The organism is Geodermatophilus sp. SYSU D00766 (assembly GCF_054049915.1).
Map to the genome: position 1 here is coordinate 1 of NZ_JBJGYI010000002.1, position 225,465 is coordinate 225,465.

Consider the following 225,465-nt stretch of genomic DNA (forward strand, 5'->3'; position numbering starts at 1 on the left):
CCCCCCCCCCCCCCCCCCCCCCCCCCCCCCCCCCCCCCCCCCCCCCCCCGCCCGCGCCGCCCCCCCCCCCCCCCCCCCCCCCCCCCCCCCCCCCCCCCCCGCCCGGGGTCACTTCTTGCCGTGGGCGTTCCCGTTGCCGTTCCCGTTGCCGTTCCCGTTGCCGTTGCCGCCGCCGGTCGCGGCCGGCGCGGGGGCCGGGGCGGGCGCGGGCGCCGCGGCGGCCGGCTGCTCGGTCACCGGCTGGGCGGGCGCCTCGGCCGGCTGCCCGCCCTGACGGTCGGCCTTGCGCTCGTCGTTGCGGTCGTGGGCGGCCTGGCTGACCCGCTCGCCGGTGACCCAGCCGTTGCGCGCGCCCTCGCTGACCCAGTGGCCGTGGGACTCCCCGGCGGCCGGGCCCGCGGTCCACTCGTCGTAGCTGCGCTCCGGGGTCGCGACGGGCTCCTCCTCGACCGGCGCCTCCTCGACCGGCGCCTCCTCGGTCGGGACCTCGGGCACCTCGTCGGTCGGCACCTCGTCCGTGGGCACCTCCTCGGTCGGGACCTCGGGGACCTCGTCGGTCGGCACCTCGTCGGTCGGCACCTCGTCGGTCGGCGTCTCCTCGGTGGGCGCCTCCTCGGTCCCGCCGGTGGTGTCCCCCGGCTCGAGGAGGGTGCCGTCGCCGGACTCGATGACGGCGGGCTCCTCGACGGCGGCGATGGTCGTCACCGTGCCGGTGAGGGCGACGGCGACGACACCGGTGGCGGCGGCGGCCTTGGCGGCGACGCCGGCCGCGGCGATCTTGGCGGTGAGGGTGCTGAGCAGCATGCGGGGTCTCTTCCGTGAGGCCCGGGCGAGGTGCCCGGTCGTCCGCGTGGACGGTTGCGACTGGTCGGTGATCAGACCGGTCGCCAGGAGCTCGGCCAGGGCCGCGTTCGGCCGCCCGGGTGCGGTGGCGCAGGCCCGGACCGCGTCGGTGAACGCGGTCAGGTCCGGCGCGCCCGCGGGCACGGGACGGCCGATGAGGCAGGCCGCGAAGGCCTCCTCGTCGGTCCGGGCGTCGGCTGGCGTGGTCATCTCGCTCCCGTCATCGCCGGACGGGCGCGCAGGGGTGCGCGCGCTCCCGCGGTCTCACCCGGGCGGGGGGTGCCGGCCGGCTCGAGCTCGGCCCGCAGCCGGCGCAGGCCGCGCCGCTGCAGCGCCTTGACCGAGCCCACCGAGCGGTCCATCACCGCGGCCACCTGCTCCACGGTGAGGTCGGCGAGCACCCGCAGCAGCAGCACCGAGCGCTGGTCGGCGGGCAGCCCCGCGCACAGCCGGTGCACGGCCTCGGTGCCCAGCCGGGCCAGGACGTCGTCCTCCACGTCGCCGCCGGCGGTCTCGGGCAGCAGGTCCCCGGCGTCGTCGGCGAGCTGCGGTCGCCGGCTGCGCCGGCGCCAGTCGTCGACGAGCCGGCGGTGGGCGATGGTGAACACCCAGGAGCGCAGCGCGTCCTCGTCCCCGCGGAAGCCGCCCAGCCCGCGGAAGACGGCGAGGAAGGTCTCGCTGGCGAGGTCGTCGGGGTCCTGCGCGCCGTGCAGCCGCAGGTAGCCGGTGACCGCCGGGGACAGGTCCCGGTACAGCACCTCGAACCCCCACGCCGCGCCCGCCTGGGCCGCCGTGAGGACGTCGTCGAACGCCGGTCCGACCGCCATCCGCACCTCCCTGCCGTCTCCCGTGCTGGGGAGGCATCGGCAGGGACGTCGCGGAACTGGACCGCCGTCCCCCGATCGGGGTCAGGGGGCGCTGGTGCCCCGGGCGGCCTCCTGCTCGACGACCTGCGGCAGGTCGCGCAGCCGGTCGAGGCCCTGCAGCGGACGGCGCATCCGCTGGTTGCCGGCCAGCCGCTCGCGGTTGCGGTCGAGGAAGGCCCAGTAGCCGGCGGTGTAGGGGCAGGCGTCCTCGCCCAGCCGGCGGCGCGGGTCGTAGGGGCAGCGGCCGCAGTAGTCGCTCATCCGGTCGATGTAGGCGCCTCCGGCGGCGTAGGGCTTGGTGGCCAGCGCCCCGCCGTCGCCGTGCTGGCTCATGCCGACGACGTTGGCCACCATCACCCAGTCGTAGCCGTCGACGAAGGTGCGGTGGAACCAGTCGGTCATCTCCCGCGGGTCGATGCCCCGCTGCAGCGCGTAGTTGCCCAGCACCATCAGCCGCGGGATGTGGTGCACCCAGCCGTCGCGGCGCAGGTCGCCCAGCACACCGGACAGGCACGCCGCGTCGACGGCGGAGTCGTCGAGGTCGGCCATCCAGTCCGGCACCGGCTCGAGCGCCCGCAGCGCGTTGGCGTGGCGGTAGTGGCGGCCGAAGTGCCAGTAGGTGTGCCAGACGTAGTCCCGCCAGCCCACGACCTGCCGGACGAACCCCTCGAGGGAGTTCAGCGGGATCGGGTCGCCGTCGGCGGCGCGGGCGCGGGCGGTGGCCTCGGCGGCGCGCACGACCTCCAGCGGGTCGAGCAGGCCGAGGTTCATCGCCGGCGACAGCAGCGAGTGCGCCAGCCACCGCTCGTCGGCGAGCATGGCGTCCTCGTGCGGGCCGAAGGCACCCAGCCGGGCGGTCAGGAAGTCGTGCAGCCGGGTGAGCGCCTCCTCGCGGGTGGCCGGGAACAGCCGCGGGCCGTCGTCACCGACGAAGGAGACCTCGCCGTCGGCCTCCCAGCGGTCGAGGTCGGCGCGCACCTGCTCGTCGATCTCGTCCTCCGCCGGCCACCACGGCTCCGGTGCCGGTGAGCGGCCGTCCCGCGGCGGGGGCTCGCGGTTCTGCGAGTCGAGGTTCCACGTCCCGCCGAGCGGCTCGGCGCCGTCCATGAGGACGTCGAGGCGGCGGCGGGCGTCGCGGTAGAAGTCCTCCATCAGCAGCCGGCGCCGCCCCCGGCCCTCCGCCCACCGGGCGAACTCCTCCTGCGAGCTGACGAACCCGCGGGCGGCCAGCACCTGCACGCCGGGACGGGCCAGCACGTAGTCGCGGCTGCTCCACGTGGTCGGCGCGCAGACGCTCAGCGGCTCCTCGTGGCGGTCCAGCGCCTCGGCGTAGGTGGTGACCCGGTGCAGGTGCGCCTGCTCGCCCAGCTCGGCGGCCCGGTGGCGCAGCGCGGAGAGCACCAGGTGCGCCTTCTGCCGGTGGAAGCGGCGGCGGGCGAAGACGGCCTTGGACTCGACGAGCAGCACCGGCTGGTCGGGCCGGTCGAGGAAGTGCGGACCGAGCTGGTCGGCGAACAGCCAGCGCCGCGTGGTGGGCGACCGCTCGGGGAAGTCGGCGAGCGCGGGGTCGTGCTCCTCGGCGCCGTGTCCCGGGCGCTGCATCGGCTCCACCTCCCGGCGGACATGGTGGGTGGACCGTTAGGCTCGGCGCGACTCGGGCCATCGACGACACGGTGGCCGGCACGTGCTCGCTGGAGGTCGACCGCTGTGAACCGCGCCCTGCGCGCCGCCCTGACGGGTGCTCTCGTGATCAGCCCGGTCGCGCTCGGTGCGTGCAGCGCCGGGCAGGTCTCGCAGACCGGGACCCAGGACCGCGACAAGGTCGGCCCGCAGGCCCAGGTGGAGGACGTCCTCCTGCGCCAGGTGCTGCTCGCCTACCCCGACGAGGGCGTGTACGAGGAGGGTGACGACGCGACGCTGATCATGACGATCGTCAACACCTCCGACGAGGACGAGACGCTCACCCGGATCGAGGGCGAGGGCTTCTCCGGCGTGCGGCTCAGCGGCACCGGCCCGACGCCGTCGCCGTCGTCCCCCGCGGGCGACCAGCCGACCACCGCGCCGACGCCGGGCACGACCGGCGCCACCCCGGGCTCCCCCGCCACGCCCACCGGGTCCTCGGCGGCGGCGAGCTCGGACCTGTCCCTGGAGATCCCCGCCGACACCGCGCTCTACATCGGCCAGGACGGCGACGCCACCATCACCCTCGAGGACCTCAGCGAGCCGCTGACGGCCGGGCAGACCCTGAGCCTGACGCTCACCTTCGAGCAGGCCGGCGAGATCGAGGTCCAGGCGCTGGTGGGCACCCCCGACGAGGAGGTCGAGCGGGGCGAGGCCTTCGACTTCCACGAGGGCGAGGCCGGGGAGGCCGAGAACCCGGAGTCCGAGGAGGACACCCAGGCCGAATAAGGACCCCCTCCTCCCCACCCCTCGCACGCTCGCGGCGGGACCCGGGAGGGGGCCGGGAACGCGCCGTCCTCCCTGGGACTGTCGGTCCCCCCACCTACCGTGACGGGGTGCCCCCCTCCGGAGTGAAGCCCGCCCGTCCCGCCCACCGCTGCACCGAGTGCGGCTTCACGTCGGCGAAGTGGATGGGCCGCTGCCCGGAGTGCCAGGCGTGGGGCACCCTGCAGGAGGTCGGCGCCACCGCGCCGGCCCTGCGCGCGGTCGCCGCCGGCCCGGTCACCGCACCGGCCCGCCCGATCGCCCAGGTCGAGCTCACCGGCGCCCGTGCGGTGCCCACCGGCATCGCCGAGTTCGACCGGGTCCTCGGCGGCGGTCTGGTCCCCGGCGCCGTCGTCCTGGTCGCCGGTGAGCCGGGCGTGGGCAAGTCCACGCTGCTGCTCGAGGTGGCCCACCGGGTGGCCGCGTCCAACGGCCCCACGCTGGTCGTGTCCGGCGAGGAGTCCGCGGCCCAGGTGCGGCTGCGCGCCGAGCGCATCGACGCGCTGCACGAGCGGCTGTACCTGGCGGCGGAGACCGAGCTGTCGGCCGTCCTCGCCCACGTCGAGCAGGTGTCCCCCTCGCTGCTGGTCCTCGACAGCGTGCAGACCGTCCGCTCCCCCGCCGTCGACGGCACCGACGGCGGCGCCTCCCAGGTCCGCGCGGTCGCGACGGCGCTGACCGCCGTCGCCAAGTCCCGCGGGATGACGACGATCCTGGTCGGGCACGTCACCAAGGACGGCGCGATCGCCGGTCCGCGGGCCCTGGAGCACCTGGTCGACGTCGTCGTCTCCTTCGACGGCGAGCGGCACTCCACGCTGCGCCTGGTCCGGGCCACCAAGAACCGGTTCGGCCCGGCCGACGAGATCGGCTGCTTCGAGATCGGCGACGGCGGCGTGGTCGGCGTCCCCGACCCCTCACACCTGTTCGTCTCCCGCCGCACCGCGTCGGTGCCCGGCAGCTGCGTCACGGTGACGATGGAGGGCAGCCGGCCGCTGCTGGCCGAGGTGCAGGCACTGGTCGCGACCAGCGCCGGCGGCGGCTCGCCCCGCCGCGCGGTCAGCGGGCTGGACTCGCAGCGGGTCGCCATGGTGAACGCCGTCGTCGAGCGGCGCGGCGGGGTGCGGCTGGCCGACGCCGACGTCTTCGCCGCCTCGGTGGGCGGGGTGAAGATCGCCGAGCCCGCGGCCGACCTCGCGCTGGCGCTGGCGATCGCCTCGGCGTCGCGGGACACCCCGCTGCCCGAGGGCATGGTCGCGCTCGGGGAGGTCGGCCTGTCCGGCGAGATCCGGCGGGTCGGCGGCACCGCGCGGCGGCTGGCCGAGGCCGCCCGGCAGGGCTACCGGCTGGCGCTGGTCCCGCCGGACGCGGGACCGGCGCCCAAGGGCGTGCGGCTGATGGAGGTCCCCGACCTGGGCGCTGCGCTGGCGGGGCTGTTCCCGGGCTGAGTCCGGTCCTGGACCCCGCTCCCGACCGGCCCTGCCGGCTGACCCGTAGAATCGCGGCCGAACCGCGTCGACGTCAGGAGTGCCCGTGCCCCCCGCTGTGGACTCCGAGGTCGCTCTGCGCGAGCTCCTGGGCCGCATCGCCCCGGGGACGGCGCTGCGCGACGGCCTGGAGCGGATCCTGGCCGGCCGCACCGGCGCGCTGATCGTGCTGGGCTACGACCGGGTCGTGGAGTCCATCTGCACCGGCGGGTTCGCCCTCGACGTCGCCCTGTCGGCGACCCGGCTGCGCGAGCTGGCCAAGATGGACGGCGCGGTCATCCTCTCCTCCGACGGCCTGCGCATCGTGCGGGCGGGCGTGCACCTCATGCCCGACCCCACGGTCCCCACCGAGGAGTCGGGCACCCGCCACCGGACCGCCGAACGGGTGGCCGTGCAGACCGGCTTCCCGGTGATCTCGGTCAGCCAGTCGATGCACATCATCAGCGTCTATGTCGCCGGCCGGCGGTACACCCTCGAGCACCCGACGACGATCCTCGCCCGCGCCAACCAGGCGCTCGCGGCGCTGGAGCGCTACAAGCTGCGCCTCGACGAGGTGGCCAGCACGCTGTCGGCGCTGGAGATCGAGGACCTGGTCACCGTGCGCGACGCCATGAGCGTCAGCCAGCGGCTGGAGATGGTCCGCCGGATCGCCGACGAGATCGAGGGCTTCGTCGTCGAGCTCGGCACCGACGGCCGGCTGCTGGCGCTGCAGCTCGACGAGATGCTGGCCGGGGTGGAGGAGGACCGCGCGCTGCTGGTCCGCGACTACATGCCCGGCGGCGCCGCGCGCCGGCCGCGCACCATCGAGGACGTGCTCGCCGAGCTGCGCACGCTGTCGGCCACCGAACTGCTCGACCTCTCCGCGGTCGCTCGCTGCTACGGCCTGCCCACCACGCCCGACGCGCTGGACTCCCCTGTCAGCCCGCGCGGCTACCGGCTGCTGGCGCGGGTGCCCCGCCTGCCGGCCGCCATCATCGACCGGCTGGTCGAGCACTTCGGCGGGCTGCAGAAGCTGCTGGCGGCCACCATCGAGGACCTGCTGGCCGTCGAGGGGGTCGGCGAGGCACGCGCCCGCGGCATCCGCGAGGGCCTGTCGCGGCTGGCCGAGACCTCGATCCTCGACCGCTACAGCTAGACGACCTGCAGGGGGGCGTCCGGGCTGGTCTTCGTGTCCAGCCGCGCCCGCACCACGTAGCCGCCCGGCGCCACCGGCACGCGCGCCGCGGTGCAGGTCGGCTCGCTGGTCAGGCCGCTCCACGTCAGCGGGAAGACCACCTGCTCACCCGGCGCGAGCGTGCGGGTGTCGCTGCTGGTCTCGGGCTGGCAGTCGTTGCTGCCCCACAGCCGCGCGCCCGCGCCGTCGAGCAGCACCATCTCCTGCAGCTGCTTGTCCAGCACCCGGGTGCAGGGCACCGCCGCGGTGTTGGTGACGACGAGCTCGAACACCGGCGCCGATCCCGAGGGCACGGTGCCGGGGGTGCGGACCTCGAGGGCGACGACGTCGTCGCCGCACGGGGCGCCGGCCTCCTGGGCGGGCGGTGCGGGCGCCTGCGGGGCCGGTGGGGTGGTGCTCGGCGGCGGGGTCGGCGTCTGCACGCCGGCCAGCGACGGCACCACCCGGTCCAGGGCGGGGGTGCCCACCGGCGACGACGACGCCGACGAGCCGGCCGCCGCGGCGGTGTCCCCGGAGCCGGTCAGCAGCGAGACGCCGAGCCAGCTGCCCCCGCCGAGCAGGACGAGGAGGACGAGCAGCACCACGAGTCGCCGTCGCCAGTAGACGGCGGCCGGCAGGGGTCCGACCGGGTGCAGCACGAGTCGGACCGTAGTCGGCGCCGCCGCGGACCACCGCACGGGGCACGCCGTGGCCGGCGCCGGGCACACTGGACCCCCGTGAGCAGCCCGGCCGGACTCGGGGACGCCCTCGTCGACTGGTACGACACCGCCGCCCGCGACCTGCCGTGGCGGCGGCCCGGCGTGGGCCCGTGGGCGGTGCTGGTCAGCGAGGTGATGCTGCAACAGACGCCGGTGGCGCGGGTGGAGCCGGTGTGGACGGCGTGGATGGCCCGCTGGCCCGCGCCGGCCGACCTGGCCGCCGCCTCACCGGCCGAGGTCATCCGCGCCTGGGGCAAGCTCGGCTACCCGCGCCGGGCGCTGCGGCTGCGCGAGACCGCCGTCGCCCTCACCGAGCGGCACGGCGGGGCCGTCCCGGCCGACGTGGCCGCCCTGGAGGCACTGCCGGGTGTCGGCACCTACACCGCCCGGGCGGTGGCCTGCTTCGGCCACGGACAGCCCCAGCCGGTGGTGGACACCAACGTGCGGCGGGTGGTGGCGCGCCTGGTGCACGGCCGCGCCGAGGCGGGCACCGCCCGGGCCGCCGACCTCACCGACGTCGCGGCGCTGGCGCCGGCCGACCGGGAGCGGGCGTGCCGCTTCTCGGTGGCGGCGATGGAGCTCGGCGCGCTGGTCTGCGTCGCCCGCACGCCGCGCTGCGCCGTCTGCCCGGTGCGCGACCGCTGCGCCTGGCGGCTGGCCGGGTGCCCCGCCGCCGAGGGGCCGCCGCGGCGGGTGCAGCGCTTCGCCGGGACCGACCGGCAGGTGCGGGGGCGGCTGCTCGACGTGCTGCGGGCCGCGCCCGGCCCGGTACCGGCCGAGGCCCTCGACGCCGCGTGGGACGACGCCGCCCAGCGCGGGCGCTGCCTGGACTCGCTGCTGGCCGACGGGCTGGTCGAGCAGACCGGCGACGGCCTGTTCCGGCTCCCCCACTGACCGGGCCCCCTCGGGCCGCGGAATGCGGTCGTGCGACGACCCCGCGGCACGGTTCACTGGAACCCGTGCAGCTGCCCGCGGGCCTCACCGCCCGAGCTCTGACCGGCGACGACGCCCGCGCGGTGTACGAGGTGATGGCCGCGCAGGAACAGCACGACCTCGGCGTCGTCGAGATCGAGGAGGCCGACATCGTCGGGGACTGGCAGCGCCCCAGCTTCGACGTCGCGGCCGGCACGCTCGGCGTCTTCGACGGCGACCGGCTCGTCGCCTACGCGGAGGTCTCCGGCGAGGGGCGCGGGGACGCCGCCGTGCACCCGCGGTACCGCGGACGGGGCATCGGGACGGCGCTGGCCGCCTGGACCCGCCGGCGGGCCCGCGAGCGCGGCGCCTCCGTCTTCGGCATGTCCGTGCCCCAGGGCTCCCCCGCGGACGTCCTGTTGGCGAGCCTCGGCTACCACGTCCGGTGGACCTCGTGGCTGCTGGAACTCCCCGAGGACAGGCGGATCGAGGCGCAGCCGCTGCGCGAGGGGTACGCCATCCGGACGGCGGACGGCGAGGCCGACCACCGGGCCGCCTGGACCGTGGTCGAGGACGCCTTCCTCGAGTGGTCGCAGCGGGACCGCCGGTCGTTCGAGGACTTCACCGCGACGACCGTGCGCCGGCCCGGGTTCGAGCCGTGGCACCTGCGGATCGTCGTGGACCCTCAGGGCGACGTCGTCGGCGCCTGCTTCCTGGTCACCAGTGACAGCGACGGCTACGTCGACAAGCTGGCGGTGCGCCGAGACCGGCGTGGCCTCGGGCTGGCCCGAGCCCTCCTCGCGGACGCCTTCGCGAACGCCCGCCGGCACGGTGCCACGCGCTGCGAGCTGTCCACCGACTCCCGCACCGGCGCGCTCGGCCTCTACGAGCGGGTCGGGATGGTCGTGACCGGCACCTGGGTGCACCGCGCCGTGGACCTCGGACCGGTCGCCGTCCCCCGCTGACCGGGTCGCTCGCGGGTCCTGGTGGGCGTCCTCTCGCACCGCCGGGCGTCCTCCCGCACGTCCCACCGTGCGGAGGAGGCGCCACGATCAGGTCACCTGATCGTGGCGCGGCCGTCGCGCGGGCCCCGGACGCGGCGAGGGCCGCCTCCCGCGGTGCGGGAGACGGCCCTCGTCGGTCGTGCGGGGTGGGACTACTTCTTCTCCAGGGACGTGGTGCCGCCCTGGCCGTCCTCGTCGTCGCCGACGGTCAGCGCGACCGGGGGCGTGTCGGGCAGGTCGATCGGCTTGGCCTCGCCGCGGAAGGTGAACTTCGCGGTCGGGCCCTCGCCCTCGACGTCCACCACGATGATCTGACCGGCGGTCAGCTCGCCGTAGAGGATCTTCTCCGACAGCGCGTCCTCGATCTCGCGCTGGATGGTCCGGCGCAGCGGCCGGGCACCCAGCACCGGGTCGAACCCGCGGGCCGCCAGCAGCTTCTTGGCGTCCTGCGTGATCTCCAGGGACATGTCCTTGTTCGCCAGCTGGCCCTCCACGCGGGCGACCATGAGGTCCACGATCTGGATGATCTCGTCCTCGGTCAGCTGGTGGAACACGACGATGTCGTCGATGCGGTTGAGGAACTCCGGCCGGAAGTGCTGCTTGAGCTCCTCGTTGACCTTGTTCTTCATCCGCTCGTAGTTGGACTGGCTGTCGTTGCCGACCTGGAAGCCCAGCCCCACGGCCTTGGAGATGTCGCGCGTACCGAGGTTGGTCGTGAGGATCAGGATCGTGTTCTTGAAGTCCACGATCCGGCCCTGACCGTCGGTGAGCCGACCGTCCTCGAGCACCTGCAGGAGCGTGTTGAACACGTCCGCGTGCGCCTTCTCGATCTCGTCGAAGAGGACCACCGAGAACGGCTTGCGCCGCACCTTCTCGGTCAGCTGGCCGCCCTCGTCGTAACCGACGTAGCCGGGAGGGGCACCGACCAGACGCGACACGGTGAACCGGTCGTGGAACTCGCCCATGTCGATCTGGATGAGCGCGTCGTCCTCGCCGAAGAGGAACTGCGCGAGCGCCTTGGCGAGCTCGGTCTTACCGACACCCGAGGGGCCGGCGAAGATGAACGAGCCACCGGGACGACGCGGGTCCTTGAGACCTGCGCGGGTGCGCCGGATCGCCTGGCTGACGCTCTTGATGGCCTCTTCCTGGCCGATGATCCGCTTGTGGAGTTCGTCCTCCATGCGGAGCAGACGCGTGGTCTCCTCCTCGGTGAGCTTGAAGACGGGGATGCCGGTCCAGTTGGCCAGCACCTCGGCGATCTGCTCGTCGTCGACCTCGGCGACGACGTCCATGTCGCCGGCCTTCCACGCCTTCTCGCGCTCGGCCTTCTCGCCCAGCAGCTGCTTCTCGCGGTCGCGCAGCGACGCCGCCTTCTCGAAGTCCTGCGCGTCGATCGCGGACTCCTTCTCCCGGCGGATGCCGGCGATGCGCTCGTCGAACTCGCGCAGGTCCGGCGGCGCGGTCATCCGCTTGATCCGCATCCGGGCGCCGGCCTCGTCGATCAGGTCGATCGCCTTGTCGGGCAGGAAGCGGTCGGAGATGTACCGGTCGGCCAGCGTGGCGGCGGCGACGAGCGCGCCGTCGGTGATGCTGATCCGGTGGTGCGCCTCGTAGCGGTCGCGCAGGCCCTTGAGGATCTCGATCGTGTGGGTGAGCGTCGGCTCGCCCACCTGGATCGGCTGGAACCGCCGCTCGAGCGCGGCGTCCTTCTCCAGGTGCTTGCGGTACTCGTCGAGCGTGGTGGCACCGATGGTCTGCAGCTCGCCGCGGGCCAGCATCGGCTTGAGGATGCTGGCGGCGTCGATCGCGCCCTCGGCGGCACCGGCCCCGACGAGGGTGTGGATCTCGTCGATGAACAGGATGATGTCGCCGCGGGTGCGGATCTCCTTGAGGACCTTCTTCAGGCGCTCCTCGAAGTCACCGCGGTAGCGCGACCCGGCGACGAGGGCGCCGAGGTCGAGGGTGTAGAGCTGCTTGTCCTTCAGGGTCTCGGGGACCTCGCCCTTGACGATGGCCTGGGCCAGGCCCTCCACGACGGCGGTCTTGCCGACGCCGGGCTCGCCGATGAGGACGGGGTTGTTCTTGGTCCGCCGCGAGAGGACCTGCATGACCCGCTCGATCTCCTTGGCCCGCCCGATGACCGGGTCGAGCTTGGAGTCGCGCGCGGCCTGGGTCAGGTTGCGGCCGAACTGGTCGAGCACCAGCGAGGTCGACGGCGTGCCCTCGGACGGGCCACCGGCAGCGGCCGGCTCCTTGCCCTGGTAGCCGGAGAGCAGCTGGATGACCTGCTGGCGGACGCGGTTGAGGTCGGCACCCAGCTTGACCAGGACCTGCGCGGCGACGCCCTCGCCCTCGCGGATCAGGCCGAGCAGGATGTGCTCGGTGCCGATGTAGTTGTGGCCGAGCTGCAGGGCCTCGCGCAGGGACAGCTCGAGGACCTTCTTGGCCCGCGGCGTGAAGGGGATGTGGCCGGAGGGGGCCTGCTGGCCCTGGCCGATGATCTCCTCGACCTGCTGGCGGACGCCCTCGAGCGAGATGCCGAGGGACTCGAGGGCCTTGGCAGCGACGCCCTCACCCTCGTGGATCAGGCCCAGGAGGATGTGCTCGGTGCCGATGTAGTTGTGGTTGAGCATCCTGGCCTCTTCCTGCGCCAGGACGACCACCCGTCGGGCTCGGTCGGTGAACCGTTCGAACATGCGCTGCTTCTCCTCTGACCGGCTGGTCCGGCACTGCCCTCCCCGTGCCTGGGGAGGAGCACCCGACGTCCGTCGGCGCGCTGGGGCACCGGTCTTTCCACTGTAGTCACGGACCACGCCGTCCTGTCGGCCTCGACCGGCGGGCGGTGGGTGGCTGCCCGGTCCAACCGATGGTGCCCTGGCGGTGTTCCGATCGGGTTACGCCGACAGCGGACGGCGCGTCGGGACCGCAGACGCCGACGGCCCGGCCCCCCGCGGGGACCGGGCCGACGGTGACGTGCTGGAACGGCCCCCTCGCAGGGGCCCACCCCGAGCGGGGTGACGTGCTGGAACGGCCCCCTCGCAGGGGCCCACCCCGAGCGGGGTGACGTGCTGGAACGGCCCCCTCGCAGGGGCCCACCCCGAGCGGAGCGAGGGGTGGGGGGCGAGGGGGTCCTTCCTCAGTGCGCGGCCTCGTAGGCCTCGACGACGCTGGCCGGGATGCGGCCGCGGTCGCTGACGTTGTGGCCGTTCTTGCGGGCCCAGTCGCGGATGGCGCCGGCCTGCTCCCGGTCCATGCGGCCACCGCCACCGGTGGCGCGGGAACGGCCGCCGCCGGAGGCGCGGCCACCGCCGCTGCGGCTCACCTTGCGGGCGGCCTGCACGTAACGGGAGAACGTGTCACGCAGTTCCGTGGCGTTCTTCTCCGACAGGTCGATCTCGTAGTTCGTGCCGTCGAGGGAGAAGCTCACCGTCTCGTCGGCGGGGACGTCCTCGTCGAGGTCGTCGCTCAGGATCACCTGGACCTTGCGCGCCATTCTCTGTCTCACTCCTCCTCGGCCCCGTGGCCGGACGATTTGGTCGCCTCGGTCGACGACGCGGCCATTCCACCACACAGGAGCGCGAGAAGACGAATAGCACACCGCAGTTCGCCCAATACGGGGAGGAATCGTCCGATCGGGACGCGTGGTATCAGGAAATGGGGCGCACCAAGGGGAACAGGATCGTCTCCCGGATGCCGAGACCGGTGAGCGTCATCATCAGCCGGTCGATTCCCATGCCGACGCCGCCGCTGGGCGGCATCCCGTACTCGAGGGCCTCGAGGAAGTCCTCGTCGAGCACCATCGCCTCGGGGTCGCCCGCGGCGGCCAGCAGCGCCTGCTGGGTGAACCGCTCGCGCTGCACGACCGGGTCGACCAGCTCGGAGTACCCGGTCCCGCGCTCGACGCCGCCGATGTAGAGGTCCCACTTCTCGGCCAGCCCCGGCGTCGTCCGGTGCGCCCGGGTCAGCGGCGAGGTGTCGACCGGGTAGTCGACGACGAACGTCGGCGCCTGCAGCGAGTCCTGGACCAGCGCCTCGAACAGCTCCTCGACCACCTTGCCCGGCAGCCACGCGGGGTCCACGCCGACGTCGTGCCGCCCGGCGAGCGCCCGCAGGTGCTCCACCGGCGTCTCCGGGGAGACCTCCTCGCCGACGGCGTCGGAGACCAGCGAGTACAGCGGCACGTGCGGCCACTCCCCGGACAGGTCGATCTCGGTGCCGTCGTGGTGGCGGGCGACGTGGTCGCCGAACAGGGCCGCGCAGCACTCCTGCACCAGCTCCCGGGTGGTGCGCGCGACGTCGGTGTAGTCCGCCCACGCCTCGTAGAACTCCAGCATCGCGAACTCCGGGGAGTGCGAGCTGTCGGCGCCCTCGTTGCGGAAGTTGCGGTTGATCTCGAAGACCTTCTCCAGGCCGCCCACGATGCACCGCTTGAGGAACAGCTCCGGTGCGATGCGCAGGTACAGGTCGAGGTCGAAGGCGTTCATGTGGGTGCGGAACGGCCGGGCCGCGGCGCCGCCGTGCACCGTCTGCAGCATCGGGGTCTCGACCTCGAGGAAGCCCCGCCCGGTCAGGCCGGCCCGGAGCGCCGCCACCACCGCGGCCCGCTGGCGCACGGTGCGGCGGGCCTCGTCGCGGACGATGAGGTCGACGTAGCGGCGGCGCACCCGCAGCTCCTCGCTCATCGGCTTGTGCGCCACCGGCAGCGGACGCAGCGCCTTGGCCGCCATCTGCCAGGAGTCGGCGAACACCGACAGCTCGCCGCGCCGGGACGTGCCGACCTCGCCCTCGACGAAGACGTGGTCACCGAGGTCGACGTCGGCCTTCCAGGCGTCGAGCGCCTCGGCACCGACCCGGTCGCGGGAGAGCATGACCTGCAGCTCGGCGTCGCCCTCGCGCAGCGTCGCGAAGCACAGCTTGCCGGTGTTGCGGCTGAAGATGACCCGGCCGGTGACGCCCACCCGGTCCCCGGTCAGCGTGTCCGGCTCCAGGTCGGGGTGCGCGGCGCGGACGTCGGCCAGCGAGGTCGTGCGGGCCACCGTGACCGGAAAGGGGTCCGTGCCGGCCTCGCGCAGCCGGTCGAGCTTGGCGCGCCGCACGCGCAGTTGCTCGGGGAGCTCGTCGTCCAGCGGGCCGGGGGGTTCGTCGGTCACGGCGCCCGAGCCTACGGCCGTGCGCCGCGACACCCGGGCGGTCACCGGCGGCCGGCCGCCTGGGATCGCTCGAAGGCCAGCCGCAGCCCGTGGACGGTGAGGTCGGGCTCGCGGGCACCGATCGACCGGCAGCTGTCGGCCACCAGGGGCGCCAGGCCACCGGTGGCGACGACGACCGGCTCGCGGCCGAACTGTGCCACCAGCTCACCGCCGATGCGGTCGACGAGCCCGTCGACGAGGCCGGCGAAGCCGAGGACGACGCCGGACTGCAGCGCCGCGACGGTGTTCTTGCCGATCGCCTGCGGTGGGACGGTGAGCTCGACGGAGCGCAGCTGCGCCGCGCGCGAGGCCAGCGCCTCCAGGCTGACCTCCAGGCCCGGCGCGAGCGCACCGCCGAGGAACTGCCCGCCCGGGCCGACGGCGTCGACGTTGGTGGAGGTGCCGAAGTCGACGACGACGACCGGCCGGGTGCGTCCGTCCGGGGCGGTGCCGAACAGCTCGTGGGCGGCCAGCGCGGTGACGACGCGGTCGGCGCCCACCTCGCGCGGGTTGTCCACGTGCAGCGGGACGCCGGTGCGCACGCCGGGGCCGATGAGCACGACCGGCACCTCGAGGGAGTCCAGCAGCCCGCGCAGCGCCGGCAGCAGCGCCGGGACCGTGGAGCAGGCGGCGACGCCGGTGACCTCGGTGTCGCGCAGCAGGCCGCGCCACAGCATCCGCAGCTCGTCGGAGGTGGCCCGCGCGTGCGTCGTCACCCGCCAGCAGCCCACCCGCCGGGCGCCGTCGAAGGTGGCCAGCACGGTCTGGCTGTTGCCGACGTCGACGGTGAGCAGCACCGGGCTCAGCTCCGCAGGTCGAGGGCGAGGTCGAGGATCGGCGAGGAGTGCGTGAGCGCGCCGACCGACAGGAAGTCCACGCCGGTCGCGGCCACCTCGCGGGCGACGGCGAGGGTCAGCCCGCCGGTGGCCTCCAGCTCCGCGCGGCCGCCGACCAGCGCCACGACCTCGCGCAGCTGCGCGGGGGGCATGTTGTCCAGCAGCAGGAAGTCCGCGCCCTCCTCGACCGCCTCCAGCGCCTGCGCCGGGGTGTCGGCCTCCACCTGCACCGGCACCCGCGGCGCCCGCTCGCGCACCGCGGCGACGGCGGCCGCGACCGAGCCGGCGGCCGCGACGTGGTTGTCCTTCACCATCGCGACGTCGTAGAGGCCCATCCGCTTGTTCGACCCGCCGCCGCAGCGCACGGCGTACTTCTCCAGCGGGCGCAGGCCCGGCGTGGTCTTGCGGGTGTCGAGGACCACCGCCCCGGTGCCGGCCACGGCGTCGACCCAGGCGCGGGTGGCGGTGGCGATGCCGCTGGCCCGGCTGGCGATGTTGAGCGCGCTGCGCTCGGCGGCCAGCAGCGCCCGCACCGGGCCGCGCACGGTGAGCAGCACGTCGCCGCGGGCGACCCGGGCGCCGTCGGCGGCCCCGGCGGTGAGCGTCGCGCCGGGCGCCAGCCGGGTGAACACCCGGGCGGCGACCGGCAGGCCGGCGACGACGCCGTCGGCGCGGGCGACGAGGTCGGCGGTGCCGTACTGGGCGGGCGGCACGGTGGCGGCGCTGGTGACGTCGAGGGCGACGGCGAGGTCGGGCTCGCTGGGCAGCACCGCGCCGCCGGCGAGGTCCTCGGCCAGCGTGCGCTCCACGAGGTCGTCGACCCACGCCTCCGACAGCCCGGTGCCCTCCAGCGATCGCGGGTCGGCGCTCACCACGGGGTTCCCACCGGCGCGCCGACCGGGCGGCGGGTCAGCGTCAGCCGCCCGTCGCCGTCGAGGCGGACGTCGAGGTGCACCCGCCACCGCTCCTCGCTGTCGGGGTGGTCCTCGCGCCAGTGGCAGCCGCGGGTCTCCTCCCGGGCGGTGGCCGCGGCGGTCAGCGCGCTGGCGACCGTGAGCAGCCCGGTGGCCTCCCAGCTCTCGACGCCGGGCGCCGCGCCCGGCCCGTCGGTCAGCGAGGCGGCGAGCCCGGCCAGCGCGGACGTGGCCTCGGCCAGCCCGGCGCCCGAGCGCAGCGCCGCGACCCGGCCCGACATGGTGTCGGTGACCGCCCGGCGGCCGGCCGGGTCGAGCAGCCCGCCCGTCGCCGGGGCCGCCGCCACCGCCGGGGCCGAGGGCGGCAGCGCGCGGGCCAGGTCCTCCCCGATGCGGGCGGCGAACACCAGCCCCTCCAGCAGCGAGTTCGACGCCAGCCGGTTGGCCCCGTGCACCCCGGTGCAGGCCACCTCGCCGCAGGCGTAGAGGCCCGGGACGGTGGTGCGCCCGGACAGGTCGGTGGCCAGTCCGCCGGAGGCGTAGTGCGCGGCGGGGGTGACCGGCACCAGCTCGCTGACCGGGTCGACGCCGCCGGCCCGGCAGCGCGCGACGATCGTCGGGAACCGCTGCGCCACCCCGGGGATCCCGCGGGCGTCGAGCCACACGTGGTCGACGCCGTCGCGCAGCTGCACCCGGGTGATCGCCTTGGCGACGACGTCGCGCGGGGCGAGCTCGGCCAGCGAGTGCACGCCGAGCATGAACCGCTCCCCCGCGTCGTCGCGCAGCACCGCGCCCTCGCCGCGCAGCGCCTCGCTGACCAGTGGCTGCTGCCCGCGGACGCCGGGGCCCAGGTACAGCGACGTCGGGTGGAACTGCACGAACTCGAGGTCGGTGGCGACCGCGCCGGCGCGCAGGCCCAGCGCCACGCCGTCGCCGGTGGAGACCGGCGGGTTCGTGGTGGCGGCGTAGACCTGCCCCATCCCGCCGGTGGCGAGCACGACCGCGCGGGAGCGCACCGCGCCGACGCCGTCCTCGGTCCCCTCGCCGAGGACGTGCAGGGTGACCCCCGCGGCGCGGCCGGTGGCGTCGGTGAGCAGGTCGAGCACCATCGCGTGCTCGACGAGGGTGATGGCGGGGTCGGCGTGCACCGCCTCGCACAGCGCGCGCATGACCTCGGCCCCGGTGGCGTCGCCGCCGGCGTGCACGATCCGGTCGGCGGTGTGCCCGCCCTCGCGGGTCAGCAGCAGCCGGCCCTCGGCGTCGCGGTCGAAGCCGGCGCCCCACCCGATGAGCTGGTGCAGCCGGGCCGGGCCCTCGGTCACCAGGGCGCGCACGGCGGCCGGCTCGCACAGCCCGACGCCGGCCACCTCCGTGTCGCGGGCGTGCGCCTCCGGGGTGTCGGCGGGGTCGAGCACGGCGGCGATGCCGCCCTGGGCCCAGCGGGTCGAGCCGTCGTCGACCCGGACCTTGGTGACGACGGCGACCGACAGGCCGGCCGCGCGCGCGTGCAGCGCGACGCACAGCCCGGCGACACCGGAGCCGACGACGCAGACGTCGGCCGACAGCTCCCACCCGGGCGCCGGGGCGGCGAGCCGGGTGGGCAGCCCGGTGACGGTCGGCGCCGCGAGCGTGGTCACCGGACCGGCACGCCGAGGTCGCTGCGGCGCTGGTCCTGCGCGCCGGGGACGGGGGCGGACGGGTCGCCGCCGAGCTCGACGACGCGGTTGGCGCCGTCGACGTGCACGACCTTCGGGATGTACGCCTTGGCCTCGGTCTCGTCCATGACGCCGTAGCTGATCAGGATGACCAGGTCGCCCGGGTGCACCAGGTGCGCGGCGGCGCCGTTGATGCCGATCACGCCGCTGCCCCGCTCGCCGGGGATGGCGTAGGTCTCCAGCCGGGCCCCGTTGGTGACGTCGACGATCGCGACCTGCTCGCCGGGGAGCAGGTCGGCGGCGTCGAGCAGGTCCTCGTCGATCGTCACCGAGCCGACGTAGTGGAGGTCGGCCTGGGTCACCGTCGCCCGGTGGATCTTGGACTTGAGCATCGTGCGCATCATCGGGGGCCTCCCAGCAGGACGGCGGTGTTGTCGAGGAGTCGGGTGCTGCCGGCGCGGACGGCGACCAGCAGGCGGGCGGGGCCGGCCGCGGGCGCGGGGCCGAGGTCGGGGTCGGTGAGCTCGAGGTAGTCAGGCACCAGCTGCGGCGCGGTGGCGAGGACCTCCCCCGCCGCGGCGAGGACGGCGTCGGCGCCCCGGGGACCGGCGTCGGCCCCGGCGCGCAGCGCCCGGCTCACCGTGGCCGCGCGGGCCCGCTCCCCGGGCGAGAGGTAGCGGTTGCGGCTCGACAGCGCCATGCCGTCGTCCTCGCGGACGGTGGGCACGCCGACGACCTCCACCGGCAGCGCGAGCTCGCGGACCATGGCCCGGACGAGGGTGAGCTGCTGGTAGTCCTTCTCGCCGAAGAACGCGAGGTCCGGCCGGGCCAGGCCGAACAGCTTCGCGACGACGGTGAGCACGCCGGCGAAGTGCCCGGGCCGCACCGCGCCCTCGAGCACCGCGCCGCGCGGGCCGGGGTCGACGGTCACGCCGAGCGCGCCCGGCGGGTACACCTCGTCGACCGGCGGGTGGAAGACGACGTCGGCGCGCTCCTCGGTGAGCGCGTCGAGGTCGGCGTCCCAGGTGCGGGGGTAGCGGTCGAGGTCCTCGCCGGGGCCGAACTGGGTCGGGTTGACGAACACCGAGACGACCACGCTCCCGGCCCGCTCGCGGGCGGCGCGCACCAGCGCGCGGTGCCCCTCGTGCAGCGCGCCCATGGTGGGCACCAGGGCGACCGGGCCGGGCAGCCCGGCGACGACGTCGCGCAGCCGCGCCGCGGTCTCGGCGACGACCGGGCGGGTGCTCGTGGTCACCGCGAGCCCGCCGGGTCGGCGGCCTCGTAGAGCAGGTCGAGCAGCGGGGCGCCCTCGTGCCGCTTGAGCCGGCCCGCGGCCAGCGCGCGCTCGGTGGTGCGCTGCGCCATGGCGACGTAGGCGGCCACCGACGCGGGGGCCCGGTCGGTGAGCGTCTCGAGGTGGTCGGCGACGGTGCCGACGTCGCCGCGGCTGACCGGGCCGGTGAGCCCGCGGTCGCCGCGGCGCAGCCCGTTGTCCAGAGCGGCGGTGAGCAGCGGGGCCAGCACCCGGGCGGGGCTGTCGACGCCGGCGGCGCGCAGCAGGTCGGCGGCCTCGGCGACGAGGGTGACCAGGTGGTTGGCGCCGGTGACCAGCGCGGCGTGGTAGAGCCGCCGGTCGTCCTCGGCGACGAAGAACGGCTCGCCGCCCATCTCGAGCACCAGGGTCTCGGCGACCGGCCGGTGGGCGGGCCGGCTGGTGACGCCGAAGGGGGTGCCGGGCAGCCGGTCGGCGTCCTCGGGGACGCCGGTGAAGGTCATGGCCGGGTGCAGCGCGAGCGGCAGGACGCCGGCTCGCTCGGCGGGCTCGAGGGCGGACAGGCCGTGGGCGCCGGAGGTGTGGAAGGCGATCTGGCCGGCGCGCCAGGAACCGGTGCCGGCGAGGCCGGCGACCAGCCCGGTGAGGATGTCGTCGGGCACGGCCAGGACGACCAGGTCGGCCGCGGCGACGACCTCGTCGGCGGGCAGCAGCGGGACGCCGGGCAGCAGCCGGCGGGCGCGCTCGGCGGACGCGGCGGACAGGCCGGAGGCGGCGACCACGTCGTGGCCTGCGGCGGCGAGGGCGGCGCCCAGGACGGCGCCGACGCGGCCGGCACCGATGATCCCGACGCGGAGCCGGGCGGGGGCGCTGTCGGCGGGCGGGAGCCCGGCGGCGCGGGGGGTCCTGCGGGCAGCAGGCATCGCGGTCACCTCTCGTTCCAGTCCCTCGCGGGTACCGGACTCGGTGGCCGGGTCGTCGTCGTCGACGCCCCGGGGGGTGCGGGGTGGTGCTCGGGTGTACCGGCGGGGCGCCCGCTGCGACCGGGTGTGTCACGCGGACGGCTCGCTGATGGCGAGTGTGGGTCGGCCCGCCGCGAGTGGCAACGCGCCGCCCTGTGGAGTGGGTCACGCTGCCCGGGTCAGGGGCGGGCCGCGGGCGCTCCCTACCGTGGGCGGCGGCACCGGCGCCGACGCGGCCGCCGGCGGACACGAGGGGGCGGGCGTGGGCACGTTCGAGGGACGCACGGCACTGGTCACCGGCGGCAGCCGTGGCATCGGGCTGGCGATCGCGCGCAGCCTGGTCGACCGGGGTGCCCGGGTGGTGCTCACCGCCCGCAAGCCGGAGGCACTGGAGGAGGCGGTCACCGCGCTCGGCGGCCCGGAGGTCGCGGTGGGCGTGGCCGGGAACGCCGGGGACGCCGCGCACCGGACCGAGGCGGTGCGCACCGCCGTCGAACGCTTCGGCAGCCTCGACCACCTGGTCGGCAACGTCGGCATCAACCCGGTCTACGGCCCGATGGTCGACCTCGACCTCGATGCCTTCCGCAAGATCCTCGACACCAACGTCGTCGGCACGCTGGGCCTGGTGCAGGAGGCCTGGCGGGCGTGGATGGCCGAGCACGGCGGCTCGGTGCTGGTGGTGGCCTCGGTGGCGGGGCTCAAGTCCTCGCCGATGATCGGCGGCTACGGCGTGAGCAAGGCGGCGCTGGTCAACCTGGTCACCCAGCTGGCCGTCGAGCTGGGGCCGCGGGTGACGGTCAACGGGGTGGCCCCGGCGGTGGTCAAGACCCGCTTCGCCGGCGCGCTGTACGAGGGCCGCGAGGAGGAGGCCGCCCGCGCCTACCCGGTCGGCCGGCTCGGGGAGCCCGAGGACGTGGGCGAGGCCGCGGCCTACCTGCTGGGCGCCGGCTGGGTCACCGGGCAGACCCTGGTGCTCGACGGCGGCGCGCTCTCCCGGGGTCCGGCCTAGCGTCCGAGGACCCGCGCCGGCACGTCCTGGTCCGGCGCGCCGTCGTCGGGTGCGTCGTCGCGGTAGCGCCGCCGGCGGCCGCCGGGCCGCACGCCGCTCTCGGCGAGGATCTCCGCCAGCCGGGCGGCGCCCGGGTCGTCGGCCGGCCCGGCGGGCACGGCCGCGGTGCCGGCGTGACCGGCCGCCACGGTGTGCACGGCGGGGCGCTGGACGGTCGGCCGCTCGTAGGTCGCCGGCGCGGCCGGCGGGTCGGTGCGGCGGCGGGCCGGGTGGCCCCGGTCGGCCGCCGGGGGCACGGGGACGGCGGGCAGCGGGCGGGCCACCGGCGCGGGCTGCGGCTCGACCGGGACGGCGGACCAGTCGCCGGTCAGCTCGCGGGCGACGTCGGCCGACCACGCCGCGGTGGCCGGCTCCAGCGGCTCGCGGCCGGGCCCGGTGCGCACCGACTGGGCGTGCATCACCACCCGCTCGACCCGCATCTCCCCCGAGAGCGGGCCGGCGAGCCGCTCGCCCAGCTCGGCGCGCAGCCGCCCGACGTCGGCCCGCAGCGCGCCCAGCCCGGCCAGCCCGGCGTGCAGCTCCCCGTGCAGCGCGCCGGCCGCGGCCACCTCGCGGCGCAGCGCGTCGAGTGCGGACAGCCCCTCGCGCAGGCCGGTGAGCTCCGCGCGCAGGGCGTCGAGCTCCCGGCGGACGGCGGCCTCGGCGTCGCGGCGCACCTGCTCGGTGCGCTCCCGCTCGGTCTCGCGCAGGGTGTCGAGCTCGCGCCGGTGGGCCGCCCGCAGTTCGGCCGCCGTCTCGCCGGGGACGGCCGGGCCGGCGGGTCCGGGCGCGCGGTCGTCGTCGCGGGCGGGGCGGGCGGTGGCGAAGGCGGCCAGCAGGCAGGCCCAGGCGACGGCGACCACGGCGACGCGCAGCACCTGCGGGTCCTCGCTCAGGAAGACCACCGCGGTGGCGCCGACGGCGGCGGCGCAGCCGAGCGTCAGCCCGGCGACCCGCCGGGTCGACCGGGCCCCGCCGGTCCCCTCCCCCGTCGTCCGCACGGCACTCAGGGTAACGGTGAGCGAGCCCCTGGTCGCGGCACGCAGTCGTCCCGTGTGCCGCGGGCTCCCCCCGGGTGTCGAGAGCCCGCGGCCCGAGTGAGCAGGTGTGGTCCGCGACACGCACTGGCGCGCCGTGCCGGGCACCCACACCTGCTCACTCGGCAGGCCCTCCCCGGATCCGCCGGTCGTCAGCCTTGGGCGAGGGCGCCGTCGGAGCTGAAGACCAGGCCCATCGAGACCTCGCCCTGCTGGATCGCGGCCTTGGTCAGCGGGCCGCCGGCGTCGAACTCCCGGAACTCGGCGAACTGCAGGCCGTAGGTCTGCTCCAGCCCCGGCTGGCAGAACGGCCGGGTCGGGCACTCGGCCGGACCGCCCAGGACCAGCGACCCGTCGCCGCAGGCGTCGGCGAGCTCGGACAGCGTGCTGACGCCGAGCTGGTCGGCGAACTCCTGGGTCACCGCGAAGGCGTTCTGGTCGGCGGCCTCCGACGGGGTGCCGAAGGTCAGCCCGACCTGGTCGGCCAGCGGCTGCAGGGCGTCCCGGGTGGCCTGCGGGTCGCCGCTGGCGATCGGGGTCGGGTTGGGGCCGTTGACCTGGGCGTTGAGCGCCTCGGTCACGGTGGCCAGGTACTCCGGGAAGACCTGCAGGTCGGTGCCGGAGATGAGCGCGGGGAGGTAGGTGTCGCGGTTGCCGACCTCGCGCACGCTGGCGTCGAAGCCGGCGGCGTCGAGGACCCCGGCGTAGACGTTGGCGAGGATCGTCGACTCGGTGAAGTTGCCGGCGCCGACGATGATCGGCCCGCTGCCCTGCTCGAGCCCGTCGGTCACCCCGCTCTCCTCGACCCACGCGGCGGCGACGTCCTCGGCGCTCTGCCGCTCGAGGTCCACCGCGGCGTTCATGTCGATGAGCTGGTCGGTGGTCATCGCGGCCGACACCGCGTCCAGCGCCGGCAGCAGCGCCGGGTTGGCGGCGGCGGTGGCCGAGGTGATCGCCGGGACGATGTTGTCGGCGTTCTGCAGCTGCTGGTCGTCCTCGAGGACGACGAGCTGGTCGCCGGCCACCGGGGCGCAGGCGTCGCCGCCGGCGGCCGAGCCGCTGGCGGTGGAGCCGCCGGTGCCGGAGGAGCCCGACTCGCCGCAGGCGGCGGTGAGCAGGAGCCCGGCGAGGAGGAGGGGGGTGAGTGCGCGTGGCTGACGCATGTGTCCGCCTTCTGTGTCCCGTGCGGCGTGGGCCGCGACGCGTGTCTGGCGGGGGTCCCCGCGCGCACATGCAACCCCCGGCGATCCGCCCAGGGCAATCACGGAGCGGATGTGTTGTCCGGTCGTTACACGGGAGCGCTCGGCCGCGGCCCCGGGGTCACAGCGGAACGCCGCTGGCCGTCGGTTCCGGAACGCCACCGGGCGTCCTCGAGGCCCTGACGTGCAGGAACGGCAGCCGGCGGGGGCCGGGGGTGACCGCCCAGGACAGCGCCGCCAGCACCGCCTCCGTCAACAGGGCGAGCCCGGCCACGAGGATGGCCCCGGCGATCATGACGCCGTAGTCCTGCTGGCCGAAGCCGAGGTTGATCAGCCGGCCCAGCCCCCCGCCACCGACCAGCGCGGCCAGCCCCGCCGTCGCCACCACCTGGACGGCGGCGGTGCGGATCCCGGTCATCACCAGCGGCAGGGCCAGCGGCACCTCGACGCGGCGGAGCACCTGCCCGCGGCTCATGCCCATGCCGCGGGCGGCCTCGCGCAGCTCGGGGTCGACACCGCGGAACCCGACGAAGGTGTTGGTCAGGATCGGCGGGATCGCGAAGACGGCCAGGGCGATCGTCGTCGCCCGGTTGCCGAAGCCGATGGGGCTCACCGCGAACAGGGTGAGCAGCGCCAGGGTGGGCACCGCGCGGCTGACGTTGGACAGCACCACGACCAGCCCGCCGCCGCGGCGGGCGGTGCCCAGCGCCGTGCCGATCGGCAGCGCGACGACCATCGCCGCGAGCACCGCCACGGCCGAGATGACCAGGTGCTCGACGGCGAGGTCGAGGATCCCGTTGGGCCGGGTCCAGTTGTACGGGTCGTTGAGGTACAGCAGCGCCCGCTCGAAGTCGTTCACGTCCGCACCGCCCGCGTCCAGGGGGTGAGCGCCCGCTCGGCCGCGGCCAGCATGACGTCGGCCAGCAGCGCGAGCAGCACGCAGCCGACCGCCCCGGTGACGATCTCGGCGCGGTAGAAGTTCGCGGCGAACCCGCCGGTGATCAGCTGGCCCAGCCCGCCGTGGCCGACCAGGACGCCGACCGTCGTGAGCGCCACGGTGGACACCGTCGCGATCCGCAGCCCGGCCATGAACGCCGGGAGCGCGAGGGGCAGGTCCACCCGCCGGAACGTCTGCGCCGGCGACAGCCCCATCCCGCGGGCGGCCTCGCGGACGTCGGCGGGCACCCCCTGCAGGCCGGCGAGGAAGTTGCGGACCAGGATGACCAGCGAGTACGCGACCAGCCCGATGAGCACGGTGTTCGACGACAGCCCGGTGAAGGGCACCAGCAGCGCGAACATCGCCAGCGACGGGATCGTGTAGACGACGGTGGACAGCCCCAGCACCGGCGCCGACAGGTAGCGGCTGCGGCGGGCGAGCAGCGCGAGCGGCAGCGCGAGCGCCGCCCCGATGACCACCGCGAGCACGGTGAGGCGGACGTGCTCGCCGGTGTAGGCCAGGATGGTGTCCCAGTTGTCGGTCACGTAGGACGGGTCGAACCACGGGTTCGGGGCCTCGTCCACCGCGAGCAGCCCCACCACCGGGTCGCTCACCGCGTCCACCAGAGGGCGCGCACCCAGGGAGGTCACCCCGTGGACGCTACTGCCGGGACGGGTCCGCAGCGCGCTGCCGGGGACGGCACCGCACAGGAGATCCGGCTCGAGGGGGTGAGCAAGACCTACCCCGACGGCACCGTCGGCGTGGCGCAGCTGGACCTGACCTTCGCTGCCGGGGAGCTCAGCGTCCTCGTCGGCCCCTCCGGCTGCGGCAAGACCACCACCATGAAGATGATCAACCGGGTGATCGAGCCGACGACGGGTCGCATCCTGCTCGGCGGCGAGGACGTCACCCGCGTCGACGCCGACCGGCTGCGCCGCCGCATCGGCTACGTCATCCAGAACGTCGGCCTCTTCCCCCACCAGACGGTGCGGGCGAACGTGGCCACCGTGCCGCGGCTGCTCGGCTGGGACCGGCGGCGCACCCGCGAGCGGGTCGACGAGCTGCTGACCACGGTGGGCCTGGACCCCGCCGTCCACGGCGACCGCTACCCCGCCCAGCTCTCCGGCGGGCAGCGGCAGCGGGCCGGGGTGGCGCGGGCGCTGGCCGCCGACCCCGCCGTCCTGCTCATGGACGAGCCGTTCTCGGCCGTCGACCCGGTGGTGCGCGAGCGGCTGCAGACGGAGTTCCTCCGGCTGCAGGAGACGGTGCGCAAGACGATCGTGTTCGTCACCCACGACATCGAGGAGGCCGTCCGGATCGGCGACCGGATCGCGGTGATGAGCTACGGCGGGCACGTGGAGCAGTTCGCCCCGCCCGCCGAACTACTGGGCCGCCCGGCCAACGACTTCGTCGCCGACTTCGTCGGGGCCGACCGCGGGCTCAAGCGGCTGGCGGTCACCGGCATCTCGGTCGAGGACCTGGAGCGGCCGCCGGTGGTGCACGTCGCCGACGGGCTGGCCGACGCCCGGGCCTCGATGGCCGCCGTCGGCGCCCGGTGGGCGGTCGTCCTCGACGACGACGGCCGGCTGCACGGCTGGCTGTCGGCCGAGCGGGCCACCGGCGCGGGCACGGTGGGGTCGGCCGCGCGGCGGATGGAGGCCTGGGTGCCGGTCGACGCGACGCTGAAGACGGCGTTCGCCACGATGCTGCAGCACGAGGCGGGCTGGGTCGCGGTGCTCCACGGCGACGTCTTCCTCGGGGTGCTCACCCCCACCTCGCTGCACGCGGCGCTGCGCCGGTCGGTGGGGGGCACGGCGCCGGAGACCGCCGGCGCAGCGATCGCCGGGAACGGCTGAGCCGCCGACCGTCACACGACGGCGGCGAGCCCTCCCACGGCGAAGGCGGCGCCGACCAGCAGCGCCGCCTTCGGGACGCTGGCCCGCACGGTCCCGTCGCCCGCGGCGCGGCGCCGGAGCGCCTGGAGCCGGTCGCGCACCCGCTGCCCGTGCGACAGGCCGGCGGCGAGCAGCACCAGGCAGGGCAGGCAGTAGACCAGGGCGTAGCCGGCCAGCAGCCCCACCGCCGGGAGGGCCGGGACGGCGGCGGCCAGCAGCCGCTCGATCGCGACCAGGTAGGGGAAGGCGTTGGGGAGGTCGGCGGCGGTCACCAGCACCCCGGCCGGGAGGGCCGTCCAGGTCCCGAACCACGGCGGCAGCCGCACCTCGCGCCGAGGGCGGGTCCGCAGCCGGCGGACGGCGGCCACCAGCAGCAGGACCGCGGCCAGGGCCAGGGCCGCGCGGCGGATCCACACGGTCCCACCCTGCAGGGCGTCGGCCAGCGTCCCGGCACCGAGGTACAGCGCGGTCCCGGCGGCGAGGACCGTGGCGTAGGCCCCGGCCACGTAGAGCAGGGCGACCCGGCCGGGATGCGCGACCGGGGACAGCAGGATGAGGGCGACCCCGAGGATCGTCGCGGGGTTGACCGAGTCGAGGAGGGCGAGTCCCACGAGTCCCGCCAGCAGTTCACCACTCATGAGACGACGTCCATGCTGAGACTCTATCGTCTCATCTGAGACGCTGTCATATCACGACGAGAGGAGCGCCCGTGCCCACGGACGACGAGACGATCGCCCGCGCCGCGGCCCGCCTGCTGGCCGGGCGCCCGGGCGCCTCGATGGAGGAGATCGCCGCCGCCGCCGGGGTCAGCCGCGCCACCCTGTTCCGCCGGCACCCCTCCCGCGCGGCGCTGGTGGCCGACCTGTCCAGGCGTGCGGTGGAGGCGTACGCCAGGGCGGTCGACCGGGCGGAGCCGGAGTCCGGTCCGGCGCCGGAGGCGCTGCGGCGGGTGTCGACCGGGCTGGCCGCGCTCGGACCGCAGCACGGCGCGCTCGCGGTGCAGCCGCTGGCCGACCAGGTCGAGGCCGACCTGCTCGCGCGGGCGCGGGCCACCGACGACCGCATCCGCGCGCTGGTGCGGCGCGGGCAGGAGGCCGGCGACTTCCGCGTCGACCTCCCGGCCGACTGGGTCGTGATCACCGTGACCTGGCTGGTCGTCGGCGCCGCCGAGGGCCTGCGCACCGGCCGGGTGGCCGCCGCCGACCTCGATCGGCTGGTCACCGAGACGGTGCTGGCCGCCGTGTCGAGGCCCTGGTCGTCGGGGCCACGGTGATCGAGGCCCGGGTCGTCCGGCCCGGTCAGGCCCGGACGCCGTCGCCCGGCGGCTCGTCGTCGCCGTCGGGCGGGACCCGGCAGACCGACTCCAGCCACAGCGCCGCCGCGGTCAGCGCCGCGGCGCACGCGATCCCGACGACGGCGGTGACGGTGTCGCTGCCGGCGGCCGAGAGGCGGGCCACCGACGGCGCCACGTGCACCAGCACGCCGGCCCACACCCCGGTGAAGACGGCGCCCACGTAGGCGCTGGCCTGGGCGAGCACCGCCAGACGGGCGACCAGCATCGGCTCGACCGGGCGCACCAGCGGGGCGCCGGGCTCCTCGCGGCGCGGTCCGCCGCGGCGGGCGGCGCGCTGGGCGGCGAGACGGGCGCGCAGGGTGCGGGCGCCGAGCGCCTCGGCGACCGCCAGCACGGCCAGCGGGACCGGCAGCCACCAGCGCAGCGGCGGCAGCGACCCGTACGTGGCCCGCACGACCAGCCAGGAGGCCAGCGCCAGCCCGGCGGCGACCACCACGAGGTCCCGGCGGTTGACCGGCCTCACCGCAGGTGCTCCCACGGCACGACCGCGGCGACGTCCTCCGGCGGCAGCGCGGCCACCAGGTCGGCCACCGGGCCGCGGCCGGGCAGCACGGCGGCGGGGTCCAGCGACAGCCACGGCACCAGCACGAACGCGCGCTCGTGGGCGCGCGGGTGCGGCAGCGTGAGGGCCGGGTCGTCGGAGAGCACCGGGGTGCCGTCCTCGCCGGTCACCGTGACGACGTCGACGTCGAGGGTGCGCGCCCCCCAGCGGACCTCACGGGTGCGCCCGGCGGCCTGCTCGAGCTCGCGCGCACGGGCCAGCCAGCCGGCGGCGTCGCGCTCGCCGCGGACGACCACCACGGCGTTGAGGTAGGGCGGCTGCTCGACCGGGCCCCACGGCGGGGTCTCGTACAGCCGGGAGCGGGCCACCAGCCCGTCGGGCCGCAGCGCCTCGATCGCGCCGCGCAGGGCCCCGGCGCGGTCGCCGAGGTTGGCGCCCAGGGACAGGACGGCGCGGCTCACGGGCGCTCACGCCGGATGGTGACGGTGACGTCGTCGAAGGGGACGCCGAGGTCGGCCTGCGGCTTGTGCACGGTGATCTCGGCGGCCTGCACCAGCGGGTCGGCCAGGCAGACGTCGGCCAGCCGCCGGCACAGCGTCTCGAGCAGGTCGACCGGCTCGCCGGTGAGCACGGCGTGCAGCCGCTGGGCGAGCTCGGCGTAGTTCACCGTCAGCGCGAGGTCGTCGGTGGCGGCGGCCGGGGCGGTGTCGACCTCGAGGACGGCGTCGACGGAGAACGTCTGCCCGTTCTCGCGTTCGAAGCCGTAGACGCCGTGGTGGGCGTGCGCGGTCAGCCCGCGGACGGCGATCCGGTCGGGGGTGCCGCCGCCGGAGGTGGGCTGCTCAGTCACGGCGGCTCTCCTCGCGGGCGCGCTGGACGGCGGCCACGGTGGCGACGGCGTCGGCGGAGGCGGCGGCGTCGTGGACCCGCACCCCCCAGGCGCCGGCCTCGGCGGCCAGGACGGTGGTGGCGAGGGTGGCGGCGTCCCTCCCGGCCGCGGGGCGCGGCGCCCCGTCGGGGGCGGCGAGCAGCCGGCCGAGGAAGGACTTGCGGGAGCTGCCGACCAGCACCGGCAGGCCGAGGGCGACCAGCCGGGGCAGCGCGGCGAGCAGCGCCCAGTTGTGCGCGGCCTGCTTGGCGAAGCCCAGGCCGGGGTCGAGCACGAGCTGGGTGGTGTCGACCCCGGCGGCCAGCGCGGCGTCGACCCGGGCGGACAGCTCCGCGCAGACCTCGCCGACGACGTCGTCGTACTCGGCGCGGGCGTACATCTCCCGGCTGTGGCCGCGCCAGTGCATGAGCACCCACGGGACGCCGGCGTCGGCGACCAGCGCGGCCATCCCGTCGTCGGCCAGCCCGCCGCTGATGTCGTTGACCAGCACCGCCCCGGCCGCGAGTGCGGCCTCGGCGACCTCGGTGCGGGTGGTGTCGACGCTCGCCCGGACACCGGCGGCGGTCAGGTCCCGGACGACGGGGACGACGCGGCGGCGCTCCTCGGCGGCGTCGACGCGGTCGGCGCCCGGGCGGGTGGACTCACCGCCCACGTCGACGTAGTCCGCGCCGCCGGCGGCCATCGCCAGGCCGTGGGCGACCGCGGAGTCCCGGTCGGCGAAGCAGCCGCCGTCGGAGAAGGAGTCGGGCGTGACGTTGAGGACGCCCATCACCACGCACCGTCCCGGGTGCAGCAGCTGCGCCCCGGGTGCGCTCACCGGCCGGGCTTCATCGACCCAGGACGAGGCTCATCGCCTCGGCGCGGGTGGCGGGGTTGTCGCGGAAGATGCCGCGCACGGCGGAGGTGACCGTGGTCGAGCCGGGCTTGCGGATCCCGCGCATGCCCATGCACAGGTGCTCGGCCTCGACGACGACGATCACGCCGCGCGGCTTGAGGTGCTCGGCGAGGGCGTCGGCGATCTGCCGGGTCATCCGCTCCTGCACCTGCGGGCGGCGCGCGTAGACGTCGACCAGCCGGGCCAGCTTCGACAGCCCGGTCACCCGGCCGTCCTCGCCCGGGATGTAGCCGACGTGCGCGGCGCCGTGGAAGGGCACCAGGTGGTGCTCGCAGGTCGAGTACATCGGGATGTCCTTGACCAGCACCAGCTCGTCGTGGTCCTCGTCGAAGACCGTCGCGAGGATCTCGCCGGGGTCCTGCCAGATGCCGGCGAAGGTCTCCGCGTAGGCGCGCGCCACCCGGGCGGGGGTGTCGCGCAGCCCGGGCCGGTCGGGGTCCTCCCCGACCGCGATCAGCAGCTCGCGCACGGCCGCCTCGGCGCGCGCGGAGTCGATCCGCGCCGGGTCGGGGCGGACCTCGTCCTCGGGTTCCTCGGGGAGGACGCTCATGCCACGTCCGCCGGGCTCGCGCACCCGCTCACCGCTGGACGGGTGCGCCGACGTCCCCGACCGGGTTGGTGCCGCCCTTGACCAGCCCGGTGCCGTTGCCGTTGGCCCCGACCGCGGTGGCCCCGTGGCCGGCACCGTGGCCGTTGGCCGCGGCGGCCTCGGCGGGGGTGAGCACCGGCGGCTGGTCCGAGGGCGTGCGCTTGCCGAACCCGTTGTAGGGCGCGAGCGAGGGCCGCTTGGTGACCGGCGCGCAGATGCGGGCCATGTCCTCCTTGGAGAGGGTCTCCTTCTCGATCAGCTCGAGCACGAGCTGGTCAAGAACGGCCCGGTACTCCACGAGGATCTCCCACGCCTCGTCGTGCGCGGCCTCGATGAGCGCGCGGATCTCGCCGTCGATGTCGGCGGCGACGGCCTCGGAGTAGTCCGGCCGCGAGCCCATGTCCCGGCCGAGGAACGGCTCGGAGTCGGTGCTGCCGTACTTGACCGCGCCGAGCTTGGCGCTCATGCCGTACTGGGTGACCATCGCGCGGGCCATGGAGGTGGCCTTCTCGATGTCGTTGCCCGCACCGGTGGTCGGCTCGTGGAAGACCAGCTCCTCGGCCGCGCGCCCGCCGAGGGCGTAGGCGAGGGTGTCGATCATCTCCGAGCGGGTCTGGGTGTACTTGTCCTCGGTGGGCAGCACGAGGGTGTGCCCGAGGGAGCGGCCCCGCGGCAGGATGGTCACCTTGTGCACCGGGTCCAGGTTGGGCAGTGCGTGCGCCACCAGGGCGTGCCCGCCCTCGTGGTAGGCGGTGACCTTCTTCTCCTTCTCGCTCATCGCCCGCGTCTTGCGCTCGGGGCCGGCGATGACGCGGTCGATCGCCTCCTCGAGGACGGCGTCGGTGATGACGGTGGCGTTGCCGCGGGCGGTGAGCAGCGCGCCCTCGTTGAGCACGTTGGCGAGGTCGGCACCGGTGAAGCCGGGGGTGCGGCGGGCGACGGTCTCGAGGTCGACGTCGGGCGCGAGCGGCTTGCCCTTGGCGTGCACCTCGAGGATCCGCTTGCGGCCCTCCAGGTCGGGCCGGTCGACGGCGATCTGCCGGTCGAAGCGGCCCGGACGCAGCAGCGCCGGGTCGAGGATGTCGGGCCGGTTGGTGGCGGCGATCATGATGACGCCGCCCTTGACGTCGAAGCCGTCCATCTCGACGAGCATCTGGTTGAGGGTCTGCTCGCGCTCGTCGTGCCCGCCGCCCATGCCGGCGCCGCGGTGGCGGCCGACGGCGTCGATCTCGTCGACGAAGATGATCGCCGGGGCGTTGGTCTTGGCCTGCTCGAACAGGTCGCGCACCCGGCTGGCGCCGACGCCGACGAACATCTCGACGAAGTCCGACCCGGAGATCGAGAAGAACGGCACGCCGGCCTCACCGGCCACGGCGCGCGCCAGCAGCGTCTTGCCGGTGCCGGGCGGGCCGAACAGCAGCACGCCCTTGGGGATCTTGGCGCCGACCGCCTGGAACTTCACCGGGTTGGCGAGGAAGTCCTTGATCTCCTGGAGCTCCTCGATGGCCTCGTCGGCCCCGGCGACGTCGGCGAACGTCGTCTTCGGGGTGTCCTTGCTGACCACCTTGGCCTTGGACTTGCCGAAGGCCATGACGCCGCGGCCGCCGCCCTGCATGGAGTTGAACAGCCAGAACAGCAGCAGCAGGAGGATGAGGAACGGCAGGAAGCTGATCAGCACGCTGACGAAGACGCTGTCCTGCGTCACGTTCGTCGTGAACTCCACGCCGTCACCGGCGGGCTGGCCGTCCGGGCCGAGCCCGGAGACCAGGGCGAAGACGTCGTCGGAGGCGCCGATCGGGTACGAGGCGCTGATCTGGGAGTTGCCGTCGACCGGGTCCCGCAGGTCCAGGTCGAGCGTCTGCTCCTTGTCGTTGATCGTGACGGACTCGACGTTGCCGTCCTCGATCTGCTGGAGCGCGACGGAGGTCCCGACCGGCTCGTAGGCCGAGCCGCCGCTGAACACGGCGGACAGGCCGAGGGCCACCAGGACGACGAGCACGACCCAGAACCACACGGAGCGGAAGATCTTCTTGCGTTCCATACACCGATGCCGGGCGGCCGGGGCGCCGGCCTGGCCCGTCGACCCTCCTGATCGTCCGGGTGACGCTCCGCGCGACCCGGGCGGGCACCCTGGCGCTCGGTCAGGCGTCGTAGGCCTCGACGGTACACCGGGACGGCTGTGCGTCCCCTGTGTGCGAACTGCACGGACGCCGCCCGCTCACCCCTCGGGAGGAGCCGCGGGGGGCCCTCCTCCGGGGGTCAGGTCTCGTAGACCTCGGGCTTGAGGGTGCCGATGTAGGGCAGGTCGCGGTAGCGCTCGGCGTAGTCCAGGCCGTAGCCGACGACGAACTCGTTGGGGATGTCGAAGCCGACGTAGCGCACCGGCACCTCGACCTTGATCGCGTCGGGCTTGCGCAGCAGCGTGCAGACCTCCAGGGACGCCGGCCGGCGGCTGCCCAGGTTCTTCAGCAGCCACGACAGGGTCAGCCCGCTGTCGATGATGTCCTCGAGGACGAGCACGTGCCGGTCGCTGATGTCGCGGTCGAGGTCCTTGAGGATCCGCACCACGCCCGAGGAGCTGGTGGCGCTGCCGTAGGAGGAGACGGCCATGAACTCCATCTGCGTGGGCAGCCGCAGCGCCCGGGCGAAGTCGCTCATGAACAGCACCGCGCCCTTGAGGACGCCGACCAGCAGCACCTCGCGGCCGGCGTAGTCGCGCGCGACCTGCTCGGCGAGCTCACCGATCTTGGCCTGGATCTGCTCCTCGGAGAGCAGCACGTGGTCGATGTCGGGGCCGTAGCCGTGGTCGGGCCCCAGCAGCGCAGAGGCCGACGCGGTCTCGCTCATGTGCGTTGCTCCTCCGGATCGGGTGCCTGACCGGCCCTCCCGCCCGGGGAGCCGGCGGGCCGCAGCACCAGCCTGCCAGACGCCCGGAGCGCCTCCGCACCGCCGGGGAGGGTCACCGGCCCCTGGCCGCGCCAGGCCGCGACCAGCGCGTCGACGGCGGTGAGGTGCACCGCCTGCAGGTCCGGCACCCCGCCGTCGCGCAGCCAGCCGCGCAGCACCCGCCGGCGCAGCGCGGCCGGCAGCGCGGCGAGGTCGGCGGCCGGCAGGCCCGCCGGGCCGGCCAGCCGGGCCAGGTGCCCATCGGCCAGCGCGTCGAGGGCGTCGAGGTCCTCCCGCAGCAGCTCCGCGGTCCGGGCGAGGGCCGGGGCGACGCCGCCGCCGAGGACGTCCTCGAGCAGCGGCAGCACCTCGGCGCGCAGCCGGGCGCGCCGCAGGGCCGGGTCGGTGTTCCACGGGTCGTCCCAGACCGGCAGCCCGAGCGCCGCGCACGCCGCGCGGGCGGTGGCGCGGCGGACCCCCAGCAGCGGCCGCCACCACGGCGGGCGGTCGGCGACCATGCCGGCGACCGAGCGCGGGCCCGAGCCGCGGCCCAGGCCGAGCAGCACCGTCTCGGCCTGGTCGTCGAGGGTGTGGCCGAGCGCGACGCGGGCGCCGTGCGCGGCGGCCTCGCCCGACAGCGCCGCGTAGCGGGCGGTGCGGGCGGCGGCCTCCGGTCCCCCACCGGTGCCGACGTCGACGGCGACCACGCGCACCGGGTCCAGGCCGAGCCCGCGCAGCAGCTCCGCCGTCGACGCGGCGCGCTGCGCCGAGCCCGGCTGCAGGCCGTGGTCGACGGTGACCGCCCCGGCCGGCACCCCGGCGCGCGGCGCCTCGAACGCCACGGCGGCGGCCAGCGCGAGGGAGTCCGCTCCCCCGCTGACGGCCACCAGCACCGGCCGGGCGTCGGCGCGCAGCCCGGGCCGGACGGCGCTGCGGACGCGCGCGACCGCGGCCGGCGGGCCGCTCACCCGGGGCGGCTCAGGCGGTCACGGCGGGGCGGCCGTGCACCCGCTCGACCCACCGGGCGGGGTCGGTGAGTTCCTCGACCAGGGGCAGGGTCGCAGGGCCGGTCCAGACCCGGTTGAAGCCGTCCATGCCCACCAGGTCGACGACGCCCCCGACGAAGTGCCGCCCGTCGGCGTACTGCTTCATCTTCTGCTCGAGCCCGAGCAGCCGGCGCAGCGCGCGGTCCAGCGGGCCGCGGCCCTTGCGGCGCTGGGCGAACCGCTTGCGCAGCGTGCGCACCGACGGGACGACGTCGGGGCCGACCCCGTCCATGACGTACTCGGCGTGCCCCTCGACCAGGCTCATCACGGCGGTCACCCGGTCGAGCACGGCGCGCTGCGCGGGGTCGCGCACCAGCGCCATGAGGCCCTGCCCGCCGCCGTCGTCGTCCCCGCCGCGGACGGCGTCGGTGACCCCGCGCAGCAGGTCGGTGAGCCGGTCGCGCAGCGCGTCGGGGCTGAGGTCGGTGGCGTCGACGAACTCGGCGATCTGCCCCTCGAGGTGGGTGGTCAGCCACGGGAAGGCGGTGAACTGCAGCTGGTGGGTGACCTCGTGCAGGCACACCCACAGGCGGAAGTCCGCGGGGTCGACGCCCAGCTTGCGCTCGGCGTCGACGATGTTGGGCGCGACGAGCAGCAGCCGGCCCCCGGTGCCGAAGACCTCGTACTGGCCGAGCACCCGCGAGGACAGGAAGGCCAGCAGGGCGCCGGCCTGCACGCCGGTGGCGCGGGAGCCGATGGCGGTGGCCAGCGGGCCGGGGCGGCTCTCCTGCCGCTCGGCGAGCGCGGTGACCAGCGGGTCCATGAGCGCGGCCATGCCGCTGGTGTTGGCGTCGATCCAGCCGGGCCGGTCGACGACGGCCACCTCCGGCACCGGCCCGCCCTCGACGGGGTGCAGCCCGGTCAGCCCCTCCACGTGCGCGACGGCGGCCGCGGCGGCCTGGTGCAGCTCCCGGACGACGGCGGTGGCCTCCTCGCGGGTGGTCTCCGGACCCTGCCCCGACAGCCGGCGGGCGGTGCGCCCGGCGAGCTCCCAGTCGACCAGTGAGCTGCTCGTCATCGCCTCACCGTACGCGGGCGGCCCCCCGGGACGCCCCCGCGTCAGCGGCAGCCGCAGGCGGCCAGCGCGGAGGCCACGTCGTCGAGGGCGGCCTCCTCGGGCAGGCCACCGCCGACGCTGCCGTTGACGACCAGCGCGTAGGCCAGCAGCCGGCCGTCGGCGGTGACCACGGTGCCGGCCAGGCCGTGCACGCCCAGCAGCGTGCCGGTCTTGCCGCGGACGGCGCCCGGCGCGGTCGCGGGGTCGTCGTCGCCGCGGTCGGCCAGGGTGCCGTCGTACCCGGCCACCGCCAGGCCCGAGACCACGGCCGAGGTGCCCTCGACCGACCCGTCGGCGGCGCCGGCGACCAGGTCGGTGAGGACGGCCAGGGGCACCCGGTCCAGCCGGGACAGGCCGCTGCCGTCGTGCATCTCCACGCCGGAGACGTCGACGCCGGCGTCGTCCAGCGCCGCGGTGACCCCCTGCGCCGCGCCGTCGAAGGTCGCGGGCAGGTCGCGGGCGAGGGCCACGTGGCGGGCCAGCGACTCGGCCAGGAGGTTGTCCGACTGCGACAGCGCCTGCTCGACCAGGCGGGCGACCGGCGCGGAGGAGACGGTGGCCAGCGTCTGCGCGTCCGCCGGGGCCGTGCCGAGCTCGACCACCGCCCCGGGCGCGCCGAGAGCGGTGGCCAGGGCCCGGCCGGCGTCGGTGCCGGGAGCGCCGCTGCGGGGGTCCTCGCCCGGCACGACGCGGGCGCCGTCGACGGCGGTCGCGGTGACCGGCGAGGCGTAGGTCGACGGCGCGTCCTCGGGACCCCAGCCCTCGGCGGTCAGCGGGCCCTCGAACAGCGAGTTGTCGACGACGACGCGGCTGACGGCGGTGCCCGGCGGGAGGGCGGCCTGCACCTGGGCCGCGAGGTCGGCCACGGTGGCCGCGCCCGGGTAGTCGACCGACGGCGCGGTGGTCGACAGGGTCGGGTCCCCGCCGCCGACGAGCACCACCTCGCCGGGCGCGTTGCCGGCGACGACGGTGGTCTCCAGGGTGTCGTCGGCGTCGAGGGTCCTCAGCGCGGCGACGGCGGTCAGCAGCTTGGCCGTGGAGGCGGGCGTGACCGCCCGGTCGGCGCCGTCGTCGAGCAGGACCTCACCGCTGGCGACGTCGACGACCTCGGCGGACAGGCCGCCGCCGAACACGGGGGCGGCCAGCAGCGGGCGCAGCGTCGCGGCGAGGGCGGCGGGGTCGGGGACCGGCGCCTCCGACGACAGCGGGGCGAGCACCGGCGCGGGGTCGCCGACCTCGGGCAGCTGCGCGGAGGGGGCGGCGGGACCGGCGGTGGTCGTGCGCTCGTCCCCGCCCAGGGACAGCACCACGCCGGTGGCCACCGCCGCCACGAGGACCAGCGCCAGCAGGCTCACCAGGAGCCGTCGGCGCAGCCGCCGGTAGCTGGGCGTGACGGTCGAGGACCCGCTCGGCGTGATGGTGCGCTCCCCCCCGGAAGAGGCCCCCCGGACGCCCTGCGCCGGTGGACCTGGTACCGGTGCGCCACACTAGCTGCCGTGCAGTTCGACGTGACGGTAGAGATCCCCAAGGGCCAGCGGAACAAGTACGAGCTGGACCACGCCACCGGGCGCATCCGGCTCGACCGGATGCTGTTCACCTCGACCCGGTACCCGGCCGACTACGGGTACATCGAGAACACCCTCGGTCTGGACGGCGACCCCCTCGACGCCCTGGTGATCCTCGACGAGCCGACCTTCCCCGGGTGCCTGATCACCTGCCGGGCCATCGGCATGTTCCGGATGACCGACGAGGCCGGTGGCGACGACAAGGTGCTCACGGTCCCGGCGACCGACCCCCGCATGGCCCACCTCCAGGACATCACCGACGTGTCGGAGTTCGACCGCCTGGAGATCCAGCACTTCTTCGAGACCTACAAGGACCTCGAGCCGGGCAAGTCGGTCGAGGGCGCCGAGTGGGTCGGCCGCGCCATGGCCGAGGCCGAGATCGAGGCCTCGATCAAGCGGGCCCAGGAGGCCGGCGGCCACTGAGCCGCACCCGTCCGGCCCCGGGCCGGAGGGACGAGCAGGACGGACGACGACGGCGGCGCGCCCCGGCGGGTGCGCCGCCGTCGCCGTCCCGGGACCCGGTCCTCAGCGGCCGGTGTCGTGCAGCACGGCGGTCAGGAAGCCCAGCTCGCCGCGGTACCCCTCCAGCCACTGCCGCCGGTGCGTGCGGGCGGCCGCCAGCGCCTCCTCGCGCTCGCCGGGCGGAGCCTCGGTCAGCGCCCACTCGGTGACGGCGCCGGTCCAGCACCACTCGTACTCGTCCCACTCGGCGAGGGTGCTGACGTGGCCGTAGCCGGGCTCGAACCCGGCCCGGGCCACCTCGGCCAGCAGGCCGGGCAGGTCGGGCAGCTCGCCGGGCTCGGCGCCGAGGCCGGCCAGCGCCGCCTCGCTCGGGCCGGCCTCCCAGAACCCGTCCCCGAAGAGCACGCGCCCGCCGGGACGCAGGTGGCGGCGCACGGCCTCCAGCGCCCCGGCGGTGCCGCCGAAGGCGTGCGCGGCGCCGACGCACAGGACGACGTCGGCCGGCTCGCCCTCCCAGGTCGCGGCGTCGGCCTCGACGAACGCGACGCGGCCGACCAGGCCGGCCATCGCCGCCCCGTCGCGCGCGGCGTCCAGCGCGGGCGCGGAGGTGTCGACACCGACCCCCACCATCGCCGGGTGCGCGGCCAGCAGCGCCAGCAGCCACGAGCCCGGCCCGCAGCCGAGGTCGAGGGCGCGGCCGCCCCGGCCGGCCGGGGACAGCCGGCCGACCAGCCGGGTCAGGGCCTCGTCGGAGACGGGGGCGGCGACGGGGTGCCAGCGGTGCGCGACGGCGCTGAGTCGGGCTCGGTCCACGCCGGGATCAGATCAGGCCGCGGGAGCGCAGGTCACGCAGCTCGGCGAAGACCCGGCGCCGGATGGTGTCCTCGCGCCGCTCGCCGAGCCCCACGAACCGCAGCGACAGCTCGGTGTGGTGGTCGTCGCGGGGGTGGCGGCGGATCAGCTCGGCCTTGGCGGCCAGCCGGTCCCCGTCGAGGTCGACGACCACGGGGAGCACGGCGCCGACCTCGATCTCCGGCCGCTCGGCCCCGGGCTTGCCGGTGAGCAGGCAGCGCGTGCCGCCCTCGCTGAGGTCGATGGTCGTCCCGGCCAGCACCCGCTCCCCCACGGCCAGCTCGACGGGCACCGACATGGGGGCGCGGACGGCGTTGCGCCGCTGCCCCCGGGACGCCGGGCCGATGATCTTCAGCCGCCACGTCGGCGAGTCCCCTGTGACCACCTCGACGAGCTCCGCGGGCAGGGACCGCAGCTCCTCCGGTCCGCGCCAGATCAGCTCCAGGTGCTCACCGGTGTCCAGCCGCACGCGCCGCTTCTGCGCGTCCTCGCCCACGCTGACCACGAGCTCGGAGCCCGACACCCGCTCGACGAAGCTGGTCAGGACGTCGGCGCGGCTGCTGGCCTTGACGTCGAGCACCGCCTTCTCCTCGGGGTGGTCCACTCCCGGCGTCGTCATGCTCCGTCCTCCGTCTCCGGCGTTCCGGTCCTCGTCCCGCTCTGCGGTCCTGGGGACAGGCATCGGCACGGAGGGGCCGGAAGTGCAGCCGGGCGGTGCAGGAATCCGGTCTCAGCCGCCGACGTAGGCCGCCAGGTGCTCGCCGGTGACGGTGGAGCGGGCGGCGACGAGGTCGGCCGGGGTGCCCTCGAACACCACCCGGCCGCCGTCGTGGCCGGCGCCCGGACCGAGGTCGACGATCCAGTCCGCGTGCGCCATGACCGCCTGGTGGTGCTCGATGACGACGACCGACGTGCCCGAGTCGACGAGCCGGTCGAGCAGCGCGAGCAGGTTCTCCACGTCGGCCAGGTGCAGGCCGGTGGTCGGCTCGTCGAGGACGTAGACGCCGCCCTTCTCGCCCATGTGGGTGGCCAGCTTCAGCCGCTGTCGCTCCCCGCCGGACAGCGTCGTCAGCGGCTGGCCGATGGTGAGGTAGCCCAGGCCGACGTCGGCGAGCCGGCCGAGGACGGCGTGCGCGGCCGGCGTGCGCGCCTCGCCGGAGCCGAAGAACTCCTCGGCCTCGGCCACCGACATGGCCAGCACCTCGGCGATGTCCCGGCCGCCCAGCGTGTAGTCGAGCACCGCCGGCTGGAACCGCCGGCCCTCGCACGCCTCGCAGGTGGACTCGACGGTGGCCATGACACCCAGCTCGGTGTAGACGACGCCGGCGCCGTTGCAGGCCGGGCAGGCGCCCTCGGAGTTGGCGCTGAACAGCGCCGGTTTGACGCCGTTGGCCTTGGCGAAGGACTTCCGGATCGGCTCGAGCAGGCCGGTGTAGGTGGCCGGGTTGCTGCGCCGGGAGCCGCGGATGGCGCCCTGGTCGATGGTCACCACGCCCTCCCGCCCGGCGATCGAGCCGGAGACGAGCGAGCTCTTGCCCGAGCCCGCCACCCCGGTGAGGACGACGAGCACGCCGAGGGGGATGTCGACGTCGACCCCCTGCAGGTTGTTCGTGCGGGCGCCGCGCACCTGCAGCGCGCCGGTGGGGGTGCGCACCGACGGCTTGACCGACGCGCGGTCGTCGAGGTGCCGCCCGGTGAGGGTGCCGCTGGCCCGCAGCTGCTCGACGGTGCCCTGGAATACGACCTCGCCGCCGCCCGCGCCGGCCCGGGGCCCGAGGTCGACGACGTGGTCGGCGATGGCGATGGCCTCGGGCTTGTGCTCGACGACGAGCACGGTGTTGCCCTTGTCCCGCAGCTGCAGCAGCAGCCGGTTCATCCGCTCGATGTCGTGCGGGTGCAGCCCGATCGTGGGCTCGTCGAAGACGTAGGTGACGTCGGTGAGCGAGGAGCCGAGGTGGCGGATCATCTTGGTGCGCTGCGCCTCGCCGCCGGACAGGGTGCCCGCGGGCCGGTCGAGGGAGAGGTACCCCAGGCCGATGGTGGCGAAGGAGTCGAGCAGGTGCTGCAGCCCGGCCAGCAGCGGGGCGACCGAGGGCTCGTCGAGCTCGCGCACCCAGTCGGCGAGGTCGGTGATCTGCAGGGCGCAGACGTCGGCGATGCTCTTCCCCCGGATCAGCGAGGACCGCGCCTCCGCGCTCAGCCGCGTGCCGCCGCAGTCGGGGCAGGTCGTGAAGGTCACCACCCGCTCCACGAAGCGCCGGACGTGCGGCTGCATCGCCTCGACGTCCTTGGACAGCATCGACTTCTGGATCCGCGGGATCACGCCCTCGTAGGTGAGGTTGATGCCCTCGACCTTGATCTTGACCGGCTCCGCGTACAGGAGCGTGTCCAGCTCCTTCTTCGTGTAGTCGCGGATCGGCTTGTCCATGTCGAGGCCGGCGCCCTGGAAGAGGCGGCCGTACCAGCCGTCCATGCTGTAGCCGGGGATGGTCAGGGCGCCGTCGTTGAGGGACTTGGCGTCGTCGTAGAGGGCGGTGAGGTCGATGTCGTTGACCGAGCCCATGCCCTCGCACCGGGGGCACATGCCGCCCTGGTAGAGGGCCTCGCGCACCACGTTCTTCTCGACCCGGCCGCCCTTCTCGGTGCTCATGACCCCGCTGGCCTTGCGGGTCGGCACGTTGAAGGCGAACGCGGTCGGCGGGCCGATGTGCGGCTGCCCGAGCCGGCTGAAGAGGATGCGCAGCATCGCGTTGGCGTCGGTGGCCGTGCCGACGGTGGAGCGCGGGTTGGCGCCCATCCGCTCCTGGTCGACGATGATCGCCGTCGTCAGCCCCTCCAGGAGGTCGACGTCGGGCCGCGACAGCGACGGCATGAAGCCCTGCAGGAAGGCGCTGTAGGTCTCGTTGATCAGCCGCTGGGACTCCGCGGCGATCGTGCTGAACACCAGGGAGCTCTTGCCCGAGCCGGAGACGCCGGTGAAGGCCGTGAGCCGGCGCTTGGGGATGTCGACGCTGACGTCCTTGAGGTTGTTCTCGCGGGCGCCGTGCACGCGGATGAGGTCGTGCACGTCGGCCGGGTGCCCGGCGGGCTCCCGCGTGCGGGTCCCCGTGCCGTCGCTGGTGGCGGTGCTCATCGTGTCTCCGTCCGGTGGGCGCCGCCGTCGTCGGCGCCCTCGTTGTCTACCTGCTGGGGGTGACGACCGGAACGGCGCGACGCCCGTCCGGCTGACGCGGGCTCAGCCGGTCTGCTGGATGCGGACCAGGTTGCCGGCGGGGTCCCGGAAGGCGCAGTCGCGGATCCCGTAGGGCTGGTCGGTGGGCTCCTGGACGACCTCGGCGTCGCCGGCCTGCAGCCGGTCGAAGGTGCCGTCGAGGTCCTTCGTGGCCAGCAGGATCCAGCCGTAGGTGCCCTTGGCCATCATCTCGGCGACGGTGCGGCGCTCGTCGTCGGTGATGCCCGGGTCGACGGCCGGCGGGGCCAGGAGGACCGAGGTCCCCGGCTGGCCGGTGGGGCCGACGGTGATCCAGCGCATCGCGCCCCGGCCGACGTCGGTGCGCACCTCGAAGCCGAGGGTGTCGCGCCAGAAGGCCAGGGAGGCCTCCGGGTCGGTGTGCGGGAGGACGGTGGTGTGGATGGTGAGGTCCATGCCGGTCACGCTAGGGACGGCGCACCGGCCGGTGCTTCTCGATTCCTGACCGGTCGGGTGACCTGCTTGGCGACGCACGCCGGCAGGCCCTCGGTGCCCTCCGCGGCGAGGCGCCGGTAGGTGCTCGGCGGCATGCCGACCAGCTCGGTGAAGCGGGTGCTGAAGGTGCCCAGCGACGAGCAGCCGACGGCGAAGCAGGCGTCGGTGACGCTCACGTCGCCGCGGCGCAGCAGGGCCATGGCCCGCTCGATGCGCCGGGTCATCAGGTAGGAGTACGGGGACTCGCCGTAGGCCCGCCGGAAGGCGCGGCTGAGGTAGCCGGCGGAGACGTGCACGCCGCGGGCGAGGGCCTCGACGTCGAGCGGCTGGGCGTACTCCCGGTCGATCCGGTCGCGGACGCGGCGCAGCCGGGCGAGGTCGCGCAGGTGCTGCTCGGCGCTGCCGCTGGTCACGTCCCGGGATGCTGGCAGAAGGAGCCGACGATCCCCAGGGACGGGGGTGCGAGCCGCCTGTCGGAATCGAACCGACGACCTTCTCATTACGAGTGAGATGCTCTACCGACTGAGCTAAGGCGGCGGACGTGCGGTGCCCAGCGTACGGCACCGTCCTGCCGCGCCCGCGCCGGCCCGGCGGCTACGCGGGCAGGCGCAGCGCCACGGTGAGCGCCTCGACGGCGACCTGCGGCTTGACGTTCTGCTCCAGCGCCGTCCGGCAGGCGAGCACCGCGTCGATGCGCCGCAGCGCCCCCTCCGCGCCGATGCGCCGGGCCAGCTCCTCGGCGTCGGCGCGCCGGTCGGGGTGGTCCAGCGGCAGCGACTCACCGGGTGCGGCGGCGAGGACGAGGGCGTCGCGGTAGAGGCCGGCGAGGTCGACCAGCGCCCGGTCGAGGGAGTCGCGGCCGATGCGGGTGGCCCGGCTCTTCTGCCGCTTCTCCAGCTCCTTGAGCTGCCCGGCCCCGCGGCTGGCGGCGGCCACGCCCGGGCCCCGCGCGCCGACGCCCAGGCTGGCCTTGACCGCCTCGGTCTCGGCGCCGTCGAGGGCCGCGGTGGTCCGGTCGGACTCCTCCTTGGCCGCGCCGACGAGGTCGTCGGCGGCGGTCAGGCAGGCGGCCAGCGACACCAGTGACAGCGGGACGTCGAGGACGGCCTTGCGCACCAGCCGGGCGCTCTCGTCCTGCGCCAGGTGGCGTGCCCGCCCGACGTGCCCGCCGGCCGCGGCCGCGGCCCAGGCGGCCAGCGCCGGGTCGACGCCGTCGCGGCGCACCAGCACGTCGGCGACGGCGTCGGTCGGCGGCGTCCGCAGGCCCACGACGCGGCAGCGGGAGCGGATGGTGACCGGCACGTCCTCGGGGTGCAGGCTCGGCGCGCACAGCAGGAAGACCGTCCGCGGCGGCGGCTCCTCGATCATCTTGAGGACGGCGTTGGCGGCCTGCTCGGTCATGCGGTCGGCGTCCTCCACGACGACGACCTGCCAGCGCCCCTGCGACGGCGCGCGGCCGGCCACCCGCACCAGCTCGCGCGCCTCCACGACGCCGATCGACAGGCCCTCGGGGACGACGGTCTGCACGTCGGCGTGGGTGCCGGCGAGCACCGTGCGGCAGGCGTGGCAGGTGCCGTCACCGCCGTCGGGGCACTGCAGCGCCGCGGCGAAGGCCCGCGCGGCGACCGAGCGGCCCGAGCCGGGCGGGCCGGTGAACAGCCAGGCGTGGGTCATGGCGGCGGGGTCGGCGACCGCGGCCTGCAGCTCGGCGACGACGGCCGGCTGGCCGACGACCTGCGCCCAGACCCCGCCCGGCGCGGCTGAGCCTCCTGGCGACCTCGCGAGCTCGGTCATGCGACCCGCCCGGGCAGCAGGGCGGCGACCCGCTCGCGCACGGCGCCGGCGAGCTCCTCGGCGGGCCGGCCGGCGTCGAGGACCAGGTAGCGGTGCGGCTCGGCGTCGGCCAGCGCGCGGAAGGTGGCGCGGACGCGCTCGTGGAAGTCGACCGACTCGGCCTCGAGCCGGTCGGCGGCGGCGCGGCCCAGGGCCCGCGCCAGGCCCGCCTCGGGGGGCAGGTCGAGCAGCACCGTGAGGTCGGGCACCAGCCCGCCGGTGGCCCACTGCGACAGCCGGCGCACCTCCTCCAGCGCCAGCGCCCGGCCGGCGCCCTGGTAGGCCAGCGAGCTGTCGACGTAGCGGTCGGTGACCACGACCTCGCCGGCCTCCAGCGCCGGGCGGACCACCGCGTGCACGTGGTGGGCGCGGTCGGCGGCGTAGAGCAGCGCCTCGGCGCGCGGCGCGAGGTCGCCGGTGGCCGGGTCGAGGAGCAGCGCGCGGATGCGCGCGCCGGGTGGGGTCCCGCCGGGCTCGGAGGTCAGCCGCGCGGGGATCTCGTGCCGCCCCAGCCAGTCGAGGAGCAGGCGGGCCTGGGTGGACTTGCCGGCGCCCTCCCCGCCCTCGAAGGCGACGAACAGCCCGCGGCCGGGCAGGCGCGGGTGGGCGGCGATCGGGAGCTCCCGGGGGTGGCTGGCGGGGTGGGTCACGGCCGGTCCACGGTACCGGCCGGGTCCGACGCCACCGGGTTCCCGCAGCCCCTAGCGTCGCCGGCGTGGACGCCGCCTGGGACCCCGCGACCTACCTGCGCTTCGCCGGCGAGCGGGCGCGCCCGTTCGCCGACCTGCTGGCCCGCGTGGACGCGGCCGACCCGCGGGTCGTGGTCGACCTCGGCTGCGGCGAGGGTGCGCTGACCGCCTCGCTCGCGGCGCGCTGGCCCGGTGCGCGGGTGACCGGCGTCGACTCCTCCCCGGAGATGCTGGCCGCGGCGGCCGCGCACGCCGTCGACGGGCGGGTCGGCTTCACCCTCGGCGACGTCCGTGAGTGGCGGCCCGACGGGCCGGTCGACGTCGTCGTCTGCAACGCCGTCCTGCACTGGGTGCCCGGCCACGCCGGGCTGCTGGCGCGCTGGGCCGGGCACCTCGCCCCGGGCGGGCGGCTGGCGGTCCAGGTGCCCGGCAACCACCGGGCGCCGACGCACCGGCTGCTGGCCGACCTGTGCACCTCGCCGCGGTGGTCGGCGCGGCTGGCGGCCGCCGCTCCCCCGCCGGACCCGGTGCTCGACCCGGCCGGCTACCTCGACGTGCTGGTGGGTGCGGGCCTGTCCGCCGACGTCTGGGAGACCACCTACCTGCACGTGCTGCGCGGGACGGACCCGGTGCTGGGCTGGGTGCGCAGCACCGTGCTGCGGCCGGTGCTGGCCCTGCTCGACGACGATGCCGCCGCCGAGCTGACCGCCGCCTACGCCGCGGCGCTGCGGGAGGCCTACCCGGCGCGGCCCGACGGGACCACCGTGCTGCCGTTCCGGCGGGTGTTCGCGGTGGGCTCCCGGCCGCTCAGCGGGGGGTGAGCCGGTAGGCGTCGGTGCGGTAGGGCAGCTCCAGGACGTCGCGTCCGGCGGTGTCGGGATGACTCGCGAGCAGGCCGCGCAGGCCGCCGAGGAAGGCCGCCCGGGCCCGCGGGGTCATGGTGGCCACGTAACTGCGGGTGCCGATGCCGCCGACGACCTGCTCGGGGGGAACCCGCTGGACGACGCGGAACGGCGCGTGGGTGACGTCGGCCGGCAGCGCCCGGGCGAACCGGTCGACGACGCCCTGGTCGGCCTCGTGGCCGCGGGCCTCGGCGGCCAGCGCGGCGCCGAGCGCGGCGACCCACGGCACCCGCTCGTCGCGGACGTTCCACACGAGGCCGACCACGCCCCCGGGCCGCAGCACGCGGCGCAGCTCGGCGGCCGCCGGCTCCGGGTCGAACCAGTGCGCGGCCTGGCCGGCGACCACGGCGTCGACGCTGCGGTCGGGCAGCGGGACCGCCTCCGCGCCGCCGACGTGCACCGGCACGCCGGGGTGGCGGGCGTGCAGCTGGTCGAGCATCTGCGGTGCGGGGTCGACCGCGACCACCTCGTGCCCGGCGGCGAGCAGGACGCCGGTGAGCAGGCCGGTGCCGGCGCCCAGGTCGAGCACCCGCCGCGGCCGCCCGCCCAGGAGGAAGGCGACGGCGGCGGGCGGGTAGCCGGGTCGCAGGGCGGCGTAGTCGGCCGCGACTGACCCGAACGACGTCCGCCGCTGCTGCCAGTCGGCGGGGTCGAGCGGGTCGGTCACGGCCGCGGGTCAGCTCGCGGGGACGGCGTCGGTCGCCTTCGTCGCGGCCGTCTTCTTCGCGGTCGTCTTCTTGGCGGTGGTCTTCTTCGCCGTCGTCTTCTTGGCCGCCGTCTTGGCCGGTGCCTTCTTCGCCGCCTTCTTCTTCGTGGCGGCCGGCCGGCTGCGGCGGTCGGCGAGCAGCTCGGCGGCGCGGTCGAGGGAGATGGTCTCGACGTCGTCGCCCTTGCGCAGGCTGGCGTTGGTCTCGCCGTCGGTCACGTACGGGCCGAAGCGGCCCTCGCGGACGGTGATCTGGCCCTGGGTCACCGGGTCGGCGCCGAGCTCCTTGAGCGGCGCGGCCGCGGCCCGCCGTCCCCGCTGCTTGGGCTGGGCGAAGACCGCCAGCGCCTCGTCGAGGGTGACGGTGAACAGCCGCTGCTCGTTCTCCAGCGAGCGGGAGTCGCTGCCCTTCTTCAGGTAGGGCCCGTAGCGGCCGTTGAGGGCCTGGATCTCCTCGCCGTCGGGCGCGGTGCCCACGGTGCGCGGCAGCGTGAGCAGCTGCAGCGCGTCCTCGAGGGTCACCGTCTCCGGGGCCATCGAGGAGAACAGGCTCGCCGTCCGGGGGCTGTCCTTGCTGCCCTCGGGGACCACGGTGGTGACGTAGGGGCCGTAGCGGCCGGCCTTGACCACCACCGGGGAGCCGCTCGCGGGGTCGGTGCCCAGCTGCCGGTCACCGGAGGGCGCGGCGAGCAGCTCGGCGACCTTGCCGCTGGTGAGCTCGTCGGGCGCGAGGTCCTCGGGGAGGCTGACCCGCGGCCCGTCCTCGCCGCCGGCCTGCAGGTAGGGGCCGTAGCGGCCCACCCGGACGACGACCGGCTCGCCCTCCGGGCCGGTCGCCCGCAGCGGGATGGAGTTGACGCCGCGGGCGTCGATCTCCTCCAGCTGCTGGCCGATGACCTGCTTGAGGCCGCCGGACGCGGCGATGCCGCCGGCGTGCCGGCCCTCGCCGCCGAAGTAGAACTCGGTCAGCCAGTCGACCCGGCCCAGCTCCCCCGCGGCGATCTCGTCGAGCTCGTTCTCCAGCGACGCGGTGAAGTCGTAGTCGACGAGCTGACCGAAGTGCTGCTCGAGCAGGTTGACCACCGCGAAGGCGGTGAAGGTGGGCACCAGCGCGGCGCCCTTCTTCCACACGTACCCGCGGTCCTGGATGGTCTGCATGATCGACGCGTAGGTCGAGGGGCGGCCGATGCCGAGCTCCTCGAGCCGGGCGACCAGGCTCGGCTCGGTGTAGCGCGACGGCGGCGTCGTGGTGTGGCCCTTGGGCTCCAGCGAGCGGGTGTCGAGCTGCTGGCCGCGCTCGACGCGGGGCAGGCGCCGCTCGGCGTCGTCGCTGCCGGGCTCGTCGTCGCCGGCGCCGGCGCCCTCGTCGCGGGACTCGACGTAGGCGCGCAGGAAGCCGGGGAAGGTGATCGTGCGCCCCGACGCGGTGAACTCCACCCGCTCGTCGGTGGTGCTGCGCCCGGCCAGCCGGATGCTGACCGTCTGGCCGACCGCGTCGGCCATCTGCGAGGCGACCGTGCGCTGCCAGATCAGCTCGTAGAGGCGGAACTCGTCACGGGCGAGCTGCCCGGCCAGCTGGCCGGGGGTGCGGAAGGAGTCACCGGCGGGCCGGATCGCCTCGTGCGCCTCCTGCGCGCCCTTGGCCTTCTTGCTGTAGCGGCGGGCCTCGGCGGGGACGTAGGCGTCGCCGTAGAGCTCGCGGGCCTGGGTGCGGGCGGCGTTGATCGCCTCGGTGGAGAGGTTGGTCGAGTCGGTCCGCATGTAGGTGATGTGGCCGTTCTCGTACAGCCGCTGGGCCACCCGCATGACCTGCGCGGAGGACCAGCCGAGCTTGCGGCCGGCCTCCATCTGCAGCGTGGAGGTGGTGAACGGCGCGTAGGGACGACGCCGGTAGGGCTTCTCGTCGACCCGGCTGACGCCGACCTGCCGGCCCTCGAGGCGGGCGGCCAGCCCGCGGGCGCCGGCCTCGTCGAGGTGCACGACGTCGCCGGTGACCCGGCCGGTGGCGGGGTCGAAGTCGCGGCCGGTGGCCACGCGGCTGTCGTCGACGCTGACCAGGCGGGCGCGCAGCGTCGTCGGCTCGCCGGCGTCGGCACCGGACCTGCCGGGGACGGCGAAGACGCCGTCGAGGGACCAGTAGTCGGCGGCGGTGAACGCCATCCGCTCCCGTTCCCGCTCGACGACGATGCGGGTGGCCACCGACTGCACGCGGCCGGCCGAGAGCCGTGGCAGGACCTTCTTCCACAGCACGGGGCTGACCTCGTAGCCGTAGAGGCGGTCGAGGATGCGGCGGGTCTCCTGCGCGTCGACCAGGGCGGTGTCGAGCTCGCGGGGGTTGGCCACGGCGCGGGCGATGGCCTCCGGGGTGATCTCGTGGAAGACCATGCGGCGGACCGGGACCCGCGGCTTGAGGGTGTCGACCAGGTGCCAGGCGATGGCCTCGCCCTCGCGGTCCTCGTCGGTGGCGAGGTAGACCTCGCTGGCGTCCTTGACCAGCTGCTTGAGCCGGCTGACCTGCTGCTTGCGGTCGGGGCTGATGACGTAGAGCGGCTCGAAGGCGTTGTCGACGTCGACGCCGAGGCGGGCCCAGGGAGCGCCCTTGTGCTCGGCCGGGACGTCGGCGGCGTTGCGGGGCAGGTCGCGGATGTGCCCGACGCTGGCCTCGACGACGTAGCCGTTGCCGAGATAGCCGGCGATCTTCCCGGCCTTGGTTGGTGACTCCACGATGACCAGCGGGCGACCGCCCCCGGTGGCGGCGGTCCGGCGGCGGGCGGGCGTGCTGGTGCCGCCGGCCGTGCGGCCGGCGCTCTCGCCGTTCTTCGCGGTCTTCGTGGGCACGGTGCTCCTGTCGGTGGTGCTCGCTGGGCGGCGGTGCGGGTGCGGTGTCGGCACCCGGCGCGCCCCTCGGCGGGCCACGGTAGGCCACGACCGCGGAACGCGACCGGCTGGCGACCCCGGGTGGGCGCGCCGTCACCGCGTCCAACGGTGCAGCACCGCGGCTGTTCCCGGGCCTCATCCGGTGGGTCGGTCCGGCTCGCGGGCGCCGGCGACCACCTCCCCGACGGCGGCCAGGGTCGGCCGGTCGCGCTCGAGGTACCAGCCGTGCCAGGTGTCCGGGTCGGTCGGCAGCGGGGTCGCGCCGAAGTCCGGGTTGTCGGTCTCCGTGCCGTGCACGTCCACCAGCCAGGTGACCGGGTCGAGCGGCGCGGAGGCCTCGTGGACCTCCGCCACCTCCAGGTCCGACGCCGGGCCGTCCATCCCGGGGCTCCCGAGGAGGACCAGGGCATCGGCGGCCAGCTCGCCCCGCTCCTCCACGGCGCGGTCGACCACGACGGTCCCGTAGCTGTGGGCCACGACCGTCACCCGCGGCGGGGTGCCGCTGCTCCCCGGGTCCCCGGCGCGCGCCGCGGCCAGGCCCGCGAGGTCGCCCGCGAGGGCGCCGCCACCGGCGGCAGCCCGTCCCTCGAACCAGGCGCGGGGGGAGGCGACGGTGCCGGGAGGGCGGTAGCCGAGCCAGGCGACCGTGGCCACGGCGGCGGCCGGCGCCGCGGCCCGGGCGGCGTCGGCCACGGCCTGCGCGTCGTCGCCCATGTCGCCGAGGTCGTCGACGTCGTTGCCGACACCGGGGACGAGGAACGCGACGTCGTCGGCGGTGTCGAGGTCGCCGTAGGCGAGGGCCACCAGGTGGTCGTCGGCGTCGAAGGACCACAACTGCACCGTGCGCCCGGCCGCCTCCTCGGCCGCGATCTCGTCAGAGACAGCCCGCGCCGTCGCGTACCCCTCGGCGGACGGGTCGGCAAGCGCGCGGTGGAGCAGGACGCGGTTGGCCTGGTCCCGCGCCCAGGCGGGGAGCCCGTCGAGGCTCCCGACCAGCGCCGGATCGGCCGTGGTCACCGCGTCGCGGGTGGGCGACGACAGGCCGGCCCACCAGGCCGCCACCGCCTCCGGCGAGGTCCCGGCCACCGGCAGGCAGGACCGGATCCAGGCGCCGTCGACCTGGGCGACCGCCGGGAGGTCGGGGAATCCGGCGGGACGGGCGGCGCCGAGCCCGCCGAGGAGGGCGAGAGGGCCGGAGGAGTCCGCGGCGGCGGCCGCGGCCCGGGCAGCGGCGTGCAACGCCTCGGCGGCGGTCGCGGCGACCCGTTCCGCGGCGGCCGCCTGCTCGGCGAGCCGGTCGTGGTGGGCGGCGAGGACGTCCGGCGAGGCGCCGGCGGGCACCGCGACCGGTGCGGGTGCGACGACGCCGCCCGCCTCGTCCAGCACCACCCCGGACGCGGCGGCCGCGGTCAGCGCCTGGGCCGCCGTCTCCTGGGCGGCGCGCGCCTGGCGGGCCGCCTCGTGCAGCGGGGACAGGGAGGCGGACAGGGCACCGGTGACCTCCGTCGCCACGGCCGAGACCTGGTCGAGCGCGGTCGCGGCGGCCGTCCCCGCCTGCCCCGACCAGTACTCGGCACCGGCGAGGGCGCGCGCCACCGCCTCCACCCGGGCGCGCCACGGGGGCAGCCGCTCGGTCACCGCCTCGAGCGTGTACACCGCGCCGTCGAGCAGCGGGGTGTCCCAGCCGGCGACGGCGGTCAGGCCGGGCGCGCTCACGCGGCCGCCTCCTCTGCGATCGCCGCCCGGGCGGCCAGCAGCCGGTCGGAGACGGCGGCGTCGGCGAGGCGGTAGCTGCGGACCGCGGCCAGCAGCGTCCGCGCGGCGGCGTCGGCGCCCTCGACGAGGTCGGCCACCAGCGCCGCCCACGCCCGGCCGGTCCCGCCGGCGTGCTCGGAGACCTCCCCCGGCGCGGCCGCCGCGAGAGACACCGCGGTGGAGGCGCACAGGTCGGCGTCGGCCGACAGCTCGGTGGCGAGCGCGGCCAGCTCCTCACCCAGCGCCTGGACGGCGTCGAGCTGGATGGCGATCGGTACGGACACGGCCCCTCCTGGCGTCGGTGCCGGCCCGGGGTCGGGACGGCGCCGCGGACGCTAGGGCCGCACCGGGACCGACCTGCGGGAGCCGTCCACAGCCGGGTCGGCCGTCCACAGGGCGCGCCGCGAGCCCCCACCCGGTCGGTGTCCGGGCGGAGGCTCGCGGCGTGGGGTCAGGGAGCGGTGGTCGTCGGTGCGGTCGTCGGAGCGGTCGTGCCCGCCCGGGGCGTGACGGCCTGGGCCGGCGTCGGGCGCCCGGCGCCGGGGAGCGACCCGGAGGGCCCGTCGTCGGTGCCGCCGACGACGACCGAGCGCCGCTTGGACACCACCACGGCGCCGATGACGACCAGCGCCGCCACGCCCGCGATGAGCAGCCGCACGGCGGTGTTGGCGTCCTCGCCGACCGACAGGCTGACCACCGCGGGGGCGATCAGCAGCGCCACCAGGTTCATCACCTTGATGAGCGGGTTGATCGCCGGGCCCGCGGTGTCCTTGAACGGGTCGCCCACGGTGTCCCCGATGACCGTCGCCGCGTGCGCCTCGCTGCCCTTCCCGCCGAACGCGCCGTCCTCCACCATCTTCTTGGCGTTGTCCCAGGCGCCGCCGGAGTTGGCGAGGAACACCGCCATGAGCGTGCCGGTGGCGATGGCGCCGACGAGGTAGGCCGCGAGCGGGCCGAAGCCGAGCCCGAAGCCGACCGCCACCGGGGCGAGGACGGCGAGCAGGCCGGGCGTCGCCAGCTCCCGCAGCGAGTCCTTGGTGCAGATGTCCACGACGGCGGAGTAGTCGGGCCGCTCGGAGTAGTCCATGATCCCGGGCCGGGTGCGGAACTGCTCGCGGACCTCGAACACGACCCGCCCGGCGGCGCGGGAGACCGCGTTGATCGCCAGGCCGGAGAAGAGGAACACGACCGCGGCACCGATCACCGCGCCGACGACGTTGTCCGGCTCGACGAGGCTGAACGACTCCGCCAGGTCGACGTCGCCGAGCGCGGTCCGCACCTGCTCGTTGTAGGACCCGAACAGCGCCGTCGCCGCGAGGACGGCGGTCGCGATCGCGATGCCCTTGGTGATGGCCTTGGTGGTGTTGCCGACGGCGTCGAGGTCGGTCAGCACCCGGGCGCCCTGCTCGTCGATGTCCCCGGACATCTCGGCGATGCCCTGGGCGTTGTCGCTGACCGGGCCGAAGGTGTCCATCGAGACGATGACGCCGGCCGTGGTGAGCAGCCCGCAGCCGGCGAGCGCGACGGCGTAGAGCGCCGCGCCGCCGCCGATGAGGAAGGCGCCGTAGACCGCGCCGCCGATGAGCAGAGCGGCGTAGACGGCCGACTCCAGTCCGAGGGAGATGCCGGACAGGACGACGGTGGCCGGCCCGGTGAGCGAGCTGCGGCCGACGTCGCGGACCGGCTTGCGGGAGGTCTCGGTGAAGTAGCCGGTGAGCTGCTGGATGGCGGCGGCCAGGACGATCCCGACGAGGACCGAGAGGAAGCCGAGCACCTGCGGGTTGACCACCGAGTCGGGGACGTCGGCGACGCTGGGCAGCACGGTGAACGCGGCGACGGCGACGAGCACGAGGGAGACCACCGCGGAGGTGAAGAAGCCGCGGTTGATCGGCGCGAGGCCGCTGGAGTCGCTCTTGCCGGGGTTGCTGGCGAGGATGCCGACGACGGAGGCGAGCACGCCGATCGCCGCGACGACGAGCGGGAAGACCATGCCGTCCGCGCCGAAGAAGACCTGCCCGAGGATGAGGGCGGCGACCAGGGTGACGGCGTAGGACTCGAAGAGGTCGGCGGCCATGCCGGCGCAGTCGCCGACGTTGTCGCCGACGTTGTCGGCGATGGTCGCGGCGTTGCGGGGGTCGTCCTCGGGGATGCCGGCCTCGACCTTGCCGACGAGGTCGGCGCCGACGTCGGCGGCCTTGGTGAAGATCCCGCCGCCGACGCGCATGAACATCGCCAGCAGCGCGCCGCCGAACCCGAAGCCCTCGAGGACCACCGGGGCGGTCTCGTCGAAGAGCAGCAGCGCCAGCGCGGCGCCGAACAGGCCGAGGCCGACGGTGATCATCCCGCAGACGCCGCCGGTGCGGTACGCGATGCGGAAGGCCGGCCGGTAGCCGCCGGCCTGGGCGGCGGCGGCGACCCGGACGTTGCCGCGGGTGGCCAGCGTCATGCCGATGAAGCCGACGGTGGCGGAGAACAGGGCGCCGACGAGGAAGAAGACCGCCCGGCCGATCCGGGTGCCCCAGCCGCCGTCGGCGACGGGCAGGACGAGCAGCAGGAGGAAGACGATCACGGCGAAGACGCCGAGGGTCCTGAACTGGCGCCGCAGGTAGGCGCCGGCTCCCTCCTGCACCGCGCGCGCGATCTCCCGCATGCGCGTCGTGCCCTGGTCGGCGGCCAGGACGGCACGGACCAGCGACGCGGCGAAGACCAGCGCGGCGAGCGATACGACGAGGGCTGCCGTCACGAGGACGACGTCCCCGCCGGAGAGAGAACTGTCCGGCATCTATACCTCCCAGCGGTGAGCTGCCACCGGGCGGCCCCGCGTCCCCGGTCGGCGGAGAGCACCCGTGGACGGCGGGCCGCCCACGGATGCCGCGCCACTGTAATCGAGATCACACTCTGCGGTAGGTCGTCTTTCGTGGTGGTCCGGTCGCGGACAGCGACCACGGGCGAAGGAGGGTTGCCCCCGGGTGTGACAGTGGAGGGGTGACCGCGCTCCACCCGGTCCGGCCGGCTGCTCCCCCACCCGGCCGTGAGGGCACCGCAGGGGGCGACGAGCGCCCGGGTGCCGCGCCCGGTGCCGCGGACGTGCACGGCTCGGCCGAGGGACACGGCAGCGGGCACCGGCCCGGCGAGGCACCCGGCCACCGGCCCGGCGAGGAGCCCGGGAGCCGGTCCGGCGGCCCCCTGCCCGGCTCCGAGCTGCTCGAGGAGCTGCTCGCGGACACCCCGGAGGAGGAGCACCCGGTCACCCACGTGCACCACCTGCCGGTGCGCGGGTCCCGGACGCTGCCCTGGCCGGCCTGGGTCGACCCGGGGCTGCGCGCGCGGCTCGAGGAGCAGGGCGTGACCGCGCCCTGGCGGCACCAGGTCGAGGCCGCTCAGCTCGCCCACGACGGCACCTCGGTGGTGGTCGCCACCGGCACGGCGTCCGGCAAGTCGCTGGCCTACCAGCTGCCCGCGCTGACCCGCCTGGCCGAGGACCCGCGCGCCTGCGTGCTGTACCTGGCGCCCACCAAGGCCCTGGCCCGCGACCAGCTGGCCTCGGTGGCGGCGCTCGCCGACCCGTCGGTGCGCCCGGCCACCTACGACGGCGACACCCCGGGCGAGGAGCGGGACTGGGTGCGCCGCCACTCGCGGTGGATCGTCACCAACCCGGACATGCTCCACCGCGGCGTGCTGCCCGCCCACCAGCGCTGGTCGTCGACGCTGCGCCGGCTGGCCTACGTCGTCGTCGACGAGTGCCACGCCTACCGCGGGGTGTTCGGCTCGCACGTCGGGCACGTGCTGCGCCGGCTGCGGCGCATCTGCCGCCGCTACGGCGCCGACCCGGTGTTCGTGCTGGCGTCGGCGACGGTGGCCGAGCCGGCCGCGGCCGCGACCCGGCTGGTGGGCGCGCCCGTCGTCGCGGTGACCGAGGACGGGTCGCCGCGCCCGGGTGCGACCTTCGCGCTGTGGGAGCCCCCGCTGACCGAGCGGACCGGTGAGCACGGCGCCCCGCTGCGCCGGTCGGCGGCGGCGGACGCGGCGGGGCTGCTGGCCGACCTGGTCGAGCGGGGCGCCCGGACGCTGGCCTTCGTGCGGTCGCGGCGCAGCGCCGAGTCGGTCGCCGAGCAGGCCCGCCGGCTGCTGCAGGAGCGTGGCCGCGGCGACCTGGTCCGGCGGGTGGACTCCTACCGCGGCGGCTACCTCCCCGAGGAGCGCCGGGAGCTGGAGCGGGCCCTGTCGTGCGGCGAGCTGCTCGGCGTGGCCACCACCAACGCCCTCGAGCTGGGCATCGACATCGCCGGCCTCGACGCCGTGGTGCTGGCCGGGTACCCCGGGACGCTGGCGTCTCTGTGGCAGCAGGCGGGCCGGGCCGGACGCGCCCAGCGCGAGTCGCTGGTCGTCTTCGTCGCCCGCGACGACCCGCTGGACCACTACCTGGCCCACCACCCGCGGGCGGTGTTCGGCCGCCCGGTCGAGGCCACCGTCACCGATCCGGCCAACCCCTACGTCCTCGGCCCCCAGCTGTGCTGCGCGGCGGCCGAGCTGCCCCTGACGCCCGCCGACCTGCCCGACTTCGGCGGCCCGGTCGCCGAGGCCCAGCTCGACGAACTCGTCGCGGCCGGCCGGCTGCGGCGGCGCCCGGCCGGCTGGTACTGGGCCGGGCGCGGGCGGCCCGACGTCGACATCCGCGGCAGCGGCGGCGAGCCGGTGGCGATCATCGAGGACGGGACCGGGCGGCTGCTCGGGACCGTCGACGGCGGCGCCGCGCACGCCACGGTGCACACCGGCGCGCTCTACGTGCACCGCGGCGACACGTTCGTCGTCGACGAGCTCGACCTCGACGACGCCTGCGCCGTCGTGCACGCCGAGAGCCCGGACTGGACCACCGTCGCCCGCGACGTCACCGACCTCGGCGTCGTCCGGACCGACCGGGTCCGGCGGCTGGGCACCGTCACCGCGCACACCGGCGTCGTCGACGTGACCAACCAGGTCGTGGCCTACCAGCGGCGGCGGGCCGGCACCGGTGAGGTGCTCGCCGAGTTCCCGCTCGACCTGCCCGCCCGCCAGCTGCGCACCCGCGCGGTGTGGCTGACCCTCGACGCGGACGCCGTCGCGCGCGCCGCGCTCGACGACCTGTCGCTGCCCGGCTCGCTGCACGCCGCCGAGCACGCCGCGATCGGCATCCTGCCGCTGCTGGCCACCTGCGACCGCTGGGACCTCGGCGGGCTGTCCACGGCCCTGCACCCCGACACGGGCACCGCCACGGTGTTCGTCTACGACGGGCACCCCGGCGGCGCCGGCTTCGCCGAGCGGGGGTTCGCCGCCCTGCGGCGCTGGCTGCTGGCCACCCGGGCCACCGTGGCCAGCTGCGAGTGCGAGAGCGGGTGCCCCTCCTGCGTGCAGTCGCCCAAGTGCGGCAACGGCAACGACCCGCTGGACAAGGCCGGCGCAGTGCGGGTGCTCGACGTCGTGCTGGACGAGCTGGCCGCCGCCGACGAGGCGGGCACGGGGGTGGTGGAGGTGGTTCCCGGAGGCCTCACCGCCCCCGACGGCCCCGCCGTGCCGGTCGAGGAGAGCGACGGGACCGCCGACGAGGCCGGCGACGACACCGCCGGGGACGGCGGGCGCGGTGCCCGGCCCGTCGAGGACGACCTCGTCTTCTGACCCCGCGGGGGCGTCCGGCGGGACGGGTCCGGCGCGGGCGGTGGCCCGCGCGTACCGGGTGCCCAGCGGACCCAGGCGGACGCCGACCTCGGCGGTCACCTCGACGACCGCCCCCTCCCCGACCGCGCAGCCGACCAGTGCGGCGCCGTTGCCGCGGGTGACGCCGGCGGCCACGGTGCAGGCGGCGGGGTCGCCGGTCACCGCCGCGCCGGCCGCCGCCAGCGCGGCGAGGTCGGCCGCCGTGCCGGCCCGGTGGCGGGCGACGGCCGCGGCACCGACCAGCACGGCGGCCATCCCCACGGCGGCGAGCACGCCGGCCAGCGCGACCGTCCAGACCGTCGCCGACCCCCTCTCCCCCGCCGTCACCCGGCGATCCCGGGCTCGAGCCGGGCGACCGCGCTGGCGCCGATCCCGACCCCCAGCTGCACCGGCCCCAGCGGCGCGACCTCCGCGGTGACGGTCACCCGCACCTCACCGCCGCCGACGGCGACCTCCGTCCGCGCCCCGTCGGGCGCCACCCGTGCGACGAGGGCGCGCACGACGGCCTCGTCCTCACCGCGCGCGGCGGCCCGCGCGCCCTCCCGGGCGGCGTCCACGCAGCGCACCTGCGCGCCGACCACCACGACGGCGGCGACGACCGCCGCCAGGACGAGCAGGAGCACGGGCAGCACCACGGCCGTCTCGGCGGTGACCATGCCCGCCTCGCCGTCCGCTCCGCCGTCGCCTCGCCGCGCCCGGCGGGTCAGGACAGCACCTGCAGTGCGGAGGAGACCAGGTCGCCGAGGGCGGTGACGACCGAGCCGCCGGTGACCACCCGGTAGAGGACGGCGGCGAAGGCGCAGGCGGCGACCGTGCCCACGGCGTACTCAGCCGTGCTCATGCCGGCCTCGGCGTCGGCGCGCAGCCGGGCCCAGCGCCGGGCCAGGCCGCGCGACCGCGGGAGGGCGCCGGGCGGGGCGGGGACGGTCGCGGCGGGGGCGGTCTCGGGCGTGGTGTCGGTCATCGCGGGCTCTCCTCGGGTCGGCGGCCCCGGCACGGGGCGCGGCCCGACCCTCGCCGCGGACACCGGGTCCGGCCGGGCTCCGGCCGCTCCTGTGGACGGTGCGGCGGCCTGTGGACGGCGCGGGCGGCGGTGTCGCCGGGGTCGCTTCCACTTCAGGACGGCAGGGCGACTGCCGATCCAGCCATGAGGTGGCGCTACCGCACCGCCGGGCACGATCCGGAAGGAGGATCCGTGGCGCACGGCACCGACCGTCCCGAGGGGCGCCCGCTCGTCCTCCTCGGCTACGCCCTCGCCCTGGCCGCCGCGGTCGCCCTCTTCGGGCTCGACCCGACCCTCGGTGTGATCGCCGGCGCGCTCAACGTGGTCTTCGGCGTCTACTTCTGCCGGCACCTGGGCTTCGCCGTCGCCGCGGCGCGGTGGGCCGAGCGCGACCTGCTGGCCGCCGACGTCGGCCTGGACAGCTACACGCCGCCGGTCGCCGTCCTCGTCGGGTGCAAGGACGAGGAGCTCGTCGTCGACGGCATGGTGGCCGCGCTGCTGACCCTCGACTACCCGGCCGACCGGCTCACCCTCGTCGTCGTCGACGACGGCTCGTCCGACGCGACCGGCGCGAAGCTCGACGCGTGGGCCGCCCGCGAGCCGCGGCTGCGCGTGCTGCACCGGCCTCCGGGGGCCGGCGGCGGGAAGTCCGGCGCGCTCAACGACGCGCTGGCCCTCGTCGACGCCGAGATCGTGCTCGTCTTCGACGCCGACCACGAGCCCGAGCCGACGGCGCTGCGCCGCCTGGTGCGGCACTTCCGCGACCCCGCCGTCGGCGCGGTCATGGGCCGGTGCGTCATCCGCAACGGCCAGGACTCCTCGATGGCCACCACCGTCTTCGTCGACTACCTCTCGGGCTACCTGGTCAACGAGTACGGCCGGCAGGCGCTGTTCGAGCTGCCCGCCTACGGCGGCGCCAACTGCGCCGTCCGGGCTTCCACGCTGCGGGCGCTGGGCGGCTGGAACCCCGAGACGGTCACCGAGGACACCGACCTGACCCTGCGCATCCTGCGGATGGGGCAGCGGGTCCGCTACGACGTCTCGGCCATCGACTTCGAGGAGGCGGTGGTCAGCGCCCAGCGCTTCTGGAAGCAGCGCTACCGCTGGGCCCGCGGCCACCAGAAGTGCCTGCGCGACCACTGGCGCCCGCTGATGCGCTCGCCGCACCTGTCGCCCCTGGAGAAGGTCGAGACGACGCTGTTCCTCGGCGTCTACCACGTGCCGGTCCTGGCCGGGCTGGGCCTGCTGCTCACCGTGCTGCGCGCCGCGGGCATCGGCGACCTGCCCGTCGTCGGGCTGCTGCCGCTGTCGATGCTGCTGTTCATCGGCCCGCTGGCCGAGCTCTGCGTCGGACTGCTGGTCGGCCGCGTGGAACGCCGCTCGGCGTGGCGGCTGCTGGGCTTCCTCCCCGCCTTCGCGCTGTCGATCTGGATCACCACGCGCGCCTACCTCGACGGCATGCTCGGCCGGCCCTACAGCTGGGTGAAGACCTCCCGCTCGGGCGCCACCTCCACGGTCCCGCGCGCGGCCGCCGCCCCCACCCCCGCTCCCGCCGCGGCCGCGGTCCCCGCCCGCCCGCGGTCGTTCGCACTGCTCCCGGAGGACCGGTGACCACCGCACCCGCGCTCGGCAGGCGCCGGCTCTCCCGCGGGACGACGCAGCGGTTGCTGCCCGTCCTGCTCGACCTGGCGCTGGCCGGGGTCATCTGCGTCGCCGGCTTCGCCACCCTGTCCGGGCCGCTGCAGGTGCTCGAGGCCCGCGCGGTCGCCCTGGTGCTCGGGTGGCTGGACCCCACGTGGTCCTCCGGCGTGCTGCCCGGCCACGTCCTGCTCTTCCGCGGGGACGGGGAGATCATCGACGCGGTCGTCACCGCGTCCTGCTCGTCGGTCCTGTCGGTCCTCGGGCTGGTGGCCCTGACCGCGGTCGTCCTGCGCGGCCGCCGGCTGCACGCGCTGGGCGGGCTGGTCGTCGCGGTCCTCGCCGTCGTCGTCCTCAACCACGGCCGGCTGCTGCTGTCGGCCCTGGCCGGGCTGCAGTGGGGCGACGGCGCCCTGGTCCTGTTCCACGACTGGGTCGGCACGGTGTGGAACCTGGTGGCCACCCTGGGCGGCTTCCTCGTCATGGTGTGGGTGACGCTGCCGGCCGCCGAGCGCGCCGAGCAGGACGTCGGGGGACGGCACACCGCCCGGCGTCCCGACAGCTGGGCCCGCCCGGGCCTGGGCTACCGCGCCGTCGAGGCCGAGCAGGCCCCGGCCCGCAGCCGCCGGACGACACTGACCGGGCTGCTGCACCGTCACGTCCTCCCCCGTCGGCTCTCCGCCTGGCTGGCCGCGCGCCGCGAGGCCGCCCGCGTCGACTACCGGCTCGGGCACCTCCCGGCCTCCCAGCGGGTCGAGCGCGTGCGCGAGCTGGCCGCCGACGGCCTCGGGGCGCACAGCGCCACGCTCGTGGCGGTGGCCACCTACGAGGTAGACCCGCTCGTCCTCGACGCCCTCGCCGACGCGGTCGCCGCGCGGCAGTGGGAACCGGTGACCGACCACCGGGTGGCCGCGCTCCGGCTGTGGGCCCGCGGCTGGCTGCTGGCCCGGCCGGTCAGCACCTCCCCGGTCCCGGAGGACCCTCCCGGGGACGACGGCGCCGTGGTCGCGGTCGCCCGGATCCCGGTGCCGCCGCCCGCTCCGTCCCGCGCGACCGCGCCGTCCCCCGACCGCCCCTCGCACGCCGCCGGGCCGCCGGGCCCGCCCAGCTTCGCCCGCCCGTCCGCCCCGCACCCCCCGGAGACCTCCCGGTGACCGCCACCCTGCCCAGCCGCCCGACCACCACCGTCCCCCCGGTGCCCGACGGGCCCGACGGCCGGCCCGGTGCGGCCGCGGTGCTGGTCACCGGCGCCGGGGGCCCCGCCGGGGTCGCCGTCGTCCGCCGGCTGACCGCGCTGGGGCACCGCGTGGTCGGCGTGGACGCCGACGCGACCGCCGCCGGCGCGGCGCTGGCAACCGTCGGCGCGGTCGTCCCGCGGGCCGACCACGTCCGCTTCGTCGACGCCCTGGTGGCACTGGCCACCGCGCACGGCGCCGACGCGCTCGTGGGCACCGTCGCCGAGGAGCTGCCCGCCCTGGCCGCGGGCGCCGGGCGGCTCGCGGCGGCCGGGGTGGCCACCTGGCTGCCCGACGTGACCGCCGTCGAGGTGTGCTGCGACAAGGCCGCGTTCGCCCGGGCGATGCGCGCGGCCGGCGTGCCCCACCCCGCGACCACCGACACCCCCGCCGGCCTGGTCACCGTCCCCGGCCCCTGGGTGGTCAAGCCCCGCGCCGGCCGCGGCAGCCGCGGCGTGCGGCTGCTCGACGCGCGCTCCGACGTCGTGACGGCGATGCACGAGGACCCCTCGCTCATCGCCCAGACCCGGCTGACGGGCCGCGAGTTCACCGCCGACGCGCTGGTCGGCCGGGACGGCTCGCTGGTCACCGTGGTGCCGCGGTGGCGCGACGACACCCGCGCCGGCATCTCGGTGAAGGGCACGACGTTCGACTCCGCCGAGGTGACCGCGGTGGTGGCCGCGGCGCTGGAGGCGGTGGCGCTCACCGGGCCGGCCAACGTGCAGGGCTTCGTGGCCGACGACGGGCGGGCGACCGTGGTCGAGGTCAACCCGCGCTTCTCCGGTGGGCTGCCACTGACCCTGGCCGCCGGGGCCGACGTCGTCAGCGCCTACCTGACCGGCATCCGCGACCCGCGCGCCGTGCTGCCGCACCTGTGGTTCACCCCCGGCGTCCGGATGAGCCGCTACTTCGCCGAGACGTACGCCACCGACGACGGCAGCCCGGTGGCCGACCCGTGCGCGGCGACGGCGGTGCGGGCGTGACCCGCACCCGGCACGTCCTCGTGCCCTTCGGGACCCGGCCGGAGGTGGTCAAGCTGGCGCCGGTCGTGCGGGCCCTGACCGCGGCGGGGCACCGGGTCGACGTCGTCGACACCGGCCAGCACACCGACCCCGACCTCGCCGGCCGGCTGCAGGAGTCCCTCGGGTTGTCGCCCACGTGCCGCTTCGCGCTGCCCGCCGGCGACCCGGCCGCGCGCTCCGGGACGCTGCACGCCGACGCGGCGCGCGCGGTCGCCCGGTTCCGCCCCGACCTCGTGCTCGCCCTCGGCGACACGAACACCGTCCCCGCCTACGCCCTGGCCGCGCGCGGCGCCGGGGTGCCCTTCGCCCACCTGGAGGCCGGGCTGCGCAGCCTCAACCCGCGCAGCGTGGAGGAGGTCAACCGGCGGGTGGCCGCGGCGGTCGCCGCGCTGCACCTGGCGCCCACCCGGCGCGCGGCGGCCTTCCTGGCCGCCGAGGGCGTGCCCGCGGAGCGGGTGTTCGTGGTCGGCAACCCGGTGGTCGACACGCTGGTGGCGCGGGGCGTGCGGCCGGTCCCCGTGGGGCAGCGCCACGGGGTGCTGGTCACCGCGCACCGCCCCACCAACGTCGACGACCCGGTGCGGCTCAAGCGCCTGGTGGGCGTCGTGCGGGCGCTGGCCGACGACGTGGGTCCGGTGACCTTCCCGGTGCACCCGCGCACCGCGGCGCGGCTGGCCGACTCCGGACTGGACGCCGAGCTGGAGCACCCGGCGATCACCCGCACCGGCCCGGTCGGGTACGACGCGCTGCTGGCCGCGCTCGCCTCGGCGCGGCTGGCGGTCACCGACTCCGGCGGCATCCAGGAGGAGGCGGCCTTCCTCGGCGTCCCCGTCGTCGTGCTGCGCGGCTCGACCCCACGCTGGGAGGGCGTGGAGGCCGGCACGACGACCCTGGCCGGGCTGGCCGACGACTCGGCCGCCGACGCCGTCCTCGCCGCGGCCGCCGCGCACACCAGCCCACGGGGCCAGGCGCACGCGGCCGCGCTCCCCTGCCCGTACGGCGACGGCACGACGGGCGCGCAGGTGGCCGCGCTGCTGGCTGACGAGGTGACCGACGCGCTGCTCGCCCTCGACGAGCCCGACTTCACCGACGGCTCGCTGCCGTGGTGACCGCGGCACCGGGATGGGACGGCCCGCCGCCGCTGGCGGTGGTGGTCGACCTCGACGACACGCTGTACCCGCAGGCGGCCCACCTCGCCGGCGCGGCGGCCGACGTGGGCGCCGCCGCCGCGGCCGCGGGGCTCGACGGCGCGCGGGTGCACGCCGCACTGCTGCGGGAGCTGGCCGCCGGGTCCGACCGCGGCGGGACGATCGACCGCGCGCTGCTCGCCGTGGGCGTGCCCGCCGGCGACGTGCCCGCGCTGGTCCCGCCGCTGGTGGCCGCCTTCACCGCGCACGCACCCGCCTCGCTGCCTCCCTACCCGGGCGTGGCGCGGGCCCTGGCCGACCTCGGCGCGGCGGTGCCGGTGGGCTGCCTGACCGACGGCAACCCGGCCGTGCAGGCGGCCAAGCTCGCCGCGACGGGCCTGCTGCCGCTGCTGCCGGAGGTGCTGGTCACCGACACGCTCGGCGGCCGGGCCGCCCGCAAGCCGGCGCCCGAGGGGCTGCGGGTGCTGGCCGGCCGGCTCGGGGTCCCCGCCGATCGCGTGCTCGTCATCGGGGACCGCCCGGGCAAGGACGTCGCCGTCGCGGCCGCGGTCGGAGCCCGCGCCGTCCGGGTGCGGCAGGGCGAGTACGCCGCCGCCCCCGACGAGCCGCGCGCGTGGGCCGTCACCGGTGACTTCCCGACGGCCGCCGCCCTGGCGCTGGCCGCCGTGACCGCCCCGGCCGCGGTCGCCGGCTGACCCGTCCGGTCCCCGCCCCGCCGACGCGGCGATCCGTCGTGCACGACCGGTTCTCCCCCTGACGGGGGAGGAGCCGGCCCGCCGGATGCAGGCGCCCGACGCGGCCGCCGATGCAGGGAGGGACAACGGGCGGGTGACCGCCCCGGACGGACGGGACGGCGGCCATGGACGGCGCAGGCATGCGGGGCACGGGACGCAGCGTCCTGGCCATCGGGTCGCACCCCGACGACGTCGAGCTCGGCTGCGGCGGTGCCCTGCTGGCGCACGTCGCGGCCGGCGACACGGTGACGATGCTGGTCATGACCGGCGGCGAGAACGGCCCCGGCGACGACAGCCAGGTCGCCGGCCGACGCGCCGAGCAGGAGCGGGCCGCCCGCACCATCGGCGCCACGCTGCTCTGGGGCGGCCTGCGCGACTGCGAGGTCGTCGCCGACTCCGCCGCGGTCCGCCGCATCGAGCAGGTCCTGGACGCCACGGCCGCCGACCTGGTGTACGTGCACGCCCCCGACGACAGCCACCAGGACCACCGCGCCGTCGCCGCGGCCACCCTGGGCGCTGCCCGCCGCCTGCCGCGGGTGCTGCACTACCAGAGCCCCTCGACGCTGACGTTCACGCCGACCGTGTTCGTCGACGTCACCGCCCACCTCACCGGCAAGCTGGCCGCGCTGGCCGCGCACGCCTCGCAGGTGGAGCGCTCGGCGATGGTCGAGCCGGACGCGATCGTCGCCTCCGCCCGCCACTGGGGCGCGCAGGCGCGGATCGGCTACGCCGAGGCCTTCCAGCCCACCCGGATGGTGCTCGACCTCGGCCCGGTGGGCGGCGGGGTGCCGCGGGCGGTCCCGGCCGCGTGGTCGCTGGCGCCCTCGTTCGTCCCGCACAGCGCGTCGTCGTTCGCCGCCGGCCAGCGCTGACCCCGCCCGGGACCGCGCGTCCCGGGTCACCCGAACACCTGCCCGGCGATGCCGATGACCATCGGCGCGATGCCGAGGCAGACGAAGGCCGGCAGGAAGCAGGCGCCGAGCGGCGCGAGCACCCACACGCCGGCCCGGCGCACCGCGGCCTCGGCGTCGCTGCGGGCGGCCGACCGCGCCTCGGCCGCCAGCACGTGCAGCGCGGGGACCGCCGCGGCGCCGGACTCCCCCGCCCGCACCAGCACCCGGCCCAGCCCCGCCACACCGGCCGGCGCGCCGGTCCAGGCGGCGTGCGGCGCGGCGCCCAGCCGCAGCCGCCCGGCGACCGCGCCGAGCGCGTCCCCGGAAGGTCCGGGCAGCGCCGTGGCGACCGCGCCCAGCGCACCGGCGACCGGCATCCCGGCCGCCAGGCAGACCGCCAGCAGGTCGCAGGCCACCGGCAGTTCGACTGCGCCCGCGTCGTCCGCGGATGCCGCGCGCCCGCCGCGGCGCAGGAGCCGGTCGGCCAGCACCCCGGCCAGCACGCCCAGCACCGCACCCGGCGGCCCGCCCACCAGCAGCGCCACCGCTCCCCCGACCGCCCCTGGGAGCAGGACGCGGCGCACGGCACTCCTCCGCGGCGCCGCAGCCGGAGGAGCGGGGCGGGGGCCGGTCACCGCCCGCACCCGCGCGGCCATCCGCAGCGCCGGGGAGGGCCACAGCAGCAGCGCCGCCGACAACAGGGCCAGGGCGGCGCTCACGCCGGCGCGCTCCCCGCCGCCCGGCGGACCAGCCGCCCCGACCAGGCCAGCCCGGCGGCCTCCAGGGCGACACCGGCGACGAGCAGCACCTGCCCGGCCGGGGTGGTGGTCAGCACCGCCCACGGGTCGGCGCCGATGCCGCTGCCCATCGCCAGCGCGAGCAGCGGCAGCCCGGCGAGCAGCGCCGCGCTCGCCCGGGGACCCGCCGTGGCCGACCGCAGCTCGAGCCGCTGCCGCCGACGGGCGCGCAGGTCGTCCTCGACCGCGGCGACCACGGCGGCCAGCGAGCAGCCGGTGCGCTCGCTGAGCAGCACGGCCGCGGCCACCCGCGCCAGGGCCCGGTCGAGGTCGGTGCCGGGCCCCGCCGGGACCGCCGCGGGCGCCCGCAGCGCCCGTGCGAGACCGGTCGCAAGGGTCTCGTCCCCGCAGCCGGCCAGGACCGACGCGGTGGCCGCCGCGAGCGGCCGGCCGGCGCGCAGCTCCGCGGCCACGGCGCCGAGCGCGTCGGTGAGCGCCTCGACCCGTGCCTCCTCCGCGCGGCGCGCCCGGGCCCGCGCGAGACCCCGGGCCCCGGCCGCCGCACCCGTGCCGGCGAGGACCGCGACGAGCGGCGTGCCGACCGCCGCGCCGAGCAGCGCGCCGAGCACCGCGGCGGGCAGCGGCCAGGCCGCGGGTGGTGCCGCGGTGATCCGGGCCAGGAGCGCCGGGCGCCGCCGCACCAGCCGGCGCACCCGCCGGCGGCGCTGCGCGGCCGGGCCGGGCCACAGCAGGAGCGCCGCCGCGACCAGCGCCAGTGTCGCGGTCATCCCGCGCTCCCGCCGTCGAGGAGCGCCGTCAGCCGTCCCGTACCGGGGCAGGGACCGGCGTCGGCGCGCCAGCCCGGCTCGACCACCACCCGGTCGCCGTCGCGGCGCACCACCCCGATCTCCTCGACCCGCCGCCCTCCCGGTCCGCGGCGGAGGTGGACCACGACGGCCAGCGCGGCGGCCGCCTGGCTGTGCACCGCCTGCCGGTCGAGGCCCGCCGCGACCCCGAGCGCCTCCAGCCGGGCGGGCACCTCGCCGGGGCGGTTGGCGTGCAGGGTGCCGCAGCCGCCGTCGTGACCGGTGTTGAGGGCGGCGAGCAGGTCGGTGACCTCGGCGCCCCGGACCTCGCCGACCACCAGCCGGTCGGGCCGCATCCGCAGCGCCTGGCGCACCAGGTCGCGCAGGGTCACCCGCCCGGCGCCCTCCACGTTCGCCGGTCGGGTGAGCAGCCGGACGACGTGCGGGTGGGCCGGCGCCAGCTCCGGGGCGTCCTCGCACAGCACCAGCCGCTCCCCCGGCGGCAGCTCCCCGAGCAGTGCCGCGAGCAGCGTCGTCTTGCCCGACCCGGTGCCGCCGGTGACGAGGAAGGCCAGCCGGGCCCGCAGCACCGCGCGCAGCAGGCCGGCCGACGCCCCGGGCAGCGTCCCCCGGTCGGCGAGGTCGTCGAGGCCGAGGCGCGCCCGGCGCAGCACCCGCAGCGACAGGCAGGTGCCGCCACCCGACACCGGCGGGAGCACCGCGTGCAGCCGGGTGCCGTCGGGCAGGCCGGCGTCCACCCACGGCGCGGCGTCGTCGAGGCGGCGCCCGGCGCTCGCCGCGAGCCGCACGGCCAGTCGCCGGACGGCGTCCTCGTCGGGGAAGCGCACCGGGGCGGGCTCGAGCCCGGCGCCGCGGTCGACGTAGACCGCGGCCGGGCCGTTGACCAGGACGTCGGTGACGCCCGGCTCGCGCAGCAGCGGCTCGAGCGGTCCCGCGCCGGCGAGCTCGGCCACCGCGTCGCGCACCGCGTCGAGGACCTCGGCGTCGCCGACCAGCCCGGCCTCGTCGCGGACGAGCGCGGCGACCGCGGCCCGGCTGGGCGGTCCGGGCTCCAGCGCCAGCCGGGCCCGGACCCGCTCGACCAGCGGCAGCCCGCTCACGCCGCGCGCTCCGCGCGCACGAGCTCGCCGAGCAGCGCGCGGGCGACCGACCCGAGCGGGCTGCGGGGTGTCACCGCCGGCGGCTCGCCGCGCTCGCCCCGGGCCACCGCGCCGCGGTCGTGCGCCAGCGCGGCCAGCACGGGACGGCCGGTCACCGCGGTCACCTCCGCCGTCGACAGGCCGCCGGGGACCTCGCGGACCACCAACCGGGCCGCGCCCCACGGCGCCGGCTCCCCCGGGGCGCCGGTGAGGAGCAGCCGCGCCGCCGACGCCGGGCGCAGCCGGGCCGGCACGAGCAGCACCGCCAGGTCGGCCTCGGCGAGCACCGCGGCCGCCGTCGCGTCGTCGGGGCCGGCCGGCCGGGGCAGGTCGACCACCACCGGCCGGCCGCACCCGCGGGCCGCCTCCACGACCGCCGTCACCGCCGCGGGCGGCACCGGCGCCGGGTCGTCCCGGGCGGCGGCGAGCACGGTGACGCCGGCGACCTCCGGCAGCGCGGCGAGGAGCGCCTCCCCGGCGATGCGGCCGCGGACGCCGGAGAGCGCCGGCCAGCGCAGGCCGTCGGCGTCCTCGGCGCCGAGCAGCAGGTCCAGTCCCCCGCCGCAGGCGTCGGCGTCGACGAGCAGCACGCCGCCGGCGGTGTCCGCGGCGGTCAGCGCGAGCGCGGTGGCCAGGGTGCTCGTGCCGGCCCCGCCGCAGCTGCCGCCGACCACGGCCAGCCAGCCGCGCTCGACCGGCGAGCGGACGGCGTCGGCGGCCCGGGCGGCCAGCCACGCCTCGTCGTCGGGCAGGACCGCGACCCGCTCGGCGCCGAGCTCGACCGCCGCCGCCCAGTCCTGCGGGCCGGGCACCGCCCCGGCGACGACCACCACCCCGGGGCGGCGCGGCAGCGCCCGCACCGCGGGGGCGTCGAGCGCGTCGGCGCCGAGCAGGACCAGCCCCGCGTCGCGGTGGGCGCGGCGCAGCGCGGGGCCGCCGGTGGCGACCTCGGGTTCGGTGCCGGCGGCGGCGAGCACGCGCAGGACGTCGTCGAGCAGGTCCTCGTCGGCGCTCACGACGAGCGGACGGGGCGGGGACAGGAGGGCGGGACGTCGGGCCACGCGCCGGAGCCCACCGCGCCGGGCGGCCCGGGTCACCCCCGACGAGGGACCTGTGGACGACCCGGAGGGGTGTGGACGGCGCGCGGGGAGCCGTCACCGGCCTCCGCTCCCCTTACCCTCGTGAACCGTGACCCGCGCTGCGGCGTTCTTCGACCTGGACAAGACGGTCATCGCCAAGTCCAGCACCCTGGCCTTCGGCCGGCCGTTCTTCGCCGGCGGGCTGATCAACCGCCGTGCCGTGCTCAAGGGCGCCTACGCCCAGCTGGTCTTCTCCCTCGCCGGCGCCGACGCCCAGCAGATGGAGCGGATGCGCGCCCAGATCACCCGCATGGCCACCGGCTGGGACGTCGCCACCGTGCACGAGATCGTCAGCGAGACGCTGCACGAGGTCGTCGACCCGCTGGTCTACGCCGAGGCCGCCGACCTGATCGAGTCCCACCGGGCGGCCGGCCGGGAGATCGTCATCGTCTCCAGCAGCGGTGCGGAGATGGTGGAGCCGATCGGCGAGATGCTCGGCGCCGACCGCGTGGTGGCCACCCGCATGGTGCGCGCCGACGGGCACTACACCGGCGAGATCGAGTTCTACGCCTACGGCGAGAACAAGGCCGAGGCGATGCGGCAGGTGGCCGCCGAGAGCGGCTACGACCTGGCCGACTGCCACGCCTACAGCGACTCGGTCACCGACCTGCCGATGCTGACCGCGGTCGGGCACCCGACGGCGGTCAACCCCGACCGGGCGCTGCGGCGGGTCGCCGCCGAGCGCGGCTGGCCGGTCCTGGAGTTCACCCGGCCGGTGTCGATGCGCCGCCGCTTCGCCGCGCCGCCGGTCCCGGTGGTCACCGGCGCGGCGATGGGCGTCGGTGCGGCCGTGGGCCTGGCCTGGTACGCGCGGCGGCGGGCGCTGCGCGTGGTCTCCGCCGCGGCCGCGGTGGCCCCGGCGGTGGCGAACGGCGGCCGCCGGCACCGCCACGGCGCCTAGATGAGTAAGTCCGAACCCGATCAGTGGTCGTAGGCGATCAGGGATCGGGTGATCGGCTGTCCGGTGGCGCGGTTGTGCCAGATGGCGGCGGTGAGCGCCAGCAGCCGCTGAGCGACGCGAGTGGCCACCCCGGTCAGGCTGCGACCGCCGTGTAGTTCCAGGTCGAGTTGGCCTTTGAGGGTGTCGTAGACCGACTCGATCAGCTGCCGGATCGGCGCGAGCAGCGCCTGTCCGGGCCGGGGCGCGCGGTTGCGGTAGGAGGGCCGCAGCAGGTCCGCGCCGCGGGCGTGCAGGTAGTCGTCGAGCTCGGCGGAGACATAGCCCTTGTCCGCGATCAGCAGCAGCCCCGGCCGGGCGGCGAGCAGGTCGGCGTCGGCGTCGAGCACGCACAGCAGCACCTGGCGCTCGTCGATCGTCGGGGTGGCCAGTGCCCAGGTGATCGGCAGCCCGGCCGGCGTGCAGATCAGGTGCAGCCGCAGTCCCCAGAACCAGCGCGAATGGGACGGGCAGTAGCCGTAGCCGGCGATGCCGGCCAGGTCCGAGCGGGCCACGGTCGGCCGGGAGCGGGCGCACTCGACCGCCGTGGAGTCGACCAGCCACACCGGGTCGGCCCACAGGTCGGTGTCGGCGGCGAGCTCCCGGATCAGGCGCTTGAGCAGCGGCAACGCTGCGCGCAGCCGCTTGTTGTAGCCCGACTGGCCGGGCAGGTAGGGAAAGGCGCCGGGCAGCGCGGCGGGCACCAGCCGCAGCCAGCGGGCCTCGGAGGGCACGCCGAGCAGCGCTTGGGCCACGGCCAGGGTGAGCAGCTCGGAGTCGGTCAGCCGCGGGCGGCGTCCGGCGCGCACACGAGGGCTCAGGTGGTCGTCGATGCGGACGTAGAGTGCGGTCAGGAGGGTGTTGAGGTCGGTCGTCACAACCCGAGCCTGAACACCCTCCGCCCGCGTCTACAGCGCCCTTCGACCCTCCCGGCCGTTCGGACTTACTCGTCTAGGTCCGGGCGCCCAGCCGCTCCCGGACGCCGTCGGCGAGCGTGCGCACCGCCGACACGGGGGTGAACGCCCGCGCCGCCGCGGTCAGCGCCGCCACCTCGTCCGCACGCAGCTCCAGCTCGCCCGCCGCCGCGTTGGCCTCCACCTGCTCCACGCTCGAGGCGCCGGGGATGACCACGACCTGCGGCAGCGAGACCAGCCACGCCAGCGCCACCGTCCCGGGCCGCACCCCGTGGGCGTCGGCGACCTGGCGCAGCGCGTCGAGCAGCGGCTGCGCGCGGCGCAGGTTCTCGGTGCCGAACAGCGGGTTGGCCGCGCGCACCCCGCCCGGGCGGTGGTCGGGTCCGTACCGGCCGCCGAGCAGGCCCTGCGCCAGCGGGCTGTAGGCGATGACCAGCCGCCCCTCGCGCTCGGCGAAGGGCACCAGGTCCTCCAGCGGGGCGGGCCGGGCGAGGGAGAAGTGCACCTGGTTGCTGATGACCGGCCGGCCCAGCGCCGCGTCGGCGGACCGCCAGCGCCGCAGCGAGTAGTTGGAGACGCCGACGGCGCCGATGCGGCCCTCGTCGAGGAGGGTGCGCAGGGCGGGCATCGGCACGCTGTCGGGGACCACCGGGTTGGGCTGGTGCACCTGGTAGAGCGGCACCCGGTGCAGGCCGAGCCGGCGGGCGCTGCCCTCGAGCCGGTGGCGCACCACCGGCGGGAACGGCGCCACGGGGAGCAGCTTGGTGGCGACGACGACGTCGGAGCGCTGGTCGCCCAGGGCCTCGCCGAGGATCCGCTCGCTGCGGCCGAAGCCGTAGACCTCGGCGGTGTCGAAGAGGGTCACGCCCAGCTCGAGCGCGCGGCGCACGATCCGGCGGGCCGCACCGGCGGCGTAGCCCTCGCCGTAGCCCCACTCCCGGGAGCCGAACTGCCAGGTGCCCAGCCCGATCCGGCTGACGCGGCCGAGCCCGTCGACGTCCAGGGAGCGCATGGCGCCACTGTCCCCCGGGCTGCGACGGGGCGCAGGAGGAGCCGGGAGCGCCGGGAGGGCTCAGCCGCGCAGGATCGCCTCGGCGATGGCCAGGCCCTCGCGGGCACCGAGCTCGGTGGCCCGGCAGCAGTGCACCAGCCAGGCGGCCACGCCCTCGGGGGTGCCCGCGGCGTAGCCGGCCAGCCGGTCGCGGTAGGCCTCGGTGCCGAGCTCGAGGAAGCCGACCTCGGGCACCGACACCGCCTTGGGGTCCAGGCCCCGGCCGATGGTGGTGAGCCGGCCGGCGGCGCGGGCGACGACGCCGTCGGCGGTGCCGAAGGGCGCCAGGGCGGCGAGCTCGCCGTGGACCAGCCCGGCGACCAGCACCGCCGGCACGGCCGAGGTGCCGGTGACCAGCTGGAACAGCCCGCCCAGGCGCGGGCCGGCGTGCGGTGCGGGGCGGCCGAGGTCGGCGCGGTCGGCGAGGTCGGCTGCGGCCAGCACGTGCAGCCGGGCGAGCACCTGCCCGGGCGCCCGCGACCAGGTGTCGACCATGGCGCCCAGCCCGACCGAGACGCGCAGCGAGCCCTGCACGACCGGGTCGGCCACCGAGCCCGCGCGCAGGTCGGCCAGGGCGACCTCGACCCCGTCGAGCGCGGCCGAGGCGCGGGCACCCCGGAGCGCGGACTCGCTGCTGACCTCCGCCGACCGGTTGCGCATGAGCCGGTGCGCCAGCAGCCGGTCGATGCCGCCGCGGGCGGCGTCGGCGGCCTCGCGGACGCCGGGCAGGTCGAGCAGCGGCGCGAGCGGGTCGGGGCCGGCAGGCCGGGCGGCTGCGCGGGCGGCACCGGGACGGACGGGGATGGTCACGTCCCGACGGTACGAGCACCGGCGCGGGGGTCCTCGGTCGCCTGTCCTACGCTCGGCGACCACCATGGCCCGCCCGCTCACCCTCCTCCTCGTCCGCCACGGCCAGAGCGAGTGGAACGCCGCCGGGCTTCTGCAGGGACAGACCGCGCACGTGCCGCTGACCGCCCTCGGGCACGAGCAGGCCGCCGGCGCCGCCCGCGAGCTGGCCGCGCTGCGACCCGGGGCGATGCTGTCGAGCGACCTGCGCCGCGCGGTGCAGACCGCCGAGCACTGCGCCCGCGCCACCGGGCTGCCGTTCAGCACCACCCCGGCGCTGCGCGAGCAGGCCTACGGCGTCCTGGAGGGGCGGCCGTCGCGGGAGCTGTGGGACGTCGTCGACTGGACCGATCCGCACTGGTCGGCCGAGGGCGGCGAGAGCCTGGCGCAGCTGCACGCCCGGGTCGCGGCCCTCCTGGCCGGGCTGACCGCACGCCCACCGGCCGACGTCGTCGCGCTGGTCACCCACGGGGACACCATCCGGGCGGCACAGGCCGTCGTCGCCGGACGGGGCCCCGACGGGATGCCGGCGGTGACCCCGCACAACGGCACGGTCACCCGGCTGGAGCTCACGACGGCGGCCGCCTGATGGCGCGGGTGCTGGTGCTGGGAGGGTCGCGGTCGGGCAAGTCGGCGCACGCGGAGTCGCTGGTGACCGGCCGCCCCGACGTCGTCTACCTCGCCACCTCGGTGCCGGTCGCCGACGACGCGGAGTGGGCCGCCCGGGTGGCCGCGCACCGCGCGCGGCGGCCGGCCGGCTGGACGACGCTGGAGACCACGGCGCCCAGCGACCTGCTGCGCGGCGGGACGGTGCTGGTCGACAGCGTGACCACCTGGGTGGCCGCGCTGATGGACGAGACGGGCGTGTGGGCCGAGGAGGCGGGCGCGCTCGACCGGCTGGCCGGGCGGGTCGACGCCCTGGTCAACGCCTGGGCGATGACGCCGGCGCACGTGGTGGCCGTCAGCGACGAGGTCGGACTCGGGGTGGTGCCGGAGTCCCGCGCGGGCCGGCTGTTCCGCGACACCCTCGGCGAGGTGAACCAGCGGCTGGCCGGCACCGCCGACGAGGTGTGGTTCGTGGTCGCCGGGCTGCCGCAGCGGCTGCGGTGAGCGGGCGGGGGGCAGACGGGCGGCGCGCCCGGTGGGCCGGTCCGCTGGAGTCGGCCGCGCTCCTCACCGCGCTGCGCGTGCCCGCCGCCGGGACGACGTCGACCCGCGGCGTGCTGCCGTGGGCGCCGCTGGTCGGGCTCGTGCTGGGCGGGGTGGCGGCCGGGGTGGGCGTCGCCGGCACGCGCCTGGTGTCCGCGCTCGCCGGGGCGGTGCTGGCGCTGGCGGTGCTGGCCTGGCTCACCCGGGCGCTGCACCTCGACGGGCTGGCCGACACCGCCGACGGGCTGGGCCCGCTGCGCGGGCGGGAGCGGGCGCTGCAGGTCATGCACCAGGGCGACGTCGGCCCGTTCGGCGTGGTGACCCTGGTGCTGACGCTGCTGCTGCAGGCCGCCGCGGCCGCGGCGCTGCTCGGCTGCCGGGGCGGCTGGGTGGCGCTCTGGACGGCGGTCGTGGTGGCGCGGCTGGCGATGGCGCGCACCGGGCTCCCGCGGGTCCCCGTCGCCGGCGGCTCGGCGCTGGGCCGGGCGGTGGCCGGCACCGTCTCGCTGCCGTGGCTGGCCGGGTGGACGGTGCTGGTCCTCGGCGGTGCCGCGGCGGCGGGCTGGGCCGTGGCGGGCGCGGCGGCCGGGGCGGCGCTCGCGGGTGCGGCGGCGACCGGACTGCTGGCGGCCGAGCTCGTCCGCCTCCGCGCGACGGCGCGCCTCGGCGGCGTCACCGGGGACGTGATGGGGGCGATGGGCGAGGCGGCGGCGACCGTCGTGCTGCTGGTCGCCGCCGCCTCGGTGTCCTAGCGGTGTGGTGCCCGCCCGCCGGCCGGCGGCGGCCGGGCGGTGGTCAGCGCCGGCCGGTGAGCGAGCCGAGCAGGCGGCCCAGCCCGCCGGAGGCCGCGGTGGTCGGTGCGCCCCGGCCGAAGCGGCGGGTCGGGGTGCCGGTCGCCATGCGGGTGCGGCCCATGCCGCGGCCGGTCGACACGGCGCGGCCGGCCGCCGTGCCCCGGCCGCCCATCCCGCGTCCGGTGGTGCGGCCCGCGGCGGCGCGGCCGCCGGCGGCCCCGCGACGAGCCGTGGTCTCAGCAGTTCCCAGGAGTCGGTTCAGGATGCCCATGCCGCAGGCGTACCCCGTGATCCGGAACGCGAACCGGCAGTTCGGCCCGCCTCAGGCCGGTGCGCCGGACTGCGCCGGGGTCTCCCCGCCCTCGAGGTCGCCCTCGGTGTCGAGGTAGGCCTGCCGCAGCTCGGCCAGCACCGCGGGGTCCGGCTCGGCCCACATGCCGCGGTCGACCGCCTCGAGCAGCCGCTCGGCGATGCCGTGCAGCGCCCACGGGTTGGACCGCTCCATGAACGCGCGGTTCTCCGGGTCGAGCACATAGGTCTCGGTGAGCTTCTCGTACATCCAGTCGGCGACCACTCCGGTCGTGGCGTCGTAGCCGAACAGGTAGTCGACCGTGGCGGCCAGCTCGAAGGCGCCCTTGTAGCCGTGCCGGCGCATCGCCGACAGCCACTTCGGGTTGACCACCCGCGCCCGGAACACCCGCGAGGTCTCCTCGGTCAGCGACCGGGTGCGCACCTGCTCGGGCCGGGTGGAGTCGCCGATGTACGCCCGCGGCGCGGAGCCGGTCAGCGCTCGGACGGTCGCCACCATCCCGCCGTGGTACTGGAAGTAGTCGTCGGAGTCGGCGATGTCGTGCTCGCGGGTGTCGACGTTCTTCGCCGCCACCGCGATCCGCCGGTAGGCCGCCTCCATGTCCGGGCGGGCCTGCACGCCGTCGAGGTCGCGGCCGTAGGCGTAGCCGCCCCACACCGCGTACACCTCGGCGAGGTCGGCGTCGCCGCGCCAGTCCCGCGAGTCGATCAGCGACAGCAGCCCCGCCCCGTAGGCGCCCGGCTTGGAGCCGAACACCCGGGTGGTGGCCCGCCGCCGGTCGCCGTGCCCGGCGACGTCGGCCTCGACGTGGGCGCGCACGAAGTTGTCCTCCGGGGACTCCGCGTCCAGCCCCGCCACCAGGGTCACCGCGTCGTCGAGCATGGTCACCACGTGCGGGAAGGCGTCCCGGAAGAAGCCGGAGATGCGCACCGTGACGTCGATCCGCGGCCGGCCGAGCTCCTCCAGCGGCACCGCCTCCAGCGAGGTCACCCGCCGCGAGGCGTCGTCCCACACCGGGCGGACGCCGAGCAGCGCGAGCACCTCGGCGACGTCGTCGCCGGAGGTCCGCATCGCCGAGGTGCCCCACACCGACAGGCCCACCGACCGCGGCCACTCCCCCGTGTCGGCCCGGTAGCGCTCCAGCAGCGAGTCGGCCATCGCCTGCCCGGTCTCCCACGCCAGCCGCGACGGGACCGCCCGTGGGTCGACGGAGTAGAAGTTGCGCCCGGTCGGCAGCACGTTGACCAGCCCGCGCAGCGGCGAGCCCGAGGGCCCGGCCGGCACGTAGCCGCCGTCGAGGGCGTGCAGGGTGGCGTCGAGCTCGTCGGTGGTGCGCTCCAGCCGGGGCACGAGCTCGTCGACGGCGAACCGCAGCACCTCGGCGACCCGGGAGTCCTCGCGCCCGAGCACCTCCCGGACGACGTCGTCGACGGCGGTGGCCGCCCAGCCGGCGTCCTCCATGCCCGACACCAGCGCGGCCGCCTGCGCCTCGACGGCGTCGGTGGCGCGCAGCCCCGCCGACCCGTCCTCGGCCAGGCCCAGCGCCTCCCGCAGCCCGGGCAGCGCCACCGAGCCGCCCCAGATCTGCCGGGCCCGCAGCACCGCCAGCACCAGGTCGACCCGGTCCTGCCCCGACGGCGGGACGCCGAGGACGTGCAGGCCGTCGCGGATCTGGGAGTCCTTGATCTCGCAGAGCCAGCCGTCGACGTGCAGGATCATCTCGTCGAAGTGCTCGTCGGCCGGGCGCTCGTTCAACCCCAGGTCGGAGTCGAGCTTGGCGGCCTGCAGCAGCGTCCAGATCTGCGCCCGCACCGCCGGCAGCTTCGCCGGGTCCATCGCCGCGACGTTGGCGTGCTCGTCGAGCAGCTGCTCCAGCCGCGCGATGTCGCCGTAGGAGTCCGCGCGCGCCATGGGCGGCACCATGTGGTCGACCAGCGTGGCGTGGGCCCGCCGCTTGGCCTGCGAGCCCTCGCCGGGGTCGTTGACCAGGAACGGGTAGACCAGCGGCAGGTCGCCGATCGCGGCGTCGGGCCCGCACGAGGCCGACAGCCCCACGGTCTTGCCCGGCAGCCACTCCAGGTTGCCGTGCTTGCCGACGTGCACCAGCGCGTGCGCGCCGAACTCCGACCGCAGCCACCGGTAGGCGGCCAGGTAGTGGTGCGAGGGCGGCAGGTCGGGGTCGTGGTAGATCGCGATCGGGTTCTCGCCGAAGCCGCGCGGCGGCTGCACCATCACGACGACGTTGCCGGCCCGCAGCGCGGCGAACACGATGTCGCCCCCGTCCACGAACAGCGACCCCGGCGGCTCGCCCCAGTGCGCCACCATCGCCTCGCGCAGGTCCGCGGGCAGGGTGTCGAAGAAGCGCCGGTACTCCGCGGCCGGGATGCGCACCGGGTTGCCCGACAGCTGCTCCTCGGTCAGCCAGTCCGCGTCCTGCCCGCCGGCGGCGACGAGCGCGTGGACCAGCGCGTCGCCGTCGAGGTCGGCCACGCCGGGCAGCGCGTCGGGGCCGTCGAACGGGCCGACGTCGTAGCCCTGCCCGTGCATGGCGGCCAGCAGCCGCACCACCGAGGCCGGGGTGTCCAGGCCGACGGCGTTGCCGATCCGCGCGTGCTTGGTCGGGTAGGCGCTGAGCATCACCACGATGCGGCGGTCCCGGGGCGCCACCGACCGCAGCCGGGCGTGCGCCACCGCCGTCCCCGCCACCCGGGCCGCCCGCTCGGGGTCGGCGACGTAGCGGGTCAGGCCGTCGTCGTCGGTCTCCTTGAAGGAGAACGGCACGCTGATCAGCCGCCCGTCGAACTCCGGGATCGCGACCTGGTTGCCCACGTCGAGCGGGGACAGGCCGTCGTCGTCGGCCAGCCAGTCCGCGCGCGAGCGGGTCAGGCACAGCCCCTGCACGACCGGCACGTCGAGCGCGGCGAGCCGGCCGACGTCCCACGCGCCGTCGTCCTCGCCGGCCGACGCGGTGGCCGGCCGCGAGCCGCCGGCGGCGAGCACCGTGACGACGAGCGCGTCGGCGGTGCGCAGCACGTCGAGCAGGTCGTCGGGGACGCTGCGCAGCGAGCTCACGAACACCGGCAGCGCCTGCCCGCCGGCGTCCTCGACGGCGCGGCAGAGGTCCTCGACGAACGCGGTGTTCCCGGCCAGGTGGTGGGCCCGGTAGTAGAGGACGGCGACCCGCGGGCCGGCCGAGGTCCGGGCGGCGCGCTCCAGCACCCCCCAGTCGGGGGCGACCGACGGCGGGGCGAAGCCCTCGCCGGTGAGCAGCACCGTGTCCGAGAGGAACCGGTGCAGCTGCACGAGGTTGTCCGGCCCGCCCTGCGCGAGGTAGCCGTGGGCCTCGGTGGCCACGCCCATCGGGACGGTGGACAGCTCCATCAGCTCGGCGTCGGGCACCTGCTCCCCGCCGAGGACGACGACCGGTGCGGGACCGGCCAGCAGGGGGCGGAGCATCTCCTCGTACTGCCGGCGGACGCCGAGGATGCGGACGACGACGAGGTCGGCGCCCTCGGTCAGCGCCGCGATGCCGTCGGTCCCCAGCCGGACCGGGTTGCCCGGGCGCCAGTCGGCACCGCTGGCGCGGGCGGAGAGCAGGTCGGTGTCGCTCGTGGAGAGCAGGACGAACACGCGGTCAGACGCTACCCGGGCGCCTGCGCCCGCTCGCCGAGCGCGCGGAGCACCGCCGCGCGCAGCCGCAGGTACTGCTCGCGGTTGCGGCGGGGCGGCCCGGGCGGGCGGACGACGACCCGCGGCGCCTGCACCACCTCGTGCGGTGCGAACTGCTCGCGGGTGAGGTCGGCCTCGGTGCCGTCGGGCAGCCGGTTCCACCAGTGCACGCCCTGGCGCGACCCGTCGGGCCGGAGCACCTCGGCCAGCAGCAGGTTCCCGCCGAGGAGGTCGTGCAGCACCAGCGCCGTGGCGCCGCACTGGCCGCGGGCGGGGTTCGCCGGCGACCAGTCGGCGAGGTCGCTGTCGTCGCAGGTCCCGCGGCACCAGGCGGCGCGCACGGCGGCGGTGAGCTGCTCGGGGACGGACACGCCCGGCACCCTGCCCGACGGGGGTGACGTCAGCGCAGCAGCAGGCGGTCGAGGGTGTCGGCCACCCAGTCGGCGAAGCGGGCGGCCGGCCAGCCGCACCCCACCATGAGCCGGGACTGCGTCGAGGGCGAGAAGACCGACCAGGCGACGTCGGTCGCCGTGTCGAGGTCGAGGTCCTCGCGCAGGTCGGGCGCGAAGGCGCCGAGGAGGGCGGTGGTGTCGGCGCGCCGCCGGCGCTCGTACTCCTCGTAGGCGGGCCGCACGTCCGGGTCGGCCGCCGCGGCCGCCGCGAAGACGTCCTGCATCGCCCGGGACCCGGGGGCGGCCTCGAGCACCAGCTCCCGCAGCGCCGCGAGCCGGCCGGCGCGGTCCGGCGCGGCGAGCAGCTGCGCGAACGGGCCGAGCTCCCGGACCGCGCGGTCCTCGTCGGAGCCGACCAGCGCCCGGTCCACGCAGGCGAGCAGCAGCGCCGCCTTGCCGCCCTGCGCGAACACCGTCGGCACCGACACCCCGGCGGCGGCCGCGACGTCGCGCATCGTCGTCGCGGCGTAGCCCTGCTCGACGAAGCAGCGGGTCGCGGCGTCGAGCACCTGCACGCGGGTGCGCCGGGCCTGCTCCTGCCGCAACTCGGAGCGGTACACCCTCTTGCCCTCGGACACGGTTCCACCCTACCGTGCCTCTATTCGTTTGAGCGTTACTCAGCTGAAAGAGGTCACCGTGACCACCGCTCCTCCCCACCCCGTCCAGCTCCTGCTGCCCGGCCAGGCCGCCGCACCCGACGGCCCGGTCGACGTGGCCGCGATGTACGTCATGCACCGGGCGTTCCGGCGCGACCTCGACGCCTTCGCCGCCGTCGTCCCCGCCGTGGACGTGAGCGACCGGGCCCGCTGGCAGAGCCTCGCCCGGCGCTTCGAGCTGTTCGCGCGGTTCCTGCACAAGCACCACGCCGGCGAGGACGCCCACCTGTGGCCCCTGCTGCGGGAGCGCGGCGCCGACCCGGAGGTCCTCGACCGGCTCGAGGCCGAGCACGCCGGCATCGACCCGCTGCTGGCCTCCTGCGCGGCCGGGCTGGCAGACCTGGCCGCCGGTCGGGGCGGCACGGACACCCGGCAGCGGCTGACCGACACCCTCGCCCGGACCTGCGACGCCCTCGGCGCCCACCTGGCGCACGAGGAGCACGACGGGATGGCGCTCGTCCAACGGCACCTCACCCCCGAGGACTGGGCCCGCCAGGACGCCGCGTTCGCGCGGGAGTACGGCCCCCGCGACACCGTGGCCGCGCTCGGCTGGGTGGTCTCGGCGATCCCGCCGGAGGCCGCGGCCCGGATCCTCGGCGGGCAGCCGGTCCTGTCGGCGCTCGGCCGGCTGCTCGGCCGGCGCGCCGCCCGGACCGACGCGCGCCTGTTCGGGACCGCCCGGTGACCGCCGCCCTGTCCCGCGGCGACCGGGTCCTCACGGCCGCCTCGCGGCGGCTGGCCGCCGGGCACACCGCCCTGCTGCGCCGCTCCGGAGGTCGTCTCGGCAACCGCTTCCGCGGCGGGGACGTCGTCCTGCTCACCCACCGCGGCCGCCGGTCGGGGCGGACGCTGACCACGCCGCTGCTGCACGTCCGCGACGGCGACGACCTGGTCGTGGCCGCCTCGAACGGCGGGGTGGACGCCGAGCCGCAGTGGTGGCTGAACCTGCAGGCCGACCCGCGCGGCGAGGTCGAGGTGCGCGGACGGCGGCGGCCGGTGGTGGCGACGGCGGTCGACGACGCCGACCGCGGCCGGCTGTGGCAGGCGCTGATGGACCGCTGCCCGACCTACGACGACTACCAGGCGAAGGTGAGCCGGCGGATCGCACTGGTCCGCCTGTCCCCCGCCCGGTAGGGCCGGCGTCCGGCCCGGTCCTCAGGCGGCCACCGGCTGCCCGGACGAGGTGCGGTGCAGCTCGGCGTAGCGACCGCCGAGGGCCAGCAGCTCCTCGTGCCGGCCGCGCTCGACCACCCGCCCGCCCTCGAGGACGAGGATGCAGTCGGCCGCGCGCACGGTCGAGAGCCGGTGGGCGATGACGATCGCCGTCCGGCCCTCGAGCGCCTCGTCCAGGGCCTCCTGCACCGCCGCCTCCGACGTCGCGTCCAGGTGCGCGGTGGCCTCGTCGAGCAGCACCACCCGCGGCCGGGCGAGCAGCAGCCGGGCGATGGTCAGCCGCTGCCGCTCCCCGCCGGAGAAGCGGTAGCCGCGCTCGCCGACGACGGTGTCCAGCCCGTCGGGCAGCGCGCGCACCAGGTCGGCCAGCCGCGCGCGGGTGAGCACGTCCCACAGCTGCGCGTCGGTGGCGCCGGGATCGGCGAGCAGCAGGTTGTCCCGCAGCGACTCGTGGAACAGGTGGCCGTCCTGCGTGACCAGCCCGACGGTGCGGCGGATCGAGGCGGCGGTCAGGTCGCGCACGTCGACGCCGCCGAGCCGCACGGCGCCGGCGTCGACGTCGTAGAGGCGCGGCAGCAGCGCGGCGATGGTGGACTTGCCCGCACCCGAGGACCCGACGACGGCCAGCACCTCGCCGGGCCGCACGGTGAACGAGACGTCGTGCAGGACGTCGCCGCCGCCGCGGCCGTCGAGCCGGGCGACGTCCTCGAGCGAGGCCAGGGAGACCCGGTCGGCCGAGGGGTAGGCGAACGTGACCCCGTCCAGCTCGACCGACACCGGGCCGTCGGGGACCTCGCGGGCACCGGGCCGCTCGCGGACCAGCGGCACGAGGTCGAGCACCTCGAACACCCGCTCGAAGCTGACCAGGGCCGAGGCGACGTCGACCCGGGCACCGGCCAGCGCGGTCAGCGGCGCGTACAGCCGGGTGAGCAGCAGGGCGAGCGCGACGACGGCGCCGGGTTCCAGCGCGCCGGCCAGCGCGTGCGTGCCGCCCAGCCCGTAGACCAGCGCGAGTGCCAGCGCGGACACGAGGGTGAGCGCGCTGACGAACGTCCACTGCACCATCGCCGTCCGCACCCCGACGTCGCGGACCGCCCGCGCCCGGGCGGCGAAGCGCGCGGACTCCGCGTCGGGACGGCCGTAGAGCTTGACCAGCGTGGCGCCGGGCGCGGAGAAGCGCTCCGTCGTCTGCCCGGTCATCGCGGCGTTGGACTCCGCGGCCAACCGGCGCAGGCCGGCCAGCTGGCGGCCGATCCGGCGGGCGGGCAGCAGGAACACCGGCAGCAGGAGCAGCGCCAGCAGCGTCACCTGCCACGACAGCGTGAGCATCGCGGCGAGCGCGAGCAGCAGCGTGACGGTGTTGGTGACGATCCCCGACAGGGTGTCGCTGAAGGCGCGCTGGGCCCCGAGGACGTCGTTGTCGAGCCGGGACACCAGCGCGCCGGTGCGCGTGCGGGTGAAGAAGGCCACCGGCATCCGCTGCACGTGGTCGAACACGGCGGTGCGCAGGTCGAGGATGAGCCCCTCGCCGAGGGTGGCCGACAGCCACCGGCCGAGCAGGCCGAGCGCGGTCCCGGCGAGGGCCACCGCGGCGATGACGACAGCGAGGCCGACGACGGTGCCGGCGCTGCCGCCGCCGACGATCTCGTCCACCACCCGGCCGGCCAGCAGCGGCGTGGCGACGGCGAGCACCGCCTCGACGACGCCCACTGCGACGAAGGCGCCGATGCGGGCCCGGTGCGGCCGGGCGTGGGTCAGCACCCGCCGCAGGGTCGCGCGGGAGATCGCCCGCCGGTCGGTGCGGGCGTGCGTGGCCCGCGACAGCGCCGACCACGCCGTCATCTCCATGCTCACGGCGGGGACGCTAGGACCTCGAGCCGACTCGAGGTCAACGCCCGTGCCGGAACCGCAAGAACGGTCGGCGGGCTACTCCGCGCAGGGAGCGGTCACTCGGCGCCGAGCGCGTCGGCCATGCGGTGGTGCGGCACGGCCTCCTCGCCCCGGCTCTGCCGCTCCAGGGTGCGGGCCAGGGCGCGGCGGGCCCACCCGTTGGCGGGGGCCAGCTCGACCAGCCGGCGCAGCGCGTCCTCGGCGCGCTGCAGCTGGGCCGAGCCGAAGTAGCTGCGCGCCAGGAGCTCCAGCGCGGCCTCGTTGCCCGGCTCGGCCGCCACGAGCGGCTCCAGGACGCGCGCGGCCTCGACCGGCTGCCCCATGGAGAAGAACAGGTCGGCACGCAGGTAGTCGGAGTGCAGGTCGGACTCGAAGGGCTGGTTCACGCCGACGGAACGACGGCGGGGGGTCCGCTCTTCCCGGACCGCGACACGCCCGGTGCGTGCGCGGCACGAGGAAGTCCGGAACGAGGTGCATCCGCACGCCATCGAGTTGGGAACAACCGATGCCAGCAGTCCTCCGGCTCGAGGAGCACACCATGGCCCTGTCGCTGCACCGCCACCGGACGGCCGACCGCTCGCCGGCCCCGCCCCGTCAGCAGCCCGACGCGCCGCCCGCGGCCGAGCGCAACCGCGTCTACACCGTGCAGCGCATCGGCGCCCTCGTCGTCGCCGGCGTCATCGCCGTCTTCGGCGTGCTCGGGTTCGCCAACGGGCTCGACTACTTCTCCACCGACGGCGAGCGCGTCCTCGGCCTGTCGTCGAACGGCCTGCTGTCGACCATCTCGATCGTGACGGCGGTCGTGCTGGTGTTCTCCGCGCTGCGCAGCCCGCGGACCGCCTCGACGGTCATGATCGTCATCGGCGTGCTGTTCCTGGTGTCGGCGCTGGCCAACCTGGCAGTGCTCAACACCGACCTGAACGTCCTGGCGTTCGGCATCAGCAACGTCGCCTTCTCCGTGGTCGCCGGCCTGGTGCTGCTGCTGCTCGGCGCCTACGGCCGGGTGAGCGGCAACCTGCCGCCCGACAGCCCCTACGCCCGGGAGCGCGACGACGAGGTGTCCCCGGTCTCGCCCGACGAGTACCCGTCGACGCCGGCCGAGTTCGCCGCCGAGCGGGCCATGCGCGACGCCGAGGTCGCCGTCGTCCAGCACGTCGCCTCCTTCGAGCAGCGCCGCCGCGTCGCCGCCATGGCGCAGGTGACCACCCGCAAGGAGCGCCGCGAGGTCTGGATGTCGTTCGACCGGGCCCGCCGGGACGCCTGACGACGGCCGGTCGTGGCGCCCGCGCCGTACCTTGGCGGGCGGGGTGTTTTTTTTGTGGTTCGCCGGGGCCCGCGGGCCCGCCTGCGGTGGGCGGGGGTTGGCCCCGGCGCGGTCCGGGCGCGGCCCCCATGACTCCTGCCCGGACTCCTGCCCGATCCCGCCCTGACGCCTGCCCGGGCGCGCTGCAGACCCACCCGGCCGCCGACGGCGAGCTGGCCCGCGTCCGCGTCCCCGGCGGGCTGCTCGGCGCGGCGCAGCTGCGCGTGCTGGCCGCGGCGGCCCGGGACCTCGGCGACGGCGCCCTGGAGATGACCAGCCGGGGCAACCTGCAGCTGCGCGGGCTCGCGCCCGGCGCCGCCCGGGAGCTCGGCGACCGGCTGGCCGTGGCCGGCCTGCTGCCCAGCGAGACGCACGAGCGGGTGCGCAACGTGCTGGCCAGCGCGCTCACCGGCCGCGCCGGCGGCCTGCTCGACGCCCGCCCGTGGGTGGCCGCGCTCGACGCCGGCCTGTGCGCCGACCCCGGTCTCGCGGAGCTGCCCGGCCGCTTCCTGGCCACCCTCGACGACGGCCGCGGCGACGTGTCCGGGCTCGGCGGCGACGTCGGCCTGCTCGCGCTGTCCCCGACCTCGGCGGCGCTGCTGCTGGCCGGGGCGGACAGCGGGTTGCGCGCCCCGGCATCGTCGGCGGTGGACCTGCTGCTGGCCGCCGCCCGCGCCCTCCTCGCCGAGCGTGCGGCCCAGGGCGGCACCGCGTGGCGGCTGGCCGAGCTCGACGACGGCCCGGCGCGGGTGCGCGACCGGCTCCCCGGTTCCCCCGTGGCGCCGGTCGCCGTCCCGTCGGCACCGGCGGCCGGCCCGGTGGGGGCGCGGCCGCAGCCCGGCGGGCGCACGGCGCTGGTCGGCGTCGTCCCGCTGGGGCGGCTGTCCGCCGGTCAGGCCGACCTGCTCGCCGGGCTGGCCGGCGGGGTCCAGCTGACCCCGTGGCGCAGCGTGGTCGTCCCCGACCTGCCCGAGGACCGGGTGGACGACGCCGCCGTCGACCTGCACCGCACCGGGATCGTGTTCGACGCCGCGAGCCCGTGGACGCGGGTCACCGCCTGCGCCGGCCGGCCGGGGTGTGCGCGGTCGCTGGCCGACGTCCGGGCCGACGCCGCGGCCGCCGTCGCGGGCGGCACCGTGCCGGAGGGCGTGCGCGTGCACTGGGCGGGGTGCGGGCGCCGGTGCGGGCGCCCGCGCGGGGAGGTGCTCGACGTCGTCGCGACGCCGGCGGGCTACGAGGTCTCGTCGGGGTCGGGGTAGCGCGCACCGGCGGGGATCTCGGTGCCCTCCGCCAGCTGCGCCCGCAGTCCCACCAGGGTGACGTCGCCCTCGCCGCCCACCGAGCTGCCGCGGCCGACGTCGACGCCGTCGTCGACCACCGAGCGGGTCACCGTCGCGCCCGCGCGCACCCGCACCCCGGGCAGCAGCACCGAGTCCAGGACCGTCGCGCCGGCCTCGACCACCACGCCCGGGGAGAGCACCGAGCCGCGCACGTTGCCCGAGATGCGGGTGCCGCCGGAGAGCAGGCTGTTCTCGATCTGGCCGTCGTCGAGCACCCGGGCCGCGCTGTGCCGCCCGCCGCGGGTGTGGATCGGCCACCGCGGGTCGTCGAGGTCGATCGGCGGCTCGGGCGAGAGGAAGTCCCGGTGCGCCTCCCAGTAGGACTCGACCGTGCCCACGTCGCGCCAGTAGCCCTCGAGCGGGTACGCCCGCGCCAGGCCGTCGCGGGTCTGCGCCGGCAGCAGGTGGGTGCCGAGGTCCTCCAGCCCCTCCTCGCCGACCTCGGACCGCAGCTGTTCCAGCCGGTCGAGCGTCGGCCCCGGGTCGAAGACGAACACCTCGTTGGTGGCGGTGGTGGTGGCCGGCTCGTCGGGCTTGTAGGCGTAGCCGGTGACCCGGTCGCCGTCGACCTCGACGATGCCGTAGCGGGCGGCGTCGTCGGCGTCGACCTGGGTGGTCACCATCGTCACCTCGGCCCCTGACTGCAGGTGCGCCTCGGCGACCTCCCGGTAGTCCAGCTTGTAGACGGCGTCGGAGCTGACCACCACCAGCGCGTCGGCGCCGAACCCGCGGACGAGCTCGGCCTGCCGCCACAGCGAGTTCGCCGTCCCGGTGTTCCACCCGCCCCGCTCGGTCCCCTGGAACGGCGGCAGCGTCATGAGCCCGCCGCTGGTGCGGTCGAGGTCCCACGGCCGCCCGTTGGCCAGGTGATCGGCCAGGGAGGTCGGGTGCTGCTGGATGGACACCCACACGTCGGCGATGTGCGAGTGCTGGCAGTTGCTCAGCGGGAAGTCGACGAGCCGGTAGACCCCGGCGAAGGGGACGGCGGGCTTGGCCCGGTCCGCGGTCAGCAGTTGCAGGCGGCCACCCGCACCACCGGCCAGGACGAGGACGAGCAGACGGGGAAGGGCCATGGCCCCCCGCTACCCCGCCGGACCGGGCCGTAGCCTCGCGGGCGATGTACGAGTACGAGAAGGACGGCGCCGAGATCTACCGGCGGTCGTTCGCGACCATCCGGGCCGAGGCCGACCTCATCGGCCTGCCCGACGACGTCGCCCGCACCGTCGTGCGCATGATCCACGCCTGCGGGCAGGTCGACCTGGTCGCCGACGTCGCGTACAGCCCCGACGTCGTCCGCCGCGCCCGCGAGGCCCTCGACGCCGGCGCGCCGGTGCTCTGCGACGCGCAGATGGTCGCCTCGGGCGTCACCCGCCGCCGGCTGCCGAAGGACAACGACGTCGTCTGCACCCTCGGCGACCCGCGCGTCCCCGCCCTGGCCGCCGCGCTCGGCACCACCCGCACCGCCGCCGCGCTGGAGCTGTGGCGCGACCGCCTCGACGGCGCCGTCGTCGCCGTCGGCAACGCCCCCACCGCGCTGTTCCACCTGCTGGAGATGGTCGCCGCCGGCGCGCCCCGCCCGGCCGCGGTCCTCGGCATCCCGGTCGGCTTCATCGGCGCCGCCGAGTCCAAGGAGGCGCTGGCCGCCTCCGACCTCGAGCACCTCGTCGTCCGCGGACGGCGGGGCGGCAGCGCCATGGCCGCCGCGGCCGTGAACGCGATCGCGAGCGACGTCGAGTGACGGGCCGCCTCTACGGCGTCGGGCTGGGCCCCGGCGACCCCGAGCTGGTCACCGTCAAGGCCGCCCGGCTGATCGCCGCCGCCGACGTCGTCGCCTTCCACGCCGCGCAGCACGGCCGCTCGGTGGCGCGCGCCCTCGCCGAGCCCTACCTGCACGCGGGCCAGGTCGAGGAGCTGCTGGTCTATCCGGTCACCACGGAGACCACCGACCACCCCGGCGGCTACCAGGGCGCCATCGACGAGTTCTACGAGGCCGCCGCGGCTCGGCTGGCCGCGCACCTCGACGCCGGCCGCGACGTCGTCGTGCTCGCCGAGGGCGACCCGTTCTTCTACGGCTCCTACATGCACATGCACAAGCGGCTCGCGCACCGCTACCCCACCGAGGTCGTGCCCGGGGTGACCAGCGTGAGCGGCGCGGCGGCGGTGGTGGGCCGGCCGCTGGTGGAGCGCGACGAGGTGCTCACCGTGCTGCCCGGCACCCTCCCGGCCGACGAGCTCGCCGAGTGGCTGGCCACCACCGACTCCGCCGCGGTGCTGAAGCTGGGCCGCACCTTCGGGCAGGTGCGCGAGGCGTTCGAGGCCGCCGGCGTCCTCGACCGCGCGCTCTACGTCGAGCGGGCCACCACCGACCGGCAGCGCACCCTCCCGCTCGCCGACGTCGACCCCGCGACGGTCCCGTACTTCTCCCTCGCGCTGCTGCCCAGCCCGCTCACCGGGCCGGGCAACGCGCCCGTGCCCCCGGACGACGGGGCGCGCGCCGGGGAGGTCGTCGTCGTCGGCCTGGGCCCCGGCGCCCGCGGCTGGACGACGCCCGAGGCCGCCGACGCGCTCGCCTGCGCCGACGACCTGGTCGGCTACGGCCCCTACCTCGACCGGGTGCCGGCCAACCCGCGCCAGACCCGCCACCCCAGCGACAACCGGGTGGAGGCCGAGCGCGCCGCGCACGCCCTGGAGCTGGCCCGGTCCGGACGGCGGGTCGCGGTCGTGTCCAGCGGCGACCCGGGCGTGTTCGCGATGGCCGCGGCGGTGCTCGAGGCCGCCGGCCGCCCGGAGCACGCCGGCGTCCGGGTGCGGGTGCTGCCCGGCCTGACCGCCGCCCAGGCCGTGGCCGCGCGGGTCGGCGCGCCGCTGGGCCACGACTTCGCCGTCATCAGCCTGTCGGACGTGCTCAAGCCGCTCGACGTCGTCCTCGACCGGCTGCGCGCCGCCGCGGCGGCCGACCTGGTCCTCGCCCTCTACAACCCGCGCTCGAAGGCGCGCCCGCACCAGCTCGGCGAAGCGCTGACCGCGCTGCTGGAGGTGCGCAAGCCGGAGACGGTGGTCGTGGTCGGCCGCGACGTCGGCGGGCCGGAGGAGGAGGTCCGGGTGACCACGCTCGGCGAGCTGGACCCGGAGACCGTGGACATGCGCTGCCTGGTGCTGGTCGGCTCGTCGCAGACGCGGGTGACGCCGTCGGGGCAGGTCTACACACCGCGCCGCTACCCGGCCTGACGCGCCGGGGCGGGGAACAACGCCGTCCCCGCACCGCTTGGCCTGTGTCGTGCCCGCCCTCCGCCTCTCCCGGCCCGCCGCGTTCTGGTCGGTGGCCGGACTCCTCGTGCTGGTGCTGGCCGCCTCCGGTGTCCCGTCGCCGCTCTACCGCGTCTACCAGGAGCAGTTCGGCTTCGGCGCCGGCGTCCTGACGCTGGTCTTCGGCATCTACGCCTTCGCGCTGCTGGCCGCGCTGCTGGTGGTCGGCAGCCTCTCCGACCACGTGGGACGGCGGCCGGTGCTGGCCGCCGGGCTGCTGCTGCAGGCGGTCGCCATGGTGGTCTTCCTCGCCGCCGACGGCGTGGGCTGGCTGCTGGCCGCCCGCGTCCTGCAGGGGCTGTCCACCGGCGCGCTCACCGGGTCGCTGGGCGCCACCCTGCTCGACCTGCAGCGCCCCGGGCGGCGGCCGCTCGGCGCGCTGCTCAACAGCGTCTCGCCCGGCCTGGGCCTGTCCCTCGGTGCGGTCGGCGCCGGTCTGGCCATCGAGGGCACGGCCGACCCGACGCCGTGGGTGTTCGGCGTGCTCACCGTCGTCTTCCTGCTGGGCACGGCGCTGGTGCTGCTCCTGCCGGAGTCCTCGCCGCGGCTGCCCGGGGCGCTGGCCTCGCTGCGCCCGCGGGTCGAGGTGCCGCGGCCACAGCGCCGCGCGTTCGCCGTCGCCGTCCCCGCGCTGGTCGCGCTGTGGGCGATGGGGGGCCTGGTGCTCTCCCTGGGCCCGTCGCTGGTGGCCGGCGTCTTCGGCATCACCGACCACCTCGTGGGCAGCCTGCTCATCCTCTGCATGCAGGGCGCCGGCGTCGTCGGGAGCCTGCTGGCCCGCGACCTGCCGCCGCGCCGGTCGATGGGCGGCGGCTGTCTCCTGTTCGCCGTCGCCGTGGCCGCCCTGCTGGTCGCGCTGGCCACCGGCTCGGCCTGGCTGTTCTTCCTGTCCGCCGCGGTGGCGGGCACCGGCTTCGGCGCGGCGTTCCTCGGCGCGGTGGCGCTGGTGACCGCCGGCGTCGCGCCGGGCCACCGCGCGGGGCTGCTGTCGAGCGTCTTCGTCGTCGGGTACCTGGCCTTCAGCGTCCCGGCGATCGTCGCCGGCATCGCCTCGAACGCCGTGGGCCTGCAGCTGGTCGCGGAGGTCTACGGCGCCGTCGTCATCGTGCTGGCCCTCGGCGCGGCCGCCGGCCTGCGGCTGGCCGACCGCCGCCCTCCGGCCGCCGACCGCACCGAGGAGCCGGCGGAGCCGCTGGCCGCCTGAGCCCCTGCTCCCCGCAGGGGACCCGGGGACGGCTCATGCCACCAGGCGGTCGCGGAGGGTGGCCAGGTCGTCCTCGGAGACCCCGGCCGCGGTCAGGTAGGACGCGACGTCGAGTTCCTCGAGGGTCGCCAGCAGCGAGCTGCGGGCCGTCGTGCCGTGCGCGGTGAGCACCCGCTCGAGGGCGGGCTGCTCGTCGGGCCGTCCGAGCAGGGCCGCCAGCCGCCGCAGCGGTTCGACGCTGAGGGTGTGGTCCTCGGCGACGGCCTCCGGTTCCACGTCGGCCAGCGCCAGCAGCAGCAGGGTGACGAGGCCGGTGCGGTCACGGCCGGCGGCGCAGTGGAACAGCACGCCTCCGGGCGCCGTCCGCGCGAGGGCCGTCACCACCACGGCCACGCGGTCGGACCGGCAGGCCAGGAACGGCGCGTAGTACAGCGGTGTCCCGTCGAGCTCCTCGTCCCGCAGCCGGCGCCACAGCTCCGTGTCCTCGACCCCGTCGAGCGGCACGCGCACGCGTGTGATGCCGACCGGGCCGACCGGCTCGGCGGCGACGTCGTCGTTGCGGAGGTCGACGACGGTCCGCACGCCGGCCCGGTGCGCCTGCTCCCAGCCCGCCGGGGTGACCAGCTGCAGCGTCGCCGACCGGTAGAACGCCCCGCGCCGGGTCCACCGGCCCGACCGCGTGGGCAGTCCTCCGAGGTCACGCGCGTTGTGGAAGCCGTCCCAGTCCACCGCTCTCCCGGTACCCACCGGACCAGCATCGACGAGCGGGCACCGCGGAGCGGGTCCGCCGCCCCCGCCGGCGCGGGCGGCTACGGTGAGGGCGTGTGCTGCTGCGCTCCCACGACGACTCGCCCCGCCGCGTAGCGGCGGTACCGGGGCGGCCACAGTCGCGGCCCCGATGCCTGTCCCCGTCGGGGCAGTGCCAGGGCGTACCGCCGGATCCACCCCGTGCTGCCGATCCGTCCTGTCCTGTCAGGGGAGTGCATGTCCGAGTCGCGTGCGCGGCACCGCCCGCCGGGCGGTCGGCCCCGCCCGTCACCCACCGAGGTCCCTTCCGGCGCTGACGTGCCCCGGGACCCGGTCGCCGCCACGGTGTTCCTGATGGTCGGGCTGCCGGCGGCCGGGAAGACCACCCGGGCCACGGAGCTGGCCGCGGCGCACCGGGCGCTGCGACTGACCCCGGACGACTGGATGGTCCCGCTGTTCGGCGACCCGATGGCCGACGGCACGCGTTTCGTGCTGGAGGGACGGCTCGTCTCGGTCGCGCTGCAGGCGCTGCGGCTGGGCACCAGCGTCGTGCTCGACTTCGGGCTCTGGGGCCGCGACGAACGGTCGGCACTGCGCTGGCTCGCGAGATCGACCGGGGCGTCCTGCCGGGTCGTCCACCTGCCCGTGGACAGGGACGTCCAACTCGCCCGGATCGCCCACCGCCAGGCGACCGGACCCCACCGGACCTTCCCGATGACCGCGGCCGACGTGGACCGGTGGCGGGAGCAGTTCGAGGTGCCGGACGCCAGCGAGATCGACGGCGACGACGTACCCGACCCGCCGGCGGGGTGGCCGGGCTGGCCGGAGTGGGCAGCCGACCACTGGCCCTCGTGCACCGACGACTGACGTGGAGCTCGCGGCGCGGACGCGGCACTCCCCCGCCGGTGCGACGCGTCGCGCGGTCAACCGTGGAGCTGACCACCGAAGCGGACCTGGCCGGGAACGCCCACGACGTGCACTGGTCAGCCACCAGCGCTGCTCACGGCGGCAGACCGCCGCTGCGAGCGCGCCATGGACGCCTCGGACGTCGTCACTCGCTCGTCGTGGAGCCGTCGGCGCTGGATGCGTCGCCGGACCTCGTGGTGCGCGGGGGTGGGAGTGTCAGCGGAAACGCTTGGCGGCCCGGCGTTCGTCCCGGAGGCGGGCCTTCCGTGCGCGGGCCTCGATGGCCTCGCGGGTGTCGCGGCCACCCCTGCGGCCGAGCACCCAGTTCAGCAGCCGCGCGAGGGCCAGTTCGGGTCCGGCGTGGTTGCCCATCCCGCCCTGGGACTCCTCACCGAGGAAGCTCGGGTCCGGCCCGTGCCACGGGTCCTGGTGGGGGTCGGGACGAGACATCGTGGTCCTCCTGCGGATGAGGTCATCGGGACTCCGGCCACTGCGCGACGCACGGGCGCAGACGTTCGGTGCCCGCGCCCACCGCCCCACGTCTCCTGTCATCGGCCGCCGCTCGACGTCCTGGAGCGGAGTGGTGCCGCCCGATCGCAGGCCGGCGTGGTCCTCGCCGGCTGCCGCGCTGACCCCCGTCTGACCTGCGCGAACTGTCGTACCCCGTGCGTAGGTTCGGGGTCGTGGAGGAGGTCGCTGAGTACGTGTCGCCGGTGGAGCGGGCGCTCGCCGGTGCGCTGCTCGCGCGACCCGTGACGGTGCCGCGGCTGCCGGTGGCGGTGCTGTCCGACGAGCAGGCCGCCGCTGAGTTGCAGCGGGTGCAGCAGCGTCGGGCGATGGAGGCGGCCTACGAGGCGGAGCTGGTGCTGCGGCTGGCCGAGGCCCGCCCCTCCGATGCCGACCCCGCACCCGGCACCCCGGGTGCCAGGCGGCGTGGGTCGTGGGCGCCGGACACCGAGCTGCCCGGTGTCTCGGAGTTCTTCACCGCCGAGCTGGCGGTGGTGCTCAACTGCGGGCGGGGTACGGCCAACCACCTGGCCACCCGCGCCTGGACCTACCGCGAACGACTGCCCGCCACCTGGGCCGCACTCGCCGCCGGCGACCTCGACGAGGCCCGCGCCAAGGCGCTGGTCGACGTGCTGCAGCACACCGACCCGGCCCTCGCCCGCCGCATCGAGGCCGCCGTGCTGCCCGAGGCGGCACAGCTGACCGTCGGCAAGGTCAAGAAGCGCGCGCTCGAACTCCTGCTGGAAGCCGACGCCGACGCGGTCGACCAGCGCCGCACGACCGCCGAACGACAGGCCGACGTGCGCGTCTACCCGTCCCCGACTGACGGGATGAGCACCCTCGCCGCCGACCTGCCCACCGACGTGGCCGCCGCCTGCCACGCGACCGTCGACGCACTCGCCCGGATGCTCAAGGCCGACGGGGATCCGCGGCCGATCGGGCAGCTGCGCACGGCCGTGTTCGCCGATCTGCTGCGGCGCCCGGGGGACGACAGCCGCCCGCCGGTGACCGCGCACCTGCAGATCGTCGCGTCGTTGGCGTCGCTGGCCGGGCGGTCGAGCCAGGCCGGGGAGGTGAACGGGCTGCCGATCACCGCCGCGCACCTGCGCGCGCTGCTGCACCAGTTGGACGCGCTGGGTGTGCAGGCGCCCGAGGGTGGGTCGGTGACGGTGGCGCTGACCGAGGGCGACGGGACGCTCCGGGCGACCGCGACGCTGGACCGGCTGCGTCGGCTGGCGTCCCGCGGCTGCCCCGACCATCCCGCGGACACCGAGTGCGGGTGCCCCGTCCTCGACCGGCCGGCGGGCCGGAACGGCTACACCCCCTCGGCGGCGCAGCAGGCGTTCGTGCGCACCCGCGACCGCACCTGCCGCTTCCCGACCTGCGGGCAGCGGGTCGGCTGGGCCGACGCCGACCACGTCCTCCCGCACGCGCACGGCGGGCTCACCGACTGCGCCAACCTGTGCTGCCTGTGCCGCTCGCATCACCGGGTGAAGACCTTCGCCCGCGGCTGGCGCTTCGAGATGGCCGAGGACGGCACGCTCACCGTCACCACACCGTCCGGCATCACCCGGACCACCCGGCCACCGGGACTGCGACCACCACCGCCACCTGAACCACCACGAGTGGACGAACCGGCCCAGCCGGACGACGACCCACCGCCCTTCTGATCCAGGGCGAGCTGCCCGCGAACACCGCTCCGCGGGTGTGATCGCCCGTGGGCGGTCGCCCGTCGAGGCTGTCGCCGTGCCCGACGCCCGAGACGAGCGGTCCCTGGTCACGGCCACTGATGAGCGAGCCTCAGCTCCGGGCGCCCGCTCCCCGGCCGAACGCGCGGGCGCCGCTGACCGCAGCCTCGCCGTGGTGGCCGTCACGGCCTGCCGCCCGTGCCGGACGGCCGACACCTGGCTGGACACCGGGTGGACGGCCCAGGGGTGTCCTGCTGCTGGTCGGTGTGTGCCTGGTGCTCGCCGGCGCCCGTCTGCTCCGGCCACGCACCGGCCGGGTGGCCGCCGGGACCCTCGTCGCGCTGAGCTCGGTGGTCCTGCTCGCCGCGACCCTGCTCGCCGTCCGCAGCTCCTGAGCAGTAGAAGCGGGCTCCGCTGGGTACGGGATCTCGACGTGATCGACGACCCGTCCCGCGAGGACCGCGAGCGACTGCGCGAGCAGCTGGCCGCCTCCCGGGAGGACCGCCTCGCCGACGTCCGCCTCTGGCTGCTGGGGAGGATCGAGGACCTGAACCCGAACTGACAGCTCCCCGACCGCTGTCGGGAAGCTCAGACGAGGGGCCGCTCGAAGGTCACCAGCACGCCCTCGACGCCGCCGGGCCCGATGCGGCCCTTCACCTGGACGGCGGTGATCGCCCTGAGCTGCCAGCCCTCACGGGCGCGCGCGTTGAGGACCCCCTCGAGCTTGTCGCCGGACATCTTGCCGCCGAGCATGCCCTCGCGGATCTCCTCGACCTTGTACTCGTAGCGCGCAGCCATCGACCGCTCCCCTCGCCGGTACGGAGGGCCAGCCTGGCCGTCCCGGCACCCGGTGTCCACGCCTGCCGGTGCCGCACGTCAGGACGCGGCCCGCCCCACCGCCGCGCAGTAGCGGTCGTGCTCGGCGCGCACCTCCGCCACCGGTGCCAGCACCTCCTCGTCGGCCACCTCCGAGACCCGCGCGGTGAGCCGTCGCCTGGCCGTGCGCGCCCGGCGTCTGGCGCCGGCGGCCACCAGCGGCCGGGACAGGACCGCGAGCAGCACCCCGGCCAGCAGGCCGAGCACGAGCAGCACCGTGGGCAGCGGGATGCCCTGCACCCGGGGCAGCGGGACGACGTCGTCGAGCTGCAGCAGCCCGAGCGCGACCAGCCCGATCAGCCACAGCGCCCCGGCCAGCGCCACCAGCGCGAGCAGCCACTGCAGGCCGCCGACGGCGCGCTGCCACAGCGGCGTGCGGTCCGGCCCCAGGTCGGTGCCGGCGACGGCGCGGTCGAGCCGGTCGGGCAGCCGCTCGCCGACGTCCTCGGTGGTGCGTCGCAGCTCGTCGCGCCAGGCCGGGGGCAGCCCGCGGCCGGCGTCGTCGCGGGCCCGGCGCAGCGCGGCGTCCATGCCGGCCAGCTGCACCGCTCCCGCCTGCGGCAGCGACGTGCGCGACCGCTCGTCGCCCAGGTGCAGCCGCGACAGCGGGTCGGCCCGCAGCTTCCGCGTCCACCGCAGCAGCGGCCAGCCGGTGTGCGCGGTGCCGCTGCGGCGGGCCGAGCGCTCCACCGCGCCGACGACCGCAGGCACCCCCGCGGCGTCGGCCAGCGCCCCGGTGAGCTCGTCGCGGGCGGCGCGGCCGGGTCCGCGGTCGCGGCCGAGGTCGGGCGCGCAGTGGACGGCGAGCGCGCCGGCCGCGGCGCGGGCATCGGCCGTGAGCCGGTCGGTGGCCGCCCTGCGCGCACCCACCCGGCGGGCCAGCTCGGCACGCAGCTCCGGCAGCCCCAGGCCGCTGCGGGCCGCGGTGGGCAGCACCGGCGTCCCCGCCAGGCCCTCCTCGTCGAGCAGCCGGCGCAGGTCGGCCAGGCACGCCACCACCGCCGCCTCGTCGAGCCGGTCGACCTGGTTGAGCACCACCAGCAGCACCCCCGCGTGCCCGGCCAGCGGCGCGAGGTAGCGGGTGTGCACGGCGTCGTCGGCGTACTTCTGCGGGTCGAGCACCCACACCAGGACGTCGACCAGCTGCACCAGCCGGTCGACCTCCAGCCGGTTCTCCAGCCGCACGCTGTCGTGGTCGGGCAGGTCCAGCAGCACCAGCCCGTCGAGGGCCGGGTCGCCGTCGTCCACCCGGTGCCGCCGCGGGACCTCCAGCCAGTCGAGCAGCCGGTCGGCGCCGTGCTCGCCCCAGACGCTGGCGTGCGCCACGCCGGTCGTCGGCCGCCGCACCCCCGGGGTGCTCACCTCCGCGCCGGACAGCGCGTTGAACAGCGTGGACTTGCCGCTGCCCGTGGCGCCGGCCAGCGCGACGACGGTCGCGTCGCCCAGCGCCTCCCGGGCCCCGGCCTTGGCCAGCAGCTGCCGGGCCGCGCCCACCTCGGGCACCTCCAACCGCCCCTCGGCCACCCCGACCGCCTCGCGCAGCGCGGCCAGCCGGTCGGCCAGCGGCGTCTCCCGACCCCTCACGCGGCCACGCCCCGGGCCGCGGCGAGCGTGGCGACGGCGGCCCGCAGCCGGTCGGCCGCGTCGGGGGCGCCGGCGACGACGCCCAGCAGCTCGTCGAAGCGGTCCTGCTCTGTGCCCAGCAGCCGGGTGGCGCGGGCGTCGAGGTCGGCGCGGGCGCGGGCGGCCAGCGCGCGCACCGCGGCGTCGCCGAACACCGCCTCCAGCACCCGCTGCCCCACCGCGGTCGTCCCGCCGGCGATCGCCAGCTCCGCCCCCGACAGCCCCGCCGTCGAGGCGAAGACGGCGACCATCACCACCGCCCCGGCGCCGTTCACCCCCCAGGACAGCAGCCGCGCCCGGGACCGCCGGCTCGCGCCCTCCTCGCGGACCAGATCCAGCACGTACCCCTGCCAGTCGCGCACCTCCTCGGCGGCGGCCGGGGCGAAGTCCGGCGAGGTCGCGCCGAGGTCCTCCTCCCGCCCCGCCACCAGCGCCGCACCGCCGGGCAGCGAGCGCCACGCGGTGACCGTGCGCTCGGCGGCGCGGTCGGCCTCCGACCGCAGCAGCGTCTCCACGCCGGACTCCAGCGCCCCGGACAGCGAGTCCGCCGTCGACGGCCGGCCGGTGAGCGCCGCACCGATCCGGTCGCGCAGCCGCCCCACCTGGCTCTGCAGCGAGCGCATCCACTCCCCGGTGCCGACGAAGTCCTGCCAGCGGGCGAGCACCTCCCCGCGCAGCAGGCTGCCGTTGCCCACGCCCTCGGCGACGGCGGCACGCGCGCCGCCGTAGGCGGCGTCGGCGGCGTCGGCCAGGCCGCGCGCGGCCGCGGCCTGCTCGTCGACCCCGTCGGCCACCGCGGCCACCCGCCCGTCGAGGCTCTCCAGCGCCCCGGCCAGGGTCTGCCGCACCACGGCGGCGCGCTGCTCCTGGTCGGCGGCCAGGCCCCGCAGCCAGTCGCGCAGCGGGGCGACCTGGTCCTCGGGCAGGAAGCCGTCGGTCAGCGGCCGCTCCTCGACGACGAACAGCCGCGCGCCGCCCAGCCCGCCGCGCTGGAGCATCGAGGCGAGGTCGGCGGCGACCTCGGTCACCGCCTCCGGCGGCGTCCGGTCGAGGACGACGGCCAGCGCGGTGCCCCGCTCCTGCGCCGTCCGCAGCAGGTCCCACGGGACGGCGTCGGCGTAGCGCGCCGCCGTCGTCACGAACACCCACAGGTCGGCGGCCGACAGCAGCTGCCCGGCGAGGTCGCGGTTGGCCTCCACCACCGAGTCGACGTCGGGGGCGTCGATGAGCGCCAGCCCGGCGGGCAGCGCCTCGCTGGGCACCAGCCGCAACCCCCCGGTGACGTCGCGGGCGCTCTCGCCCCCGCCGGTCGTGCGGGGCAGGTGCGGGAGCACGCGCTCGCCGGAGAACGCGGCCAGGTCGGCCGGTGAGCAGACCAGCACCGGCGCGCGGGTGGTCGGCCGCAGCACGCCGGGCGCGGTCACCTTCGCGCCCAGCACGCTGTTGACCAGCGTGGACTTGCCGGCGCCGGTCGAGCCGCCGACCACCGCCAGCAGTGGGGCGTCGAGGTCGCGCAGCCGGGGCAGCAGGTAGTCGTCGACCTGGTCGACGACGGCCCGCGCGGTGCGGGCGGTCGCCTCGCGGCCGGGGGTGGCCAGGCCGAGCGGGGCGTGCGCGACCGCATCGCGGAGCTCCTGCAGCGCGTCGGTCAGCGGAACGGGTCCGGTCACCCCCGGTAGGTAGCCCGCGGCGGCCTCCGCTACCCGTTGCCCCCGGTGAGCGGCCCGTCCGGGTGAGCGGTCCGCTCCCGGATCACCGCCGCCTGAGCGGCGGGGTCACCCCAGGACGGCGGCGAGGAACTCCCCGACCCGCCCGCGCAGCTCCGCGACCCGCTCCTCGCCCACGACGAGCGGGTCGCGGTCGTGCAGCCACGGTGGGATCTCGGTGCGGGCGCGCGCGGCGCAGCCGAGGTCGGCGCACACGTAGGTGCCCACCGTGTTGCCGTTGCGCCCGGCCTCCCCGGCCCGCCGCGCGGTGAACAGCGACACCGCGTCGCCGGACTGCGTGGACCGGCACAGCAGGCACATCACGCTGCGGCGGGCCGACATCCGCGACTCCGCGGCGCGCAGCGCGATGCCGACCGGCCGCCCCTCCCGCTGCACCACGAGGTAGCCGCGCAGCGGCGCCTTCGCGTCGCGCCAGCCGAGCACCTCGAGCTCGTCCCACGGCAGGTCGGCCAGGTCGCGCGGCAGCGTGGCGGAGTTCGCCTCGCCCTTCGAGCAGTTGACGAAGGAGCGCCGCACCTGGGTCTCGGTCATCGGTTCCACGAGGCGCCATCCTGCGATCCGGCACCGGGGCGTCTCAACCGGTTTCCCGCACCCAGCGCAGCGCCTCCTCCACGGTGCCCACCACGGCGACCCCCGCCGGCAGCGGCGGCCGGCGCACGAGGACGACCGGCAGCCCGAGCCGACGGGCGGCGGTGAGCTTGGCCTCGGTCAGGTGCCCGCCGGAGTCCTTGGCGACGACGACGTCGACGCCGTGCTCGCGCATCAGCGCCACCTCCTCCTCCTCGGTGAACGGGCCGCGGGCCAGCAGCAGCGTCGCCCCGTCCGGCAGCGGCTCGTCGGGCGGGTCGACCGCGCGCACCAGCACCCGCCCGGGCAGGGCGGCGAAGGCGCCGACGCCCTGCCGGCCGGTGGTGACGAAGGCCGTGCCGCGCCCGTGCACGGCCTCGGCCGCCGCGGCCAGCGAGTCCACGTAGCGCCAGTCGTCCCCCGGTCCCGGGGTCCAGCCGGGGCGCTGCAGCCGCAGCAGCGGCGTGCCGTGCCGGGCGGCCGCCGCGGCGGCGTTGGCGGTGATCCGCGCGGCGAAGGGGTGGGTGGCGTCGACCACGGCGGCCGGCCGGTGGGTGGCCAGCCAGTCGGCCAGCCCGTCGGCGCCGCCGAAGCCGCCGACCCGCACCTGGCCCTCGGGCAGCAGCGGGTCGGCCACCCGCCCGGCGAGGCTGGAGAGCACGTCGACGCCCTCGGCCACCAGCGCCGCGGCCAGCCGCCGCGCCTCGCCGGTGCCGCCGAGCACGAGGACCTGCCCGGTCACGGCCGGGCTCCGGGGATCATGGGCGCGTGGGCAGGGACGGCGCCTCCGGGCTGCGGCACGGGTGGACCACCGGCGCGTGCGCGACGGCGGCGGCCACCGCGGCCTACACCGCGCTGCTCACCGGCGAGTTCCCCGACCCGGTGACCATCCACCTGCCCCACGACCGGCACCCGTCCTTCGCGCTGGCCACGGAGGCGCTCGAGCCCGGCGCGGCCCGCGCGGCGGTCGTCAAGGACGCCGGCGACGACCCCGACGTCACCCACGGCGCCCTGGTGGGCGTGCGGGTGGCGCACGGCGAGCCGGGCAGCGGCGTCGTCTTCCGGGCGGGGGAGGGCGTGGGCACGGTGACCAAGCCGGGCCTGCCCCTGGCGGTGGGCGAGCCGGCGATCAACCCGATGCCGCGGCAGTTCGTGCGCGAGCACGTGGCCATGGTGGCGCACCGGCACGGCGGCAGCGGCGACGTCGTCGTCGAGGTGTCCATCGAGCACGGCGCGGAGCTGGCGCGCCGGACGTGGAACCCGCGGCTGGGGATCGTCGGCGGGCTGTCGGTGCTGGGCACCACCGGGGTCGTCGTGCCCTACTCGTGCTCGTCGTGGATCGACTCGATCCGCCGCGGCATCGACGTCGCCCGCGCGGCCGGGCGCACCCACGTCGCCGGGTGCACCGGCTCGACCAGCGAGCGGACGGTGCAGGAGCTGCACGGGCTGCCCGAGGACGCGCTGCTGGACATGGGCGACTTCGCCGGCGCGGTGCTCAAGTACCTGCGCCGCCACCCGGTGCCGCGGCTGACCGTCGCCGGGGGCATCGGCAAGCTGGCCAAGCTCGCCGACGGCCACCTCGACCTGCACTCGGGCCGCTCGCAGGTGTCCTTCGACTCCCTCGCCGCCCGGGTGGCCGGCGCGGGCGGCCCGCGCGAGCTGGTCGAGGGCGTGCGCGGCGCGAACACCGCGCTCGACGCGCTGCGGCAGTGCCAGGCGGCCGGGCTGCCGCTCGGCGACCTGGTGGCCGCGGGCGCCCGGGAGACGGCGCTCGGCGTGCTGAGGGGGGCGCCGGTCGAGGTCGACGTCGTGGTGATCGACCGCGCCGGTGAGGTCGTGGGTCAGGCCTGACGGCACCGCGCCGTCGAGTACAGGTGGCTGTCGGGGAACTGCTCGGCGGTGAGCACCGGGCCCACGACGACGACCGCCGTCCGCCGCACGCCCGCGGCCTCGACCTGCCCGGCGATGTCGGCGAGCGTGCCGCGCAGCACCAGCTCGTCGTCGCGGCTGGCCCGGGCGACGACGGCGACCGGGCCGTCGTCGCCGTAGTGCGCGGCCAGCTGCGGCGCGAGCTCGGCGATCCGCTGCACGGCCAGGTGCAGCACCAGCGTGGCCCCGGTGGCGGCGTAGGCGGCCAGCTCCTCCCCCGGCGGCATCGGCGTGGACCGTGCGCTGGTGCGGGTGAGCACCACGGTCTGCCCCACGCCGGGCACGGTGAGCTCCCGCTTGAGCGACGCGGCCGCGGCGGCGAACGCGGGCACCCCCGGGACGACGTCGTAGGGCACGCCGGCGGCGTCGAGCCGGCGCATCTGCTCGGCCATCGCGCTGTACACCGACGGGTCGCCGGAGTGCAGCCGGGCGACGTCGTGCCCGGCCGCGTGCGCGGCGACGAGCTCGGCGGTGATGGCGTCGAGGTCGAGGTCGGCGGTGTCGACCAGCCGCGCGCCGGGCGGGGCGGTGGCGAGCAGCTCGCGGGGCACCAGCGCGCCGGCGTAGAGGCAGACCGGGGCGGTGGCGATGATCCGCGCCGCGCGCAGCGTGACCAGGTCGGCCGCGCCCGGGCCGGCGCCGATGAAGTGCACGGTCACCGGAGGACCTCCCCGGGCACTTCCGCGGAAGTGCGCGCTCACCACCGGGTCACCGACCAGATCGTCACGGGCATCGCGGGCTTCCAGCCGGTGAACGACCCGACCGGCTCGGCGCGCTGCACCTCCACCCGCACCAGGTCACCGCCCACCTGCGCGTGCCACCGGGCCAGCACCGCCTCGCTCTCCACCGTGACGGCGTTGGCCACCATGCGCCCGCCGGGCGGCAGCGCGTCCCAGCACGACTCCACCAGCAGCGGCGTGGTCAGCCCGCCGCCGATGAACACCGCGTCGGGCGCGCCCAGGCGCGAGAGCACCTCCGGCGCGTGGCCGTGCACCACCCGCAGGTAGGGCACGCCGAGCCGGGCGGCGTTGCGGGCGATCCGCTCGGCGCGCTCGGCGGAGGCCTCGACGGCGACCGCGCGGCAGGTGGGGTGGGCGCGCATCCACTCGATGCCGATCGAGCCCGACCCGGCGCCCACGTCCCACAGCAGCTGCCCGGGCACCGCCGCGAGCCGGGAGAGGGTGACCGCGCGGACCTCCGACCGCGTCAGCTGCCCGTCGGACTCGTAGGCGCCGTCGGGCAGGCCGGGCGTGGTGGGCAGCGGCGCGGTCCCGCGGTCGGCGCGGCACTCGACGGCGGTGACCACCAGCGCCGGTGCCGGCTGCGACCAGGTGGCCGCGGTGCCGGTGCGCACCTCCTCGTCCGGGCCGCCCAGCCCGCCGAGCACCGTGACCAGGCTCTGCCCGTAGCCGCGCGCCGACAGCAGCGCCGCGACCTGGGCCGGGGTCTCGCCGTCGGAACCGAGCACCAGCAGCCGCCGGCCGGGCTGCACGTGCGGGTGCAGCAGCTCGATCGGCCGGCCGACCAGGGCGACCACCTCGGTCTCCTCCACCGCCCAGCCCAGCCGCGCGCAGGCCAGCGACACCGACGACGGCGCCGGCAGCACCCGCACCCGCTCGGCGCCCAGCAGCCGGGTGAGCGTGGTGCCGATGCCCGACAGCATCGGGTCGCCGCTGGCCAGCACCACCACCGCCCGCCCGGCGTGCCCGTCGACCAGACCGGGCAGGGCCTCGGTGAGCGGCGAGGGCCACGGGACTCGCTCGGCGGTCACCTCCGGCGGCACCAGGTCGAGCTGGCGGGCGCTGCCGAGCAGCACGTCGGCGCGCTCGACCTCGACGCGGGAGGTGGGCGCCAGCCCGTCCCACCCGTCGGCGCCGATGCCGACGACGACCACCGGGGCGGCGGGGGCCGCGACCGTCTCGCTCACGCCGGCAGCTCCCCCTCGGGCCCGGCGGCCTCGGCCAGCAGCCGCTCCCGCAGGTCCTCGGGCAGCCGGTCGACGTAGACGACGCCGTCGAGGTGGTCGACCTCGTGCTGCAGGCACCGGGCCGCCATGCCGGTCGCCTCGATCGTCACCGGCCGGCCCGCGACGTCCACGCCGTCGACCCGGGCGCGGAAGGCGCGGGCGAGGTCGGCGTAGGGGCCGGGCACCGACAGGCAGCCCTCCTCGGTGACCTCCTCCGCGGGCTCGCCGTCGGCCGGCCCGGGCAGCGTCAGCGACGGGTTGACGACGTAGCCGACGACGTCCTCGCCGTCGGCGTCGGGGCAGTCGATGACGAACACCCGCGCGTCGACGCCGATCTGGTTGGCCGCCAGGCCCACGCCGTCGGCCGCGCGCATCGAGGCGAACATGTCGAGCACGAGCCGGCGCAGCCGCTCGTCGAACTCGGTGACCGGGGCGGTCGGGCGGTGCAGCACCTCGTTGCTGCCGTAGGTGACGATCGGCCGGGCGACGCCGTCGTAACGGCCGGGCAGGCGCATGGCCGCGATCCTAGGAACCGGTCTCGGCAGGATGGTCGGCGTGCTGCTCCGCCGGGACCTCCCCGCCGCCCTCGGCCTGGCCCTCGGCGCGGCCGCCGACCTGCTGCTCGCCGACCCCGCGCGCCGGCACCCGGTGGCCGGCTTCGGCACCCTCGCCGCCGCGCTGGAGCGGCGGCTCTGGCGGGACTCCCGCGCGGCCGGCGCCGGGTACGCGGGAGTCCTGGTCGCCGGTGCCACGGGGCTGGGGACGGCGGCCGACCGGGTCACCCGCGGGCGGCCCGCGGCGCGCACGGCCGCGGTCGCCCTCGCCACGTGGGCGGTGCTCGGCGGCACCTCGCTGGGCCGCGCGGCGACGGCGATGGCCGGGGTGCTGGAGGCCGGGGACCTGCCCGCCGCCCGCGCGCTGCTGCCGACGCTGGCCGGTCGCGACCCCTCGGCCCTCGACGGCGGAGAGCTGGCCCGGGCCACCGTCGAGTCGGTCGCCGAGAACACCTCCGACGCCGCCGTGGCCCCGCTGGTCTGGGGAGCGCTGGCCGGCCTGCCGGGGCTGCTCGGGTACCGCGCGGTCAACACCCTCGACGCGATGGTGGGCCACCGCTCGCCGCGCCACGCCCGCTTCGGCTGGGCCGCCGCCCGCGCCGACGACGTCGCCAACTGGCTGCCCGCCCGGCTGACCGCCGCGCTCACCGTCGCCCTCGCCCCGCTGGCCGGCGGTTCCCCGCGCGGCGCGCTGCGGGTCTGGCAGCGCGACGGCGCCGCCCACCCCAGCCCCAACGCCGGCCGCTGCGAGGCCGCGGCGGCCGGCGCGCTGGGACTGCGGCTGGGCGGCCGCAACGTCTACGGCAGCAGGGTGGAGGACCGGCCGGTGCTCGGCGACGGCCGGGCACCCGACAGCAGCGACGTCGCCCGGGCGGTGCGCCTGTCGCGGGCGGTGTGGCTGGGCGCGGCGCTCCTCGCCGCCGCGGCCAGGGCACCCCGGCGCGGCTGAGGACGGGTCAGCGGCCCGCGGCCGTGGAGGACGCCGCGCGGCTGCGGCAGGACGGGGAAGCCGGCCGGGTCGGCGTGCGGGCGGCTGGCCGGCGGGTCGGCCGGACCGCGGCCACCGCGGACGGCGATCACCAGGGTGGTCACCACCAGGCCGCCGAGGCCGAGCAGGACGAGCAGGACGAGGACTGCACCAGTGGTCATGCCGGAGACGGTGGCACCATCCGGCCTGGACGGAAGCGGTCCAATCCGGCATGGTGGCCCGCATGCCACTGGGAGCGGATCAGTCCACCGCGGGCGAGCTCGCCGCGCTGGTCGGGCCACTCGGGGAGGCGTCCGGGCCCCGGTACGCCACCCTCGCCCGCCGGGTCGGCGAGCTGGTCGCACTGGGGCAGCTCGCGCCGGGCACCCGGCTGCCCGCCGAGCGGGACCTGGCCGCGGCGCTGGCCGTCAGCAGGGTCACCGTCGCCTCGGCCTACCGGCTGCTGCGCGAGGAGGGCCGGGCGAGCACCCGGCACGGCGCGGGCACCGTGCTCGAGACACCGCCGGCCGGCGCGGTGTGGACCGCGCCCACCGCCGACCCCGGGGTCCTCGACCTCGCCCACGCCTCGCCGGAGGCCGCCCCGGAGCTGCTGCCGGCCTACCAGCAGGCGCTGGCGCGGCTGCCCGCGCTCGCCGGCGGCCACGGCTACGCGCCCGGCGGGCTGCCCGAGCTGCGCGCCGCGATCGCCGACCGCTACACCGCCCGCGGCCTGCCCACCGACCCCGAGCAGGTGGTGGTCACCGCCGGCACCGGCGACGCCACGGCGACGGTGGTCGAGACGCTGCTGCAGCCCGGCGACCGGGTGCTGGTCGAGCACCCCACCTACCCCGGCGCCCTGGGCATGGTGACCGCGGCCGGCGGGCGGTGCGTGCCGGTGACCGTCGACCCGGCCGACCCCGACGCGGTCGTGGCGGCCGCGCACCTCGCCGTCCGGCAGAGCAGCCCGCGGCTGGCCTTCCTCATGCCCGACTTCTCCAACCCCTCCGGCGCGCGGCTGTCGGCGGCCGGCCGGCGGCGGCTGGCCGCGACGCTGTGGCAGCAGGGCGTGCTGACGATCGTCGACGAGGTGACCGCGGAGCTGTGGCTCGACGACCAGGGGCCGCTGCCGCCCTACGCCGCCGGCCTGCCCGACGCCGCCACGGTCACCGTCGGGGGGCTGTCCAAGGCGGTGTGGGGCGGGCTGCGGATCGGCTGGCTGCGCACCGACGCGGCGCTGGCCGCCTCCCTGGGCGCCGTCCTGGGCCGCCGCCAGCTGTCGGTCGGCCCGCTCGACCAGCTCGCCGCGGCGGCGCTGGTCCGCGACCTCGACACCGTGCTGCCCGGCCGCCGCGCACTGCTGCGGGAGCGCCGCGAGGTGCTGCTCGCCGAGGTGGGCGCGCGACTGCCGCACTGGCGCGCGCCCCGCCCCGGCGGCGGGCTGTCGTCGTGGTGCGCGCTCCCCACCGGGACGAGCGCCGCCGCCCTGGCCGCCGCTGCCGCCCCGCTGGGCCTGCTGCTGGCCGAGGGGCGCGTCTTCGGCACCGGCACGGTCTTCGACGACCACCTGCGGCTGCCCTTCACCCTGCCGCCGGACCGGCTGCGGTCGGCGGTGACCACGCTGGCCTCGGTGGACGCCGCCCTCCGCAGCGGACCGGTCGCGCGCCACCCGGCCCGGCCCGTCACGGTCGTGTGACACGAACCGGACAGATCCGTCTGCATGGCGTGCGCATCCCGGTGCGGGCGGCTACCGTCAGACCATTCGAGCGGCCGGCCCCGCCGGCTCCCGCGACAGGTCGAACAACCGGCTGAGCGGCGCTCTCCCGGGCACCGCCCGGCGCGCTCCCGGAGCACGCGATGACGTCCACCCAGTACCCCCTCCGGTCCCGACACCGCGGCGCCGCGGGGCACGCGGTCCCCGCGCCGCCCGCACGCCCTCCGGCCCCTCCGCCGCTGGCGGCCCGGCGCACCCGCTTGGCCGGCCGCTGGCGGTACGACCGCGTCAGCGGCGAGTGGTGGTGGTCGGAGGAGATGAGCGCCCTGCTCGGTCCGGCCGGCGACGGCCCCTCCACCGAGGCGCTGGTCGCCGCCCAGCACCCCGACGACCGGCCGCGGACCATCGAGGCGCTGTCGGCTGCGATCACCGTGGCGCAGGCGTTCTGCCTGGAGGTGCGGGTGCGCACCGACGCCGGCGGGCACCGTGCCGTGGTGCTGCTCGGCGAGCCCCGGCTCGACGACGAGGGCCGGGTGGCCGCCGTCGAGGGCCTCGTCGTGGACAGCCCGCGGCCGGCCGCGGCCGAGGACCGGGTGCGGGCCCTCGAGGCGGAGGTCGCGCAGATGCGGACCGCCATGGCCAGCCGGGCCCCGATCGAGCAGGCCAAGGGCGTGCTCATGCTCCTGACCGGGTGCGGTGACCAGGTGGCCTTCGACCTGCTGGCGCACATCTCCAGCCACACCCACCGCAAGGTCCGCGAGGTCGCCCTCGACCTGGTGGCCTCGGCCTCGGGCCAGCGGCCGCTGTCGGCGGAGGTGCGGGAGATCCTGCGCGACGCCTGCCCGCCCGGCGGCGCCGGGCACTGAGCCGGCCCCTCCCCTGCCGCCGTCCTCCTCCCGGCGGCAGGGGAGGATGCCCCGGGGGATCCGGCCGGCGGTGCCGGGACCGAGGGAGGAGGACGGGTGTTCTACCTCGTCGCACGGTTCCTGCTGCGGCCGCTGCTGGTCCTGGTGTTCCGGGCGCGGGTGCGCGGACGGGAGAACGTGCCGGCCACCGGCGCCTTCATCATCGCCAGCAACCACCTGTCGTTCGTCGACAGCATCGTGATCCCGCTGGCCGCCCCGCGCCGGGTGCACTACCTGGCCAAGGCCGAGTACTTCACCGGCTCCGGCGTCGGCGGGTGGCTCACCCGCACGCTGTTCACCGCGCTGGGCGCGATGCCGGTGGAGCGGGAGACCTCCCGGGCCGCCCAGGGGGCCCTCGACACCGCGCTCGGCGTGCTGCGGCGGGGGGAGGGCTTCGGCATCTACCCCGAGGGCACCCGCTCCCGCGACGGCCGGCTGGCCCGCGGCAAGACCGGCGTCGCCTGGCTGGCGCTCACCGCCGACTGCCCGGTGGTGCCGGTCGCCGTCGCCGGCACCGACCGGGTCCAGCCGGTCGACTCCCGCTGGCCGCGCCCCCACCGGGTGTCGGTCACCTTCGGGGCGCCGCTGACCTTCCCGGAGTACCGCGGCCAGGCCGCGAAAGGCCGCCCGCGCCGCGACGTCACCGACCGGATCATGGAGGCCATCGCCGAGCTGTCGGGGCAGGAGAAGGCCGGGTGGGGGCAGCAGCCCGCACCCAGCGCGCCACCCGCCGCCCCGTGAGCGGCGCCCTGCTCGTCGCCGGCACCACCTCCGACGCCGGCAAGTCCGTCGTCACCGCCGGCATCTGCCGCTGGCTGGCCCGCCAGGGCGTGCGGGTGGCGCCGTTCAAGGCGCAGAACATGAGCAACAACTCGATGGTCACCGCCGACGGCGCCGAGATCGGCCGGGCGCAGGTCATGCAGGCCGCGGCCGCCGGTGTGGAGCCCGAGGCGGCGATGAACCCGGTGCTGCTCAAGCCCGGCGGCGAGGACGCCAGCCAGGTCGTCGTCCTCGGCCGGCCGGTGGCCGAGGTGACGGCGCTGTCCTACCGGCCGATGAAGGCCGCGCTGCTGGAGCAGGTCCTGGCCAGCCTGGCCGACCTGCGGTCGCGGTTCGACGTCGTCGTCTGCGAGGGCGCCGGCTCCCCCACCGAGATCAACCTGCGCGCCGACGACATCGCCAACATGGGCCTGGCCACCGCGGCGGGGCTGCCGGTGGTCGTCGTCGGCGACATCGACCGCGGCGGGGTGTTCCCCGCGCTCTACGGCACGGTCGCGCTCATGCCGCCGGCCGACCAGCGGCTGGTGGCCGGCTTCCTGGTCAACAAGTTCCGCGGCGACGTCCGGCTGCTGCGGCCCGGCCTCGACCAGCTCACCGCGCTCACCGGGCGGCCCACGCTCGGCGTGCTGCCCTGGCTGCCCGGCGCCGCGGTCGACGTCGAGGACTCCCTCGGCATCCCCACCGGCGTCTCCCCGGCCGGGCCGCCGCACGGCGAGGACGTGCTGCGGGTGGCCGTGGCCCGGCTGCCCCGGCTGTCCAACGCCACCGACCTCGACGCGCTGGCCGCCGAGCCCGGTGTGCTCGTCCGGTTCGTCACCCGCCCCGAGGAGGCCGCCGACGCCGACCTCGTGGTGCTGCCGGGCACCCGCTCGACCGTGGCCGACCTGGCGTGGCTGCGCGCGAGCGGCCTGGCCGACGCGGTGCTCCGGCGCGCGGCCGAGGGCCGGCCGGTGCTCGGCATCTGCGGCGGGCACCAGATGCTCGCCCGCACGATCACCGACGACGTCGAGTCGCGGGCCGGCGCCGTCGCCGGGCTGGGGCTGCTGCCGGCCGAGGTGCGGTTCGCGCGGGAGAAGACGCTCGGCCGACCGTCCGGGCGGGCCCTCGGCCACCCGGTGCACGGCTACGAGATCCACCACGGCGTGGTCACCTACACCGGCGCCGCCGAGCCGTTCCTCGACGGCGGCCGGGCCGGGTCGGTGTGGGGCACCACCTGGCACGGCGCGCTGGAGAACGACGGCTTCCGGCGGGCCTTCCTCACCGAGGTGGCGCGCGCGACCGGGCGGCGGTTCACGCCGGCGCCCGGCACCTCCTTCGCCGCCGTCCGCGAGCGGCGCCTGGACGCCCTCGGCGACCTCGTGGCCGAGCACGCCGACACCGACGCGCTCCGGCGGCTGGTCGAGGAGGGCCCGCCGGCGGACCTGCCGCTGCTGCCGCCCGGGGAGGCGCTCAGCCGGCGGTGAGCCGCTCCCGGACGTCGTCGGGCCAGGGCACCGGGGCGCCGCCGGCCGTGCCGACGTAGGTGCTGCGCACGACGCAGCACACCCGCTCGCCCACCCGGACGGTGAAGCGCACGGTCACGCTGGTGCGGCCCACCCGCTCGGTCTCGGCGTCGACGGCGACCGTGTCGCCGTAGCGCGCCGGCGAGGACCACTCCAGCGTGCTGGCCTTGACCACCGGGTCGGCGCGGGCGGCGATCTCCTGCCACGGCAGGCCGAGCGAGGCCCACCACAGGGCGCTGGCCTCGTCGGCCCACACCAGGTAGTGCGCGTTGAAGACCACGCCCTGCTGGTCGCACTCGACGAAGCGGACCGGGGCGCTCCACGTCACGGACACGGCCGGCCACGCTAGCGGGGTTACGGTGCTGCGCATGCACGACGACGGCACCGACCCGGTCCTCGCGGGGTACCGCCCGCCCTCGCAGCTGGTGCTGGACAAGGAGATCGACCACCTCGACGTCCACTGCCGCGCCTTCATCGGGCTCTCGCCGTTCCTGACGATGTCGACGGCCGACGCCGACGGCTGGCCGGAGATCTCCCCGCGCGGCGGCGACCCGGGCTTCGTGCGGGTCCTCGACGAGCACCGCCTGGTGCTGCCCGACCGGCAGGGCAACAACCGGCTCGACAGCCTGCGCCGGGTCGCGGTCAACCCGCGGGTGGCGCTGCTGTTCTTCGTGCCGGGCGTGGAGGAGACCCTCAAGGTCTTCGGCACCGGGGAGCTCGCCCCCGCCGACGCCCTCGACGTCGACCTCACCGAGTTCGGCAAGCCGCCGCGCTCGCTGCTGGTCGTCACCGTGCAGCGGGCCTACCTGCAGTGCGCCAAGGCGGTCATGCGCTCGGGGCTGTGGGACCCGGCGGCCCGCATCGACCGCGGCGCGCTGCCGCCCTTCGGCGTCATGATCCGCGACCACTGCCGGCTCGAGACGCCGCTGCCCGACGACGCGACGATCCGCGCGGAGCTCGCCCTCGAGCTCTGAGGAAGGACCTCCCTGCCCCCCCACCGCTCGCAGGCTCGCGACGGGCCCCTGCAGGCAGGCCGTCCAGAACGTCACCACGGCCTGCCAGGCTGCGGGGCATGGCGACGGACGTGCAGGTGGTGATCGACTCGGCCGACCCGCACGCGCAGGCCGACTGGTGGGCCGAGGCGCTGGGCTGGCAGGTGGAGCCCCAGGACGAGGAGTTCATCCGGCGGACGGTGGCGGCCGGGCACGCCACGGAGGCCGACACCACCACGCACCGCGGCCGGCTGGTGTGGGCCGTGGGCGCGGCCATCACCTCCCCCGACCCCGGCCGCCCGCGGGTGCTGTTCCAGCGGGTCCCCGAGGCCAAGACGGTCAAGAACCGCGTACACCTCGACGTGCACGTGGGCGCCGAGCGGCGGGAGGCCGAGGTGGCCCGGCTGCTCAGCATGGGCGCCACCGAGCTCTGGCGGGAGTCGCAGGGGCCCTACACGTGGGCCACGCTCGCCGACCCCGAGGGCAACGAGTTCTGCGTCGCCTGAGGTGTGGTCGCCTGAGACGTGGTCGCCCCGGACCCGCTACGAGACCGGCAGGTCGCGGGCGAGCCGCCGGGAGACGACGGTCCGCTCGGCGATGCGGCGGGTGCGCCGGCGCCGCGGCCCGCGGCCGGTGCCGAGGTACCTCGCGTCCTCCACCAGCTGGAAGGCCGCGAGCACGCTGGCGCGTGGTTCGCGCCCCAGCGGGACGGTGGCCACGACGGGCTGGGCCGAGGTCATGGGAGCCCCCCTCTCCCGGGGAGCGGTCTGCTGCGCGCCCCGTGACGCAATGGTGCCCAGGAACGACGCTCCGGAACCGGAACCGGGGCGAATTGGTACCGGTGTGACGAACGAGACGGCTGTGACGGCGCCGACCCCGGCGGATCCGTACGGTGCGGCCATGAGCCGACCGCGCCGCCTCGTGGACGCCGTCCTCTCCCTCGTGCGGGCCGCCGCGGCGCCGGCCGGCCCGCGGCGCGCCTCCCGCCGGGCGCCCCGGGCTCCGCAGCCGGGACCGGCGGGCCCGGGCATCGACACGGACTACCGCCCCCGGGCCGACGGCCGGCCCGATCCCGGCGAGGTGGTGTGGGCCTGGGTGCCCTACGACGAGGGCGACGGCCGGGGCAAGGACCGCCCGGTGCTCGTGGTCGGCCGGCGCGGGACCGACCTGGTCGGCCTCGCGCTGACCAGCAAGGACCACGACCGCGACGCCGCCGACGAGGCCCGGCACGGCCGCACGTGGATGGACGTCGGCAGCGGCGGGTGGGACCGGCAGGGCCGGCCGAGCGAGGTGCGGCTGGACCGGCTGCTGGTGCTCGACCCGGCGGACGTGCGGCGCGAGGGCGCGGCGCTGGACCGGGCGGTGTTCGACCGGGTGGTGGCCGCCGCCCGCCGGCTGCAGGGCTGGTGAGGGGTCAGCCGCCCGCGGTGCGGTCGCGGGGCGGCTGGGGGCCCGCCGGGCGGAGGTGGTAGACGCCGGCCTGGCCGGGCAGCGGGTGCAGGTCGTAGCGGGAGACGACCTTCGGGCCGTCGTGCAGGTGCACGTGCGTGACCGTGGGCAGCGGGTCCCCGTGACGTGCGGCGCGGATCTCCACCCGCCCGTCGAGCGGGCCGCCCACGAACAGCAGCACGGCGTCCTGCGCCGTCGCCGCGGCGTCGCCGGGCAGCTCGGTGGTGTCGACGTCGGACAGGTCGGTCTCCTCCCTCGGCGCGGTCACCCGGTCGAGGGTAGGCGCCTCCTGCCCGGCGTCATCCCGGGCGGCGGCGCAGCCGCCGGGCCACCAGCGGTGCGGCGAGCAGCATCACGAACAGCCGCAGCACCTGGACGGCGAGGACGAAGGTGGTGTCGGCGCCGCTGCCGGTGGCCGTGGCCAGGACGGCGTAGAGGCCCCCGGGCGTCGTCGCGAGGTAGCCGTCGAGGCGGCTGACGCCGGTGGCCGCGGACAGCACCAGGCCCAGGCCCGCGCAGGCGGCGACCAGCCCCACGATGATCGCCAGGGCCAGCGGCAGCGCTCCGCCGACGGTGCGCAGGCTCGCCACGGTGAACCGCACGCCGACCGCGAGGCCGATGAGCAGGAAGGCCGCCGCCTCGACCGCCGCCGGCACCTCCGCGCCGCGGGAGGCGCCGGACAGGTCGGCCGCGGCGGACACCAGCAGCGGGCCGAGCAGGGCCGGCACCGGCAGCCGCACCAGCCGCGCGAGCAGCACGCCGGCCAGCGCGCAGGCCACGGTGAACAGCAGCCCGGCCGGCTCCCCCGGCCCCGGCGGGCCCACGGGGACGACGGCGGCGCCCGGGTCGGCGCCGAAGACCGTCGTCGCCACCACCGGCAGCGACACCACGATCAGCACCACGCGCAGGTACTGCAGGACGGCGACCATCCGGTCGTCGGCGCCCAGGTCGCGGGCCATCGCGGTGATCCCGGACGCGCCGCCGGCGATCATCGCGAAGGCGCCGGTCACCGGGCTGATGCCCGGCCGCAGCCGCAGCAGCAGCCCCGCGGCGACGGTGAGCAGCAGCGTGGCGAGGGTGACCAGCAGGACCGGCGCCCACTCCTCCCCGATCGCGGCCAGGGTGCCGGGGTCGACCAGCGTGCCGATCGAGATCCCGACGACGGCCTGCGCGGCCGCCTGACCGGCCCGGGGCACGTCGACGGGGGTGCGCCCGGCCAGCCCGCGGACCAGCCCGGCCAGCAGCCCGCCGAACAGCGCCGAGGACGGGACACCGGCCCGGTCGAGGACGACGGCCGCCACGGCGCCGCCCGCGACCACCAGGGCACCGTCGGCCAGCAGGCGCGGGTCGGGGCGCGGCGCCCTCACAGACCGGCGATGCGGCGCAGCTCGGCGACGTGGGCGTCGAACGCCCGCCGCCCCTCGCCGGTCAGCGACAGGCTGGTCCGCTGCCGGGAGGCCACGGTCGCCTTGCTGACCCGCACGTAGCCGGCCTCCTCGAGCTGCCGGACGTGCTTGGACAGCACCGAGTCGCTCACGCCGACCCGGTCGCGGACGGTGGCGAACTCCATCGTGTCGACGGCGGCGAGCAGCCCGCAGACCTGCAACCGGGGCGGGGGGTGGATGACGGGGTCGAAGTGCGGGGCGACCGCGGTCACAGGCCCCTCCGCAGCTCGGCCACCCAGCGGCGGCCCCACACCCGGCTGAGCACCCCGACCGCGATGCCCAGGACCGCGCCGGCCACCACCATGGCCCCGTGCCGGCCGAAGCCCTCGGACAGGACCAGTGCCGGGACCAGGACCAGCAGCACCATCGCGCCCCAGGCCGTCAGCGCGGGGCCGCCGGTGGTGACCCACACCCCGGTCCTCCGCCGGTAGGCCGAGACCAGCGCCCCGAGCCCGGCCCCGAACAGCAGCAGCGCCGGGAACGTCACCCACAGCGAGTCCAGCGCGTAGGAGGACAGGAAGCCGAACAGCAGCAGCCCGAGCGCGACGTCGTACCACCACGGCTGCAGCACGCGGTCGGCGAGCGCCGCCCGGTCGGCCCGCAGCGTGTCCAGCTGCGCGGCGGCGGCGTCCCGGTCGAGCTCGTGACTTTCCATGCCGGAAAGCCTGCTCCCTGACTTTCCGATCCGTCAAGTCACGGCCCGGCCTGTCTCCCCCGCCCGGCGCGTGGTTGCATGACCGGGCCACAGCGACGGCAGTGGAGGAAGCCCGGTGCGACTCCGGCGCGGTCCCGCCACTGTGACCCGGCACCTCGACCAGGAGGCACCGGGGAGTCAGGAACTCCCGCCGTCGCCTCCTGCCACCTCCGGGCGTGGACACCCGGGGAGAGGACCCGTGCCGCGTGACGTACCCCTTCGGCGCCGTCGTCGGCATGGACGACATGCGCCTGGCGCTGCTGCTCAACGCCGTCTCCCCCGCCATCGGCGGGGTGCTGGTGCGCGGTGAGAAGGGGACGGCGAAGTCGACGACGGTGCGCGCGCTGGCCGCTGTGCTGCCGCCGGTCGCCGTCGTGCCCGGCTGCCGGTTCGCCTGCGACCCCGCCGCCCCCGACCCGGCCTGCCCCGACGGCCCGCACGACGCCGTCCCCGGGCACACCCGCCCGGCGCGGCTGGTCGAGCTGCCGGTGGGCGCCTCGGAGGACCGCGTCGTCGGGTCGCTGGACCTCGAGCGGGCGCTGACCGAGGGCGTGAAGGCCTTCGAGCCGGGCCTGCTGGCCGCCGCGCACCGGGGCGTGCTCTACGTCGACGAGGTCAACCTGCTGCACGACCACCTCGTCGACCTGCTGCTCGACGCCGCCGCGCTCGGCACCGCCTACGTCGAGCGCGAGGGCGTCTCGGTGCGGCACGCGGCGCGGTTCCTGCTGGTCGGCACCATGAACCCCGAGGAGGGCGAGCTGCGCCCGCAGCTGCTCGACCGGTTCGGGCTCACCGTGGAGGTGGCCGCGCCGCGCGACCCGGCCGAGCGCGCCGAGGTGGTGCGCCGCCGGTTCGCGTACGACGCCGACCCGGCCGGGTTCACGGCCGCGTGGGCGGCCGAGGAGGCCGGGCTGGCGCGCCGCATCGCCGAGGCCCGCGCCCGGCTGCCGCAGGTGGTCCTCTCCGACGACGCGCTGCGCCAGGTCACCGCCGTCTGCGCCGCCTTCGACGTCGACGGGCTGCGCGCCGACCTGGTCACCGCCCGCACCGCGATCGCGCACGCCGCCTGGTGCGGCCGCGACGCGGTGACCGAGGACGACGTCCGCGTCGCCGCCCGGCTCGCGCTCCCCCACCGCCGGCGGCGCGACCCGTTCGACACGCCGGGCATCGACGACGACACCCTCGAGCAGGCGCTCGAGGACGCCCGCCCCGACGACGGTCCGGACGACGGCCCCGACGGCGACCCGCCCCCGGACGGCCCCGGCGGTGGCGCTCCCCCGCCCGCCGGCGACGGTCCCGCGGACGACCCGTCGAGATCGCGGGATCTCGACGGCGACGCCGCCCCGGAACCGCCGAGATCGCGCGATCTCGACCAGCGGGGGCAGGGCCGGGAGGGGCACGGCGGCGGGTGCGCGCCCGTGCGGGAGCGGGCCGCGGTCGCGCCGTCGGACCCCTTCCGCGCGCGCCGGCTGGAGGTGCCCGGCATCGGCGCCGGCGCGGCCGGGCGGCGGTCGAGGGCGCGCGCCGAGCGCGGCCGCGTCGTCGGGTCGGTGCGCCCCGGCGGGCCGGTGACGCGGCTGCACCTGGTCGACACCGTGCTGGCCGCCGCACCGCACCAGGCGGCGCGCGGCCGCACCGGCCCCGGGCTGCGGATCGCCCGCGAGGACCTGCGCCAGGCCACGCTGGAGGGCCGCGAGGGCAACCTCGTGCTCTTCGTCGTCGACGCGAGCGGCTCGATGGGGTCGCGCTCGCGGATGGCCGCGGTCAAGGGGGCGGTGCTGTCCCTGCTGCTCGACGCCTACCAGCGGCGCGACAAGGTCGGCCTGGTCACCTTCCGCGGCACCGACGCCGACCTCGCGCTGCCGCCCACCTGGTCGGTGGAGGCCGCCGCGGCCCGGCTGCGCGAGCTGCCCACCGGCGGGCGGACCCCGCTGGCCGCGGGCCTGCTGCGCGCCGCCGACGTGCTGCGCGTGGAGCGGGTGCGCGACCCGCGCCGGCGGCCGCTGCTCGTCGTCGTCACCGACGGGCGGGCCACCGGCGCGCGCGGCTCCGACGCGCTCGCGACGGCGCACGCCGCGGCACAGCGGCTGGCCGCCGGCGACACCGCGGCCGTCGTCGTCGACTGCGAGTCGGGGCCCGTGCGGCTCGGGCTGGCCGGGGTCCTCGGCGCCCACCTGGGCGCGCGGACGCTGCGGCTGGAAGAGCTCGCCGCCGAGTCGCTGGCGCAGACCGTGCGCAGCGCGAGGGCCGCCTGATGCCGCAGGGGCAGGTCGCGGTCACCCCGCAGGACGGGCTGACGACGCGCCAGCGGCGCAACCGGCCGCTGCTCGCCGTGCACACCGGCGAGATGAAGGGCAAGTCCACCGCCGCGTTCGGCATGGCCATGCGCGCGTGGAACCAGGGCTGGCCGATCGCGGTCTACCAGTTCGTCAAGAGCGCCAAGTGGCGGGTGGGCGAGGAGAACGCGCTCACCGCGCTGGGCCGGCTGCACGAGCAGACCGGCGAGGGCGGGCCCGTGGTCTGGCACAAGATGGGCTCGGGCTGGAGCTGGTCGCGCCGGCAGGGCACCGAGGTCGACCACGCCGCCGACGCCGCCGAGGGCTGGGCGCAGATCAAGCGGGACCTGGCCGCCGAGGCCCACCGCTTCTACGTCCTCGACGAGTTCACCTACCCCCTGACGTGGGGCTGGGTCGACGTCGACGACGTCGTCGAGACGCTGGTGCACCGGCCGGGCACGCAGCACGTCGTCGTCACCGGGCGCAACGCGCCGCAGGCGCTGGTCGACGCCGCCGACCTGGTCGTGGAGATGACCAAGGTCAAGCACCCGATGGACGCCGGCCAGAAGGGCCAGCGGGGGATCGAGTGGTGAGCGTCCCGCGCGTGGTGGTCGCCGCCCCGAGCAGCAACGCGGGCAAGACGTCGGTGACCACCGGCCTGGTCGCGGCGCTGACCGCCCGCGGGCACACCGTCTCCCCGCACAAGGTCGGCCCGGACTACATCGACCCCGGCTACGCGGGCCTGGCCGCCGGCCGCCCGGGCCGCAACCTCGACCCCTGGCTGGTCGGCGAGGAGCGGATCGCGCCGCTGTTCCTGCACGGCGCGCGCGGGGCCGACGTCGCCGTCGTCGAGGGCGTGATGGGCCTGTTCGACGGCGCCACCCACCCCACCGTCGAGCCCGGCTTCGCCTCGACCGCGCACGTCGCGGGCCTGCTGCGGGCACCGGTCGTGCTCGTCGTCGACGCCTCGTCGCAGGCGCGCAGCGTCGCCGCGCTGGTGCACGGGTTCGCCACGTTCGACCCGGCGGTCCGCATCGGCGGGGTGGTGCTCAACCGGGTCGGCAGCGACCGGCACGAGGCGATCCTGCGCGAGGCCCTCGGCGCCGCCGGGGTGCCGGTGCTCGGCGCGCTGCGGCGGGTGGAGGCGCTGGCCACGCCGTCGCGGCACCTGGGCCTGGTGCCGGCGGCCGAGCGGTCGGCCGAGGCGCTGGCCACCGTCCGGCGGCTGGGCGAGGTGGTCGCCGCCGGGGTCGACCTCGACGCCGTCGTGCGGCTGGCCCGCACCGCCCCGCCCCTGCCGGCAACCCCCTGGGACCCCGCCGCCGAGGTGACGCCGGTGCCCGGGCGGCCGCGGATCGCCGTCGCCGGCGGGCCGGCGTTCACCTTCGGCTACGCCGAGGACACCGAGCTGCTCACCGCGGCCGGCGCCGAGGTGGTGACCGTCGACCCGCTCCGCGACGAGGCCCTGCCCGAGCGCACCGCCGGCCTGGTCGTGGGCGGCGGCTTCCCCGAGGTCTACGCCGACGCGCTGTCGGCCAACGAGACGCTGCGCGCCGACGTCGCCGCGCTGGCCGCCCGCGGCGGGCCGGTCGCGGCCGAGTGCGCCGGGCTGCTCTACCTCTCCCGCGAGCTCGACGGCGCCCCGATGTGCGGCGTCCTCGACGTCGCCACCCGCATGACGCCGCGGCTGACCCTGGGCTACCGCGCCGCCGTCGCGCTCACCGACAGCGTGCTGGCCCCGGCCGGCACCCGGGTGCGCGGGCACGAGTTCCACCGCACCGCCGCCGACCCGCCCGCCGGCGCCACCCCGGCCTGGCAGTGGTCGGCGGGTGGGCCCGAGGGCTTCGTCGCGGGCTCGGTGCACGCCTCCTACCTGCACCTCAACCGCGCGGGCAGCCCCGCGCTGGCCGAACGGTTCGTGGCCGCCTGCGCGGCGGCCGTGCCGGAAGGGGTACGGCATGCACATCGCTGAGGGGTTCCTCCCGGCACCGCACGCCGTCGGCTGGACGGTCGCGGCCGCGCCGTTCGTGGTGCACGGGGCCCGCGCGGTGGTGCGGGAGGTGCGCGAGCACCCCGAGTCCACGCTGCTGCTCGGCGCGGCCGGCGCGTTCACCTTCGTGCTCAGCGCGATCAAGCTGCCCTCGGTCACCGGCAGCTCCAGCCACCCGACGGGCACCGGCGCCGGGGCGGTGCTGTTCCGGCCCCCGGTGATGGCGCTGCTCGGCACCGTCGTCCTGCTGTTCCAGGCGCTGCTGCTCGCCCACGGCGGGCTCACCACGCTCGGCGCCAACGCCTTCGCCTTCGCCGTCGTCGGCCCGTGGGCCGGCTACGGCGCCTACCGGCTGACCCGGGCGCTGGGCGCCGGGCTGCTGCCCGGCGTGTTCGTCGCCCTCGCGCTGGCCGACCTGGCCACCTACGTCACGACGTCGCTGCAGCTGGCGCTGGCCTTCCCCGACGCCGCCAGCGGCGTGCTCGGCGCCGCCGGCAAGTTCCTCGGGGTCTTCGCGCTCACCCAGGTGCCGCTCGCGGTCGGCGAGGGCCTGCTCGGCGTGCTGCTGTTCCGGGTGCTCACCGTCAACGCCCGGCCCGAGCTCGAGCGCCTCGGCGTGCTGCGCCCGGCCGCCGCGCAGGAGCCGGCGGAGGAGGCGCGGTGACCCGCCGGCGGCTGGTCACCGCGCTGCTGGTGCTCGCGGTGGTGGCGCTGTTCGCCCTCCCGCTGGTGCTCGACGGCGGGGCGTCGGACTACGCCGGCACCGACGGCGCGGCCACCGAGGCCATCGAGGAGTCGGGCTACACCCCGTGGTTCGAGTCGGTGTTCAGCCCGTCGTCGGCCGAGGTGGAGTCGGGGCTGTTCGCCCTGCAGGCGGCGCTGGGCGGCGGCGTGCTCGGCTACGTCCTCGGCCGGCTGCGCGGCCGGCGGGCCGCGCGCGAGACGACCCCGCCCGCCGAGGGGCCGTGACCGGCCTGGCGGTCGACGACGCCGCCTGGGCCAGCGCGTGGCGCACCCGCTCGCCGGTCGACAAGCTGCTGCTGTGCGCCGGCCTGGTGGTCTGCGCCCTGGTGCTGCCCGCGTGGCCGGGCAGCGTGCTGGTCGCACTGGCCGCCGTCGTGCTGGCGCTGGGCCCGGCGCGGGTGCCGGCCCGCACGTTCGGCCGCGCGGTGCGCTGGCCGCTGGCGTTCGTGCTGACCGGCGCGCTGACCGCCGTCGTCTCGGTCGACGGCGGCGGGGTCGGCTGGGCGCCGGGCGCGGCCGCCCGCGCCGGGGAGCTGGTCGGGCACTCCGTCGCCGGCGGCGCGGCGGTGCTGCTGCTGGCCACCACCACGCCGGTGACCGACCTGCTCGCGGCGCTGCGGCGGCTGCGCGTGCCGGCCGCGGTGGTCGAGGTCGCCGGGGTGACCTACCGGATGCTGTTCGTGCTGCTGGAGAGCGTGCGCACCATCCGCGAGGCGCAGACCGCGCGGATGGGGCACTCGACGTGGCGGCGCTCCTACCGGTCCTCGGGCGCGCTCGCCGCCGCGGTGCTCACCCGCTCGTGGCAGCGCGCCCGCCGGCTGCAGGAGGGCCTGGCCGGCCGCGGCCTGGAGACCGGGCTGCGGGTGCTGCCGGAGTCCCGGCCCTCGTCGCGGGGCTTCCTCGCCGCCACCGCCGCGGGGCTCGCCGCGCTCGTCGCCGTGGGCGTGCTGGCGTGAGCCACCGGACGCTGGCCGCCGAGGGGCTGGTCGTCGGCTACGAGCGGGGCCGGCGGGTCCTCGACGGCGCCTCGCTCACCGTCCCCGCGGGCCGCCGGCTGGCGCTGCTCGGCGCCAACGGCTCGGGCAAGACGACGCTGCTGCGCTGCCTGTCCGGCGCGCTGCGCCCCGACGCCGGCGCGGTCGCCGTCGACGGGCAGCTGCTGCGGTACACCCGCGGTGGGCTGCGGACGCACCGGCAGGAGGTCCAGCTGGTGCTGCAGGACCCGGACGACCAGCTGTTCAGCGCCTCGGTGGCGCAGGACGTCTCCTTCGGCCCGCTCAACCTGGGCCTGCCCGAGGACGCCGTCCGCGCGCGGGTGGCCGAGGCGCTGGCGCTGCTCGCCGTCGACGCGCTGGCCGCCCGGCCCACCCACCAGCTCTCCTACGGCGAGCGCAAGCGCGTGGCGATCGCCGGCGCGGTGGCCATGCGCCCGTGCGTGCTGCTGCTCGACGAGCCCACCGCCGGTCTCGACCCCTCCGCCGTCGCCGAGGCGCTGGCCGCCCTGGAGCGGCTGCAGGCGTCGGGGTCGACGGTGGTGATGAGCACCCACGACGTCGACCTCGCGCTGCGCTGGGCCGACGAGGTCGCCGTCGTCGTCGACCGGCGGGTGGTGCAGGGCGCGCCCGCCGACCTCCTCGCCGACGACGGCCTGCTCGCCCGCGCCCGCCTCGACCGGCCCTGGGCGCTCACCGTCGGCGTCCGGCTGCGCGCGCTCGGGCTGCTCCCCGACGACGGCCCGCTCCCCCGCGACGCCGCCGCGCTGCTCGCCGCCCTCCCCGACCGCCCCGGCGTCGTCCCGTGGACGTGACCGTCGGCGTCGGCGCGGTGCCGGGGGTCTCGGCGCAGGAGGTGCTCGCCGCCGTCGACGCGGTGCTGCCCGCCGGTGCCCGGGTGGCCCGGCTGGCCACCCTCGACGTGCGCGCCGCCGAGCCGGGCCTGGCGGGCGCGGCGGCGGCCCGCGGCTGGGCACTGACCGGACACCCCGCGGCGGTCCTCGCGGGGATCGCGGTCCCGTCGCCGTCGGCTCGGGTGGCCGCGGCGGTGGGCACGCCGTCGGTGGCCGAGGCCGCGGCGCTGGTGGGCGGCGCGCGGCTGGTGGTGCCCAAGACGGTCCGCGGGCGGGTGACCGTGGCGGTGTCCGCGTGAGCGACGTCGACCTCGACCACCACGGCGACCTGGAGCTGGCCCCCGGGCTGGTCGACCTCGCCGTCAACGTGCGCGCCGGCACCCCGCCGCCGTGGCTGCGGGCGGTGCTGGCCGCCGCCCTCGACGACGTCGCCGCCTACCCCGACCTGCGCCCGGCCCGCGCCGCGGTGGCCGCCGCGCACGGCCGCGACCCCGCCGAGGTGCTGCCCACCGCCGGCGCCGCCGAGGCCTTCGTGCTGCTGGCGCGGGCGCTGCGGCCGCGGCGGGCGGTCGTGGTGCACCCGTCGTTCACCGAGCCGGAGGCGGCGCTGCGGGCGGCCGGGCACCGCGTCGAGCGGCTGCTGCTCGACCCGCCCGGGTACCGGCTGCGCGCGGTCCCCGACGACGCCGACCTGGTCGTCCTCGGCAACCCCACCAACCCGACGTCGGTGCTCCACCCCGCCGACGACGTCGCCGCGCTGGCCCGGCCCGGGCGGGTGCTGGTCGTCGACGAGGCCTTCGCCGACACCGTGCCCGGCGAGCCGGGGTCGCTGGCCGGGCGCACCGACCTGCCCGGCCTGGTCGTCGTCCGGAGCCTGACCAAGACGTGGGGGCTGGCGGGCCTGCGGGTCGGCCACCTGCTCGGGCCGGCCGGCCTCGTCCGGGAGCTGGCCGCCGCGCAGCCGCACTGGCCGGTGTCCTCGCCGGCGCTGGCCGCGCTGGCCGCCTGCACCACCCCCGCCGCCCGCGCGGAGGCCGACGCGGCGGCCCGCGAGCTGGCCGTGCACCGCGCCGCCCTGCTGGCCGCCCTGCCGCCCGGCGTCGTCGTCGGGGAGCCGCGGTCGTCGTTCGTGCTGCTGCGCGTCCCCGGCGGGGCGCGGGTGCGCGCGGCGCTGCGCGAGCGCGGCTGGGCGGTGCGCCGCGGGGACACCTTCCCCGGCCTGTCGCCCGACCACCTCCGGGTCGCCGTGCGCGACCCGGCGACCTCGCGTGCGTTCGCCGCCGACCTCGCTGGGATCCTGGGGGCCGAGGTCCCTGGTCCGCTGCCGACGACGACGTCGCTGCCGGCCGCCGTCCCGGAGGAGCACCGCTGAACGCCACGCCCGTCGACCCCGCGTCCGGCGTCGTCTACCCCGTCGGACTGCGGCTGCTCGACCGCCGCGTCGTCGTCGTCGGCGGCGGGTCGGTCGCCCACCGCCGCGTCGCCGGCCTGCTCGAGGCCCGCGCGCGGGTCACCGTGGTCAGCCCGGAGGTCACCCCCGCGCTGGAGGCGCTGGTCGAGCCCGGCTCGATGACCTGGGTGCGCCGCCGCTACGTCCCCGGCGACCTCGACGGCGCCTGGTACGCGGTGGCCGCCACCGACGACCCCGCCGTCAACGCCGCGGTGGCCGAGGAGGCCGAGCGGCTGCGGGTCTTCTGCGCCCGCGCCGACGACCGCTCGGCCTCCAGCGTGTGGACCCCTGCCGTCGGCCGGCAGGGCGACCTCGTCGTCGGCGTGCACGGGGGCGGCGACCCGCAGCGGGCGGTCGGGGTGCGCGACGCCGTCGTCGCCGGGCTCACCGACGGCAGCATCCGCGACCGAGCCGCCCGCTCCCCCCTGGGTCCCCGGGTCGGCAGCGTCGTCCTGGTCGGCGGCGGCCCCGGCGACCCCGGCCTGGTCACCGTGCGCGGGCAGCAGGCCGTGGCGCAGGCCGACGTCGTCCTGGCCGACCACCTGGCGCCGCAGTCGCTGCTGGCCTCGCTGCCGCCGGAGGTCGAGGTCATCGACGCCTCGAAGCTGCCGCGCGGGCGGTCGATGGCGCAGGAGCAGATCAACGCGCTGCTGGTCGAGCACGCGCTGGCCGGCAAGCGGGTGGTGCGGCTCAAGGGCGGCGACCCGTTCGTCTTCGGCCGCGGCATGGAGGAACTCGAGGCGTGCGTGGCCGCGGGCGTGCCGGTCGAGGTCGTGCCCGGCGTGACCAGCGCGATCGGGGTCCCGGGCCTCGCCGGCATCCCGGTCACCCACCGCGGGCTGACCCACGAGTTCGTCGTCGTCTCCGGGCACGTGCCGCCCGGCCACCCGCAGTCGCTGGTCGACTGGGCGGCGCTGGGCCGGCTGCGCGGCACGGTCGTGGTGCTCATGGGCGTCGACACCGCCGGTGCGATCGCGGCGGCGCTGGTCGAGCACGGCCGCGCGCCGCACACCCCGGTCGCGGTGGTCGCCGACGGCTCCACCCCGACCCAGCGGGTCGTGCGCACCACCCTCGCCGGCCTCGCGGCGGCCATCGCCGAGGAGGGCGTCCGCCCGCCGGCGGTGTGGGTGGTCGGCGACGTCGTCGGCCTCGCTCCCCGGCTGGGAGACGCCTGACAGGACATCAGCAGCACTGGCGCTGCGGATGTAGCAGTCCTACTATCTGCTGCACCGTCCAGCGTCCCCGGAGGCGACGATGCCGCGTCCCGCTCCCCCGCCCGACGACGACCGGGTCGTCGAGGTCCGCGACCTGCGGATGAGCTACGGCAGCACCGAGGTCCTCACCGGCGTGGACCTGACGGTCTCCGCGGGCGAGGTCGTCTGCCTGCTCGGCCCGAACGGCGCCGGCAAGACCACCACCATCGAGGTCCTCGAGGGCTTCCGGCTGCCCTCGGCCGGGCACGTGCGGGTGCTCGGCGCCGACCCGGCCCGGGCCGACGACGCCTGGCGGGCCCGCGTCGGCGTGGTGCTGCAGTCCTGGCGCGACCACGCCCGCTGGACCCCGCGCCGGCTGCTCGGGCAGCTGGGCGGCTACTACGCCCCCTACGCGACGCCGGAGCGGCCACGGCCCTACGACGTCGACTGGCTGCTCGAGGTCGTCGGCATGACGGAGTTCGCCGACCGCCGGATCGGCACCCTCTCCGGCGGCCAGCGGCGGCGCCTCGACGTCGCCGTCGGCATCGTCGGCCGCCCCGAGCTGCTCTTCCTCGACGAGCCGACCGCCGGGTTCGACCCGCAGGCCCGCCGCGACTTCCACGACCTGGTGCACCGGCTGTCGGACCTGGAGGGCACCAGCATCCTGCTCACCACCCACGACCTGGCCGAGGCCGAGCGGCTGGCCGACCGCATCCTCGTCCTGGCCGACGGCCGGATCGTCGCCGACGGCAGCCCCGACGCGCTGACCCGCCAGGTGGCCGGCACCTCCGAGGTCCGCTGGGCGTGCGGCCGGGAGCGTTTCGTGCACGCCACCGACGACGTCGTCGCGTTCGTCCGGGGGCTGTTCGAGCAGCACGGCGACGCGCTCACCGACCTCGAGGTCCGCCACGCCAGCCTCGAGGACACCTACCTGGCGATGGTGCAGCGGTTCGAGGCCGGCGCCGGCAGCGCGCCGGCGCTGGTGGAGGTGACCCGGTGAGCGCCACCCGCACCGCCCTGGGCCTCGGGGTCCGGCGCGGCTGGACGGAGTTCCTGCTCAGCCTCCGCAGCCCGCAGGACCAGGGCTTCTACCTCTTCGTGGGCGGCGCCACGCTGCTGTACCTGTGGTTCAACCGGGACGAGCAGCTCGAGGGCACCGGCATCTCGCTGGTCGCCTACAGCCTGCCCAGCGTCCTCGCCGCCCTGCTCGCCTTCGGCGTGGTGGTCGGCCCGGCGTTCTCCCTGGCGATGGAGCGCGAGGACGGCACGCTGCTGCGGCACAAGGCGCTGCCGCACGGCATGCAGGGGTACGTGACCGGGCAGCTGGTCTACCACTCGCTGGGGCTGCTGCCGATGCTGCTGGTGATCCTGGTGCCGAGCTTCCTGCTCTTCGACGGGGTCATGGAGCGCGGCGCGGAGGGCTGGCTCACCGTCGCCTGGGTGGTCGCGCTCGGGCTGCTGGCCACCCTGCCGCTGGGCATGGTCATCGGCTCGCTGGTACCGAGCACGCAGAAGGTGACCACCTGGGGGATGCTGCCGGTCATCGTGGTCACCGCGATCTCCGGGATCTTCTTCCCCGTCCAGGCGCTGTGGGGCTGGGTGCAGGGCGTCGCGCAGGTCTTCCCGACCTACTGGATCGGCCTGGGCATGCGCTCGGCCTTCCTCCCGGACTCCGCTGCCGCCGTCGAGCTCGGCGACTCCTGGCGCACGGGGACGACCGTGCTCGTCCTCGCCGCGTGGGCGGTGGCCGGGTTGCTGATCACCCCGCGGGTGCTGCGGCGGATGGCCCGCCGCCAGTCCGGCTCGCAGGTGGCCGCGGCCCGGGACGCGGCGGCGCAGTGGGTCCGGTGAGCGGCGACCGCGACGCGGTCTACAACCGGATCGCGCTGCTGCGCGCGGAGCAGGGCGTGACCCGGCGGGAGCTCGCCGACGCCCTCGGCGTCCACTACCAGACGGTCGGCTACCTCGAGCGCGGCGAGTACAACCCGAGCCTGCACCTGGCGCTGCGCATCGCGGAGTTCTTCGGGCTGCCGGTGGAGGTGGTCTTCTCCACCCGGCCGTTCCCGCGGATCAGCGACACCGCCCGCCCCGCACCCGGCGAGCCGCCCGCCGCCGCGGGCTGAGGTGACGGAGCGGCCCCCGTGCCCCCGCCGAGGGGGCCTCCTAGATGTTGGCGCCGTCGGGCGGTGGCTCCTCGGGCAGCGGTGCGGCGAACCCGTTGCCGTCGGTCGCGGGCGCCGACATGCCCACGGTGTAGGAGGTCATCGACAGCGACCCGTAGGCGTAGCCGTCGACCAGCACCTCCGCCGTCGTCCCGGTCGCGCCGGCCATACCGGCCACGTACAGCAGCGGCAGGAAGTGGTCGGGCGTGGGGACGGCGAGGTCGAAGTCGCGGTGCCCGTCGAGGCGGGCGATGGCGGCGGGGTCGTCGAGCATCAGCTCCCGGGCGGCCTCGTCGAAGCGCTGCGCCCAGTCGAAGCCGGCGTCGGGCATGGCCCGGCTGACCCCGCCGAGGTTGTGCACCACGTTGCCGCTGCCGACCACCAGGACGCCGTCCTCCCGCAGCGGGGCCAGCGCCGCACCCATCTGCAGGTGGTAGTCGGCGCCCTTGAGCGCGTTGATCGACAGCTGGGCGACCGGCACGTCGGCGTCGGGGAAGGCGTGCGCGAGCACCGACCAGGCGCCGTGGTCGAGGCCCCAGCTGTCGAGGTCGGCACCCACCCAGGTCGGGGAGACGACGTCGGCCACCTGCTCGGCCAGCTCCGGCAGGCCGGGGGCGGCGTACTCCACGCCGAACAGCTCCGGCGGGAAGCCGAAGAAGTCGTGGATCGTGCGCGGCCGGGGCATCGCGGTGACCGCGGTGGCGTGGACGTACCAGTGCGCCGAGACGACGAGCACGGCGCGCGGGCGGGGCACCGCGCGGCCGAGCGCCCGCCAGGCCTCGGTGTAGCGGTTGCGCTCGAGCGCGTTCATCGGGTTGCCGTGGCCGATGAAGGCGGCAGGCATCAGGGTCATCCGGCTCTCCCTCCTCCGGTGCGGTCCCGCCGCGATCATCGCCTCCCGGGCGCGGGTCCGCGAGGCGCGGCCTGTGCCCCGGCGCGACCGGCCGGGGGCAGCCGGCGCAGCACCGGGGACAGCCGGCGGGCACCGGGGCCCTCCGCGGCGGCAGCGTCCCCGGGGTTGGACAGCCCGCACGAGGTCAGCGACAGGCAGCCGCAGCCGATGCAGGACGACAGCCCGTCGCGCAGCTGCACCAGGGCCGCGATCTGCTCGTCGAGCCGGTCCCGCCAGCCGCGGGAGAGCCGCTCCCAGTCGCGGGCCGACGGCGTGCGCCCCTCCGGGAGGGAGGCCAGCGCCTCGCGGATCTCCGGCAGCGACAGGCCGACGTTCTGCGCGGCGCGCACGAAGGCCAGCCGCCGCAGCACCGAGCGCGGGTAGCGCCGCGCGCCGCCGGCGGTGCGCTCGGCCGCCACCAGCCCCTCGGCCTCGTAGTAGCGCAGCGCCGACGGCGCCAGGCCCGAGCGCGCGGCCACCTCCCCGATCGCGAGCAACTCCACGCCGGCCCCCTTGACCTCAAGTCGCCTTCACATCACAGCGTAGCGCCATGACACCCACCGCCATGACTCCCACCGCCATGACTCCCACCGCCCTGGTGACCGGTACCTCCCGCGGCCTCGGTCTCGCCCTCGCCACCGAGCTGTCCCGCCGCGGCTGGCGGCTCGTCGTCGACGCCCGCGACGCCGCCCGGCTCGCCGCCGCCGTCGCGGCCCTCCCCCGCCCCGACCTGGTCACCGCCGTCCCCGGCGACGTCGCCGACCCCGCGCACCGCGCCGCGCTGGCCGCCGCGGCCGGCGACTCCCTCGACCTGCTGGTGGCCAACGCCTCCGCGCTCGGGCCCACGCCGCTGCCGCGGCTGGCCGACCTCGACCCGGCGGCGCTGGAGGACCTGCTCCGGGTCAACACCGTCGCGCCGCTGGCGCTGGTCCAGGCGGTGCTGCCGGCGCTGGAGCGGGCGGGCGGCACCGTCGTCACGGTCACCAGCGACGCCGCCGTCGAGGCCTACGAGGGCTGGGGCGGCTACGGCGCGACCAAGGCGGCGCTGGACCTGCTGACCGCCGTCCTCGCCGTCGAGCACCCGCGGCTGCGCGTCCTCGCCGTCGACCCCGGGGACATGGCCACCGACATGCACGCGGCCGCCGACCCCGGTGCCGACCCGGCGGACCTCGCCGCGCCGGAGGACGTCGCCCCGGCGCTGCTGCGGGTGCTCGACGGCGACGTCACCGGCCCCCGCGTCCGCGTCGCCGAGCTCGCCACGGCAGTGCGCTCGTGACCGCGGTCCTGCCGATGGGGGCGCCGGCCACCGCCCCGCCGGAGCGCCGCGGGCTGACCCGCGACGGCGTCCGGCTGCTGGCGGTCGGGCCCGGCCGCACCACGTCGGCGCGCTTCACCGACCTGCCCGACCTGCTCGAGCCCGGCGACCTGCTGGTGGTCAACACCTCCGCCACGCTCCCGGCCCGGCTGACCGCCCGGCGGGCCGACGGCGCGACCACCCCGCTGCACGTCTCGACCACCCTCGACGACGGCTCCTGGGTGGTGGAGGTGCGCCGCCCGACCGACGACGGTCCCGAGACCGGGCTCGAGCCCGGCGCCGCGCTGGACCTGCCCGGCGGCGTGCGCCTGGTGCTGCGCGACGGGTTCCCGGACCCGGCGGCGCCCCGGCGGCTGTGGCGGGCGCACGCCACCCCGGCGGTCGGGGTGCCCGCCTACCTGGCCCGGTACGGCCGGCCGGTGCACTACGCCCACCTCGCCGCGCCGGTGTCCCTGGCCGACGTCCGCAACGTCTACGCCACCGAGCCGGGCAGCGCGGAGAACGCCAGCGCCGGGCGGCCGTTCACCGACCGGCTGCTCGTGCGGCTGATGGCGCGCGGCGTCCCGGTCGTCCCGCTCGTCCTGCACGCCGGGGTCTCCAGCCCGGAGCTGCACGAGCCGCCGGCCCCGGAGCGCTACCGGGTCCCCGAGGTCACCGCCCGGCTGGTCACCGCGACCCGGGCGGCCGGGCGGCGGGTGGTCGCCGTCGGCACCACCGTCACCCGGGCGCTGGAGACGGTGACCGGTGATGACGGCGTCACCCGGCCCGGCGGGGGCTGGACCGACCTCGTCCTGGGCCCCGACCGCCCGGCCCGGGCGGTGACCGGGCTGCTCACCGGCCTGCACGAGCCCGAGGCCAGCCACGTGCTCCTGCTCGAGGCGGTCGCCGGACCCGAGCTGGTCGCCCGCGGCTACCGGGCCGCCGTCGACGGCGGGTACCTCTGGCACGAGTTCGGCGACTCGATGCTGCTCCTCCCCGGTGGCGGGCCGGCAGCCCACCGGCGAGGCTGACGGGGTCGGGACGACCGGGTCAGCACGGCCCTCCTCCCCGGCGACGACGGCCGGGAGGCCGGGATGCCAGGCGCGTGGCTGCTCGGGACGGCAGGGAATGGCACGGCGAGCGGGGGCGGCGCCGGGAGGGCCCCCGACGGGGAGCCGCCGCGGGCGGTGCTGCTGGGTCTGCGCGCGCAGGGCGGCGGCGACGGGGACCCGGCGGACCCGCTCGACGAGCTGGAGCGGCTGGCCGACACCGACGGCGTCGCCGTGGTGGGACGGATGGTGCAGGCCCGGGAGCGGCCCGACCCGGCCACCTACCTCGGCTCCGGCAAGGTCACCGAGCTGGCCGGGCTGGTGGCGGAGAAGGACGCCGGGCTGGTCATCGCCGACGGCGACCTCTCGCCGGGACAGGTGCGCAACCTCGAGGACCGGGTCGGCACCCGGGTGGTCGACCGGACCGCGCTGATCCTCGACGTCTTCGCCCAGCACGCCCGCAGCAGCGAGGGTCGCGCGCAGGTGGAGCTCGCCCAGCTGGCCTACCAGCTGCCGCGGCTGCGCGGACAGGGGACGGAGCTCTCGCGGATCGGCGGCGGCCGCACCGCGGGCGGGGCCGGGACGGGTGTCCGCGGGCCGGGCGAGCAGCGCCTGGAGAGCGAGCGCCGCCACCTGCGCCGCCGCATCACCCTGCTGCGGCGCCAGGTGCAGCAGACCGCCGCCCGGCGGCAGCGCACCCGCAGCCGCCGCCGGGTCAACCGGGTTCCGTCGGTGGCGCTCACCGGCTACACCAACGCCGGGAAGTCGGCGCTGCTCAACCGGCTGACCGGCGCCGACGTCCTGGTGCAGGACGCGCTGTTCGCCACGCTGGACCCCACGGTCCGCGAGGCCCGCACCCCCCAGGGCCGGCACTACACGCTCACCGACACGGTCGGCTTCGTCCGCCACCTGCCCCACCAGCTGGTCGACGCCTTCGGGGCCACGCTGGAGGAGGTGGTCGAGGCCGACCTCGTCCTGCACGTCGTCGACGCCTCCGCGCCCGACGCCATGGCCCAGGTGACGGCGGTGCGTGGTGTGCTCTACGAGATCGGGGCGCGCGAGCACCCGGAGCTGCTGGCGCTCAACAAGGTCGACGTCGCGCCGGCCGGGTGGCTCGCCGGGCTGCGCACCGCCTACCCGGACGCGGTGCCGGTCTCGGCGGCGACGGGCGAGGGGATCGAGGACCTGCAGGCGGCGATCGCCCGCGCGCTGGCCCGGTGAGGCCGGCTCACCAGAGGCCGGCGGCGTCCTCCAGGAGCACCCGGCGCTGCTCCGGCGGGCGGGCCGGGCAGGCGGTGCACGTCGGCTGCCCGGGCAGCCGCAGCAGCAGGCAGCAGGAGACCCGGCGGACGAAGCGGGTGCCGCCGACGTCGGTGTAGCGCGGCACCGGCATCGGCGCCCCGACCGCGGCGGCCACCCGTGCGGCCAGCGCGGTCACCGACGCGACGTCGCCCAGCGCGCGGCCGAGGGCCAGCAGCCGGCCGGCCAGCGAGTCGGTGGCCACCGCCCACAGCGGCCGCTCCCGCACACCGCCCGCCGCGGCGACGGCGGCGACCACGGCGGTGAGCGCGTCGCGCAGGTCCCCCGCCGGGTCGGGTCCCGACGGCGCCGCCGAGACCCCGGCGAGCAGGGTCCCCCCGACCTCGTACACGGTGGTGTCGGCCAGCCGCGCCGACAGCGGGCGCCCGGTCGCCAGCCCCGCGGCCACCGGGGTCAGCAGCACCGCCGACGCCGAGTACCACCAGACCGTGGCGAGGGCCCGGCGGTCGTCGCTGCGGTACCGGCGGCCGAGCGCGGTGACCCGGTCGGCCGTCCAACCCGGGTCGGCCAGCAGCCGCGCGGGCAGCGGGCGGGCCGAGGGCGGCGCGAGCAGGCCCAGACCGGCGGCACCGGGCACCCGGGCCGCCACGGCCGCCTGCGGTCCGCCGTCCACCGGGCCAGTCTGGTGCAGCCTGTGGCACGGCCTGACCCCGGCGTCGTCGGGGCCCTACGGTGTGTGCCAGGACACGCCGCCCGCCGGCGGTGCGCCGGCCACGACACGGGAGGAGCACACGTGAGCGAGTCGAACGGGTCGGAGGGCCGCCGCTTCCCGGCCCCGCAGGAGCTGGCCGCGTCGGCGAACGTGGGCCCGGACGTCTACGAGCGCGCCGAGGCCGACCGCCTGGCGTTCTGGGAGGAGGCCGCCCGCCGGCTCACGTGGACCCAGGACTGGGACCAGGTCCTCGACTGGAGCAACCCCCCGTTCGCGAAGTGGTTCGTGGGCGGGAAGCTCAACGTCGCCTACAACTGCCTCGACCGGCACGTCGAGGCCGGGTACGGCGACCAGGTCGCCTACCACTGGGAGGGCGAGCCCGGCGACACCCGGACCCTCACCTACGCCCAGCTGACCGAGGAGGTCTGCAAGGCGGCCAACGCGCTGCTCGAGCTCGGCGTGCAGGCCGGCGACCGGGTCGCCATCTACATGCCGATGATCCCCGAGACGATCGTGGCGATGCTGGCCTGCGCCCGCATCGGCGCCGTCCACATGGTCGTCTTCGGCGGCTTCTCCGCCGACGCGCTGGCCAGCCGGATCACCGACGCCGGCGCCGTCGTGGTGATCACCGCCGACGGCGGCTACCGGCGCGGCGCACCCAGCGCCCTCAAGCCCGCCGTCGACGACGCGCTGACCCGCACCGAGGGCGTCCGCAACGTGCTGGTGGTCCGGCGGACCGAGCAGGACGTCGAGTGGACCGAGGGCCGCGACCTGTGGTGGCACGACGTCGTCGACCGGCAGTCGCCGCAGCACACCGCCGAGTCCTTCGACGCCGAGCACCCGCTCTACATCATGTACACGTCGGGCACGACGGCGAAGCCGAAGGGCATCCTGCACACCTCCGGCGGCTACCTGACCCAGGTCGCCTACACGCACTGGGCGACCTTCGACCTCAAGCCCGACAGCGACGTCTACTGGACCGCGGCCGACGTCGGCTGGGTCACCGGCCACAGCTACATCGTCTACGGCCCGCTGGCCAACCGGGCGACGTCGGTGATGTACGAGGGGACGCCGGAGACGCCGCACCGCGGCCGCTGGTTCGAGCTGATCGAGAAGTACCGCGTCTCGATCCTCTACACCGCGCCCACGGTGATCCGGACGTTCATGAAGTGGGGCGAGGACATCCCGGCCGGCTTCGACCTCACCTCGCTGCGCGTCCTCGGCTCGGTCGGCGAGCCGATCAACCCCGAGGCGTGGCTCTGGTACCACCAGAACATCGGCGGGGGCCGCTGCCCGGTCGTCGACACCTGGTGGCAGACCGAGACCGGCGCGCACATGATCACCCCGCTGCCGGGCGTGACCGACCTCAAGCCGGGCTCCGCGCAGACCCCGTTCCCCGGCATCTCGGCCAAGGTCGTCGACGACGAGGGCAACGAGCTCGGCGACGACTCCACGGGGCTGCTGGTGCTGACCGCGCCGTGGCCGTCGATGCTGCGCACCATCTGGGGCGACGACGACCGCTACGTCGACACCTACTGGTCGCGCTTCGGCAAGGAGGTCTACTTCGCCGGCGACGGGGCCAAGAAGGACCCCGACGGCGACGTCTGGCTGCTGGGCCGCGTCGACGACGTCATGAACGTCTCGGGGCACCGCATCTCCACCACCGAGGTCGAGTCCTCGCTGGTGGCGCACCCCGCCGTCGCCGAGGCCGCGGTCGTCGGCGCGTCGGACCCGACCACCGGGCAGGGCATCGTCGCGTTCGTGATCCTCCGCGGCAGCGCGCAGGACTCCGGCGACGACCTCGTCCAGCAGCTGCGCACGCACGTGTCCAAGGACATCGGCCCGATCGCCAAGCCGCGGCAGATCATGGTCGTGCAGGAGCTGCCCAAGACCCGCTCGGGGAAGATCATGCGGCGGCTGCTGCGCGACGTCGCGGAGGACCGGGAGCTCGGCGACGTCACCACGCTGACCGACGACTCGGTGATGAACCTGATCAAGGAGAAGCTGCCGGCGTCCTCGTCCTCGGACGGCTGAGCCCGCACCAGGCATAGGAAGCTCTCCCCACGTCCGGGGCACCCAGGACGTGGGGAGAGCTTCCACTGCCTCGCCACCCGCCCCGGACGCACCCCCGGGGGACGCCGGGGCGCGGGCGCGGCGATCATGGGGGACGATCACCGTCAGGTCGCCTCCGGCGGCCGACCCGACGAGCCCGACCAGGGAGGAGCCCCCGTGGCCCACAGCGCGTCGTCCACCCAGTCCGCCGGGCGGCATGCCGTCAGCGACGAGCCCTCGGTGGGGTCGCTGGTGCAGAGCGCCATGGCCGACGTCTCCACGCTGATCCGCGGCGAGATCGAGCTGGCCAAGGCCGAGGTCACCCGCTCGGCGAAGAAGGCCGGCGTCAGCGCCGGGCTGTTCGGGGCGGCCGGCGCGCTGCTCGCCTTCGCCGGGTTCTTCCTGTTCGTCATGCTCGCCGAGCTGTTCACCTGGCTGGGCCTGCCCCGCTGGGTGTCCTACCTGATCGTCACGGTCGGCCTGCTGGCGGTCGCCGCCGTGGCCGGGCTGATCGGCATGCGGATGCTCAAGAAGATCGACAAGCCCGAGCGGACCCTGGAGTCGCTGCGCGAGCTGCCCGAGGTCATGCACCGCGAGACCCCCGGCACCCGCCGCCGCGCGCTGCCGACGGTCAGCAACGGGCGCGTCGAGCGGCGCTCCCCCGACTCCTACCTGGTCTGAGCGGCGCGAGCGGGCGGCCCGGGGGCGTCCCCGCCGACGAGCGGCCCGACGCGACCAGCGTCCTGCTGCCCGGTCCCTGGCTGCACCGGGACGCCTCGGCCAACGGCGTCCGGCTGCACCTGGCCGAGGCCGGCGAGGGGCCGCTGGTCCTGCTGCTGCACGGGTTCCCGCAGTACTGGTGGACCTGGCGGGCGCAGCTGCCGGTCCTCGCCGACGCGGGCTTCCGCGCCGTCGCCCCCGACCTGCGCGGTTACGGCGCCAGCGACAAGCCGCCGCGCGGCTACGACCTGCCGACGGCGGCCAGCGACGTCGCGGCCCTGGTGCGCGCCCTCGGCGAGCGGGACGCCGTCGTCGTCGGCCACGACTGGGGCGGGCTGGTCGCCTGGACCATGGCCGCGCTGCACCCGCGCAGCGTCCGCCGGCTCGTCGTCGTCTCGATGGCCCACCCGCGGCTGCTGCGGGCCGGGCTGCGCGACCCCGCCCAGCGGCGGGCGCTGCGCCACGTCCTGCGCTTCCAGCTGCCCCGGCTGCCCGAGCGGCGGCTGACCCGCACCGACGACGACCCGGTCGCGGACTTCCTGCGCCGCTGGGCCGGACCGGAGTGGACGCACACCGCCGACTTCGCCGAGGCCGTCGAGCGCTACCGGTCCGCGGCGCGGATCCCCCAGGCGGCCTACGGGTCGATGGAGTACTTCCGCTGGGCCGGCCGCTCGCAGGTGCGTCCCGACGGGTTGCGCTACGCCCGCCGCATGGCCGCCCCGGTCACCGCACCCACCCTGCAGCTGCACGGCGGGCGGGACCCGCTGGTCCTGCCGCGGACCGCGCGCGGCTCGGGCCGCTACGTGGCCGGCGCCTACGAGTGGCGGGAGCTGCCCGGCATCGGTCACTTCCCGCAGGAGGAGGCCGCCGCCGACGTCGCCACCGCCATCAGGGACTGGGGTAGGGACCCCCTCCCCCCCACCCCTCGCCAGCTCGGGGCGGTGCCCTGACGGGGGCCGCTACTCGCAGGGGCCGGTGTCGACCGGCGCGGTGGCGACCGCGCCCGCCCGTGCGGCCGGGTCCACCTGCTGCGCGGTCAGCGCGTACCCGGTGCTCGGGTCGTCGATCGCCGAGGCGAACACCACGCCGAGCACCTGGCCGGTGGGGTCGAACAGCGGCCCGCCGGAGTTGCCGGCCCGCACCTCGCCGCGCAGCGCGTAGACGTCGCGCTGCACGGTCTGCGTGTTGCGGAAGTCCGGACCGCTGATCGGGCCCTGGTCACGGATGCGGGCGGGGCCGATGAACAGCGGCCCGCCGCCGGGGTAGCCCATGATGATCGCGTCGTCGCCGGTGTCGGACACCTGCCCGGCGAAGGCGAGGGGCACCTGCGGCAGGTCCGGCACGGCGAGCACCGCGACGTCGACCTCCTGGTCGACGTACACCGCCGTCGCCTCGTACTCCTGGCCCTCGGCCTCGACCACCGGGTCGGTCACGCCGGCGAGCACGTGGGCGTTGGTCATCACCCGGCCGGGCGCGTACACGAAGCCGGACCCGTCGATCTGCCGCGAGCACGACGGCGCGATGCCGCTGATCTTCACCACCGAGCCGCTCACCTGGTCGACGACGGGGCTGCCCGCCAGCGCCTGGTCGGGCGTGTCGACCTCCCGGGCCCGCGTGGGGGTCAGCGGGTCGAGGACGTCGGGCAGCCCGCGCCGGTCGATCGCCTCCCGCAGCGAGTCGTAGACCGCCCGCACGCTGCCGGGCACCACCTCGTCCACCGCCTGCACGAGCGCGGACTGGCGCACCTGGCCGGCCACCTGCGGGAACGGTGCGCTGGCCAGCGGCGTGGCGACCATCCAGGCGACGAGCAGCACCGCGACCGCGGACAGGATGGCGCCGGCGACGGAGTCGAGCACCTCGGCCGGCTCCCAGGTGACCCGGCGGCGCACCGCCCGCCCGACCGCACCGGCGACGAGCTGCCCGAGCAGCGCGCCGGCCAGGACGACGACGAGGGCGGCGAACACCCGGGTCACCGGCGTGCTGTCGAGCCGGTCGGCGACGGGGCCGGACAGCTGGGCGCCGAGCACCGCGCCGCCGAGGAAGCCGAGGAACGACGTCGCCGACACCAGCAGGCCCTGGCGGAAGCCCGAGAAGGCGAAGACCACCGCGAGCCCGATGAGGACGACGTCGACCAGCGACATGGCTCAGCCGCGCACCGTCATGACGCCGGACTGGCCGAGCTGGACGTGGAAGGTGCAGTCGAAGGGGTGCTCGCCGGGCGCGGTGACCTCGAACTCGATGGTCCGGCTCTCGCCCGGCGCGAGCAGCGGGATCTCCTCGGTGATCTCCTCCGGGCCGGCGTCGGGCCGGAACCGCAGGTTGTGGGTCATCTGCTCGGCGGTGCTGGTCACGGTCAGCCGCACCCGGCCGGGGTCGACGGCGAAGGCGTCGGGGACGAACACGTAGTCGTCGGGGGTCTCGATGGTGACCTCCTGGACGCCGTCCTCGGCGAGGGTGACCGTGCCCAGCGACGGATCGGCCGACGGCGTCGCCGCGGCGGACCCGCCGTCCCCGGACCCGCAGCCGGCGAGCAGGACCGCCGCGGCAGCGACCACGACGGCCCTCCCGCAGGGGCCCGCCGCGAACCGGCGAGTGGTGGGGGGCGGGGAGGTCCTCCTTCTGCTCATCGCCGCGGAACCGTACGCGCCGCGGGGGCGCCGGGTGCGCCGTCGGCCACCGTCGGCGCGGCGGCGTCCTCGGCGCCGCCCTCGCCCAGCGAGCCGGGGGCGGCGGCCGGCCGCACGCCGGCGGAGGCCAGCGGCCGCACGTCGCGCGCGTTCCACGGCCGGCCGAGGCCCGCGGCCTCCAGCAGCGCGTCGAGCAGCCCCGCGGTGAAGCCCCACACGACCATGCCGGCGACGCCGAACGCCGGGCCGACGTAGCCCGCGGGGTGGCGCACGCGGAACCGGTTGGCCGGGTCGGTGAGGTCGGCCAGCGGCACCCGGGCCACCCGAGCCACCTCCGTGGGGTCGCCGACGGCGACGTCGGCCGGGTCGTCCCACCAGCCCACCACCGGGACGACGAGGTTGTCCGAGGGACCGAGGAACAGCTCGGGCAGCGTGGCCAGCACGCGCACGCCGTCGGGGTCGACGCCGGCCTCCTCGTGCGCCTCCCGCAGCGCGGTGCCGACCGGGTAGTCCTCGCCGGGGTCGGCGCCCCCACCGGGGAAGGCCGGCTGGCCGGCGTGGGTGCGCAGCCGGGCGGACTTCTCGATGAGCAGGACGTCGGCGCCGTGCGGCCCCTCGCCGAAGAGCACCAGCACCGCCGAGCGGCGCGCGGTGTCGCTGGGCTCGCCCAGGCGGTGGCGCAGCGGCAGGTCGCCCGACGCGGTGAGCAGCCGCCGCAGCCAGCCGGGCAGGTCGGAGGTGTCGACGCCGGGCAGCACCCCCGGGCCGGTCGCGCCGGTCACAGCTGCACGCCCAGGTGCTCGGCGACCAGCGCGCGCAGCTCGTCGACCGAGGCCACCGGGCCGACCTTCGTGTGCACGAGCGCGCCGTCGGCGTCGAGGAGGTAGGTGAAGGGCAGGACGTTGACGCCCAGCCCGTCCATCAGCGCGCCGTCGCGGTCGTAGGCGCTGGGGAAGGTGACGCCGGCGTCGGCGGCGAAGGAGTCGGCCTGCGGGACGCCGTCCTTGCTGACGACGCCGACGACCGACACCCGGCCGCCGGCGAGGTCGACGAGGTCCTGGACCAGCGGGAGCTCCTCCCGGCACGGGGCGCACCAGCTCGCCCAGAGGTTGACGACGGTGGGCACGCCCGGGGCGCGGCCGAGGTCGAGCGTGCCGCCCCCGGGGCAGGGCAGGGACACTGCCGGCAGGGTCTCGGCCCCGTGCGCCGGCGTGTCGGGCTGCTCGGGACAGGCCTGCAGCGGCGCGCTCCAGGTGGCCGCGGCGGCCGTCGTCTCCCCCGCGTCGGCGTCGCGCGAGGCCGTGCACGCCGACAGGAGGGCGACGAGCCCGAGCAGGAGGGCGGCGGCCCGCCGTGCCGCGCTCCCCCGGTCCCCGGTGCTCACTCGGTGTCCGACGCCGCCGGCGTCTTCACGAGCTTCAGCGCCGCCTCGGGGTCGGTGGGGCCGATGCCGTAGGACGGGCACCAGCGGGCCAGCCCGCACGCGCCGCAGGCGGCCTTCTTGGCGTGGCACACGCGGCGGCCGTGGAAGATCACGCGGTGGCTGAACATGGTCCAGTCGCGCTTGGGCACCAGCCCGGCGACCTCGGCCTCGACCTTGACCGGGTCCTCCTCGGCGGTCCAGCCGAAGCGGCGGACCAGCCGGCCGAAGTGCGTGTCGACGGTCAGCCCCGGGACGCCGAAGGCGTTGCCCAGGACGACGTTGGCGGTCTTGCGGCCGACGCCGGGCAGGGTGACCAGGTCGGCCATGCGGCCGGGGACCTCGCCGTCGAACCGCTCGACCAGCGCCTGCGCCAGCCCGAGCACGGAGCCGGCCTTGGCGCGGAAGAAGCCGGTGGGCTTGAGGATCTCCTCCAGGTCGGCCCGGTCGGCGCCGGCGAGCGCGACCGGGTCGGGGTACGTCGCGAAGAGCGCGGGGGTGACCTTGTTCACCGTCTTGTCGGTGGTCTGCGCCGACAGCACGGTGGCCACCAGCAGCTCGAAGGCGTTGGTGAAGTCGAGCTCGCAGTGCGCGTCGGGGTGGAGAACGGCCAGCTCACGGGCCATGCGGCGGGCCCGGCGGGTGCGGGCCAGCGGCGTCTCGTCCGGGTCGAACGGCGAGGCCGGGGAGGCGGGCGGGCGGCGCCGTGCGGGACGGGCGTAGGCCGGCGTGGACACGCGGTCGAGGGTAGGCGTCACCGGCGACACCGCCGGGGGCGTGCCACCATGGCGGTGCAGGCCCGCTCAGCAGCGACCGGACCCGGGAGGTGGCGTGGTCGCGCTCATCGTCATCCTCTTCCCGCCGATGGTCATCGCGTTCCTGCTCGTCATGGAGCGCGTCGAGGAACCGCTCCGCCGGCCGACGTCGCCGCGCGAGGTGGCCGAGTTCCTCTCGTCGGCCACCCCGGGCGAGGTCGACACGCTGGCCGCCTCCGGCATCCGCCGGGCCATGGCGCGGTGGCGCCGCCGGCGCCGCTCCCGCGTCCAGCGCAGCGCCGAACCCCTCGTCTGAGCCGGCACGCCGGCTCCCCAGTCGGGGGTGCCCTCCCCGCACCGATCGGGTGACGACGGGCACAGCCGCCTAGACTCCCTACGGATGCGGGCGGTCACGTCCGCAGGTGGACGCTGACGATGGGGTGGAGAGACACGTGGTGGACGAGGTGCTGGCTCAGTCGGGGCTCTTCCAGGGGCTCTCGGAGGAGGCCGTCGACCCGGTCGCCAGCCGTCTGGAGACGATCACCCTGCCGCGGGGCCGGGTGGTGTTCAACGAGGGTGAGCCCGGCGACAGCCTGTACATCGTGCTGACCGGCAAGATCAAGCTGTCCCGCCGCTCCCCCGACGGCCGCGAGAACGTGCTCGCCGTCATGGGCCCCTCCGACCAGTTCGGCGAGCTGTCGGTGTTCGACCCCGGCCCGCGCACCGCGACGGCCACCGCGGTCACCGACGTGAAGCTGGCGAAGATGCCGCAGTCGGTGCTGCGCCCGTGGATCGAGGCGCACCCGGAGGTCGGCGAGCGGCTGCTGCACGTGCTGGCCCGCCGGCTGCGCCGCACCAACGACTCCGTCGCCGACCTGATCTTCACCGACGTGCCCGGCCGCGTGGCCAAGGCGCTGCTGCAGATGGCCGACCGCTTCGGCAGCCGCGAGGCCGACGGGCTGCGCGTCAAGCACGACCTCACCCAGGAGGAGCTGGCCCAGCTGGTCGGGGCCTCCCGGGAGACGGTGAACAAGGCGCTGGCCGACTTCGTGCACCGCGGCTGGATCCAGCTGCAGGGCAAGTCGGTCGTCGTCCTCGACGAGGACCGCCTCCGCCGCCGCGCGCGCTGATCGACCCGACGCGAGAGGCCCAGGACCCGACGGGTCCTGGGCCTCTCGCGTTCGACGTCAGCTGGGGAGCGGGACGACCAGGCCGATGCGGGTGCCGTCCGGGAGCTCGGCGTAGCGGCCCTCGGGGGTGGTCCGCAGCTCGGGCATGATCGGGACCAGTGGCTCCGGCGGGCTGCCGGCCAGGGCCGCGGCGACGTCGGGGAAGGCCGCGAGCTGGCCGAGGGTGTGGATGGTCGGCGGCAGCATCGGGCGGGTGCCCGCGCGCAGCTCGGCCAGCGCCGCCTGCGGCGTGAGCCAGCTGGCCTCGTCGGCCTCGCCGGAGACGTCGCGGGCCTCCTGCCCGGCCGGCAGGGCCGCGGCGAAGAACCGGGTGTCGTAGCGGCGGCTCTCCTGCGGCGGCGTGATCCAGTGCGCGAAGGGCCGCAGCAGGTCCGCCCGCAACGCCAGCCCGCGCTCGGCGAGCAGCCCGGCCAGCGACAGCTCCCGGGTCAGCAGCGCCTGCCGCTGGACCTCCCAGTCCTCACCGGAGACGTCCGGCACGACGTCGGCGCCCTCCGGCGAGCCGGCCAGCAGGACGCCGGCCTCCTCGAAGGTCTCCCGGACCGCGGCGCACACCAGCTCGCGGGCCAGCCGCTCGTCGCAGCCCAGCGCCGCTGCCCACTGCGCCGGCGGCGGCCCGGACCAGGCGACGTCGGTGTCGCCGTCACGCGGGTCGACCCCGCCGCCGGGGTAGGCGGTCATCCCTCCGGCGAACGGCATCCCCCGCGTGCGCCGCAGCAGGTGGACCTCCAGTCCCGCCGCGCCGTCGCGCAGCAGCAGGACCGTGGCGGCCGGGCGGACGGCCGCCGTCATCCCCTCAGCTCGACGGTGAGCTCGACCTCGACCGGGGCGCCGAGGGGCAGCTCGGCGACACCGATCGCGCTGCGCGCGTGGTGCCCCGCGTCGCCGAAGACCTTGCCGAGCAGCTCGCTCGCGCCGTTGACCACGCGCGGCTGGCCGCTGAAGCCCTCGGCGCTGGCCACGTAGCCGACGACGCGCACCACGCGGGCGACCTGGTCGAGGCCCACGAGGTCGTCGACGGCGGCCAGCGCGTTGAGCGCGCACATCTTGGCGTCGGCGGCGGCGTCCTCGGGGTCGACCGAGCCGCCGACCTTGCCGGTGCGCCGCAGCCCGCCGTCGACGAACGGCAGCTGGCCGCTGGTGAACACCAGGTTGCCGGAGCGCACGGCCGGCACGTAGGAGGCGACCGGGGCCGCCACGGGGGGCAGCCGGATGCCGAGCTGGGCGAGCCGGGCGAGCCAGCTCGGGGCCTGGGTGTCCTCGCCGGAGGTCATCGACAGCCGCCTCAGCCGATCGGGCGCTTGAGGTAGGCGACCGGCTGCTCGGACCCGCCCGGGCCGGGGAGCACCGTCACGAGCTCCCACCCGTCGGTGCCCCAGGAGTCGAGGATCGCCTTGGTGTTGTGGATCAGCAGCGGGATGGTGGCGTACTCCCACCTGCGGCGGGCCGGTTCGCTCATGGGCACCGACGCTAGCGCAGGACCCCGGCCCCGTCCCGGCCCCCGCCTCGGCCCTCCTGCAGGGCCCCACCGTGAGCTTGCGAACGGTGGAGGGCAGGAGGGTCCTTCGACTCCTAGGCTTGACCGGGTGAGCCCCGACTTCCCCGTCCGCTGCCACGTCGTGACCGGGAAGGGCGGCACCGGCAAGACCACCGTGGCCGCCGCCCTGGCCCTGGCCCTGGCCGCCGACGGGCACACCGTGCTGCTCGTCGAGTGCGAGGGCCGCCAGGGCATCGCCCAGCTGTTCGACACCCCGCCGCTGCCCTACGAGGAGCGCCGGGTGGCCGTCACCCGCGGCGGCGGGGAGGTGCGGGCCCTCGCGATCGACGTCGAGGAGGCCCTGCTCGAGTACCTCGAGATGTTCTACAACCTCCGCCGCGCCGGCCGGGCGCTGCGCAAGATGGGCGCCGTCGACTTCGCCACCACCATCGCGCCGGGCCTGCGCGACGTGCTGATCACCGGGAAGATCAAGGAGGCGGTCACCCGCCGCGAGGACGGGCGCCGCGTGTACGACGCCGTCGTCGTCGACGCCCCGCCCACCGGCCGGATCACCCGCTTCCTCAACGTCACCAGCGAGATGGCCGGCCTCGCCCGCTCCGGCCCGATCAAGACCCAGAGCGACGGCGTCATGGCGGTGCTGCGCTCCCCGCAGACGGCGGTGCACCTGGTCACCCTGCTGGAGGACATGCCGGTGCAGGAGACCGCCGACGCGATCGCCGAGCTGACCGAGGCGAAGCTGCCCATCGGGTCGGTGATCGTCAACATGGCCGCCGAACCGGCGCTCCCGGCCGAGGACCTCGTCCGCGCCGCCGAGGGCGGGCTCACCGGGGCCGACCTCGCGCCGGGCCTGGGCGCCGCGGGCCTGCCCGAGGACCCCGACCTGGCCGAGGCGCTGGCCGCCGAGGTCGTCGAGCACGCCCAGCGGTGGGCCGCACAGGACGCGCTGCGCACCCGCGTGGAGTCCCTCGGCCGGCCGACGGTGGAGCTGCCGCTGCTGCCCGGTCCGATGGACCTCGGCTGCCTGTTCGAGCTGGCCGGCCGGCTCGAGGAGCACCTCGGCGCGGAGGTGGCGGCGTGAGCGCGGCCGCCCCCGGGGACGCGCCCCGGCCCGCCCGCGCGGCCGGCACCGCACGGCACGCGCCGCCGGTCGACCTCGCCGCGCTGATCACCGACCCCGACACCCGCATCGTCGTCTGCTGCGGCTCCGGCGGGGTGGGCAAGACGACGACGTCGGCCGCGCTGGCGCTGGCCGCCGCGGAGGCCGGCCGCCGGGTCGTCGTCCTCACCATCGACCCCGCCCGCCGGCTGGCCCAGTCGCTGGGCCTCGAGGAGCTCGACAACGAGCCGCGGCGGGTCGACGCCCCCGGGGTCGACGGCGAGCTGCACGCGATGATGCTGGACATGAAGCGCACGTTCGACGACATCGTCGTGGCGCACTCGACGCCCGAACGTGCCGAGCAGATCCTGGCCAACCCCTTCTACCAGACCCTCTCCTCGTCGTTCGCCGGCACGCAGGAGTACATGGCGATGGAGAAGCTGGGCCAGCTGCGGGCGGCCGACACGTGGGACCTCATCGTCGTCGACACGCCCCCCTCCCGGTCGGCGCTGGACTTCCTCGACGCCCCGAACCGGATGAGCCGCTTCCTCGACGGCACGATGATCCGGCTGCTCACGGCCCCCAGCCGCGCCGGGTTCAGGTTCGCCAGCGCCGGCTTCCTGTTCTTCAGCCGGATCATCAGCAAGGTCCTCGGCGGCCAGCTGCTGCGCGACATCTCCGCGTTCGTCTCGGCCCTCGACACGATGTTCGGCGGGTTCCGCGAGCGGGCCACCGCCACCTACGAGCTGCTGCGCCGGCCGGGGACGTGGTTCGTCGTCGTCGCCACGCCCGAGCCCGACGCGCTGCGCGAGGCCTCCTACTTCGTCGACCGGCTCTCCGCCGAGGGCATGCCGCTGGCCGGGCTGGTGCTCAACCGGACCCACCCGCCGGCCAGCACCCGGCTGTCGGCGACCCGCGCCGAGGCCGCCGCCGAGTCCGTCGACGAGGGCGACGGCGCCCCGGCCGCCCTGGTCGCCGGGGCGCTGCGGGTGCACGCCGAGCGGATGACGCTGGCGATGCGCGAGCAGCGGCTGGCCGACCGGTTCACCAGCGCCCACCCCGAGGTGGGGATCCGGGCGGTCCCGGCCGCGGCCGGCGACGTGCACGACCTGGAGGGTCTGCAGGTGATGGCCGAGGCGCTGACCGGCCCGGACGACGACACGCCGACCGGCGTGCCGCGCACCCGCGTGCTGCCCGCGCGCCGCGGCTGAGACCGGGCTGCGGACCCGGTCACGCCGTACATTGGCGGCGATGTCTGCTGCCTCCCGCGCCAGGGCCCTGGCCAAGCTCGTCGCGCTGATCGTCGTCGCCGGCGCACTCGTCGCCGGCATGCTGCTGCCCGTCGTCGGCGGCTCGGGTGTGGTGGCGCGCAACTCCGCGTCCCTGCTCGACGCACTGCCGGTGGAGCTGACCGACGCCACGCCGGCGGGCAACTCGCGCGTGCTGGCGGCCGACGGGTCGCTGATCACGAACTTCTACACGAACAACCGCACGGTGGTCACCGCCGACCAGATCGCCGAGGTCATGAAGCAGGCGCTGGTCGCGATCGAGGACTCGCGCTTCTACGACCACAACGGCCTGGACGTGCAGGGCACGCTGCGCGCCGCGGTGACCAACCTGACGGCCGGGTCGGTGCAGGAGGGCGGCTCGACGATCACCCAGCAGCTGGTCAAGCAGACCCTGCTGGAGACCGCCGACACCCCGGAGGAGCGGACGGCGGCCACCGAGCAGGACGGCGTCGAGGGCCTGTCCCGCAAGCTGCGCGAGGCCCGGCTGGCCCTCGCCCTGGAGGACACCTACTCCAAGGACGAGATCCTCACCCGCTACCTCAACATCGTGTACTTCGGCCGCGGCGCCTACGGCATCCAGGCCGCCGCCCAGCGCTACTTCAGCGTCAACGCCATCGACCTGACCCTGCCGCAGGCCGCCATGCTGGCCGGGCTGGTGCAGAGCCCGTCCAACGACGACCCGATCGCCAACCCGGAGAACGGCCAGACGCGGCGCAACCAGGTGCTGCAGCGGATGTTCGACCTCGGCTACATCACCGAGGCCGAGCTGACCGACATCTCCGCCCAGCCGGTCCAGGTGGCCGAGGGCCTCAGCCCGGCCAACGGCTGCATCGACGCCGTCATCGGTGGCTTCTTCTGCGCCTACACGCAGGGCTACCTCACCGGCGTCCTGGGGTTGACCCAGGAGCAGCTCGACAACGGCGGGCTGACCATCCAGACGACGCTGGACACGCAGCTGCAGACCCTCGCCGACCAGTCGGTGCTCAACACGCTGCCGATGGGTGACCCGCTGGCGGCGGTGTTCACGGCCCTCAAGCCGGGCTCCGGCGACGTGATGGCGATGGCGGTCAACCGGCGCTACGGCTGCGACGACCCCGACTGCGAGTCCGTCGTCCTGCACACCGCGGCCAGCAAGGGCGCCGGCTCCACCTACAAGACCTTCACCGCCGCCGCGGCGCTCGAGGCCGGCATCGGCGCCCGCACCGTGATCACGACGCCGGGTGACCAGTACACCTCCCGGGTGTTCCGCGGCCCCTCCTGCGGCGGCGACCGGGAGCAGTCCAACGGCATGTACTGCGTCCAGAACGTCGGCGACTACCCCGACACCCTCGACATGGTCGACGCGCTGGTCCGCTCCTCCAACACCTACTTCCTGGCGCTGGAGGACCGCCTGGGCAGCGTCGAGGGCCCGGTGCGGATGGCCGAGCGGATGGGCATGACCTTCGACCAGCCCACCCAGAACTCCGCCGACGAGATCATCGACGGGAACTTCGGCTCGTTCACCCTCGGCGCCGAGGCCACCAGCCCGATGGACCTGGCCAACGCCTACGCCACCCTCGCCGCCCAGGGGACCCGGTGCACCCCGACCCCGATCCTGCAGGTCCTCGACCGCAACGGTCAGCCCCTCACCGGTGAGGACGGCCAGCCGCTGGTCCAGGACGACAACTGCACCCCGGAGTCGATCCCGCCGAACATCGCCAACACGCTGGCCACCATCCTCATCGGCGACACGTCCAGCCCGGTCGGCACCGGCCAGCGGGCCGGGATCCCCGGGCGTGGGGTGGCCGGCAAGACCGGTACCGCCCAGGGCCGCGACTCGGTGGCCTTCGTCGGGGTCCTGCCCGAGTACGCGGGCAGCGTGATGGTGTTCAACCCCAAGGAGAAGCAGGACGTGGGCGGCTACGGCGGCAACATGCCGGCCGCGATCTGGCGGGACGCGTTCGAGCCCTACCTGGCCGACAAGCCCACCACGTTCTTCCCGCCGGTCGACCCGGCGCTGATGGGCGGTGGCCCGGCTCCCGCCGCGCCCGGCGGCGACCGCGGCAACGGTGCCAACAACGGCGGCCGCAACGGCGGGAACGGCGGCAACGGCTGGTGGAACGGCGGCTAGCGGCGGCTAGCGGCAGCTCAGCCGAGCTGGCGGCGGACCTCCGCGGCCACCCGGCCGCCCTCGGCGCGGCCGGCGACGGCCGCGGTGGCCGCACCCATCACCCGGCCCATGTCCTTCATCCCGGTCGCGCCGGTGCGGGTGACGACGTCGGCGACCAGCGCGGCGAGGTCGGCGTCGTCCAGCTGCGCGGGCAGGTAGCCGGCCACGACCTCGCCCTCGGCGCGCTCGCGGCCGGCCTGCTCGGCGCGGCCGGCCGCGTCGAAGGCCTCCGCCGCCTCCCGGCGCCGCTTCGCCTCGCGCCGCAGCACTCCCGTCACCTCGTCGTCGGACAGCTCGCGGGCCTCCTTGCCGGCGACCTCCTCGGCGCTCACCGCCGCGAGCACCATCCGCAGCGTGGCGGTGCGCAGCTCGTCGCGGGACTTCATGGCACTGGTGAGGTCGGCGCGCAGCCGGCCCTTGAGGTCGGACACGCCCCCAGCCTGGCACGACGTCGCCGGCACGCCCACGCCGGTGGCGCGGGGGGCCCGTAGGCTCGGGCACCGTGCGCTGGTACACCGCCCTGCCCACGGCCGCCGTCGCCACCGGCACCGCCACCGTGGCCTACGCCTCGTTGTACGAGCGCACCCGCTGGACGCTGCGCCGCTTCGAGGTGCCCGTGCTCGCCCCGGGCTCCGCGCCGCTGACCGTGCTGCACCTGTCGGACCTGCACATGACCGCCGGGCAGCGCTCCAAGCAGGAGTGGGTGGCCGCGCTCGACGGCCTGGAGCCCGACCTGGTCGTCGACACGGGGGACAACCTCGCCGGCACCGACGCCGTCCCGGCGGTGCTGGGCGCGCTGGACCCGCTGCTCGACCGCCCCGGCGTGTTCGTGACCTCGTCCAACGACTACTACGCCCCGCGCCCGAAGAACCCGGTCGGCTACCTCACCCGCAGCCAGAAGCGGGTGCACGGCGAGGAGCTGCCGTGGCGGGACATGCGCGACGGCTTCACCGCCCGTGGCTGGCTGGACCTCACCAACGCCCGGGGCGAGCTCACCGTGGCGGGGCGGCGGATCTCCTTCGCCGGCCTCGACGACCCGCACCTGCGGCGGGACCGCTACGACGACGTCGCCGGGCCCGCCGACCCCAGCGCGGACCTGCGCGTGGGCGTCGTCCACTCCCCCGAGCCGCGGGTGCTCGACCGGTTCGTCGCCGACGGCTACGACCTGCTGCTGTGCGGCCACACGCACGGCGGCCAGCTGCGGGTCCCGTTCTACGGCGCGCTGGTGACCAACTGCGGCATCGACCGCGCCCACGCCCGCTGGCTGCACCGCTGGGCCGGGCCCTCGCCGGAGCGGCCGGCCGGCACCTGGCTGCACGTGTCCGCCGGCCTGGGCACCAGCCCCTTCGCCCCGGCCCGGTTCGCCTGCCCGCCGGAGGCGACGCTGCTCACGCTGACCGCGCGCACCCCCTGAGGAAGGGCCCCGCTGCCCCCCACCGCTCGCAGGCTCGCGGCGGGACCCTGCAGAGGAGCCGCGAACACGGGGCGGTAGAGTGGTCACGTCACGCCCGGGGTGTGGCGCAGCTTGGTAGCGCGCGTCGTTCGGGACGACGAGGCCGCAGGTTCAAATCCTGTCACCCCGACCTCCCGCTCAGGGGCCGCCGGAAGGCGGCCCCTGAGCGCGTTCCGGCCCCGTTCCGGTTGGACTCCCCCCGTGGCGGGCACCGAGGAGCCCGATGACCGAGTGGCTGCTCCTCCTCGCCGCCGTGGTGCTCACGGCCTGCACCGGCTTCTTCGTCGCGGCCGAGTTCTCCCTCACGACGGTCGACCGCGGCCGCGTCGAGGAGGCCGCCCGGGCCGGCGACGCGGGCGCGGGCGGCGTGGTGACCGCGCTGCGGTCGCTGTCCACCCAGCTGTCGGCGGCCCAGCTCGGGATCACGCTGACCACCCTGGTCGTCGGCTACCTGGCCGAGCCCGCGATCGGCCAGCTGCTGCACGGCCCGCTGGAGGCCCTCGGCCTGTCCCCGGGGGCGGCCACCGGCGTCTCCTACGGCCTGGCGCTGGCCCTCGCGACGACGCTGCAGATGCTGCTCGGCGAGCTGGGGCCCAAGAACCTCGCCATCGCCAACCCGCTGGGGGTCGCCCGCCGGGTGGCGCCGGGGATGCGGGCGTTCACCGCCGTCTTCGGCGTCGTCGTCCGGTCGCTGCAGCGGCTGGCCAACGCCATCGTGCGGCGGCTGGGCTTCGAGCCGCGGGAGGAGCTGGACTCCGCCCGCGGGGCCGACGAGCTCGCCGCCGTCGCCCGGCGCTCGGCCGAGGAGGGCGACCTCTCCCCCGTCGCCGCCCGGCTGCTGGAGCGCTCGCTGGGGCTGCGCGCGAAGTACGCCACCGACGTCATGACCCCGCGCACCCGGCTGTGGACGCTGCGGGCCAGCGCGAGCGCCGCCGACGTCATCGCCGCGGCCACCGAGTCGGGGAACTCGCGGTTCCCCGTGTACGGCTCCGACCTCGACGAGGTCACCGGCGTCGTGCACGTCAAGCGGGCGGTCGCGGTGCCCGAGGCCGAGCGCGCCCACCGCACCGCCGGGGAGCTGGCCGACCCGGTGCTGGCGGTGCCGTCGTCGCTGCGGCTGGAGCGGCTGCTGGACCTGCTGCGCGAGCAGGGCCTGCAGATCGCCCTCGTCGTCGACGAGTGGGGCGCCACGCACGGGGTGGTGACGCTGGAGGACATCGTCGAGGAGCTCGTCGGCGAGATCACCGACGAGACCGACCGCCCGCTGCGGACGCTGCGCCGGCTCGCCGACGGCCAGTGGGTCCTGTCGGGGCTGCTGCGGCCCGACGAGGTGCTCGAGCGCACCCGGATCGCGGTGCCCGAGGGCCGCTACGAGACGCTGTCGGGCTTCCTCGCCGAGCGGCTGCAGCGGCTCCCCGAGGTGGGCGACACCGTGGAGCTCGAGGGCGCCCGGCTGACCGTGGAGAGCCTCGACGGCCGGCGGGTCGCCCGGGTGCGCGCCGAGCAGACCGTGTTCCTGCCGGCGGGGGCGACGGCGTCGGCCCGGCAGCGCGCCGAGCGGGCGGTGGCGGCGTGAGCGACGTCGTCAGCCTGCTGATCCTGGTCGCGCTGCTGCTGGGCAACGCCTTCTTCGTGGCCGCGGAGTTCGCCCTGGTGTCGGCCCGGGTCGACCAGATCGAGCCGCGCGCCGCGACCGGCTCCCCCCGGGCGGTCAGGACGCTGGCCGCGATGCGCGACGTCTCGCGGAACATGGCCGGCGCGCAGCTGGGGATCACGCTGTGCTCGCTGGGCCTCGGCGCCGTCGGCGAGCCCGCTGTCGCCCACCTCATCGAGGCGCCGCTGCACGCCGCGCACGTCCCCGACGCGCTGCTGCACCCCATCGCGCTGGTGATCGCGCTGTCACTGGTGACCGTGCTGCACATGGTGCTCGGCGAGATGGTCCCCAAGAACATCACCATCGCCGGGCCCGACCGCGCGGCGCTGGTGCTCGGGCCGGCCCTGGCCACCTTCACCCGCCTGCTCCGGCCGGTGATCTGGTTCTTCAACACCACGGCCAACGTCTTCGTGCGGCTGTTCGGCGCGACCCCGACCGACGAGGTGGCCGCCAGCTTCGACGAGGCCGAGATCCGCTCGATGATCACCCAGTCCCGGCGGGAGGGCCTGCTCGGCACCGAGGTGAGCGAGCTGGCCGCCGGGGCGCTGCAGTTCGAGCAGCACACCGTCGAGGACGTGCTGCTGCCGATGGACGGTGTGGTCACCGTCCCCCGCTCGACCACCCCCCGGCAGCTGGAGGCCGTCGTCGCCGAGCACGGCTTCAGCCGCTACCCGGTGGCCGGCGACGACGGCGCGCTGCTCGGCTTCGTGCACGTCAAGGACGCGCTGCGCACCACCGGCGAGGACCGCGACCGGCCGCTGCCCGAGGAGCTGCTGACGCCGCTGGTGCCGATCGCGCCCGGGACGAAGCTGCCCGAGGTGCTGTCGGAGATGCGCGCGCAGGGCGCCCACCTCGGCGGCGTGGTGGGCACCGACGGCGGGCAGCGGCGGACCGTGGGCCTGGTGGCGCTCGAGGACGTGCTGGAGCTGCTCATCGGCGACGTGCGCGACGCCGCCGCCGAGCACACCCGGGCGATGGCCGACCGGGCCGACCGGGCCGACCGGTCCGCCCGCGGCGGCCGCGGCCGGGCCGGGTACCCGAGCGGGGCCGGCGCCGGAGGCCGCTGAGGACGGGCCTGTGGACCGGCGACGGTGCACCATCGAGGGCACGGGTCGCACACCGACGAGGGGAACGGCGATGAGCACCGACGCACCCACCGGCACGCGGGGCGCGGACCCCGCCGACGACGGCATCGACCGGGCCGCCGTCCGGGAGGCGCTGTACACCGACGGCATCACCGCGCAGAAGGGCGCCTTCTCCCGCGACTGGGTCGCCCGGCTGCGCGAGGACGTCGACGCCGCCTTCGAGGAGGCCCGCGGACGCGAGGGCGGCACGGTCGGCCGGGGCCCCAACCGCTGGTACGTGGAGATCCACCCGCAGGCGCTGCGCGGGTTCGTCGACCTGGTCGACCACCCCTGGGTGCGGGCCACCTGCGAGGCCGTCCTCGGGCCCGACTACGCGATCGTGGAGGTCGGCTTCGACACGCCCTTCCCCGGCGCGAAGGACCAGCCGTGGCACCGGGACTTCCCCAGCCCGCGGGAGACGCGCGAGGAGCGGCGGCTGACCTCCCTGGCCTTCAACGTCACCACGGTCGACACCGTCGACGAGATGGGGCCCTTCGAGGTGGCGCCGGGGACGCAGTGGGAGACCGGCGAGGACTTCGACCACGGGATGTTCCCGCCGAGGAGCGAGTACCCGCGCTACGAGGCGCTGGCGGTGCGCAAGTACCCGCAGATGGGCGACGTCTCGGTGCGCTCGGCCCTGACGCTGCACCGCGGGACGGAGAACCGCTCCCAGCTCTCCCGCCCCGTCCTGGTCCTCGGCGTCGACGCGCCCGGCGCCGGCAACGACGAGCACCACGACCTCGCGGTGACGCACGACTACTGGGAGCAGCTCCCCCAGCGGGTCCGCGACCACCTGCGCTGCCCCGTCGTCGACGAGCTGCGGCCGATCGTGCAGAAGCACGACATCGAGGGTCTGGTGATGGGCTGAGCCCGACACCCCGGCGGCGGGCCGGAGGGGTGCGGGCACGATGGGCCGGTGACCGCCGAGCAGACCGCCCCCCTCCTCCCGCCCGACGTCACCGCCCGGTGGCAGGCCCGCTTCCGCGCGCCGCGGGTGAGCCTGCCCGACTGGGCGCTGCACGCCCCGCAGCGCAGCCTGTACGCCTCCGACGTCAGCGGCGTCGTCGAGCAGTACGCCTGGGACCGCGACACCGACGTCCACCGGCAGGTGACCGACCGGCCCAACGGCACGCTCATCGGCACGCTGTCCCCCGACGGCGAGCAGGTCTGGTGGTTCGCCGACACCGACGGCGACGAGTTCGGCGTGTGGATGGTGCAGCCCTTCGCCGGCGGCGAGGACCGGGTCGCCGTCCCCGAGGTCGGGCCGGCCTACCCCGCCGGCCTGGAGATCGGCTCCTCGCTGGCGGCGATCGGCCGGTCCACCGACGACGGCAGCGAGCTGTGGCTGGCCCCCGCCGGCGGGACGCCGCGGGTGGTCTACCGGCACGAGGACCCCGCCTCGGTCGACGCGCTGACCCTCGACGACGAGCTGCTGGTGATCTCGCACTCCGAGCACGGCGACCCGCGCTACCCGGCGCTGCGGGTGCTGCGCACGGCCACCACCACCGAGGACGCAGTCGACGTCGTCGCGGAGAAGTGGGACGGCGAGGGCCTGGGCCTGCACGCGCTGGAGTTCGCCCCGCTGCCCGGTGACCGGCGGCTGCTGGTCGGCCACGAGCGGCGCGGCCGCGAGGAGCTGCTGGTCTGGGACGTCGCGGCCGACACCGAGACCGAGATCGTGCTCGACCTGCCCGGCGACGTGACCGCCGGCTGGTACCCCGACGGCTCGGCGCTGCTGGTGGGCCACGACCACGCCGCCCGCAGCGAGCTGTACCGCTACGACCTGGCCACCGGGGCGCTGGAGCGGCTGGACACCCCGCGCGGCGTCGTCCGCGGCGCCACCGCCCGGCCCGACGGCACGGTGGAGCTGGCCTGGTCGAACTCCGAGCGCCCGCCGGTGATCCGCCGCGCCGACGGGCCGGTGGTGCTGGCCGCACCCGGGGAGGAGCCACCGGCCGCCCACCCGGTCGAGGACCGCTGGGTGCCCGGGCCGGGCGGCGACGTGCACGCGCTGGTGGTCCGGCCGGCCGGGGAGCCCCCGTACGCCACGGCGTTCCTCGTCCACGGCGGGCCGGAGTCCGCCGACGACGACAGCTACCGCGCCCGCCGCGCGGCCTACGTCGACGCCGGCTACGCGGTCGTGCACGTCAACTACCGCGGCTCCACCGGCTACGGCAGCGCCTGGCGCGACGCACTCACCGGCCGGCCCGGGCCCACCGAGCTCGAGGACGTCGCCGCCGTCTACGACGCGCTGGTCGCCGAGGGCCTCCTCGACCCGGGGCGGGCGCTGGTCACCGGCGGGTCGTGGGGCGGCTTCCTGACCCTGCTGGCGCTGGGCACGCAGCCGGAGCGGTGGGCGGCCGGCATCGCCGAGGTGCCGGTGGCCGACTACCTGGCCGCCTACGAGGACGAGATGGAGGGCCTGCGGGCCTACGACCGGGCACTGTTCGGCGGCTCACCGGAGGAGGTGCGCGACCGGTACGTGCGCTCCTCGCCGATCACCCACGTCGAAGCCGTGCGGGCGCCGGTGCTGGTGGTGGCCGGGGCGAACGACCCGCGCTGCCCGATCCGGCAGATCGAGAACTACCTGGCCCGCCTCGAGGAGCTCGGCAAGCCGCACGAGGTGTACCGCTTCGACGCCGGGCACGGCTCCCTGGTCATCGAGGAGACGATCCGGCAGGTCGAGACGGCGCTGTCGTTCGCGCTGCGCCACGTGCGGCCGTGACCCGGGCCGGCAGCAGCGCGACGACGGCGAGGGTCACCAGCAGGTAGAGGTCCTCGACGACGACCCCGACGACGCCGCGGTCGTGGTGGTGGCCGGAGGTGGCGAACGCGAACCAGATCGCCGACGAGGCGAGCACCAGCGTGGTGACGCCGGCCAGCGCCCCGGCCAGCAGCCGCGAGCGGTCCCGCCACCACCGCGGTGTCCCCGGGGCCGGCGGGGTCCCGGCGGCGAGGTCGACGAGCACGACCAGGGCGGGCACCAGCCAGACGAGGTGGTGCGACCAGGAGACGGGGCTGACCAGGCAGGCGGCCAGGCCGGTCAGCGCGACGCCGGCCAGGTCGTCGCCGGCCCGCGTCGCGCGCACCGCGCGGGTCAGCACGAGCGCCAGCGCGACGGCCGCCAGCACCGCCCACAGCAGGCGCGGGGGCTCGGCCGGGTCGGTCAGCCGCGCCAGCGCGCCCAGCAGCGACTGGTTGGACGTCTTGTCCAGCGCGCCGACCCGCTCGGTCTGCCACAGCGTCTGCGTCCAGAACCGCCACGACGTCGCCGGGGCCACCGCGAGCGCCAGCAGGGTGGCCCCGGCGGCGGTGGCGACGGCGACCCCGGCCGCGCGCCAGCGGCGGGTCAGCAGCAGCCAGACGACGAACAGCGCCGGCGTGAGCTTGACCGCCGCGGCCAGCCCGATGCCCACGCCGGCCCACCGCGACCCGCGGCGCAGCGCCGCCACGTCGGCCAGCACCAGCGCCATCAGCAGCAGGTTGACCTGGCCGAAGCCGATGGTCTCCCGCACCGGCTCGACGACGAACACCAGCGGCAGCGCGAACAGCCACGCCCACGGCAGCGGCCACCCGTGCCGGCGGGCGAGCGGGGTGGCCAGCCACCGGGTGAGCCCGACGAGGACGGCCGCGTTGAGCAGCACGTGGCCGGTGGCGACCACCGGGTAGGGCACCAGCGCCATGGGCAGGACCAGCAGCGCGGCGAACGTCGGGTAGGTGAAGCCGTAGGGGCTGCGGCCGTAGGTGTAGTCGTAGAGCGGCCGGCCCTCCAGCCAGGAGGCGACGGCGCCGCGGTAGACCCGCAGGTCGAAGAAGTCGTGCCACGGGTCGTTGGGCACGACCACCGACACGACCGCCACCAGCGCGACCAGGGCGAGGAAGCCCCCGACCCGGACGAGCACCGGCGCCGTCCGGCTAGCGGCCGCGGCGGGCGAGCAGCAGCTCGGCGATCTGCACGGTGTTGAGCGCCGCGCCCTTGCGGAGGTTGTCGTTGCTGACGAACAGCACCAGGCCGTGGTCGCCGTCGACGCTGCGGTCCTGCCGGATGCGGCCGACGTAGCTCGGGTCCTGGCCGGCCGCCTGCAGCGGGGTCGGGACGTCGGTGAGCTGCACGCCCGGCGCGCCGGCGAGCAGCTCGGTGGCCCGGGCGGCGGTCAGCGGGCGGGCGAACTCGACGTTGAGCGACAGGGAGTGCCCGGTGAAGACCGGCACCCGCACGCAGGTGCCGGACACCCGCAGGTCGGGGATGCCGAGGATCTTGCGGCTCTCGTTGCGGAGCTTCTGCTCCTCGTCGGTCTCGGCCGAGCCGTCGTCGACGACGCTGCCGGCCATCGGCAGCACGTTGAAGGCGATGGGGCGGACGTACTTCCGCGGCTCCGGGAAGGCCACCGCCGATCCGTCGTGGGTCAGCTCGGCCGCCTTGTCGACGACGGCCCTGACCTGCGAGTCGAGCTCCTCGACGCCGGCCAGCCCGCTGCCGGAGACCGCCTGGTAGGTGCTGGCGACCACCCGGACCAGCTGCGCCTCGTCGTGCAGCGGCTTGAGCACCGGCATCGCGGCCATGGTGGTGCAGTTCGGGTTGGCGATGATCCCGCGCGGGACCTCGTCGAGCGCCTGCGGGTTGACCTCGGCGACGACGAGCGGCACGTCGGCGTCGCGCCGGAACGCCGAGCTGTTGTCGACGACGGTGACGCCGGCCTCGGCGAACCGCGGTGCCTGGACACGGGAGGTGTCCGCACCGGCGGAGAACAGCGCGACGTCGAGGCCGGTGGGGTCGGCGGTGGCGGCGTCCTCGACGGTGATCTCGCCGGTCCCCCACGGCAGGGTGCTGCCGGCGCTGCGGGCGGAGGCGAAGAAGCGCAGCTCGGCGAGCGGGAAGCGGCGCTCGGCGAGGACCTGGCGCATGACGGCGCCGACCTGGCCGGTGGCGCCGACGATCCCGACGCGGAGCCCGTCACTGGTTGAGGTCATCGTCCGGTCCCTCCGTAGACCACGGCCTGCTCGTCGTCGGTGCCCAGGTCGAAGGCGTCGTGCACCGCGCGGACGGCGACGTCGACGTCGGTGTCGCGGCAGACCACGGAAATGCGGATCTCCGAGGTGCTGATCAGCTCGAGGTTGACGCCGGCGTCGGCCAGGGCGCCGAAGAAGCGGGCCGAGACGCCGGGGTGGCTGCGCATGCCCGCGCCGACCAGGCTGACCTTGCCGATGTGCTGGTCGAAGCGGACGTCGCTGTAGCCGACGGTGTGCTTGACCTTCTCCAGCGCGGCCAGCGCCGTCGGCCCGTCGCTCTTGGGCAGCGTGAAGGAGATGTCGGCGAGCTTGCTGGCCTCGGCCGAGACGTTCTGCACGATCATGTCGATGTTGATCTCGGCGTCGGCGAGGACGCGGAAGATCTGCGCCGCCTCGCCCGGCCGGTCGGGCACGCCGTAGACGGTGATCTTGCCCTCGCTGCGGTCGTGCGCGACGCCGGTGATGATCGCCTGTTCCACGCTGAGGTCCTCCATCGAGCCGGTCACGACGGTGCCGGGGAGCTGTGAGTAGGAGCTGCGGACGTGCACCGGGATGCCGTAGCGGCGGGCGTACTCGACGCAGCGGAGCATGAGCACCTTCGCGCCGGAGGCGGCCAGCTCGAGCATCTCCTCGTAGGTGATGGTGTCCAGCCGGCGGGCGTTGGGGACGATCCGTGGGTCGGCGGTGAAGACGCCGTCGACGTCGGTGTAGATCTCGCAGACGTCGGCGCGCAGGGCCGCGGCGACGGCGACGGCGGTGGTGTCGGAGCCGCCGCGACCGAGCGTGGTGACGTCCTTGGTGTCCTGGCTGACGCCCTGGAACCCGGCCACGATGACGATCGAGCCCTCGTCGAGCGCCGAGCGCAGCCGGCCGGGCGTGACGTCGATGATGCGCGCCTTGCCGTGGCTGGAGGTGGTGATCACCCCCGCCTGAGAGCCGGTGAAGGACCGCGCCTCGTAGCCGTGGGTGTTGATGGCGATGGCCAGCAGCGCCATGGAGATGCGCTCGCCCGCGGTGAGCAGCATGTCCAGCTCGCGGCCGGGCGGGTCGTCGGTGATCTGCGCGGCCTGGTCGAGCAGCTCGTCGGTGGTGTCGCCCATCGCCGAGACGACCACGACGACGTCGTTGCCGGCCTTCTTCTCCGCGACGATGCGCTCGGCCACGCGCTTGATGTGGGCGGCGGAGGCCACGGAGGAGCCACCGTACTTCTGCACGACGAGGGCCACGGGTCCACAGGCTACCGATGTGCCGGCCGGGCACCGGGATCCAGGCAGGCCCGTCCCTTGCGTGCCCCTCCCCGGCGCGATGTGATCACGAGGTGACCGATCCCGCGGAGTGGCTGCTCGGCCCCGAGGAGCGGGGCAACACGGCCACCGACCTGCCGGCCTGGACCGAGGGCAACCTCGCCGTGCCGCTGGTGCACGGGAGCGCCTACTTCGACGCGCTGGTCTCGGCCGTCGAGGTGCTCGACGAGAACGACCACCTGTTCTTCACCGACTGGCGCGGCGACCCCGACGAGGAGCTGCGCCCGGGCGGTCCCACGGTCGCCGAGCTGTTCACGGAGGCGGTGCGCCGCGGGGTGACCGTCCGCGGGCTGGTGTGGCGCTCGCACGTGGACTGGCTGTCGTTCAGCAGCCGGGAGAACCGGGCGCTGGACCGCGAGGTGGAGGACGGCGGCGGCCTGGTCGTGCTCGACCAGCGGGTGCGCCGGATGGGCAGCCACCACCAGAAGCTCGTCGTCTGCCGGCACGACCAGGACGCGACGAAGGACGTCGCCTTCATCGGCGGCATCGACCTGTGCCACAGCCGCCGCGACGACGCCGAGCACCGCGGCGACCCGCAGGCGGTGCCGATGGCCGCCGCGTACGGGCCCACGCCGCCGTGGCACGACGTGCAGCTCATGGTCCGCGGTCCGGCCGTCGCGGCGCTGGACACGGTGTTCCGCGAGCGCTGGGACGACCCCACCGACCCCGACGAGGGCAACCCGATCGCGCACGTGATCGACCGGCTGCGGCGGAGCCGGATGTACGCCGACCGACTGCCCCCGCAGCTGCCCCCGCCCCCGCCGGCCGGGCCGCACCTGGTGCAGAACCTGCGGACCTATCCCGCCGTCCGCCCGCGCTACGACTTCGCCCCCGACGGCGAGCGCTCGATCGCCCGCGGCTACTCCAAGGCGATCAAGCGGGCGCGGCGGCTGATCTACCTCGAGGACCAGTACATGTGGTCCGGCGAGGTCGCGCAGCTGTTCGCCGACGCGCTGGCCGAGCACCCCGACCTGCACCTGGTCGTCGTCGTGCCGCGCGTCCCCGACCAGGACGGGGCGTTCGCGTCGCGGCCGCAGTTCGTCGGCCGGTGGCAGGCGCTGGAGATGTGCCGCCGGGCCGGGCGCGACCGGGTGCACGTCTTCGACGTGGAGAACCACGAGGGCACGCCCGTCTACGTGCACGCGAAGGTGTGCGTGGTCGACGACGTGTGGGCCAGCGTCGGCAGCGACAACTTCAACCGGCGGTCCTGGACGCACGACAGCGAGCTCTCCAGCGCCGTGCTCGACACCACGCTCGACCCCCGGGAGCCGCGCGACCCGGCCGGCACCGGCGACGGCGCGCGCACCTTCGCCCGCGACCTGCGGCTGGTCCTCGCGCGGGAGCACACCGACCGGGCCGGGGACGGCAGCGAGGACGCCGACCTGATTGACCCCGAGGCGTTCGTCGCCACCCTCGAGGCCCAGGCCACCGAGCTCGACGCCTGGCACGAGGGCGGCCGCCGCGGCCCGCGCCCGCGCGGCCGGCTGCGCCACCACGCGCCCGAGCAGCTCTCCCTCGCGACCCGGTTGTGGGCCACGCCGGTGTACCGGCTGGTCGACGACCCCGACGGCCGCCCCCTCCGCCTCCGCCGCCGCGGCGAGTTCTGAGCGCAGTCCCCGCCCCGGCCCCGCGGAGCAGGCGCCGGGCGCACCTGTCCCCCGCTGTGTGGTGTCCGCCACTCGGTAGTGCTCTGCCCCGCGTCTGTGGGCAGAGCGCGAAGGAGCGTCCCGGCACTACCGCACAGCCACTCGTGCTCTGCCCCGCACCTGTGGGCAGAGCACGAGCTTCCACAGGCACACATGGCGACCCGGTCCGGGAGCACCGTCGCTCCACCCTCGACGGGTGACCGAGTTCGACGTGGCCGGCGCCCTGCGCCGTATCCGCAGGACCGCCGACCTCTCACAGCGGGAACTGGCGGCCGCGGCCGGCCTGTCCAAGTCGACGGTCGCGGCGATCGAGGCCGGCACGCGAGGGCTCGACGCCCGGGCGCTGGCCCGCCTGGCGGCCGTGGCCGGGTTGCGGCTCGCGCTGGTGGACGCGGACGGCGCGGAGGTGGCGCCCATGGACGGCGCGGCCGTGCGGGACGGCGGCGGGCGGCGCTTCCCCGCGCACCTCGACACCCGGCACGGCGACGAGGGCTGGTGGCACGGCCCGCACCGGTTCGACCGCGACCCGGTCACCTACACGTTCACCCGCGTCCGGTGGTACCGCGACGAGCTGCGCGGACGCCGCGGCACCCCGGAGGACCACCAGCTGCCGCAGCCGGGGGACGCGCTCCTCGACCGGGCGCGGGCCCGCCGGGCGGCCGCGCGACGGGCCCGGGAGGAGGACCTCGAGCGCCGGCGCGCCGCCGGGCTGCTGCCGCCGCTCGAGGAGTTCCGCTGCGAGTGCCCGCCGGCCTGCGACGACCTGCTCCTGGAGGACCTCCCGCCGGTCCCCGGTCGGCCCGGGCCGCACGCCGACGACTGTGCGTGTTCCTGCGACGTCGGCTGACCCGCTGCTACCGTGGGCCCGTGCGCGGCGACCTCCTGCTTACCCGCCGCGGCGAGGCCCTCTCCTAGGTCGGCCCCCTCGCCGCGGAGATCCCGCCGTGACGTGAGCGCGTCCCCCGGCGCCTGCTGACCGCCCCACAGGAGCGACAGTCCAGCCCGCGCCAGAGGAGTCAGACCACCGTGAGCAGCCCCCAGCACCCGCACGTCCGCAACCCGCAGCGTCCCTCGCAGATGCCGGTGCACCGCTACGCCCCGTTCCAGCCGGTCGACCTGCCCGACCGCACCTGGCCCGACCGGGTCACCACCGTCGCCCCGCGCTGGTGCGCCGTCGACCTGCGCGACGGCAACCAGGCGCTCATCGACCCCATGTCGCCGGACCGCAAGCGGCGGATGTTCGACCTGCTGGTGGGCATGGGCTACAAGGAGATCGAGGTCGGCTTCCCGGCCGCCAGCCAGACCGACTTCGACTTCGTCCGCCAGCTGGTCGAGGACGACCTGGTACCCGACGACGTCACCATCCAGGTGCTCACGCAGGCCCGTGACGAGCTGATCGAGCGCACCTTCGACTCACTGCGCGGCGCGCGGCAGGCGATCGTGCACCTGTACAACTCGACGAGCACGCTGCAGCGCCGCGTCGTCTTCGGCAGCGACCGCGCCGGCATCGTCGACATCGCCGTCCACGGCGCCCAGCTGGTGCGCAAGCTGGCCGAGCAGCTGCGCGACACCGAGGTCCGCTTCGAGTACAGCCCCGAGTCCTTCACCGGCACCGAGCTGGACTTCGCCGTCGAGATCTGCAACGCGGTCACCGACGTGTGGGAGCCCACGCCCGACCGGCCGACGATCCTCAACCTGCCGGCCACCGTGGAGATGGCCGAGCCCACCGTCTACGCCGACCAGGTCGAGTGGATGCACCGCAACCTGGGCCGGCGCGACGCGGTCGTGCTCAGCCTGCACCCGCACAACGACCGCGGCACCGCCGTCGCCGCCGCCGAGCTCGGCTACCGCGCCGGCGCCGACCGCATCGAGGGCTGCCTGTTCGGCAACGGCGAGCGCACCGGCAACGTCGACCTGGTCACCCTGGGCCTGAACCTGTTCAGCCAGGGCATCGACCCGCAGATCGACTTCTCCGACATCGACGAGATCCGCCGCACCGTCGAGTACTGCAACCAGCTCGGCGTGCACGAGCGGCACCCCTACGGCGGCGACCTGGTCTACACCGCCTTCTCCGGCTCCCACCAGGACGCGATCAACAAGGGCTTCCGGGCGCTGGAGGCCGATGCCGCCGCCGCGGGCGTGCCGGTCGACCGGATGCCGTGGGCGGTCCCCTACCTACCGATCGACCCCAAGGACGTCGGCCGCAGCTACGAGGCGGTCATCCGGGTCAACAGCCAGTCCGGCAAGGGCGGCGTCGCCTACATCATGAAGACCGAGCACCAGCTCGACCTGCCCCGCCGGCTGCAGATCGAGTTCAGCGGGGTCATCCAGCGGCACACCGACGACGAGGGCGGCGAGGTCACCGCCCAGCAGATGTGGGCGGCGTTCAGCAGCGAGTACCTGCCCGACCCCGACGCCTCGTGGGGCCGGTTCGCGCTCGCCGGGCACCGCCACCAGGCGCACGGCGAGCAGCTCGACGAGATGGTCGTCGAGCTGGTCGACGGCGGCGTGCCGGTCACCGTCCAGGGGCGCGGCAACGGCCCGATCGCGGCGTTCGTCGACGCGCTGGGCACCCTCGACGTCGACGTCCGCGTCCTCGACTACGCCGAGCACGCGCTGAGCGCCGGCGGCGACGCCCGCGCCGCCGCCTACGTCGAGTGCGCCGTCGGCGAGCGGGTGCTGTGGGGCGTGGGCGTCGACCCGAACATCGTCAGCGCGTCGCTGCGCGCCGTCGTCTCGGCGGTCAACCGCGCCCTGCGGTAGCGGCGGCGTGCGGCCGGCCCGGCGCTCAGCCGGGCCGGCCGGCGGCGGCGCGCGGGTCCTCGGGCGGCGCGTCGCCGGGCTCGTCCCCGCGGTACCGCTCGTCCTGGTGGCCGCCGGCGGCGTACTCGTCGACCAGCAGCAGGTCGCGGCGCACGTGCCGGCGGCGGTAGGCCACCCGGCTGATCAGGTGCGCGCTCACCGGCGCGGTGAGCAGCTGGAAGGCCGCCACCAGCAGCAGCATCCAGGCGTTGGCCCAGCCGTCGAGCCGGATGGCCGCGCCGACCATGACCAGCAGGACGCCGAGCACCTGCGGCTTGGTGCCGGCGTGCATCCGCGACAGCACGTCGGGGAAGCGCACCAGGCCCAGCCCGGCGGTGAGGCACAGCGCCGCGCCGCTCAGCAGGCAGGCGAAGGCGACGACGTCGGCGAGGGCGGTCACCGTGCCTCCCGTTCCTCGGCGGCCACGGGCAGGCCGACGTCGCGTCCGTCGCCGGTGCGCGAGCGCAGCAGCATCCCGCCGATGTAGCGGGCCACCGACACCGAGCCGACGAAGGCCAGCAGGGAGACCACGACCAGCACCGGGACCAGCGTCGGGTCGCGGACCAGCGCGGCGTGCACCGCCAGGCCGGCCGCGATGATCACCAGCAGGGTGTCGGTGGCGACCACCCGGTCCAGCAGCGAGGGACCGCGGGCCAGCCGGTACAGCGCCAGCACCGCTCCCCCGGCGATCATCGCGTACAGCGCGCCGCTGACGACGGTCACGAGGCGAGCACCTGCCTCTCCTCCCGCTCGAGGGCCGTGACGTCCTCGTCCGAGCCGAACGCGCGCACCAGCCGGGTCTCCACCACCAGGACGTGGGCCTTCTTGCGCTCGACGTCGTCGAGGTCGCGCACGGGCAGCAGGTGCAGGGTCATCACCCGGCGCTCCCGGTCGAGGTCGAGCACCAGTGAGCCGGGGACCAGCGAGGTCGCCTCGGCGACCATCGTCAGCAGCAGGTCGGAGTCAGCGCGCAGCTGCACCTGCACGATCGCCGTGCTGCGCACCCCGCCGGGCCGCAGCGCTTGCCAGGCCACCTCGGCGCCGGAGACGGCGAGATCGGCGACGAAGTGCCCCAGGAAGACGAGCAGTGCCAGCGGGCGCACCCGCGTGCCGCCGACGACGTGCGGCAGCGGCAGCAGCACCAGCAGGACCAGGGCGACGACCAGGCCGGAGAGCAGGTTGGCCCACGACCAGGTGCCCCACAGCAGCATCCAGACCAGGACCAGCCAGGCGATCAGCGGGACCTGGTGCCGCAACCGGGTGGCGGCCGGCTCGACGGTCACGGCACCTCCTCCGTCCCGAACACCGCGGTGACGTACGGGGTGCGGTCGATCAGGTCGACCGAGGCCCGGTCGGCGAGGCCGTAGAGCGGCCCGGCCAGCCCGGTCAGGGCCACGGTGAGCGCGACCAGCGCCGTCGTCGCCCCCACCATGGTCCTCGGCAGCGGGCGCAGCGCCCGGACCGCCCCCGCCGCGGGCGGCAGACCCGGCTCGGCCGCGAGCGCGACCGCCGTGTGCCGCCGCCACGCGTCCTGCAGGGCGGTCCGCGGCCGGCCGTCGGGGAACCCGTCGCCCTCCTCGCCGACCCCGTCGCCCTCGTCGCCGCCCTCGTCGCCGCCCTCGTCGCCGGTCTCGCCGTCGGGCCGGCGGCGCGCGGTGGCGTCGGCGGCCGCGGCGGCCGCGGTCTCCTCGGCGGGCGGCTGGCTCGCCGGCCGCCAGAAGGCGCGGGTCCAGACGCGGGCGACGGCCAGCAGCGTCAGCAGGCTGGTCACCACCCCGCCGGCGACCAGCGTGAACGCGAGCACGCTGCCCTCGGCGACGCCGGCCTGCAGCAGTCCCAGCTTGCCGATGAACCCCGACAGCGGCGGGATGCCGGCCAGGTTCATCGCCGGCACGAAGAACAGCACCGCCAGCATCGGGGACCGCCGCGCCAGGCCGCCGAGCCGGTGCACCGACGTCGACCCGCCCTGCCGCTCGACGAGCCCGGCGACCAGGAACAGCGTGGTCTGGATGGCGATGTGGTGGGCGACGTAGAAGACCGCACCGGCGAGCCCGGCCGCCGTCCCGAGGGCGATGCCGAACACCATGTAGCCGATGTGGCTGACCAGGGTGAACGACAGCATCCGGCGCAGGTCGCTCTGCGCGACCGCTCCCAGGATGCCGACCAGCATCGTGGCCAGCGCCGCCCACATGAGCAGCTCGTCGAGCGCCCCGCCGGGGAACAGCAGCGTCTGCGTGCGGATGATCGCGTAGACGCCGACCTTGGTGAGCAGGCCGGCGAACACGGCGGTGACCGGGGCCGGCGCGGTCGGGTAGCTGTCGGGCAGCCACGCCGACAGCGGGAAGACGGCGGCCTTGATGCCGAACGCGATGAGCAGCATCGACTGCAGCAGCAGCTGTGTCCCCTCGGGCAGCTCGCCCAGCCGCACCGCCAGCTGCGCCATGTTCACCGTGCCGGTGGCGGCGTAGACCAGTGCGATCGCGGCGAGGAACAGCAGCGAGCTGGTGAGGCTGACGACGACGTAGGTGATGCCGCCGCGGATGCGCGACGCGGTGCCGCCGAGGGTCAGCAGCACGTAGGAGGCCATCAGCAGGATCTCGAAGCCGACGTAGAGGTTGAACAGGTCGCCGGCGAGGAAGGCGTTGCTCACGCCCGCGACCAGCACCAGGAACGTCGGGTGGAAGATTGACAGCGGCGTCTCCTCCGACCCGTCGGCCGCGCCCTGGCCGACGGCGAAGACGAGCACGCCGAGGGCCACGGTCGAGGCGACCACCAGCATCAGCGCCGAGAGCCGGTCGACGACGAGCACGATGCCGATCGGGACCGGCCAGCCCCCGACCGAGACCGCGCCGGCACCCTCGGCGTCGGCGACGAGCAGCAGGACCACCGACACCGCGAGCACCGCGCTCAGCACCACCAGGCTGAGCGTGCGCTGGAACGTCGGGTGCCCGCTGACCAGCAGCGCACCGGCGGCCCCGAGGAGCGGGAGCAGCACCGGCAGCGGGGCGAGGACCTCGATCACCGCCGTCCGCTCCCCGCGGGCAGGTCGACGTCGTCGGCGATCCCCTCGACGTCCTCGTGCAGGCTGTCGGCGTGCCCGGCGATGCGGTCGTCGGGAGCCAGCTCGTCCGGGTCGAGCTCGTCGGCGTCGGTCCCCCGGCGGGCGGCGACCCGGCGGTCCTCCTCGTCGGTGCCCACGACCTCCTCGCGCACCAGCCGCCAGGACCGGTGGATGATCGCCAGCACGAACGCCGAGACGCCGAAGGTGATGACGATCGCGGTGAGGATCAGCGCCTGCGGCAGCGGGTCGGCGATCTCCCCGGCGTCGGAGTAGCCGAGGATCGGCGCCAGCCCCGCCACGCCGCCGGCCGACAGCAGCAGCAGGTTGGTCGCGTTGCCCAGCAGCACGAAGCCCAGCAGCACGCGGGTGAGGCTGCGGTCGAGCAGCAGGTAGACACCCGCCGCGTAGAGACCGCCGATCATGAGCGGGAACACGATCGTGGGCGTCATCGCAGCACCACCTCACCGGGGTCGAGTTCGACGGGGTCGTCCTGGTCCTCCTGGCGGTCGAGCTCCGCCCCGAGGCTGCGCAGCACGTCGAGCACCAGGCCGACGACGATCAGGTAGACGCCGATGTCGAAGAACAGCGAGGTCACCAGCTTGACGTCGCCGAGCACCGGCAGCGTGGTCTCCAGGATCGCCGTCTGCAGGACGCCGGCCCCCAGCGCCAGGCCGACGACGCCCGTCCCGGCGGCGAGCAGCAGCCCGCCGCCCAGCAGCAGGCCCGGGGCGACCGGCGCGGCCTCGCCCAGCTCGTAGCGCCCGCCGGCCAGGTAGCGCAGCACGAGGGCCAGGCCCGCGACGAGGCCGCCGGCGAACCCGCCGCCGGGCTCGTTGTGCCCGGAGAAGAGCAGGTAGAGCGAGAACACCATGATCGTGTGGAACAGCAGCCGGGTGACCACCTCGAGCACGACCGAGCGCCGGGCGGGGTCCAGCGTCGCGGTGGCGGCCAGCCAGCGGTCCCGCGGCGCGCGGCGTCCGCGCTCCGGCCGCGCGAGCTGCGTGCGGGGCGCGCGCTCCACCCCGCCGGTGCGCCGGCGCAGGAAGACCAGGCTCGCGACGCCGGTCGCGGCGACGACCAGCAGGGAGACCTCGCCGAGGGTGTCCCACGCGCGGATGTCGACCAGGGTGACGTTGACGATGTTCTTGCCGCCGCCGTAGTCGTAGGCCGGCTCGGGGTAGCCCTCCGACACCGGCGCCTGCGTGCGGGCCGACAGCGCGACGGCCCCGGCCGCGGCCGTGAAGGCCCCGACCGCCACCGCGATCACCCCGCGCACGGCGCGCTCGCGCGGGCGGTGCCGCTCGGTGATGTCCTTGGGCAGCTTGCGCAGCACCAGCACGAAGACGACGAGGGTGAGCGTCTCGACGAGGAACTGGGTGAGCGCGAGGTCGGGGGCCCCCTGCAGCGCGAAGACGACGGCGATGCCGTAGCCGGTGACGCCGACGACCAGCACCGCGGACAGGCGCTGCCGGATGCGCAGCGCCAGCACCCCGGCGGTGACCACGACGACCCCGACGACGGCCTGCACCGGGGTGTCCCACGCCCGCCACTGGTCCGGCCACGGTGCGCGGGTGAGCAGCAGGACCCCGGGCAGGGCGAGCACCGCGACGAGGATGGTGCCGAGGTAGGCCGGCAGCGACCCGCGCTGGGTGGTGCCGGTGACCAGCACCGAGAGCCGGTCGATGCCCTGCAGGACGTTCCAGTAGCCCTCGTCGGCCGACGCGCCCACGGCCATCCGCCGCTGCAGGCGCCCCACCGGCCCGCGGAGGGCGAACAGCGCGGCACCGCCGGCGACGGTGAGCGCCGAGAGGGCGAGGGCCGGCTGCCAGCCGTGCCACAGCGCCAGGTGCTCCACCTCCGGGGCGAGCAGCGGCAGCGTGTCGGCGTAGCCGGCGACCAGCCCGTCGAGCAGCGGGCTGGCCGGGCCGAGGACCAGCCCGGTGAGCGACAGCAGCACGGGGGCGGCCAGGAACAGCGGCTCGGGGGCGTGCCCGACCTCGGTGTCGGCGAGCCCCGGCTTGCGGGCGAAGGCACCCCAGACGAAGCGGGCGGTGTAGGCGGCGGTGAGCACCGAGCCCGCCACCAGGCCCACCAGGACGACGAGGGCGGCGGTGCGGTCGGCCAGCCCGCCGTCCAGCAGCGCGGTGAACGCCGCCTCCTTGCCGACGAAGCCCAGCAGCGGCGGCAGGCCGGCCATCGACGCCGCGGCGAGGGTGCCGGCGACGGCGAGCAGCGGCAGCCGCCGGCCCAGCCCCGACAGCCGCGACAGGTCACGGGTGCCGGTGGCGTGGTCGACGACGCCGACGGTGAGGAACAGCGTGGACTTGAACAGCGCGTGGGCCATCGTCATGACCAGCCCGGCGGCGGCCAGCTCCCGGCTGCCCGCGCCGACCAGCGTGACGAGGAAGCCCAGCTGGCTGACCGTGCCGAAGGCGAGCAGCAGCTTGAGGTCCTTCTGCCGCAGCGCCCGGTACCCGCCGACGAGCATGGTGGCCACGCCCATCCCCAGCGCCAGCGGCCGCCAGCCCGGGACGTCGGCCATGGCAGGGGCCAGCCGGGCGACCAGGTAGACGCCGGCCTTCACCATGGCCGCGGCGTGCAGGTAGGCGCTGACCGGCGTGGGCGCCTCCATGGCCGCGGGCAGCCAGAAGTGGAAGGGCACCAGCGCGGACTTGGTGACCGCCCCGGCCAGCACGAGCACCGCGCCCCAGACCATCGCCGAGCCGCTGCCGGGGTCGGCGAGGATCTCCGAGAGCAGGAACGACCCGCTGGCCTGGCCGATGACGATGAGCCCGACCAGCATCGCCAGCCCGCCGGCGGTGGTCAGGACGAGCGCCTGCGACGCGGCCCGGCGGGCGGCCAGCCGCCGTCCCGACCCGCCGATCAGCAGGAACGAGAAGACGGTCGTCAGCTCCCAGAAGACGTACAGGAGCAGCACGTCGTCGGCCAGGACCAGGCCGAGCATGGATCCGGCGAAGGCGGTCAGCGAGCCGGCGAAGCGGCCGGTGCCCTCGTCGTCCGGGGCGAAGTAGCGGGCGCAGTAGACCAGCACCAGCGCCCCGACGCCGGTGACCAGCGCGGCGAAGGTGAGCGCCAGCGCGTCCAGCCGCAGCGCGACGTCGAGGTCGAGCGCGGGGATCCACGGCACCGTCTCGCGGACGTCGTCCCCGGCCAGGACCGTGCGCAGCTGCAGCAGCGTCCAGACGAAGGACGCGGCGGGCACCAGCGCGAGCGCGAGGAAGGCCTGCCGCCCCCACCACCGCACCAGGACGGGCGCCAGCACGCCGGCGATCAGGTGGAGGAGCAACAGAGCGGTCACGTGTCTCCGGGAGTCGATGGCGGCTCGGGGACACCAGGTACGTCGGTCGGACGACGGCGGGCGGTGCCACCAGGCTACCTGCCGGGTCTGACCAGCCCCGACTCGTAGGCGAAGGCCACGGCCTGCACCCGGTCGCGCAGGCCCAGCTTGAGCAGTACCCGGCTCACGTGGGTCTTCACCGTCGCCTCGCCGAGGTAGAGCCGGGCGGCGATCTCGGCGTTGGACAGCCCGGCGGCCACGAGCGCGAGGACGTCGGTCTCCCGCTCGGTCAGCGTCGCCAGCGCGGCCGCCCGGGCCGGGTCCGGCGCCGGGGCCGCGGCGAAGGAGCCGATCACCCGCAGCGTCACCGCCGGGTCGAGCAGGCCCTGCCCGGAGGCGACGGTGCGCACCGCGGTCACCAGGTCCTCCGGCGGGGCGACCTTGAGCAGGAAGCCGCTGACCCCGGCGCGCAGTGCGGCGGTCACGTACTCGTCCTCGTCGAAGGTGGTGAGGACGACGACGCGCGTGGGCAGGCCCGCGGCCAGGATCTGCCGCGCCGCCTCCAGCCCGTCCGTGCCGGGCATGCGGACGTCGAGCAGCACCACGTCGGGCACCAGCTCGGTGACCACCCGGACCCCGGCGGCGCCGTCGGAGGCCTCACCGACCACCTCGATGTCGGGCTCGGCGGCGAGCACCATGCGCAGCCCGGTGCGGATCATCGACTGGTCGTCGACCAGCACCACCCGGATCGTCACGCGCCCACCGCCGCGGGCGGCACGGTCACCGGCGCGGGCACCGGGAAGCCGGCCCGGACCCGGTAGCCCCCGCCGCGCACCGGGCCCACGTGCAGGTCGCCGCCGGCGACGGCGACCCGCTCGCGCATGTGCAGCTGCCCGTGCCCGCCGGGCGCGTGCGGGGTGGGCTCGACCCGCGGCCGGCCGTCGTCGGTCACGGTGACCGTCACCCGCCCCGGCGTCCAGGCCACCTCCACCCGGGTGGCCGCGGCGCCGGCGTGCCGGACGACGTTGGACAGCGCCTCCTGCACCACCCGCACCGCCGAGACGTCGACCAGCGGCGGCAGCTCGGCCGGCTCGCCGGTGACGACCAGCTCGACCGGCATCCCGCCGGCGCGCAGCTCGGCGAGGACGGCGTCGATGCGGGCCAGCGAGGGCTGCGGCGCGGGGTCCCCGGTGGAGCCCTCCCGCAGGATGCCGACGACGCGGCGCATCTCGTCGACCGACTCCCGGCCCAGCCGCTCCAGGCCCAGCAGCACGTCCTGCGCCTCGGGGTGGTCGGGCAGCAGCCGGCGCAGGCCGCCCATCTGCAGCACCATGACGCTCACCGCGTGGGCGACGGAGTCGTGCACCTCGCGGGCGATGCGGGCGCGCTCGGCGGTGGTGGCCGCCGCGGCGACCGCCTCCTGCTGCTCGGCCAGCCGGGCGGCGAGCACCTGCAGCTCGCGGGCGCGCTCGTGGGACTGCCGCACCAGCGCCCCCACGCCCCAGGCGGTGCCGGTGACGAGGACGTAGAAGACGCTCTCCCAGGTCGAGGGCCCCAGCAGCACGCCCGCGAGGACGACGACGAGCGACGAGACCACCGCGACGCGCAGCCCCCGCGCGGCCGGCAGCACGGCGGCGGCGTGGCCGATCAGCACGGCCATCGCGATGAGCTGGGCGCCGCCGGGCCCGGGGGTGCCCAGCGCGTAGTTGCCGAGCACGCACAGCGCGCCGGCCACCGCCGTGGCCACGGGCCGGCGCGCGCACACGGCCACCAGCCCGCCCACGACGACGCCGGGCGCGACGGTGACCAGCGGGAAGTCGTAGGTCTCGTCGATCGCGTTCTCCACGACCGACAGCAGCGCCAGCAGCAGCCCGAGGACCGGCCAGACGAGGCGGCGGGTGGCGGGAGAGGAGGACCAGCGGGGCACGGCGAGCACGCTAGGTGCCGCCGGGGTCGCCCGGGATCACCCACGCGGCCGATGGACGGGGCCGTCGCCTCCCCCGTGCGACGGAGGACGGTCGGTCCGCCGGGACGGACGTGCGGCGCGTCCCGTCGCCAGCAGAGTCCTCGCCGACGCACCGACCGATGCGGTGCCCCAACCGACGAGGAACGATGACCACCTCCCCGCTCCCCACCCGCTCCCCCGTCACCGGCCCGGCCGAGCACCCGGTCCGCAGCGCGGGCTCGACGATGCTCACCCTCGCCGGCGGCGCGCTGGTCGCGGGCTCGCTGCTCTACGTGGCGGGCCTGGCCACCTCGCCCCCGGCGGACTCGATGGCCGACGCCGACTACATCGCGTCCCTGGCCCGCGACGAGGGTCAGACGGCGCTGTCGGCGCTGCTGCTGCACTACGGCAACATGGCCCTCGGCCTGGCGTGGCTGGCCGCCCCGGCGCTCGTCCGCGGCCGCCGGGGCCGGGTGCCGACGATCGTCGGCGCGCTGATGTCGGCGATCGGCCTGGTCACGGTGACCGGCCTGGTCCTCTACGACTTCTGGACCGGCGGCATCGGCCGCGAGCTGCCCGCCGACACCGCGCTGGCGCTGTTCTCGTCCGTGCAGGGCCAGGCGGCCGTCGGCGTCGTCGGGACCGTGACGCTGTTCGGCCTGCTCGGCCCGCTGGTCGGCTACGCGGGCCTGGCCCGGGCCGGCGTCATCGGCTGGTGGGTGCTGCTCCCGGCCGTGGCGGCACTGGTCGCCTCCGCGGTGCTGACCTTCACCCCGCTGCTCTACGCCGGCTTCGCGCTGGTCGGTGCGGTGCCGGCCGTCGTCGTCGGGCTGCGGATGCTGCAGCGCCGCCGCGCCGAGGCCGCCGTCGCCGCCTGATCCACGATCAGGTCACCTGATCCCGCTGCGTCCTGGCTCACCGTGGGAGGTGAGCCAGGACGCACTGCGGTGAGCCAGGACGCACCGCGGTGAGCCAGGACGTGCTGGGGAGGACGGGCGGGCGCGGTCAGCCCTCGGCGAGCTCCGCGGCGGCCAGCCAGTCGGTCTCGACCTGCTCCTTCTCCGCGAGCAGGTCGCGCAGCCGGGCGTCGAGCTCCATCACCCGCGCGTGGTCGGTGGCCGCGGCCGCGAGGTCGGCGTGCAGCCGCTCCTCGTCGCTGCTCAGCCGCTCGAGCCGCCGCTCGAGCCGGGCGGCCTCCTTGCGGGCGGCCCGCACCTCGGCCGCCGAGGGACCCGCCGGCGCCGGTGCCGCGGCCGGCGTCGGGCCGGCCGCCGCCGAGGGCAGCGCGGCCTCACCGGCGGCCCGGCGGGCCAGGTACTCCTCCACGCCGCCGGGGAGCGCCGCCAGCGAGCCGTCGCCCATGAGCGCCACCACCGAGTCGCACACCCGGTCGACGAAGTACCGGTCGTGACTGACCACGAGCACGGTGCCGGGGAAGGAGTCGAGCAGGTCCTCGAGCTGGGTGAGCGTGTCGATGTCGAGGTCGTTGGTCGGCTCGTCGAGCAGCAGCACGTTGGGCTCGGCCATGAGCAGCCGCAGCAGCTGCAGCCGGCGCCGCTCGCCGCCGGAGAGGTCGCCGACCGGCGTCCACTGCCGCGACGCCGGGAACCCGAACCGCTCGGCCAGCGACGACGCCGAGATCTCCTGCCGCCCGATGCGGGCGATCCGGGCGATCTCCTGCACCGCCTCGAGCACCCGCAGCCGCCCGGGCAGCTCGGTCACGTGCTGGGACAGGTAGGCCGGTGCCACCGTCTGCCCGCGCACCACCCGGCCGCGGTCGGGCTCGACCTCCCCGACCAGCAGCCGCAGCAGCGACGTCTTCCCCGCGCCGTTCACCCCGACGACGCCGATCCGGTCCCCGGGCCCGACGTGCCAGGTGAGGTCGTCGAACAGGACCCGCGGGCCGGTGTCGGTGGGCACCGCGTAGTCGACGTCCTCGACGTCGTAGACCGTCCGCCCGAGCCGGCGGGCGGCGAAGCCCTTGAGCGCCATGGTCTCCCGCGGCGGCGGCTCGTCGGCGATCAGCGCCTCGGCGGCCTCGATGCGGAACCGCGGCTTGCTGGTGCGCGCCGGCGGCCCGCGGCGCAGCCAGGCCAGCTCCTTGCGCACCAGGTTGAGCCGCTTCTCCTCGGTGGCCGCCGCGACCCGCGCCCGCTCCGCGCGGGCCAGCGTGTAGGCCGCGTAGCCGCCCTCGTAGGAGTGCACCGCGCCGTCGGCGACCTCCCAGGTCTGCGTGCAGACCTCGTCGAGGAACCACCGGTCGTGGGTGACGACGACCAGCGCCCCGACGCGCCGCTTCACGAAGTCGGCCAGCCACGCGACGCCCTCGACGTCGAGGTGGTTGGTCGGCTCGTCGAGCACCAGCAGGTCCAGCGGCCGGATGAGCTGCGCGGCCAGCGCGACCCGCCGCCGCTCGCCGCCGGACATGGGCGCGACGGGTGAGTCGAGGCCGAGCCGGTCGAGCTCCAGGCCGGTCAGGACGCTGCGGACGGCGGGGTCGGCGGCCCACTCGTGCTCGGCGGCGAACAGGCTGGCCGGCAGCACGACGTCGCGGACGGTCTCCCCGGGCGGCAGCGACCCGGACTGGTCGAGGACGCCGACGGCGAGGTCGCCGCGCCGGGTGACCCGCCCGCCGTCGGGCTCCTCGCGGCCGGTGAGGACGCCGAGCAGCGTGGACTTGCCGCTGCCGTTGCGCCCGACGACGCCGATGCGCTCCCCGGCCGCGACACCGAGGGAGACGTCGTCGAGCAGCACGGTGGTGCCGTGGGCCTTGGAGACCCGCTCGAGCGCGAGCAGGTTCAGCGGGGCGCTCACCGGCGGGTCCAGGTCATCAGGGAGCCAGTATCCCCGGGCCGGGGGACCGCCCGGCGCGTGGCCGCTAGTGGACCCCAAGGCCGTCGCAAGTCGCGTCCGGAGAGTCGGTCCCAGCACACCCCGGGGCACCCGGGGCGGACGAGCGGAGGACGACATGAGCATGACGGCAGCGGCTCCCCACGCGGCGATCCCGGCCCCGGCGACCCCCCGTCTGCGGGCGGTGCCGCCGCTGGTCGAGCCCGCCCCCGAGACGACGGCGCTGTGGTGGGCGCGGCTGCTGCGCCGCGGTCCCGGCCCGGTCGAGTACTCGCTGGTCGCCGTCAACTCCGACCGCTTCCCCGACGGCACGCCGGTCGACATGACCGCCGTCGACGCCCGCGGCCGCCGTCCCGCCGGCTGGCAGGTCGACGTGCGGCACCGCGCCGCCGACGGCCGCGTGGTCCGCATCGACGTCGCCGAGGAGATCTCCGACCGCTGCCCGCCGATGTGGTTCGCCGAGGTCCACCACGCGTCCTCCCCGGTGCCCTGCACCTCCCTGCTGGCCTTCCGCGGCACCGCCTTCCGGCCCGGCGCGCTGGTGGGCCTGCACGAGGTGGCCGCCGCCGGCGTCGCCCCCACCGACCGCATCGCCGAGGTCCGCTGGTGGACCCGCTCGGGCCTGGTCGACGACGTGACCGTCGAGCCGGTGTACCGCCGCCGGGGCGTGGCCCAGACCCTGCTCACCGCCGCCGAGGGGCTGCGGTTCCTGCGCGGCTGGGCGCCGCTGCGCTCCGACGGCCGGCTGACCGACGCCGGTGCCGACTGGCTGGAGCAGGCTCCCCCCGCCTGGCGGCCCCGGCTGGCCGAGCGCAGCGAGGTGCTGCCCGACGCCGACGCCGAGGAGGAGCTGACCGGGGTCGCGCGCCTGCTGCGCTGACCCGTGGGCCCCGATCGGTCGACCTGCAAGAAGGTCGTGCCCCGCCTATCGTCCGGGGAGTGCGCCTCCCCGCGGTGACCTGGTCGTCCGTCGAGCGCCGGGCGCGCACCGTCCCCGGCGGGCCGGTCACCCGGTCCGGCGGCGACGACGGCCTGAGGCTGCGCGGGCTGGTCACCGACTCGCGGCGGGTCGTCCCCGGCTGCCTGTTCGCCTGCGTGCGGGGTGCGGCCAGCGACGGGCACCGGTGGGCCGCGGCGGCCGCCCGGGCGGGCGCGGCGGCCCTGGTGACCGACCGGCCGGTCGAGGTGGCCCTGCCCACGCTGTCGGTCCCCTCGGTGCGGGCCTGGCTCGGGCCGCTGGGCGCGCTGCTGGCCGGTGACCCCGCCGACGCGCTGGGGCTGGTCGGCGTCACCGGCAGCAACGGCAAGACCACGACCAGCACGCTGGTCGGCGGCGTCCTCGATGCCGGCGGCACCTGCACGGGCGTCGTCGGCACGCTGGGCGCGCGGGTGGGCGCCCGCACGCGCCGCACCCCCCTGACCACCCCCGAGGCCCCCGAGCTGCACGAGCTGCTGCGCTGGATGGTCGACGCCGGCGCCCGGCGGGCCGTGGTGGAGGCCTCCTCCATCGCGCTGGACATGGGCCGCATCGACGGCCTGCGCTTCGCCGTCGCCGTCTTCACCGGCTTCGAGGAGGACCACCTCGACCACCACGGCACCATCGAGCACTACTGGGCCAGCAAGGCCCGGCTGTTCGAGCGGGACCGGTCGTCCGCCGGGGTGGTCGTCGTCGACGACCCCTGGGGACGCCGGCTGGCCGAGCAGGCGCCGGTGCCGGTGACACGCGTGGGGACGGCGGAGGACGCCGACGTCCGGGTGCTCGGCTGGCGCACCGGGGCGGCCGGCACGGAGGTCCTGATCGGCGACGACACCGGCGGGCACCGGGTGTCCAGCCCGCTGGTGGGCCGGGTGCACGTGACCAACCTGGCCGCGGCGTGGGCGACCGGGCGGGCCCTGGGCGTCCCGGCCGACGCCGTCGCCGCGGGCCTGGCCGCCACCACCCCGCCGCGCGGACGCAACACGGTGCTCGGCGGGTCCGGGCGGCCGGTCGTCGTCGTGGACTACGCGCACACCCCGCGCGCCCTGGCCGCGGCCGTCGCGACCGCCCGGGACCTGTGCGGCCCCGGCGGGCGGCTGCACCTGGTGCTCGGCGCCCGGGGCTGCCGCGACCGCTACAAGCGGCAGGGGCTGGGCGAGTCCGCCCGGGCCGCCGACGTGGTCTGGCTGACCAACGAGGGCAGCCACGGCGAGGACCCCGCGGCGATCATCGGCGAGCTGCGGATCGGCCTGCTCGGGGGCACCGCCGCCGTCCGGACGGTGCCCGACCGGCGGGCGGCGATCCACGCGGCGGTCCGCGCGGCCGGCCCGGCCGACGTCGTCCTCGTCGTCGGCCGCGGGCACGAGACGCGGATGCTCGACACCACCGACCCGCGCGACGCCGTCCACCTGGACGACGCCGAGGTCGCCAACACCGCGCTCATCGTCGAGCACGGCCCGCCGGCCGCGGCGGACGAGGACGAGCTCGCCTCCTGACCCGCGACGCGGGAACACAGCGGGCCCGTCCGGTGCTACGGTCGCCACCAGTTGAACACTCAACCAGGAGGCCGGCCATGCCCGCCGTCACCGTCGAGGACACCACCACCCTCCCCCGTGTCCCGCTGCCCGCCCCACGCACCGTCCGCCGCCGGACGCGCACGGTGACCACGGCGCCGTCGGGCCTCGAGGGCGAGGGCTTCCCCGTGCGCCGCGCGTTCGCTGGGGTGGACCTGCGCGACCTCGACCCGTTCCTGCACATGGACCAGATGGGTGAGGTCGAGTACGCCCCCGGTGAGCCCAAGGGCACCTCCTGGCACCCGCACCGCGGCTTCGAGACCGTCACCTACATCATCGACGGCACCTTCGAGCACGCCGACTCCCACGGCGGCGGTGGGACGATCAGCAACGGCGACACCCAGTGGATGACCGCCGGCGGTGGTGTGCTGCACATCGAGCGGCCCCCGGAGGCGCTGGTCGCCAGCGGCGGCCTGTTCCACGGCCTGCAGCTGTGGGTGAACCTGCCGCGGGCGCAGAAGTGGGTCGAGCCGCGCTACCAGGACCTGCGCGCGCGGGAGTCGGTGCTGCTGGCCAGCCCCGACGCCGGCGCCCTGGTGCGGGTCATCGCCGGCGACGTCGGCGGGCACACCGGCCCGGGCTCCACCTACACGCCCATGGCGATGGTGCACGCGACGGTCGCGCCGGGCGCCGTCCTCGACCTGCCGTGGCGGCCGGACTTCAACGCGCTGGTCTACGTGCTCTCCGGCGCGGGCTCGGTGGGCATCGACGGGGCGCCGGTGCGCACCGGGCAACTGGCCGTCCTCGGCCCCGGCGACACCGTGACCGTCCGCGGCGCGGTGCACCAGGAGTCGCGGACGCCGGCGCTCGACGTCGTCGTCCTGGGCGGCCGGCCGATCCGCGAGCCGATCGCGATGTACGGCCCGTTCGTGATGAACACCCGCCAGGAGCTGGTCGAGGCCTTCGACGACTTCCGCGCCGGGCGGCTCGGCTCGGTCCCGGCGGTCCACTCCTCCTCCCCCGCCGTCCCGCACGCCGGGGTCCACGGCGAGGCCGGACAGGAGTAGGAAGCCGGTCATGAGCGACACCGAACCGCGCCCGACCCCGCGGGAGGTGGGCGGGCTCGACGCGACCTCCGCGGGGCCGGCCCTCGACCTGCTCCCCGGGCGGGAGGTGATGCTGGGCCCCGGTACCCCGGTGCGGCGGCTGCTGCCCACCCTGGGCCGGCGGATGGTCGGCGCCTGGGCGTTCGTCGACCACTACGGTCCCGACGACGTGTCCGGCAGCGCCGGCATGCAGGTCACCCCGCACCCGCACACCGGCCTGCAGACGGTGTCCTGGCTGATCGAGGGCCGCGTGCACCACCGCGACTCCCTCGGCAGCGACGTGGTCTTCGGCCCGCGCGAGCTGGCGCTCATGACCGCCGGGCACGGCATCGCGCACGCCGAGCAGTCGCCGGTGCCGCACCCGCGGTTCCTGCACGGCGCGCAGCTGTGGGTGGCGCTGCCCGACGCCGCCCGCGACACCGCACCGGCGTTCGAGCACCACGCCGTCCTGCCCGGGTTCACCTCCGACGGGCTGACTGCCACGGTGCTCCTGGGCGGCTTCGGCGGGGTGACCTCCCCGGGCACGGCGCACACCCCGATCGTCGGCGTCGACCTCGACCTCGCCGCCGGGGCCGACGTCGAGGTGCCGCTCGAGCCGGACTTCGAGCACGCCCTGCTCGGCGCCGCGGGCGGGGCCGAGGTCGAGGGCGCGCCGCTGGCGCACGGGGCGATGGTCTACCTCGGCACCGGCCGCCGGTCGGTGCGCATCCGGACCGACGCGCCCGCCCGGCTGCTGCTGCTCGGCGGTGAGCCGTTCGCGGAGCGGCTGGTCATGTGGTGGAACTTCGTCGGCCGGTCCGGCGAGGAGATCGTGGAGTACGCCGAGCGGTGGAACGCCGAGGACGAGCGGTTCGGCGCCGTCCCGGGGTTCGCCGGGGACGAGCGCCAGCTCGCCCCGGCGCTGCCGCCGGTGCCGCTCAAGGCCCGCGGGAGGGTCCGGTGACCGTCGACGACCGCATGCTCGAGTTCCTCGCCGGGCGCCGCTGGGGCGTGCTGGCCACCGTCAAGCGCGACGGCCGGCCGCAGCTGTCCAACGTCGGGTACGCCTACGACCCGGCCGAGCGGTTGTTCCGCGTGTCGGTGACCGCCGACCGCGCGAAGACCCGCAACCTGCAGGCCGACCCGCGGGTGACCCTGCACGTGTCCTCCGAGGACTTCTGGTCCTGGGTGGCCGTCGAGGGCACCGCGGAGCTCACCGCAGTGGCCGCCGACCCGCACGACGCGACTGTCGACGAGCTGGTCGCCTACTACCGCGGGGTCTCCGGCGAGCACGAGGACTGGGACGACTACCGCCGGGCGATGGTCGCCGACCGGCGGCTGGTGGTCCGCTTCCGGCCCGAGCACACCTACGGCCAGGTCCGCGGCTGAGCCGGCCGGTGCCGCGCGCGCACCGGCCGGCCGCGGCACTCAGCTCCCGGACTCCTCCATCACCGAGAAGCCGGCGCCCCACGGGTCCTGCACGACGGCGAACCGGCCGAACTCGGTGTCCTGCGCGGCCATGGTGACCTTCCCGCCGGCCGCCTCGACCGCCGCCACCGTCTCGTCGGTGGACGCGACCGAGAAGCAGGTGGACCAGCCCTTCGGCGCCCCCGGCGTCACCCCGCCGAGACCGCCCAGCGGGCGCTCGCCGGTGGCGAACGTCGCGTAGCCGCCCATGCCCTCGAGCTCGTCGAAGCGGAAGCCGAACACCGCGGCGTAGAAGGCCTGCGCGGCGGCCGGGTCGTCGACGGCGGCCTCGTTCCACGCCAGCGACCCGGGCTCGTTGTGGACCTCGACGCCGGTGTGCGTGCCGGCCTGCCAGAGCCCGAACTGGTTGCCCTGCGGATCGCGCGCCACGACCATCGTGCCCATCGGCCCGACCTCCATGGGCTCGACGACGACGGTGCCGCCGGCCGCGCGGATGCGGTCGCAGGTGGCCGCGGCGTCAGCGGCCGCGAAGTACGTCGTCCAGGAGGGCGAGGCGCCCGGCTCCATGAGCGGGCCGAGGCCGGCGGCCTGGTGGCCGTCCTTGAGCGCGTTGACGTAGCCGCCGAACTCGGGTGAGTCCGCCGTCCACTCCCAGCCCAGCAGCGAGCCGTAGAAGGACTTCGCGGCCGCGACGTCGGCGGCGCCGTAGTCGACCCAGCAGGGCGTGCCGTCGGGCCAGGGGGTGTTCCGGGTGGGCATGGCTCCTCCTCGGGGAGTGCGGGGAGGGCACCGTCCCACCGGGCACCGACACTCCGGCAGGACCCTGTGTGCACTTCCGCGGAAGTGCACACGAACGGGCGTCAGAAGCGGCCGCCGCCGGAGCGTCCGCCGCCGCCGCCGAAGCCGCCGCCGCCCGACCGGCCGCCGGAGCCCCCGAAGCTGCCGCCCCGCGGCCGGCCGCCCCCCAGACCACCGCCGAAGCCGCCGCCGAACCCGCCGCCGCGCATGCCCCCGGCGAGGATGCCGCCGAGCACGAGGCTGCCGAGGTCCACGCCGCCGCGACGGCCGTAGCCGGGCGCGTACCCCGGTCCGTAGCCACCGCCGTAGCCACCGCCGTACCCCGGTCCGTAGCCGCCGCCGAACCCGCCGCCGTAGCCGGACGACCACGTCGCCACGTCGGACTGGGCGAGCTCCAGCGCCTGCCGGGCGAGCTGGTCGGCCAGCTGGGCCTCCCGCAGCGCGCCCTCCGGGTCGGTGCGGCCGACGCCGACGGCGGCGTCGAGGTGGCGCTGGGCCTCGGCCAGCCGGGTGCGGGCCTCCGGACCGACCGCGCCGCGCCGGGTGGCGACGAAGTCGGCGGCCGCGGCCACGGTGGAGCGGGCCCGCAGCAGGGTCTGGTCCAGCGCGGCCGCCGCCCGGCGGGCGCGGGTCTGCGCGTCGCGGGCCACGGCCAGCGCCTGCTCCAGCGCCAGGCCGGCCTCCTCCAGCCGGCGCAGCGCGGCCAGCGGGTCGGGCAGCCCGCCGCCGCCGGGACGCACCGCCTCGTCGGCGGCGGCCAGCCCGGCCTCGGCGCGGGCCACCTGGGGCCGCAGCCCGCCGGCGTCGCCGGAGGCCACCACCGCGCGGGCCTCGGCGAGGTCCTCCTCGACCTCGGCGCGGACGGCGGGCAGCCGCGCGGCGGCGTCCTCGAGGTCGCGCTCGAGCCGGCCGACGGCGTCGAGCAGGGTGCCCACCTGGGCGACGGCGTCCTCGGCGGCCCGCAGGTCACCCACCGCCTCGCCCGACCGCCCGGCCTGCAGCGCCTCCCGGGCCTCCGCCGCCTCGTGCTCGGCGGCGGCCAGCCGGGCGCGGGCCTGCTCGACGTTGTCCGCGACCGGCGCCAGCGCGGTGTCGGCGTAGCGCCGTCGCAGCCGGGCCATCCGCTCCTCGTCCTGCGGCAGCCGGCCGTGCAGGGCGGTGATCCGCGCGGCGAGGCCCTCGAGCACCTGGGGAGCGGTGCGCTCGAGGTCGCGCAGCTGCTCGAAGGCCTCCGCCTGCTCGTCGAGGCGCGCGTCGGCGGCCGAGGTCAGCGAGAGGATCTCGGCCAGCATCGCCCGCTGGGTGGGCTCGTCCTCGGGCACCTCGTCGTCGAGCTGCTGGCGCAGCGTGAAGGCGCGGGTGAGCTCCTGCCGCGACTGCGCCAGGGCGTCGGCGAACCCGGCCACGGCCGCCTCGCCGTACTGCAGCCGGGCGAAGTCCAGGTCGAGCTGGGAGGTCTTCACCGCCTCGTCGAGGTCGAGCAGCGCCGCGCTCGCCCGGCCCTGCAGCTCCGCGGTGGGGACACCGGCGTGCGGGTCGGGCCGCTCCAGCCGGGTGGTGGGCGGCGGCTGCGCGTCCCGCCGGCGCCGCCGGGAGCGGGTCACCAGGTAGGCGCCACCGCCGAGGACGGCGATCCCCCCGACCACCGCCAGGGTCGTCGCCCCCGACCCGTCGCCGCCGGTGTCATCCGACCCGCCCGCGCCGGAGGCGGCGCCGATCCCCTCGGCGAAGGCCACTCCCGCCGCGGCCCAGTCCCCGGCCGCGAGCTCGGGCTCGACGTCGCGGGCGAGGAAGTCCTCGACCTGCGCGTCGCTCTGCGGGAAGCCGTCGTCGACCCAGTAGCCGTACTGCCGGTCGCCCACCGCGACGGCGAGCAGCACGTCGCTGCCGCCCAGACCCGAGAACTGGGCGGTCCGCGCAGCCCACTCGCCGGAGTCCAGGCCGTCGAAGGAGGACACGTAGACGACGAAGGCCTGGGTGCCGTCGTCGGCCTGCCGCTCGTCGACGGCCTGCTGCACCTGTGACACGCCGCCGCCGTCGAGCGCGCCGACGAGGTCGGTGACCTCACCGGGCACCTCAAGGGGCTGCTCGGCCAGCGCCGGTCCGCCGACGGCGAGCACCAGGACCGCCGCGACCGCGAGGACTCCCACCATCCGGCGCACGGCCCGACCCTAGGTCGGGCGCCGGGGAGTCGCCGCCGGAACGACGGCACCGGGTAGGACGGGCACGACCGGGTAGTGGGCTCCTGACCCGGCCCCGGCCCCAGGAGGACCCCCGTGAGCGAGACCGACCGCATCCCCGCCGCCCTGCTGCCCCCGGGGACGGTGGGCCGGGCCGGGTCGTGGGCCGTCGTCAACCGCGACGGGGAGTACTCCGCCGTCTCCCGCCGCTGCCGCCACCAGCTCGCCGACCTGTCGGAGGGCAGCCTGGACGCCGACGGCTGCCTGGTCTGCCCGTGGCACCAGGCGCGCTACGACGTCCGCACCGGCGACATGGTGGCGGGCCCGCGCGGCTTCCTCGGCTACCACGGGCCCACCCCGGGCTACACCCAGTTCGTCCGCGGCTACGCGCACCTGCTGCGGCTGCGGGTCAGGAAGGCGCTGCGCCGCGGCGACGACGTCGTGGTGGAGTGACGCCGGCCCCTCGGAGGGACCCGCCGCGAGCCTGGGGGTGGCGGGGGCGAGAGTCCTCCGTCAGCGCCACTCGATCGGCTCATCGACGCCCTGCACGAGCGCGTCGGACTCCGGACTGGCCACCCCCGTCGGGCGCACGCTGACGCCCTGGGTGGCGGCCACCTCCTCGGCCGACCGGGGCTGCAGCACGCCGTCGCGGATCTCCTCGGCCCAGTGACAGCTCACCAGGTGCCCCGTCCCGAGCTCGCGCAGCGCCGGGACCTCGTCGTCGCACCGGGTCTCCTGCCGCCACGGGCACCGGGTGTGGAACCGGCAGCCGCTCGGCGGGTTGGCCGGTGAGGGGAGGTCACCGGCCAGCAGGATGCGCTCGCGGCTCTCCTCGACCACCGGGTCGGGCACCGGGACGGCGCTCAGCAGCGCCCGGCTGTAGGGGTGCAGCGGCTCGGCGTACAGGACGTCGGAGGGCGCCTGCTCGACCAGCGACCCCAGGTACATGACGCCGATGACGTCGCTGATGTGCCGGACCACGGCGAGGTCGTGCGCGATGACCAGGTAGGTCAGGCCGAGCCGCTCCTGCAGCTCCTCGAGCAGGTTGACCACCTGCGCCTGGACGCTGACGTCGAGCGCGGAGACCGGCTCGTCGGCGATGAGCAGGTCGGGCTCGAGCGCGATGGCGCGCGCGATGCCGATGCGCTGCCGCTGGCCGCCGGAGAACTCGTGCGGGTAGCGGCGCAGCGCCGCCGAGGGCAGCCCGACGGCGTCGAGCAGCGTGCGGATCCGCTCGGCGATGCCGCGCTTGCCACCGCCCAGGCCGTGCGCGTGCAGCGGCTCGGACAGGAGCGACTCGACGTTCTGCCGGGGGTCGAGGCTGCCCAGCGGGTCCTGGAAGACCATCTGCATCCGGCGGCGCATCGTGCGCAGCGGCTCACCCTGCAGCGAGGCGACGTCGGTGCCGTCGAAGACGACCTTGCCGGCGGTGGGCTCGACCAGCCGCAGGACGGCGCGGCCGAGGGTGGACTTCCCGCAGCCGGACTCCCCCACCAGCCCGTAGGTGCTGCCGCGGGCGATGCTGAGGTCCACCCCGTCGACGGCCCGGACGTGTCCCACCGTGCGGTCGACGACCACCCCCCGCTTGATCGGGAAGTGCACCTGCAGGCCCTCGACCCGCAGCAGCGGGTCGGCGGCGGTGCTGTCGACGGCGGGGACGGCGGTCATCGGGCGGCTCCGGACGCGGTGGCCCCGGCCGGGGACCTCGGGTGCTGCAGGGGGTGGCGGCAGCGCAGCTCGCGGCCGGGGCCGTCGAACTCGAGCGGCACGGTGCTGCCGGCGACCTCGGTGAGGCAGTCGTCCTGGGCGTTGTCGCACCGCGGGGCGAACGCGCACCCCTCGGCCCACGGGATGGCGTCGCGGGCGGAGCCGCGGATGGGGTGCAGCGGGGCGCCGCGGGCGGCGTCGAGCCGTGGCACCGAGGCGAGCAGCCCGCCGGTGTAGGGGTGGCGGGGCCGCGCGAACAGCTCGTGGCGGTCGGCGGACTCGATGATCCGGCCGGAGTACATGACGTGCACCCGGTCGCACAGCCCGGCCACCACGCCCAGGTCGTGGGTGATCATCACCAGCGCGGTGCCGGAGTCGACCACCAGCTCGCGCAGCAGCTCGAGGATCTGCGCCTGGATGGTGACGTCGAGGGCGGTGGTGGGCTCGTCGGCGATGAGCAGGCGTGGGGCGCAGGCCAGCGCCATCGCGATGAGCGCCCGCTGGCGCATGCCGCCGGAGAGCTGGTGCGGGTACTCCTTGAGCCGGCGCGAGGGGTCGGGGATGCCCACGCGGTCGAGCAGGCGGGTGGCCTCGTCGACCGCCTCCTTCTTCGACATCTCCCGGTGCTCGAGCAGCACCTCGGTGACCTGGGTGCCGATGGGCACCGTGGGGTTCAGCGACGAGAGCGGGTCCTGGAACACCATGGCCATGTCCGCGCCGCGCAGCCGGCGCAGCGCCCGGTCGCCGGCCCCGAGGAGTTCGCGGCCGTCGAGCCGCACCGAGCCGCCCACCTCCACGCCACGGCCGGGCAGCAGTCCCATGACCGCCAGCGAGGTCACCGACTTCCCGCAGCCGGACTCCCCGACCAGTCCCACCGTCTCCCCCGGCCCGACGGAGAAGCTGACCCCGTCGACGGCGCGGGTGGGCTGCTCGCCCCTGCGCGTGAACGTGACGGTGAGCTCGTCGACGTCGAGGACGGAGGCGCCGACGGTGTCCGCCTCACGGGCCGGCAGCGACTCGATGGTCACCGGGTCACCTCCGGAACTTCGGGTCGAGCGCCTCGCGCAGCGACTCGCCCAGCAGCGTGAAGCCGAGCGCGACCACGATGATGCACAGGGCCGGGTAGATGGCCAGCTCCGGCCGGATGGACAGGAACGCCTGGGCGTTGGACAGCATGGCCCCCCACTCCGGACGGGCGAGGTCGGGGTCTCCGAGACCCAGGAAGGACAGCGCCGCCGCCTCGATGATCGCCGTCGCCAGCGACAGCGTCGCCTGGACGATGACCGGTGACAGCGAGTTGGGCAGCACGTGCCCGAACACGATCCGGCTGCGGCGGATGCCCAGGGCCCGCGCGGCGAGGGCGTAGTCACTGTCCCGCTGGGCCAGCATCGACCCGCGCAGCAGCCGGGCGAAGACGGGGACCTGGGTGACCGCGATGGCGATCATCAGCGACCACTGGTTCTGCCCCAGGAGCACCGAGATGCTGATCGCCATCAGCAGGCTGGGCAGCGACAGCAGGATGTCGACGAACCGCATGACGACGGTGTCCACCCAGCCGCCGAACGCCCCCGCCAGCACGCCCAGCGCCATGCCGACCGTGGCGCCGAGCAGCGTGGACACCACGCCGATGAGCAGCGACTGCCGGGACCCGACGATCAGCCGGCTCAGCAGGTCGCGGCCGAGGTTGTCCACGCCGAGGGGGAAGCCCTCCTGGCTGCCGGGGATGGAGCCCGGTCGGATCTCGCTGAGCAGGTACTGCGCGTACGGGTCGCGCGGGGCCAGGAACGGGGCGAAGGCCGCGACCAGCAGGAAGACGACGACGATGATGGCGCCGGCGATGGCGACCGGGTTGCGCCGCAGCCGGCGGAAGGCGCTGCGGGTCAGCGAGAGGCCGCCCTCGCCCTCGGGCACCTGACCGGCGCGGGCGGCGAGCTCGTCGATGCGCCGCCGCCGGACGTCCCCGATCGCGGTCACCGGACACGCACCCGCGGGTCGAGCAGACCGTACGAGATGTCGACCAGCAGGTTGATCAGCACATACATCACCGACAGCATGAGGATGAAGCCCTGGAGGACGGCGAAGTCCCGGGCGAATATCGAGTCGAAGATGGCCGAGCCGACGCCGCCGAACGCGAACACGGTCTCGGTGAGCACCGCACCGGACAGCAGCAGCCCGGTCTGCAGGCCGATCGTCGTCGACACCGGCAGCAGCGCGTTGCGCAGGACGTGCCGCCGGCGGACGGTCGCCGTCGCCAGGCCCTTGGCGTTGGCCGTGCGCACGTAGTCCTCGTTCACCACGTCGAGGACCGAGGCCCGGGTGATCCGCACGATGATCGCCAGCGGGATGGTGCCCAGCGCGATGCCCGGCAGCACCAGGTGCGTGAAGGCGTCCCAGGCGGCGTCCCACTCCCGGGTGAGCAGGCCGTCGAGGACGTAGAAGTTCGTGACGCGGGTGGCGTCGATGCGCACCTCCTGGCGCCCGGAGCCGGGCAGCCAGCCCAGCTCGACGGCGAACAGCAGGCGCAGCAGGTAGGCGAGGAAGAAGACCGGGATCGCGACGCCGAGGAGTGACCCGATGACCGACGCCGAGTCCAGCCAGCTGCCGTGCTTGCGGGCGGCCAGGTAGCCCAGCGGGATGCCGACGCCGATCGCGAACACCATCGCGAAGACCGTGAGCTCGATGGTGCCGGGCATCCGCTCGAGGAACTCCTCGGTGACCGGGCGCCCGGTGCGGGAGGAGTTGCCGAAGTCGAGCTGGACGGCGCGGCCCAGGAAGCGCAGGTACTGGACGTAGAGCGGCTGGTCGAGCCCGAACAGCTCGTTGTAGCGCGCGATCGCCTCGGGTGTGGCGCGCTCGCCGAGGGCGGCCTGGGCCGGCCCGCCCGGCAGGGCGCGCAGCCAGGCGAAGAGCAGGAGCGACAGCCCCAGCAGGATCGGGATCAGCTGGAGGAGCCGCCGGACGATGAAGCGGAGCACGCGCTCGGGTCACCTCTCCACGACGGGGCACGACCGGACACGGGACCGGCCGCGCCGGGACAGGACGAGCCTGTCCCGGCGCGGCCGGCGGTGGGGCTCAGTCGCTGAGGGACACCGTCGCGAAGGTCTCGGCGGTCAGCGGGCTGGGCTCCAGGCCCTGGACGTTCTCCGCCACCACGAGCGCCGGCGGGGAGTGCGAGATCGGGACACCGGGCAGGTAGTCCATGATCAGCCGGTTGGCCTCCTGGTACTGCTCGGTGCGGGCCGCCGCGTCGGGCTCGGCGTCGGCCTCGGCGAGCGCCGCGAAGATCTCCGGGTTGCTGAACGACCCGAACTCCGCCGACGCCTGGCCGTTCCCCGCCTCGGCGAAGAACGTGCCGATGAAGTTGTAGGCGTCGTTGTAGTCACCGGTCCACCCGAGCAGGTGGATGTCGGCCTGGCCGGCCTGGACCGCGTTGAGGTAGTCCGGGTTCCACGGCAGCGCCACCGGCTCGATGGTGAAGCCGGCGTCGATCAGGTTCTGGTTGATCACCTGGAACATCGCGGCCGGGTCCGGCAGGTAGGGCCGGCTGACCTCGGTCGGGTAGTAGAACCGCAGCGTCCGGCTGGCCGGGTTCGCCTCGTCGAGCAGCTGGCGGGCCCGGTCGGGGTCGTAGTCGTAGGTGGTGACGTCCTCGGCCCACCCGTCGACGGTCGGCGGCATGAACTGCGTGGCCGCCTCGGCGCCCTCGGGCAGGAGCGAGTTGACGATCGTCTCGCGGTCGATGGCGTGCGCGATCGCCTGGCGCACGCGCGGGTCCTGCAGCGCCGGGTTGGCCTGCGTGCCGGGCACGTTCCCGCCGTTGAAGCCGAGGTACAGGATGTTGAACGGGTCGCGCACCAGGATCTGCAGGCCCTCGTCCTCGAGGGTCTGGTAGTCCGCCGGCGCGACGAAGTCGTAGCCGTCGATCGAGCCGGCCTGCAGCTCCTGACGGCGCGCGTTCGCGTCGGGGATGGTCCGGAAGATGATCTCGTCGAGGAGGGCCGGCTCGCCCCAGTAGTCCTCGTTGCGGACGATGGTCACCTCGCCGTTGCCGCGGTCCCAGCTCTCGAACCGGAACGGCCCGGTACCGACCGGGTTCTCGAGGGAGTACTGGCTGTAGGTGAGCGCGTCCTCCGACCCGGACAGGTTGTCGGCGTCACCCTCCTGCAGCGCCGTCGGGCTCTGGATGGAGAAGGCGGGCAGCGACAGCGCGGCGGGGAACTTCGAGGTGACCTGGGTCAGCCGGATCACCGCGGTGCTCTCGTCGGTGGCCTCGCAGCTCTCGTAGATGCTCGGGGTGTCCGGCGTGCTGGCGAAGCCGCCGAAGACCGCCTGGTAGTAGTACGAGGCGCTGGGGCTCTGGGCCAGCCCCTCGAAGTTGTACCAGCGGTCGAAGTTGAAGCAGACCGCCTCGGCGTTGAAGTCCGTGCCGTCGTGGAACTGCACGCCCTCGCGGAGGCTGAAGGTGTACTCCAGGCCGTCCTCGCTGACCTCGTAGTCCTCCGCGAGCTGCGGCACGGGCTCCGTACCGCCGAGCTCGTTGGTGAACAGCCCCTCGTGGATCTGGCGCGCGATCCGGAAGGTCTCGCCGTCGCTGGCGAACGCCGGGTCGAACATGGCCGGGTCGCCGGCTGCACCGAAGACGAGGGTGCCGCCGGACTGGGCCTCGCCGCCCTCCCCGCCGGAGCCGGAGTCGGAGTCCCGGTCGCTGGAGGCACAGGCGGCCAGGGTGACGGCGGTCAGTGCGGCCGCGGAGGCGGCCAGCACTCGCTGTGGTCGACGCTGCATCGCAGAAGACCTGCCTTCTCGGCCCGTCCTGGGCCGGGTGATCCGTGGTGGACGGCCGTGCCGGCGCATGACCTCCGGACGGCGTGCACAGGGACCCTAGGTCCGGCCTGTGACCTCGATGACAGGGGGATGCGTTTCGACACCGATTCGCAACCTGAGCAGGCCCTCAGCACCCCTCACCCCACGGGGACGACCCGCCCGCAGGGACCCGCCCGGAGCAGGAACCGCTCAGGCGTCGATGCGGCGGCGGCCCTCGAACGCCCGGCCCAGCGTGATCTCGTCGGCGTACTCCAGGTCGCCGCCCACCGGCAGGCCGCTGGCCAGCCGGGACACGGTGAGCCCCAGCGGGCCGACCAGCCGCGCGAGGTAGGCCGCGGTGGCCTCGCCCTCGAGGTTGGGGTCGGTGGCGATGATCAGCTCGGTGACGGTGCCGTCCATGAGCCGGGTCATGAGCTCCTTGACCCTCAGGTCGTCGGGGCCGACGCCCTCGATCGGGCTGATCGCCCCGCCGAGGACGTGGTAGCGGCCGCGGAACTCCCGGGTGCGCTCGATGGCGACGACGTCCTTGGGCTCCTCGACGACGCAGATGACGTCGGCGGAGCGGCGCGGGTCGCGGCAGATGCGGCACTGCTCGCCCTCGGCGACGTTGTAGCAGGTCACGCAGAAGCGGACCTCGGCCTGCACGCGCTGCAGCGCGGCGACCAGCCGGCCGACGTCGGCGGACTCGGCGGCCAGCAGGTGGAAGGCGATGCGCTGGGCGCTCTTCGGCCCGACGCCGGGCAGGCGGCCGAGCTCGTCGATGAGGTCCTGGACGGCCCCCTCGTACACGGTGCTCCTCGGGGAAGTGGGATCGCGGGCCCGGTCAGGCGCCGGGCAGCCCCGGCATGCCGGGCAGGCCGCCGGCCAGCGGGCTCATGCGGTCGGCGGTCAGCTGGTCGACCTGGCGGGCGGCGTCGCGGACGGCGGCCACGACGAGGTCCTGGAGGGTCTCCACGTCGTCGGGGTCGACGGCGGAGGGGGCGATGGTGACGGCGGTGAGCTCACCGCTGCCCGACATCGTGGCCGTGACCAGCCCGCCGCCGGCCGAGCCGGTGACCTGCTCGTTCGCCAGCTGCTCCTGGGCGGCGGCCAGGGCCTGCTGCATCTGCTGGGCCTGCGCGAGGAGCGCCTGCAGGTCGGGCTGGCCACCACCACCGGGGAACATGCCCCGAGGGTAGGCCGAGGGGACGACATCCGGCGGGACGTGGCGGGTGGCGGGAACGGCGCCGACCGGCCCCGCGCCGCTCAGGACTCGACCGGCCGGGCCCCCAGCTCCGCGCGCAGCAGGGCGAGGGCCGCCTGCTCGGGGTCGACCGCGGGGACGTGCTCGCGCTCGCCGCCGTCCTCGGACTGCTCCGCGGCCCGCTGGGCCAGCAGCTCGCGCGCCTCGGCGGCCTCGGCGGCGCGCGCCGCCTCGCGGGCTCCCTCGGGGCCCCCACCCGCCGCCGGGGCCCGGCCCGCCGCGCCCTCGACGACCGCCTCGACCCGCCAGCGCACGCCGAGCAGCTCGTTGAGCGCCTCGCGCAGCACGTCCTTGTTGAGGTCGTCGCCGATGCGCCGGGCCAGCGCCGGGGACGTCGTGGACAGCGTCAGGACGCCGCCGGCGAGGTCGTGCACCTGCGCGTTCTTCAGCAGCGCCTCGGTGGTGCGCTTGTGCCGCTTGACCACGGCGAGCAGCTCGGGCCACACCCGGCGGACGTCGCCGGTGGTCAGCTCGCCGTCGCCACCGGTGCCGGCGCCGGGCGGGTTCGCCGACACCACGGGGGTGGGCTCGCTGCCCCGCGGGGCGGGGGCGGACTCGGCCGCGGCGCGCGGCGCGGCCGCCGGCGGGCGCGGCTCGGCCACGCGGGCCGCGGCGGCGCGGACGGCGTCCGGGCGGGGCGGGTGCGGGTGGTCCTCGTCGTCGGTGGGCTCCGGCGGGAGCGGGATGTCCGGCTCGCCCTGCGCGACGCGCGGGCCGGTCCGGGCCGGCGCCGGGGCGGCACCGGAACCCGGTGGCGTCGTCTCCGGCCAGTCGTCGGCCGCCGGGGCCGACGCGGGCGCCGGGGCCGACGCGGGCGCCGGGGCCGCCGCCGGACGGGAGCCCGAGCCGGGCGGGGTGGTCTCCGGCCAGTCGTCACCGGCCGCAGGGGCCGCGTCGGCGGCTGCCGGCCGGGACGCGGCGGGCGGTGCGGAGGCGGGGGTGGCCGCGTCCGGCGGAGCCGCGGCCTGGGTGCGCTGGGAGGGCCGGACGTACTCCCGCCGCGACGCCCCGCCCCGCTCGGCGGGCGCCGGCTCGTCGCCGGCCGGCGCCGGGCGCGGCGCCTCGCGAACGGGGACGTCGCGAACGGGGACGTCGCGAACGGGGACGTCGCGAACGGGGGTGTCGCGGACCGGGACGTCGGCGGCCGCGCCGTCGCCGGCGATCGACAGCCGCCGCTCGAGCCGCTCGAGTCGCTGCAGGGTGGCCACCGCGGAGCCGTCGGTGGCCGGCAGCAGCATGCGGGCGCAGACCAGCTCCAGCAGCAGCCGCGGCGCGGTGGTGCCGCGCATCTCGGACAGCCCGGCGTGCACGGTGTCGGCCAGCCGCGACAGCGTCGCCGACCCCAGCGCCCGCGCCTGCGAGGTCATCAGGTCCAGCCGGTCCGGCGGGCAGTCGAGCAGGCCGTTGCCGCCCGCCTCGGGCACGGCGTCGAGCACGATGAGGTCGCGCAGCCGGTCGAGCAGGTCGGTGGCGAAGCGGCGCGGGTCGTGCCCGGCCTCGACGACGCGGTCGACGGCGCGGAAGACACCCGGCGCGTCGGAGGCGGCCAGCGCGTCGATGGCCTCGTCGAGCAGGGCGTCGTCGGTGACACCGAGCAGGCCCACCGCGGAGGCGTACGTGACGCCCTCGGGCCCGGCGCCGGCCAGCAGCTGGTCGAGGATCGACAGCGAGTCGCGCACCGAGCCGCCGCCGGCGCGCACCACCAGCGGGAAGACCGTGGGCTCGACCTGCACGCCCTCGGCGGCGCAGGTCCTCTCCAGCAGCCCGCGCAGCGTCGTGGGCGGCACGAGCCGGAACGGGTAGTGGTGCGTGCGCGAGCGGATCGTCGGCAGCACCTTGTCCGGCTCCGTCGTGGCGAAGACGAAGACCAGGAACTCCGGCGGTTCCTCGACCACCTTGAGCAGGGCGTTGAAGCCCTGCGTGGTCACCATGTGCGCCTCGTCGACGATGTAGACCTTGTAGCGGCTGCTCACCGGGGCGAAGAAGGCGCGCTCGCGCAGGTCGCGGGCGTCGTCGACGCCGCCGTGGCTGGCCGCGTCGATCTCGATGACGTCGAGGGAACCGGGGCCGTCGGGCGCCAGCGCCACGCAGGAGGCGCACACGCCGCACGGCGTCGACGTCGGGCCCTGCTCGCAGTTCAGCGACCGGGCGAGGATGCGCGCCGACGAGGTCTTGCCGCAGCCGCGCGGTCCGCTGAACAGGTAGGCGTGGTTGACCCGGCCGCCGTCGACGGCGTTGACCAGCGGCGTCGTGACGTGCTCCTGGCCGACCACCTCGGCGAAGGTCGCCGGGCGGTACTTCCGGTAGAGCGCCAGAGCCACGCGGCGAGGTTACGTGGCGGGGACGACGTCCCGGGGACACCGGGACGCCGCCCGTGTCACCGGGTCAGGGCGCCACCGGGTCAGGGCGTCATCGCCAGCCGCAGCAGGAACTCGACCTGCCCGCGGTCCTCGACGCGCACGAAGCCCAGGTTGGGTGCGGTGATGCCGAAGTCGGCGAAGACCACCGGCACGGCACCGGAGACCTCCACCCCCTCGGCGGTGCGGACGACGGCGAGGTCGGCCTGCACCTGCCGGGTCTGCCCGCGCAGCGTGAGGTCGCCGGTCACCGGGACGGTCACCGGCGTGCCGGAGAGCTCGGGGAGGTCGACCGGTCCGCGGACGGTGAACGTCCCCGTCGGGTACGTGTCGACGTCCATGACGTTGCCGCGGAAGTAGGAGTCCCGCTGGCCGATGTCGGTGCGGATGCTCGCGACGTCGACCGAGACCTCCGCCGACGCCAGGTCCCCGCCCTGGATGACGACGGACCCGGTGACCTGGTCGGTGGTGCCGGCGACGGTGACGTTCGCGCCGTTGAGGACCTCGTCGACGCGGTAGCCGGCCGAGGAGCCCGGGACGACGGTCCACGTGCCGTCGGTCTCGGGCACCAGCTCGACGTCGGAGGGCTGCGCCTGCACGGTCGGCGCCGCGGCGGCGTCCTCCTGCGTCGCGGCGTAGAGCAGCGGGCCGACGCCGATCCCGAGGGCGAGGAGCGCGAGGACCCCTCCGACGATCCACCAGGTGCGACGACGACGGGCCATGGCGTCTCCTTCCCTCGACGGACCGCGGATGCTGGCCGGTCGACCTGTGAGCCGGCTGTGAGCCGGGGGAAGAAGGGACCCCCCGTGCACCCGCCAGAGCCCGCTTATCCTTGCTGCCTTCCGGCCCTGGGGAGGTTCACAGGGTGACGCCACACGAGGGGTCTGCACACCACTGTAGAGGACGGCGGTCGCTAGGCTCCCGGGGCATGACGCCCCGGCACGCCCTCGTGCTGCCCCCGCCCCGCTCCTGACCCGGAGCACCGCGGGCTGATCCGCGCGGCCGGCACGTGCCGGCCGCCACTGCGCCGTGCTCCGGACCGCCGCCCCGTCCGGAACCAGCGCCCAGGAGCGTCATGTCCACCCCCTCCCTCTCCCTCGCCTCCCGGCGCGACTCCCCGTCGTCCCGGCGGGGTTTCGCGTTCGTCGTCCTCGCGGCCCTGTGCTGGGGGACCTCCGGCCTGTCCGGCCGCGTCGTCGCCGACCGCAGCGGCCTGTCCGCGCTCGACATCGCCTGGTACCGCCTGGCGATCGGCGCAGCCGCCCTGTTCGCGGCCTGGGCGCTGACCGCCCGGCGCCGCGGGCCGGCCGTCCCGGTGACGCGGCCGGTGGCCGGCCGCCTGGTCCTCATCGGCGCCGGGCTGGCCGCCTACCAGCTCGCCTACTTCAGCGCCGTCGAGCGGGCCGGCGTGAGCATCGCCACGCTCGTCGCGCTCGGCCTCGCGCCGCTGCTCGTCGCCGTCGGCGGCACCCTGCTCGGCGCCGGCCGGCCGAACCGGGCCACCCTCGTCGCGCTGGCGGTCGCCCTCGTCGGGCTCACCCTGCTCGTGGGCGTCTCCGCCGGCGCCGACACCGGGACGACCGTGCTGCTCGGCGCGCTGACGGCGGCCGGCTCGGCGCTCGGCTACGCCGTCGTCACGCTGGCCGGCGGCGGCGTGCCGGCCGGTGTCCCGGTGACGCTGGCCGGGTTCGCCGGCGGTGCGCTGCTGCTCACCCCGGTCGTCCTCGCCGAGGGGCTGACCGTCCCGTCCGACGGCGTCGTGGTGGCGGTGCTGCTCTACCTGGGGCTGGTGCCCAGCGCGCTGGCCTACCGGCTGTTCTTCACCGGCGTGCGCACGGTGCCGGGTGCGGTGGCCTCGATCGTGACGCTGCTCGAGCCGCTGACGGCGACGGTGCTGGCCACGGCGTTCCTCGGGGAGCGGCTCGAGCCGGCCGCCGTCGCCGGCGGGGCGCTGCTGCTCGCCGCGGTCGCCGGGCTCTACGTGCGCGAGCTGGGCCGCCGGGCGGCGCCGGTCGGGGCGACCGGCGCGTGAACGACGACGGGCCCCGGCGATCTGCCGGGGCCCGTCGTCGCGGTGCGGAGGATGGGAGATTCGAACTCCCGAGGGGTTGCCCCCAACCCGCTTTCCAAGCGAGCGCCATAGGCCACTAGGCGAATCCTCCCGTGCCCCCGATGGTAGCGGGCGGCACCGCGGCGGTCAGCGGACGGTCCGCGGCGTGTGGTGCGCCACCCCGGGTGGTCGGCCGCGGCGGCACGGGGCAGGCTGTCGAGGTCGGGGGGCGCACGAGAGTCGAGGAGCAGGACGATGAGCGAGCCGGGTCAGGTCCGACCGGAGGTCGTGGACGAGATCGTGGCCGTCCTGCGTGGCGCCGACCCCGCGGGGCTGCCGCCCTCGGCCACGGCGGAGGAGAAGGCCGCGGCCAAGGACCGCTACCTCTCGGAGTTCGCCGCCGAGCGCAGCAAGCGCGACCGCCAGGCCCAGGCGTGGGAGCTGCTGCTGACCCGCAGCTACGACGAGCCGCCGACGTGGGAGCGGCTCTTCGACGACCTCCCGCCCGGCGCCGTCGAGGAGCTCGGCGGCCTCTACGACGTGCTGCCCTCGGGCGCACAGGAGGAGTACGCCCGTCGGTACGGCGTCCCCAGCACCGTCTGAGCCGGGCGTGCCGGGCGCACCCCGGCGGGGTAGGGAGCGCCGGTGACCTCGACCGTCCCCGGCCGCCTGGTGGCCGGCCGCTACCGGCTGGTGTCGCGGGTGGGCCGCGGCAGCATGGGCGCAGTGTGGCTCGGGCGTGACGAGCTGCTCGGCCGCGAGGTCGCCGTCAAGCAGGTGCTGCTGCCGGCGGGCACCGACCCCACGGTCGCCGACCAGCAGCGCCAGCGGGCGCTGCGCGAGGGCCGCATCGCCGCCCGGCTGACCCACCCGCACGCGATCTCGGTCTTCGACGTCGCCCTCGAGGACGGCGTCCCGTGGCTGGTGATGGAGTACCTGCCCTCCCGCAGCCTCGCCGAGGTGCTGCACCAGGACGGCGTGCTGCGCCCCGACCAGGTGGCGCAGGTGGGGGCGCAGCTGGCCGACGCGCTGGTGGCCGTGCACGAGGCCGGGATCGTCCACCGCGACGTCAAGCCCGGCAACGTGCTGGTCGGCCGGGGTGGGCGGGTCGACGGCCTGGTGAAGATCACCGACTTCGGCATCGCGCACGCCAGCGGTGACGTCACGCTCACCCAGACCGGCCAGATCACCGGGACGCCGGCCTTCCTCGCGCCCGAGGTCGCCCAGGGCAGCGAGATGACGGCGGCCAGCGACGTCTTCTCGCTGGCCGCGACGCTCTACACCTGCCTGGAGGGTGAGCCGCCCTTCGGCATGGACGACAACGCGCTGCGCCTGTTGCACCGGGTGGCCGGTGGGCAGGTGCGCCCCCCGCGGCGCGCGGGCTCGCTGGAGCGGCCGCTGCGGCGGATGCTGGAGGCCGACCCGGCCCGGCGGCCGTCGATGGGCGAGGTCCGCGACGAGCTGGCGCGGCTGGCCGCCGGCCGCGACGGCGACCCGACGACGGTGCTGCTGGCGCGCACCGCCCTCGGTGCGGCGCCCAGCCGCAGCCGCACCGCCCAGCTCGAGCCGGACCCGCCGCTGCCGGTGGGCCCGCCCGCAGAGGCCGTCGACCCGCCGACCCCCGTCGCGCCGGTCCCCGTCCCGCCGGACACGCTCGCGGGCCCGCCGGCCGGGGACCGCAGCGACCCGGACCCGCCCGAGCCGGCTCCCGCGGGGCCGCCGCCGCGGTCGGGGCCGCTGGTCGGCCCGAGGCGCCGGCGCCGCCGTCCGCTGCTGGTCGTGCTCGCCGTCGCCCTGGTCGCGCTGGTCGCCCTGGGGGGCACCTGGCTGGCCACCCGCGGCGGCAGCGCGGACCCTGACGGCGGGACGTCGGCCGGCGCCACCTCCTCGGCCCCGGCCGACACGACCGGGGAGCCCTCCGGCGACGGCGGGGCGCCGGCCGACGGGTCGTCCGCGGGCGAGCCGTCGGCGGAGAGCCCACCGCCGGCGACGGACAGCCCCTCCGCGGAGTCACCGCCCGCGGAGGAGGCGCCGGCCGACCCGGACACCGAGGCACGGGAGACCCTCGAGCAGTACTACGCGCTGCTGCCCGGGGACACGGCCGGCGCCTACGAGCTCACCGGGCCGACCCTGCAGTCCCGCGCCAGCTACGGGTACTACGAGGACTTCTTCGGCCGCTGGTCGGAGGTCAACCTGCTCGACGTGCGCGACGTCACCGACCGGGGCGACCGCATCACCGCCACCACACAGGTCGAGTTCCTCAACCCGGGCGAGCGGCTGGTCGAGACGCACGCGGTGACGTTCGTCCGCGCCGACGACGGCCGGCTGCTGATCGACCTCGACGTGGTCGCCTGACCCCGGAGACGACGACGGCGGCGTCCCTGGAGGGGGACGCCGCCGTCGTGGACCGCTGGCGGTGGCGGTGGGATTTGAACCCACGGAGGCTTGCACCTCACACGCTTTCGAGGCGTGCTCCTTCGGCCGCTCGGACACGCCACCGCCGAAGAGACTACAGGCCCCGTTGCCGGCGGAAGAACGCGCGTAGCAGCGCGGCGCTCTCCTCCGCCCGGACTCCCCCGGTGACCTGCGGGCGGTGGTTGAGCCGGCGGTCGCGGACGACGTCCCACAGCGACCCGGCGGCACCGGCCTTGGGGTCGTCGGCGCCGTAGACGACGTGCGCGACCCGGGCGAGCACGCTCGCGCCGGCGCACATCGTGCACGGCTCGAGGGTGACCACCAGCGTGGCGCCGGTCAGCCGCCAGCCGTCCCCGTGCACCCGCGCGGCCGCGCGCAGCGCCAGCACCTCGGCGTGCGCGGTGGGGTCGCCGAGCCGCTCGCGCTCGTTGGCCGCCTCGGCGAGCACCTGCCCGCCGGGCCCGAGGACGACGGCGCCGATCGGCGTGTCCCCCCACTCCTGCGCGGCGGCGGCGAGCTCCAGGGCGCGGGCCATCGCGGCGTCGAGAGGGTCCGGTCCCGTCACCGCACGCCGCCCCGGGGAGGTGTCCCGCCGGCAGTCGTGCTCTGCCCCCACCTGGGGGCAGAGCACGACTGTCCGCGGAGTCGATCCCGCCCGGCGGTCACGTCAGCGGGAAGCCGACCAGCGCCGACAGCTCGGCCAGCGCGGCCGCCGGGTCGGCCACCTTGACCGTGTGCATCCCCAGCGCCCGGGCGGGCTTGAGGTTGATGCCGAGGTCGTCGAGATAGGCGCAGTCGGCGAAGCCGAGGTCGCGGCCGACCGCCTCGTTCAGCCGCGCCAGCGCCCGGCGGTAGATCTCCGGCTCGGGCTTGCGCACCCCCTCGACCGACGACTCCACCACCGCGTCGAACAGGTCCAGCAGCTCGGCCAGCCGCCCGGTGCGCTCCATGGGCGCGACGTTGTTCGACAGCATCCCCAGCGGCAGGCCGGCCGACCGCAGCCGCCGCACCGCCTCGACCATCTCCGGACGGATCTCCCCCGACAGCGCGGCGAGCACCCGGCGGGCGTCCACCCGGTGCCCGGCGGCCAGCGCCTCGGCCTCGAAGGTGTCGACGAACCCCTCGACGTCGAGCTCGTTGCGCTCGAAGCGCGCCCAGGCGTTGGTGTCGGGGTTGGTGCTGTTGAGCCGGCGGATGAGGCCCTCGGGCAGGCCGGCCTCGGCCTCGTAGGCGGCGAAGGCCAGCATCGGGCTCTCGGTGAGGACGCCGCCGAGGTCGAAGACGACGGCGGAGACCGTCGCGCCCACCGGGGCGCTCACCGCGGCACCGCCGCGGCCAGCTCGTCGGCGAAGCCCAGGCGGGCGGCGACGGCCGCGACCATCTCGTCGGCCCACAGGTCGTCGGCGGTCACGATCGGCCGCAGCTGCGCGGCGGGCAGGCCGTCGTCGGCGAAGACGTCGAGGTCACCGCCGGGCCGGCCGGTCTCGTCGGGGTCGGGGGCGCCGCGCTCGTCCACGGCGATCCCGTACCGCTCCACGACCTCGGCGGCGAGCACCCACTCCTGCATCGTGGCGTCGGAGATCAGCGCCCGGACCATCCCGCCGGGGCCGTGCCGCAGCACGACGAAGTACAGCCGCGAGTCGACGACGACCACGAACGGCACCGGCCACTCGCCCGGGTCCCCCAGCGCCCGTTCCAGCACCGGCAGCTCGGCGTCGGCGTCGGCGGCCAGCAGCTCGACCCGCCACTGGCCGTCCGGGCGGCTGACCCGCACCGCCCAGCTGCCGCCTCCCGCGCCGCTCACCGGCGCCGCAGGAGGGTCAGGCCGTCGGCCAGCGGCAGCAGCACGGTCTCCCAGCGCGGGTCCGCGGCCAGGGCCGCGTTGAGCGCCACCACCGCGTGGTCGTCGTCGGACTCGGGGGCGAGCACCCGGCCACCGCGCAGCGTGTTGTCCAGCAGGACCACCCCGTTCTGCCGCACCCGCGGGTACAGCTCCTCCACGTAGTCCCGGTAGCCGGTCTTGTCGGCGTCGACGAAGGCCAGGTCGAGGACGGGCTCCTCCGGCATCGCGCGCAGGGTGTCCAGGGCGTCGCCCAGCCGCAGCTCGACCCGGTCGGCGACGCCGGCCCGCTCCCAGTACCGCCGGGCGACCGCCGTCCACTCCTCGCTGCGGTCGAGGCAGACCAGCGAGCCGTCGGCGGGCAGCCCGCGGGCGATGCACAGCGCCGAGAAGCCGGTGAACGTGCCGATCTCCAGCGCCCGCCGCACGCCGAGGGCGCGGGTGAGCAGCTGCATGAGCACGCCCTGCTCGACGGCGATCTGGAAGGTGGCCGGCGCCTCGCCGCGCTCGGCCAGGGCCGCGGTCTCGGCCACCAGGTCGGCGGCCACCTCGTCGAGCGGCTCGGAGCTCGCGCGGACGTGGTCGGCCAGCTCCGGGGTGAGGAGGAACGACCGCGGCGTCATGCCGGGCGCCGGGGACGGGGAGAGGACGGCATAGCCTCCGATCATGGCCGATCCCGCACCGGACGACGGCGCCCAGGTCGATCCCGCGCTGGCCGCCCGGCTCGCCGCCGACCCGCTCGCGGACCTGCTGGGCATCGTCCTCGAGGAGGTCCGCCCCGGGTACGCCCGCGCGGGCATGACCGTGGGCCCGCGGCTGCTCAACGCCGTCGGCACCGCGCACGGCGGGGCGACGATGGCGCTGCTCGACGTCGTCCACGCCGCGGTGAGCAACAGCCACGGCGTCGTGGCGGTCGCGCAGGACGTGCACACCGAGTTCCTCGCCCCCGGCCGGCCCGGCGAGCGGCTGGTCGCCGAGGGCACGGAATTGCACCGCAGCCGGCGCACCGCCGTCTACCGGATCGACGCCCGCGGCGAGGACGGCCGGCTGGTCGCGACCGCGCTGGCCCGGGTCTTCCGCACCGAGCGCGGCTGGGCGACGGCGGAGTGAGCCTGCCGGTCCCCACCATGCCGCGCCCGCCGGTCGGCGTCGTCGGTCTCGGCCAGCTCGGCGGGTCGCTGGCCGCCGCGCTGGTGGCGGCCGGTCGCGAGGTCCGCGGGTGGGACGTCGACCCCGCGGCCCGCGAGGCCGCCGCGGCGCGGGGGGTGCGGGTGACACGGGAGCTGGCCGGCGTCGTCGTCCTGGCCGTCCCGCTGCCGGACACCGCGGCGGCCCTCGACGGTCTCGACGTCGACCCGGCCGCCACCGTCACCGACGTCGGCTCGGTCAAGGAGCCGGTGCTGGCCACGGTGGGCGCCGCGCTGGGCGGGCGGTTCGTCGGCGGGCACCCGATGGCCGGGACCGAGCGCGCCGGGCACGCGGCCACCGACCCGGCGCTGTTCCGCGGCGCCCGCTGGGCGCTGTGCCTGGAGCCGGGCACCGAGCTGCCGCGCTGGCTGCGCGCCGCGGAGGTGGCCCTCGACGCCGGCGCGGAGGTGGTGCCGGTGACCGCCGCCGAGCACGACGCCGCCGTCGCCGCGGTCAGCCACGTGCCGCACCTGCTCGCCGCCGCGCTGGCCGCGGCCGCCGGCGAGGCCGGCCCGCTGGCCCTGGCGCTGGCCGCCGGCAGCTTCCGCGACGGCACCCGGGTGGCCGGCAGCGACCCGGCGTTCGTGACGGCGATGGTCGAGGGCAACGCCGGCCCGACGGCGGCCGCCCTCGACCGGGTGCTGGCCCAGCTCCGGCGGCCGTGGCCGGCGCTGGTGGCCGCCGGGCACGCGGTGCGCGCCACGGACCCCGGCCGGCGCACCGTGCGGGTCCCGCTGGACCGGGCGGCGCTGCTGGCGCTGGGCCGCGCCGGCGGGGCGGTGACCCGGCGGCTGGCCGCCTTCGTCGAGGGCTGGGTCCCGGAAACCTGAGCGGTTGCGCGGAAGGGGCGCAGGGCAGAGTGCGGGCATGGACGACGACGAGATCCGCCACCGCATCGACGCGCTCGCCGACGAGGAGCGCCTGCTCCGGGAGAGCGGGGAGCACACCGCCGAGCAGCGGGCCCGGCTCCGGCAGATCGAGGAGGAGCGCGACCAGCTCTGGGACCTGCGCCGGCAGCGGGACGCCAAGCGGCAGTACGACGAGGACCCCGACTCCGCGGAGGTCCGCCCGAGGTCCGAGGTCGAGGGCTACCTCCAGTAGCGCAGCAGGAGGACCCCCTCGCCCCCCACCGCTCCCAGGCTGGCGGCGGGCCCCTGCGAGGGGGCCGTTCCAGCCGCTGCTAGGCGGAGTCGCAGACCGGCCGGCGGTTGGCCGCGTCGTGGTGACCGGTGCCCAGCAGCGCCAGCTGCCAGAGCAGCCGCGCCCGCGGGTCGGTGAGCTTGCGACCGGTCACCGACTCGATGCGCCGCAGCCGGTGCATGACCGTGTTGCGGTGGCAGTACAGGAGGTCGGCGGCGCGGGTGGGCGAGCCGTCGGCGTCGAGCAGGGCCGAGAGCGTCTCCAGCAGCACCTCGCGCTCGTCCTCGGGCAGCTCCAGCAGCCGGCCGAGAGTGAGCCCGACGAGCCGCTCGGCGATCTCCGGCGAGTTGGACAGCAGCGCCTCGGGCAGCCGGTCGTCGACCGTGACCACCCGCGTGGTGCCGGCGCGCAGCGTGCGCGCGGCGGTCTCGGCCAGCCGGTAGGCACCGGCCACGGCCGCGGCGCCCTCCACGACGGCCGACACCCCGACCCGCCCGGTGGTCAGCAACCCCAGCCGGCCCAGCAGCTCCGGCAGCCGGCGGGTGCCCAGGGCCACCACGCCCACCTGCGCCTGCGCCCGGGTGCCCCACGCCGAGCGGATGCCGCGCTTGAGCAGGGCCGCCCCGGGGTCGGCCGGCAGGCCCGGCCCGTGCTCCCCGGCGGGGGCGACGACGACGGCCAGCCGGCCGGTCAACGGGACGGCGAGCTGCTCCGACGCCGTCCGGGCGAAGGCCGGGTCGCCGCCGCGGCCGTCGAGCAGGCCGTCGACGAGCCGCTGCCGCCCGGCGGCGTCGAGGCCGGTGCGGCGGCGCTCCTCGGTGCGGTAGGCCGTGGCGACGGCGGTGCACTCGCGGTCGTTGGTGCGCCACAGCGACCCGGCCACCTCCAGCAGCAGGCCGTCGTCGTGGCCGGCGACCTGCCGCGAGGCCGTGACCAGCGACTCCCAGAGCACCTGGCCGCCGAGCCGGTAGCCGCGCAGCACCGCCTCGAGCGGGATCTCCTGGCTGGCGCGCAGCCGGCCGACCTCGGCGGCGGCGGCCGCCCCGGCCTCGCGCTCGGGGACCGACCCCTCCGACAGCAGCGCGCGGACGCCGACGGCGAGGTTCCCCTTGAGGGAGGCGCGCATCGCGGCGGGGTCGGAGCGCAGCGCGTCACGGTAGGCGGGCTCGGTGCGCAGCAGGATGTCGACCATCCGGTCGGTCATGCCGTCGAGCTCGCCGAGCAGCACCGGCACCAGCTCGGCGAGCCGGTCGGCCACCGCGCGCCGCGTCTCCTGCACGTGACCACCTCCCCTCGGCACCGCCGACAGCACAACACGGGCCGGTCATCACTGTGCGGTCAGCCCATTGTGACGGCCCTCACCAGTCGGCAGGCTGTTCGGGACGGAGCCGTGACTCATTCGTCGCCCCGCGCGCCGCCGGTCGCGGCGACTCCCCGACGCAGAGGAGACGTGGGCCCCTTGGCGCAGCCGCCGGACAGCACGGGCAGCACCACGCCGCACCGCGACCGCTCGCCCGACGCCCGGTTGGAGATGACCGGGATCAGCGTGTCCTTCGGGGGCGTCGCCGCGCTCTCCGACGTGTCGCTGACCGTCGAGCCCGGCCAGGTGCACGGGCTCATCGGGCCCAACGGAGCGGGCAAGACGACCCTGTTCAACGTCGCCTGCGGCCTGGTCCGCCCCGACACCGGCCGGATCGTGTGGCGCGGCGACGAGCTGCGCCGGCTGCGGCCCAGCCAGCTCAGCCGGCTCGGCATCGCCCGCACCCTGCAGGGCGTCGGCCTCTTCCGCGGCCTGACCGTGCTGGAGAACGTCATGGTGGGCGCCCACCGGCACGCCCGGGCCGGGTTCGTCTCCGCGCTGTTCGCCATCCCGACGTCCGACCGCGACGAGGCCCGGCTGCGCGCGCGGGCCCTGGCGGCCCTCGAGGAGCTCGAGGCCACCCCCTACGCCGGCCGCTACCCCGACTCGCTGCCCTACCCGGTGCAGAAGCGGGTCGCACTGGCCCGTGCCCTGGTCAGCGACCCCGACCTGCTGCTGCTCGACGAGCCGGCCAGCGGCCTGTCCGAGGACGAGATGCACGAGCTCGGCGACCTGATCCGCACGCTGTCCGGGCGGATGAGCGTGCTGCTCGTCGAGCACCACATGGACCTCGTCATGCGGGTGTGCGACCGGATCACCGTGCTCGACTCCGGCCAGCAGATCGCCGCCGGCACGCCTGCGGAGGTGCAGGCCGACCCGGCCGTGACCGAGGCCTACCTCGGCGACGAGGTCGACGTCGCGAGCGACGCCGCGGCCCTGACCACGTCCACCGACGGACGGGAGCGCTGACGTGACCCAGCCGAACGGGGCCTCGCTGTCGAAGGGGGCCACCGCCGCGTCCGCCGCCTCCTCCCCCGCCGCCGGGACCGGGGGTGGGGCCCGCGCCGCCGCGCCGGTGCTGGAGGTCGAGGGGCTGTCGGCCGCCTACGGGCCGGTCCGGGCGCTCGACGGCGTCTCGCTGCAGGCCGAGGCCGGCCGGATCACCGCCGTCCTGGGCGCCAACGGCGCGGGCAAGACGACGCTGCTGCGCACCATCAGCGGCCTCGTGCGCCCGACCGCCGGCCGCGTCGTCCTCGGCGGCGAGGACGTCACCCGGGCGCAGGTCGAGGCCATGGTCACCAAGGGCATGTCGCACGTGCCGGAGGGCCGCGGCGTCATCGCCGAGCTGACCGTCGACGAGAACCTGCGCGTGGGGTCGCTGTTCCGCGGCAAGGTCGGCAAGGACGAGTTCGACCGGGTCTACGACTTCTTCCCCCGCCTGGTCGAACGGCGGGACAACCCGGCGCACACGCTCTCCGGCGGTGAGCGGCAGATGCTCGTCATCGGGCGGGCGCTGCTGGCCCAGCCCCGTCTGCTGCTGCTCGACGAGCCGTCGCTGGGCCTGGCGCCGCGGATCGTGGCGCAGATCTTCGCGCTGCTGCGCAACCTCGTCGACTCCGAGGGCCTGTCGGTGCTGCTGGTGGAGCAGAACGCCCGCAGCGCCCTGTCGGTCGCCGACGTGGGGGTCGTGCTCAACCTCGGGCGGGTCGTGGTCACCGACGAGGCGCACCGGCTCGCCGGGGACGAGGAACTCCGCCACGCCTACCTCGGCTTCTGAGCCGGCCGCCCGTCCAGGACACAGCAGGAAGGCGATCCGCTCGTGCAGCAGTTCGTGAACGTCACCCTCACCGGGCTGATCTCGGGGTCGGTCTACGCGGCCTTCGCGCTGGCCCTGGTGCTCATCTGGCGGTCCACCCGCATCGTCAACTTCGCGCAGGGCTCGATGGCCGCGGCGACCAGCTTCATCGCCCTGGCCCTCATCCAGGCCGGGCAGTCCTACTGGCTGGCCCTCGTCGTCGCCCTGGCCAGCGGCTTCGTCATCGGCGCGGTCATCGAGCGGGTCGTCATCCGGCCGGTCGAGGGCGGTCCCGAGCTCAACGCCGTCATCGTCACCCTGGGCCTGTTCGTCGCGATCCAGGCGCTGATCGCGATCGTGTTCGGCTCGTCGTTCGAGTCGTTCCCGGCACCGTTCGGGCTGCGCGGGTTCACCGTCGGCGAGACCACCATCGCCCTGACCCCCAACAGCATCTACGTGCTGGTCGCGGTCGTCCTGACGATGGCCGGCCTGATCGCGCTGTTCCGCTTCACCCGCCTGGGCCTGGCCATGCGCGCCTCGGCCTTCGGGCAGGAGGTGGCACGGCTGCTCGGTGTCCGCGTCGGCCGGATGCTGACCCTCGGCTGGGCGCTGGCCGCCGTCGTCGGCTCGCTGTCGGGCCTGCTCATCGCCGGCGGCGGCCTGGTCTACCCGGCCTACATGGACGCGCTCATCGTGTTCGGCTTCGTCGCCGCCGTGCTCGGCGGCCTCGACTCCCCGGTGGGCGCCGTCGTCGGCGGCCTGACCATCGGGCTCGCGCTGAGCTACGTCAGCGCCTACCTCGACCCCGCACTGGTCAACCTGGCCGCCCTCGTGATCCTCATGGTGGTGCTCCTGGTGCGGCCCGGCGGCCTGTTCGCCAGCAGCACGGCACGGAGGGCGTGAGCCAGATGACCCAGCCGCCGGACACCCCCGTCGTCTCGACCGGGGAGATCTCCTCCGAGGCCCCCGTCGAGGCCACCGCCGCCGCCAACGCGCCGTCGGCCTCCGTCGGCGGGGGACGCTCGTTCCTCCCCGCCAACACGCTGCTGCGCCACCTGCTTGTGCTGGTCGCCTGCGCCGTGGGCGCGGTCGTCCTGCTGGAGATCACCGACCCGTTCACCAACTCCCAGCTGGCCCAGCTCACCTACTACGCGATCGCGGCCGGTGGGCTGACGGTCCTGACCGGCCTCAACGGGCAGATCTCCCTCGGCCACGGCGCGCTCATGGCCGTCGGCGCCTACACCACCGCGCTGATGCTCGACGCCGACGAGCCCCTGCCGCTGCCGGTCGTCCTCCTGGCCGCGGTGGCCCTCGCCACGGTCGTCGGCGCGCTGGTAGGGGTCGCCGCGGCCCGGCTGCACGGCCCCTACCTGGCCGGGGCGACGCTGGCGCTCGCGGTCGGCCTGCCCGGCCTGGCGGTGTACTACGGCGACCTGTTCGGCGGGGAGCAGGGCCTGCGGGTGCGGGCACCGCGGGCACCGGAGAGCTTCGAGAGCTTCATCGACCTGGTGTCGGGCAACCCGCCGAGCGCCACCAAGTGGCTGGCCTACGTCGGCACCATCTGCCTGCTCATCACCTTCTTCCTGCTGGCGAACCTGGTGCGCAGCCGCATCGGCCGCACGTGGCGCGCGGTCCGCGACCAGGAGGTGGCCGCGGAGCTGGCCGGCATCAACCTGGGCGCCTGGCGGGTGCTGGCCTTCGTCGTGAGCGCCGCCTGCGCGGGCCTGGCCGGCGGGGTGCTGGCCCTGGTGGTCCGGCTGGCCGCGCCCAGCGGCTTCACGCTGGTGCTGTCGCTGGCGCTGCTGACCGCCATCGTCATCGGCGGCCTGGGCAGCCTGCTCGGCGTCCTGCTCGGCTCGGCGCTGCTGGTGTTCCTGCCGCCGTTCGTCACCGACCTCGGCGCCGACCTCGGGCTCAACAGCACCGAGGCCGCCCAGCTCGCCCCGTTCGTGTACGGGCTGGTGCTCGTCGTGGTGATGATCTTCGCCCCGGCCGGGGTGGTCGGGACCATCCGGATGCGGTGGCTGACCGCCCGGGCGCGCCGGGCGGCGCGCGGCGCCGGCAGCTGAGCGGCGGCCGCCGCGCCGCGGGCCGACGCCGGCCCTCCCCCACAGACCCCCGGCCGAACGCGTCCGGGACCGGAAGAAGGAGAACCGTTGACCAGATCCTCCCGGCGACTCACCCGGCTCCTGGCCGCGGCCACCGTCGCCACGACGCTGGCTGCCTGCGGCGGCGGAGACGACGGCGGCGGTGGCGGGGGCGGTGGCGGCGAGAACGAGGCCTCCGACATCGGCATCACCGAGGACACGATCAAGCTCGGGGCGCACTACCCGCTCACCGGCGTGGCGGCCCCCGGCTACAGCGAGATCCCGACCGGTGTGCAGGCCTACTTCGACCACGTCAACGCCAACGGCGGCGTCTACGACCGGCAGATCGAGTACGTCTACCGCGACGACGCCTACAACCCCACGAACACCAGCGCGGTGGTCAACCAGCTGGTGCTCGAGGACGAGGTCTTCGCGGTCGTCGGTGGCCTCGGGACGCCGACGCACTCCGCCGTCCTGGAGTTCCTCAACAGCGAGCGCGTGCCCGACCTGTTCGTCTCCTCGGGCTCGCGGCTGTGGGGCGAGACCCCGGAGGACTACCCGTACACCTTCGGCTGGCAGACCGACTACGTCAGCGAGGGCAAGATCCTCGGGCAGTACATCGCCGAGAACCTCCCCGACGCCAAGGTCGGCCTGTTCCTCCAGGACGACGACCTCGGTGCCGACGGCGAGAGCGGCCTGCGGGAGTACATCGACGACCAGATCGTCGAGGTGCAGAGCTACGTCCCGGGCAACACCGACGTGGGTCCGCAGATCGCCGCGCTGCAGGCCGCCGGGGCCGACGTCGTCGTCGGGTTCAACGTGCCCAGCTACACGGCGCTCTCGCAGCTGGTCTCGCTGCGCCTGGGCTACCAGCCGCAGTGGTTCTACTCGAACGTGGGCTCGGACCCGACGCTGGTCGGCAGCCTGCTGGCCAACTTCTCCCAGGGGCAGGTGACCGACGCCACGCTGCTCGACGGCGCGATCACCACCGAGTACTTCCCGGGCACCGACTCGCCCGACGACCCGTGGGTGCAGATGTTCCAGCAGATCTGGGACGAGCAGGGGCAGGAGGGCGAGCTGACCACCTTCCGCCTGTACGGCATGGCGCAGGCCTACACGACCGTGCAGGCGCTGCAGGCGGCCGGGCAGAACCCCACGCGGGACGACCTGGTCGCGGCGATCGAGGAGGTCGGCGCCGACTGGGAGGGTCCGCTGTTCGCCCCGTTCCGGTACTCCGAGGACAGCCACATGGGCACCAGCGGCATGCGCGTCGTCCAGGTGGCCGGCGCGGCTGTCGAGGAGCTGACGCCGGTCCTCACCACCGACCTCGGTGACGCCGAGATCGAGGAGGACGACAGCGAGGCCGCCACTCCCCCGGAGAACGGCATCCCCGAGGAGGAAGCCGCGAACTAGTCGAAGGGCCCCCTTCCCGGGGGCCGTTCCAGCACCTCACCGACGGGCCGTCGGTCTCCTCCGGGGACCGGCGGCCCGTCGGCGTTCCGGTCACCCGTGCGAGGAGACACTCAGCTGTCGAAGTGTCGGCCGGTGATCTCCGGGTACGAGCGCCCCGGCAGGGCACGGGCGGAAGGACGGGAGCGTCGATGGTGCAGGCGGCACGGACGATCCGGCGGGCGGTGGTGACCGGCGGCGCCGGGTTCCTCGGCTCCCACCTCTGCGAGCACCTCCTCGACCGCGGCGTCGAGGTGGTGTGCCTGGACAACTTCCTCACCGGCTCGCCGGAGAACGTCGTCCACCTGCTCGAGCACCCCGGGTTCCGGCTGGTGCGCTGCGACGTCACCGACTTCGTGCACGTGCCCGGCCCGGTCGACCTCGTCCTGCACTTCGCCTCGCCGGCCAGCCCGCTGGACTACCTGCGCATGCCGATCGAGACGCTCAAGGTCGGCAGCGTCGGCACGCTGCACACCCTGGGCCTGGCGCACGAGAAGGGCGCCCGGTACGTGCTGGCCTCGACGTCGGAGGTCTACGGCGACCCGCTGGTGCACCCGCAGCCGGAGGAGTACTGGGGCAACGTCAACCCGGTCGGTCCGCGCGGCGTCTACGACGAGGCCAAGCGGTTCAGCGAGGCCATGACGACCGCGTACCGGACGTCGAAGGGCACCGACACCGGCATCGTGCGCATCTTCAACACCTACGGCCCGCGGATGCGCGCCGACGACGGCCGGGCCATCCCCGCCTTCGTCGGCCAGGCGCTGGCCGGCCGGCCGCTCACCGTCGCCGGCGACGGCTCGCAGACCCGCTCGATCTGCTACGTCGACGACACGGTGCGCGGCATCCTCGCGCTGGCGTTCTCCGACCAGCCCGGCCCGGTCAACATCGGCAACCCCGACGAGCTGTCGATGCTCCGGCTCGCCGAGTGGGTCATCAAGCTCACCGGCTCGTCCTCGGGCATCGAGTACATCGACCTGCCCGTCGACGACCCGAAGGTCCGCCGTCCCGACACCCGCCGCGCCGAGGAGCTGCTCGGGTGGCGTCCCCGCGTCGCCTCGGAGGAGGGGCTGAGCCGCACCGTGGCGTGGTTCGCCGAGCGGCAGCGGACGCTCGCGCTGCAGGCCGGCTGACCGGCTCCCCCGGGGCCGCGGGAGCCTCCTCGACCGGCCCGCTCCCACTGTGGCCGACTTCGCATCTACATTGGTGACCGGCGGTCGTAGAGCACGCCGAGAAACCGGACACTGACGGAGAGCGAGCAATGGGCCGCCACGCCGACACGAGCACCGTGCGCCGCAGCCAGCGTCCCGCACCCGTCGCCCTGCTGGCCGGCCTCGTGGTCGTCGCGCTGGTGGCCGGCGGGCTGGTCTGGTGGCTGGCCTCCGGGTCGGGCGGGGACGACGGGTGCGAGGACACCCGCACCGTCCGGGTCACGGTCGCACCCGAGATGGGCGGCGTCGCGCAGGACCTCCTCGCCGAGCCGCAGGACCTCGGCGGCGGGAGCTGCGCCGTCGGCGAGGTGAGCGCCCAGGAGCCGCTGCAGACCGTCGGCGACCTCTCCGCCCTCGAGGACGGCGCGCTGCCGCAGGTCTGGGTGCCCGACAGCTCGCTGTGGACCGTCCGCGCCGGCGAGGTCGAGTTCGACGCCTCGGGGTCGATGGCGCGCTCCCCCGTCGTCCTCGGCACCAGCCAGGCCGCCGCCGACCAGCTCGGCTGGACCCAGACGCCGCCGGACTGGCGCGCGGCGCTGAGCGGCCAGCGCCCGATCGCGGTGCCCGACCTGGCCGCCAGCGCCGAGGGCGTCGCCGCGCTCGCCGCCGTGCAGACCTCGCTCGGCGGGGGCGAGCAGGCCGACAACGCCGTCGTCCAGGCCGTCCTGGCCGCCCGCCGGGGCCCGGCGGTCGACCCGGCCGACGCGCTCACCGCCGCCGCGGAGAACGACGTCGAGGCCGCGCTGGTGCCGGTCAGCGAGCAGGAGGTCATCACGGTCAACCGGGCGACCCCGGACTCCTCGCTCGTCGCCGTCTACCCGGCCGAGGGCTCGCCGCAGCTGGACTACCCGGTGCTGCGGGTGGGCCCCACCGCCGACGAGGACCGAGCCGCCGTCGACGCCGTCGTCCGGACGCTGACCTCCGCCGGTGCGCGCACCGCCGTGCTGGCGGCCGGGTTCCGCGACGCCGAGGGCACCCCGCCGACCGACCCCGGCCCGGGCGTGCGGGAGGAGGCGCCCCCGGTGCTCGACGTCGACCCCGAGGGGGTGCAGACCCTGCTCGGCGAGCTCAGCCGGCTGGCCGCGCCCTCCCGGCTGCTCACCGTCATCGACGTGTCGGCGTCGATGGAGGCCCCCGCCGGGGACGGCACCCGCGCCACCCTCGCCCGCGACGCGGCCAAGAGCGCGCTGACGCTCATCCCCGGGACGTCGTCGATCGGGCTGTGGGTGTTCGCCTACCAGCTGCAGGGCGAGCAGGACTGGACGGAGCTCGCGCCCATCCGCACGCTCTCCGACGAGGTCGACGGCACCACCCAGCGCGACCTGCTCGACGACGAGCTCGACACCGTCCCCGACCGGCTCGCCCCCGGGGGCACCGGCCTGTACGACACGACGCTGGGCGCCTTCCGCGCCGCGCAGGAGCAGTACGACCCCGAGGCCGTCAGCAGCGTCGTGATCGTCACCGACGGCACCAACGAAGACTCCTCGGGCATCGACCTCGACACCCTGCTGCAGACGCTGGAGGCCGAGGCCGATCCGCAGCGGCCGGTCAAGGTCATCGGCGTGGCGCTCGGCCCGGACGCCGACATCGAGGCCCTGCAGCAGATCGCCTCGGCCACCGGCGGCGCGGCCTACTCCGCCGTCGACCCCAACGACCTGCAGGACGTGCTGTTCGACGCGCTGCGGCAGCGGTAGCACCGCGGTCGCCCGGACCGCCCGGCGGTCAGCGCAGCAGGGCGAGCACGCGGGCCGGGGTCTGGTCGGCCTGCGCCAGCACGGCGTTCCCCGCCTGCGCCAGGACCTGGCTGCGGGTCAGGGCGGTGACCTCGGCGGCCACGTCGAGGTCGCGGATCCGGGACTCGGCGGCCGTCGTGCCCTCGATGGCCGCGCCGAGCACGCCGATGCGGGACGAGAGGCGGTTGTCGATCGCGCCGAGGTGGGCGCGGAGGTCCGACACCCGGGCGATGGCGCCGTCGATGGCCCGGAGCGTGCCGGCGGTGCCCGCGTCCCCGGTGTAGTACGGGGTCAGCGCCGCGGCGTCGGCCGCCGTGGAGGCCGGGCCCGGGGTCTCCCCGGTGAACAGCAGGCCGGTGGCGGTGGCGACGAACGGGGTCGACCCGGTGCCGAGAGCCGCCACGGCGCCGGCGTTGAGCCGGTCGAGGCGCTCCTGCGCCGTCCCGGCGCCGGTGTAGTCCACCGACCCCAGGTCGAAGGTCCGCCCGCCGTAGCGCACCGTGCCGGCGAGGGCGTCGAAGCTCTCCGCGTGGGCGTCCGCCGAGACGTGGTCGCCGGCCAGGAGCAGTCGTCCGGGTGCGGCGGTGGCCCGGGCGGCGGGGACGGCGGCATCGACCGTGGCGGGGACGGGCCCGGTGTAGCGCGGGGTCAGCCCGGCGGCGTCGGCCGGCAGCGAGGCCGGACCCGGGGTGGCGCCGGTGAGCACCAGTCCGGTGGCGGTCGGGGTGAGCGGACCGACGCCGAGGGTGGCCGCCACCGCGGCGTCGAGCCGGTCGAGGTGGTCCCGCGCGGTCACCGCCCCCGTGCGGTCGACCGACGCGAGGTCGAGCACCCGCCCGTCGTACTCCACGGTCCCGGTCAGCGCGGCGAGGGCGGCGGCCGAGGTGGGGTCGACCGCGAGGGTCAGCCGCCCCGGCGCGGGCGTGCTCGGCTCGACGGCGACCGCCGGGGTGAGCGTGTGCGGGAGACCCAGGCCGCCGGTCACGTCGACCCGGGACAGCCCCAGGCCGGCGGCGCTCACCGCCCGGCCGGAGACGGCGATGACGACGCGGAGGGTGTCACCGGCGTCGGCGCCGACCTGCAGCAGCCGGTCGTACGTGCCGTCCAGGAGCCGGATGCCGTGGGAGGTGGTGGTGTCCGCGACGTCGTCGATCTCGCGGCGCAGCTGGTCGAACTCGGTGCGGACGGCACCGGCCGCCGCCGCGTCGAGGGCACCGGCGTTGCCGGCCTGCACGGCCAGGTCGCGCATCCGCCGCAGGATCGCCTGCACCCCGTCGAGGGCGCCGTCGGCGGTGCGGACGACGCCGATGCCGTCCTGGGCGTTGCGGACCGCCACGGTCGCGCCGCGGGTGCGGGCGCGCAGGCCCTCGGAGACGGCCAGCCCCGCCGCGTCGTCGGCGGCGCCGGTGATCCGCAGTCCCGAGGACAGCCGCCGCAGCGACGCCGTCACCGACCGGTCCGTCCGCTCCAAGGCGGTGTGGGCGCGGACTGCCGCCACGTTCGTGGCGATCCTCATCCCCGCGCCTCCGTCGTGTCCGCGGCCCCGCTGCGCCCGTGCCGCAGGGACCACCCGTCACTTCGGCACCACCCGGGCAGCCCTTGACCCGAGAACGGATCGTCCGGAAACACCCCCCGTCAGGGGGATCCCGTCGTCCCTCGGGTGCAGGCGGCAGCAGCGGACGCCGACGTCCGGCACGGGCCCGCACCGGGCCGTCGAGCCGCCGAGGGAACGGGGACACGCATGCACACGGGGTCAGGACGCAGCCCGCACACCAGGTCCGGGCCGGCCTCCCGGGGGAAGCGGGCGATCTGCGCGGTGCTCGGCGTCGCGCTGGGCTTCGGCGGAGCGGCGGCGATCGACACCGCGCTGGCCGGGCCGACGTTCGCGGAGGCGAGCGACTTCGGACCGGCCGGCGACGGGCGCACCCGGCTCGTCGTGACGGTGCCCGGCGGCGTCACCGCCGAGGACCTCACCACGCTGCAGGCCGTGCCGGGGGTGGACTCCGCGCAGGCCGTCTTCGACGGGTCGGCGCTGGTCGCCGGCTTCGGCACCACCGCCGACCAGCTCCGCGCGGCGCTGCCCGGCGCGCAGGTGGAGCCCTCACCGACCGGCGAGGTGTTCGGTGAGGCCATCACCGACCCGTACGCGGTGCAGTACGGCTGGAACCTGGACAACACCGGCAGCAACTCCTACGGCCAGCCCGGCACCGCCGACGCCGACGTCGACGCCGACCTCGGCTGGCGGGCCGGCACCGGTCGTGGCGTCACCGTCGCCGTGGTCGACAGCGGTGTCATGACCGACCACCCCGACCTCGCCGGTGCCCTCTGGCGCAACACCGACGAGATCTGCGGCAGCCCCGTCGACAACGACGGCAACGGCTACCCCGGCGACTGTGGTGGCTGGAACTTCTACGGCAACAACGCCGACCACGTGAACGCCGCGGGCAACAGCCACGGCACCTCCGTGGCCGGCGTGGCCGGCGCGCGTGCCGGCAACGGCGTCGGCACCGCCGGGGTCGCCCCGGACGTGACGATCATGCCGTTGGTCATCGGCACCGGCAGCGGGGTCGACATGATCGCCGGCGCCCAGGCGATCCGCTACGCCGCCGACAACGGTGCCGACGTCGTCAACGCCTCGTGGGGCGGCCTCGGCGCCGCGCAGATCCTCACCGACGCCATCGACTACGCCGCGAGCAAGGGCGTGGTCGTGGTCGCCGCGGCCGGCAACGACGCCCTCGACCGGGACACCTCGCTGTACTACCCGGCCAGCCTCAACCGCCCGAACATGGTCACCGTCGGCAACAGCAACGCCTCCGACGGCGTCACCGAGTCCTCCGCCTACGGCGCGAGGACCGTCGACCTGTTCGCGCCGGGCAAGTACGTGTTCACCACCTGGAACGACGGCGACCACCGGTTCGTCTCCGGCACCTCCATCGCCGCGCCCCAGGTGGCGGCCGCGTTCGCGCTCTACCGGGCGCAGGACCGCGCCGCGGCCCCCGACCAGCTGGTGCAGCGGTTGCTGGCCGACGTAGACCCGGTGGCCGCGTTCGCCGGGAAGTCGGTCACCGGCGGCCGGCTGTCGCTGACCCAGCTCGGCCAGACCGCCGCCGGGGTGTCCTACACCTTCACCGGGATGACCGTCGACCCCGGCACGGTCGCCCCGACCGTCGTGACCAGCGGCAGCGCCCCGGGTGGGCAGTACGCCGTCCGCCTGCGCCTGGGCATGGAGCACCAGGGCCAGGTGTACGCCCTCAGCCAGCAGCAGGTCACCGTCGGCGGGGTCACCGCGACCACCGACGACACCGGCGCGGTCACCTTCGACCTGGGCAGCCGTCCCGGCCCGTCGGCGACGGTCACCCCGAGCCTCGAGCTGGGCCAGGGCCGGTACGTGCTCACCGCGCAGCTGGTCCGCGACGGGGCCGACGTGGGGCTGGCCTCCGCCGCGCCGCTGCTGGTCGGCGTGGCCTACCAGGCGCCGGCCACCGGCCCCCGGCCCGGCACCCCGGCGCCGTCGCCGGCGCCCGGTGGCGGCACCCCGGCCCCGGCCGGCTCGACGCCGCCGTCGACCACCCAGCCGGGCACGAGCACCCCGAGCACGCCGAGCACGCCGAGCACGCCGGCACCGGGCGGCTCGACCCCGCCGTCGACCACCCAGCCGGGCACCAGCACGCCGGGCGGCACCCCGGCACCCGGTGGTGGCCAGCCCGGCACCCCGGCGCCCGGGGGCTCGACCCCGCCGTCGACCACGCAGCCCGGCACCAGCACGCCGAGCACGCCGGCGCCCGGCGGCTCGACCCCGGCGCCCGGCAGCCCGGCGCCCGGCGGTGGCACCCCCGCCCCGGGCGGCAGCCAGCCCGGCACCCCGGCGCCCGGCGGCAGCACGCCGACGACCGGTGCGCCGGCGCCCGGCGGGTCGACCCCGGCGCCCGGCGGCAGCACGCCGGGGCCGGGTGGGCAGCAGACCTACCCGGGCGTGGGGCCGTTCGGCCTGACGTCGATCAACCCGACCCGGGTGGGCACCGCCGGTGGCACGAGCGTGACCATCACCGGCACGGCGGTCCCGGCCGGGGCGCGGGTCCGCGTCGGGTCCACCGCGCAGGCCACGGTGACCGCGGTGTCGGCCACCAGCGTCACCTTCACCACGCCCGCCCGCGCGGCCGGCACCTACGACGTGTACGTGTTCGCCCCCGACGGCACCTCCTCGGTGCTGGCCGGCGGCCTCACCTACCTCGACGGCACGGGCGGCGTCTCGCCGATCCCGACCCCGAGCCCGGCACCCGGCACGCCGCAGCCCGGCACCCAGCAGCCGGGCGCCGGCGGTGGCACGCGACCCACGGGCGGCGGTCCGCTCACGGGACCGCGGGGTGAGCGGCTGGTGCCCTCGGCGCTGTTCACCACGCTGGGCACCTCGATCTGGCGCCTGGACTGCTCCCGGTCCTGCTCGGGACTGGCCGTCTAGCGCGGAACGGTGAGCGGCCCCGTCGTGCACGGCACGGCGGGGCCGCTCCCGTCGGGTCGGAGCAGCCCGGCCAGCGCCGCGGTCACCTCGTCGACGGTGATCCGGGCCAGCGCCGGGTCGAGCTCGGTGCCCCAGGGGTCGCCGGTGCCGTCGCCGTGCCAGAGCACCACGTGCTGCGGCCGCGGCGGCGGACCCCACAGCGCCGGGGACACCGGCCCGAACAGCACGACCGAGGGACGGCGGTAGGCCGTCGCCAGGTGCGCCACGCCGGTGTCGCCGCTGACCACCACCCGGGCCGCGGCGACGGTGGCGGCGAGCTCGAGGGTCGACGTCGTCCCGGCGAGCACGGCGTCGTCGGGCAGTCCCGCGCCGCGGGCGACCGCCTGCGCGAGGTCGCGCTCGGCCGGGCCGCCGGTGACGCGGACGTCGTGCCCGGCGTCGGCCAGCCACCGCGCGACGGCGGCGAACCGTTCCGCCGGCCACCGCCGGCCGGGGAAGGCGGCGCCCGGGTGGAGCAGCGCCGCCCCGGTGACCGGCGGGGGCACGGCGGGGACGGCGAGGTCGAGCGCGTCGGGGTCGGCGGGCACGCCCAGGCCCTCGGACACCAGCCGGCACCAGCGGGCGACCTCGTGCTCGTCGGGGTACCACGCCGGGCCGGGATAACCGGGGCTGTCGAAGGTCAGCAGCCGCCGCGGGTGCAGGTCGGCGACGACGACGTGCGACGCCGGTCCCCTGCCGTGCAGGTCGACGGCGAGGTCGGGCGGCGGCCCGGACCAGTCCAGCGGCTCGAGCTCGCGGGCGGGCAGCACCTCGTCCACGGCGTCGACGAGCCCGGCGAGCGGGGCCAGCGCGGTCGTCGTCGCCAGGACCAGCCGGTGGTCGGGCGCGGCGGCGCGGACCGCGCGGATCGCCGGGACGCCGGTGAGCAGGTCACCGAGCCCCAGCGGCCGCAGCACGACCGCCACCGGCCGCCCGTCCCGTGCACATCCGCGGCAGTGGACGGAGGGACGAGGGGCAGTTCCGCGGAAGTGCACGGGAGGAGGACCGCTCACACCCGGGAGCGCTCGACCAGGGCGGTGGTCGAGTGGCCGTCGAGGTAGGGCAGGACGACGGCCTGCCCGCCCCACTGCCGCAGCACCGCGGCCTCGGGCAGGTCGGCGCCGGCGTAGTCGCCGCCCTTGGCCCAGACGTCGGGCCGCAGCCGGTCGATGACCTGCGCGGGGGTGTCCTCGTCGAACACCACGACGGCGTCGACGAACTCCAGCGCCTCGAGCACCCGCGCGCGGTCGGCGGCGGTGACCAGCGGCCGGGAGGGGCCCTTGAGCCGGCGGACCGAGTCGTCGGAGTTGATGCACACGACCAGGCAGTCGCCGAGGCCGCGGGCGGCGCGCAGCGTGGCCACGTGACCGGCGTGCAGCAGGTCGAAGCACCCGCCGGTGGCCACCACCGTGCCGCCGGTCGCGCGCACGCGGGCCAGCAGCGCCGAGACGCCGTCCTCGGCGGCCACGTTCGGCTGGGGCACGGCGGAGGAGTCCCAGGCCGAGGCGCCGCCGGCCGCGACGAACCGGCCGGCGAACGCGACCGCCGCGGCCACCGCCTCGCCGGTCACCGCGCCGCCGGCGAGGGCCAGCGCGGCCGCGGCGGCGAAGGAGTCGCCGGCGCCGCACGGGTCGCCGCCGGTCACCGGCACCGCGGGCACGACCATCGGCGCGCCCTCGCCGTAGGACAGCAGCGCGCCGCGGGCGCCGAGGGTGACCGCGACCGCGCCCACGCCCCAGTGCCGGATGAGCGCCTCGGCCCGCGCGCCGACGGCGGCCAGCCCACCGCCGTCGATCCCGGCCGCGACCCGGGCGGCCTCGGCGGCGTTGGGTGTCACCAGCCGGACCGAGGGCACCGGGTCGGCGCCGCGGGGGTGCGGGTCCCACACGACCGGCCCGCCGGCCTCGGCCAGCAGCGCCCGGACGCCCGCGTCGGCGGTGGTGCCGCGCCCGTAGTCGGCGACCAGGACCGCGGCGGCGTCGCGGACGGCCGCGCGCGCCTCCGCGGGCAGCTCGCCGAGGGTGACGGTGGGCGCGCCGCTGTCGAGCCGGACCACCGAGTGGTCGCCCACCCGCACCCGCCGCTTGACCGCGGTGCCGCCGGTGGCCGGGATCGCAACCAGCCGGACCCGCCCGCCCAGCAGCGCGCGCAGCCGGGCCGCGCCGTCGTCGTCGGCCAGCGGGGCGACCAGCACGACCTCGCGGTCCGTGGCCCGCGCCGCGATGACCGCGGCCAGCGCCGCACCCCCCGGGCGCTCGCGGGTCTCCAGGTCCTCGACCACGGGCACCGGCGCGTCGGGGGTCAGCCGGGACGCCGTGCCGACCAGGTCGACGTCGAGCAGCGCGTCGCCGACGACGACGAGCGGCCTCACTGCACGACCCCGATGCGGCTGACCGGCACCCGCGCCGGCTCGGCCAGCACCGCGGCGTCGAAGGCCGCGCACAGCAGGTGCAGTGCGACCAGGTGGCACTCCTGCACGGTCGCCGTCCACGGGGAGTCGACGCACACCGCCTCGTCGGAGGCCGCGGCCAGCGGGTTGGGCGCCGGGCCGGTGATCGACAGCACGGTGATGCCGCACTCGCGGGCCCGCCGGGCGGCGGCGACGGCGTTGGGGCTGCGGCCGGAGGTGGACAGGAGCACCAGGACGTCGCCGGCGCGGCCGTGCGCCTCGACCTGGCGGGCGAACAGCTCGTCGGCCGGGTAGTCGTTGGCGATCGCGGTCAGCGACGAGGTCTCGGCGGTCAGGCAGATCGCGGAGAACGGCGGGCGGTCGGCGCGGTAGCGGCCCACCAGCTCGGCGGTGAGGTGCTGGGCCTGCGCGGCGCTGCCCCCGTTGCCGGCCGCCAGCAGTCGCCCGCGGGACTCCCCGCAGAGCACGTCGGCCAGCAGGTGCCCCCAGCGGTCGAGGGTGTCGACCGCGGCGTCGAGGCTGCGCAGCGCGGCGGTCAGCGACGCGACGTGGTCGCGGCCGGTGAGGTGGGTGCAGGAGTCGGGCGAGACGACCTCGGCCTCCGAGTGGGGAGCGACACTCACGGGGCGACCTCCAGGGGCGCTCATCGGACGGCCTCGACGGGACGCCGGGTGGACAGGACCTGCCGGTAGACGGCCTCGGTGTCGGCGGCCACGCGGGCCCACCGGTAGCGGGCGCGGGCCCGCCGGACCCCGGCCGCGCCGTAGGCGGCGCGCCGGGCGTCGTCGGCCAGCAGCGCGGCGAGCACCGCGCCGAGCCGGGCCGGGTCGCGGGGCGGCACGAGGTCGCCGGTGACGCCGTCGACGACGGAGTCCTGCAGCCCGCCGACGGCGGTGGCGACCACCGGGCGGCCGCAGGCCATGGCCTCCAGCGGGGTGATGCCGAACGGCTCGTACCAGGGCACGGCCAGCACGACGTCGGCCGAGCGGACCCAGGCGGGGACGTCGGCCCGGGCGACCGACCCGGCGAAGCGGAGCCGGTCGGCCACGCCCACCTCGGCGGCGACCGCGCGCAGCCGGCGCACCTCGGGATCGGCCTCGATCGCCCCGGCCGGCGGGCCGCCCACCACGACGAGCTCGGCGTCGGGGACGGCGGCCAGCGCGCGGACGGCGTCCTCCTGGCCCTTGCGCTCGACCAGCCGGCCGAGCACCAGCAGCCGCGGCCGGCCGGTGCGCGGCGCGACCGGCCCGCGCGGGGCGAACACGGTGGTGTCGACGCCGCAGGGCACGATCGAGACGCGGTCGCGGGGCAGGTCCAGGCGGCGCAGCTCGAACACCTCGTCGCTGCAGGTGGCCACCACGTGGTCGACCGCCCGGCACAGCCCGCGCTCGAGCTCGACGCGCTGCGCCGGTGAGGTGTCGGCGTCGCCCTGGTGGCGGCGCTTGACCGAGCCCAGCGCGTGGAAGGTCTGCAGCACCGGCACGGGGGTGAGCAGGCTGCCGGCGGCCTCGACGCAGGCCAGCCCGCTCATCCAGAAGTGCGCGTGGACGACGTCGGGGAGCGCGACCGACCAGCGGGCGCGCAGCGCCGCGGCCAGCGCCGGCACGTGGCCGAGCAGGTCGTCCTTGGGCAGCGGCTCGGGCGGGCCGGCGGTGAGGTGGCTGACCACGTAGCCGTCGGGGGTGGGCACCTCGTCGGGCAGGTGGGGGTCGTCGCGGCGGGTGTGCACGGTGACCTCGTGGCCGCGCGCGGCCAGCCCGGCGGCGAGGGCGGCGACGTGCACGTTCTGCCCGCCGGCGTCCACCCCGCCGATGGCGGCCAGCGGCGAGGCGTGCTCGCTGACCAGGTCGACGCGCAGCGGCCCGCCGGCGATCCTCGGGGTCCTCATCGGGTGACCTCCTCGAGCAGCGCGTCCCAGTCGCGCAGGAAGCGGGCGAGCCCGTAGCGCTCCAGCGCGGCGGCGCGGGCCGCCTTGCCGGCCAGCCGGGCGGCGTCCTCGTCGTGCAGGTAGCCGGCGACGGCGTCCCACAGCACCTCGGGCCGGGTGGACAGGACCCCGGCGTCGGCGGGCACCGCCTCGACCACCTCGGTGGTGGCCAGGGCGACCACCGGCATGCCCAGGTGCATCGCCTCGAGCAGTGACAGCCCCAGCGACGTCCAGCGCACCGGGTGGACGTAGACCCGGCGGCGGGCGAGCTCGGCGTGCATGGCCGCCTGCGGCGGGTCGTCGTGCAGGGTCACCCGGCCGGGGTCGAGGCCGTGCCGCGCGTGCAGCCCGGCCAGGCCCATCCCGAAGACGTCGACCGGCGCGACCGCCGCCAGCCCGGGCAGCAGGTCCGCGCCCACCGTGCGGCCGCGGCGCACCGGCTCGTTGGTGACGACGGCGGCCCGCGCCAGCTCGCCGGTGTAGCGCTCACCGGGGTCGACGATGCCGTGCTCGATGACCGTCGTCGGCGCCCGGCCGTTGTCGTAGAAGAGCCGGTTGAAGTGGGTGACGTGCGCGACGGGGACGTCGTCGCGGTCGGCCAGCGGGTGCCGGGTGTGCGGCACCGGCCCGTCACCGGGCTCCAGTCCGGGCGCGTTGTGCTCGAGGAAGACGGCGGGCAGGTCGCGGCCGGGCTCCCGGCCCAGCCACGCGCGGACCAGCTCCAGGTCGCGCACCCGCTGCAGCACGACGACGTCGACGTGCTCCTCGCGCAGCTGCTCCGGCGTCACCTCGCGGGCCGAGGTCGGCCAGTCCCAGGTGCGGGCGCGGCCCAGCCCGTCGGGACCCCGGTCGGGGGTGACGGGGACGAGGTACTCGTGCGGGCCCTGCACGAACGCCGTCGTCCACGAGCCGTGCACGTGCCAGAGCAGGACCTTCACGCGCTCACCAGCTTCTCCACGGCCGCGACGACGTCCGCCGCGGTCACCGACGTGAGGCAGGGGTGGCCGGGGACCGGGCACTCGCGGGCCCGGGTCAGCCGGCAGGGGGCGTCCTGGTCGCCGAGCAGCACGGTGGGGACGCCGTGGGGCGCCCACCGGGCCGCGGGGACGACGGGGCTGAACAGCGAGACGACCGGGGTGCCGACGGCGGCGGCGAGGTGCGCGGGCCCGGTGTTGCCGGCGACGACCGCCGCGGCGCCGTCGAGGACCGCCGCCAGCTCCGCCAGGCGGAGCGCGCCGCCGAGGTCGACGCCGCGGCGGCCGGCGACGGCGGCGGTCAGCTCCCGCTCCCCCGGCCCGCCGGTGACCAGCACCCGGCGCCCGGCGTCGGCCAGCGCCTCGACGGCCTCGGCGCAGCGCTCCGCGGGCCAGGCCCGGGCGGGGACGGAGGCGCCGGGGTGCAGGACGACGTACCCGGGCTCGTGGTCGGTCGGCGGCAGCGGGCGACGGACGGCGAGGCGGCCGTCGTCGCCGTCGGGCAGGTCGAAGCCGGCGGCGCGGGCCAGCGACAGCGCGCGCTCGGGCTCGGGCAGGTCCACCTCGTCGTCCTGGCCGACCCGGTGCCGGACGTCGAGCAGCGCGCCCGGGTAGTCGACGCTGGTGGCGCTGATCCGCGGCACGCCCGCGGCGCGCAGCAGCAGCGCCAGCGGCAGCGGCGACTGGTGGAACGAGGTGCTGACCACGGCCTCGTCGGGCGCGAGCGCGCGGACCCGGTCGGTCAGCGCCGCGAGGTCGGCCGCGTCGACCGGCGGCGGGTCGCCGAGGATCCACGGGCAGGCCCAGGTCCAGACCTCGTCGACGCCGGGCAGCAGCGCGGCGGCCTCGGCGCCGGCCGGGCCGGCGAGGAACACCACCCGCTCGGCGCCGTGGGCGACGGCGCGGACCAGCGGGCCCTGCAGGAGGACGTCGCCGGCGTTGTCGAGGCGGGCGACGAGCACGGTTCCCCGGCGGCCGGTCACCACCGGCCGGCCAGGACGTCGTCGACCGCGGCGGGGAGCGTCGCCGCGCGGCGGGGCGCGGCCGCCACCTCCTGATTCCGCGTCACCGGCGTGGGCACCAGGATCCCGACGGCGCCGGCGGCCGCGGCGGCCTCGACGTCGGCGCCGATGTCACCGACGACGACCGTGCGCGCGGGGTCGACGCCGAGCTCGGCGCAGGCGGCCTTGACCATGCCGGGTGCGGGCTTGCGGCAGCTGCAGCCGTCGTCGGGGCCGTGCGGGCAGACCTGCACGGTGTCGAAGGGGCCGAGCAGCTCGTCGAGGCGGGCCGTGCAGGCGTCGACCTGCTCGCGGGTGACGAGCCCGCGGGCGACGCCGGACTGGTTGGTCACCACCCCGACGCGGACGCCGCGGGCGCGGAGGGCGTCCAGGGCCTCGCGGGCGCCGTCGACCGGGCGCACCCACTCGGGGTCGCCGTTGTAGGGGTAGTCGTGCACGAGCGTGCCGTCGCGGTCGAACAGCACCAGGTCGGGCAGGCCGCGCCACGGCGTCACCCGGCGGTGCCGCACGACCCCGCGCAGCCAGTGCCAGGTGGCCAGCGGCGGGATGGCGGCGCTGGTCAGGGCCATGGTGCCCACCTCGGCCCGGTCGCGCGGGCCGGGGGCGATCCGCGCCCAGGCGAACTCGGCGGTGCCGGCCGCCCAGGCGAGGGCGGCGCCGAGCGCGGCGCGGGGCCGGCGCGCGGCGGCCAGGCCGACCGCGGCGAGCCCGGCCGCGGTGACGGCCAGGTGCTGGGGGCGGCGGCCCAGCGGGGCTTGCGCCCGGTCGCGCCAGCCCGGCCCGTGCAGCCGGCGCATGAGGACGTCGTCGGCGTTGCCGGCCTGCACGCGCACGCTGACCCAGCGGTCGACCGGCCGGACCGGGTGGGTGATCCAGCGCTGCCCGCGGACCAGCCGGGCGCCGGTGTCCATCACCCGCAGCGCGAGGTCGGAGTCCTCGCGGAAGGCGCGCGGGAAGCGCTCGTCGAACCCGCCGACGGCGGCCAGCGCGGCGCGCCGGTAGGCGAGGTCGGCGGTGATCCAGGCGCTGGTGGCGAGGCCCGCGGTGCCGCGCTCCCAGTCGGTGGGCCGGCGGTCCTCCGGCAGCGGCACCCGCACCCGCCCCTGGCTGCCGGCGACGTCGGCGGGCAGGCCGTCGAGGTCGGCGGCCAGCCGCTGGTACCAGTCGGCGTCGGGGACGACGTCGTCGTCGAGGAAGGCGATCCACTCCGTGCGGGCGGTGCGCCAGCCCAGGTTGCGCGCGCGGGCCGGGCCGCCACCGCCGGTGCGGACCACGCGTACCGGCGGCAGGCCGGGCCGCTCGACCGCCAGCGGCGGGCCCGCGGGACGGTCGTCGACCACCACCAGCTCGGCCGGTCGGGGGCCCGGGTCGGCGGCCAGCGCGTCGAGCAGCACGTCGAGCGACGGCCGGCCGATGGTCGGCACGACGACGGTGCAGCTCACGGGCATGATCGCGACCTGCCCGGTCTCGCTCGCCCGCAAACACTACGGGCTTGAAGTTCCCCTGCAGGGCTGCGTCCCCGCCCGTGGAGACCGTCCCCGCACCCCGTCCTCGCAGTTCGAGTGGGCGGTCGCGGTCGGCGACACCCGCGGACACGCCGTGGCGAGGAGCACCGACTGCGCACCCGGCAGCGTGGGGCCTAGCGGCGGACGCGGGTCGCCGCGGACACCCGGGCGAGCGCGTCGGTGACGACGGCGGCGTCGTCACCCAGCAGGGCGAGCAGGCGGGCGACGAGCTCGTCGTGGGTGCTCGCCGCGGCCCGCACCCGCTCGCGGCCGGCGTCGGTCAGCCGGGCGTGCAGCAGCCGCCGGTCCCCCGGGCGCCGCTCGCGCACGACCAGCCCCTGCGCGACCAGCCGGCCCACGGTGCTGGTGACGCCGGCCCGCGACAGCCCGAGCGCCTCGGCGACCTCGCCCATCGTGGCCCGCTCGCCCGGCGCGTCGGCGATGCGCCGCAGCGCCTCGAACCCGGTGAGGGACAGGCCGTGCTCGCGGTGCAGCGCGGAGTCGACCCGGTGGGTGATCCGGTCGTGCACCTGCACGATCCGCAGCCACGTCTCCGCGGCGCGGGGCGCGGCGCCGGCCAGCGCCGCGGTGTGGGACGGGACCCCGGGAGCCAGCACGTCCTCGGAGCCCATCGCACCATCGTGGCCGAAGTCGGCGTCAGGCGCTCCCGGTCGGCCCGGCCGACCAGGTCGGCCACGCCGGCTCCCCCGGCTCGGGCCGGCGACAGCCGCCGGCGCTCAGCACGAGGGCGGTGGCGGTGACGACCAGCGCCAGCCCGGCCGCGACCAGCGGGACGGGCAGCGGGTCGGGGTCGACCGGGGTCGCGGCGGAGGCCACGCGCAGCTGCACCGCCGCGGTGACCGCCGAGTCGCTGCCGACCAGCTCGAGCGTCGTCGTCCCGGCGGCGGCGCCCGGGACGACCACCGTGGCCTCGACCTCCCCGTCGGGCCCGGCCGCCACGGAGGCCAGCACCCCGCCGTCGGCCACCTGCACGGTGACCACCTCGCCGGGCGCGAAGCCCGAGCCGGTCAGCGTCACCGGGTCGCCGGCCGCGACCCGGGAGGCCGAGGCCACGACGGCGCTGCCGGGCGAGTCCCCGCCCTCGGCCGGCGGCGCGGGCGGGAGCGGGTCGGGGACCGGCAGGGGGGCGACCTCGGGGGCGGGCGCCCCGTCGGCCGGCGGGGCCGCCTCGGGCAGCGGGGCCCCGGGGGACGGTGGGGACGCCGGCGGCGGGACGGCGCCGACCGGCGGGACCTCGGCGGCGCCGGTCGGCGGGGCGATCGCGGCGCAGTCCTCCTCGGCGGGACGGGTGAAGACGAAGCCGTCGAGCTCGTCGACGTAGGCGGTGCCCGAGCCGTCGAGGGCGGTGTACTCCAGGCGGCTGTCGACGGTCTCGCCCCAGGCGACCTCCGCGGTGCGCAGCACGGCGACCTGCCCCGGCTGCAGCTCGGCGGAGTCCTCCCCGGCGGGCGCGCGGGTCGTCGCGAGCGTGACGGCGTAGGGGACCGTCCCGGCGGTCACCTCGACCACGACGCCGCCGGGGCGGCAGCTCGGTCCGTGGGTGACGCGGGAGTCCGGGCGCGCGGGGTCGTCGGCGGCGAGCGCGGGGGCGGCCAGCACGACGGCGCCGGCGAGCAGCCCGGCGACGGCGGTCAGCACGGAGAGCCCCGTCCTCAGGACGGGGCGGGGAGCGCGCCGCGGCTTGGGCCTGGGCAGGGTCCCGACCGGCACGGTGTCCCCCTCGAGCGGTCGTGCACGCCGGTCCGGTGGTTCCGGGGACGACGCCTCCCCATTGTGCCGCCGGTGACCCCGTGTCGACGACGCGCGGACTGCGCGTCGTCGGGTTCGCGCGGCGTGTCGTCGCCCGGGCGTGTCGGGAGGCCGCGGCCGGTGGAGTGGCCCGGGTCACTACGGTGGCCGGGTGGACTCCGCCGCCGGGACCGGCCGCCGCCGACAGAACGAGGTCTACCGCGCCGGGGTGTACGGGCGGACGCCGCTGGTGCCGACGACGGCCCGGCCGCTGCAGCGCCGCGCCCGCCGGCGGCTGACCGCGCGCGCCTACGCCTACGTCGCGGGGGGCGCGGGCGAGGAGCACACCCAGCGGGCCAACCGCGCCGCCTTCGACCGCTGGGCCGTCGTCCCGCGGGTGCTGCGCGACGTGAGCGCCCGGGACACCTCCGTGGAGCTGTTCGGCCGGCGCATCCCGGCGCCGCTGCTGCTCGGCCCGGTCGGTGCGCTCGAGCTGGTGCACCGGGAGGCCGACCTCGCCGTGGCCCGCGCCGCGGCGTCGCTGGGCGTGCCGTTCGTCTTCTCCAACCAGGCGTCGGTGCCGATGGAGGAGTGCGCCGCGGCGATGGGGGACGCGCCGCGCTGGTCCCAGCTGTACTGGTCCACCTCCGACGAGCTGGTGGAGAGCCTCGTCGGCCGCGCCGAGGCGGCCGGCTGCGAGGCCCTGGTGGTCACCCTCGACACCACGATGCTCGGCTGGCGCCCGCGCGACCTCGACCTCGGCCACCTGCCCTTCGCCCTCGGGAAGGGGATCGCGCAGTACACCTCCGACCCGGTGTTCCGGCGGCTGGTGCAGGCCCGCGTCACCGAGGTCGGGGACGCCGCGCCCGCGCAGCCCGCCGACGCCGCCGGGCGCGACCGCCAGCCGCGGCCCACCCTCGCGGCGGTGCTCGCCATGGTCGGCATGGCCCGCGCCTGGCCCGGGCCGCTGCGGGAGAACCTGCGCTCACCGCTGCCGCGCGCCGCCGTCGAGACCTTCCAGGCCATCTACTCGCGGCCCTCGATCACCTGGGCCGACCTGGCCTGGCTGCGCTCCCGCACCCGGCTGCCGGTCCTGCTCAAGGGCGTCCTGCACCCCGACGACGCCCGGCGGGCGCTGGACGAGGGCGTCGACGGCATCGTGGTGAGCACCCACGGGGGACGGCAGGTGGACCGCTCGATCTCCGCCCTCCACGCGCTGCCCGACGTCGTCGCCGCGGTCGGGGACCGGGTGCCGGTGCTGCTCGACAGCGGCGTCCGCAGCGGCGCCGACGTGCTGGTCGCGGTCGCCCTGGGCGCGCGGGCGGTGCTGCTGGGCCGCCCCTACGCGTGGGGTCTGGGCCTGGCCGGCGAGGCCGGGGTGCGGCAGGTGGTCTCCGACGTCCTCGGCGAGTTCGACCTCACCCTCGGGCTGACCGGGCACACCTCGGTCGCCGAGCTCTCCCCGGAGGTCCTCCGCCGGGTCGGCTGAGCCGGCCCCGGAATGGCCGATCCGGCCGTCAGCGGGCACGGTGGGCGCGACCCACGCCGAGCACGACGACGCCGAGGAGGCCCGGGTGAGCGCCCCGTCCGTGCGCAGCCAGCTGTTCCGGCGCAAGCCGGTCACCGAGATGGTCGAGGAGACCGGCGCCGGCCGGCCCGAGGGCGGGACGCTGGCCCGCCGCATGGGCGTCGGCCAGCTCATGGGCCTGGGCATCGGCGCGACGATCGGCACCGGGATCTTCTTCGTGCTCACCTCGGCGGTGCCCGAGGCCGGCCCGGCCGTGATCGTCTCCTTCGTCCTCGCCGCGATCACCGCCGGGTTCACCGCGCTCTGCTACGCCGAGCTGGCCTCGACGATCCCGGTGGCCGGGTCCTCCTACTCCTACGCCTACGCCACGCTGGGCGAGGTCGTCGCCTACGTCGTCGGCTGGTGCCTGGTGCTGGAGTACGCGGTCAGCTCCGCGGCGGTGTCGGTGGGCTGGAGCGAGTACCTCAACGAGCTGCTCGACGACACCATCGGCCTGCGCATCCCCGACGCCCTGTCGTTCGCCCCCGGCGCCGGCGGGGCGGTCAACCTCCCGGCGATCGTCCTGGTGACGCTGTGCGCCCTGCTGCTGGTGCGCGGGGCCAGCGAGTCGGCCCGGGCGAACGCGGTGATGGTGGTCCTCAAGATCCTCGTGCTGCTCTTCTTCGCCGCCGTCGCGTTCACCGCCTTCGACGCGGGCAACCTGACACCGTTCGCGCCGCTGGGCGCCGCGGGCATCGGCGCCGCGGCGTCGTCGATCTTCTTCAGCTTCATCGGCCTCGACGCCGTCTCCACCGCCGGCGAGGAGGTGCGTGACCCGCGTCGCACGCTGCCCCGCGCCATCATCGGCTCGCTGGTCGTGGTGACGACGGTGTACCTGCTGGTGGCCGTGGCCGCGGTGGGCGCCCAGGCGGCCGGCCTGTTCGAGGGCCAGGAGGCCGGCCTCGCGGTGATCCTCGAGGACGTCACCGGGTCGCGCTGGCCGGCCATCGTGCTCGCCGCCGGCGCCGTCATCTCCATCTTCTCCGTGACGCTGGTGACGATGTACGGCCAGACCCGGATCCTGTTCGCGATGAGCCGGGACGGCATGGTGCCGTCGCTGTTCAGCCGGGTCGACCCGCGCACGCTGACCCCGGTGCGCGGCACGGTCGCCGTCGCGCTGTTCGTGGGGGCGCTGGCCGGGTTCGTGCCGCTGGACTTCCTCGTCGACCTGACCAGCATGGGCACGCTCGTGGCGTTCCTCGTCGTGTCGGTGGGGGTGATGGTGCTGCGGTCCACCCGACCGGACCTGCCCCGTGGCTTCCGGGTGCCCGGCTACCCCGTGGTGCCGGTGCTGTCGGTGCTGTTCTGCCTCTACCTGCTGTACGGGCTGCCGCCGGTCACCTGGGGGCTGTTCGCCCTCTGGTTGACGCTGGCGGCCGTCCTCTACGTGACCTACGCCCGCACCCACTCCCGGCTGCGGGACCCGCGGTGACCGTCGTCGTCGGCCACCCCGCCGACGCCGAGGAGCGCGGCGCCGACGGGCACCTGCGCCTCACCGCGACGCTCGCGCGCACGACCGGCGAGGACGTCGTCGTCACCACCGTGACCCCGCGCGGCTTCCCCGACCCCCGCGCCGACCGGGAGTACCGGGGCTGGGTGGCCGACCAGGTGCGCGCGCGGCTGGCCCGGGCGGTGCACGCGCTGCACGCGGCGGGGGTCGGCGAGGTGCGCCCGGTCGCCGTCGAGGCGCCGTCGGTGCCGGCCGGGCTGGTCACCGTGACCGGCCAGGTCGGCGGGTCGCTGCTGGTGCTCGGGCGGGAGGGGCCGGTGCCCGAGCACCTGCTCCGCTCCTCCCCGGTGCCGGTGGCGCTGTCGGCCCGCGCGGGCTCCCCGGGGGAGCGGGTCACACGGGTGACCTGCGCGTGGGCCGGCACCGACCGGTCCCGCGCCGCGCTGGCCTGGGCCCGGCGCACGGCGGCGGCCTGGCGGGTGCCCCTGCGGCTGGTGACCTTCGCGCCCGAGCGGGACCCGCTGCTGCCGTCGGAGACGGGCCTGTACGCCGAGCGGGAGGTCGCCGTCGCCTGGGCCCGGCAGGCGCAGCGCGAGCTCGACGCGGTCGCCGCGGGCCTGCCGGAACGGCCGGAGGCGACGGTGGCGCGGGGTCGGGGGTGGCCGGGTGCGGTGCCGGCGGCGGGGTGGTCCGACGGCGACCTGCTGGTGGTGGGCTCGTCACGGCTGGGCCCGCTCGCCCGGGTGTTCCTGGGGTCGACGGCGACGCGCATCCTGCGGGCCGCGCCGGTGCCGGTGGTCGTCGTCCCGAGGGGGACGGAGGACACGCCCGACACGCCGGACCGGGGTTGACGACGCCTGTGACGGCGCTCACAGTGGAGGTCGGGCGGGGGCAACCGGTAGACGATTGGCCCCCCACTGCTGGGGGGATCGACCCACGCGGCCAGACCGCCAGCACCGGCCCCCCGCCCCACGACTCGACGCCGGCCCCGGAACCCCCGGGAGCCGGCGTCGTCGTCGTTCAGTCGCGGGTGCCCGCCAGGGCCGGCGACTCCTCCCCGGTCGCGCGCGGCACGGCCGGCACGGCGCCGGGCACCGGTTCGTGCTGCAGCTGCGGCAGCCGGCGCAGCCACCGGGGCAGGTACCAGTTGGCGTCGCCCAGCAGCCGCATCACCGCCGGCAGCAGCACCGCCCGGACCACCGTCGCGTCGAGCAGCACGGCGACGGCCAGGCCCAGCCCGATCTGCTTCATGCTCGTCATCGACAGGGTGACGAAGGTCAGGAAGACGAAGACCATGATCACCGCGGCGCTGGTGACCACGCCGGCCGACGAGGTGATGCCCCGCGCGACCGCCGTCCGGGTGGGCAGGCCACGGTCGTGGCCCTCGCGGATCCGGCTGAGGATGAACACGTGGTAGTCCATCGACAGGCCGAACAGGACCACGAACAGGAACAGCGGGATCCAGTTCACGATCGCCCCGGTGGAGTCCAGGCCGATGAGCCTGCCGCCGACGCCCTCCTGGAAG

General features: G+C 76.4%; 220 protein-coding genes, 4 tRNA genes, 1 other RNA gene, 1 pseudogene and 1 riboswitch (1 of these 227 only partly in view). Of the genes and pseudogenes, 98 read left to right on the forward strand and 128 right to left on the reverse strand.

The features are described from left to right. Positions 1-108: 108 nt before the first annotated feature. The 3 genes from ACI8AD_RS01915 to ACI8AD_RS01925 all read right to left on the reverse strand — a co-directional run bounded on the left by ACI8AD_RS01915 (position 109) and on the right by ACI8AD_RS01925 (position 3,311). Positions 109-1,053: a hypothetical protein gene (locus tag ACI8AD_RS01915; protein WP_456868873.1), complete on the reverse strand. Its 945-nt coding sequence runs from the start codon at positions 1,051-1,053 to the stop codon at positions 109-111. Next, the gene (locus tag ACI8AD_RS01920) at positions 1,050-1,670 is read right to left on the reverse strand and encodes an RNA polymerase sigma factor (protein WP_456868874.1); all 621 of its coding nucleotides are present in this window, start codon (positions 1,668-1,670) and stop codon (positions 1,050-1,052) included. Before ACI8AD_RS01920 ends, ACI8AD_RS01915 begins: the two co-directional genes overlap by 4 nt. A gap of 81 nt (positions 1,671-1,751) precedes the next feature. Next, a complete protein-coding gene (locus tag ACI8AD_RS01925; RefSeq protein ID WP_456868875.1) occupies positions 1,752-3,311 on the reverse strand; it encodes a cryptochrome/photolyase family protein in 1,560 nt (519 codons plus the stop codon). Positions 3,312-3,455: 144 nt separating this feature from the next. On the opposite strand from ACI8AD_RS01925, the gene ACI8AD_RS01930 reads away from it, so the two are divergent. The 3 genes from ACI8AD_RS01930 to disA all read left to right on the forward strand — a co-directional run bounded on the left by ACI8AD_RS01930 (position 3,456) and on the right by disA (position 6,773). Next, the gene (locus ACI8AD_RS01930; RefSeq protein WP_456868876.1) at positions 3,456-4,118 is read left to right on the forward strand and encodes a hypothetical protein; all 663 of its coding nucleotides are present in this window, start codon (positions 3,456-3,458) and stop codon (positions 4,116-4,118) included. Positions 4,119-4,225: 107 nt separating this feature from the next. Beyond that, positions 4,226-5,599 (forward strand): DNA repair protein RadA, encoded by a 1,374-nt coding sequence (gene radA, locus ACI8AD_RS01935; RefSeq protein WP_456868877.1) that lies wholly within the window; start codon positions 4,226-4,228, stop codon positions 5,597-5,599. Between the two features lie 85 nt (positions 5,600-5,684). Next, complete coding sequence (gene disA / locus ACI8AD_RS01940; protein WP_089405208.1) at positions 5,685-6,773, forward strand: DNA integrity scanning diadenylate cyclase DisA; 1,089 nt, start codon at positions 5,685-5,687, stop codon at positions 6,771-6,773. Here the strand turns inward: disA and ACI8AD_RS01945 are convergent. After that, positions 6,770-7,450: a MucR family transcriptional regulator gene (locus ACI8AD_RS01945; RefSeq protein WP_456868878.1), complete on the reverse strand. Its 681-nt coding sequence runs from the start codon at positions 7,448-7,450 to the stop codon at positions 6,770-6,772. The two genes, disA and ACI8AD_RS01945, sit on opposite strands and share 4 nt — an antisense overlap. Positions 7,451-7,528: 78 nt before the next feature. Here ACI8AD_RS01945 and ACI8AD_RS01950 point away from each other — a divergent pair, with 78 nt between their 5' ends. Beyond that, complete coding sequence (locus ACI8AD_RS01950; RefSeq protein WP_456868879.1) at positions 7,529-8,404, forward strand: A/G-specific adenine glycosylase; 876 nt, start codon at positions 7,529-7,531, stop codon at positions 8,402-8,404. A gap of 65 nt (positions 8,405-8,469) precedes the next feature. Next, on the forward strand, positions 8,470-9,387 hold the full coding sequence (locus ACI8AD_RS01955) for a GNAT family N-acetyltransferase (RefSeq protein WP_456868880.1): 918 nt from the start codon (positions 8,470-8,472) through the stop codon (positions 9,385-9,387). A gap of 191 nt (positions 9,388-9,578) precedes the next feature. Here ACI8AD_RS01955 and ACI8AD_RS01960 read toward each other — a convergent pair whose 3' ends face one another. The 9 genes from ACI8AD_RS01960 to ACI8AD_RS02000 all read right to left on the reverse strand — a co-directional run bounded on the left by ACI8AD_RS01960 (position 9,579) and on the right by ACI8AD_RS02000 (position 20,216). Further along, entirely contained in the window at positions 9,579-12,122 is a 2,544-nt protein-coding gene (locus ACI8AD_RS01960) for an ATP-dependent Clp protease ATP-binding subunit (protein WP_456868881.1), read from the reverse strand. A 440-nt stretch (positions 12,123-12,562) separates the two neighbouring features. Continuing rightward, the gene (locus ACI8AD_RS01965; protein WP_456868882.1) at positions 12,563-12,919 is read right to left on the reverse strand and encodes a histone-like nucleoid-structuring protein Lsr2; all 357 of its coding nucleotides are present in this window, start codon (positions 12,917-12,919) and stop codon (positions 12,563-12,565) included. Between the two features lie 154 nt (positions 12,920-13,073). After that, positions 13,074-14,576 (reverse strand): lysine--tRNA ligase, encoded by a 1,503-nt coding sequence (gene lysS, locus ACI8AD_RS01970; protein ID WP_456868883.1) that lies wholly within the window; start codon positions 14,574-14,576, stop codon positions 13,074-13,076. A gap of 41 nt (positions 14,577-14,617) precedes the next feature. Then, the gene (locus ACI8AD_RS01975; protein WP_456868884.1) at positions 14,618-15,412 is read right to left on the reverse strand and encodes a type III pantothenate kinase; all 795 of its coding nucleotides are present in this window, start codon (positions 15,410-15,412) and stop codon (positions 14,618-14,620) included. Between the two features lie 5 nt (positions 15,413-15,417). Beyond that, complete coding sequence (gene nadC, locus ACI8AD_RS01980) at positions 15,418-16,323, reverse strand: carboxylating nicotinate-nucleotide diphosphorylase (protein WP_456868885.1); 906 nt, start codon at positions 16,321-16,323, stop codon at positions 15,418-15,420. Next, on the reverse strand, positions 16,320-18,002 hold the full coding sequence (locus tag ACI8AD_RS01985) for an L-aspartate oxidase (RefSeq protein ID WP_456868886.1): 1,683 nt from the start codon (positions 18,000-18,002) through the stop codon (positions 16,320-16,322). Before ACI8AD_RS01985 ends, nadC begins: the two co-directional genes overlap by 4 nt. Next, positions 17,999-18,424 carry an aspartate 1-decarboxylase gene (panD, locus tag ACI8AD_RS01990; protein ID WP_456868887.1) on the reverse strand — a complete coding sequence of 142 codons (426 nt, stop codon included), beginning with the start codon at positions 18,422-18,424 and terminating at the stop codon, positions 17,999-18,001. Before panD ends, ACI8AD_RS01985 begins: the two co-directional genes overlap by 4 nt. After that, entirely contained in the window at positions 18,421-19,275 is an 855-nt protein-coding gene (panC, locus tag ACI8AD_RS01995) for a pantoate--beta-alanine ligase (protein ID WP_456868888.1), read from the reverse strand. The genes panD and panC overlap by 4 nt, the downstream gene beginning before the upstream one ends. Beyond that, a complete protein-coding gene (locus tag ACI8AD_RS02000) occupies positions 19,272-20,216 on the reverse strand; it encodes a Rossmann-like and DUF2520 domain-containing protein (protein ID WP_456868889.1) in 945 nt (314 codons plus the stop codon). Before ACI8AD_RS02000 ends, panC begins: the two co-directional genes overlap by 4 nt. A gap of 301 nt (positions 20,217-20,517) precedes the next feature. On the opposite strand from ACI8AD_RS02000, the gene ACI8AD_RS02005 reads away from it, so the two are divergent. Beyond that, positions 20,518-21,264 (forward strand): SDR family oxidoreductase, encoded by a 747-nt coding sequence (locus ACI8AD_RS02005; protein WP_456868890.1) that lies wholly within the window; start codon positions 20,518-20,520, stop codon positions 21,262-21,264. Here the strand turns inward: ACI8AD_RS02005 and ACI8AD_RS02010 are convergent. The 4 genes from ACI8AD_RS02010 to ACI8AD_RS02025 form a co-directional block, all read right to left on the reverse strand. Continuing rightward, a complete protein-coding gene (locus ACI8AD_RS02010; protein WP_456868891.1) occupies positions 21,261-22,304 on the reverse strand; it encodes a DUF6779 domain-containing protein in 1,044 nt (347 codons plus the stop codon). The genes ACI8AD_RS02005 and ACI8AD_RS02010 overlap by 4 nt on opposite strands. 188 nt (positions 22,305-22,492) lie before the next feature. Further along, the gene (locus ACI8AD_RS02015) at positions 22,493-23,503 is read right to left on the reverse strand and encodes a glycine betaine ABC transporter substrate-binding protein (protein WP_456868892.1); all 1,011 of its coding nucleotides are present in this window, start codon (positions 23,501-23,503) and stop codon (positions 22,493-22,495) included. Between the two features lie 157 nt (positions 23,504-23,660). Further along, a complete protein-coding gene (locus ACI8AD_RS02020) occupies positions 23,661-24,398 on the reverse strand; it encodes an ABC transporter permease (protein WP_456868893.1) in 738 nt (245 codons plus the stop codon). Next, positions 24,395-25,126, reverse strand: coding sequence for an ABC transporter permease (locus ACI8AD_RS02025; protein WP_456868894.1), 732 nt, complete (start codon positions 25,124-25,126; stop codon positions 24,395-24,397). Before ACI8AD_RS02025 ends, ACI8AD_RS02020 begins: the two co-directional genes overlap by 4 nt. A gap of 78 nt (positions 25,127-25,204) precedes the next feature. Here ACI8AD_RS02025 and ACI8AD_RS02030 point away from each other — a divergent pair, with 78 nt between their 5' ends. Beyond that, positions 25,205-26,332 (forward strand): ABC transporter ATP-binding protein, encoded by a 1,128-nt coding sequence (locus ACI8AD_RS02030; RefSeq protein WP_456868895.1) that lies wholly within the window; start codon positions 25,205-25,207, stop codon positions 26,330-26,332. A gap of 11 nt (positions 26,333-26,343) precedes the next feature. Here ACI8AD_RS02030 and ACI8AD_RS02035 read toward each other — a convergent pair whose 3' ends face one another. Continuing rightward, complete coding sequence (locus ACI8AD_RS02035; RefSeq protein ID WP_456868896.1) at positions 26,344-27,009, reverse strand: GAP family protein; 666 nt, start codon at positions 27,007-27,009, stop codon at positions 26,344-26,346. Between the two features lie 71 nt (positions 27,010-27,080). On the opposite strand from ACI8AD_RS02035, the gene ACI8AD_RS02040 reads away from it, so the two are divergent. Beyond that, entirely contained in the window at positions 27,081-27,644 is a 564-nt protein-coding gene (locus ACI8AD_RS02040) for a TetR/AcrR family transcriptional regulator (protein ID WP_456868897.1), read from the forward strand. 25 nt (positions 27,645-27,669) lie between these two features. Here ACI8AD_RS02040 and ACI8AD_RS02045 read toward each other — a convergent pair whose 3' ends face one another. The 10 genes from ACI8AD_RS02045 to dacB form a co-directional block, all read right to left on the reverse strand. Then, the gene (locus tag ACI8AD_RS02045) at positions 27,670-28,188 is read right to left on the reverse strand and encodes a DUF3180 domain-containing protein (RefSeq protein ID WP_456868898.1); all 519 of its coding nucleotides are present in this window, start codon (positions 28,186-28,188) and stop codon (positions 27,670-27,672) included. Next, complete coding sequence (folK, locus tag ACI8AD_RS02050; protein WP_456868899.1) at positions 28,185-28,688, reverse strand: 2-amino-4-hydroxy-6-hydroxymethyldihydropteridine diphosphokinase; 504 nt, start codon at positions 28,686-28,688, stop codon at positions 28,185-28,187. Before folK ends, ACI8AD_RS02045 begins: the two co-directional genes overlap by 4 nt. After that, complete coding sequence (folB, locus tag ACI8AD_RS02055; RefSeq protein ID WP_456868900.1) at positions 28,685-29,077, reverse strand: dihydroneopterin aldolase; 393 nt, start codon at positions 29,075-29,077, stop codon at positions 28,685-28,687. The genes folK and folB overlap by 4 nt, the downstream gene beginning before the upstream one ends. Continuing rightward, positions 29,070-29,933 (reverse strand): dihydropteroate synthase, encoded by an 864-nt coding sequence (gene folP / locus ACI8AD_RS02060; RefSeq protein ID WP_456868901.1) that lies wholly within the window; start codon positions 29,931-29,933, stop codon positions 29,070-29,072. The genes folB and folP overlap by 8 nt, the downstream gene beginning before the upstream one ends. Positions 29,934-29,943: 10 nt before the next feature. Beyond that, positions 29,944-30,561 carry a GTP cyclohydrolase I FolE gene (folE, locus tag ACI8AD_RS02065; RefSeq protein WP_456868902.1) on the reverse strand — a complete coding sequence of 206 codons (618 nt, stop codon included), beginning with the start codon at positions 30,559-30,561 and terminating at the stop codon, positions 29,944-29,946. 28 nt (positions 30,562-30,589) lie between these two features. Continuing rightward, a complete protein-coding gene (gene ftsH, locus ACI8AD_RS02070) occupies positions 30,590-32,641 on the reverse strand; it encodes an ATP-dependent zinc metalloprotease FtsH (RefSeq protein WP_456868903.1) in 2,052 nt (683 codons plus the stop codon). A gap of 218 nt (positions 32,642-32,859) precedes the next feature. After that, the gene (gene hpt, locus ACI8AD_RS02075; protein ID WP_456868904.1) at positions 32,860-33,447 is read right to left on the reverse strand and encodes a hypoxanthine phosphoribosyltransferase; all 588 of its coding nucleotides are present in this window, start codon (positions 33,445-33,447) and stop codon (positions 32,860-32,862) included. Further along, the gene (tilS, locus tag ACI8AD_RS02080) at positions 33,444-34,454 is read right to left on the reverse strand and encodes a tRNA lysidine(34) synthetase TilS (protein ID WP_456868905.1); all 1,011 of its coding nucleotides are present in this window, start codon (positions 34,452-34,454) and stop codon (positions 33,444-33,446) included. Before tilS ends, hpt begins: the two co-directional genes overlap by 4 nt. 10 nt (positions 34,455-34,464) lie before the next feature. Then, positions 34,465-35,550 carry a zinc-dependent metalloprotease gene (locus ACI8AD_RS02085; RefSeq protein WP_456868906.1) on the reverse strand — a complete coding sequence of 362 codons (1,086 nt, stop codon included), beginning with the start codon at positions 35,548-35,550 and terminating at the stop codon, positions 34,465-34,467. A 41-nt stretch (positions 35,551-35,591) separates the two neighbouring features. Next, positions 35,592-36,944, reverse strand: a complete 1,353-nt coding sequence (dacB, locus tag ACI8AD_RS02090) for a D-alanyl-D-alanine carboxypeptidase/D-alanyl-D-alanine endopeptidase (protein WP_456868907.1) — start codon at positions 36,942-36,944, stop codon at positions 35,592-35,594. A gap of 141 nt (positions 36,945-37,085) precedes the next feature. Here dacB and ACI8AD_RS02095 point away from each other — a divergent pair, with 141 nt between their 5' ends. Further along, positions 37,086-37,577 (forward strand): inorganic diphosphatase, encoded by a 492-nt coding sequence (locus ACI8AD_RS02095; RefSeq protein ID WP_456868908.1) that lies wholly within the window; start codon positions 37,086-37,088, stop codon positions 37,575-37,577. A gap of 102 nt (positions 37,578-37,679) precedes the next feature. Here the strand turns inward: ACI8AD_RS02095 and ACI8AD_RS02100 are convergent, their stop codons facing one another. From ACI8AD_RS02100 to tmk, 8 genes are all read right to left on the reverse strand, one after another. Continuing rightward, positions 37,680-38,429, reverse strand: coding sequence for an SAM-dependent methyltransferase (locus ACI8AD_RS02100; protein WP_456868909.1), 750 nt, complete (start codon positions 38,427-38,429; stop codon positions 37,680-37,682). Between the two features lie 7 nt (positions 38,430-38,436). Continuing rightward, entirely contained in the window at positions 38,437-39,087 is a 651-nt protein-coding gene (locus tag ACI8AD_RS02105) for a flagellar brake protein (RefSeq protein WP_456868910.1), read from the reverse strand. Positions 39,088-39,198: 111 nt separating this feature from the next. Then, on the reverse strand, positions 39,199-41,601 hold the full coding sequence (locus ACI8AD_RS02110; RefSeq protein ID WP_456868911.1) for an ATP-binding cassette domain-containing protein: 2,403 nt from the start codon (positions 41,599-41,601) through the stop codon (positions 39,199-39,201). Between the two features lie 102 nt (positions 41,602-41,703). Next, on the reverse strand, positions 41,704-42,114 hold the full coding sequence (locus tag ACI8AD_RS02115) for a VOC family protein (protein ID WP_456868912.1): 411 nt from the start codon (positions 42,112-42,114) through the stop codon (positions 41,704-41,706). A gap of 5 nt (positions 42,115-42,119) precedes the next feature. Beyond that, positions 42,120-42,566, reverse strand: a complete 447-nt coding sequence (locus ACI8AD_RS02120; protein WP_456868913.1) for a helix-turn-helix transcriptional regulator — start codon at positions 42,564-42,566, stop codon at positions 42,120-42,122. A 51-nt stretch (positions 42,567-42,617) separates the two neighbouring features. Then, a tRNA-Thr gene (locus ACI8AD_RS02125) sits at positions 42,618-42,690 on the reverse strand. Between the two features lie 57 nt (positions 42,691-42,747). Next, a complete protein-coding gene (locus ACI8AD_RS02130) occupies positions 42,748-43,947 on the reverse strand; it encodes a DNA polymerase III subunit delta' (RefSeq protein WP_456868914.1) in 1,200 nt (399 codons plus the stop codon). Then, complete coding sequence (tmk, locus tag ACI8AD_RS02135; RefSeq protein WP_456868915.1) at positions 43,944-44,636, reverse strand: dTMP kinase; 693 nt, start codon at positions 44,634-44,636, stop codon at positions 43,944-43,946. The genes ACI8AD_RS02130 and tmk overlap by 4 nt, the downstream gene beginning before the upstream one ends. Positions 44,637-44,701: 65 nt before the next feature. On the opposite strand from tmk, the gene ACI8AD_RS02140 reads away from it, so the two are divergent. Then, complete coding sequence (locus ACI8AD_RS02140; RefSeq protein ID WP_456868916.1) at positions 44,702-45,496, forward strand: trans-aconitate 2-methyltransferase; 795 nt, start codon at positions 44,702-44,704, stop codon at positions 45,494-45,496. Here ACI8AD_RS02140 and ACI8AD_RS02145 read toward each other — a convergent pair. The 5 genes from ACI8AD_RS02145 to ACI8AD_RS02165 form a co-directional block, all read right to left on the reverse strand. Next, positions 45,483-46,244, reverse strand: coding sequence for a class I SAM-dependent methyltransferase (locus ACI8AD_RS02145; protein ID WP_456868917.1), 762 nt, complete (start codon positions 46,242-46,244; stop codon positions 45,483-45,485). The genes ACI8AD_RS02140 and ACI8AD_RS02145 overlap by 14 nt on opposite strands. A 9-nt stretch (positions 46,245-46,253) precedes the next feature. Further along, positions 46,254-49,121: a type I DNA topoisomerase gene (topA, locus tag ACI8AD_RS02150; RefSeq protein ID WP_456868918.1), complete on the reverse strand. Its 2,868-nt coding sequence runs from the start codon at positions 49,119-49,121 to the stop codon at positions 46,254-46,256. 174 nt (positions 49,122-49,295) lie between these two features. Next, positions 49,296-50,876, reverse strand: coding sequence for an alpha/beta hydrolase (locus tag ACI8AD_RS02155; protein WP_456868919.1), 1,581 nt, complete (start codon positions 50,874-50,876; stop codon positions 49,296-49,298). After that, positions 50,873-51,199 carry a hypothetical protein gene (locus tag ACI8AD_RS02160; RefSeq protein ID WP_456868920.1) on the reverse strand — a complete coding sequence of 109 codons (327 nt, stop codon included), beginning with the start codon at positions 51,197-51,199 and terminating at the stop codon, positions 50,873-50,875. Before ACI8AD_RS02160 ends, ACI8AD_RS02155 begins: the two co-directional genes overlap by 4 nt. Positions 51,200-51,366: 167 nt before the next feature. Next, positions 51,367-53,697 (reverse strand): sodium-translocating pyrophosphatase, encoded by a 2,331-nt coding sequence (locus ACI8AD_RS02165; RefSeq protein WP_456868921.1) that lies wholly within the window; start codon positions 53,695-53,697, stop codon positions 51,367-51,369. A 203-nt stretch (positions 53,698-53,900) separates the two neighbouring features. Between ACI8AD_RS02165 and ACI8AD_RS02170 the strand changes: the two genes are divergently transcribed. Further along, positions 53,901-56,567 (forward strand): DEAD/DEAH box helicase, encoded by a 2,667-nt coding sequence (locus ACI8AD_RS02170; protein WP_456868922.1) that lies wholly within the window; start codon positions 53,901-53,903, stop codon positions 56,565-56,567. Positions 56,568-56,603: 36 nt separating this feature from the next. On the opposite strand, the pseudogene ACI8AD_RS02175 reads toward ACI8AD_RS02170, so the two are convergent. The 3 genes and pseudogenes from ACI8AD_RS02175 to ACI8AD_RS02185 form a co-directional block, all read right to left on the reverse strand. After that, positions 56,604-56,933: pseudogene (locus ACI8AD_RS02175) on the reverse strand (Rv3654c family TadE-like protein); the annotation flags it as partial. Beyond that, positions 56,930-57,262 (reverse strand): TadE family type IV pilus minor pilin, encoded by a 333-nt coding sequence (locus ACI8AD_RS02180; protein WP_456868923.1) that lies wholly within the window; start codon positions 57,260-57,262, stop codon positions 56,930-56,932. The gene ACI8AD_RS02180 and the pseudogene ACI8AD_RS02175, both read right to left, overlap by 4 nt. 47 nt (positions 57,263-57,309) lie before the next feature. Beyond that, positions 57,310-57,570 (reverse strand): DUF4244 domain-containing protein, encoded by a 261-nt coding sequence (locus ACI8AD_RS02185; RefSeq protein WP_456868924.1) that lies wholly within the window; start codon positions 57,568-57,570, stop codon positions 57,310-57,312. Positions 57,571-57,801: 231 nt separating this feature from the next. Here ACI8AD_RS02185 and ACI8AD_RS02190 point away from each other — a divergent pair, with 231 nt between their 5' ends. The 6 genes from ACI8AD_RS02190 to ACI8AD_RS02215 all read left to right on the forward strand — a co-directional run bounded on the left by ACI8AD_RS02190 (position 57,802) and on the right by ACI8AD_RS02215 (position 64,258). Further along, complete coding sequence (locus tag ACI8AD_RS02190; RefSeq protein ID WP_456868925.1) at positions 57,802-59,220, forward strand: glycosyltransferase; 1,419 nt, start codon at positions 57,802-57,804, stop codon at positions 59,218-59,220. Continuing rightward, positions 59,217-60,401, forward strand: a complete 1,185-nt coding sequence (locus tag ACI8AD_RS02195; RefSeq protein WP_456868926.1) for a hypothetical protein — start codon at positions 59,217-59,219, stop codon at positions 60,399-60,401. The genes ACI8AD_RS02190 and ACI8AD_RS02195 overlap by 4 nt, the downstream gene beginning before the upstream one ends. Then, positions 60,398-61,465: an ATP-grasp domain-containing protein gene (locus ACI8AD_RS02200; protein WP_456868927.1), complete on the forward strand. Its 1,068-nt coding sequence runs from the start codon at positions 60,398-60,400 to the stop codon at positions 61,463-61,465. The genes ACI8AD_RS02195 and ACI8AD_RS02200 overlap by 4 nt, the downstream gene beginning before the upstream one ends. Next, positions 61,462-62,613, forward strand: a complete 1,152-nt coding sequence (gene wecB / locus ACI8AD_RS02205) for a non-hydrolyzing UDP-N-acetylglucosamine 2-epimerase (protein WP_456868928.1) — start codon at positions 61,462-61,464, stop codon at positions 62,611-62,613. Before ACI8AD_RS02200 ends, wecB begins: the two co-directional genes overlap by 4 nt. Further along, positions 62,610-63,347 (forward strand): HAD family hydrolase, encoded by a 738-nt coding sequence (locus ACI8AD_RS02210; RefSeq protein ID WP_456868929.1) that lies wholly within the window; start codon positions 62,610-62,612, stop codon positions 63,345-63,347. The genes wecB and ACI8AD_RS02210 overlap by 4 nt, the downstream gene beginning before the upstream one ends. 164 nt (positions 63,348-63,511) lie before the next feature. After that, entirely contained in the window at positions 63,512-64,258 is a 747-nt protein-coding gene (locus ACI8AD_RS02215) for a PIG-L deacetylase family protein (protein WP_456868930.1), read from the forward strand. Between the two features lie 26 nt (positions 64,259-64,284). On the opposite strand, the gene ACI8AD_RS02220 is transcribed toward ACI8AD_RS02215, so the two are convergent. From ACI8AD_RS02220 to ssd, 4 genes are read right to left on the reverse strand one after another with little or no spacing between them, the layout of a single operon-like run. Next, positions 64,285-64,998, reverse strand: coding sequence for a type II secretion system F family protein (locus tag ACI8AD_RS02220; RefSeq protein WP_456868931.1), 714 nt, complete (start codon positions 64,996-64,998; stop codon positions 64,285-64,287). After that, the gene (locus ACI8AD_RS02225; protein ID WP_456868932.1) at positions 64,995-65,804 is read right to left on the reverse strand and encodes a type II secretion system F family protein; all 810 of its coding nucleotides are present in this window, start codon (positions 65,802-65,804) and stop codon (positions 64,995-64,997) included. The genes ACI8AD_RS02220 and ACI8AD_RS02225 overlap by 4 nt, the downstream gene beginning before the upstream one ends. After that, positions 65,801-66,943: a TadA family conjugal transfer-associated ATPase gene (locus tag ACI8AD_RS02230; protein ID WP_456868933.1), complete on the reverse strand. Its 1,143-nt coding sequence runs from the start codon at positions 66,941-66,943 to the stop codon at positions 65,801-65,803. The genes ACI8AD_RS02225 and ACI8AD_RS02230 overlap by 4 nt, the downstream gene beginning before the upstream one ends. After that, entirely contained in the window at positions 66,940-67,998 is a 1,059-nt protein-coding gene (gene ssd / locus ACI8AD_RS02235) for a septum site-determining protein Ssd (protein ID WP_456868934.1), read from the reverse strand. The genes ACI8AD_RS02230 and ssd overlap by 4 nt, the downstream gene beginning before the upstream one ends. A gap of 172 nt (positions 67,999-68,170) precedes the next feature. Between ssd and ACI8AD_RS02240 the strand changes: the two genes are divergently transcribed. Next, on the forward strand, positions 68,171-69,022 hold the full coding sequence (locus ACI8AD_RS02240) for an HAD family hydrolase (protein ID WP_456868935.1): 852 nt from the start codon (positions 68,171-68,173) through the stop codon (positions 69,020-69,022). A gap of 20 nt (positions 69,023-69,042) precedes the next feature. Here ACI8AD_RS02240 and ACI8AD_RS02245 read toward each other — a convergent pair whose 3' ends face one another. From ACI8AD_RS02245 to ACI8AD_RS02255, 3 genes are all read right to left on the reverse strand, one after another. Next, on the reverse strand, positions 69,043-69,936 hold the full coding sequence (locus ACI8AD_RS02245) for an IS982 family transposase (RefSeq protein ID WP_456868936.1): 894 nt from the start codon (positions 69,934-69,936) through the stop codon (positions 69,043-69,045). Positions 69,937-70,009: 73 nt separating this feature from the next. Further along, positions 70,010-70,984: an aldo/keto reductase gene (locus tag ACI8AD_RS02250; RefSeq protein WP_456868937.1), complete on the reverse strand. Its 975-nt coding sequence runs from the start codon at positions 70,982-70,984 to the stop codon at positions 70,010-70,012. A 60-nt stretch (positions 70,985-71,044) separates the two neighbouring features. After that, positions 71,045-71,833 (reverse strand): oxidoreductase, encoded by a 789-nt coding sequence (locus ACI8AD_RS02255; protein WP_456868938.1) that lies wholly within the window; start codon positions 71,831-71,833, stop codon positions 71,045-71,047. Between the two features lie 64 nt (positions 71,834-71,897). Here ACI8AD_RS02255 and ACI8AD_RS02260 point away from each other — a divergent pair, with 64 nt between their 5' ends. From ACI8AD_RS02260 to ACI8AD_RS02270, 3 genes are read left to right on the forward strand one after another with little or no spacing between them, the layout of a single operon-like run. After that, positions 71,898-72,458 carry a histidine phosphatase family protein gene (locus ACI8AD_RS02260; RefSeq protein WP_456868939.1) on the forward strand — a complete coding sequence of 187 codons (561 nt, stop codon included), beginning with the start codon at positions 71,898-71,900 and terminating at the stop codon, positions 72,456-72,458. Next, positions 72,458-72,979, forward strand: a complete 522-nt coding sequence (gene cobU, locus ACI8AD_RS02265; protein WP_456868940.1) for a bifunctional adenosylcobinamide kinase/adenosylcobinamide-phosphate guanylyltransferase — start codon at positions 72,458-72,460, stop codon at positions 72,977-72,979. The genes ACI8AD_RS02260 and cobU overlap by 1 nt, the downstream gene beginning before the upstream one ends. Then, entirely contained in the window at positions 72,976-73,770 is a 795-nt protein-coding gene (locus ACI8AD_RS02270) for an adenosylcobinamide-GDP ribazoletransferase (protein WP_456868941.1), read from the forward strand. Before cobU ends, ACI8AD_RS02270 begins: the two co-directional genes overlap by 4 nt. 43 nt (positions 73,771-73,813) lie before the next feature. Here ACI8AD_RS02270 and ACI8AD_RS02275 read toward each other — a convergent pair whose 3' ends face one another. From ACI8AD_RS02275 to ACI8AD_RS02290, 4 genes are all read right to left on the reverse strand, one after another. Then, the gene (locus ACI8AD_RS02275; RefSeq protein WP_456868942.1) at positions 73,814-73,984 is read right to left on the reverse strand and encodes a hypothetical protein; all 171 of its coding nucleotides are present in this window, start codon (positions 73,982-73,984) and stop codon (positions 73,814-73,816) included. Between the two features lie 150 nt (positions 73,985-74,134). Continuing rightward, positions 74,135-77,752: a cobaltochelatase subunit CobN gene (cobN, locus tag ACI8AD_RS02280; protein WP_456868943.1), complete on the reverse strand. Its 3,618-nt coding sequence runs from the start codon at positions 77,750-77,752 to the stop codon at positions 74,135-74,137. A gap of 11 nt (positions 77,753-77,763) precedes the next feature. Continuing rightward, complete coding sequence (locus ACI8AD_RS02285) at positions 77,764-78,162, reverse strand: YunG family protein (protein ID WP_456868944.1); 399 nt, start codon at positions 78,160-78,162, stop codon at positions 77,764-77,766. A 29-nt stretch (positions 78,163-78,191) separates the two neighbouring features. Next, entirely contained in the window at positions 78,192-78,821 is a 630-nt protein-coding gene (locus tag ACI8AD_RS02290; RefSeq protein WP_456868945.1) for a TetR/AcrR family transcriptional regulator, read from the reverse strand. A gap of 58 nt (positions 78,822-78,879) precedes the next feature. Between ACI8AD_RS02290 and ACI8AD_RS02295 the strand changes: the two genes are divergently transcribed. Continuing rightward, on the forward strand, positions 78,880-79,584 hold the full coding sequence (locus ACI8AD_RS02295) for a hemerythrin domain-containing protein (protein WP_456868946.1): 705 nt from the start codon (positions 78,880-78,882) through the stop codon (positions 79,582-79,584). Then, the gene (locus tag ACI8AD_RS02300; RefSeq protein WP_456868947.1) at positions 79,581-80,033 is read left to right on the forward strand and encodes a nitroreductase family deazaflavin-dependent oxidoreductase; all 453 of its coding nucleotides are present in this window, start codon (positions 79,581-79,583) and stop codon (positions 80,031-80,033) included. Before ACI8AD_RS02295 ends, ACI8AD_RS02300 begins: the two co-directional genes overlap by 4 nt. Before the next feature lie 21 nt (positions 80,034-80,054). Here ACI8AD_RS02300 and ACI8AD_RS02305 read toward each other — a convergent pair whose 3' ends face one another. Next, entirely contained in the window at positions 80,055-81,920 is a 1,866-nt protein-coding gene (locus ACI8AD_RS02305) for an ABC transporter ATP-binding protein (protein ID WP_456869156.1), read from the reverse strand. A gap of 98 nt (positions 81,921-82,018) precedes the next feature. Further along, entirely contained in the window at positions 82,019-82,348 is a 330-nt protein-coding gene (locus ACI8AD_RS02310) for a tetratricopeptide repeat protein (RefSeq protein WP_456868948.1), read from the reverse strand. A 119-nt stretch (positions 82,349-82,467) separates the two neighbouring features. Here ACI8AD_RS02310 and ACI8AD_RS02315 point away from each other — a divergent pair, with 119 nt between their 5' ends. Both ACI8AD_RS02315 and cobG read left to right on the forward strand, forming a co-directional pair. Beyond that, a complete protein-coding gene (locus tag ACI8AD_RS02315) occupies positions 82,468-83,226 on the forward strand; it encodes a DUF4383 domain-containing protein (protein ID WP_456868949.1) in 759 nt (252 codons plus the stop codon). Positions 83,227-83,354: 128 nt separating this feature from the next. Beyond that, positions 83,355-84,524, forward strand: coding sequence for a precorrin-3B synthase (gene cobG, locus ACI8AD_RS02320; RefSeq protein WP_456868950.1), 1,170 nt, complete (start codon positions 83,355-83,357; stop codon positions 84,522-84,524). Here cobG and ACI8AD_RS02325 read toward each other — a convergent pair. Beyond that, the gene (locus ACI8AD_RS02325; protein WP_456868951.1) at positions 84,497-85,678 is read right to left on the reverse strand and encodes a glucose-1-phosphate adenylyltransferase family protein; all 1,182 of its coding nucleotides are present in this window, start codon (positions 85,676-85,678) and stop codon (positions 84,497-84,499) included. The genes cobG and ACI8AD_RS02325 overlap by 28 nt on opposite strands. A gap of 44 nt (positions 85,679-85,722) precedes the next feature. On the opposite strand from ACI8AD_RS02325, the gene ACI8AD_RS02330 reads away from it, so the two are divergent. From ACI8AD_RS02330 to ACI8AD_RS02340, 3 genes are read left to right on the forward strand one after another with little or no spacing between them, the layout of a single operon-like run. Continuing rightward, positions 85,723-86,343: a precorrin-8X methylmutase gene (locus ACI8AD_RS02330; RefSeq protein ID WP_456868952.1), complete on the forward strand. Its 621-nt coding sequence runs from the start codon at positions 85,723-85,725 to the stop codon at positions 86,341-86,343. Then, on the forward strand, positions 86,340-87,833 hold the full coding sequence (locus tag ACI8AD_RS02335; protein WP_456868953.1) for a precorrin-2 C(20)-methyltransferase: 1,494 nt from the start codon (positions 86,340-86,342) through the stop codon (positions 87,831-87,833). The genes ACI8AD_RS02330 and ACI8AD_RS02335 overlap by 4 nt, the downstream gene beginning before the upstream one ends. Positions 87,834-87,882: 49 nt before the next feature. After that, complete coding sequence (locus ACI8AD_RS02340) at positions 87,883-89,115, forward strand: MFS transporter (RefSeq protein ID WP_456868954.1); 1,233 nt, start codon at positions 87,883-87,885, stop codon at positions 89,113-89,115. 33 nt (positions 89,116-89,148) lie between these two features. On the opposite strand, the gene ACI8AD_RS02345 is transcribed toward ACI8AD_RS02340, so the two are convergent. After that, positions 89,149-89,862 (reverse strand): tyrosine-protein phosphatase, encoded by a 714-nt coding sequence (locus tag ACI8AD_RS02345; protein WP_456868955.1) that lies wholly within the window; start codon positions 89,860-89,862, stop codon positions 89,149-89,151. A 318-nt stretch (positions 89,863-90,180) separates the two neighbouring features. Between ACI8AD_RS02345 and ACI8AD_RS02350 the strand changes: the two genes are divergently transcribed. Then, positions 90,181-90,729 carry an AAA family ATPase gene (locus tag ACI8AD_RS02350; RefSeq protein WP_456868956.1) on the forward strand — a complete coding sequence of 183 codons (549 nt, stop codon included), beginning with the start codon at positions 90,181-90,183 and terminating at the stop codon, positions 90,727-90,729. Positions 90,730-90,984: 255 nt separating this feature from the next. Here ACI8AD_RS02350 and ACI8AD_RS02355 read toward each other — a convergent pair whose 3' ends face one another. Next, positions 90,985-91,218 (reverse strand): hypothetical protein, encoded by a 234-nt coding sequence (locus tag ACI8AD_RS02355; protein ID WP_456868957.1) that lies wholly within the window; start codon positions 91,216-91,218, stop codon positions 90,985-90,987. Between the two features lie 233 nt (positions 91,219-91,451). Here ACI8AD_RS02355 and ACI8AD_RS02360 point away from each other — a divergent pair, with 233 nt between their 5' ends. The 3 genes from ACI8AD_RS02360 (at position 91,452) to ACI8AD_RS02370 (ending at position 93,525) form a co-directional block, all read left to right on the forward strand. Further along, positions 91,452-92,945, forward strand: a complete 1,494-nt coding sequence (locus ACI8AD_RS02360; RefSeq protein ID WP_456868958.1) for a DUF222 domain-containing protein — start codon at positions 91,452-91,454, stop codon at positions 92,943-92,945. A 284-nt stretch (positions 92,946-93,229) separates the two neighbouring features. Next, positions 93,230-93,358 carry a hypothetical protein gene (locus tag ACI8AD_RS02365; protein WP_456868959.1) on the forward strand — a complete coding sequence of 43 codons (129 nt, stop codon included), beginning with the start codon at positions 93,230-93,232 and terminating at the stop codon, positions 93,356-93,358. A 38-nt stretch (positions 93,359-93,396) separates the two neighbouring features. Next, positions 93,397-93,525: a hypothetical protein gene (locus ACI8AD_RS02370; RefSeq protein WP_456868960.1), complete on the forward strand. Its 129-nt coding sequence runs from the start codon at positions 93,397-93,399 to the stop codon at positions 93,523-93,525. Between the two features lie 26 nt (positions 93,526-93,551). On the opposite strand, the gene ACI8AD_RS02375 is transcribed toward ACI8AD_RS02370, so the two are convergent. The 5 genes from ACI8AD_RS02375 to ACI8AD_RS02395 form a co-directional block, all read right to left on the reverse strand. After that, on the reverse strand, positions 93,552-93,761 hold the full coding sequence (locus tag ACI8AD_RS02375; RefSeq protein WP_456868961.1) for a DUF4177 domain-containing protein: 210 nt from the start codon (positions 93,759-93,761) through the stop codon (positions 93,552-93,554). 78 nt (positions 93,762-93,839) lie between these two features. Then, the gene (locus tag ACI8AD_RS02380; protein ID WP_456868962.1) at positions 93,840-95,423 is read right to left on the reverse strand and encodes a GTPase; all 1,584 of its coding nucleotides are present in this window, start codon (positions 95,421-95,423) and stop codon (positions 93,840-93,842) included. Continuing rightward, positions 95,420-97,132, reverse strand: coding sequence for an ABC transporter (locus ACI8AD_RS02385; protein WP_456868963.1), 1,713 nt, complete (start codon positions 97,130-97,132; stop codon positions 95,420-95,422). Before ACI8AD_RS02385 ends, ACI8AD_RS02380 begins: the two co-directional genes overlap by 4 nt. Before the next feature lie 105 nt (positions 97,133-97,237). After that, the gene (locus ACI8AD_RS02390; RefSeq protein ID WP_456869157.1) at positions 97,238-97,720 is read right to left on the reverse strand and encodes an FBP domain-containing protein; all 483 of its coding nucleotides are present in this window, start codon (positions 97,718-97,720) and stop codon (positions 97,238-97,240) included. 43 nt (positions 97,721-97,763) lie between these two features. Next, positions 97,764-98,498, reverse strand: coding sequence for a cobalt-precorrin-6A reductase (locus ACI8AD_RS02395; RefSeq protein ID WP_456868964.1), 735 nt, complete (start codon positions 98,496-98,498; stop codon positions 97,764-97,766). Positions 98,499-98,524: 26 nt separating this feature from the next. Between ACI8AD_RS02395 and ACI8AD_RS02400 the strand changes: the two genes are divergently transcribed. Further along, positions 98,525-99,607 (forward strand): cobalt-precorrin-5B (C(1))-methyltransferase, encoded by a 1,083-nt coding sequence (locus ACI8AD_RS02400; RefSeq protein ID WP_456868965.1) that lies wholly within the window; start codon positions 98,525-98,527, stop codon positions 99,605-99,607. On the opposite strand, the gene cobM is transcribed toward ACI8AD_RS02400, so the two are convergent. The 3 genes from cobM to def are packed head-to-tail and all read right to left on the reverse strand — an operon-like array spanning position 99,598 to position 102,166. Continuing rightward, positions 99,598-100,344, reverse strand: a complete 747-nt coding sequence (gene cobM, locus ACI8AD_RS02405; protein ID WP_456868966.1) for a precorrin-4 C(11)-methyltransferase — start codon at positions 100,342-100,344, stop codon at positions 99,598-99,600. The genes ACI8AD_RS02400 and cobM overlap by 10 nt on opposite strands. Positions 100,345-100,382: 38 nt before the next feature. Further along, a complete protein-coding gene (gene cbiE / locus ACI8AD_RS02410) occupies positions 100,383-101,612 on the reverse strand; it encodes a precorrin-6y C5,15-methyltransferase (decarboxylating) subunit CbiE (RefSeq protein ID WP_456868967.1) in 1,230 nt (409 codons plus the stop codon). Next, positions 101,609-102,166: a peptide deformylase gene (def, locus tag ACI8AD_RS02415; protein ID WP_456868968.1), complete on the reverse strand. Its 558-nt coding sequence runs from the start codon at positions 102,164-102,166 to the stop codon at positions 101,609-101,611. The genes cbiE and def overlap by 4 nt, the downstream gene beginning before the upstream one ends. Positions 102,167-102,197: 31 nt before the next feature. Here def and ACI8AD_RS02420 point away from each other — a divergent pair, with 31 nt between their 5' ends. The 5 genes from ACI8AD_RS02420 (at position 102,198) to ACI8AD_RS02440 (ending at position 108,031) form a co-directional block, all read left to right on the forward strand. Next, positions 102,198-103,154, forward strand: coding sequence for a cobalamin biosynthesis protein (locus ACI8AD_RS02420; RefSeq protein WP_456868969.1), 957 nt, complete (start codon positions 102,198-102,200; stop codon positions 103,152-103,154). 262 nt (positions 103,155-103,416) lie between these two features. Next, the gene (locus ACI8AD_RS02425; protein ID WP_456868970.1) at positions 103,417-104,865 is read left to right on the forward strand and encodes an aminotransferase-like domain-containing protein; all 1,449 of its coding nucleotides are present in this window, start codon (positions 103,417-103,419) and stop codon (positions 104,863-104,865) included. A gap of 278 nt (positions 104,866-105,143) precedes the next feature. Continuing rightward, on the forward strand, positions 105,144-105,749 hold the full coding sequence (locus ACI8AD_RS02430) for a PAS and ANTAR domain-containing protein (protein WP_456868971.1): 606 nt from the start codon (positions 105,144-105,146) through the stop codon (positions 105,747-105,749). Positions 105,750-105,845: 96 nt separating this feature from the next. Next, the gene (locus ACI8AD_RS02435; RefSeq protein WP_089405979.1) at positions 105,846-106,529 is read left to right on the forward strand and encodes a lysophospholipid acyltransferase family protein; all 684 of its coding nucleotides are present in this window, start codon (positions 105,846-105,848) and stop codon (positions 106,527-106,529) included. Then, positions 106,484-108,031, forward strand: a complete 1,548-nt coding sequence (locus ACI8AD_RS02440; RefSeq protein ID WP_456868972.1) for a cobyric acid synthase — start codon at positions 106,484-106,486, stop codon at positions 108,029-108,031. The genes ACI8AD_RS02435 and ACI8AD_RS02440 overlap by 46 nt, the downstream gene beginning before the upstream one ends. Here ACI8AD_RS02440 and ACI8AD_RS02445 read toward each other — a convergent pair. Further along, positions 108,018-108,404 (reverse strand): acyl-CoA thioesterase, encoded by a 387-nt coding sequence (locus tag ACI8AD_RS02445; protein WP_456868973.1) that lies wholly within the window; start codon positions 108,402-108,404, stop codon positions 108,018-108,020. The genes ACI8AD_RS02440 and ACI8AD_RS02445 overlap by 14 nt on opposite strands. A 34-nt stretch (positions 108,405-108,438) precedes the next feature. Here ACI8AD_RS02445 and ACI8AD_RS02450 point away from each other — a divergent pair, with 34 nt between their 5' ends. After that, complete coding sequence (locus ACI8AD_RS02450; protein ID WP_456868974.1) at positions 108,439-109,044, forward strand: MSMEG_1061 family FMN-dependent PPOX-type flavoprotein; 606 nt, start codon at positions 108,439-108,441, stop codon at positions 109,042-109,044. 98 nt (positions 109,045-109,142) lie between these two features. Beyond that, on the forward strand, positions 109,143-109,568 hold the full coding sequence (locus ACI8AD_RS02455) for a VOC family protein (RefSeq protein WP_456868975.1): 426 nt from the start codon (positions 109,143-109,145) through the stop codon (positions 109,566-109,568). 36 nt (positions 109,569-109,604) lie between these two features. Here the strand turns inward: ACI8AD_RS02455 and ACI8AD_RS02460 are convergent, their stop codons facing one another. Next, positions 109,605-109,802, reverse strand: coding sequence for a hypothetical protein (locus ACI8AD_RS02460; RefSeq protein WP_456868976.1), 198 nt, complete (start codon positions 109,800-109,802; stop codon positions 109,605-109,607). 160 nt (positions 109,803-109,962) lie between these two features. Here ACI8AD_RS02460 and ACI8AD_RS02465 point away from each other — a divergent pair, with 160 nt between their 5' ends. Then, a complete protein-coding gene (locus ACI8AD_RS02465) occupies positions 109,963-110,472 on the forward strand; it encodes a type II toxin-antitoxin system PemK/MazF family toxin (protein WP_456868977.1) in 510 nt (169 codons plus the stop codon). 4 nt (positions 110,473-110,476) lie between these two features. Here ACI8AD_RS02465 and ACI8AD_RS02470 read toward each other — a convergent pair whose 3' ends face one another. The 4 genes from ACI8AD_RS02470 to ACI8AD_RS02485 are packed head-to-tail and all read right to left on the reverse strand — an operon-like array spanning position 110,477 to position 112,611. Further along, positions 110,477-110,779 (reverse strand): hypothetical protein, encoded by a 303-nt coding sequence (locus tag ACI8AD_RS02470; RefSeq protein WP_456868978.1) that lies wholly within the window; start codon positions 110,777-110,779, stop codon positions 110,477-110,479. A 31-nt stretch (positions 110,780-110,810) separates the two neighbouring features. Next, positions 110,811-111,878, reverse strand: coding sequence for an AbrB family transcriptional regulator (locus tag ACI8AD_RS02475; protein WP_456868979.1), 1,068 nt, complete (start codon positions 111,876-111,878; stop codon positions 110,811-110,813). After that, the gene (locus ACI8AD_RS02480; RefSeq protein ID WP_456868980.1) at positions 111,875-112,168 is read right to left on the reverse strand and encodes a transcriptional regulator; all 294 of its coding nucleotides are present in this window, start codon (positions 112,166-112,168) and stop codon (positions 111,875-111,877) included. The genes ACI8AD_RS02475 and ACI8AD_RS02480 overlap by 4 nt, the downstream gene beginning before the upstream one ends. Further along, entirely contained in the window at positions 112,165-112,611 is a 447-nt protein-coding gene (locus tag ACI8AD_RS02485) for a hypothetical protein (RefSeq protein ID WP_456868981.1), read from the reverse strand. Before ACI8AD_RS02485 ends, ACI8AD_RS02480 begins: the two co-directional genes overlap by 4 nt. Before the next feature lie 104 nt (positions 112,612-112,715). Further along, positions 112,716-112,798, forward strand: a riboswitch (cobalamin riboswitch). A 58-nt stretch (positions 112,799-112,856) separates the two neighbouring features. Between ACI8AD_RS02485 and ACI8AD_RS02490 the strand changes: the two genes are divergently transcribed. The 13 genes from ACI8AD_RS02490 to ACI8AD_RS02550 all read left to right on the forward strand — a co-directional run bounded on the left by ACI8AD_RS02490 (position 112,857) and on the right by ACI8AD_RS02550 (position 124,272). Beyond that, a complete protein-coding gene (locus ACI8AD_RS02490; RefSeq protein WP_456868982.1) occupies positions 112,857-114,905 on the forward strand; it encodes a putative cobaltochelatase in 2,049 nt (682 codons plus the stop codon). Next, positions 114,905-115,519: a cob(I)yrinic acid a,c-diamide adenosyltransferase gene (cobO, locus tag ACI8AD_RS02495; protein WP_456868983.1), complete on the forward strand. Its 615-nt coding sequence runs from the start codon at positions 114,905-114,907 to the stop codon at positions 115,517-115,519. The genes ACI8AD_RS02490 and cobO overlap by 1 nt, the downstream gene beginning before the upstream one ends. After that, a complete protein-coding gene (locus ACI8AD_RS02500) occupies positions 115,516-116,898 on the forward strand; it encodes a cobyrinate a,c-diamide synthase (protein WP_456868984.1) in 1,383 nt (460 codons plus the stop codon). The genes cobO and ACI8AD_RS02500 overlap by 4 nt, the downstream gene beginning before the upstream one ends. After that, entirely contained in the window at positions 116,885-117,580 is a 696-nt protein-coding gene (locus ACI8AD_RS02505; protein WP_456868985.1) for an energy-coupling factor ABC transporter permease, read from the forward strand. Before ACI8AD_RS02500 ends, ACI8AD_RS02505 begins: the two co-directional genes overlap by 14 nt. Beyond that, positions 117,577-117,885 carry an energy-coupling factor ABC transporter substrate-binding protein gene (locus ACI8AD_RS02510; protein ID WP_456868986.1) on the forward strand — a complete coding sequence of 103 codons (309 nt, stop codon included), beginning with the start codon at positions 117,577-117,579 and terminating at the stop codon, positions 117,883-117,885. Before ACI8AD_RS02505 ends, ACI8AD_RS02510 begins: the two co-directional genes overlap by 4 nt. Continuing rightward, positions 117,882-118,616 (forward strand): cobalt ECF transporter T component CbiQ, encoded by a 735-nt coding sequence (cbiQ, locus tag ACI8AD_RS02515; protein ID WP_456868987.1) that lies wholly within the window; start codon positions 117,882-117,884, stop codon positions 118,614-118,616. The genes ACI8AD_RS02510 and cbiQ overlap by 4 nt, the downstream gene beginning before the upstream one ends. Further along, positions 118,613-119,467 carry an energy-coupling factor ABC transporter ATP-binding protein gene (locus ACI8AD_RS02520; protein ID WP_456868988.1) on the forward strand — a complete coding sequence of 285 codons (855 nt, stop codon included), beginning with the start codon at positions 118,613-118,615 and terminating at the stop codon, positions 119,465-119,467. The genes cbiQ and ACI8AD_RS02520 overlap by 4 nt, the downstream gene beginning before the upstream one ends. Beyond that, entirely contained in the window at positions 119,458-119,805 is a 348-nt protein-coding gene (locus ACI8AD_RS02525; RefSeq protein WP_456868989.1) for a cobalamin biosynthesis protein, read from the forward strand. The genes ACI8AD_RS02520 and ACI8AD_RS02525 overlap by 10 nt, the downstream gene beginning before the upstream one ends. Next, positions 119,802-120,878 carry an Rv2231c family pyridoxal phosphate-dependent protein CobC gene (gene cobC / locus ACI8AD_RS02530; protein WP_456868990.1) on the forward strand — a complete coding sequence of 359 codons (1,077 nt, stop codon included), beginning with the start codon at positions 119,802-119,804 and terminating at the stop codon, positions 120,876-120,878. Before ACI8AD_RS02525 ends, cobC begins: the two co-directional genes overlap by 4 nt. Before the next feature lie 47 nt (positions 120,879-120,925). Beyond that, positions 120,926-122,131, forward strand: a complete 1,206-nt coding sequence (gene cobA, locus ACI8AD_RS02535) for a uroporphyrinogen-III C-methyltransferase (protein WP_456869158.1) — start codon at positions 120,926-120,928, stop codon at positions 122,129-122,131. A 79-nt stretch (positions 122,132-122,210) separates the two neighbouring features. After that, entirely contained in the window at positions 122,211-123,149 is a 939-nt protein-coding gene (locus ACI8AD_RS02540; RefSeq protein ID WP_456868991.1) for an ABC transporter ATP-binding protein, read from the forward strand. Then, entirely contained in the window at positions 123,146-124,000 is an 855-nt protein-coding gene (locus ACI8AD_RS02545; protein WP_456868992.1) for an ABC transporter permease, read from the forward strand. Before ACI8AD_RS02540 ends, ACI8AD_RS02545 begins: the two co-directional genes overlap by 4 nt. After that, entirely contained in the window at positions 123,997-124,272 is a 276-nt protein-coding gene (locus ACI8AD_RS02550; protein WP_089406067.1) for a helix-turn-helix transcriptional regulator, read from the forward strand. The genes ACI8AD_RS02545 and ACI8AD_RS02550 overlap by 4 nt, the downstream gene beginning before the upstream one ends. Positions 124,273-124,312: 40 nt before the next feature. Here ACI8AD_RS02550 and ygiD read toward each other — a convergent pair whose 3' ends face one another. Further along, positions 124,313-125,164 carry a 4,5-DOPA-extradiol-dioxygenase gene (gene ygiD, locus ACI8AD_RS02555; protein WP_456868993.1) on the reverse strand — a complete coding sequence of 284 codons (852 nt, stop codon included), beginning with the start codon at positions 125,162-125,164 and terminating at the stop codon, positions 124,313-124,315. Between the two features lie 35 nt (positions 125,165-125,199). Next, positions 125,200-125,706: a redox-sensitive transcriptional activator SoxR gene (gene soxR / locus ACI8AD_RS02560; protein ID WP_456868994.1), complete on the reverse strand. Its 507-nt coding sequence runs from the start codon at positions 125,704-125,706 to the stop codon at positions 125,200-125,202. 47 nt (positions 125,707-125,753) lie between these two features. On the opposite strand from soxR, the gene ACI8AD_RS02565 reads away from it, so the two are divergent. The 3 genes from ACI8AD_RS02565 (at position 125,754) to hflX (ending at position 128,767) form a co-directional block, all read left to right on the forward strand. Then, positions 125,754-126,479 carry an SDR family NAD(P)-dependent oxidoreductase gene (locus tag ACI8AD_RS02565; RefSeq protein WP_456868995.1) on the forward strand — a complete coding sequence of 242 codons (726 nt, stop codon included), beginning with the start codon at positions 125,754-125,756 and terminating at the stop codon, positions 126,477-126,479. Further along, positions 126,476-127,528, forward strand: coding sequence for an S-adenosylmethionine:tRNA ribosyltransferase-isomerase (locus ACI8AD_RS02570; protein WP_456868996.1), 1,053 nt, complete (start codon positions 126,476-126,478; stop codon positions 127,526-127,528). Before ACI8AD_RS02565 ends, ACI8AD_RS02570 begins: the two co-directional genes overlap by 4 nt. 63 nt (positions 127,529-127,591) lie before the next feature. Next, a complete protein-coding gene (gene hflX, locus ACI8AD_RS02575) occupies positions 127,592-128,767 on the forward strand; it encodes a GTPase HflX (RefSeq protein ID WP_456868997.1) in 1,176 nt (391 codons plus the stop codon). Between the two features lie 7 nt (positions 128,768-128,774). Here hflX and ACI8AD_RS02580 read toward each other — a convergent pair whose 3' ends face one another. Further along, positions 128,775-129,479 (reverse strand): (2Fe-2S)-binding protein, encoded by a 705-nt coding sequence (locus ACI8AD_RS02580; RefSeq protein ID WP_456868998.1) that lies wholly within the window; start codon positions 129,477-129,479, stop codon positions 128,775-128,777. Positions 129,480-129,599: 120 nt separating this feature from the next. On the opposite strand from ACI8AD_RS02580, the gene acs reads away from it, so the two are divergent. The 3 genes from acs (at position 129,600) to ACI8AD_RS02595 (ending at position 133,240) form a co-directional block, all read left to right on the forward strand. Beyond that, positions 129,600-131,552 (forward strand): acetate--CoA ligase, encoded by a 1,953-nt coding sequence (acs, locus tag ACI8AD_RS02585; protein WP_456868999.1) that lies wholly within the window; start codon positions 129,600-129,602, stop codon positions 131,550-131,552. A 195-nt stretch (positions 131,553-131,747) separates the two neighbouring features. Beyond that, entirely contained in the window at positions 131,748-132,251 is a 504-nt protein-coding gene (locus ACI8AD_RS02590; protein WP_456869000.1) for a phage holin family protein, read from the forward strand. A gap of 152 nt (positions 132,252-132,403) precedes the next feature. Then, a complete protein-coding gene (locus ACI8AD_RS02595) occupies positions 132,404-133,240 on the forward strand; it encodes an alpha/beta fold hydrolase (protein ID WP_456869159.1) in 837 nt (278 codons plus the stop codon). A gap of 9 nt (positions 133,241-133,249) precedes the next feature. Here the strand turns inward: ACI8AD_RS02595 and ACI8AD_RS02600 are convergent, their stop codons facing one another. The 5 genes from ACI8AD_RS02600 to nth form a co-directional block, all read right to left on the reverse strand. Further along, positions 133,250-134,431: a MarP family serine protease gene (locus tag ACI8AD_RS02600; RefSeq protein ID WP_456869001.1), complete on the reverse strand. Its 1,182-nt coding sequence runs from the start codon at positions 134,429-134,431 to the stop codon at positions 133,250-133,252. 3 nt (positions 134,432-134,434) lie between these two features. Then, positions 134,435-134,845, reverse strand: a complete 411-nt coding sequence (locus ACI8AD_RS02605; RefSeq protein WP_456869002.1) for a plastocyanin/azurin family copper-binding protein — start codon at positions 134,843-134,845, stop codon at positions 134,435-134,437. A gap of 68 nt (positions 134,846-134,913) precedes the next feature. Beyond that, entirely contained in the window at positions 134,914-135,699 is a 786-nt protein-coding gene (locus ACI8AD_RS02610) for an NUDIX hydrolase (protein ID WP_456869003.1), read from the reverse strand. Further along, the gene (locus ACI8AD_RS02615) at positions 135,696-136,301 is read right to left on the reverse strand and encodes a TlpA family protein disulfide reductase (protein WP_456869004.1); all 606 of its coding nucleotides are present in this window, start codon (positions 136,299-136,301) and stop codon (positions 135,696-135,698) included. Before ACI8AD_RS02615 ends, ACI8AD_RS02610 begins: the two co-directional genes overlap by 4 nt. Then, entirely contained in the window at positions 136,298-137,074 is a 777-nt protein-coding gene (nth, locus tag ACI8AD_RS02620) for an endonuclease III (RefSeq protein ID WP_456869005.1), read from the reverse strand. The genes ACI8AD_RS02615 and nth overlap by 4 nt, the downstream gene beginning before the upstream one ends. A gap of 94 nt (positions 137,075-137,168) precedes the next feature. Between nth and ACI8AD_RS02625 the strand changes: the two genes are divergently transcribed. Together ACI8AD_RS02625 and ACI8AD_RS02630 are read left to right on the forward strand one after the other, a co-directional pair. Then, positions 137,169-137,408: a hypothetical protein gene (locus ACI8AD_RS02625; protein WP_089406004.1), complete on the forward strand. Its 240-nt coding sequence runs from the start codon at positions 137,169-137,171 to the stop codon at positions 137,406-137,408. 136 nt (positions 137,409-137,544) lie between these two features. Further along, a complete protein-coding gene (locus tag ACI8AD_RS02630; protein ID WP_456869006.1) occupies positions 137,545-138,222 on the forward strand; it encodes a Crp/Fnr family transcriptional regulator in 678 nt (225 codons plus the stop codon). Positions 138,223-138,279: 57 nt separating this feature from the next. On the opposite strand, the gene ACI8AD_RS02635 is transcribed toward ACI8AD_RS02630, so the two are convergent. From ACI8AD_RS02635 to ACI8AD_RS02645, 3 genes are read right to left on the reverse strand one after another with little or no spacing between them, the layout of a single operon-like run. Then, positions 138,280-139,074, reverse strand: coding sequence for an NUDIX hydrolase (locus ACI8AD_RS02635; protein ID WP_456869007.1), 795 nt, complete (start codon positions 139,072-139,074; stop codon positions 138,280-138,282). Beyond that, positions 139,071-139,556 (reverse strand): RidA family protein, encoded by a 486-nt coding sequence (locus ACI8AD_RS02640; RefSeq protein ID WP_456869008.1) that lies wholly within the window; start codon positions 139,554-139,556, stop codon positions 139,071-139,073. The genes ACI8AD_RS02635 and ACI8AD_RS02640 overlap by 4 nt, the downstream gene beginning before the upstream one ends. Positions 139,557-139,567: 11 nt before the next feature. Then, complete coding sequence (locus tag ACI8AD_RS02645) at positions 139,568-139,741, reverse strand: hypothetical protein (RefSeq protein ID WP_177225141.1); 174 nt, start codon at positions 139,739-139,741, stop codon at positions 139,568-139,570. A gap of 127 nt (positions 139,742-139,868) precedes the next feature. Here ACI8AD_RS02645 and ACI8AD_RS02650 point away from each other — a divergent pair, with 127 nt between their 5' ends. The 3 genes from ACI8AD_RS02650 to ACI8AD_RS02660 are packed head-to-tail and all read left to right on the forward strand — an operon-like array spanning position 139,869 to position 144,275. Then, positions 139,869-140,858, forward strand: coding sequence for an ArsA-related P-loop ATPase (locus tag ACI8AD_RS02650; RefSeq protein WP_456869009.1), 990 nt, complete (start codon positions 139,869-139,871; stop codon positions 140,856-140,858). Beyond that, complete coding sequence (locus ACI8AD_RS02655) at positions 140,855-142,087, forward strand: ArsA family ATPase (protein ID WP_456869010.1); 1,233 nt, start codon at positions 140,855-140,857, stop codon at positions 142,085-142,087. Before ACI8AD_RS02650 ends, ACI8AD_RS02655 begins: the two co-directional genes overlap by 4 nt. 40 nt (positions 142,088-142,127) lie before the next feature. Then, positions 142,128-144,275 carry a transglycosylase domain-containing protein gene (locus ACI8AD_RS02660; RefSeq protein ID WP_456869011.1) on the forward strand — a complete coding sequence of 716 codons (2,148 nt, stop codon included), beginning with the start codon at positions 142,128-142,130 and terminating at the stop codon, positions 144,273-144,275. 17 nt (positions 144,276-144,292) lie between these two features. Here ACI8AD_RS02660 and ACI8AD_RS02665 read toward each other — a convergent pair whose 3' ends face one another. Beyond that, positions 144,293-144,745, reverse strand: a complete 453-nt coding sequence (locus tag ACI8AD_RS02665; protein ID WP_456869012.1) for a GatB/YqeY domain-containing protein — start codon at positions 144,743-144,745, stop codon at positions 144,293-144,295. Positions 144,746-144,816: 71 nt separating this feature from the next. On the opposite strand from ACI8AD_RS02665, the gene ACI8AD_RS02670 reads away from it, so the two are divergent. The 6 genes from ACI8AD_RS02670 (at position 144,817) to ACI8AD_RS02695 (ending at position 151,270) form a co-directional block, all read left to right on the forward strand. Next, positions 144,817-145,728 carry a metallophosphoesterase gene (locus ACI8AD_RS02670; protein WP_456869013.1) on the forward strand — a complete coding sequence of 304 codons (912 nt, stop codon included), beginning with the start codon at positions 144,817-144,819 and terminating at the stop codon, positions 145,726-145,728. A 95-nt stretch (positions 145,729-145,823) separates the two neighbouring features. Beyond that, positions 145,824-145,897, forward strand: a tRNA-Pro gene (locus tag ACI8AD_RS02675). A 93-nt stretch (positions 145,898-145,990) separates the two neighbouring features. Then, on the forward strand, positions 145,991-147,343 hold the full coding sequence (locus ACI8AD_RS02680; protein WP_456869014.1) for a hemolysin family protein: 1,353 nt from the start codon (positions 145,991-145,993) through the stop codon (positions 147,341-147,343). Beyond that, the gene (locus ACI8AD_RS02685; protein WP_456869015.1) at positions 147,340-148,488 is read left to right on the forward strand and encodes a hemolysin family protein; all 1,149 of its coding nucleotides are present in this window, start codon (positions 147,340-147,342) and stop codon (positions 148,486-148,488) included. The genes ACI8AD_RS02680 and ACI8AD_RS02685 overlap by 4 nt, the downstream gene beginning before the upstream one ends. A gap of 70 nt (positions 148,489-148,558) precedes the next feature. Continuing rightward, positions 148,559-149,413 (forward strand): phytanoyl-CoA dioxygenase family protein, encoded by an 855-nt coding sequence (locus tag ACI8AD_RS02690; RefSeq protein WP_456869016.1) that lies wholly within the window; start codon positions 148,559-148,561, stop codon positions 149,411-149,413. 48 nt (positions 149,414-149,461) lie between these two features. After that, on the forward strand, positions 149,462-151,270 hold the full coding sequence (locus ACI8AD_RS02695) for a prolyl oligopeptidase family serine peptidase (protein WP_456869017.1): 1,809 nt from the start codon (positions 149,462-149,464) through the stop codon (positions 151,268-151,270). Here ACI8AD_RS02695 and ACI8AD_RS02700 read toward each other — a convergent pair. Genes ACI8AD_RS02700 through ACI8AD_RS02710 form a run of 3 tightly spaced genes read right to left on the reverse strand, consistent with a single transcriptional unit; the run spans position 151,203 to position 154,781 of the window. Continuing rightward, positions 151,203-152,447: a glycosyltransferase 87 family protein gene (locus tag ACI8AD_RS02700; protein ID WP_456869018.1), complete on the reverse strand. Its 1,245-nt coding sequence runs from the start codon at positions 152,445-152,447 to the stop codon at positions 151,203-151,205. The two genes, ACI8AD_RS02695 and ACI8AD_RS02700, sit on opposite strands and share 68 nt — an antisense overlap. A gap of 13 nt (positions 152,448-152,460) precedes the next feature. Further along, entirely contained in the window at positions 152,461-153,516 is a 1,056-nt protein-coding gene (locus tag ACI8AD_RS02705) for an aspartate-semialdehyde dehydrogenase (protein WP_456869019.1), read from the reverse strand. Further along, positions 153,513-154,781 (reverse strand): aspartate kinase, encoded by a 1,269-nt coding sequence (locus tag ACI8AD_RS02710; protein WP_456869020.1) that lies wholly within the window; start codon positions 154,779-154,781, stop codon positions 153,513-153,515. The genes ACI8AD_RS02705 and ACI8AD_RS02710 overlap by 4 nt, the downstream gene beginning before the upstream one ends. A 92-nt stretch (positions 154,782-154,873) precedes the next feature. Between ACI8AD_RS02710 and ACI8AD_RS02715 the strand changes: the two genes are divergently transcribed. The 3 genes from ACI8AD_RS02715 to leuA all read left to right on the forward strand — a co-directional run bounded on the left by ACI8AD_RS02715 (position 154,874) and on the right by leuA (position 159,268). Further along, positions 154,874-156,466 carry a phospholipase D family protein gene (locus tag ACI8AD_RS02715; RefSeq protein ID WP_456869021.1) on the forward strand — a complete coding sequence of 531 codons (1,593 nt, stop codon included), beginning with the start codon at positions 154,874-154,876 and terminating at the stop codon, positions 156,464-156,466. Between the two features lie 235 nt (positions 156,467-156,701). Then, positions 156,702-157,352, forward strand: coding sequence for a helix-turn-helix domain-containing protein (locus tag ACI8AD_RS02720; RefSeq protein ID WP_456869022.1), 651 nt, complete (start codon positions 156,702-156,704; stop codon positions 157,350-157,352). Positions 157,353-157,531: 179 nt separating this feature from the next. Further along, the gene (gene leuA, locus ACI8AD_RS02725) at positions 157,532-159,268 is read left to right on the forward strand and encodes a 2-isopropylmalate synthase (RefSeq protein ID WP_456869023.1); all 1,737 of its coding nucleotides are present in this window, start codon (positions 157,532-157,534) and stop codon (positions 159,266-159,268) included. Positions 159,269-159,293: 25 nt separating this feature from the next. Here leuA and mnhG read toward each other — a convergent pair whose 3' ends face one another. The 8 genes from mnhG to ACI8AD_RS02765 all read right to left on the reverse strand — a co-directional run bounded on the left by mnhG (position 159,294) and on the right by ACI8AD_RS02765 (position 167,593). After that, a complete protein-coding gene (gene mnhG / locus ACI8AD_RS02730) occupies positions 159,294-159,707 on the reverse strand; it encodes a monovalent cation/H(+) antiporter subunit G (RefSeq protein ID WP_456869024.1) in 414 nt (137 codons plus the stop codon). After that, complete coding sequence (locus tag ACI8AD_RS02735; protein ID WP_456869025.1) at positions 159,704-160,030, reverse strand: monovalent cation/H+ antiporter complex subunit F; 327 nt, start codon at positions 160,028-160,030, stop codon at positions 159,704-159,706. The genes mnhG and ACI8AD_RS02735 overlap by 4 nt, the downstream gene beginning before the upstream one ends. Then, positions 160,027-160,590, reverse strand: coding sequence for a Na+/H+ antiporter subunit E (locus ACI8AD_RS02740; RefSeq protein WP_456869026.1), 564 nt, complete (start codon positions 160,588-160,590; stop codon positions 160,027-160,029). Before ACI8AD_RS02740 ends, ACI8AD_RS02735 begins: the two co-directional genes overlap by 4 nt. Further along, positions 160,587-162,329 carry a Na+/H+ antiporter subunit D gene (locus ACI8AD_RS02745; protein WP_456869027.1) on the reverse strand — a complete coding sequence of 581 codons (1,743 nt, stop codon included), beginning with the start codon at positions 162,327-162,329 and terminating at the stop codon, positions 160,587-160,589. The genes ACI8AD_RS02740 and ACI8AD_RS02745 overlap by 4 nt, the downstream gene beginning before the upstream one ends. Beyond that, positions 162,326-162,817 carry a Na(+)/H(+) antiporter subunit C gene (locus ACI8AD_RS02750; protein ID WP_456869028.1) on the reverse strand — a complete coding sequence of 164 codons (492 nt, stop codon included), beginning with the start codon at positions 162,815-162,817 and terminating at the stop codon, positions 162,326-162,328. Before ACI8AD_RS02750 ends, ACI8AD_RS02745 begins: the two co-directional genes overlap by 4 nt. Next, the gene (locus ACI8AD_RS02755; protein WP_456869029.1) at positions 162,814-165,687 is read right to left on the reverse strand and encodes a Na+/H+ antiporter subunit A; all 2,874 of its coding nucleotides are present in this window, start codon (positions 165,685-165,687) and stop codon (positions 162,814-162,816) included. Before ACI8AD_RS02755 ends, ACI8AD_RS02750 begins: the two co-directional genes overlap by 4 nt. Positions 165,688-165,761: 74 nt before the next feature. Continuing rightward, positions 165,762-166,421 (reverse strand): response regulator, encoded by a 660-nt coding sequence (locus ACI8AD_RS02760; RefSeq protein ID WP_456869030.1) that lies wholly within the window; start codon positions 166,419-166,421, stop codon positions 165,762-165,764. Beyond that, positions 166,418-167,593, reverse strand: a complete 1,176-nt coding sequence (locus ACI8AD_RS02765; protein WP_456869031.1) for a sensor histidine kinase — start codon at positions 167,591-167,593, stop codon at positions 166,418-166,420. The genes ACI8AD_RS02760 and ACI8AD_RS02765 overlap by 4 nt, the downstream gene beginning before the upstream one ends. Before the next feature lie 185 nt (positions 167,594-167,778). Here ACI8AD_RS02765 and ACI8AD_RS02770 point away from each other — a divergent pair, with 185 nt between their 5' ends. Continuing rightward, positions 167,779-168,489 (forward strand): hypothetical protein, encoded by a 711-nt coding sequence (locus ACI8AD_RS02770; protein WP_456869032.1) that lies wholly within the window; start codon positions 167,779-167,781, stop codon positions 168,487-168,489. A 127-nt stretch (positions 168,490-168,616) separates the two neighbouring features. On the opposite strand, the gene ACI8AD_RS02775 is transcribed toward ACI8AD_RS02770, so the two are convergent. Next, entirely contained in the window at positions 168,617-170,425 is a 1,809-nt protein-coding gene (locus tag ACI8AD_RS02775) for an ABC-F family ATP-binding cassette domain-containing protein (RefSeq protein WP_456869033.1), read from the reverse strand. A 154-nt stretch (positions 170,426-170,579) separates the two neighbouring features. Here ACI8AD_RS02775 and ACI8AD_RS02780 point away from each other — a divergent pair, with 154 nt between their 5' ends. The 5 genes from ACI8AD_RS02780 (at position 170,580) to ACI8AD_RS02800 (ending at position 175,425) form a co-directional block, all read left to right on the forward strand. After that, positions 170,580-171,341 (forward strand): hypothetical protein, encoded by a 762-nt coding sequence (locus tag ACI8AD_RS02780; RefSeq protein ID WP_456869034.1) that lies wholly within the window; start codon positions 170,580-170,582, stop codon positions 171,339-171,341. A gap of 59 nt (positions 171,342-171,400) precedes the next feature. Then, positions 171,401-172,933 (forward strand): Mur ligase family protein, encoded by a 1,533-nt coding sequence (locus tag ACI8AD_RS02785; RefSeq protein ID WP_456869035.1) that lies wholly within the window; start codon positions 171,401-171,403, stop codon positions 172,931-172,933. A gap of 77 nt (positions 172,934-173,010) precedes the next feature. Then, a complete protein-coding gene (locus tag ACI8AD_RS02790) occupies positions 173,011-174,018 on the forward strand; it encodes a pirin family protein (protein ID WP_456869036.1) in 1,008 nt (335 codons plus the stop codon). A 10-nt stretch (positions 174,019-174,028) separates the two neighbouring features. After that, on the forward strand, positions 174,029-175,000 hold the full coding sequence (locus ACI8AD_RS02795) for a pirin family protein (protein ID WP_456869037.1): 972 nt from the start codon (positions 174,029-174,031) through the stop codon (positions 174,998-175,000). Beyond that, positions 174,997-175,425, forward strand: coding sequence for a PPOX class F420-dependent oxidoreductase (locus ACI8AD_RS02800; RefSeq protein ID WP_456869038.1), 429 nt, complete (start codon positions 174,997-174,999; stop codon positions 175,423-175,425). The genes ACI8AD_RS02795 and ACI8AD_RS02800 overlap by 4 nt, the downstream gene beginning before the upstream one ends. Before the next feature lie 39 nt (positions 175,426-175,464). On the opposite strand, the gene ACI8AD_RS02805 is transcribed toward ACI8AD_RS02800, so the two are convergent. Together ACI8AD_RS02805 and ACI8AD_RS02810 are read right to left on the reverse strand one after the other, a co-directional pair. Continuing rightward, positions 175,465-176,223 (reverse strand): VOC family protein, encoded by a 759-nt coding sequence (locus tag ACI8AD_RS02805; protein ID WP_456869039.1) that lies wholly within the window; start codon positions 176,221-176,223, stop codon positions 175,465-175,467. Between the two features lie 101 nt (positions 176,224-176,324). After that, positions 176,325-178,415: a TPM domain-containing protein gene (locus ACI8AD_RS02810; RefSeq protein ID WP_456869160.1), complete on the reverse strand. Its 2,091-nt coding sequence runs from the start codon at positions 178,413-178,415 to the stop codon at positions 176,325-176,327. Between the two features lie 123 nt (positions 178,416-178,538). Between ACI8AD_RS02810 and ACI8AD_RS02815 the strand changes: the two genes are divergently transcribed. After that, positions 178,539-178,895, forward strand: coding sequence for a Rieske (2Fe-2S) protein (locus ACI8AD_RS02815; RefSeq protein ID WP_456869040.1), 357 nt, complete (start codon positions 178,539-178,541; stop codon positions 178,893-178,895). A 60-nt stretch (positions 178,896-178,955) separates the two neighbouring features. Here the strand turns inward: ACI8AD_RS02815 and ACI8AD_RS02820 are convergent, their stop codons facing one another. The 10 genes from ACI8AD_RS02820 to ffs all read right to left on the reverse strand — a co-directional run bounded on the left by ACI8AD_RS02820 (position 178,956) and on the right by ffs (position 189,461). Beyond that, positions 178,956-180,110, reverse strand: coding sequence for an ABC transporter ATP-binding protein (locus ACI8AD_RS02820; protein WP_456869041.1), 1,155 nt, complete (start codon positions 180,108-180,110; stop codon positions 178,956-178,958). After that, entirely contained in the window at positions 180,107-181,177 is a 1,071-nt protein-coding gene (locus tag ACI8AD_RS02825) for an ABC transporter ATP-binding protein (protein WP_456869042.1), read from the reverse strand. Before ACI8AD_RS02825 ends, ACI8AD_RS02820 begins: the two co-directional genes overlap by 4 nt. A 4-nt stretch (positions 181,178-181,181) precedes the next feature. Beyond that, complete coding sequence (locus ACI8AD_RS02830; RefSeq protein WP_456869043.1) at positions 181,182-182,123, reverse strand: ABC transporter permease; 942 nt, start codon at positions 182,121-182,123, stop codon at positions 181,182-181,184. Next, positions 182,120-183,124 carry an ABC transporter permease gene (locus ACI8AD_RS02835; RefSeq protein WP_456869044.1) on the reverse strand — a complete coding sequence of 335 codons (1,005 nt, stop codon included), beginning with the start codon at positions 183,122-183,124 and terminating at the stop codon, positions 182,120-182,122. Before ACI8AD_RS02835 ends, ACI8AD_RS02830 begins: the two co-directional genes overlap by 4 nt. Positions 183,125-183,221: 97 nt before the next feature. Next, positions 183,222-184,934 carry an ABC transporter substrate-binding protein gene (locus tag ACI8AD_RS02840; RefSeq protein WP_456869045.1) on the reverse strand — a complete coding sequence of 571 codons (1,713 nt, stop codon included), beginning with the start codon at positions 184,932-184,934 and terminating at the stop codon, positions 183,222-183,224. A 228-nt stretch (positions 184,935-185,162) separates the two neighbouring features. After that, positions 185,163-185,762 (reverse strand): recombination mediator RecR, encoded by a 600-nt coding sequence (gene recR / locus ACI8AD_RS02845; RefSeq protein ID WP_456869046.1) that lies wholly within the window; start codon positions 185,760-185,762, stop codon positions 185,163-185,165. Positions 185,763-185,796: 34 nt separating this feature from the next. Beyond that, entirely contained in the window at positions 185,797-186,138 is a 342-nt protein-coding gene (locus ACI8AD_RS02850; RefSeq protein ID WP_456869047.1) for a YbaB/EbfC family nucleoid-associated protein, read from the reverse strand. Positions 186,139-186,218: 80 nt separating this feature from the next. After that, entirely contained in the window at positions 186,219-188,537 is a 2,319-nt protein-coding gene (locus ACI8AD_RS02855) for a DNA polymerase III subunit gamma and tau (protein WP_456869048.1), read from the reverse strand. Positions 188,538-188,617: 80 nt separating this feature from the next. Further along, positions 188,618-189,295 carry a YceI family protein gene (locus ACI8AD_RS02860; protein ID WP_456869049.1) on the reverse strand — a complete coding sequence of 226 codons (678 nt, stop codon included), beginning with the start codon at positions 189,293-189,295 and terminating at the stop codon, positions 188,618-188,620. A 70-nt stretch (positions 189,296-189,365) separates the two neighbouring features. Further along, an RNA gene (gene ffs / locus ACI8AD_RS02865) (signal recognition particle sRNA small type) lies at positions 189,366-189,461 on the reverse strand. 187 nt (positions 189,462-189,648) lie between these two features. On the opposite strand from ffs, the gene ACI8AD_RS02870 reads away from it, so the two are divergent. After that, a complete protein-coding gene (locus ACI8AD_RS02870; protein ID WP_456869050.1) occupies positions 189,649-190,605 on the forward strand; it encodes a DMT family transporter in 957 nt (318 codons plus the stop codon). Between the two features lie 45 nt (positions 190,606-190,650). Here ACI8AD_RS02870 and ACI8AD_RS02875 read toward each other — a convergent pair. Further along, positions 190,651-190,735 (reverse strand) — tRNA-Ser (locus ACI8AD_RS02875). 143 nt (positions 190,736-190,878) lie between these two features. Between ACI8AD_RS02875 and ACI8AD_RS02880 the strand changes: the two genes are divergently transcribed. Both ACI8AD_RS02880 and ACI8AD_RS02885 read left to right on the forward strand, forming a co-directional pair. Further along, complete coding sequence (locus tag ACI8AD_RS02880; protein WP_089406046.1) at positions 190,879-191,226, forward strand: hypothetical protein; 348 nt, start codon at positions 190,879-190,881, stop codon at positions 191,224-191,226. Positions 191,227-191,268: 42 nt separating this feature from the next. Continuing rightward, on the forward strand, positions 191,269-192,978 hold the full coding sequence (locus ACI8AD_RS02885; protein ID WP_456869051.1) for a protein kinase domain-containing protein: 1,710 nt from the start codon (positions 191,269-191,271) through the stop codon (positions 192,976-192,978). A gap of 56 nt (positions 192,979-193,034) precedes the next feature. Here ACI8AD_RS02885 and ACI8AD_RS02890 read toward each other — a convergent pair. The 5 genes from ACI8AD_RS02890 to ACI8AD_RS02910 form a co-directional block, all read right to left on the reverse strand. Next, positions 193,035-193,122, reverse strand: a tRNA-Ser gene (locus tag ACI8AD_RS02890). Positions 193,123-193,132: 10 nt separating this feature from the next. Next, positions 193,133-193,603, reverse strand: a complete 471-nt coding sequence (locus ACI8AD_RS02895; RefSeq protein WP_456869052.1) for a nucleoside deaminase — start codon at positions 193,601-193,603, stop codon at positions 193,133-193,135. A gap of 97 nt (positions 193,604-193,700) precedes the next feature. Continuing rightward, positions 193,701-194,357, reverse strand: a complete 657-nt coding sequence (locus tag ACI8AD_RS02900; RefSeq protein ID WP_456869053.1) for an HAD-IA family hydrolase — start codon at positions 194,355-194,357, stop codon at positions 193,701-193,703. After that, a complete protein-coding gene (locus ACI8AD_RS02905; RefSeq protein ID WP_456869054.1) occupies positions 194,354-194,842 on the reverse strand; it encodes a tRNA adenosine deaminase-associated protein in 489 nt (162 codons plus the stop codon). Before ACI8AD_RS02905 ends, ACI8AD_RS02900 begins: the two co-directional genes overlap by 4 nt. Then, positions 194,839-195,546 (reverse strand): O-methyltransferase, encoded by a 708-nt coding sequence (locus tag ACI8AD_RS02910; protein ID WP_456869055.1) that lies wholly within the window; start codon positions 195,544-195,546, stop codon positions 194,839-194,841. Before ACI8AD_RS02910 ends, ACI8AD_RS02905 begins: the two co-directional genes overlap by 4 nt. Between ACI8AD_RS02910 and ACI8AD_RS02915 the strand changes: the two genes are divergently transcribed. The 3 genes from ACI8AD_RS02915 to ACI8AD_RS02925 are packed head-to-tail and all read left to right on the forward strand — an operon-like array spanning position 195,545 to position 197,167. Continuing rightward, positions 195,545-195,988, forward strand: a complete 444-nt coding sequence (locus ACI8AD_RS02915; RefSeq protein ID WP_456869056.1) for a PaaI family thioesterase — start codon at positions 195,545-195,547, stop codon at positions 195,986-195,988. The genes ACI8AD_RS02910 and ACI8AD_RS02915 overlap by 2 nt on opposite strands. Further along, positions 195,985-196,896, forward strand: coding sequence for a prephenate dehydrogenase/arogenate dehydrogenase family protein (locus ACI8AD_RS02920; protein ID WP_456869057.1), 912 nt, complete (start codon positions 195,985-195,987; stop codon positions 196,894-196,896). Before ACI8AD_RS02915 ends, ACI8AD_RS02920 begins: the two co-directional genes overlap by 4 nt. A 37-nt stretch (positions 196,897-196,933) precedes the next feature. Continuing rightward, on the forward strand, positions 196,934-197,167 hold the full coding sequence (locus ACI8AD_RS02925) for a DUF2630 family protein (RefSeq protein WP_456869058.1): 234 nt from the start codon (positions 196,934-196,936) through the stop codon (positions 197,165-197,167). Between the two features lie 79 nt (positions 197,168-197,246). Here the strand turns inward: ACI8AD_RS02925 and ACI8AD_RS02930 are convergent, their stop codons facing one another. Continuing rightward, on the reverse strand, positions 197,247-198,485 hold the full coding sequence (locus tag ACI8AD_RS02930; RefSeq protein ID WP_456869059.1) for a PucR family transcriptional regulator: 1,239 nt from the start codon (positions 198,483-198,485) through the stop codon (positions 197,247-197,249). Between the two features lie 171 nt (positions 198,486-198,656). Here ACI8AD_RS02930 and ACI8AD_RS02935 point away from each other — a divergent pair, with 171 nt between their 5' ends. The 7 genes from ACI8AD_RS02935 (at position 198,657) to ACI8AD_RS02965 (ending at position 206,799) form a co-directional block, all read left to right on the forward strand. Further along, complete coding sequence (locus ACI8AD_RS02935; protein ID WP_456869060.1) at positions 198,657-199,535, forward strand: ABC transporter ATP-binding protein; 879 nt, start codon at positions 198,657-198,659, stop codon at positions 199,533-199,535. A 1-nt stretch (position 199,536) separates the two neighbouring features. Beyond that, on the forward strand, positions 199,537-200,343 hold the full coding sequence (locus ACI8AD_RS02940) for an ABC transporter ATP-binding protein (protein WP_456869061.1): 807 nt from the start codon (positions 199,537-199,539) through the stop codon (positions 200,341-200,343). Positions 200,344-200,385: 42 nt separating this feature from the next. Further along, the gene (locus tag ACI8AD_RS02945; protein ID WP_089406053.1) at positions 200,386-201,264 is read left to right on the forward strand and encodes a branched-chain amino acid ABC transporter permease; all 879 of its coding nucleotides are present in this window, start codon (positions 200,386-200,388) and stop codon (positions 201,262-201,264) included. Positions 201,265-201,269: 5 nt separating this feature from the next. Next, positions 201,270-202,430, forward strand: a complete 1,161-nt coding sequence (locus ACI8AD_RS02950; RefSeq protein ID WP_456869161.1) for a branched-chain amino acid ABC transporter permease — start codon at positions 201,270-201,272, stop codon at positions 202,428-202,430. A gap of 87 nt (positions 202,431-202,517) precedes the next feature. Continuing rightward, complete coding sequence (locus tag ACI8AD_RS02955) at positions 202,518-203,861, forward strand: ABC transporter substrate-binding protein (RefSeq protein ID WP_456869062.1); 1,344 nt, start codon at positions 202,518-202,520, stop codon at positions 203,859-203,861. Between the two features lie 188 nt (positions 203,862-204,049). Further along, a complete protein-coding gene (locus ACI8AD_RS02960) occupies positions 204,050-205,027 on the forward strand; it encodes a UDP-glucuronic acid decarboxylase family protein (RefSeq protein WP_456869063.1) in 978 nt (325 codons plus the stop codon). Positions 205,028-205,155: 128 nt separating this feature from the next. Next, positions 205,156-206,799 (forward strand): VWA domain-containing protein, encoded by a 1,644-nt coding sequence (locus tag ACI8AD_RS02965; RefSeq protein ID WP_456869064.1) that lies wholly within the window; start codon positions 205,156-205,158, stop codon positions 206,797-206,799. Positions 206,800-206,827: 28 nt separating this feature from the next. On the opposite strand, the gene ACI8AD_RS02970 is transcribed toward ACI8AD_RS02965, so the two are convergent. After that, the gene (locus tag ACI8AD_RS02970; RefSeq protein ID WP_456869065.1) at positions 206,828-208,354 is read right to left on the reverse strand and encodes a flagellin N-terminal helical domain-containing protein; all 1,527 of its coding nucleotides are present in this window, start codon (positions 208,352-208,354) and stop codon (positions 206,828-206,830) included. 225 nt (positions 208,355-208,579) lie between these two features. Here ACI8AD_RS02970 and ACI8AD_RS02975 point away from each other — a divergent pair, with 225 nt between their 5' ends. Next, positions 208,580-211,297 carry a S8 family serine peptidase gene (locus ACI8AD_RS02975; protein WP_456869066.1) on the forward strand — a complete coding sequence of 906 codons (2,718 nt, stop codon included), beginning with the start codon at positions 208,580-208,582 and terminating at the stop codon, positions 211,295-211,297. Here the strand turns inward: ACI8AD_RS02975 and ACI8AD_RS02980 are convergent. The 9 genes from ACI8AD_RS02980 to ACI8AD_RS03020 all read right to left on the reverse strand — a co-directional run bounded on the left by ACI8AD_RS02980 (position 211,294) and on the right by ACI8AD_RS03020 (position 220,833). After that, entirely contained in the window at positions 211,294-212,262 is a 969-nt protein-coding gene (locus tag ACI8AD_RS02980) for a glycosyltransferase family 9 protein (protein WP_456869067.1), read from the reverse strand. The genes ACI8AD_RS02975 and ACI8AD_RS02980 overlap by 4 nt on opposite strands. Positions 212,263-212,345: 83 nt before the next feature. Next, the gene (gene rfaE2 / locus ACI8AD_RS02985; protein WP_456869068.1) at positions 212,346-213,707 is read right to left on the reverse strand and encodes a D-glycero-beta-D-manno-heptose 1-phosphate adenylyltransferase; all 1,362 of its coding nucleotides are present in this window, start codon (positions 213,705-213,707) and stop codon (positions 212,346-212,348) included. Continuing rightward, on the reverse strand, positions 213,704-214,369 hold the full coding sequence (locus ACI8AD_RS02990) for a D-sedoheptulose-7-phosphate isomerase (protein ID WP_456869069.1): 666 nt from the start codon (positions 214,367-214,369) through the stop codon (positions 213,704-213,706). The genes rfaE2 and ACI8AD_RS02990 overlap by 4 nt, the downstream gene beginning before the upstream one ends. Positions 214,370-214,389: 20 nt before the next feature. Then, the gene (locus tag ACI8AD_RS02995) at positions 214,390-215,634 is read right to left on the reverse strand and encodes a glycosyltransferase (RefSeq protein ID WP_456869070.1); all 1,245 of its coding nucleotides are present in this window, start codon (positions 215,632-215,634) and stop codon (positions 214,390-214,392) included. Continuing rightward, the gene (locus ACI8AD_RS03000) at positions 215,631-216,611 is read right to left on the reverse strand and encodes a glycosyltransferase (protein WP_456869071.1); all 981 of its coding nucleotides are present in this window, start codon (positions 216,609-216,611) and stop codon (positions 215,631-215,633) included. Before ACI8AD_RS03000 ends, ACI8AD_RS02995 begins: the two co-directional genes overlap by 4 nt. After that, positions 216,608-217,609: a glycosyltransferase family 9 protein gene (locus tag ACI8AD_RS03005; protein ID WP_456869072.1), complete on the reverse strand. Its 1,002-nt coding sequence runs from the start codon at positions 217,607-217,609 to the stop codon at positions 216,608-216,610. The genes ACI8AD_RS03000 and ACI8AD_RS03005 overlap by 4 nt, the downstream gene beginning before the upstream one ends. A 17-nt stretch (positions 217,610-217,626) precedes the next feature. Further along, the gene (locus tag ACI8AD_RS03010; protein WP_456869073.1) at positions 217,627-219,117 is read right to left on the reverse strand and encodes an HAD-IIIA family hydrolase; all 1,491 of its coding nucleotides are present in this window, start codon (positions 219,115-219,117) and stop codon (positions 217,627-217,629) included. Between the two features lie 191 nt (positions 219,118-219,308). Continuing rightward, positions 219,309-219,806, reverse strand: coding sequence for a MarR family winged helix-turn-helix transcriptional regulator (locus tag ACI8AD_RS03015; protein WP_456869074.1), 498 nt, complete (start codon positions 219,804-219,806; stop codon positions 219,309-219,311). A 25-nt stretch (positions 219,807-219,831) separates the two neighbouring features. Further along, complete coding sequence (locus ACI8AD_RS03020; protein ID WP_456869075.1) at positions 219,832-220,833, reverse strand: hypothetical protein; 1,002 nt, start codon at positions 220,831-220,833, stop codon at positions 219,832-219,834. A 262-nt stretch (positions 220,834-221,095) separates the two neighbouring features. Here ACI8AD_RS03020 and ACI8AD_RS03025 point away from each other — a divergent pair, with 262 nt between their 5' ends. From ACI8AD_RS03025 to ACI8AD_RS03035, 3 genes are all read left to right on the forward strand, one after another. Continuing rightward, the gene (locus ACI8AD_RS03025) at positions 221,096-222,412 is read left to right on the forward strand and encodes an alpha-hydroxy-acid oxidizing protein (protein ID WP_456869076.1); all 1,317 of its coding nucleotides are present in this window, start codon (positions 221,096-221,098) and stop codon (positions 222,410-222,412) included. An 85-nt stretch (positions 222,413-222,497) separates the two neighbouring features. Then, positions 222,498-223,922 (forward strand): amino acid permease, encoded by a 1,425-nt coding sequence (locus ACI8AD_RS03030; protein ID WP_456869077.1) that lies wholly within the window; start codon positions 222,498-222,500, stop codon positions 223,920-223,922. Then, positions 223,919-224,791 carry a universal stress protein gene (locus ACI8AD_RS03035; protein ID WP_456869078.1) on the forward strand — a complete coding sequence of 291 codons (873 nt, stop codon included), beginning with the start codon at positions 223,919-223,921 and terminating at the stop codon, positions 224,789-224,791. Before ACI8AD_RS03030 ends, ACI8AD_RS03035 begins: the two co-directional genes overlap by 4 nt. 169 nt (positions 224,792-224,960) lie before the next feature. Here the strand turns inward: ACI8AD_RS03035 and ACI8AD_RS03040 are convergent, their stop codons facing one another. After that, on the reverse strand, positions 224,961-225,465 hold the 3' end of the coding sequence (locus ACI8AD_RS03040) for an MMPL family transporter (RefSeq protein WP_456869079.1). Its footprint extends 1,727 nt past the window's final position; 505 of the gene's 2,232 nt are visible here — the last part of the coding sequence; its start codon lies off the right edge, out of view; it ends in the stop codon at positions 224,961-224,963.

Excerpts from the sequence above, each read along its gene's own strand:
- ACI8AD_RS01915 (WP_456868873.1), bottom strand. The coding sequence starts at position 1,053 with ATGACCACGCCAGCCGACGCCCGGACCGACGAGGAGGCCTTCGCGGCC.
- ACI8AD_RS01920 (WP_456868874.1), bottom strand. The coding sequence starts at position 1,670 with ATGGCGGTCGGACCGGCGTTCGACGACGTCCTCACGGCGGCCCAGGCG.
- ACI8AD_RS01925 (WP_456868875.1), bottom strand. The coding sequence starts at position 3,311 with ATGCAGCGCCCGGGACACGGCGCCGAGGAGCACGACCCCGCGCTCGCC.
- ACI8AD_RS01960 (WP_456868881.1), bottom strand. The coding sequence starts at position 12,122 with ATGTTCGAACGGTTCACCGACCGAGCCCGACGGGTGGTCGTCCTGGCG.
- ACI8AD_RS01965 (WP_456868882.1), bottom strand. The coding sequence starts at position 12,919 with ATGGCGCGCAAGGTCCAGGTGATCCTGAGCGACGACCTCGACGAGGAC.
- panD (WP_456868887.1), bottom strand. The coding sequence starts at position 18,424 with ATGATGCGCACGATGCTCAAGTCCAAGATCCACCGGGCGACGGTGACC.
- ACI8AD_RS02000 (WP_456868889.1), bottom strand. The coding sequence starts at position 20,216 with ATGCCTGCTGCCCGCAGGACCCCCCGCGCCGCCGGGCTCCCGCCCGCC.
- ACI8AD_RS02015 (WP_456868892.1), bottom strand. The coding sequence starts at position 23,503 with ATGCGTCAGCCACGCGCACTCACCCCCCTCCTCCTCGCCGGGCTCCTG.
- ACI8AD_RS02035 (WP_456868896.1), bottom strand. The coding sequence starts at position 27,009 with ATGAGTGGTGAACTGCTGGCGGGACTCGTGGGACTCGCCCTCCTCGAC.
- folE (WP_456868902.1), bottom strand. The coding sequence starts at position 30,561 with ATGAGCGTCCTCCCCGAGGAACCCGAGGACGAGGTCCGCCCCGACCCG.
- ftsH (WP_456868903.1), bottom strand. The coding sequence starts at position 32,641 with ATGGAACGCAAGAAGATCTTCCGCTCCGTGTGGTTCTGGGTCGTGCTC.
- hpt (WP_456868904.1), bottom strand. The coding sequence starts at position 33,447 with ATGAGCGAGACCGCGTCGGCCTCTGCGCTGCTGGGGCCCGACCACGGC.
- ACI8AD_RS02085 (WP_456868906.1), bottom strand. The coding sequence starts at position 35,550 with ATGACGAGCAGCTCACTGGTCGACTGGGAGCTCGCCGGGCGCACCGCC.
- ACI8AD_RS02105 (WP_456868910.1), bottom strand. The coding sequence starts at position 39,087 with ATGACGACGCCGGGAGTGGACCACCCCGAGGAGAAGGCGGTGCTCGAC.
- ACI8AD_RS02110 (WP_456868911.1), bottom strand. The coding sequence starts at position 41,601 with ATGAGCACCGCCACCAGCGACGGCACGGGGACCCGCACGCGGGAGCCC.
- ACI8AD_RS02115 (WP_456868912.1), bottom strand. The coding sequence starts at position 42,114 with ATGGACCTCACCATCCACACCACCGTCCTCCCGCACACCGACCCGGAG.
- ACI8AD_RS02130 (WP_456868914.1), bottom strand. The coding sequence starts at position 43,947 with ATGACCGAGCTCGCGAGGTCGCCAGGAGGCTCAGCCGCGCCGGGCGGG.
- ACI8AD_RS02165 (WP_456868921.1), bottom strand. The coding sequence starts at position 53,697 with ATGCCGGACAGTTCTCTCTCCGGCGGGGACGTCGTCCTCGTGACGGCA.
- ACI8AD_RS02180 (WP_456868923.1), bottom strand. The coding sequence starts at position 57,262 with ATGGTCACCGCCGAGACGGCCGTGGTGCTGCCCGTGCTCCTGCTCGTC.
- ACI8AD_RS02185 (WP_456868924.1), bottom strand. The coding sequence starts at position 57,570 with ATGACCGACACCACGCCCGAGACCGCCCCCGCCGCGACCGTCCCCGCC.
- ACI8AD_RS02215 (WP_456868930.1), top strand. The coding sequence starts at position 63,512 with ATGGACGGCGCAGGCATGCGGGGCACGGGACGCAGCGTCCTGGCCATC.
- ACI8AD_RS02225 (WP_456868932.1), bottom strand. The coding sequence starts at position 65,804 with ATGACCGCGACACTGGCGCTGGTCGCGGCGGCGCTCCTGCTGTGGCCC.
- ACI8AD_RS02250 (WP_456868937.1), bottom strand. The coding sequence starts at position 70,984 with ATGCGCTCCCTGGACGTCGACGGGCTCGGCCGCGTCAGCCGGATCGGG.
- ACI8AD_RS02260 (WP_456868939.1), top strand. The coding sequence starts at position 71,898 with ATGGCCCGCCCGCTCACCCTCCTCCTCGTCCGCCACGGCCAGAGCGAG.
- cobU (WP_456868940.1), top strand. The coding sequence starts at position 72,458 with ATGGCGCGGGTGCTGGTGCTGGGAGGGTCGCGGTCGGGCAAGTCGGCG.
- ACI8AD_RS02275 (WP_456868942.1), bottom strand. The coding sequence starts at position 73,984 with ATGGGCGGCCGGGGCACGGCGGCCGGCCGCGCCGTGTCGACCGGCCGC.
- ACI8AD_RS02305 (WP_456869156.1), bottom strand. The coding sequence starts at position 81,920 with ATGGAGATGACGGCGTGGTCGGCGCTGTCGCGGGCCACGCACGCCCGC.
- ACI8AD_RS02315 (WP_456868949.1), top strand. The coding sequence starts at position 82,468 with ATGCCAGCAGTCCTCCGGCTCGAGGAGCACACCATGGCCCTGTCGCTG.
- cobG (WP_456868950.1), top strand. The coding sequence starts at position 83,355 with ATGACTCCTGCCCGGACTCCTGCCCGATCCCGCCCTGACGCCTGCCCG.
- ACI8AD_RS02325 (WP_456868951.1), bottom strand. The coding sequence starts at position 85,678 with ATGGCCCTTCCCCGTCTGCTCGTCCTCGTCCTGGCCGGTGGTGCGGGT.
- ACI8AD_RS02330 (WP_456868952.1), top strand. The coding sequence starts at position 85,723 with ATGTACGAGTACGAGAAGGACGGCGCCGAGATCTACCGGCGGTCGTTC.
- ACI8AD_RS02355 (WP_456868957.1), bottom strand. The coding sequence starts at position 91,218 with ATGTCTCGTCCCGACCCCCACCAGGACCCGTGGCACGGGCCGGACCCG.
- ACI8AD_RS02375 (WP_456868961.1), bottom strand. The coding sequence starts at position 93,761 with ATGGCTGCGCGCTACGAGTACAAGGTCGAGGAGATCCGCGAGGGCATG.
- ACI8AD_RS02390 (WP_456869157.1), bottom strand. The coding sequence starts at position 97,720 with ATGACCGAGACCCAGGTGCGGCGCTCCTTCGTCAACTGCTCGAAGGGC.
- def (WP_456868968.1), bottom strand. The coding sequence starts at position 102,166 with ATGCGCCTGCCCGGCCGTTACGACGGCGTCGCCCGGCCGATCGTCACC.
- ACI8AD_RS02420 (WP_456868969.1), top strand. The coding sequence starts at position 102,198 with ATGGTCGGCGTGCTGCTCCGCCGGGACCTCCCCGCCGCCCTCGGCCTG.
- ACI8AD_RS02425 (WP_456868970.1), top strand. The coding sequence starts at position 103,417 with ATGCCACTGGGAGCGGATCAGTCCACCGCGGGCGAGCTCGCCGCGCTG.
- ACI8AD_RS02450 (WP_456868974.1), top strand. The coding sequence starts at position 108,439 with ATGCACGACGACGGCACCGACCCGGTCCTCGCGGGGTACCGCCCGCCC.
- ACI8AD_RS02455 (WP_456868975.1), top strand. The coding sequence starts at position 109,143 with ATGGCGACGGACGTGCAGGTGGTGATCGACTCGGCCGACCCGCACGCG.
- ACI8AD_RS02460 (WP_456868976.1), bottom strand. The coding sequence starts at position 109,802 with ATGACCTCGGCCCAGCCCGTCGTGGCCACCGTCCCGCTGGGGCGCGAA.
- ACI8AD_RS02465 (WP_456868977.1), top strand. The coding sequence starts at position 109,963 with ATGAGCCGACCGCGCCGCCTCGTGGACGCCGTCCTCTCCCTCGTGCGG.
- ACI8AD_RS02485 (WP_456868981.1), bottom strand. The coding sequence starts at position 112,611 with ATGGAAAGTCACGAGCTCGACCGGGACGCCGCCGCCGCGCAGCTGGAC.
- cobO (WP_456868983.1), top strand. The coding sequence starts at position 114,905 with ATGCCGCAGGGGCAGGTCGCGGTCACCCCGCAGGACGGGCTGACGACG.
- ACI8AD_RS02505 (WP_456868985.1), top strand. The coding sequence starts at position 116,885 with ATGCACATCGCTGAGGGGTTCCTCCCGGCACCGCACGCCGTCGGCTGG.
- ACI8AD_RS02540 (WP_456868991.1), top strand. The coding sequence starts at position 122,211 with ATGCCGCGTCCCGCTCCCCCGCCCGACGACGACCGGGTCGTCGAGGTC.
- ygiD (WP_456868993.1), bottom strand. The coding sequence starts at position 125,164 with ATGACCCTGATGCCTGCCGCCTTCATCGGCCACGGCAACCCGATGAAC.
- ACI8AD_RS02565 (WP_456868995.1), top strand. The coding sequence starts at position 125,754 with ATGACACCCACCGCCATGACTCCCACCGCCATGACTCCCACCGCCCTG.
- hflX (WP_456868997.1), top strand. The coding sequence starts at position 127,592 with ATGCCAGGCGCGTGGCTGCTCGGGACGGCAGGGAATGGCACGGCGAGC.
- ACI8AD_RS02600 (WP_456869001.1), bottom strand. The coding sequence starts at position 134,431 with ATGTCGCTGGTCGACGTCGTCCTCATCGGGCTCGCGGTGGTCTTCGCC.
- ACI8AD_RS02635 (WP_456869007.1), bottom strand. The coding sequence starts at position 139,074 with ATGACGGCGGCCGTCCGCCCGGCCGCCACGGTCCTGCTGCTGCGCGAC.
- ACI8AD_RS02640 (WP_456869008.1), bottom strand. The coding sequence starts at position 139,556 with ATGACCTCCGGCGAGGACACCCAGGCCCCGAGCTGGCTCGCCCGGCTC.
- ACI8AD_RS02645 (WP_177225141.1), bottom strand. The coding sequence starts at position 139,741 with ATGAGCGAACCGGCCCGCCGCAGGTGGGAGTACGCCACCATCCCGCTG.
- ACI8AD_RS02660 (WP_456869011.1), top strand. The coding sequence starts at position 142,128 with ATGTCTGCTGCCTCCCGCGCCAGGGCCCTGGCCAAGCTCGTCGCGCTG.
- ACI8AD_RS02680 (WP_456869014.1), top strand. The coding sequence starts at position 145,991 with ATGACCGAGTGGCTGCTCCTCCTCGCCGCCGTGGTGCTCACGGCCTGC.
- ACI8AD_RS02690 (WP_456869016.1), top strand. The coding sequence starts at position 148,559 with ATGAGCACCGACGCACCCACCGGCACGCGGGGCGCGGACCCCGCCGAC.
- ACI8AD_RS02705 (WP_456869019.1), bottom strand. The coding sequence starts at position 153,516 with ATGACCTCAACCAGTGACGGGCTCCGCGTCGGGATCGTCGGCGCCACC.
- ACI8AD_RS02750 (WP_456869028.1), bottom strand. The coding sequence starts at position 162,817 with ATGACGCCCACGATCGTGTTCCCGCTCATGATCGGCGGTCTCTACGCG.
- ACI8AD_RS02770 (WP_456869032.1), top strand. The coding sequence starts at position 167,779 with ATGACCACCTCCCCGCTCCCCACCCGCTCCCCCGTCACCGGCCCGGCC.
- ACI8AD_RS02780 (WP_456869034.1), top strand. The coding sequence starts at position 170,580 with ATGAGCATGACGGCAGCGGCTCCCCACGCGGCGATCCCGGCCCCGGCG.
- ACI8AD_RS02790 (WP_456869036.1), top strand. The coding sequence starts at position 173,011 with ATGCCCGCCGTCACCGTCGAGGACACCACCACCCTCCCCCGTGTCCCG.
- ACI8AD_RS02795 (WP_456869037.1), top strand. The coding sequence starts at position 174,029 with ATGAGCGACACCGAACCGCGCCCGACCCCGCGGGAGGTGGGCGGGCTC.
- ACI8AD_RS02805 (WP_456869039.1), bottom strand. The coding sequence starts at position 176,223 with ATGCCCACCCGGAACACCCCCTGGCCCGACGGCACGCCCTGCTGGGTC.
- ACI8AD_RS02810 (WP_456869160.1), bottom strand. The coding sequence starts at position 178,415 with ATGGTGGGAGTCCTCGCGGTCGCGGCGGTCCTGGTGCTCGCCGTCGGC.
- ACI8AD_RS02820 (WP_456869041.1), bottom strand. The coding sequence starts at position 180,110 with ATGACCGCCGTCCCCGCCGTCGACAGCACCGCCGCCGACCCGCTGCTG.
- ACI8AD_RS02840 (WP_456869045.1), bottom strand. The coding sequence starts at position 184,934 with ATGCAGCGTCGACCACAGCGAGTGCTGGCCGCCTCCGCGGCCGCACTG.
- ACI8AD_RS02850 (WP_456869047.1), bottom strand. The coding sequence starts at position 186,138 with ATGTTCCCCGGTGGTGGTGGCCAGCCCGACCTGCAGGCGCTCCTCGCG.
- ACI8AD_RS02860 (WP_456869049.1), bottom strand. The coding sequence starts at position 189,295 with ATGGCCCGTCGTCGTCGCACCTGGTGGATCGTCGGAGGGGTCCTCGCG.
- ACI8AD_RS02870 (WP_456869050.1), top strand. The coding sequence starts at position 189,649 with ATGTCCACCCCCTCCCTCTCCCTCGCCTCCCGGCGCGACTCCCCGTCG.
- ACI8AD_RS02880 (WP_089406046.1), top strand. The coding sequence starts at position 190,879 with ATGAGCGAGCCGGGTCAGGTCCGACCGGAGGTCGTGGACGAGATCGTG.
- ACI8AD_RS02915 (WP_456869056.1), top strand. The coding sequence starts at position 195,545 with ATGGCCGATCCCGCACCGGACGACGGCGCCCAGGTCGATCCCGCGCTG.
- ACI8AD_RS02910 (WP_456869055.1), bottom strand. The coding sequence starts at position 195,546 with ATGATCGGAGGCTATGCCGTCCTCTCCCCGTCCCCGGCGCCCGGCATG.
- ACI8AD_RS02925 (WP_456869058.1), top strand. The coding sequence starts at position 196,934 with ATGGACGACGACGAGATCCGCCACCGCATCGACGCGCTCGCCGACGAG.
- ACI8AD_RS02950 (WP_456869161.1), top strand. The coding sequence starts at position 201,270 with ATGACCCAGCCGCCGGACACCCCCGTCGTCTCGACCGGGGAGATCTCC.
- ACI8AD_RS02960 (WP_456869063.1), top strand. The coding sequence starts at position 204,050 with ATGGTGCAGGCGGCACGGACGATCCGGCGGGCGGTGGTGACCGGCGGC.
- ACI8AD_RS02965 (WP_456869064.1), top strand. The coding sequence starts at position 205,156 with ATGGGCCGCCACGCCGACACGAGCACCGTGCGCCGCAGCCAGCGTCCC.
- ACI8AD_RS02970 (WP_456869065.1), bottom strand. The coding sequence starts at position 208,354 with ATGAGGATCGCCACGAACGTGGCGGCAGTCCGCGCCCACACCGCCTTG.
- ACI8AD_RS02975 (WP_456869066.1), top strand. The coding sequence starts at position 208,580 with ATGCACACGGGGTCAGGACGCAGCCCGCACACCAGGTCCGGGCCGGCC.
- ACI8AD_RS02995 (WP_456869070.1), bottom strand. The coding sequence starts at position 215,634 with ATGAGGACCCCGAGGATCGCCGGCGGGCCGCTGCGCGTCGACCTGGTC.
- ACI8AD_RS03010 (WP_456869073.1), bottom strand. The coding sequence starts at position 219,117 with ATGCCCGTGAGCTGCACCGTCGTCGTGCCGACCATCGGCCGGCCGTCG.
- ACI8AD_RS03015 (WP_456869074.1), bottom strand. The coding sequence starts at position 219,806 with ATGGGCTCCGAGGACGTGCTGGCTCCCGGGGTCCCGTCCCACACCGCG.